The sequence below is a fragment of the Stenotrophomonas sp. YJH_SMC_6 genome, from assembly GCF_059371335.1.
The window spans coordinates 57672-284275 of sequence record NZ_JCAFUM010000005.1 but is presented as its reverse complement, the minus strand read 5'-3'; the positions used below and the strand labels follow the sequence as shown (position 1 = coordinate 284275).

The window sequence follows — 226604 nt, the reverse complement described above, 5'->3', positions numbered from 1 at the left end:
ACTCGTCGCTGCTGGTGCTGATCATCTTCATCTGGACCCCGCCGCACTTTTGGGCGCTGGCGATCTTCCGCCGCGAGGACTACGCCAAGGCGGAGATCCCGATGCTGCCGGTGACCCACGGCGTGGTGCATACCCGCAAGCAGATCATGGCGTATTCGGTGGTGCTGGCGCTGGTCTGCCTGCTGCCGTACCTGGTGGGCATGAGCGGTGCGTTCTACCTGGGCGGCGCGATCGTGCTCAACGCGGTGTTCCTCTGGTATGCCTGGCGCATGCTCAACCCGCCGGACGAATTGTTCTCGATGAAGATGTTCTATTACTCCATCGTGTACCTGATGGCGCTGTTCGCCTTCCTGCTGGTGGACCACTGGATCCTGCCCTGGTTGTGAGGGGCTGGTGCATCCACGCATGGCGTGGATCTACGTCGGATCACAGGCATCAGCCAAGCATGGGCTCGGCTCCACAGTAGATCCACGCCATGCGTGGATCATTCCCCGGATGGTCAGGGCTTGCGCCGCGCATACCGCTGCGCGATCACACCGCAGACGATCAGCTGGATCTGGTGGTAGATCATCACCGGCAGCACGATCGCGCCGAGGCTGCCGCCGGCGAACAGCACCTTGGCGATCGGCACGCCGGTGGCCAGGCTCTTCTTCGAGCCGCAGAACACGATGGCGATCTCGTCCTCGCGGTTGAAGCGCAGCCGGCGGGCGATGAAGGTGATCAGCGGCATGGCGATGCCGAGCAGCACGGCAGCCACCACGGCCACGGCCAGCAACGAGAGCAGCGGTGTCTTGCTCCACAACCCTTCGGTCACCGCTTCGCCGAACGCCGAATACACCACCAGCAGGATCGTGCCCTGGTCGGTGTAGCGCAGCAGCGCGCGCTGCTTCTCAACCCAGCCGGCAATCCACGGCCGCAGCAGGTGGCCGGCCACGAACGGCACCAGCAGCTGCAGCATGATGCCGCCGATCGCGTGCAGTGGGTCATGCACGCCGCCGGAGGTGCCGGCCAGCGCGGTCAGCAGCAGTGGGGTCAGGAACACGCCGAGGATGCTCGACAGCGAGGCGCTGCACACCGCTGCCGGCACGTTGCCGCGGGCCATCGAGGTGAACGCGATGGACGACTGCACGGTGGACGGCAGGGTGCACAGGAACAGCACGCCCAGGTACAGCTCCGGAGTCAGCAGCCAGCCCGACAGTGGCTTGAACATCAGCCCCAGCAGCGGGAACAGGAGGAAGGTGCAGGCCAGGATGGTCAGGTGCAGCCGCCAGTGCAGCATGCCGCCGATGATCGACTCGCGCGGCAGGCGCGCGCCATGCAGGAAGAACAGCGCGGCGATGGCGACGGTGGTGACATCGTCGAGCACGATGGCGGCGGCGCCCTTCATCGGCAGCAGCGAGGCCAGGCCGACGGTGCACAGCAGGGCGAGGGTGAAGTTGTCCGGTCGCAGGCGCGACCACCAGCGGGTCATGGTGGGCAGAGTCCTTGGTGCGGAGGGTGGTTCAGGGCGAGGTGACCGGTGTGGCCAGGCGCTGGCGGGTGGCGGCTTCCAGCGACTTCAGGCCGGCGCGCTGGCCGAGCTGAAGCGCCTGCTCCGGGCTGGCATGCTCATAGCGGGCATTGACCAGGCCGAGCACGGCACCGGCGCGGTTGCCGGAGGCGCAGTGCAGCAGCACCGGCCCCTGGCTCTGCTGCAGGGCCTGGTGCACGGCGCGGATGTTGGCGGCATCGAGCCCCTCGGCGCCGGCCACCGGAATGCGCACATAGCGCAGGCCCAGCGATTCGGCGACGCGGGTTTCATCGAAACTACGGTCCTCGCCTGGCTGGCGCAGGTCGATCACCGTGCGTACGCCCTGCGCGGCCAGGGCCTGCAGCTGTGCGGCGCTGGGCTGGCCACCGGCATACAGGCCGGGGCGGACTTCGTTGAGGGGCGTGTCTTCGGCCAGGGCCGCCAGCGGCAGGCAGAGCGACAACAACAGCAGGCAGGTCAGGCGCAGCAGCATGGTCCTCTCCGTGAAACGTTCTGCTGCTACAGGCGCAGCCCGGCGCGGGCCTTGAGCAGCTCGCGCAGTTCGTATTTGTCAGTATCGTCCAGGCCCTGCTGGCGCTGCTTTGCCAACAACTCCTCCAGACGTTGCACCAGCAGCTGTTTCTCCAGCTGTGCCACGGCGTCGTGCAGTTCCTGGGTCCAGCTGGCTTCGGTGCCGGGCAGCGTCTGTGCGGCCAATGTATGCAGCGAGGCCTGTTCCTCGCGGCCGTCGAAGTGTTCCAGCAGGGCGCCGGTGCTGATGTCCGGGCGCTGTTCGACCAGCCCCAGCAGCTCCAACAGCAGTTCCACACCGGGCAGGCGAAGGCCCTGGAAGTGATGCTTGCCGCCCAGGGTCAGCGCCAGCGACGGCTGCTGCAGCAGCACGGCGATCGCGCCGCGCACCAGGCTGCGCCTGGCCACTGGCTGGATCGTGCGCGAAGGCTGGCGTTGCGGCATCGGCGTGCGTGCAGCCTGGGCGTTGCCGCCGAGCCCGGTCAGCTGCGCCAGCTGCTGCTTCATCAGGTCGCCGAAGGCACCGTCGGGAATCTGCGCCAGCATCGGCTTTGCGCGTTCGGCCAGGCGCGCCTTGCCGTCCAGCGTGCCCAGGTTGATCTCGCGGGTCAGTTCATCGAAGAAGAACTGCGACAGCGGCGTGGCCTGCTTCAGGCGCTCGTTGAAGGCCTCGGCGCCTTCCTTGCGCACGATGGTGTCCGGGTCTTCGCCATCGGGCAGGAACAGGAAGAAGGCCTGGCGGCCGTCCTTCATGCGCGGCAGCACCGACTCCAGCGCCTTCCAGCCGGCGCGGCGGCCGGCGGCGTCGCCGTCGAAGCAGAAGAACACGTCCGGCGCGTTGCGGAACAGCAGCTCGGCATGGTCCGGCGTGGTTGCGGTACCCAGTGTTGCCACCGCCTGGGTGACACCGAACTGGAACAGCGAGACCACGTCCATGTAGCCCTCGACCACGATCAACCGCTCGATCTTCTGGTTGGCCTGGCGCACCTGCCACAGGCCGTACAGCTCCCGGCCCTTGTGGAACAGCGCGGTCTCGGGCGAGTTGAGGTACTTGGGGCCGTCGTCCTTCTCGAACACGCGGCCGCCGAAGGCGATCACCCGGCCGCGACGATCGAAGATCGGGAACATCACCCGGTCGCGGAACTTGTCGTAGACATGGCCGCGATCGTTCTTGGAGAACAGGCCGGCACGGTCGAGCAGCTTCATGCGCCGCTCGTCCTTGCCCAGCGCATCGCGCAGGCCGCTGTACCCGTCCGGGGCGTAGCCGATCTGGAAGCGCGCGCGGTTCTCTTCGTCCACGCCACGCCCATCGAGGTAACTGCGTGCCTTGTCGCTGCTTTCCAGGTTCTTCTGGAAGAACCGGGCGGCGGCATCCAGTGCCGAATACAGCTCGCGGCTGTCGTCCTGCTGCTGGGGGCTGCGCGGGTTCTCGTTGCGCGGTACTTCCATGCCCGCGCGCTTGGCCAGCTCATCCACCGCGTCGAGGAACTCGAGGCGGTCGTAGTTCATCAGGAAGCTGATCGCGGTGCCGTGCGCGCCGCAGCCGAAACAGTGATAGAACTGCTTGGTGGGCGAGACCGTGAACGACGCCGAGCGCTCGTCATGGAACGGGCAGCGGGCGGCGTACTCCTTGCCCTGGCGCTTCAACGGCACGCGGCTGCCCACCACCTCGACGATGTCGGTGCGGGCGAGCAGGTCGTCGATGAAAGCGTCGGGGATACGGGCCATGGGCAACAGGGCAGGGCGCGGTGCAGGACCACGCGACGGAACCGGGGGCGGTCGGCCTAGTTTACCCCCTGTCGGGCACCTGGCTGGCGGTTGCCGGATCAATGCCGGCTGCGGCCAGGTGATGACGCGCGCGCAGGCGCTCATCGATCACCGCCGTCATCAGGGCGCCAACGAAGAACACGACGGTGGCGTAGTAGATCCAGACCAGCGAGATCACCAGCGCGCCCATCGAGCCGTAGGCACTGCCGGGGGCCACGGTGGCGATGTAGACGCCGATGCCGTAGCGGCCCAGTGCGAACAGTGCCGAGGTGATGACGCCGCCGATGAAGGCCTGGCGCCACGCCACGCGACGGTCGGGCAGGTAGTGGTACATGAAGGCGAAGCCGACTGCGTACAGCAGCAGGCTCGTGACGTACCCCAGCGCGGGCAGGATCGAGGGCAGTTGCGCGAAGGCCACCTGCAGCACCGTGGTGGCGGTCATCGACAGGATCAGCAGGAAGCCCAGCGCCAGCACCACGCCGAACGAGAACACGCGCTTGCGCAGCCAGGCCTTGAGGCCTTCCAGGCGCTCGCCGCTGGTGCGGAAGATCAGGTTCAGTGCGTTCTGCAGCTGGGCGAACACGGCGGTGGCGCCGACGAACAGCAGCAGCGTGCTCCACACGCCCGCCAGCGAGCCGACATCCGGCTGGTTGTCGGCGTTCTTCAGAACGGTTTCGGCCACGGTGGCCGCGCTGCTGCCGGCCACCGAGCTGATCTGGTCGATCAGTGCCTGCTGGGCCGGTGGGTACAGTGAGGCGGTCAGCCACAGCAGCAGCACCAGCAACGGTGCCATCGACAGCAGGGCGTAGAAGGAGACGGAAGCTGCCTGGGTCAGCACGTCGACGTCGACGAAGCGCTTGGCCACCGCCATCGGGAAGCTGTCCTGCAGGCGCTTGATGTACTTGCGCAGTGACACGGGAACGTTGGGCTCGGGTTCAACCATGTGTGCGGTTGTAGCAGGCGACCGACGAAGGTGCGGTGAAGCGGGTGCATCAATGGGGTCAGAGCCCTTCCGTGTCGCGGAAGGGATCCGACCGCAAGTGCTGGATTACGCCAGCAGCTGCTTGACCAGCTTGGAAACCAGGCCCATGTCGGCCTGGCCGGCGAGCTTGGGCTTCAGTGCGCCCATCAGCTTGCCCATGTCGGCCGGGCCGGAGGCGCCGGTTTCGGCGATGGCGGCCTGGATGGCGGCCACGATCTCGGCTTCGCCCATCTTGGCCGGCAGGTAGGCTTCGATGACCACGATCTCGGCGCGCTCGATCTCGGCCAGGTCTTCGCGGTTGGCGGCTTCGTACTGGCTGACCGAGTCCTTGCGCTGCTTGACCATCTTGTCGAGCACGGCGATCACGGCGGTGTCGTCCAGTTCGATGCGCTCGTCCACTTCGCGCTGCTTGATGGCGGCATTGATCAGGCGGATCACGCCCAGCTTGTGCTTCTCGCCCGCCTTCATGGCGGCCTTCATGTCTTCGGTGAGCTGCTGCTTCATGCTCATGAGGAACCTCGTGGTGGTAGGTGGGGCGGGGCGGATGCCCGAACCCGGAAACGCAAAAAGCCGGCGACGCTCGCGCGTGCCGGCTTCGGCTCCATCGCGACAGGCAGGCCCGCCGCAATGAAGATGCGTCCGATCAGTACAGGCGCTGACGCTTGGTGACGTCGCGCGACGAGCGGCGCAGCTGACGCTTCACAGCAGCGGCGGCCTTGCGCTTGCGCTCCTGGGTCGGCTTTTCGTAGAACTCGCGCTTGCGGGTTTCGGCCAGCACACCGGCCTTTTCGCAAGTGCGCTTGAAGCGGCGAAGAGCAAACTCGAAGGGCTCGTTCTCGCGGACTTTGACGCTGGGCATGGAATCTCCGGGACACAGTAGAACCGGGTCACGCCCGGCGAGCCGCACATTATAGCGGCGAATAGACAAACTGCAAGCGGCCAACCCTGAATACGGGCCGGAAGTTCGAAAGCAGTGAGATCTGCACATCCCCCGAGGGGGCGGCAGGGGCGTCATAATAGCAGGCATGCGAGTCCTTGGCATCGAATCTTCCTGTGATGAGACCGGCGTGGCGGTGTATGACACCGGCCTGTCCGGCAGCGCGGCCCTGCGCGCCCATGCGGTCTACAGCCAGATCGCCCTGCACGCCGAATACGGGGGTGTGGTGCCAGAGCTGGCCAGCCGCGACCACGTCCGCAAGCTGCTGCCGCTGGTGCGCCAGACCCTGGCCGAAGCCGGTCTGGGGGTAGGCGATATCGATGGCGTGGCTTATACGGCCGGTCCCGGCCTGGTCGGCGCGCTGCTGGTGGGCGCGGGCGTGGCGCGTTCGCTGGCCTGGGCGCTGGAGGTACCAGCCGTGGGCGTACACCATATGGAAGGCCACCTGCTGGCCCCGCTGATGGAAGACGACCCGCCGGAAGCGCCGTTCGTGGCACTGCTGGTGTCCGGTGGCCATACCCAGCTGGTGGCGGTGGATGCGATCGGCCAGTACCGCCTGCTGGGCGAAACCCTGGATGATGCGGCCGGCGAGGCCTTCGACAAGACCGCCAAGCTGATGGGGCTGCCGTACCCGGGCGGCCCGCAGCTGGCCAGGCTGGCCGAGCAGGGCACGCCGGGCGCGTACCGCTTCGCGCGGCCGATGACCGACCGCCCGGGGCTGGATTTCAGCTTCTCCGGCCTGAAGACCCAGGTCCTGATGGCCTGGCGCGACAGCGACCAGAGCGAGCAGACCCGTGCCGACATCGCCCGGGGCTTTGAAGATGCGGTGGTCGAGACCCTGTCGATCAAGTGCGAGCGCGCGCTGGAAGCGGCGGGGACCAACGTGATCGTGGTGGCCGGCGGCGTCGGCGCCAACAAGCGCCTGCGCGCCCGCCTGCAGCAGATGGCCGAGCGCCTCGGCGGCCGCGCCTGCTTCCCGCGGCCGGCACTGTGCACCGACAACGGCGCGATGATCGCCTTCGCCGGCGCGCTGCGCCTGCAGGCTGGCCAGCACAGCCCGCCGAAAGTGGATGTGACCCCGCGCTGGGACATGGCGACCCTGCCGGCGGTGTGAACCGGTAGCGTCGGGCCACGGCCGGCGGACGCATTACCGATGCACTGCCAACGGCGACGCCGCCAGCACGGTTGTCGCCCGCTCATGGCGCTGCAGCCAGCCCAGCGTGTGCGGGCAGCGGGCATGGATCAGCCGCCCGATCGCGGCCAGGTCGGCGCCGATGTCGCGCTCGAGGATGGGCTCGTGATGGGCGATGCGGTTGCGCAGGTGGCGGATGCGTCCGATATCCGCATGGATGGCTTTCCTGACGGCACTGGGATGTGCAGAGGGAGCATGCTGCAGAACCCTGCTGAGTGCGGGTATCCAAAGCGTGGAGTCGAAGCGACAGGTAAAGAGTTGCTGCCAGAACACCATCGGCAGGTTGGCGACGATCCCAGGTGTATCGGTTACGCGGCTGGCAAGTTGTTCCAGTACCGTGCGCGGAGAAGTACTGGATGAGGTTGGCAGCCTCCGTCGGAAGGCATTATTCCAGGCCAACGCGGGCCATGCTGCCTGGCGAGCACAGCTGCAGCGGCGTTGCGGGTGACCACTTCGCACAGATGGACCGGCATCATCAGTGCACTGCACATCCGCATGTTCCACAGGTACAGGGATTCGGCTGTGACGTCGGGGCTGCAGCTCGATGCGATTCTCTCGTAAGTAGACAGACGCTCCGCTGACAACGCGCGCCGCAGTACATCGTATGGAGCCATCGTCATGTGCGGTGGTGAAGGAGGAATCGATGTTCGCGAGAGTGGGCGGCGGCGACCATCAGGGAACGTCCTTGTCCGCGCGGCTGATTTTCTGCGTTTTGCCTCGGACGAATACCTGACCTGTCCTGTCGGATTTGGCCTTGACCGGCGATCTGGTCCTTGCCTAATCTGCGTGCCTGCGCCACCGGGACTCGCGGCTGGATTTCAGCTCCCCCCGGGGACAAACGGTAGTACCAAAGGGCCCCGCTAGCAGGGCCCTTTGTTTTTTCCGGGCCGCCCCACGCCGGTGGCCCGCCGCCCGTTCCGGGCAGGCTCACCGCCGTGCCGGTACCATGGCCGTCTGTATTCGGCTGGTAACCGCAATGGACAAGGTTTTCATCGAGGGGCTGACGATCGACGCCCTGATCGGCATCTACGATTGGGAACGACGGATCCGCCAGGACCTGGTGTTCGACCTGGAAATGGGCTTCGACAACCGTCGCCCCGCAGCCACCGATGACATCGCCCACACCCTGAACTACAAGGCGGTGAGCAAGCGCCTGGAACAGTTCGTGCGCGAGTCGGAGTTCGGCCTGGTCGAGACCCTGGCCGAACGTTGCGCGCAGATCGTGCTGGACGAATTCGATGTGAAGTGGCTGCGCCTGAAGCTGAGCAAGCCGGGCGCGGTGCGCGGCGCGCGCGCGGTGGGCGTGATCATCGAACGCACGCGGGACTGACCCGGTCGCGCCGGCCATTGGCCAGCAACCCCGGTAGTGCCGGCCGCTGGCCGGCAACCTTGGCAACAACGAAACAGACAGGAGACAACCGATGGTGGACGCGGTGGTGGCGGTACAGTGGCTGGAACGGCTGCAGAACACACTGGAACCCTATCCTGGCGCCTACCTGGCGTTGATGATCTCGGCGCTGCTGATCGCCGCTGGCCTGGCCAACTGGGTGACCAAGCGCATCCTGCTGCGCGGGCTGCGACGCCTGCTCAGCCGCCTGCCGGGCGCTGATACCGGCCGCGGCAGCCACCTGATGCGGGTGATCTCGCGTCTGTCCAATGTGGTGCCCAGCCAGGTGATCGCCTCGGGCATCCGCATCGTGCCGGACCTGCCGCCGGGGCTGGTGAGTTTCATCATCGGCGCCTGCCAGGCGTGGGCGATCCTGACCGTGGTGCTGGCCATCTCGCATGCGCTGGATGCGGCCAATGATCTCTACGAGCGCCGCCCCGAGGCACGCAACAAGCCGATCAAGGGGTACCTGCAGGTCGCCAAGATCGTTATCTTCGTGATCGCCGGCCTGTCGATCGTTGCCACCCTGGCCGGCGTCGACCTCCGCTATCTGGTCACCGGTCTCGGCGCCGCCACCGCAGTGCTGATGCTGATCTTCCAGGACACCATCCTGTCGCTGGTGGCCAGCGTACAGATCAGTGGCGATGGTCGCGTGCGCATCGGTGACTGGATCGAGATGCCCAGCCAGAACGCCGACGGTGATGTGATCGACATCGCCCTGCATACCATCACCGTGCAGAACTTCGACAAGACCATCACCACCATCCCCACCAAGAAGCTGGTGACCGAGTCGTTCAAGAACTGGCGCGGCATGCAGGAGGCGGGTGGGCGCCGGATCAAGCGCGCGCTGTACCTGGACCAGCACAGCGTCGGCTTCCTGGATGAGGGCGACCTGGCCTTCCTCGGTGAATTCGCGCTGCTGCGCGACTACCTGCGCGACAAGGAACAGGAACTGGGGCAGTGGAACGGGCGCCTGCGCGAGCAGGGCGTGGCCGAGGTCAACAGCCGCCGGGTGACCAACCTGGGTACCTTCCGGGCCTATGTGGAGCGCTACCTGCGCAGCCACCCGGGCATCCATACCGACATGACCCTGCTGGTACGCCAGCTGCAGCCGACCACCGAAGGCCTGCCGCTGGAGCTGTACTGCTTCACCCGCAGCACCGCCTGGGGTGAGTACGAGGCGGTGCAGTCGGACATTTTCGACCACCTGCTGGCGATCCTGCCGGCCTTCGGCCTGCGGGTGTTCCAGGCCTCCAGCGACGCCATGTTGATGGCCGGGCAGCGCCAGTTGGCCGGCTCGGAGTAAGCTGCGGTGCCCCCGGCGGGGCCATACGGACCCCGCTGGTGGCTGAAACTGAATGAACAAACCCCTCGCCAAATCGTCCGGGATCGCTAGAATGCCGGGCTTGTAAACGTTTTCATCAAGGACTGCCGGTGGCCTCCGATCGCATCGAATCCCTCATTGCCCAGATGACCGTCGAGGAAAAGGTCGGCCAGCTGGGTGTCTTCGCGGACATGGTCCGCCCGTTCGCCCCGGACGTGAACCCGGAAGCCAACGTGCGCAATGCCGACCAGGTGCTGCAGCAGGTGCGCGAGGGCAAGGTCGGCTCGCTGTTCAATGGTGTGGGCGCCGAACTGGGCCGCCGGATCCAGCAGGTCGCCACCGAAGAGAGCCGTCTGGGCATCCCGGTGATCCTGGCGGCCGACGTCATCCACGGCATGCGCACCGTGTTCCCGATTCCGCTGGGCGAGGCCGCCAGCTTCGAGCCGGCGCTGGCCGAGCGCACCGCGCGCGCCACCGCCATCGAGGCCACCGCTGCCGGCCTGCACTGGACCTATGCCCCGGCCGTGGACATCGCCCGCGACCAGCGCTGGGGCCGTGGCGCCGAAGGTGCCGGTGAGGACGTGGTGCTGGGCTGTGCCTTTGCCGCCGCCCGCGTGCGCGGCTTCCAGGGCAGCGACCTGCGCGCCGCCGATTCGCTGCTGGCCACGCCGAAGCACTTCGCCGCCTATGGCGCGGTGATGGCCGGCATGGAATACAACATGGTGGACATCTCGCCGCAGACCCTGCGCGACGTGCACCTGCCACCGTTCAAGGCCGCCTTCGACGCCGGCGCGATCACCGTGATGTCCTCGTTCAACGACATCAATGGCGTGCCGGCCAGTGCCAACGCCGAACTGCTGACCGACATCCTGCGCGGTGAATGGAAGTTCCCGGGCGTGGTGATCTCCGACTACACCGCCGATATGGAACTGGTCGCGCACGGCTATGCCGCCGACGACCGCGATGCCACCGCCAAGGCGTTCACCGCCGGCCTGGACCTGAGCATGCAGAGCGGCTTCTACGCCGAGCACCTGCCGGGCCTGGTCGAGAGCGGCGAGGTGCCGATGGCGGTGCTGGATGAGGGCGTGCGCCGCATCCTGTGGCTGAAGGAAACCATCGGCCTGTTCGACGACCCGTACCGTTCGCTGGACCCGGCGCGCGAAGCCGATACCTCGTACCTCGCCGCGCATGACGAACTGTCGCGCGATGCCGCGCGCCGTTCGATCGTGCTGCTGAACAACCGTGACAACGTGCTGCCGCTGCAGAAGACCGGGCAGAAGATCGCGCTGATCGGCCCGTTCGTGCAGGACCGCGAGAACATTGAAGGCTGCTGGACCCTGTTCGGCGACAAGCAGCGTTACGTGGACCTGGAAACCGGCGTGCGCGCCGCCATCGGCGATGAAGCGCTGCTGGAGATCGTGCCGGGCTGCGAACTGGAAACTGCCATTCCGGGCGGCACCGAAGCAGCGGTGGCTGCCGCGCTGCGCGCCGACGTGGTGGTGCTGGCGCTGGGCGAACCGCAGCGCTACAGCGGTGAAGCGCAGTCGCGCGTGGAGATCACCCTGCCGCCGGCACAGCAGGCACTGGCCGAGGCGGTGGCGATGACCGGCAAGCCGCTGGTGGTGCTGCTGCGCAACGGCCGTGCGCTGGCATTGCAGGGCGCGGTGCGCAACGCGCACGCGGTGGCGGTCACCTGGTACCTGGGCACGCAGACCGGCCATGCCGTGGCTGATGTGCTGTTCGGCGACTACAGCCCGTCCGGCCGCCTGCCGGTCAGCTTCCCGCAGGTGTCCGGCCAGCAGCCGTACTTCTACAACCACCCGCGCACCGGCCGCCCGGAACTGCCGACCATGTCGGAGTTCAAGGCTCGCTGGCGCGAGATCCCGAACGAGCCGCTGTACCCGTTCGGCCACGGCATCGGCTACACCACCTTCGCCTACGGCGTGCCGCAGCTGAGTGCGGCGCAGCTCGGCTGGGACGACACCCTGACCATCACCACCACGCTGACCAACAGCGGCGACGTGGCCGGCGAGGAAGTGGTGCAGCTGTACATCCACGACCGCGTGGCCAGCCGCGTGCGTCCGGTGCGTGAACTGAAGGACTTCCGCAAGGTGGCACTGCAGCCAGGCGAGTCGACCGACGTGGTGTTCACCCTCACCCGCGAGCAACTGGCCTTCACCGGCCGCGACGGCGTGCTGCGTGCCGAACCGGGCCACTTCGACCTGTGGGTCTGCGCGTCCTCGGCGGCCGGCGAAGCCGTGCAGTTCGAGCTGCTGAAGGCCTGATCGAAGAAAAAGGGGACGGAGGGGATTAAGTCGTTTGTGCCTCTGACGACTTAATCCCCTCCGTCCCCTTTTTGTTGTCCTCACCGCGGCGGCGCTACCATCGGGCTCCCCCTGTTTCGATGGAGTGCGCGCATGCGCCGGATGGCTTGTCTGATTCCCGCCCTGATGCTGGCCGCCTGCTCGCAGCCGGCGGCACCCCCGGCCGAGCCTGCGGCGGATGCACCGCCGCCGATGGAGGCCAGCGCCCCGGCAACGCCTGCGGCGTCTGCCACTGAACCCGCTGCTTCGGCACCGGCCGCGCCCGCAGCGGAAGCGCCCGCCGAAGACGCACGCGCGCGCATCGAAACGCTGCTTGGCGATGCGGCGCAGTTCGAGAAGGTCTTCAATGCGTTCAAGGCCGCCGTGGTTGGCGGCGATCGCGCTGCGGTGGTCGAGGAAGTGCGCTTTCCATTGAACGTCGGTGGCGGAAAGAAGATCACCGGCCCCGGTGAGTTCCAGCGCAACTACGAGAAGATCATCACCCCGGCGGTGGTCAAGGCGGTGTCCGAGCAGGATTTCGGCAAGGTGTTCGTCAACCAGCAGGGCGTGATGATCGGCAGCGGCCAGGTGTGGTTGAACGGGCAGTGCCTGGACCAGGCCTGCACGAAGACCGAGGTGAAGGTCATCACCATCCAATGAACGCAGACGGCCCCGCGTGCGGGGCCGTTGTGGACAAACGTGCCGGCCAGCGGCCGGCACTACCTCAGGTCTTCGGCGTGAGCTTCAACAGGCGCGCCTTGCTGCCGTCTTCCAGCAGCCACAGGGCGCCATCCGGGCCCTGTTCCACTTCGCGGATGCGCTCGCCCATGTTGAAGCGTTCGGCTTCGCGCGCGCTGTCGCCGTCGAAGGCCACGCGCACCAGCGAGGTGGAGGACAGGCCGCCGATGAAGCCGCTGCCCTTCCACTGCGGGAACAGGTTGCCGCTGTAGATCACGAAGCCGGCCGGCGAGATCACCGGCGTCCAGGTCACCTTCGGCGCGGCGAATTCCGGGCGGGTGCTGTGGTCGGGAATCGGCCGGCCGTCGTAATGGTCACCATTGGAAACGATCGGGTAGCCGTAGTTGGCGCCGCGCACGATCAGGTTCAGTTCGTCACCGCCGGCCGGGCCCATCTCGTGTGCCCACAGCTTGCCGTTGGCATCGAAGGCCATGCCGAGGATGTTGCGGTGGCCCAGTGACCACACCTGCGCGGCCACGCCGCCCTGCGAGGCGAACGGGTTGTCGGCGGGCAGGCTGCCATCATCGTTGAGGCGGATGATCTTGCCGAGGTTGCCGCCCATGTCCTGCGCCGGATCGAACTTCTGGCGCTCGCTGGAGCTGATCCACAGCTTGCCGTCCGGGCCGAAAGCAAGGCGATGGCCGTAGTGGCCTTCACCACTCACCTTCGGGCTCTGTCGCCAGATCACCTTCAGGTCCTTCAGCTGGCCGGCACCGTTGGCATCCAGCGCCAGCGTGGCACGGGCCACGGCAGCGCCGCGGGTGTCCAGCGTGCCTTCCTCGGCATAGCTGAGGTAGATCACGTGGTTGCTCGCGAATTGCGGGTGCAGGATCACGTCACCGAAGCCGCCCTGGCCGCCGTAAGCGACCTTCGGAACGCCGGTGATCTCATGCTTCTGGCCGCTGGCCAGGTCCAGGTGCTGCAGCTTGCCGCGCTTTTCGGTGACCAGCAGGCTGCCGTCCGGCAGGAAGGTCATCGCCCACGGCTGGTCGAACCGGCTGATTTCGGTGGCGGTGAATGGGCGCTGGTCGGCAGTGGTGGAGGCTGCGGGCGCTGCGGTCTTGGCGCCGTTGGCGGCCGGGTCGGCGGCATTGCAGGCGGAGGTGGCAAGGATCGGCACCAGGCCGAGGGCGAGCAGCAGGGGCGTGCGGGTCATGGGTATCTCCAGTGCGGGGATGCGGATGGCCGGGCTGTCCCTTGTATACCACTGGCGCCGTGAGCGTCGTGGCCCGAAGGTCCTGCGACCCCTGTGCGAGCGCGGCGGGATCGTCTAGGGTGGGCACGCCCGGGCAAAGCGTGCCCGTCTGCCTGCCAAGGATCTGCAATGAACACTGCCATGCCCCACAAGCCCTCCACCGCCTTCATCGCCGCCTCATGGGTGGCCCTGCTGCTGGGTGCGGCGGCCTACCTGATCGGTCTGTTCAACGCCACGATGGCGCTCAACGAAAAGGGCTACTACCTGACCCTGCTGCTGTTCGGCCTGTTCGCGGCGGTGTCGCTGCAGAAGAGCGTGCGTGACCGCGTCGAGGGCATTCCGGTGAGTGGCCTGTACTACGCGCTGTGCTGGTTCGCACTGCTGTCGGCGTTGATGCTGCTGCTGGTTGGCCTGTGGAATGCCACGCTGGCACCGAGCGAGAAGGGCTTCTACGGCATGGCGTATGCACTGTCGCTGTTCGGCGCGGTGGCGGTGCAGAAGAACACCCGCGACCTGATCGCCGCCGGTGGCGGTGAGAGCAAGCGCAGCGCGGTCGCGCCGCCGCTGCCGGAACAGGAGTGAATGTGTAGAGCCGGGCCCATGCTCGGCTGTCCTGCGGCGTTTGTTGAGTCGAGCCGAGCGTAGGCTCGGCCCGACAAAAGCATGGCGCTATCGCTTCAACAACGGATCCGCTTGCTGCGCGTCCTCCCAGCCACGGCGCACGGCATTGCGTGCCTGCGCCCATTCCAGCCGGCTGCGGCCACGCTCGCTGGCCCAGCGCGACTCCAGTTCAGCTTCGACCTGTTCGTAGGCACGGATCATGTCCTGCGCACGCGCGGCATGGCCGATGCGGTAGGCCGGTTCATAGTCCTCGAAGAACAGCTGGTCGTCGTAGTACGGTTCGGCGGTGTAGCGTTCGCGCCAGTAGTTGCTGACCGCATCGCGCGGCGTGCTGTCGTCCGGTACGCGGCCGGGGATCTGGTACTCGGTCATGGAAGGCTCCGTTGTGGACGAAGCCTGATCCTGCCTGCGTGGCGGTTAACGGCCCGGTCCGGCAGCGTGATCACCAGATCAATCCGCCGGGCATGGCCCGGCGCTATCGGTCATCCGGCGTCGGCATCTTTTCGCGGCAGCTTGTAGATCACCGCGCCGATGGCGAACGCCACCAGCGCAGCAGCGATGTTCTGCCAGCTGGCACTGGCGAACAGCGCCAGGCACAGCAGCAGCGCGAGTACCGGAATCAGCGGGCCACACGGCAGTTTCAGTGCGCCCGGCCGGTCCGCATAGCGCTTGGCCAGCACCAGTACCGCAGCGGCCGTTCCGATGTAGGCGAACAGGCGCGTGGTCATCGACAGCAGGGCCAGCTGCACGAACGAACCGGACAGGGCCAGGCCCAGCGCGATCAGGCCTTGGCACAGGATCGACGCGGCCGGCGTGTGGAAGCGCGGATGCACCTGCGCCAGGATCTTCGGCCCATAGCCATCGCGGGCCAGTGCGAACAGGAAGCGTGGGCCCATCATCATCGTGTTGCTGTTGGTGCCGAGGATGGAGATGGTCGCGCCTACGGTGAGGATCAGCGCCAGTGCTTCGCCGCCGAAGCCGGCGGCGGCATCGGCCAGCGGCGTGGCCGAGCTGGCCAGGCCGGCCAGCGTGCCCTGTGCCACCACCTGCACCGCGCCGTAGATGACGGTGACGGTGATGATCATGGTGATCAGCGCGAACGGAATATCGCGACGCGGATTACGGTACTCGCCGGCGGCGGCCGGGATGTTCTCGAAGCCGGCGTAGGCGTACAGCAGCAGCAACGCGGCCTCGCCCATGCGCTGCAGGTCGTGCGGGTCGGGGCGCTGGCCGGAGAAGGCCAGCTGCGGGTCGATGTAGAACGCACCGATGGCCACAAACAGCAGCAGCGGCAACATCTTGCCGATCACCAGCACCACGCCGGTGCGCGCGGCCGAGCGCACGCCGATGATGTTGACGCCGGTCAGGAAGCCCAGCGACACCACGATCACCGCGATGCGCCCCATGCCGGCACCGGCCCACGGCCAGAAACGCGCGACGGCATCGGCCAGCGCGTTGCTGAGTGCGGCCGCCGAGCTGATGCGGGTCAGCCAGATCATCCAGCCGATCTCGAACCCGGCGAAGCGCCCGAACGCCTCGCGTGCATACAGGTAGCTGCCACCGGGCTCGTCGAAGTAGCTGGCGGCCTGCGCGTAGCACAGCACCAGCAGCGCCACGACGATACCGGCGGCGACCACGCCCCACAGGCTGAAGGGGCCGAGCAGGGCGACGGTGGCGGCCGGCAGCAGGTAGATGCCGCTGCCGATCACATCGTTGATCGACAGGCCGACGATCTGCCAGCGGCTGACCGCGCGCTGCAGCTGCGGTTCGTCCTGCGCGCTCAACGGGCGTCTCCACGCAGTGCGGGCAGTTGCCACTGGGCCTGCAGGCGCGTGTACTCGGCGCGCGGCAGCAGCACGAAGCGCGGCGCATCCTGCGGCCGCAACCAGTCCAGCAGGGCCTGCATGCGGGCCTGCGGCATGGCGGTGCAGCCGGCCGTGGCCTCACCGGGTTGGCGCCATAGATGGGCGAAGATGCAGCTGCCCTTGCCGGGCTGGTTGTCCGGGTTGTGGGCGATCACGAAGCCCTCCTGGTAACGCACGTCGCCCTTGTTGTGCAGATCCAGCCGCATCGGCTCGGTGGAGCCTTCCACAGCTGCCTTGCCGACCTTCTTCGCGTCGACGATGCGGTTATAGAACGGCGACGCCGGCACATCCATGCAGTAGCTGCTGTCGAGCATCGGCTGGTACGGCATGGCGGTGCCGGGGCGGGTGACGGCATAGCCGAACGCGCTGCCGAGCGCGAACACGCCTGCCGGGCTGCGGCCATCGCCTTCCTGCTTCTGCGGGCCATCGGCCTGCGCCGGGTGCAGGCCCAGGCCCCAGGCGCTGCCGGTGCGGCCCAGTGCCACCGGGAACGCCTCTCCATGTGCATGCCAGCCCTTGCCATCACGCACATAGGCCTGCAGCTGGCCCTGTGTGCTGTCCCAGCTTTCGCTGGTGACCACGATCAGCTGGCGCGCACCCTGCAGCGGCGCAGCGTGGACGGATACCGCCGCGGCAAGCAGCAGTGCAGCGGTAGCGAGACGGACCAGCGATTTCATCAACAGGTGCTCCGGTCAGGAATCCAGCAGGTGGTCGATCCGCTCCAGGTTCACCGCCAGCTGCTGCTGGCGGTCCGGATTGGTGTGGCAGAGCAGCACGAACAGGAAATCGAGCAGGGCGTGCATGGCGCTACGGTACAGCAGCTGCGCGACCTGCGGCGTGCGTTCGTGCGCACACACCACCAGCGCTGCGTCAGCATGCGCGCGCAGCGGGTTGGCGGTATGGCGGGTGATGGAAATCACCTTGCCACCCATGTCCTGGAACTGGCGCGACAGCTGCGAAAGCTGAGGCAGGTTGCCGAATTCGGAGAACACCAGCAGCGCATCACCGGGGCGCGCGGCCGACAGGTTGGCCAGCATCAGGATCGGGTCGGTATGCGGCACCACCAGCAGGCCGAGCAGCGACAGCCGCATGGCGAACTCGCGCGCGAACAGGCCGTCGTCGCCCAGGCCGTACACGAACAGCTTCGGCGCGCCGTCGAGCAGCTGCACGATGCGCTCGATCTCCTCGCGCGGGTTGGCCTGGCGGGTTTCCTCTTCGGCCTGTGCCTTGCTGCGGCGCAGGGTGTCGCCCAGGCGCAGGTAGTCGTCGCCGCTGTCGGGTTCGCTGGGGGCCTGCTGCGGATCGGCGCCAGCACGGGCGACATCCTGGCCGATGGAGTACTTCAGGTCCGGGTAGCCCTTGAAGCCGAGCTTCTGGCTGAACTTCACCACGCTGGACTGGCTGATGCCCAGCGCGCTGGCCAGCTGCTGGGACGAGTAGTCGCGCAGCAGGTGGGCGTTGTCGAGGATGAAGTCGGCGATGCGGCGCTCGATGGCCGACATCTGCCCGCGCTCGGAACGGATCTTCAGCAGGGGCGGCATGCGGGGTGTCCGGGCATGTGTAGGCGCGTTGCGGTTGGCAGCATAGAGCAGATTATGTGGTGGCTCGGGCGGGCGGGGTTTGCGGGGGACGCCGCAAGTACGTCCGTGTAGGCTTGGCCGCCGCATCCATGCGGCGGACACCCCCGCAAGCCCCGCCCGCCCGACCCCGGACAGATCGCGCGCGTGCCAGCCGCGAAGAGGATACGAGGTAGAGCAGAAGCAGGAGCATCCACGCGTGGCGTGGATCTACCCGGAGCTGTCGTTGAGTCCGCCTTCAAGCGAGCCGAGCACCGCAGGTCCGGCGAGGGCGAAGAGGCGCGGGTGTTTGAGCGCAGCGAGTTCCGCGCCGTCCCTCGACGGACCGAGGAGCGCAGGGTACCGGCGTGCGCAGCACGTCGGCTCGCGGCCGGCGGAGCGTTTCTTTTGGTTACTTTTCTTTCCGCGGAAAGAAAAGTAACGCGCGACCCAGGATCAGTTGAGGACCAAGCCAGCCGCAAGGCGCAAATCACCCCAGCATCTCCAGCCCACGCACCTCAGTAATGCCCAGCCCCGGTACGTCGCTGATGCTGATCTCCGATTCGTTGAAATGCACGCCGCCGCTGACCGGGTCGAACTGGCCCAGCGAGGGACCGTCGAGGTCAACCTTGGTGATCACATCACTCTTGGCCACGGCCAGGTGCACGGCGGCAGCCACGCTGATGCTCGACTCGATCATGCAGCCGATCATGCACGGCACGCCGTAGATGCCGGCGATGTCGGCGATGCGGATCGCGTTGGACAGGCCGCCGGTCTTCATCAGCTTGATGTTGATGATGTCGGCCGCGCGCTGCTGGATCAGGTCCATCACCTGGCTGGGACTGAACACGCTTTCGTCGGCCATCACCGGCGTGTTGACGCGATCGGTGACGTACTTCAGGCCGCTGATGTCAGCCGCCTTCACCGGTTGTTCCAGCAGCTCCAGTACCACGCCGGCCTCTTCCAGCGTACGCATCGCATGCACCGCCTGCTTGGCGGTCCAGCCCTGGTTGGCATCCAGGCGCAGCAGGGCGCGGCCTTCCACGGCGGCATGGATGGCCTTGACCCGTTCGATGTCCAGGCCGATGTCCTTGCCGACCTTGATCTTCAGCGACTCGAAGCCGCGCTCGATGGCCGACAGCGAATCGGCCACCATCTTGTCGATGTAGTCCACGCTGATGGTGATGTCGGTGGTGATCACCGGGTCGCCACCACCGAGCATCTGGTACAGCGGCGCACCGTGCAGCTGCGCCCACAGGTCGTACAGCGCGATCTCCACCGCTGCCTTGGCGCTGGTGTTGCGCTCCATCGCGGTCTGCACCAGCGTGCACAGATGGTTGAGGTTGACCACGTCCTGGCCGATCAGGCGCGGGGCGATGAAGTGGCGGATCGCTTCGATGATCGAGCCGTGCGTATCGCCGGTGATCACCGCGGTGGCCGGGGCTTCACCGTAACCGGTGTTGCCGGTGTCGGTGCGGATCAGTACGACCACGTCTTCCACGGTTTCCACCGTGCGCAGGGCAGTCTTGAACGGCGTCTTCAGCGGCACGCGCAGCATGCCCAGTTCGATGGCAGTGATCTTCATTCAGGGGGTCTTGGCCCGCAGGCGCTGGATGTTGGTGATGCGGTCGATGTAGCGGACGGTATCGCTGGCCATCATCGGCTCCAGCGGCGTGACCGAAACACCATTGAGATGGGCCTGCACACGTCTGCCGTCGGCACCGAACCAGCTGCCGCCCGCCGTATCGTGGATCACCCAGGTGCGGCCGTCGACGTGGCCAATGGCCATCATCACGTGGCCGGGGATGTAGACCAGGTCGCCGACCTGTAGTTCGGTGACCGCACGGTCGCGCGCGGCCTTGCCGACCTTGTCGGTGAACGGCAGGCGATCCAGTGCCGGGCTGACCGCCTGTGCACTGGTATTGCGCGGCAGCAGCACGCCGAAGCTGCGGTAGATCTCGGAGACGAACCCGCTGCAGTCGCGGGTGTCGTAGTCGTGGCCCCAGCCGTAGCGTTCGCCAAGGAACTTGAAGGCCTGCTGCAGCAGCAGGCGCGGGGTCAGCGGCAGGTAGTCGGCGGCGGTGTCCTGCGAGCGCGGCAGCAGCGCCGGTACGAGCTTCAGACGCCCGTCGGCCTCGCGCACCGGCAGCTGCACCACCCACGAGGCATGCGCCTGCTGGCCGTTCACGGGTTCTGAAGCGGGCCAGTCGGCCAGCACCGGCAGGCGTACGCCCATGTCCAGCTGCAGGCGCGATACGCGCGGTTCCTCCGGGGTGTAGGCGGTCTGCGCGGTGGCGCCGGTGACAATGCGGTACGGGCCCTTCGCGCCATAGCCGAGCACCGTGGCCTTGTCGCCGCTGGCGATGGCGTCGGCTTCGATCCACGCGCTGTAGCGCTCGCTGTGCACGAACAGCCAGCGGCCGTCGGCACTGCGGTGAACCACCGCGACCTTGTCGCCGGGGAACAGCGCCGATTCCTGGAAGCGGTCGATGTCGGTGTCACCGGCGGTGCTGAAGACGCGCTCGCGGGTGGGGAAGGTACGCAGTGCCGCGCGCTTCACCACCAGCCCATAGGCCGGTGCCACCTGGGCAGGAATCGCATCGAGGCCGAGGTTGGCTTCGATGCCGCTGCGCAGCGCGGGAGCGATGGCCTGGCCCGTCTCGTTGAACAGTGCACGCGTGGGCCAGCTGGACAGCGCGCTGATGCTGGCACGCACCGTCGCCGCATCAAGCTGGGCGGGCAGTGTGGCGATGTCCTGGATATGGTTGTCCTGCGCCCGCATCCGCGCGTTCTGCGCCTCGATCTGCGCGCGATCCAGAATCGGCGCATCAGCGTTGTCCAGGCGCGCGGCCCAGTACTGCGGGGTGAGGTAGGCCTCGTGCAGGCCGATCACATAGGGCAGCGGCGCACCCGGGTCGGGCGGTGGTGCCGCCTGTGCAAAGGCCGGTGCGGCCAGCAGGCACAGGGCCAGGGTCAACCGGCGCGGCCAACGCCGGTGCGGTTCGCGGGAAGCCAGGCTCATGCGGTGCACACCCTCCTCGAATGCCTGTTGGAATATTTATTCCTTTTGGCATCGAAAGCAAGAATAAATTATTGACCGACATCCCGGCCCGTGTTACACAGCCGTTACCACCCGCGCTGGGGAAGTGTCGCTGTGGATCCTGCCGTTCGCAAACCGCGTCTGCCTGCTGCTGCCGGCCTGTGTGCCGCGCTGCTGCTGTGGGCGTCGGCCACGCAGGCGGCAGACGGGCGCAGCAGCCAGCAGCGTGCGCGCGAAACGCAGGTGATCGACCTGATCGACAGCGGCCGCTTCAGCGACGCCGATGCGCTGCTGGCGGCCGGGAGCGATGCTGCCGAAGGCGCGTTCCAGCGTGAGCGCATGCGCCGCATCCGCCAGGATTTTTCCCTCGACGAAACCGCCGCCAAGGCGGCCGTGCGCCGCTGGATTCCCGATCTGACCGACGAGGAGTTCGCGCGGTGGGATCAACTCGGCCTGATCGAGCATCTCGATATCGATGGTACGCGTTGGTATTTCAAGCGCGCACCGTCGAACCTGTTCCTGCTCAGCGACGAAGCACGCGCACGCCGCCGCGCGGATGCACCGATGCCGGCGCCGGGCCCGAACGAAGTGCTCAACGCGCACCACGCGCGCGTGCTTGCCGCAGCCGAACAGAGTGGCCAGGCGTCCGTACTGCCGCAGCGCATTGAATTCACCCAGTCGCTCACGGTGAAGGCCGACGCTGTGCCAGCCGGCGAAACCGTGCGTGCCTGGATTCCATACCCGCGCGAGATCCCCGGCCAGCAGGAACAGGTGCAGTGGCTGGGCAGCGCCCCGGGCAAGGCACGGGTGGCACCGGCCAGTACCCTGCAGCGCACCGCCTATCTGGAAGCCAAAGCCGTAGCCGGCAAGCCGACCCGGTTCGAGATCCGCTATGCGGTAACGGTCTTCGCGCGACACACCGCGATCGATCCTGCGAAGGTGCAGGCCACCCCGAATGATCCCGCATTGAAGCCCTATCTGGCCGAGCAGCTGCCGCATGTGCGTTTCACCCCGGCGCTGAAGCTGTTCTCCGAGCAGGTGCTGCAGGGCGAGACGCGCCCCTATGAAGTGGTGCGCAAGCTGTTTGCCGCCGTGGACCGCATTCCATGGGCCGGTGCGCGTGAATACTCGACGCTCAGCAACATCAGTGATCATGCGCTGCGCGCCGGCCATGCGGATTGCGGGCAGCAGACCCTGCTGCTGATCGCGCTGCTGCGCATGAACGGCATTCCTGCACGCTGGCAGTCGGGCATGGTGTTCTCCAGCGACGGCAGCGGCTACAACAACCTGCATGACTGGGGACAGGTCTACCTGGCGCCATACGGCTGGCTGCCGATGGACGTGACCACCGGCGCGCTTGCCAGCGATGTGCCGGCACTGCGCGATTTCTATCTGGGTGGCCTCGACGGCTACCGCATTGCTTTCAACGACGATTTCGGCCAGCCCTTCGTGCCGGCCAAGCAGCACTTCCGCTCGGAAACGGTCGACTCGCAGCGCGGCGAGGCCGAGTGGGCAGGCGGCAACCTGTACTTCGACCAATGGAGCTACGACTTCCAGTGGCGGGTACTGCCAGCCAGGCAACGCTAGCGCGACACATCGCATTCCACACCATTCAATTCTTGCAGGAGAGAGCAGGGGATGAAGGCTTACAGCATCAAGCGGGCGGCGTTGTGCGTCGCCCTCGGGGCGTGTCTGGGCGTAGTGCTGCCCGGCATCGCGATGGCACAGAACGTGAGCGGTGCAGTCGCCGGCCGTGCAACCGCCGGTGACCAGGTGACCGTGGTCAGCAGCAGCACCGGCCTGACCCGTACCGTCACCGTAGGCGCCGATGGCAGCTACCGCCTCGGCCAGCTGCCGGTGGGCGACTACCAGCTGCAGCTCAGCCGCGATGGCCAGAAGCTGGGCGACCAGGTATCGGTGAGCGTGGCCGTCGGCGGTACCACCACGGTCAACCTGGGCAGCGGCGGCGGTGTCACCAACCTGGATGCACTGCAGGTGGTCGGCACCCGCGTGGTCAACCGCGTGGATGTGTACTCCACCGAAACCTCGTTCAACATCAACCGCCAGGAGATCTCGCGGCTGCCGGTGGCGCAGGACCTGTCCGCGGTCGCGCTGATGGCGCCGGGCGTGGTCGGCGGCAACTCGTCATTCGGAGGCCTGTCGTTCGCCGGTTCATCGGTGGCCGAGAATGCGGTCTTCATCAACGGCCTGAATGTCACCGACATGTATACCCGTCGTGGCTTCAGCACCGCGCCGTTCGCGTTCTTCAATGAATTCCAGGTCAAGACCGGTGGCTACTCGGTCGAGTTCGGCCGCTCCACCGGTGGCGTGATCAATGCCGTGACCCGTTCGGGCAGCAACGAATTCGAGGGCGGTGTTGAAGTCACCGCCGAGCCCAGTGCGTGGCGCGCCAGTGGCGGCGATCATTTCCACCGTGACGGTACTCCGCATTCCTACGGCAGCCGCGACAACAACTCCTTCCTGAAGACCAACGTCTGGGGCTCGGGGCCGATCATCAAGGACAAGCTGTTCCTGTTCGCGATGTACGAGGACCGCAGCGACAAGGGCCACAACACCTCGTCCGATGGCAGTACCTGGTTCAAGAACGACTCCGGCAACGGCTTCTGGGGCACCAAGCTGGACTGGAACATCAACGACAACCACAGCCTGGCGCTGCTGGCGTTCTCCGACGAGGGCGATGTCACCAACGCGTCGTACGGCTACAACTGGAATGCGGACCGGATCGGTTCCTGGGGTGGCGACTCGGTCACCGAGACCGGCGGCCGCAACTGGTCGGCCACCTACACCGGCCACTTCGGCCAGAATTTCACCGCGCGCGCCATGGTCGGCCAGAACAAGCAGCGTGCCTTCACCAACTCGTCGCTGGACCAGGCCTGCAGCCCGGTGTTCACCGACAGCACCTACGGCCCGCGGCTGGGCAAGCTGCAGGGGCTGCGCGCGGGCTGCCACCCGACCGGCGCGGCGGTGGCCGAGCGCGATGACACCCGCGATGTCGCGCGCCTGGATTTCGAATGGCAGCTCGGTGATCACCTGCTGCGTTTCGGTGTCGACCGCGAACTGATGACCACCAAGCAGTCCACCCGTTATCCAGGGCCGACCGAGCTGAGCTACACCGCCTACGTGGCGCGCCCCGGCGATGAAGTGTGGGATGGCGCCAACGCCTACGTACCGGCTGGCGTCACCGAGATGCTGCGCGCTCGCAACCGCCGCTCCGGCGGCACCTTCGAGACCGAGGCCAATGCCTTCTATCTGGAAGACATCTGGAACATCACCCCGAACCTGATGCTGAACCTCGGCGTGCGCTGGGACCGCTTCGAGAACCGCACCGCTGCCGGCAAAGCGTTCATCAAGATGGACGACCTGATCGCGCCACGCGTCGGCTTCTCGTGGGACATGCGCGGCGATGGCAGCACCAAGCTGTTCGGCAACGCCGGCCGCTATTACCTGCCGGTCACCAACAACATCAATGTGAACTTCGCCGGTGGCCTGACCGACGAATACAGCTATTACGTGCTGAACGGCTGGGAGCAGAAAACCTCGCCGACCGGTTCGCCGTACATGGCACCGATCGTCGGCCAGCAGATCGGGCCGACCGACACCCGCATGAACACCGGCGGTGCCGACCTGCGCCAGAGCGTGGACCGCGACCTGAAGGCGGTCTACCAGGACGAATACATCCTGGGCTTCCAGAACATGATCAACCAGGCCTGGTCGTGGGGCGTCAATGCCACCTACCGGCGCATGACCCGCGCGCTGGATGACATCCGCATCAATTACACCCCGTGCGGCCCGACCCCCAGCACGCTGTGGCCGATCGCCAACCCGGGCGAGAGCCTGACGATCTGGGGCGACAAGAGCATCGGTTGCGCCAACGAAGGCTGGATCACCATCGACACCGCCAACAGCGGCTATCGAAAGGGCGGCAGTGGCGAGGTGATCGGTTACTCCAAGCCCAAGCGCACCTACAAGGCGCTGGAGTTCCAGATCGACCGCGCCTGGGACGAGAAGTGGATGTTCAACGCGTCCTACCTGTGGTCGAAGAGCGAGGGCAACTTCGAAGGCCCGGTGAACTCCGATACCAACTACGGCGACACCGGCATGGTGCAGTTCTGGGACCACCCGGCCACCAATGAACGCTATGGTGTTCTGTTCAACGATTTCCGCCATCAGTTCAAGCTGCGTGCCGCGTATGCGCTGAACAAGCAGTGGTCGTTCGGCACCACGCTGCAGGTGCAGTCCGGTGGCCCGATCACCGCCTACGGCGTGATGTGGCCGAACGACTCCATCGCCGGTGGCAGCACGTCCAGTGAAGGCAGTGGTGGTGGCACCGGTTGGCTGTGCGTGGCCAACTGTTCGGGCCCGTACAACCAGCGCCAGTTCGAGTACAGCCCGCGCGGCGCGTTTGGTCGCCTGCCGTGGACCTGGACCATGGGCGCCAACGTGACCTGGCGCCTGCCGGTGGAGGGCATCGACCTCAGCGCCCGGTTGTCGGTGTACAACCTGTTCAACAACCAGAAGACCATCAACGTGCACCAGCGCTACGAGGCGCAGCCCGGCCAGTATCGCGAGGCGACGTTCGCTACCGGTACGCGCTGGCAGGCACCGCGCTACACCCAGCTGGTGGTGACCTGGAACTTCTGAGGCCACGATCCGCGCCGTCCACCGTGACGGCGCGGGCAATGGAGGGGCTGCCCGCATGCACCACCTGCTGATCCTCGCGGCGGCACTGGCCGCACCGTCCGCTTCGTCGGTCGACAGTGCAGCCATCGAGGCCGACATCGCGACCGTGGTCCGGGCCGAGCATCTGCCTGGGCTGGCGTTGGCGGTGGTCGAGAACGGACAGGTGGTCCATCGCCATGCAGAGGGGGCGCGCGGCGATGGCGGCCGCATCGACGAGGACACGCTGTTCAAGATCGCCTCCAACAGCAAGGCGATGACCGCTGCGCTGCTGGCGAGGTTGGTGCAGCAGGGCACGCTGCGCTGGGATGATCCGGTGCAGCGGCATCTGCCGGGCTTCCGCATGCACGATGCGTGGGTGGGCGAGCAGATGCAGGTGCGCGACCTGCTGATCCACAACAGTGGCCTTGGCCTGGGCGCCGGGGACCTGATGCTGTGGCCGGAGCCGAACGCGTTCACCCGCGCCGACATCATCGCCGGCTTGGCGCATCTCAAGCCGGTCAGCAGCTTCCGCAGCCACTATGCCTACGACAACCTGATGTATGTGGTGGCCGGCGAAGTGGCGGCGGCAGCGGGTGGCAAGCCGTATGACCAGCTGATGCGCGAGCAGGTGTTCGAACCACTGGGCATGACGCGCTGCCAGGTGGGTGCGTGGTCGGTGAAACGCGTGGGCAACGTGGCACAGCCGCATGCCTGGCGTGGTGAACGCAACGAGGTGGTGAACGCCGATGCTGCAATCAGCCCGGACCTGCCCTCGATGGCGGCGGGTGGCATCCGTTGTTCGCTGCGCGACATGACACGCTGGATGCAGGTACTGCTCGATCCCGCGCTGGTGCCGGACTGGCTGGGCAGCGAGCAGCGGCGCACGCTGTGGACCCTGCACATGCCGATGCCGTTGGGTGAACGCCAGCGGCGCTGGGACAACGCGCATTTCTATGGTTATGGATATGGCTGGCGGGTGTCGGACATGGACGGGCAGTGGAAGGTGGCGCATACCGGCACGTTGTCGGGCATGTACTCGTCGCTGGCATTGCTTCCTGACCGCAGGGTCGGCGTGGTGATGCTGATCAACGGCGAAGGCGAGGATGCACGCACGGCGCTGATGCAGGCCATGCTGAAGCGCTTCACCGCACCAGACGATGCGCGCCCTGCGATGGAGTACCTGGCCGAACTGAAGGCTGACCGGGCAGCGCAGGCAGCATCTGGCCATCAACGGCCAGCGACCACCGCCGCACAGCCGGCACGCGGCAATGACCTGCCGCATTGGCAGGGCCGCTACTCCGACCCCTGGCTGGGCACGGCTTCGCTGTGCCCGGGCAAGGATGGCCTGCGCTTCAGCGTGGACAAGTCGCCCAGGCTGCAAGCGGCCGTGCTGCAACTGCAGGGGCGCTGGCTGCTGCGCTGGGATACGCTGGGTGACGAGGCGCAGGCGTGGCTGCAGCCGGGCCAGGGCCCGGCGCCGACACTGGACCTGCGCGCCATCGATCCTGACATCGACTTCAGCTATGACTTCCAGGACCTGCATTTCACTCGTACTGGCGACTGCCCTGGCGGCGACCGCCAACGCCGCTGAGCCACCGCGCGTTTCGCCGGCCACTGATGCGGCCAGCGCCGGATTGGTGGAGATCCGCACGTTGTCGCCAGGCATCGACATGGACATCCGATACGCCAATGCCAACAACTTCACCGGCGCGCGCGTGCCCGGCTATGAGGCGCCATCCTGCTACCTGCTGGCGCCCGTGGCGAAAGCGCTGGCGCAGGTAGAACAGGATCTGCGCGCGCAGGGCTTTGGCCTGCGCCTCTACGACTGCTACCGGCCGGTGCGCTCGGTGCAGGCCTTCATGGCCTGGGTGAACGATCCGCGCGAACTCTCGCGCAAGGCACAGCAGTACCCGGACCTGGACAAGCCACGGCTGCTTGCCGACGGCTACATCGCCGAGCGTTCTGGCCATAGTCGTGGCGCCACGGTTGATCTTGGCCTGCTGGATTGCCGCACTGGCGCCTGCACGCCGCTGGACATGGGCACCGACTTCGATTTCTTTGGCCCGCGCGCGCATACCCGGACGAGCGGGCTGAGCACTGTGCAGCAGGCGAACCGCCAGCAGCTGGTGCAGGCGATGGCGCGCCGTGGCTTCGTCAACTATCCGCAGGAGTGGTGGCACTACACCCTGCAGCCCGAACCGGATCCCGGCACCGCGTACGACGTCCCGGTGCGGTAGGGGTATCGGCAGGGCTGCGCCCTGCACCCGCGGTAGTGCCGGCCGCTGGCCGGCAACATCAGACGCAACAGCAACAGCGTGCGTTCCGTGGGTTGGCTGGGCGGTGCCGGAGTGCGGGGACGCCGTAAATCCGTCCATGGAGGCTTGGCAGCCGCATCCATGCGGCTGACACCCCGCACTCCGGCACCGCCCAGCCTCTGACAGTTTCCCGCGCGGTCCGTTGTAGAGCCGAGTCCATGCTCGGCTGCTCTTTGTTCATCGGCTGCTTTTTGTTCAATCGTCGAGATACTCGATTTCGATGGAGATTCATCCACGCATGGCGTGGATCTACTGTGGCTACCGGATCGGGTCCGGGGCAGATCCCTTACACTGGCCGCCTCTTCATCCCTGCCCACCCGATGAACCTTCCCCTGCACTTCGGCCTGCTCGGTACCCTGGAAGCCGGCGCCATCGCCCTGCTGGTCGGGCTGCTGGTGTACTTCCTGTGGTCGCAGCTGTGCCGGCTCCTGCACTGGACCGCGGGTCACGCGATCGGGTGGTCCTGTGTCATCGCCGTGATCATCTCCGCCGGCATCGATGCATGGAAGCTGTTCTACATGGGCATCGTGCGGCTGGAGTCGCCGCTGTACGCGCGCCTGTTCCTGGCCACCATCCACGATCCGAACGAACTCGGCAGCCGCGTGGTGCTGGAAATCGCCGGTGCGCTCGCCGGTGTTGCGCTCGGCTGGGTGTTGTTCAGTTCGCGGTCATCGGAAAAAACCGTCGACTGACGCAGGTTTTTCGTTGGTTGCCAGTTAAATCCGGCTGCGCTGAATGCGCATCTTATGAGCTGCTCACTTGCTGCTAACCACCGTGCTAATGCATGCGCGGGGGCGAGTGGTTAATGGTGCGTGTTGACGCGGGTCGCGGGGCAAAATCGATTCAGAAACGGAGTGGCAGGGTAGGTGCCGTGCGGAGACAACACGCCGCGCAACACCACCCAATTGGCAGGAGACACCCCTGATGACTATTCGCAACCGCAAGCCCCTGATCGCCCTGATCGTCGCCGCTGGCAGCGTGCTGGCCATTCCGGCGATGGCCCAGTCGGCCAAGCAGCAGGCGGCGCATGCGCAGAACGAGGCCGCACAGGCCCAGCAGGCGGCTGCACAGGCCGGCCAGGCCGCCGACCAGGCGACCAACGCCGCCGCAGCCGCATCGGCGCAGGCCAACGGCGGTGGCCAGACCTGGGCCAGCATCGATACCGATGGCAACGGCACCATCAGCAAGACCGAGGCGCAGGTGAACGCGGGCCTGGCCCAGGTGTTCGACCAGGCTGATACCAACAAGGACGGCGAGCTGAGCGCCGATGAGTACAAGGCCTATGTGGCCGCCCAGCAGGCCGGCGCCGGCGGCGCAGCGCAGGGTGCGCAGGGCAGGTAAGACCTGTATCGGGGCGTATGGGAACCCGGGCGGCTTCGGCCGCCCGGGTTTTTTTCGTCACCACGGCCCCTGTATCCTTGCGCGATGAACTCCTCCACGCCTGCGCCGTCGCGCGCCATCGGCCTGGTCGGTTTTGACGGTGACGATACGCTGTGGAAGAGCGAGGACTACTACCGCAAGGCCGAGCAGGACTACCTTGACCTGCTGTCGCGCTACGTCGACGTGCACGACACCCAGACCGCGCGCCACCTGCTGGAAGTGCAGCAGCGCCACCTGGGCACCTTCGGCTACGGCGTGAAGAGCATGACGCTGTCGATGATCGAAGCGGCCATCGACATCACCGGGCAGCGCATCGAAGCGAAGGACATCCAGCGCATCCTGGATATCGGCCACGACACCCTGCGCCACCCGGTCGAACTGATCGACGGTGTGCGCGAAGCGGTGGCGGCCATCGCCGAGCACTACCCGGTGGTGCTGATCACCAAGGGCGACCTGTTCCACCAGGAAGCGAAGATCAAGGTCGCCAACCTGGGCGAGCTGTTCCCGCGCATCGAGATCGTCTCGGAGAAGGACCCGGAAACCTACGCCCGCGTGCTGGCCGAATTCGATCTGCCCATGCAGCGCTTCGTGATGGTCGGCAACTCGCTGCGTTCGGACATCGAGCCGGTGGTTACCCTGGGTGGCTGGGGCGTGCATACCCCGTACGCGGTGACCTGGGCCCACGAGACCCAGCACGGCGTGGCCGACGACGAACCGCGCATGGTCACCGCCGATACCGCCCACGACTGGCCGGCCGCACTGGCGGCGATCGAAGCCAAGGCCGCTGCGGCGGCCTGACAGGGCCCGGCGGCTGCGGCAGAATCGGGGCATGAATTACCGACTGCGCGTGTTGCTGTTGTCCCTGCTGCTGGCGCCGGCCACCGTGCTGGCCCAGCAGACCGCCGAGCGTTCGGCTGCGTATGAGGTGGCAACCGGTGACAGCTGGGTTGATGCCCAGCTGCAGGACATCAACCATTACGCCGAACGCTACCCGGATGCCTTTCTCGATGAGGTATCGCGCTATGCCGACGTGCCCCGTGGCTACATCAGCGCGCTGTTCACCACCCATGGCTGGCAGGCCGGGGACATCTACTTCGCCTGCTTCTGGGCCAAGGCCAGCGGCCAGACCTGCCGCGACAGCGTGCGCGCCTTCAGCCAGGACCCGGACGGCGGCTGGGAGGCGGTGGTGAAGCGCATGCCCACCAAGCCGGACAACCTGCATTACCGCGCCGTGCGCCACGCCATCGTGGCCAGCTACGGGCACTGGGACCGGCCGATCACCCTGGATGCCACGCTGAAGCGCCAGCTCAACCGGTAGTGCCGGGCGCTGGCCGGCAACTGCACTAATCCTGGCATCGAGAGGTTGCCGGCCAGCGGCCGACACTACCGGTTTCCTTCATGTTGCTCTGCATATCGCCGCCGCCATGCACTCCGGCGACAATACGGGTCCGAGCTGTTCCCCCGTTCCCGTAATCGAGTGACTGATGAGCGCCTCTTTGGTTTCGCCTGATGTGATCCGCCGCCTGTTCGCACAGGCCATGTCCCGCATGTACCGCACCGAAGTGCCGCTGTACGGCACGCTGGTGGAACTGGTGGAGCGGATCAACGCGCAGGTGCTGGAGCAGGACCCCGCTCTGGCCGCGCAGTTGCAGCGCAACGACGAGCGCGCGCGCCTGGATGAAGAACGCCATGGCGCGATCCGCGTGGGCACCGTGCAGGAACTGGCCACGCTGCGCCGCCTGTTCGCGGTGATGGGCATGTATCCGGTCGGCTACTACGACCTGTCGGTCGCGGGCGTGCCGGTGCATTCCACCGCGTTCCGCCCGCTCACCGGCGCGGCGCTGGCGCAGAATCCGTTCCGCGTGTTCACCTCGCTGCTGCGCCTGGAGCTGATCGAAGACGACGCGCTGCGTGCCGAATCGGCGAAGATCCTTGCGCGCCGCCGCATCTTCACCGACGGCGCGCTCGCACTGATCGACCAGGCCGAGCGTGACGGCGGCCTGGCGCAGGCCGATGCCGAACGCTTCGTCGACGAAGCGCTGGAAACCTTCCGCTGGCACGGCGATGCCACCGTCGACCTGCCGACCTACCACGCGCTGCACAACGCGCATCGCCTGGTGGCCGACGTGGTCAGCTTCCGTGGCCCGCACATCAACCACCTGACCCCGCGCACGCTGGACATCGACGCTGCGCAGGCGGCGATGATCGAACACGGCATGGCGGCCAAGGCGGTGATCGAGGGCCCGCCGCGCCGCGCCTGCCCGATCCTGCTGCGCCAGACCAGCTTCAAGGCACTGGAAGAGGCCGTGCATTTCCCGGGCGGCGAAGGCGGCGATGCCGGCACCCATACCGCGCGCTTCGGCGAGATCGAACAGCGCGGCCTTGCGCTGACCCCGAAGGGCCGCGCGCTGTACGACCAGCTGTTGTCGCAGGCCCGCGATGCCGGTGGCGAAGGCAGCACCGGCGGCGACTACGGCCAGCGCCTGCAGGCGGTGTTCGCCAGCTTCCCGGATGACCATGACACGCTGCGCCAGGAAGGACTGGGCTATTACCGCTACCAGCTGACCGACGCCGGCCGTGCCGCGCCCGAGCGCGTGGCGGATCTGCCGGCTGAAGTGCTGGTGGCCGCCGGCCTGGCCACGGCCGATCCGATCGTCTATGAGGATTTCCTGCCGGTCAGTGCCGCGGGCATCTTCCAGTCGAACCTGGGTGGTGAAGAACAGCGCGCTTATGCCGCACATGCCAACCGCGAGGCCTTCGAGCAGGCGCTGGGCGTGGCGGTGCATGACGAGTTCGAGATCTACGAGCGGCTGCAGGCTGAGTCGCTGGCGGCGCTGCGCACCGCGTGAAGGTAGAGCCGGCCGCTGGCCGGCTGTTGGGGAAGCCGGCCAGCGGCCGGCACTACCCGATTCCGTAGCTGGGGTCAGAGCCCTTTCCTGTGGAAAGGGATCCGACCCCAACGTTGCGCATGATCGGGGTCAGATCCCTTTTCGGCAGAAAAGGGCTCTGACCCCCAACGCAATCAGCCCTTCATCGTTCCGGTATCCAGCCAGCGCTGGTGCCACGACAGCGCTTCCGGCAGCAGGTGCGGGGTGTGCTTGCCGTAGCTCTCGCGGCTGGCGCGGTCGAAGTAATCCTGCAGCTGCGGACGGAAATCCGGATGCGCGCAGTTGTCGATCAGCACCTGCGCGCGCTTGCGCGGGGTCAGGCCACGCAGGTCGGCCAGGCCCTGTTCGGTGACGATCACCGACACGTCGTGCTCGGTGTGGTCGACATGGCTGGCCATCGGCACGATCGCCGAAATGGTGCCGTTCTTCGCGGTGGACGGGCTGAGGAACGCCGACAGGAAACCGTTGCGGGCAAAGTCACCCGAACCGCCGATGCCGTTCATGATCCGCGTGCCCATCACGTGCGTCGAATTGACGTTGCCGTAGATGTCCACCTCGATCATGCCGTTCATGCCGATGCAGCCCAGGCGGCGCACCAGTTCCGGATGGTTGGAGATTTCCTGCGTGCGCATGATGATGCGCTCGCGGTAGAAATCGATGTTCTCCTTGAACGTCTCGTTGGCCTGCGGGCTCAGCGCGAAACCCGTGCACGAGGCATAGCTCAGCACGCCGTCGCGCAGCAGGTCGAGCATGCCGTCCTGGATCACTTCGGTGAACGCGGCCAGGTCGCGGAAACCGCTCTTGGCCAGGCCGGCCAGCACCGCGTTGGGAATGTTGCCCACGCCCGACTGCAGCGGCAGCAGGTTCGGCGGCAGGCGGCCCTTCTTCACTTCGTGCTTGAGGAACTCGATCAGGTGCGAAGCGATCTGCTCGCTGGTCGCATCGATCGGGCTGAACGGGCTGTTGCGGTCCGGGCCGTTGGTGCGTACCACGGCCACGATCTTGTCCGGGTCGCAGCGCAGCGCGGTGTCGCCGATGCGGTCGTTGGCGTTCACCAGCGGAATCGGCTTGCGGTGCGGCGGCAGCGCGGTGCCGTAGTAGATGTCATGCATGCCGTCGACGCCGGCCGGCTGCCATTCGTTGACCTCGACGATCACCTTCTTCGCCAGGTCCAGCCAGGTCTTGTTGTTGCCGACCGAGGTGGAGGGCACCAGCGAGCCATCCTCGCGGATGGCCGAGACTTCGATCACGGCGGTATCGATCTCGCCGTAGAAGCCGAACCACACGTGCTGGGCAACGTGGCTGAGGTGGATGTCGATGTAATCCAGCTTGCCCTCGTTGATGCGGTTGCGCGCATCCGGGTCGCTCTGGAACGGCATGCGCATGGCGATGCCATCGGCCTTGGCCAGCGCGCCATCGAGTTCCGGCGCGGTGGAGGCGCCGGTCATCAGCTTGATCTGGAAAGGGTTGCCCTGGGCATGCACCGCTTCAATGCGGCGGGCCAGTTCGACGGGAACGGCCTTGGGATACCCGGAGCCGGTAAAGCCGCTCATGGCCACGGTTTCACCGGGCTGGATCAGCGCGGCTGCGGCCTCTGCGGAGACCACGCGGTCACGGAGACGCGCGTTGGCGATGCGATCAACAGACATGACGACACGTGTTGCTGGGGGGAATTCCGATTATCGGCCATCCTCATCCGTACGGGGGGTTCTACCTTCGTGGAATGGCTTTTCCCCAGGGGCTCACCCAAACCCGTCGGTTTTGTTTTGCAGTGCAGCGTGCAAAGTGCTTTCGCAGCCCGCACGATGGCCCTGCATCCCGACGTGGGGGAGGGAGCAGAGCCCGCTGGCAGTTCGCTGCAAGCGGGCTTTTTTATTGCCTGTTGCCCAGTATGAATACGCGGCCTCCATTGTCGGTAGTGCCGGCCGCTAACCGGCAGATCCGTTGACTTGGTAGTGCCGGCCGCTGGCCGGCAGATCCGATGATGCTGCCGAAGGTTACCGGGGTTGCCGGCCAGCGGCCGGCACTACCGGGTCCGTTGCGTCCCGACCGGGTCGATACAATCAGCCCATGACCCTCGCCCCCGCTGATCTGCCCGTCTCCCTGCAGCCTCTTGTCGACCGCGCCCTGGCGCGCCTGGCCCAGGTCCTGCCCGAGCCCATCCCGGCCGACCTGCTGCCGTTGCTGACCCGGCTGGCGGTGGCCAGCGACTTCGCGCTGGACACCCTGGTACGCCAACCCGCGCTGCTGGCGCAGCTGGCCACGCCCGGCTGCCCGCCGATCCCGGCGCCGGTGCTCGACCCGCTGCAGCCCAGCGACTGGCCGGCGCAGATCCGGCGCTGGCGTGCGGCGATGTCCACACGGCTGATCTGGCGCGACCTTGCCGGGCTGGACGACGTGGCGCAGACCCTGGCCGGTGCCACCACCCTGGCCGAAGACTGCCTGCGGCTGGCACTGGAGGCCCTGCAGCAGGAATTCGCCCAGCGCCACGGCGTGGTTCGCGATGGCGAAGGCGTCCCGCAGCAGCTGGTGGTGTTCGGCCTCGGCAAGCTCGGTGGCGGCGAGCTCAACTTCAGTTCCGATATCGACCTGGTCTACGCGTACCCGCACGGCGGCGAATCCGATGGCCCACGCGCGCTGGCCGCCGAAGAGTATTTCGCCCGTCTCGGCCAGCGCCTGGCCAAGCTGCTGGACGAAACCACCGTCGATGGCTTCAGCCACCGCGTCGACCTGCGTCTGCGCCCGTTCGGCAGCGCTGGCCGCGTCGCACTGTCATTCGCGGCGATGGACCAGTACTTCCAGCGCGAGGGCCGCGATTGGGAACGCTACGCGTGGCTGAAGGCGCGCGCGGTGGCCGGCGACATCGCCGCCGGTGAAGCGTGGCTGCAGACCCTGCGCCCGTTCGTGTACCGCCGCTACCTCGATTTCACCGCGCTCGATGGCCTGCGCGAAATGAAGGCGGCGATCACCGCCGAGGTCGCGCGCCGCGAGTTGCACGAGGACATCAAGCGTGGCGCCGGTGGCATCCGCGAAATCGAATTCCTGTGCCAGGCGTTGCAGCTGATCCGCGGTGGCCGTGAACCGGCACTGCGCGAGCGTCGCCTGCTGGTGGCGCTGGATGCACTGGTCGCCGCCGGTCAGATCGCGCCCGAGGATGGCAGTGCACTGCGCGAGGCTTACCTGTTCCTGCGCCGGCTGGAGAACCGACTGCAGATGCTGCGCGACGCGCAGACCCACGTACTGCCCAGCGACGCGCTGGACCGCGAACGCATCGCCGTCGGCCTCGGCTATGCGGACTGGGACGTGCTGCGCGCGGCGTTGGCCGAACAGCAGCAGCGGGTCAGTACTGAATTCGCCGCGCTGCTGGCGCCGCGCAAGGGCCAGGCCGCGCCCGACGCGCTGGCCAACTACTGGCGCAGCCTGCCCGAAGGCAGCAACGCACCACTGCTGGCCGAAGCCGGCTTCCTCGATGCCAACGGCGCCGACCAGTCACTGCGCGATTTCGCCCAGGGCACCGGCGTGAAGTCCTTGTCCGATGCGGCGCGTGCGCGGCTGGATCGCGTGCTGCCGGCACTGCTGCATGCGGCCACGCGCTCGCCACAACCCGACGCCGCGCTCAAGCGTGTGCTTGGCCTGCTGCAGGCGGTGCTGCGCCGGACCAGCTATCTCGCGCTGCTGGACGAGCAGCCCAGTGCGCTGGCGCGGCTGGTGGATGTGCTGGCGCGCAGCGCGCTGCTGGCCGAGCGCCTGGCGGCGTATCCGCTGCTATTGGACGAACTGCTGGACGTACGCGTGTCCGGGCCGATGCCGGATGCCGCCGGCATGCTGGCCGAGTGCCAGCAGGTGCTGGCGGTGGAGGATCCCGAATCCGCGCTGCGCTGGCTCAACGAGACGCGGCTGGCGCTCAGCTTCCGCATGGCGATGGCTACGCTGGATGGCCGCCAGGGCGCGGTGGACAGCACCCGGCAACTGGCCGAACTGGCGCAGGCGGTGGTGGTCACCGTGCTGGCGATGGCCGAAGCGGACATGCACGCCGCACACGGCGGGATTCCCGGCGGACGTTTCGCGATCATCGGCTACGGCAGCCTGGGTGGGCTTGAACTGGGCTTCGGTTCCGATCTGGACCTGGTATTCCTGCACGACAACCCGGCCGGGGTGGACGCCAGCGATGGTGCGCGTCCGCTGGAGCCGGGCCGCTGGTATGCGCGCCTGGCGCAGAAAGTGATGGCCCTGCTCGGCGCGGTTACCGCCGCCGGCCGCCTGTACGACATCGATGTGCGCCTGCGCCCGGACGGTGGCAAGGGTTCGCTGGTGTCTTCGCTGGCCAGCTACACCGAATACCAGCGCGAACGCGCATGGACCTGGGAACACCAGGCCCTGGTGCGCGCACGCGGCGTGGCCGGTGATGCCAGCCTGCTGGCCGACTTCGAGCAGGTGCGTGCACAGACGCTGGGGCGTGAGCGCGACACGGGTGTGCTGTATGCGGACGTGCTGAAGATGCGCGGCCGCATGCGCACCGAACTGGACCGCAGCGATGCCGCACGACTGGACCTGAAGCAGGGTGCCGGCGGCGTAGTGGACCTGGAGTTCCTGCTGCAGACCGGCGTGCTGGCACGCAGTGCGCAGCATGCGGCGCTGCTGCAGCCGCGCGATACGCCGTCGTTGATCGATGCGCTGGCGGTTGCCGGTTTCCTGCCGGATGCCACCGCGCAGGCACTGCATGGCGCGCACGCCACGCTGCTGGACGTGGGCCTGGCCTGCACGCTGGATCGGCGCCCGCGGTTGGCACCGACCACGCCTGCGATTGAAGAGGCGTGTGCCGCGATTACGGCAGCGTGCAGAGCCGCGGAGCTGCCGTTCGCCTGAGCGGGGGCAAATGCTGCAACAACTTTGGGTAGGTGCGGACCGTTGGTCGGCACCCACCGGATCAATGGCCCTGCGATGCCCGCTCCTGGTAGGTGCCGACCGTTGGTCGGCACAATCTGTCGGCAGCGATGAGTTCTGCAGGGCGTGCCGACCAACGGTCGGCACCCACCGGATCAATGGCCCTGCGATGCCCGCTTCTGGTAGGTGCCGACCGTTGGTCGGCACAATCTGTCGGCAGCGATGAGTTCTGCAGGGCGTGCCGACCAACGGTCGGCACCCACCGGATCAATGGCCCTGCGATGCCCGCTCCTGGTATGTGCCAACCGTTGGTCGGCACAATCTGTCGGCAGCGATGAGTTCTGCAGGGCGTGCCGACCAACGGTCGGCACCGAATCAATGGCCCTGCGATGCCTGCTCCTGGTAGGTGCCGACCGTTGGTCGGCACAATCCGCCAGCGGTAATGAACTCCGATGGAGCGTGCCAACCAAGGTCGGCACCCACCAGAGCATGTGCGGTCAGCTGGTGGCGCGCAGCGGTGCCATCTTCCACAACAACGCGCGGAACGGGGCCAGCAGGCAGACGCCGATCGCCAGCTTCACCGCCAGGTCGCCCGCCGCCCAGCTCACCCACGGCAGGGTGGAACCGGCAAACGCGATCGACCAGAAAATGGTGGTATCCACCGTCGCGCTGCAGGTGGTGGCCACCATCGGTGCGCGCCACCAGCTGCCACGACGCAGGCGGTCGAACACGGTGATGTCCAGCAGCTGCGCCACGATGAAGGCCGAGCACGAGGCAATGGCGATGCGCGGCGTGGCCACCCACACCGACAACACCACCGCCACCAGGAAGCCGATCCACGCCACGCGGCGCGCCGGGCCCGGGCCGAAGCGGCGGTTGATCAGGTTGCTGACCAGGAACGCGACTGGATAGCTGAAGGCACCCCAGGTCAGCCAATCGTTGATCGGGTACTGCACCAGTACGTTGGACAGCAGCACCACCGCGCCCATCGCCAGTACCGCCAGCACCAGGGCGCGCGGGGTCAGCGGGGCAAAAAGAGGGGCAGGACGCACGGACATGGCGAGCCAGGGGGACAAAGGGGATCGCCCATTATCCGCCCGGCCCGCGTCAAAGCCAAAACCGGTCGTTCAGCTTTACAGCGCTTCGCTCATCACATCGCCAGCGGCGTAGGCGGTGGGCACGTAAGCCAGTGCCTGGCCCTGCGCGCTTTTCACGGTCCAGCCGGCACCGGCTTCGGTGGGGTCGAAGTGCACCTGCTGGCCGACCACGAAGCCTGCCGCCTGGTCTTCATGCACGTGCGCCGGCCAGCGCAGGGTGGCGGTCTGGTCGGCTTTGTCCGGCACCTGCAGCTGTACCTGGCGCTCGCCCTCCGGCGTGGTCTCCACCTTCTTCACCTCCATCGGCGGCAGCGGCACTGCCTTGGTGCGCGTGGCCCGGCCGTTGCGTTCGCTGGCCTTGAACGGCGCCTTGGACAGTTCGGACAAGCCCATAGAGGCCGCCAGTGGCAACGACAGCACCACGAACGACGTCACGATCACGCTGGCCTCGCTGCTGTTCAACTGCGGCGCGGCGCCAGCATGGACAGTGGGCACCAGCAGCGCCGAGAGCAGCAGGGCGGACGCGGGAATGCGCAGGCAACGGAACATGGAGACCTCCTGGTCAACGTGGGGGCGGCGGCTCAGCGCCGGGTATCGAAGATGTCGCGCGGGCCGGTGGCCTCGGGCAGATATTCCAGCGGGCGGCCCTGGTTGTCCTTCACCTGCCAGCCCTGGTCGGTGCCGGTCGGCTCGAAGTTCACGGTCTGGCCCACGGTGAACTGCACGGCGGGATCACCGGGGCGCTTCGGCCACTGCATCGACGCGGTGTTCTGCGGGTTGTTGGCATCACGCAGCAGTACTTCGCGGCGGCCGTCGACGGTGGTGGCGATGGCGCTCACCTGCATCTGCGGCAGCTTCACCGATGCGCCGTGGCCGGGCGGCAGCCCGGCATCCCGGGCTTCCTTGGCAGCGGCGGCGCGCGCGGAAGCAACCAGGGGCGCGGACATTTCCAGGCTCGGCCCCTGCGGACCCGGGTCCTGCAGGATGATGATGCGGCGTTCGGCATGGGCGGTGTTCGCGCCGAGCAGGCCGGCAATGATCACCATCGACATCAGGGAAACAGGCAGCGGACGCATGTCGTTCTCCTCGCGGGATTCAGGGCGTGGCGGCAGCAGCACCGGCCACCGGCACATGGGGGATCACCAGTTCCTGTTGCAGCTGGCTGCGCTGGTGCAGGAAGTCGAATACCGATTCCACCGTCACCACCGAATAGTTGCCGGAAATGCGTTCGCCGGCGGGGTGGTCGGTGGTGGTGGCGTTTGCAATGAACAGGCGCGCACCCACGCGCTTGCCCAGGCCGATATGCAGCACGCTGGGCTGGTACTTCTGCTGGCGCAGCCATTGCTGGGCCTGTTCGCGCTTGACGATGGCCGGCGCACCGTCGGCCTGTGCCATCGCTGCCGCCAGCATCTCCAGTACCCACTGGTTGGAGTTCTGGTAGTCGGTGGCGAACGGGTAGGCGACCACGTTGTACCTGGTCTCGTGCAGCGCCTTGGGCTGGATCGACGGCGACACCAGCATCGCCTTCAATGCAGCACGCAGCGGCGCCGACGGCACGCCGATGCGCAGGTCGGTATGCCCGCCGCTCTCGCCGACGAAGTTGCCCAGGCCCTCGTGGTACAGCTGCGAGCTGTCGGTCTTGCAGCGGTTGAGTAGGTGCATCGCGCGCCAGCGGCCGTCGTCCTCGCGCAGCAGGAAGGCCAGGTGGCTGTGGCGCAGGCCGTAGCGGCTCAGGTCCTGGCCACCGCGCGCGGCGACCACCACGTCCACATCGGGCAGCGCGTCCAGGCGTTCGGCGGTGGTCCAGGCCACGTCCAGCATCGCCGCCTGCGACGCCACGCTCGGGTAGCGTTCGCGGCACTCGGAACTGTTGGCCCAAGCGGGCGCGGTCACCAGCAGGCTGGTGATCAGCAGCACGGCGCGGGGCAGGGGGGAAAAACGATCCATGTCGATACCTTCAACGGCGGGCAGGCCCGCGCGCCGATCATACGCCGGTCAGCGCAGCGGGCGGTCCAGGCCCTTGCGCTGGAGTTCCTTGTCGCAGGCGTCGCTGATCGGGGCCACCGGCAGCGGCGGGCGCTGACCAGTCTTCGGATCGCGCAGCGCCGGCTGTTCGCGGTACGCGTCCAGCTGCTGCTGGCATTGATACGAGATCGGATCCAGCTCGGTGGGCGTGGTGGAGCAGGCGGCGAGCAGGGCCAGGGGCAGCAGGAGCAGGGTGCGCATGAAGACGTTCAGCGTGATGGGGGACGCTGGACTCTAACCGCACAGTCGGATCGAAATGTTCAGAAAACGCTGCGCACCCGGTAGTGCCGGCCGCTGGCCGGCAACGTCAGGATCTTCGGTAGCGCGTAGAGCATTGCCGGCCAGCGGCCGGCACTACCCCAATGCCAGACGCTGTTTCACTTCCGCGGCCACCCGCGCGGTCTCGCGCAGTGGTTCGATGCGGTCGTACTGCCAGTCCAGCCAATGCGCCTGCAGCCGCCCGCGCTCGCGCAGCTGCTGCTGGAAGCGCGCGAGCCGGCCCTGCGCGGTATCGGCCAGCGCCACCATCACCGGCATGCGCGTGGCGCAGGCTTCAGACAGCAGGTTCACCGAATCGGGCGAGACCACCACGCGGTTGGCCCAGCCGAGCAGGCCGCCATAAGGATTCGTACCGTCGCCGCCGTCGCCCCAGATCACATGCGGCAGGTCGGCGAACGTCGCGCGCAGGATCTCGGCCAACGCCGGCGGCGTGCGTCGCGAGGTGGTCGCCAGCAGGCTGCCGCCTTCGCTGCGGATCTGCCCGGCCAGCGCCTGGAACACGCCCACCATCGCCGTTTCATCCCACGGCGCCAGCGGCGTCGGTCCACCGACAAGCAACGCGGTGCGCGGGCCGGGCAAGGTACTGAAGCCGGCGAACGCGGCGCGGCCCCAGGCCAGCCAGTCGTCGTCCACCGGGTTGAGGCTGCCGAGCAGGGTCAGCACGTTGCTGCCACGCAGGGCATCGTGTTCGGGCACCACCACCACATCCCAGTGGCGTGCGCCGATGCGAGGGTCGAGGATCTGCACCACCTGGCTGCCACGTGCCCGCAGGACGCGCAGTGCGCCGGCGGCCTGGCGGCCACAGCCGATCGCCAGCGCCGGGGCCTCGGCAGCCAATGACGCGAAAGCCTCGCCATAGCCGTTCACATCACCCGGCAGGCGCCGCGGCGACAGCCAGCGCCAGGGTGCGCGGGGCTGCAGGACCAGCGGTCGGTGGGTGCCCTGGCGCAGCGCCGAGGCCAGCGCGACCGCCTGGCGGACATTGCCCGCACGGCCGTCAGTGACCGTCCATGGCGCGCTCGATCGTTTCACCATTGGCATTAATTCGTTTCAGCCCTGCTGGGTGTTGCAACAGTCGCGACACTCTACACTGCGGCTCGTCGTTTCGCCCCGCGCCGCCCGCGGGCACTGACTTCCCTTAGCCGCCCTGGAGATCCACCGATGTCCCACGCGCTCGACGCTGCTGCCCTCGACCAGCTGTTCCGTACTGCCCGCACCCAGAACGCCTTCCTCGACAAGCCGGTCCCGGCCAGCCTGCTGCAGGAACTGTACGACCTGGTGAAGTGGGGCCCGACCGCCGCCAACACCACGCCGGCCCGCTTCGTGTTCGTCACCTCGAAGGAAGCCAAGGCCAAGCTGGCCCCGGCCCTGTCCGAAGGCAACCACGACAAGACCATGGCCGCTCCGGTCACCGCCATCATCGGCTTCGACCTGGATTTCCACGAGAAGCTGCCGTACCTGTTCCCGCACACCGATGCCAAGGCCTGGTTCGACGGCCCGCAGGAAGGCCGCCACGAAGCCGCCCTCCGCAACGGTAGCCTGCAGGGCGCCTACCTGATCCTGGCCGCACGCGCGCTGGGCCTGGATGCCGGCCCGATGTCCGGCTTCGACCCGGCCAAGGTCGACGAAGCCTTCTTCGCCGGCACTTCGATCAAGTCGAATTTCCTGGTCAACCTGGGTTACGGTGACCCGGCGGGCCTGTTCCCGCGTCTGCCGCGCCTGTCGTTCGACGAAGCGGCGCGCATCGCGTAAGTCGTTGTATCGGTTTCGGGCCCGCCGTCCCGCGGCGGGCTCTTGCTGCACCGTGTACCCACCCTACGATCCGGAGAGTTCCTGAGATGAGCGCCACCCGTAAACTGCTGCTGCCGCTGGCCCTGACCCTGGCCATCGCCGCCTGCTCCAAGCCGGCCGACACCGCTGCCCCGGCCGCCGATGCCGCCGCCCCGGCCACCACCGAGCAGGCCGCCACCCCGGCCGCCGATGCCGCCGCTGCCGCGCCGGCCGCCGAAGCGATCAAGATCGCCTCGGGCACCTACAAGCTGGACCCGACCCACACCGACGTGCTGGCCCAGTGGAGCCACTTCGGCTTCTCCAACCCGAGCGCGCACTTCGGCAACGTCGAGGGCACCCTGGTGTACAACGCCGAAGACGTGACCAAGTCCACCGTGGAAGTGAAGCTGCCGCTGAGCGGCCTGAACAGCTTCACCGCCAAGTTCGACGAGCACCTGAAGAGCGCCGACTTCTTCGACGCCGCCAAGTTCGCCGATGCCACCTTCAAGAGCACCAAGGTGGAAGCGGCCGGCACCAACAAGCTGACCGTCACCGGTGACCTGACCATCAAGGGCATCACCAAGCCGGTCACCCTGGACGTGACCGTCAACGGCGGTGGCGAGCACCCGATGGCCAAGGTTCCGGCGGCTGGCTTCGATGCCACCACCACCCTGAAGCGCAGCGATTTCGGCGTTGGCGCGTATGCCCCGAACGTCAGCGATGAAGTGAAGATCCGCATCACCACCGAAGCCACCGGCGAAAAGCCGGCGGCTTGATGCACCCCGCTCACTCGTCGTGAGAAGGCAGAAGGCCCGCTGAAAAGCGGGCCTTCTTTTTGGGTGCCGGTAGAGCCGGCCGCTGGCCGGCTGCATGCGGGGTGCCCGATGCTGATGGGGTTGCCGGCCAGCGGCCGGCACTACCCGGTAGACGCCAACCTGCATCTGGTGGGTGCGGACCGTTGGTCCGCACGATCCCTCAGCGCAACGCGCCCAACCATGCCACGCACGCTTCGCTCGGGCTCTGCTTGGCTTTCACCGCCAGCCCGCTCACGCGCACGAAGGTCTGCGCGGCCTGCGCCACCACCTGGCGTGCGATCAGCGCCGCCTGCTTGGTCGCGGCCTGCTGCTTGCGCAGCTGCACGATGTGCACCGACGGCCGGCCCACCGGCGCGTACTTCTGGTCGCGGCGCAATACATCGGCCACCTGCGCCACTTCGAATTCGGCCTGCAGGTAACGGTGCTGTGCCTCCACCAGCTCACGCAGCGGTACGCGCAGTGCAGCGGTGTCGGCGAAGGCGGCCAGGGCCGCATCGCAGACGGCGTCATCGGCGAAGCGGGTACGCAGCGCGTCCACGCTGGCCAGGGTCAGTTTGGCCATGTGGGCCTCGTGCTGCAGGAAAGGAGCGCGATTGTCGCATTGCTTGGCGTGTTCCGGAGCGGCGGTCTTCCGTTTGGTAGAGTCGACTGTTAGTCGACTGCTCTTGGCGCGATGCCGGAAACCCCCGCGCTGCGCGCGGTAGTCGACTAACAGTCGACTCTACCTGGCTGGCGTTTCAGGCGCAGCCGCACCCACGGAAGGAAGACCCATGCAGGACGCGCAGTACTGGTTGAACGAATTCTGGTCGGGCCTGAGCGTGCTCGATCTGCTGGGCGGCAGCGTGCTCGGCACGTTGCTTGGCCTGGTGCTGGGCATCTTCGCCTGGCGCGGGCTGCACCGCCGGGGGTGGTTGCAGCGGCGCAAGCGCTGGCATCACTGGCTGCTGGCCAGCTACGTGGTGGTGCTGCCGCTGGCCACCGCCTTCTTCGGGCTGCAGCTGGGCTTCACCGCCGGTGCGCACCGCGCGCTGTTCAAGCAGCTCGATCATTTCCAGCCGCACCTGCAGACCTTGGTGGAAGGCTGGAGCGAAGGCTTCACCGACTCGCTGGACGACCCGCGCATGCGCGAGGCTTTGCGCAGCCAGGGCACGGTGGGTGATGTCGCCGACACCATTGCCTCGGCCTATCTCAGCGAACATCCGTTGCCCGGCCTGGATCGTCTTGGCAACGGCCCGTTGTCACGCGGCACCGGCTGGGTGATCGGCAAGGTGCGCGAAGGCCTGCTGCGCGGCATGGTGGAAGACACGCTGGTGGACAAGGCCGGCACGGTCGGGCTGGAGCCCAAGGTGGTGCGCGAGGCGCTGACCATGCATGTGGATGAGCTGCTGCACACCCGTGGTGTGCTGCGGCTGGTGAAGGCGCAGATCAACGGCATGATGCCCGGCGTGTATTTCGGGCTGTTGCTGCCGCTGCTGGTCATCGCGCTGCTGGTGGCGCTGGAGATCTGGGCCGCGCAGCGGTTCGGGTGGGCGCAGCAGGTGGTAGTGCCGGCCGCTGGCCGGCAATTGCAGGTTCCTGCCGAAGGTTCATGAGGTTGCCGGCCAGCGGCCGGCACTACCTGTTGCAGGGCGTGCGGATGCTGGCGCTGGAGATCTGGGCCGCGCAGCTGTTTGGGTGGATGCGGCAGGCGGTGCCCCGCGTGGTAGTGCCGGCCGCTGGCCGGCAGCTGCAGGTTCCTGCAGAAGGTTCATGAGGTTGCCGGCCAGCGGCCGGCACTACCCATCGGAGGGTGTGCGGACCAACGGTCCGCACCCACCGTCTTTGGATCAATCGCCGTCGGTTTCGTCCGGGTGGGCCTTCCAGTAGCCGGTGGAACGAATCCAGTCGCGCGGCACGCCCAGGTGGCCTTCGATGAACTTGCGCATCATGCGGGCGCGGCGCGATTCGGTGGCGATCCAGTAGAAGACATCACCTTCCGGCGCTTCGAAATCGGTCAGCATGTCTTCCAGCAGGGTGCTGGTCGCCGCCGGGAAGCCGTTGCGCTCCAGCCAGTGGATGCGCACGTTCTCGTACTGCGGCAGGTCCTGGCGTTCGGCTTCATCGCTCACTTCGATGAAGGCCTGCACCTCGGCACCGTCCGGCAGCACGTCCAGCCAGCGGGCGATGGCCGGCAGCGCGGTTTCATCGCCGATCAGCACATAGGCGTCGTAGCTGTCGGCCACCACGAACGAGCCGCGCGGGCCGCCGATTACCAGCACGTCGCCCGGCTGCGCGCGCTCGGCCCACGGCCCGGCAATGCCCTGGTCGTGCAGCACGAAGTCGATGGCCAGCTCGCCGCTCTCGTGGTCCCACCAGCGCGGGGTGTAGTCGCGGGCGGGCGAGGGCTCCTTGCCGTCCGGGTAGCTGCGGCCTTCGGCGGTCAGCACCGGCAGCACCATCTCGCCCGCAGCGTTGGGGAAGAACAGCTTGATGTGGTCGTCGGCGCCCGGCGAATCGAAACCGGCCAGTTCGGCGCCACCCAGCACGATGCGGCGCATGTGCGGGGTGACCTCTTCGGTGCGCAGCACGGTCAGTTCACGGAAGCGCACATCCAGGCGCAGGCGCGAGTTGTTGTGTTCGGTCATGGGAATACCTGTAAAGGTGTCGCGCAGTGCTGCGCGGCATGGGGGAGGACCTGGCTGGAGTCAGTCTGGCTGGGTCGTTGAAAAGGGTTGGCTCTCGCCACCGGTAGTGCCGTTGAGCAGCGCCGACGCCCGGGTCAGCAGCGCCGCCACTTCTTCCGCCTCGCCCTCGGCCCAGCGGCCGTGGTGGTGCACCAGTGCCCGCTTGAACTCGCGCAGGGCGCCGGCCAGCGGTGGCGGCAGCGAGGCCTTGGTGATCTCGCGGGCGCGGTCGAAGGCACGCCGTTGCGCCAGGCGCACCTGGGTGCGCTGCACCTTCAGCTCGAACTCGCCGGCAGCGGTGATGCGGAAGATCCGCTTGCCATCCACTTCCTCGGCCTCGATCCAGCCGGCCTGCTCGAAGCTGGCCAGCAACGGGTACATGGTGCCGGCGCTGGGGGTGTAGGCCTGCATGAACTGGTTGCTGATCAGCTGCATCAGCTCGTAGCCATGGCGCGGCTGTTCGCCGATCAGGGCCAGCACCAGCAGGCGCAGGTCGCCACGGCTGAGCACCCGCGGCTGGCCGTTGCGGCGCGGTACGGCCGAGTCGGTGGAACGGGCTCTGGGAGAAGGGGTACGGCTCATTTCGATATATCGGTAAACGAGTGTGCAAACGATATATCGATATATCGAAGCCGGCAATCATCGATCCGGCCACAAGCAGGTCTGTTTTGGGCCACGGCCAGCCCCGCGCACGGCAAAAGGGGCGCCCCTTGCGAGGCGCCCCGGGCAATGCTGTGGAAGGGAGTGAGGCAGGGCCAGACGGCGGACCGAGGCGGGCGAGGCCAACACTCGAGGTCTACCCTGAGGGCACCGCCGGGGCTGATCCAGAGGCAGGTGCGACACGTTGTCGCCGGTTCAGCGCCAGCACGCGGAGCCGACACAGGTGGCCCCGGCGCTGCCCCACAACCGTCATCGGCCGCGGTAACACTGCGTCCTGCACATGGGCGCAGCAGCCCGCAAGCGACACCCTGCGCAGCCGCCAAGGCCCGCCAATGCGCCCTCGCACGGCCTGGCAAGCCCCTTGCGGACACTGGCCGGTTGCATCCATACGCCTGCGTAGCCAAGTGACGAAAGCCCTTGGTGCGCTACACTTTGCGGTCTAGAAATCTATACAACAGTCGCGCGCGTGCGTGCGGTTATGGGAGCGCTAATGAACTGGTTGAACGAGGTGCTGAACAACGACCCGAATCCTGTGGAAACCCAGGAGTGGATCGAGTCGTTGAAGGCCGTTATTGATGTCGAGGGCTCCGAGCGCGCGCATCAGCTGCTGGAAGGCATGGTGGAACTGACCCGTCGTTCGGGCGCCTACCTGCCGTTCTCTCCCACCACCGAATACGTCAACACCATCGAACCGCAGTTCGAGGCCAAGAGCCCGGGCAATGCCGAGCTGGAATGGCGCATCCGTTCGATCATCCGCTGGAACGCGATGGCCACCGTGGTCCGCGCCAACCGCAAGCCGGGTGACCTGGGCGGCCACATCGCCTCGTTCGCGTCCGGCGCCACCCTGTACGACGTGGGCTTCAACCACTTCTGGCGCGCCCCGAGCGAAAACCACCCGGGCGACCTGCTGTTCATCCAGGGCCACAGCGCCCCGGGCATCTACGCGCGTTCCTTCCTGGAAGGCCGCATCAGCGAAGAGCAGCTGGACAAGTTCCGCATGGAAGTGGACGGCGGTGGCCTGTCCTCGTACCCGCACCCGTGGCTGATGCCGGACTACTGGCAGACCCCGACCGTGTCGATGGGCCTGGGCCCGCTGGCCGCCATCTACCAGGCGCAGTTCATGCGCTACCTGGAAAACCGTGGCCTGATCGAGAAGTCCGACCGCAAGGTGTGGTGCTTCATCGGCGACGGCGAGAGCGACGAGCCGGAAACCCTGGGTGCCATCGCGCTGGCCGGCCGTGAAGGCCTGGACAACCTGATCTTCGTGGTGAACTGCAACCTGCAGCGCCTGGACGGCCCGGTGCGCGGCAACGGCAAGATCATCCAGGAACTGGAAGGCGTGTTCCGTGGCGGCGGCTGGAACGTGATCAAGCTGCTGTGGGGCGGTTACTGGGATGCCCTGCTGGCCAAGGACAGCGACGGCGTCCTGAAGAAGCTGATGATGGAAACCGTCGACGGCGAATACCAGAACTGCAAGGCCTTCGGCGGCGCGTATACCCGCGAGCATTTCTTCGGCAAGTACCCGGAAACCGCTGCGATGGTTGCCGGCCTGAGCGACGACGACATCTGGCGCCTGAACCGTGGTGGCCACGACCCGCACAAGGTGTACGCCGCCTACCACCAGGCCGTGAACACCAAGGGCATGCCGACCGTCATCCTGGCCAAGACCGTGAAGGGTTACGGCATGGGCAGCGCCGGTGAAGCACTGAACCCGACCCACCAGACCAAGAAGCTGGACGACGAAGCGGTGCGCCACTTCCGCGACCGCTTCAACATTCCGGTGACCGACGCGCAGCTGGCCGACGGCCAGGTGCCGTTCTACCACCCGGGCCCGGATTCGCCGGAAGTGCAGTACCTGCAGGAACGCCGTGCCGCGCTGGGCGGTTACCTGCCGCAGCGCCGCCGCAAGGCCGACAAGACCTTCGTGGCGCCGAAGCTGGAAGCCTACGAGCGCCTGCTGAAGAGCAGCGGCGAGCGCAGCTACTCCACCACCATGGCCTTCGTGCAGAGCCTGAACATCACCCTGCGTGACAAGGAACTGGGCCCGCACATCGTGCCGATCGTGGCCGACGAAGCCCGTACCTTCGGCATGGAAGGCCTGTTCCGCCAGATCGGCATCTACGCGCCGTTCGGCCAGAAGTACAAGCCGGTGGACGCGGACCAGCTGATGTTCTACCGCGAAGACCAGAGCGGCCAGGTGCTGCAGCAGGGCATCAGCGAGCCGGGCGCGATCAGCTCGTGGATGGCCGCCGGTACCAGCTATTCGGTCAGCAACGTGCCGATGCTGCCGTTCTACATCTACTACTCGATGTTCGGCTTCCAGCGCGTGGGCGACATCGCCTGGCAGGCCGCCGACATGCGTACCCGCGGCTTCCTGCTGGGTGGCACCGCCGGCCGCACCACGTTGAACGGTGAAGGCCTGCAGCACGAAGATGGCTTCAGCCATCTGGTGGCCGGTGGCATTCCGAACGTGCGCAGCTACGACCCGACCTTCGGCTTCGAAGTGACCGTGGTTCTGCAGCACGGCACCAAGCGCATGATGGAAGACCAGGTGGACGAGTACTACTACGTCACCCTGATGAACGAGAACTACACCCACCCGGAAATGCCGGAAGGCGCGGCCGAAGGCATCGTCAAGGGCATGTACCTGCTGACCGACGCCGGCAAGCCGAAGAAGGGCGAGCTGCGCGTGCAGCTGCTGGGTTCGGGCACCATCCTGCGCGAAGCCATTGCCGCGGCCGAGCTGCTGGACAAGGACTTCGGCGTGACCGCCGACATCTGGAGCTGCCCGAGCTTCAACGAACTGCGTCGCGATGGTTTCGACGTGGAGCGTGCCAACCGCCTGCATCCGGAAGGCGAGCAGCGCAAGGCCTACGTGACCGAGCTGCTGGAAGGCCGCCAGGGCCCGGCGATTGCCGCCACCGACTACGTGCGTGCGTATGCGGACCAGATTCGTGCGTTCGTGCCGATGTCGTACACCGTGCTGGGTACCGATGGTTTCGGCCGTTCGGATACGCGTGCGAACCTGCGTCGGTTCTTCGAGGTTGACCGGTACTACATCGCGCATGCCGCGATTGCGGCGCTGGCGAAGGAAGGGAAGATGACCGCGAAGGATGTGGCCCGGGCGATCAAGCAGTACAAGATTGATCCGGAGAAGGCTAATCCTGTTGGGGTTTGATAGAAGAAAGAAAAGGCGACCGATAAGGTCGCCTTTTTTTTGGTGAAACGTCACGCGGCATATCGGATATTCATAGGCGCTCGATGAATGACGTCTTCTGATTTCAAACGTTCGAAAGTATGCCGACCCAACTTCTGCTCGTGCCGCGCGGTTGATGTAGCGTCTTTTCCGCTTCTTAGATCGCCATCCACTGCGCTCGGTGGTGGGAGTACTGGTGCTAAAAAGGGAAATCTAGTCCTTGGCCATGCAGAGGACGACGGTCGACGCTCAAGCAATACCGGTGCACAAAATGCTACTTGAGGACATGGGGCCCGCGTTCCGGCACTCTTCTCGGCTGCAAATAGCGCGTTATGAACTTCTGCTTCAGCCATAAATGCACAATGGCTGTCTCAAGGTAATGCCAAGGCCGGTGAGGATTCAGTCATCGTTCTGGTGCGTCACTTGTGGCCTTCAGGGGCGCCCATGCGGGAGGCGATCAATGACCGAAGCGTAGTCCAGAATCGTCGATGGTCAGGAAACATTGCGGATATCACGCAGACACGAGTCCAGTAGCGGATTCTGCCGTCGATTCAACGGGACGGGCGTGAAACAGTCATGCTGTTGATCATTGACTCGAACGTGCCGAATAGTCTTATGGCGTTGTCATGGCCAAAGGTACGATCAGCTGCATGGAATTGACGTTCGTGCAAACCAAACGTCGAGAGACAGGTCGCCTAAAGGATCGATTCGCGTCGATCAAGATTTCGATTTCATTGATCACGGCGGAGCCTTGGCTAGCTGATGCAACATATGCTAGCTGCAAGGCTCCACCCAAGGCGGGTATAGAGGGGAGCCATCCCGTTACCGACTAGTGTCCGGTGAGTGCTTGGCTTCCTCGCATCCCGTCCCTACGCGCGGCATCCGGTAGCTTGGTCAGCAGTAGCTTAGTTAGCATTCGTAGGATTAGGGCGATACTTGGATCACGCCCTTCCAAGCAAGCGAGCGAAACTATCGTACGGGCTTCCTAGAGATGGTGGGTCTGGGGTATTGTTTGAAACTCAGTTCAATCTCTCCGGGGGGGGGGGGCGTGGAGCGAAAGAACCTAAGGACTGACATGGAAGTTGCGTGGGTAGGGGATACAGATCAGCGCCGAGTTGCTTGGGCTGATTCTGAAGCGCGAATGATCGTGATGGCAGGTCCCGGAACGGGAAAGACTGAGGTTTCTGCCCAGCGCTTGATTCATCTACTGCGGTCTGGCCTCCAACCTGCACAGATACTTGTGCTTTCATTCTCCAATAGTGCTGTCCGCACGTTGACGCGTCGGCTGGAGAAGCAGGTCGATACCGATGCTAGCGTACTGGAGGATTTGAGATACTTGGCGATCCGAACGTTCGACTCATGGACGTTCCGGATGCTCCGCTTGGCCGGAAGAAGCACGCCGGAGCTAATGGGGCGGGAGTACGATCAGAACATCGAGGCGCTTGTCGATCTGATCAATAGCAATGAAGCAGAGGCTATTCGTGGCCAACTTAAGCAAGTTCGCCACGTCATCGTCGATGAGTTCCAAGACTTGGCCGGTGTCCGTGGAGCCTTGGTAGCTTGTCTTCTTGAGGCCCTTTGCGAGAACCCGTCGATCGGCTTCACCGTTTTGGGCGACGACGCTCAGGCCATTTATGGCTTCTCGGTAAAAAGAGCTGGTGTGGATGCGCGGTACTCTCATGTTTCCACCGCCTGGCTGCTCTCCGAACTGCGGAGGCAGCACCCTAGTGTGGAACAGGTCGTCTTGGACCGAAACTACAGGTCCACCAGCGAGCTGGCCGCGAACGCGCAGAAGCTGCGAACGGTAGTCAGAGGTGCCGGGAGTGGGAGGGACAAGGCAGAAAAGTTAGCAAGGTTTGTCGATGACCTGCCTGAGCTAACGGGTGCGCTGGGCTACGCCTTATTAGATGAGATGGGCGAAGGCACTGTTGCCATCCTCACACGCACTAATGGAGAGGCGTTGCAGATTGCCCAGAAGCTGGGCGGTACTGGCGAGCAGGCTGACGTCAAGGTCCGGTTGGGGTCTGGTGCAAAGCAGCGCTCCGCGCCGGGGTGGATAGGTGCGCTGCTTGGAAGGATAAAAACGGAGTCGGTTGCTCGATCGCACTTGTCGAGGATCTATCGGCATGTGACTGGCAGCGAAGCAGGACAAGCTCGCGCACTGGCTCTCTGTATGCCGACTGAGGACGTGGCATGGAAGCGACTCCTCCATGCTTCTGGTAGCGCAACAGGATCAACCAGCTTTGATTTGAAGGAGCTCCGGAACCGTATGCCTTGGCCGGACGCATTTCCAGACGACGAAGGTGTCTCAGACCCTACGGTTAGGGTGCTGACGGTGCACCAATCGAAAGGAATGGAGTTCGATTCGGTTGGGCTGTTCAATGCCAGCGCACCGATTGATGATGCAGAAGAAGCGGCTCTCGAGGCCGCAAGTCTCTCATTCGTCGCCATTACGCGAGCTGGCCACAAGCTGGTGCGGTTGCCAAAAAAATCGGTCTATCCCCTTTACCAATGGCGAGATGGTCGGGGTAACAGCCGTTGGAACAGTATCCAGAAATCTCGACTCAATGTGGAGATCGGACAGCCAAAAGATCTCGAGGCCCTCAGTTTTGTGGACACCACGCTCCACGGAGGAGAAGATCAGGTGATAGATCTTCAAAATTTCCTTGCGGAAAATTCGGCAGAACTACAAGGAAGGAAAGTCATGCTCTGCAAGCGTCCAATAGTCGCGGGATCAAAGTGCCAAGTGTATGGAATCCATATTCAGGAGGGTGCTGAGGCAGGTCGCCTTCTCGGCACAACCACGAATAGTCTGACGTTTGATCTGCTGCGAATTATAGGGAAAGGCCGTCGATTGCCTAGAGCTCTTTTCAATCTCCGTATAGCGGATGTGGTCACCGTGCTCAGAGATGGGGATCCGAGAGAAGGAATATCTAAGGAGTTCAGCATAAGTGGCATGTGGTTGGGTATCCAGTTACACGGCGTTGCTTTTGGTCCCAATATCTGAGCCTCATAACGGTACATAGCCCATGTCAAAAGTAGCTGCCCGAGATAATCTAACGGAACTCATGGTGTCGGTCCTGCATGGTCCGTACGCTGCTGATGAGTTGCTAAAATCGAATCCTTCAGATACCTATCTGACTGGCGTTCTGTGGCCGAAAGACTCAACACTAGATTCGCTGGAGGATGATGGGGAGGGCGATCCGCTCTCGGATGGATCTTTGGGGGCGGCTGAGTTCACGATCCCAGGTTATCGCGCAATTCGTCCTTGCTCCATCGGAATTACCTGCATTATTGAGAGCGGCGCCTCGATTGAAGTCTCCTTGGCAGGCACTGCGCGCTACAAGGCAGAGGTCGTCCACGGCCGGGAAGAAGAGTTTCGCCCGATCGAGGAAGGTAGTCCGCATCAGAGCTATGAATGGAGGCGAAGCCCACTGGACTACCGCATCAAGATACTTGACAGTGAATCTAGGTCCCATTGGAGGACAAGCAATTTCCTAAGTGACAGTGGTCAAGCTGTCTCCGACCCTGGATTAGCTATCGACATAAAGCGAAGAGTCGGCGATGGAGTGATCGTACTGACCGTAACGCTCATTAATCTGCAAGTGCGACCTGAAGAGTGGGCCCTGTCCGACGTTGGCAACGTCTTCCAAGCAAAGATATCGATTCATGCCCATGTCGATGGAGCCCCCGCCATCATTGCCAGACGGAGCTTGCCAGTCCCTACCGATGAGGATCAGCTTGTCAATGCGCTGCTCTATCGCGACGTTGAAGAGTACGCGGTTGGGCATGGAGTTTCCGCGCACTGGCCCGATGAACTCTCCGGAAAGATGCCTTGGGTGGCGACGTCGTGGTTGCCGGTTGTCTCCGTGAAGGGAATGGATCCCAAGGGACACGCGCGATTGAAACCGCTACAAACGAGCAGCGAGAACCCTTTCTCTGCAGCTACGTTGGCTTCTGGCACGCAATCTGAATGCTGCAGCATGTTGGATAAGTTTGTCGAACTATACGCGGTCTGGATCCATGAAGAGCTTCAGGCTAGGAAAAACACTTTCACTGACTCTCTGCTTCGTGCGGCGGAGCTTAACCTCACGCGATGCGAACTGACGCTGTCTAGGCTTCGCAGAGGAGTGGCAATACTCCGAAAGTCCGATGAGGCATGGCGTGCATTCGCACTCGCAAACAGTGCAATGGACATTCAAGCACGCTTCCCGTCGAAAGGAGATCGGGCTGGGCCTTTGGTCTGGCGTCCGTTCCAGCTCGCCTTTCTACTTCTCGTTGTCCCGTCGCTGGTCAGTCCTGAAGAAGATGCTGAGGCAAGGCGTTGCATGGATCTGCTTTGGTTCCCCACGGGTGGTGGTAAGACAGAGGCTTACCTGGCGCTGACGGCTTTTCAGATCTTCTATCGTCGATTGACAAGCGCACCGCGGAGAGCTGAGGGCGGTGTGGACGTTCTCATGCGATACACGATGCGACTTCTGACAATTCAGCAATTCCAGCGCGCTACAGCTCTCATCGTGGCTTGCGAGCAGTTGCGCTTGACTGATTCAGTATCCTTAGGCAATGCGCGGATCTCGATTGGCCTATATGCCGGTGGAGACGCGACGCCGAACCGGATAGGGGACGCACAAGCGCGACTGGCTGATGAGCAGCTCGGCGCAGAGCCCGCCTCGACGCCGCGGCAGCTACTCGAATGCCCTGTATGTGGTGCGAAGCTGTCATCCCATGCCTATACGGTTAATGCAGAGAAGCTACAGATGGCCATCGTCTGCGCGGCACCGTCATGCCTTCTGGGCGGAAAGGCGCTGCCCGTAATGACGGTCGACGATGTCATCTACGCGGAGCCCCCGTCCCTACTGGTGGGCGTCGTAGATAAGTTTGCGCAGCTCCCGCGACGCGGAGATATCCGGAAGCTATTTGGACTCGATTCCGAGCTGCGTCCTGGCCTGATTGTCCAAGACGAGTTGCACCTAATCTCAGGGCCCTTAGGGTCAATGTCAGGACTTTACGAAGCCGCTATTGATCGATTGTGCACAGTAGATGGCATTCCTCCGAAGATCATTGGTTCGACCGCTACCATTGGCCGTGCGGCTGAACAGGTCAGGGCGCTATTTGATCGGGACGTTCTCCAGTTTCCACCACCTGGCTTTGACTCTAAGGACTCATTCTTTGCGATCAGGGACGATCAGGGGCCTGACCGCAGATATATAGGTTTGGCATCCGCCGGACGCAGTCCAAAATTTGCGCTTCAGGCAGTGTTGGCGGCGGTTAGCCAGATCGCGGCGACGCTGCGGGAAAGTGGGAGCGTGACTGAAGCTGATGTAGATCCACTCTGGACTTGTGTTGCGTACTTCAACAGTTTGAGAGAGCTCGGCGGCGCCCACGTGCTCGTGATGGACGACGTTCCCCGGCAGATGCAGTTCATTGCCACAATGTTGGGCTCTAGTGCTCGCGTATATGAAGACTATGCAAAGGAGCTGAGCGGCCGAGCATCGACTCGTGAGATTCCCCAACGTCTTATAGAACTTGGGCAGTCACTCGGTGGAAGTGATCCGTTCGCTCCAATGCCTGTAGATATGGTTCTCGCTAGCAACATGATATCCGTGGGTGTTGACGTCCCTCGCCTTGGACTAATGGTGGTAAATGGGCAGCCAAAATCAACGGCGGAGTACATTCAGGCTTCGAGTCGCGTGGGGCGAGGTCTGCCTGGCCTCGTAGTCACGCTCTACAATTTTGGCAGACCGCGCGATCTATCCCATTTTGAGCACTTCAGCAGCTATCACGCCGCTCTTTACAGGTCTGTGGAGGCCACGAGTGTCACTCCATGGGCTGCACGGGCTAGAGACAAGGCACTGCATGCCGTATTCATTGCGTTAGTACGTAATCTTGTTACTGGGCTCCTAGGTGATAGGGATGCGGCCAATTTTGACCCCAATCATCCAATCGTGAAAGAGGTTGCCCAATTTCTTCTTAGGCGCGCCGACGCTGCTACGCGAGGCTTAGAGTCCGTTGATGCTAGGCATGACCTGACGGAAATCATCGATGGTTGGCACAGGCGCGGCACAGAAGCGAAGGCTGCGGGTGGGAAGCTTAACTATTGGGAGAAGGCGACGCCGTTCGGTAAGCCCGCGCCGGCGCTAATGTACTCCGCAGAAGGCGGCCTAAGAAGAAGTGGTGCGTCTTGGCCGACGCCCAATTCAATGAGGGAGGTGGAGCCTTCATCCGCGTTCATTTGGAAACAAATTAGCAAGAAGGAGGCACTTGCCGATGAATAGTCGATTCAGCAAAAAGCCCGGTGCGGATAGCGCGCCCGCAATCAAGGCTGTAGGTAAGGTGCGACGATCGCAGGTGATCTCGACATACGGAATCGGGGCGATTGTCGACCTCGAGGCTGGTTCATTCATGGGAATGGGGCTCGACGATTGGAGCGGAGCGGGTCGCGCCGGTTCGCTCATCACCGAGTCAAGGTTGCAGTTGCAGCTTGGTGTCGATCATTTCAGGCTCCCACCTGTTGCAACTGATGTCATGGGCGAAGCTGGAATGGTTGATGCCCGTGCGACCCTGCCTGCCATCAGATTTCCCGAATGGCAAGAATGTCCCCGATGCCACCGCTTGGGTCGACTTCAGCAGCCATTCGAGCAGGCAGCTGATGGCAGTCGAATTATATGTCGTGGATGTGGGCCAAAGGCTTTCGTTAACCCTGTCCGTTTCGTGGTTGCGTGCAGGCGCGGGCATATTGAAGAGTTTCCCTGGGAATGGTGGGTCCACGGCAAGCAGGTCTGTAGCGGCAACCCACGCCTATTCTTGCGTTCGCACGGAAAGTCCTCTTCGCTTGGAGATCTATTTGTTCAGTGCGATACGTGCAAGCAGACGAGGTCAATGGCGGATGCGTATGGGGAGGCTGGCATGCAGGGCCGGAAGTGCAATGGCACCAGGCCTTGGTTGTATGATCGAGTCAAGGGCTGCGAAGCTCCCCCGCGAGTTATTCAGCGTGGTGCTTCCAATGTTTACTTTCCAGTAATCGCGTCCTCTATATCAATTCCGCCAGCATCAGAGGCTGCCTTTCAAGTCATCGAAGAAAATTGGGTGACTCTGAAGGCTATTCCAGAATCAGCCATGGAGGCAGTTTTGGCTGGCGTCTCGGAGGCATATGGCATAGATCTTCCAGGTCTCCTGCGTGCGCTTGAGAGTAAGCGATCCTTCGGTCAGACCAGATCCCAGTACACCGATCTAATGGGTCGATACGAGGAGTATGTCGCGTTATGTGAGACTCGGCACGATGACACCGAGGGCGGTTTCGTCCCCCAATTCAGAAATACAGTCTCCGATGTTCCGGACCGCATCTCCGGATGGTTCGATCTAGTGGGGGCAGTATCGCGGCTGCGGGAGGTCCGTGCACTGGCAGCATTTGCGCGTATAGAACCTCACCCCGTAAGTACAGAGCAGATCGCATCAGCGATCTCAGAAGGTTATGTCTCGCCTCTTTCCAAGCGATCAGTCAATTGGCTTCCCGCTGCGGAAATTCGAGGCGAAGGAATATTTCTACGATTCAGAGCGGAAGCTATTGACAGTTGGATTCAGCAAAATGCAGAGATGCAGCGGCGTGCGGACATCCTTGAAGAACAATCAGCACGGCTCGCCTTTGAACGGGGCTACACACGTGATTACAAGATAACTCCTAGGTTGCTGTTGGTTCACTCCTTCTCTCACGCGTTGATCCGGCAGCTCTCCATGGACTGTGGATACTCGTCATCAGCACTTCGAGAACGCTTGTACGTGTCTGATTCAGTGCCAGGTGGAGGTGTGATGAATGGCGTTCTCATATATACAGGATCACCCGATTCTGAGGGGAGCCTTGGCGGATTGGTGCGCAATGCATCCCCAAAGCTTCTAGAAGGGGCGGTTCTTAGGGTTGTTGAATCAACTGCTTGGTGCGGCAGCGATCCTGTTTGTTTGGAAACAGACCCTCGCCAAGCGGGCGAGCGCATTAGTGGTGCAGCTTGTCACTGCTGTTTGCTCGTGCCGGAGACAGCATGTGAGAAATTCAATAGGGAACTGGACAGAACCTTCCTCGTCGGAGATTCTGAACGGCTCTGGCGCGGCTTCTTCGAAGAGGAGGCGATTTAGTTGGCCACGTTGATACCAGATACTCCTAAGGATTGCACTAATAGTGAGCGCGTCCTTTTCGAACGCTTTGAGCGAGATCTTCGGGATCATCCAAGCTGGGTAGTCTTTCATTCTTTGGGATTGGCGGATCATCAGAAGAAGATCTGGGGCGAGGTCGATTTCGTAGTACTTTCGAATAAGGGAATTTTCGTAATTGAAGTTAAGGGAGGAGCCGTAGTCTGTAAGGACGGAAAATGGACTTATGGAAGTGGAGCACGCGCATACACCAAGACGGAGGGTCCGTGGGCGCAAGCTGGCGGTGGGATGTTCGCTCTGCAAGCTCGCCTAGACAAAGAAGATCCCCGATTAGGGCGCCTGCTCATGGGTTTCGGTGTTGTAATGCCCCGTGAAACATTCATGGCCACGGGTCCGGAAATTGAGCAGGGAACACTGCTTGACCAAAGGCAGTTCAACCTCAACTTAGGGTTCTATATCGGCCGCTTGCAGCGTCACTGGGAAGACCTTTATAAGAAACGGCACGGCAAGATCCCGCCTAGTCCAACGGATGATGACATCCGTAGGATTCGTATTCTCCTAAGGCCAGACGTGGAGAGCTCGATCAGCCTCGGGAGTGATCTCAACGGATTGAATAGCGAGCTGATTCAGTTGACGAATCGCCAGATAAGAGTGGCTAGAAGGATGTCGGCAAATCCGCGATCCATCGTCCGAGGTCGTGCGGGGACTGGCAAGACGATTCTTGCGCTTGATCGAGCTAGGCAATCTGCATCGAAAGGAAAAAGTGTTCTGTATCTCTGCTTCAATAAGCTCTTGGCATCGCACGTAAAATCAAATCTTGCATTGGAGAGAGTGTCTTCGATCTCAGTGAGGCACATACATTCGCTCTATCGGGAGGTCATCGATAAAGCAGGGTATGCCGACAAGCTAAGCCAAGCTGGAATGCGGGAGCATGATTTCTTCGGGAAATTGATGCCGTCTTTATTTGTTGATGCAGCAATTGAAGTCGACTTCGATCCATTTGACGTGGTAATTGTGGATGAAGCTCAGGATCTAATGACGTCAGAGCACCTTGATGCGATAGATATTATCGTCAAGGATGGACTGAATCGAGGGAGCTGGCACTTATTTGTAGATCCACTTCAGAACATCTATGGCGGTGACGCTGATGCCGTGGGCGTGCGCTTGGAAGGCGTGGGAATAGTATATGACGACCTATTTGAAAACTGTAGGAATACTCGGCAAGTTGCACAGCAAACGTCTATTGTGTCCGGGGTCGATATGGCAATTGAGGGCGCGATTGACGGTGTCTCTTGCGAGTGCAGGTTCTCTCAGAACCGTGAGGCGTCAGTTCAAGTGCTGGTTCGCGAGGTGGAGGGCTTGCTTAGTAAAGGTGTTGATCCTGCAGATATCATTATCCTGTCCACAAGGCGAAGGGAAAATTCTTTAATTGCTGAGCTGGATCGGATTGGTGGGTTACCCATTGTGGATCTGACAAATTCCAACGCGAGGCCTGGGCTGCAGTTCTCTACGATGCATGCATTCAAGGGTCTAGAGCGCAATATAGTTGTGGCCATCGATATCGATCAAGTGGGTAGCGAGGAAGTGGCGATGCTTCACTACGCGGGCCTCTCTCGAGCGAGGGTGCTCTTAATTCCGATAATGTGTGCGTCTGAGAGGCCTGGGTATGAACAACAAGCGTCTGCATTCGGTCGCCGGCTGGCGTTGTGTAAGACGCCGTCCTTGTCATGACCGCCCGCTGTCGCGGAGTTCGGGCCTATGGGTCTGCTGGCTAGTTCGGAGTACAGCTTCGCACTCGTCGACAATTGCTTGGACTGCTGGACAGCTGTTACATCGACGGGTGCAAGTCGTACGTTCCTCTTGTTCAATCAAGGCGCGTCCCGCAAAACTCTGTAACTGGCCGCATCGCGCTGTCGACTGCGACGTCACTTAGGGGTTTTCTAGAGCAGGCTCCATGCTCGTCCGGGAATTGTAATTCATCTTCTATTCCAGTTTGAAAATTATCTGATAACTTCACTCCGGCTTCTGCTGTGCCAAGCTCGGTCGCTAGGCTGTTATCCTTTGATCAAACGTTTAAGGGCAATATTCTTGGGTAGATTCGCTAACTTCTCGCTTTCTGGGTTGGCTTGTGGATGACGCCTTTCTGGGGGCGATTATCTGAAGCCGCGCTGCTAGGGTTTCGAGAGCCAAGATCAAATGTGATTGTCGGAATTTACCTACGGCACCAGCGTCGAGTAAACAACGTCGGCAATCTGTCGTGCCATCCACGGCGGGACGGCATTGCCAACTTGACGAAACTGTGCCCCACGTGGACCTTCAAAGAAGTAGTTGTCCGGGAAGGTCTGGAGTCGCGCAGCCTCCCTGACGGAGATACTTCTAAGTTGCGAAGGATCAGGGTGGATGAAGTAGTGGCCATCCTTCTGAAGGTGACTAGTCACTGTGGAGCTTGACTCATCTCGTCGTTGCACCTTGAAGCGGTCGACAAATTTTCCGCTTGTCCAGTTCTCATGATCTGGATGCATGCCTTCAGGGAACTCGCCCGAACCGCGAGGCGATCTACCGTGAACCTTCGTAAACGCAGACGCGTATCCGTAGCGTACTAGATCCATCCACATATGGGGCCGAACCTCATGATTTAGGATGTGACCTAGCCGATCGTCCAAGAGCCAAGATTTAAGGTGCTCGGGAACGCTGTTCATTCCGGTAGTCCACGGTCTAGCTCGACCACCGGCGCCGGCGTCTGATGCAGGTACCAGCTTTGACTGCGCACGTAGTTCCGCGGCCACGCGCAAATCCTCTGTGAGCGCAGCCGCTCGCAGCAGAATTTCCTTGGCAGCATCAGGCCAGCTGTCAACTTCCACATTGGTGATCCCACTTCTGAGGTGTGGCATTTCGCCAATGACGTCACCCACGCTGTACTTAGTCGTCGCACGCTTTATCTGGCGAATCGAGGAAATGTCGATGTCCTCTCTGACTCCGAATAGAACCACACGATGTCGTGCTTGTGGAACACCGAGTTCCTCCGCCTTCAAAATATAATGTCGGCCGTCGTCCCCGTCGAAAAGGTCGGTCTGATCCTCAACCAGCGGAATAATTCGATAGCGCGGTCCGGTACGGCCGCCTGGAGCGCGCAGGTCCGATAGGATGCGAGGGAACATCAGCTCTCCACCAACTTTGGAGGAAAGGATGCCCTTGACGTTCTCCATCACAAAAGCAGCTGGTGCGTACTTCCTGAGAATCTTCAAGTAGTGCTTATAGAGAAAGTGACGAGGGTCCTCTTCAGCCTTATAGCCGGTTACACCCCGATTTCTGGCTCGACCAACCAAAGAGTACGCTTGGCATGGCGGTCCGCCGATGAGGACCCAAGGATCATCTTGCGAGGCAACTCTGCGAATGTGTTCATGCAGAACCTCGTCGTCCTTTGGGTCGCCAAGTTTCAGCTGCTTCGCCTCATGGCCTGCGCGATCCCACGCACCCTTTGTTTTCTCTGTCCATGGGAGGGCTATCCGTCCCGCCACATAGTCGTAGTAGCTTTCTGGAACTTTCTCGGGTGAAAACTGGCGATAGAAGGCGCGCAGACGCAGCGTCTTCGCGGCGTTGGTCTCCATCTCGGCTGAAATGGCTATCCTGAACGGGCGCGACTTTGGGGAGCGGAGTGGGGTGTAGGCAGAGAAGCCTTCGCCAAGCCCACCGGGCCCTGCGAAGATATCGACGACTGGGATGTGCATACCTTGTTTCGCAATTGTAAGTAGGAGCGCAGCTGCGCCCCTCTGATGGCGCCAGGATGTCATGGCGTGGGACACATTTCAATAAGAATGAAGCGTCCCAGAGCAGTTCGCTTGCTTCAACTTTGAGGCCTTACGCAGGATGGTGCGTCGACTCCGCGTTCGATGCGGTCATGCATTGGAAGCGGTATTGACGAACTAGTCTGGAAGTCCGCCTGCTCCAGTGCGGCAGTGGCTGGAAGCGTAGGGGTGTCACCGCAGCGAGCTTTCTCCGGCCGGCCAATTTCCGAAACACACGCAGCTTGGCCAGAGCGCAGGCTCGCATCAGCCCGAGTTGGACAGGGCAACTGATAGCGCTTCCGCCGACGCCGGCAGTTTGTCGCTATGCCGCATCAGTGCTTCAGGGCGTCGTGAAGACGGAATTGGGGCTAGCATTCGGTTCGCGTGCATCTGCGACATTTGATCGGTACAACGAGCATGCCATCGAGCCCCAATGCTTGCATAGTACGGTCATTCGTGAATTGTTTCCTACTGGGTCCGCAAACGGAAATGCCGTGATAGCAGAGGTTCATGCCGCTCGTGCCGCATTCTTAGTTGGCGTGGAAACGTATGGCCACCGGGAACCGGATGAACATAAACCTCCGCGCCAGCGTGCCCTACTTGCGGGGGGCATCAGTCCGATCTCAGTGACTCGAAAGCGTGTATTCCGAGAAGTCAGCGGTTCTCCTGCAGGCAGGCTACGTTGGAAACTAGGCGCTCTTGTGAATCGACTACCCCTAGAGATCGGAGGGATGCGGGCTTGCCCAGTGCTTACCGTTCAAGTGGCTGGAGGCTCGCACTGTTGACAACATTGTCAGTCGAGCGCGTGTAGTCGGCGAACGAGGCGAGCAGGGCAGAATGGCCCGCAACTCTGAATCTCTGTTGCCATTGTTTCCCTGATTACATTTACGAGCGCTCTAGCCCGTCATTCAGAAAGAGACTGGCAGGGTGGTCAGACAAAAGCGCCCGGCTTGCACCACTGGATCGCCGGCGATCGCCGCACCAACTCGAATCGGGCAATAACCGATTCCAGAGCTGTCGCACACGACCTTGCGGTCAATCTGCGACGCTACCCTCGGTCCATAAAACTGGACTAATCCAGGAGTTGGCCGCTGCACTTTGCACCGCCGTATCAGCTTGCGAGTGGTTGCCTCCAATCGCCGCCAGCCCCTAGAAGCACCCGAGCGTAGCTCATCTCTACGGCTACGCCTTCGTCCACATCCAACATCGAATGTCGGCACATCGCTATCCGATCCTCACTAAACCGCACAAGCTTCCCGCTTTCCATTAGCAACCCATCCGGCATGTACTCCCAAGAGTCGCAGCTGATGAACGTCGTCGCCCCTCCGTCCCCATCCCGCACCACGTACCAATCCGGCGTCACCTCACGCACATCGCGCGCTGCCCGGCACAGATCCACCGCATAAAGCGTCAGCCCCTAACGCGGCGTAAGCGCCACACGCCCGGTCAGATCCTGCGCCGGTTAATTCGCAGCCCCCGCGCCACCCACAGACTTCAGCTCAGTAGCATCGGAATGTGGGCCGTACAGAGGAGGTCCAGCGTGGCCTCCCATCCCGCTGTACTCACATTCGCTATACGCGCGCTCGTTCGGTCACAATCCGCCAACTCCAATGCGACATCAGCGACTCAACGCATGGAGCATCAATATCCCTGCCGGCATACAGCACAATCAAAAGCTGCTCCAACGAGTTGTCCACCAGCATCGCGGGTACGCCACGACAAATAACCACGAAGTACCTATCACTCGGATGCCGTGCTTCCTGCACCACGCCCCCACGCGCAAGTCGAACCGCCTCCTCGCGCATGACAGAATACTCAGCGTCGGACACCTTCGGAAACGTCCGCAGTTCAAAGCCAGCTTTGGGTTCATGACAGCTGGCGATCGTCGCAGACAGCGCCGCCAGCAGGGCGGCACCATAGATCACAGGCCTCATTGGACGCCCTGCAGATAGAGAATGGACTAGAAAGAGAACGGTCGGCCAAGAAAAACGCGGGGACGGTCAGCAGCCACGCGACAGATGGCCCGGTCCAACTGGACTACTCCCGCACCTGCAACTGCTCAGTCACCTGCGCAGTCAACGCCAGACACGCCATCTTCAATCCTTCCATAACCCGATCCCCCAGGTACTCCTCGGGCGCGCCATTCTGCCGAGTCCGCTCCGCAGCCAACATCAGCTCGGCCACCACACGCAGCCCTGCCAACGCGCAGTCCGCATCCGCCAGCTGAAGGCAACGCCCAGGCAGTTGATGACGCTCCGGCCAAGGCTGGCCATCCGCGGCCGCACCGGTTTCGATGCGGTGCAGCGTGGCGACGAAGGCGTTGGGATCGACGGACGGTTCGCGCTCGGTTTCGGCGTTGTCCGGATCGTACTGCGCGTGCAGGGAACGGAAGTCCGATGTGTTCATGGCAATGCTCCGTACAGGACAGATAGCAGCGCCACCGATAAAGGCGGCGGACGATGCGTGGTTCGAAAGCCGGACAGTAACCAAGCCGGTGGGTCCGAAGACCCCCACGCACCGCCCGCCATGGAACGCGAACGGATTGCCAGCCGGCGCCACGCAAGGTGACGCCGGCTGACAAGCGCAAAACACAAGGCTACTGAACGGGCTTTCGAACCCCGCGCCACCCTTTTCCGGTGGCACGCCAAGAGATACCCGCACAGCTGCCAAATGCCAAGAAACTGCAGAACCGACGATTGTCAGTCCTGACGCTTTCGGCATTGTCGCACACGGTGTTAAGCCAGCAAGCGATTGCGCTGCAACGGTCTTGAAGGGCTTGGCGCTATTGGCTCCAAGCGAAGGAATGCCCGCAGCCAGGGCCATGGCGTAGGACCAATTGCGACAGATTGGAGCAGCGGTTCAGCCGAGCGGCGCCTCGGCCGTGGGCACGAAGGTCAGACGGACCCGTACCCGTGCATGCAGCGCGACGCCCTCAACCACGACCGGATCAAAGCGCCACTTGTCCACTGCGGTAAGGGCCGCACGATCAAGCTCCCGCAGTCCGCTGGACCGCGCCACCATCACGTTGGAAACGTGGCCAGCTCATTCAGTTGAGCAACCAACAGCACCTGCATGGGAGCCTGCAGGAAGGTATCGGGCGGCGTGGCAGGGGCCGTTGAATACTCAATGGCAGGCGCCTGCTGCAGTTGGAAGGTGGGGTTGTCACCGCGCTCCACGAACACTTCAGTGGAAACCCGTGGATCTGCCGCCATGGCCATGGCAGGTGTAGCGCCCAACAGCATCAGAACGAGGTTCAGTGCCAGGGTGGTGTTGAAGCGGGGCATACGTGGTTTCTATTCCGGTGCGCTGCCAGCATAGCGGCCATCCCCTGGCATCGCCTGCCTTGAATGCCGGCGTGCGGGATTTCTGCGCGGATCACATAGGCGCGCCCGGCTGTGGCCACAGCGCATCATCGCGCTCCAGGTCGTAGTCGTTGCCGAACGCCAGCGCCGCCTCGCGCGGTGGAAGGTCTGCGTAGCAGCCCAGCAGGTACTCATCCATGCCGGCATCGCTATGGTCGACGGCGAACAGGTGGAGGAGCTCCTTGTCGAAGGCTTCCAGCCATGCGGGGTCGATCCTGGTCATGGACATCCTCCGGTGGGGGAGCAGAGGATGGTCTATCGCCATCTCAGAGGGTGCGATTACGGGCAGTACTTCCTTCTCACTCATCACAGGGGCTCATCAGAGGAAGACGCGAACTCATCGCATCTGCGTCGAAACGACCATGCCAAGAGGGGTAAGCTCCATCTGCGGTGTCATTGAAGGGAATCCAGGGACGCAAGCGATGAAGCGAAGCCCCACGCAGGGCCCTCAAGCGGGCCAGTTCTACTTGTTCTCACCAGATCTGGAAAGCAGCCGTCCTTTCCGGGGCGCCGAGGTTGAGAACCTGTCGGTGTTGCTCGATCCACCGCGCATCATTCTGCGCCCGGACAATGGGGGTTTCCCGGCGCTTCGCGAGAAGCCACGCATCGTCTTCGACGCTTCCGAGGGCCCTGAGCCACGTGACCTGGAGGGCGGCTTCAGCGGGTACTGGCTCGTCTCGGAACGGCTGTGGCAGGTGATGAAATCCGTGGATCCGCATGCGTTCGACTTTGTTGAGTGTGATGTCCGCCTGGCCGATGGCACACCTATGCCACGGCGTTTCCTGTGCGACGTGGTGCGTGAACTGGACGCGATAGACGAGGAGCATTCAAGGCTTGATATCGAGATCGATGAGGACTTCGTCAACGGAAAGTTCTATTCGATTGCAGGCGGGGCGAGTCTGGCCATTCGCTCTGAGGTGGTGCGAGATGGGCATGTCTTCCTGACTCCATTCAGCACCTTCGTTATCGTGAGCCGCGAATTTGTTGATGCAGTTCACGCGGCGGGGCTTCCCGCGAATCCTCGGGATAGCGGCATCTCCTTCGTGGACGCTGCGGCAATCTGACCTTAGTGAGCAGACAACTGATGGCAAACCAGTTGCGACGTGTTGAACAGCCGCACGGTTCAGTCAGGCACGCCCGGCTGTAGCCGCTGCCCATCGTCCGGCTCCACGTCGTAGTTGCTGCCGAACACTAGGACTGCCTCGTGCGGTGGAAGGTCCGCGTAGCAGCCCAGCGGGTGGTCGTCCAAGCCGACCTGGCTATTGTCGATGACGACCGAGTGAAGGGCTCCCATTGGACGGGTGATCTAGGTGTAATGGATCTTGTTGTCATCCGATTTCCGGCTGCTGCAGACCGGGTTACAGGAAGTATGCCCATTCAGCACGTATCTTTAGGATTGCGAGTATTTGCTCCGTGAGCGGCCCCCGGTAAGCTGTGTCCAGTGCAGGAATCAGAATGAGATGGAGATAGCGCATGGATTCGACCTCAGCTAATCGCCCCCGGAAGGGGGAGTTCTTTCTCCTTGAGGCCGGTGCAATCAGCGGCCCTGCATGCGGGGTCGTCTTCGAGAATCTGGATCGTCTGCTGTCTCCTCCCCGCATGATCCTGCTACCAGAAGAGGGGGGCATTCCACCACTCCGCGAAGTTCCGCGATTGGCTTTCAATCCCAGCATGGGCGCACCGCCGCGGGATCTGGAGCCGGGATTCAGCGGATACTGGCTCGTCTCGAAACGACTGCATGACGTGATGATTTCCGTTGATCCTCACGCCTTTGCCTTTGCGGAGATTGACTATCGGCTGGAAGATGGCAGGCAAGGCGACCGCCGCTACTTGTGCACTGTGATCCGGGTAGTTGATGCGTTGGACGAAGGTGCTTCCAAGCTCTTTATTGATACCTCCGAAGATTTCATCAACGGGAAGTTCTACGATCTTGGTGGTGGTGCAAGTGTGACGTTTGATCGTGGCGCGCTCGGCCAGGCGCACGTCTTCAAGACACCTTATACAGCCTCTGTCTTTTGCGACCACGTGTTCAAAGACGCAGTGGAAAGCGCTGGCGTGGCTACTGACAATGATGCCGATGGCATGTGGTTTATTGACGCTGCAGATATCTAGCCGCTTTGCAGCTGCTGAGCAGGAAGGAGCCTGATCGATGCCTCGCAACGGACCTGACTTTCAAGACCATCACGCGATCGAGCAGCGTACGCTAGCGCGTAGCCCACTGCTCAGGATGCTCGCCGACTCCGGTCATTTTGATATCCACGCCCCGGAGAATCGGATCTTTCTCCCGGCTGATCCGGCGTTTGCTCAAACGCTGGGAATCACTCCGCACAGTGGTGGCCCTATCGCCGACTATCAGATCGGCCTCCTACAACGTTTGCGTCGCTTGGAGCAGACGTCCGACGGAGTGGCCGCGTTCAACGGAGACGCTGCGGCACAGGCGCGGATTTCCGGGCGGGTAGAGGCACTGCGCGACACGGTACGGGTCGGCCTGATCAATGGTGATCTCTACACCAACGCTCCCTATGGTCTAAAGCCTGACGATATTCGGCCACAGGTTCAGAGCTTCTTCTTCAACGAAGCCCGTTATGGCCAGTTGAACGCTCCCCAGCTTCAACAGCTTAGGAGCTTCACGCCGATCGATAGCGGCTGGGCGGGTGTTACTCATTCGGAGCATCGTGTAGTGGCCACGCTCCGGCACATTCAGTCATCTCCCAATCCGTTAACACGTGGAGGTGGAGCGGAGTTGCAGCGTCAAGGCCTTTCGGAGGCAATCTCCAGCGCCTACCACGGTGGCAGGCTGAGCATATCCTCAGAGGGAGTCCTGATAGTTGAGAATGCTCTGGGTAAGGAAGCGGCAGACCCATTGCGCGTTCCGCAAGGTCAGCGAGGATTTGCAACTACCAGCATCCTCCTCGGCGAAGCCTCCACCAGCCAACTGATCCGCTCCGGCGGCCTGCTCGCATCCGGCGCCGACGCTGTCATTACCGCCCGTCGCACCTCACAGCTGCTGGAAGCGGGCAACGGCACCGCCGCCCAATCCGAGCTCACCCACGCTCTGGCACGCAACGGCGGTGGCTGGATCGGTGGCATGGCCACGGCATCGGTGATCGGCACGTCCAGCTTCGTCCCTGCGGCCATCGTCGCGGGCGATGCGCTGCTGATGAGCAAGGCGTTCGACAAGGGCGCCGATCTGCTCGACAACCGCGCCGTCTACCGGCAGACCGACAAGGCCGATGTCACATGGCAGTTCGATGGCCGCAACTGGCAGCGCCAGGCGGTTATGGACAGCACAGGCGACGGCCTGGGCAATCCGGCTGAGCGCAGTGTGGGCGCCAGTTACGAGAAGGCCCGCGAGCTGGGCGCATACGCCCATGTAAAAGCGGTAGAGCTGGCGCTGGGCAAGGCGCCGCCACCGCAGGATCCTTTCAGCATCCCGGCGCGGGACGGCGAAGGCCGTCTGGACAATCCCAACTGGCACCGCGATGCGCAGACCGAACAGTGGACGCGGCAGGTCAAGATCGGCGTGTCCGGAGCCAACGACCGGGGTGTGTATGAGACGCAGACCGCCAGCCCTGAACGCGCCAGCGAGTTGAACCGCGAGGCGGTGCAGCGCATCGAGAACAACATCGCCAACGGCAAAGCCGCCATTGCCGCCAGCTACCTGGAGACCTACGCCGCTACCCGCGCCAGCGACTTCGTGCCGCTGGTGCCGGAAGCGGTGGAGCAGGCGCGTGCCAGGCCCGACGCCGTCCAGGGCTCGGACAATCAGCTTTACCAGCGCGACGAAGCAGGGCAGTGGAGCCATGCTGGCCAGATCGCGCAGGGCAACATGGCGCTGGAGTTGGAGCTGACCCGCGCCATCCAGCAGCCGTCGCTCGATCAGTTCAACCAGACCATTGCCGCGTTGGACGCGCGGCCGTTGCCGTCTGCGGCGGAAGTGAACCAGAACGAGCTGCGCCACAGCTACTACGCTGCGGGCGTTGCCCTGTCACCGGCGTGGGAGCAGGCCATTGCCCTTGCCACGGCACGCACGCGCGAGCAGCACGGCATTACGGGTCCCACGCTGCAGGAACTGGGACCTGTAGCCGAGGGCAACGCCGGCGCCTCCCGGCCCATCACCCATTACCAGGTAGGCCAAGATGGCGTGGCGCGCGCCGTCGCGACCACCAGCACGCAGGAGCTGCAGGCTGCATGGAATGAGGTGCGGACGCGTGCGAATGAGCAAGCGCCGTTGCCGGACTCGCCCGAGCTGCGCATTGCCGCGCTGTCGGCGGGTGAGCAGGAGGCTTACCGGCAGGCACTGCAGGAGGCCAATCGGCAAGGTGCTGCGCAGGTGGATGCGGGGCAGGCTGCGCGAGCAGCCGCGCAGGCGGCGCATGGCGACAAGCCATCGGAGCAGAGTGGGAACGTAGAAGCGCGGGCTGAAGAGCCGGCGACTGCGCAGCCCATCGCGCCTGCACCGGTTGCGGCGGCGCCGCCAGCGGTAGTGGTCACGCCACCACCTACGCCCGCGGCACAGGACAAGCCCGCGCCTCAGCAGCACGCCGAGCAGCGCGATCCGCCGCGGCGTGAGGCGGAGCCCCAACCTCAGCCCCATCCAAACAGCGAGGCGCCCACCGAAAACCGTACCGCCTCACAGACGCCAGAGCCCGCGGGGCCTACGCAGGCGCCCACGGCCGCACCTGAGCGCGCGACGCCACACGCTGCCACGCCTCTGGCAGCGGCAACGCAGACGGTGCCCACGCAGCGCACAGAGCAGGCATCGGAGCCGGAGCGGATGGCCCCGGTGCCTGCGGTTGCCCCCACCCCAAAGCAGAACATGGCAGTGCAGGAGGTGGAACCGGTGCCCTTCAAGGAGCCGCTGCCTGCTGAGCCCGCGCGCGATCCATGGCCTGTGGAGCAGGAAGCGGCACAACACGTGCCAGAGCCCGAACCGGCTCCATTGGATGACCTCCAGCCCGTCACTACGGCTGTCCCTGTTCCTGCCGAGCCTACGACACCGCCAAGCCCTGAGCCGGCCGTGCCCGGACCGGATGAGGCATCGACCGCGAACCGGGCGCTGCAGGACCCCACGCAGCCCGGCCACCCCGATCACGCGCTGTATCAGCAGATCCGTGAGGGCGTGGAAGCGCTGGACGCAAAGCACGGCCGCAGCTTCGACGAAGTCAGCGAACGCATGACCGCCAGCCTTCTGGTACTGGCCAAGGACAACGATCTGGAACGGGTGGACCATGTGCTGGTGAGCAACGCCACGCGCGAACACCCGGCTGGGCACACGCTGTTCGTGGTGCAGGGTGAGCCCAGCAATCCGGCGCACCAGCGCGCTGCGATGCCGACAGAACTGGCGGCGCAGACATCAGTGGAAGAGTCACTGCAGCAGTTCGACTCTGTCAGCCGTGAAGCGCATCAGCGTGCGCTTGCGAATCAGATGGATCAGCAGCTGGAAGACCAACGGGTGCAGCACGACATACAGATTCGTGCGGCCAGCATGTGATGAGCAAGGCACGCGCTGCACTGGTGACCTGCAGGAAGGACTGACGATGACGCCACGTGGCAATCTTCCGATAGCGGGGGATCGTATTCATCTGTCTCCCCCTCCAAACTGGACCGCGTAGACGCAGGTTCTCGCTGTATCACCTTCATCGGAACGATAGGTCAACAGGCTGGTATCCATATACTGCTTGCCACCGGTGATGGGGCGCCGGTACTGCCTGATGCCCCCTCTCTGAAATGGCACTTCTCCTCCGGTCCTGTATCCGAGGGCTTCGAGGGCTCGTCCGGCACTTTCGGCTTCCCAGTAGCACACGCCATTCGGAGCATCCGTCACTGGCTGCTTGCGCAGCTGATAGAAGATCACCTCTTGGTTGGGGAACTCACGTGCCGACTCAACCGACAGATAAGACGCCCCATAGTTGTAGCCGTTCGTCGTTGCCAGGTCCTTGGCGATGTGCCTGATGCTGACCTTTTCGTCTGGCACGAGCGAGACACCGATCGCCGTGCCGAACTTGTCCGGAGTGATGTCCGCCCTTGACCTGAGCGAATCCGCGTAGGCGAGAATCCGTTTATGCAGCTCGGCCATGGAGATGCGGGCGGGCTGCGTATCTGCGGCAGCGGCACGTTCATTGACGGCAGACGTATCCGTCGATCGCGCGCATGCAGATGTTAGCGTGAGCATGGCTGACAGTCCGAAAAGAGCACCAATGTGAGCCGCGCGCAGCATAGCTCGAGGTAGCTGCGGCCGAAGCAATCTGGTCATGATGACGGAGAGCAAAACCGAAGCCTCCTTCGTTGTGATGCCCATCGGTGAGTCCCTGACGGTGTTGAAGGTACTGTACGACCCGGATGAAGAACGCCGGGATCTCCATTCATTGCGATTGAGCGCGATAGCGGCTCAGAAGATCACGCACTCTGGTTTCCAGGCGTTGCCAGTCGCTCAGCATGACGCGTGCATAGTTCATCTCGATGGCGATGCTGTCGCCCACGTCCACGATGGAATGGCGGCACATTGCGATCTGGCCTTCGCCGGCGCGTTCAAGTGTCTTTCCCTGAACTACAAGTCCGTCAGGAATGCGGTCTGCCGGGTCGCAGCTGATGAACGTTGTCAGTTGGCCCTCCACCGAGCGGGCTACATACCAGTCTGGCTCCATACCCGGGTTGTGCACGTAAGGCCTGCCCAGCGCAGCCTCCGAGTCCTTTGCATAGGCTTCCATCAACGACGGGTCGATCGAATAGGGCGTCAGGCCCCAGCGTTCGGGTTGGGCAACGCGCAGCGCGAGGTTCTCTGCCGGGTCCCTTCGCTCCAGCGATCCCGGCGCGCTGGTGGCTTCACTACTGGACCGACGCGCCAGATAGTTCTGGATGGGAACGCGATCGATGTACCTAAGCTCGACCAGCACCTGCCGCCGGCTGTCCTGCGTGCTGCGTACCGGGCGATCATCAGGAGGCGCTGCATCGAAATCAGGCCAGAACACAGTGAGCATGACGCTGGCATCGGCCAGGGGACCCGTCTGGTTGTAGTAGAGGTTGGCCGGGAACATGAAGCGGTGCGGGCCAAGCCGTGCCTCCACCGGCTGCGTCGTGTAGGTCTGTCCGCCCACCGTGCGTGGGTTGGTTGCGCTTTCGCGCATGGGGGTTCCGTTCGGGTCCTTTTCCGTGGATGGGGCCTTCGCGCAGGCGGTGGTGCTCAGCACGGCCACCAGGGCGAGGGAGGCAAGCCGGCAAGCCGGTGCTCTGCTCATGGGCGATTCCCTTGCATGATCGAAACGACTATAGAACGGTGGAATGGCAAGCTCCAGTCGCTGCGGGCACTTGCTCACGTCCGGGCCCATTACTGCTGGCTGGCTCACACATTCAGCAAGTCGCGATCGGCGTCCTCTCTCCCTCCACCTGACCCCCATCCCACCTATGCCATCATCCGCCCAGGACCGCAGCACCCATCAAGGCTGAACAGGCATGGAGCAGGCAACACGCTACACCGCAACGCTGTACCTGGCCGCGCCCGGCACCCCGCTGAAAAGTGGTGGCATCTCGCCGCGCGGCCATATGTACCTTCAGGTGGCCGCGGGCGATGAGGCCTACAGCTACGGCTTCGCACCGCCGCGCCAGGCGCCGGGCGAAACCCGCACCGGCGTGCAGTACGCACAGGTGCGCCACGACGATGCCGACGAGCATCTGGACCCGTACTACAGCCGCACCCTGGAAATCACCGAGGAGCATTACGGCTGCCTGCGTGATTTCGCCGAGGAACCGGGCGAGTTCGAATTCGATGTGGATCGCCCGGCCACCATCAACCGCTGCAGCGATTTCGTCTGGGCGGCGCTGCATTACGCCGGCCTGCATCCGCTGCCGGCGCCGCTGGACGGCGGCAGCAACCTGGGCGAGTTCGCGGTGTTGTTCAACCTGCCGGAAATCCAGTGCATTGCCGCGCCGTTCCCGGGCAGCGATCTGAATGCCGAAACCCACCATGCGATGCCCGAGCGCGAGGCCGAGCATCATCGCCAGGGCGACCGTGCCAGCGATGAGCCGCCACCGACGCCGATTGAAGTGGCCGGCACGCTGCTGGACCATTCGCATCCAGACCATCGCCTGTTCGCGCAGCTGATCCAGAAAGTGGCCGAGCTGGACGCCGCGCATGGCCGCCCTTTCGATGCGGCCAGCCAGCGCATCAGCGCCAGCCTGCTGGTGCTGGCCAAGCAGAACAATCTCTCCCGCGTGGACCACGTGCTGCTCAGCAGGCCGACCCAAAGCAGCCATGCGGCGGAGAGCATCTTCATCGTGCAGGGGGACCGCAACGACCCGGGGCACCGCCGCGCCAGCATCGCCACCGAAGTGGCGGCCAAGACCGATGTGGCCGATTCGCTGCGGTTGAAGGAGCAGTAACCCGCGCGCCTGCCATACGTGTGCAGGCGCACGTCACGCCCCCCACCTGCTACCATTCCCCCGCAACCCCAGCCAGCCCACCCCGCGCAGACAGATGCGGGGCGGGCCGTCGCAGTACGGCCCAGCGAGCCAGGACACCTTCCCGTGCCCATTCAAGGACGCTCGCATGTTCCGTAATCCTCTCTTCCGCTCGGCCGCCCTGGCCGTTGCCGTTTCGCTCAGCCTCGGCGCGCCCTCGGCGTTCGCCGACAATGCACCCGCCGCCAGTGCCACCGCCGCCGTGCAGCGCCAGGCCGTGGCGAAGGGTCTGTACGAGCTGGCCTACAGCCCGAAGCAGAACGCCGTGTTCGTGGCCTCCTCCGGCGGCTTCGGCGATGACGCCGGCCCGGCCCAGGTGCTGCGCTTGAACCCGACCACGCTGGCCGTGGAAACCCGCATCCCGCTGGAGCGCAAGGCGTTTGGTGTGGTGCTGGATGACGCCCACAACCGCCTGTACGTGGGCAACACCGTGGACCTGTCGGTGACCGTGGTCGACACCGCGCAGAACAAGGCCGTCGGCACCATCCAGCTGATGGAGAAGAAGACCGGCAAGGACGGCAAGGCCGCCTACACCCACGACCTGCGCGAGCTGGTGGTCGACAGCGCGGCCAACCGCCTGTACGTGACCGGCCACAGCAGCCAGCCGGACGTGAGCAGCGTGCTGTTCGTGATCGATACGAACACGCTGAAGGTGATCAACACCATCGACGGCCTGGGCAATGCCAAGGCGCCGGGCCTGGCGCTGGATGCCGCCAACAAGCGCGTTTACACCAGCAACCTGCTGGCCGACCTGGTGGTGGTGGGCACGGATTCGAACAAGGTGGTGGCGCAGCACAAGATCGCCGCCGAGCAGCCGATGAACATCGCGCTGGACCCGGCCGGCAAGCGCCTGTTCGTGACCGACCAGGGCTCGGAATTCCTGCGTGGCTACCAGGCCAAGAGCAGCGGCCTGGTCAGCAAGCATCCGGGCCAGCGCGTGCTGGTGCTCGACCGCAGCACCGGCAAGGAACTGGCCAGCATCCCGACCGACGCCGGCCCGCTGGGCATCCTGCTGGATGCACCGCGCAAGCGCCTGTACGTGACCAGCCGCGAAGCCGGTACGGTGACGGCCTACAACAGTGACAGCTACCAGAAGGTGGCCACCTACACCGTGCCGACCCACCCGAACAGCCTGGCGCTGGATGCGAAGAACAACGTGCTGTTCGTGAGCATCAAGAACGGCGAGAAGGATGACAAGGGCGCTGACGAGAGCGTGGCGCGGATTCAGTTGTAAGGAGTCGAACGAGTGGCCACTGTGGACTTGATCCACAGTGGTCAACAAATGGATGAACCTGCAGAATGCTGGCCGCTCCTACTGGGTCAGGAAAACATGGAAATTCTTGCGCGCACTGTTGATCGCCTCAGAGCGCTGAATCTGGAGAAAAAATTCTACCTGCTCGGAGCATCACTGCTGGCGGTCTGGATTTTCGAGGTGGTAAGAACCGGGAATCAGTACAGCTTCCAGGCTGCTCTTGTCCTTGGCTATACATTGATGGCGCTGGGGTTGATGACCTGGCTTATCCCAGTCCTTCAGGGTGCATGGAGGTATGGCTATGTACGCAGGCTGATGCTGATGCTGCACTTGGGGGTTATTCTTGTGGCGGCCATGATCGCGCGAAACATCATGACTAGCGCAACCGGTCTCCCGGGGCAGGATTTCGTCATGGCTACCGGAGCGCTAGCGCTTCCGCTTTACATATTTGTTTGGCTGACGCTGGCAATGTTGCTTGTAGGCTTGGCGACCGTTGTCTGGCAAATCACGTTGGGATTGGTGGCGCTCGGAGTGCCACTTCTGGCGATGCTGATCCCTTCTGTCGGCCGGCGTGTAAAGAATAGATTGGAAGGGAAGAAGAACATCGCACTGGCACGGCTTCTGGGCGTAGTTGGATTGTTCGGCGGGCTTCTTGTCTCAAGTCAACAGTTGAGGGATTTTCAACCCGAGCTTGAGCGGGTAGGGCTTTGGATTGCGTACTATGGCGATTATCAAGCAGCCGACAAGTATCCGGGCTTGCCCGCCGACGATCGCACGCTGATGCACGCCAACGGTGTTTACTCTGTGGCGAGACGTCAGCCGGGCGGCGTTATCTCTATTGAGGTCCATTACTGGAAAATGCCGTAAATCGTGAAGATAGCTTCAGAGAAGCATCACCCCATCCGCGGCGCGGGATTCTGCATTTCCTGCGCCTGCACCTCGACCTGCGGCTGCACACCCAGCCCCAACTTCTGCATCGACTGCTCCACCGGCGTCTGCGCCGCCACAGCCGTCGGCATCATCGCGCGCAGGTGCGCCGGATTGGCCGGGTCGCCCTGCACGACGAAGACGTTGTGCCCGGCCGGATGATTGGCCGTGGCGTTGCTGACCAGCACGTGGTCGACCTGCTGCAGGCCCTGCTCGCGGGCGAGCACGGTCAGGCTGGCGGTCAGACGCTCGCTGGTCTGGTCGAACGGGCGGCCATGCTGCGCGTCCAGGGCGGCCACGCCCTGGCGGATCTGCTGGTTGAGGCCGTACTCGGGATGGTTGGGGGAGATCTCTGCCATGGGGCGATCTGCAGCGGTAGGTCGTGACGGACCTGGGAAGTATAGAACCGGCCCGTGAACCACCGCATCGTGGCGATCAGTCCGCCGACCGATGGTCATAGCTGATCACCCGCTCGGCCAACCAGCGCCCGTCCACGCGACGCCAGACCTGGATGAAGCGGGCCTGGCCCACCCAGCGCTCCACGCCGTCCTTGCCGCGTTCATGGAAGCGGTGGTCGCCGATTTCCAGCGCCCGCTCGTCGTGTAGCGGGAACACCTGCAACGAAGGCTCCACCCGCTCGCGGCGCAGGCTCCAGCCGCCCTTGCGCGCATTGCTGCACATGTTGGCCACGCTGCGGCGGAAGTCCTCGCGGCTGCTGGCCGACTTGCCATCCTTGTCATGGAAGAACTCCATGTCCTGGGTAGTCATCGCGGCGGCCTTGTCGGCATCGCAGGCCTCGAAGGCGGCGGCGAACAGCTGGGTGTCGGCCTGGCGGATCTGCTCGCGCAGGTCATCGGAGGGCGCGGGGGCGGCGGCGAGGCCGGCGGCCAGCAGGGGCAGGGTGAGCAGCAGCATGGCGAGGCTCCAGGGCGGGATTCATGCAGGCTCGCACGGCGCTCCGAGGGCCGCAGCGGCCCTGCGACGAAACGGGATTTCCAGGGAGTGAATGCCCGCATCTATGGATTGGCCGGGGGGCGTGCCCTGTGCAGGCGGTGTCATGGCGGCCGGCGATTCCATCACAGTCGCGATAGGAGCCGGCCCATAGCCTGAAATCCTCCCCTTCCACAGGAGCTCCCATGCCTGCTTCCCGCGTCCGCCTGCACATTGAAGACACCGGTGGCGACGGCCGCCCGGTCATTCTGATTCACGGTTGGCCGCTATCCGCCGACGCATGGAAGACGCAGGTGTCGATCCTGCGCGACGCGCAGCACCGGGTGATCAGCTACGACCGGCGTGGCTTCGGTCGTTCCGACAAGCCGGCAGAAGGTTACGACTACGACACGCTGGCGGCGGATCTGGCTGGGGTGATCGAGGAGCGTGGCCTGCGCGACGTCACTCTGGTCGGCTTCTCGATGGGCGGCGGTGAGGTGGCACGTTACGTGGCCAACCATGGCCAGGATCGTCTGCACAGTGTGGTGTTTGCAGCAGCGGTACCGCCGTATCTGCTGCGCGGCGAGGACAACCCGGAAGGTCCGCTCACACGGGGCAAGGCCGACGAAATGCGCAGCGGTCTGGAGAAGGATCGCGAGGCGTTCTTCGATGGCTTCACTCGCGATTTCTTCAGTGCCAATGGCAAGCTGATGGTGACCGAGGATGAGCGCCAGGCCGCAATCTCGCTTTGCCATCAATCCGACCAGACGGCGGCGCTGGGTTGCATGCAGGCGTTCGCCACCACCGACTTCCGCGAAGACCTGAAGAAGATCACGGTGCCAACCTTGATCCTGCACGGTGACAGCGATGCCATCGTGCCGTTTGAAGGCTCGGGCAAGCGCACGCACCGGGCCATTCCGGGCAGCGAAGTGGTGATCCTGGAAGGCGCGCCACATGGGTGCAATACCAGCCATGCGGACCACTTCAATCTGGCACTGCTGAACTTCCTGAAACGGTAAGCTGCGGCCATGCGCGAACCGAAAATGCCACCGTGGAAGAAGCCCAACCCGAAGGGCCAGACCTCGCAGCCGCTGTCACCTGCGCAGAAAGAGGCGGCGAGGCAGCGTGCTGAAGAGAACGGGCGGCGCTACCCTAACCTGGTCGACAACATGTGGGCCGCGAAGCTGCCGCGGGGACCCTGATCTGTAGAGTCGAGCCGTGCTCGACCCCGCACGGTGCCCATCCACGCATGGCGTGGATCTACTGCAACAGCAGCCTGGCCTGGTCCGGCATCTACATACCGTCCAGCGGCGTCCAGCCGGGTTCCAGCCAGGGTGAGATCTCGCTCTGGCGGACGGTGATGGCCTCAACTGGCAGCCCAGCTAAGCGCGCAAGCTCTGCACGCAGCACATCGGCATCCACCGGCAGGGCCGCAGCCACCTGCAGCCGATCTCCCTGATGCCTCACTTGTACCGGTAGCGTGGCGCGCGCGTCATGCTGGCCGCCGGTGCGCCCGATCGGGTAGCGCATTGTTACCGGCCGTGACAGCTGCGCCAGTGCGGGCTGCCACGCCTGCAGCACGAGAGGCTGCCCGGCAGCGGGAACATGTACTTCTGCAATCGTGGCCGGGTAGCCGGTGATGCTCTCGACCATGACCTGGAAGCGCGCGCCATCCGGCATGACCAGCACGGCGGCAATCAATGCGGAGAACGAGACGAACACCGCCGCGAGGTTCCAGCTGCGCGGCGCGGTGGCCGGGCGCGTTGCGGTGCGCAGGCCCGGTCTGCGCCGCAGCTTGCGCGCATGGATGCGCCGGTCCTTCCTGCGCGGGCTGCTGCTGTGCTCGGGCAGGTTCAAGGGCACCCGTGGAAGGCGCGCCACGCGGACCTTGTTCAGGCGCGACAGCAGCATCCACGCGATCACGAATGCCAGCAGCGGAAGCAGCATTCGCACCCACAGATACAGCGTGACCATCCACAACACCTCTACATGCGACCATCCATGCTCATCCACATCCTACCGGGACCACGCTGCGGTTGTCGTATCCGCCAGCCGACAAGCACAGGGCGCTTGGTTAGGATGGTCCTTTGTTGTCACGGATGAACCGATGGTCTCTACCGCTACCCGCTTCTGTCGTATCTGTGGTCCTGGCCCGATCCTGCTGGCACTGCAGGTGGTGGCGCTGCTGGCGGTAGCCCTTGCAGCCGGCTTCTTCCACTACCGCGTGGGACTGCTGCTGGAGCCGGTGGATGACGCATGCGGTGGGCCTGACCCTGTCGCGCGCATGCAGGTGGCCGAACAGCTGCTGGCGCGGTCCACTGCGCTTGCACCATGGCAACCGTTGCAGTGGATTCCGATGGCAGGCGTGGCACTGGCGCTGCTGGGCGCGATGTCGATCAGCGTCTACCGCCTGGGGCGTCTGTCCGAACGCCTGCGACGCGCCAACTGGGGGGTGATGGCCCTGCACGCCGCGATCCTGGCGCTGGCCCTCAGGGCATTGCACCTGTACGACATGGCGTGGACCAGCGTAGCCAAGCTGTCCCCGGCGGCCTGCCTGATTGAACTGGGCGAGCAGGGCCGGCTGCCGCTGGCACAGGCGCAGCAGGTGGTGTTCGAGATCCTCACCCATGAGCATGCGCCGCTGCTGCGCAATCCCGATGACCTTGCCCTGGTGCTGGTCGCGTTGATGCTGGTGGCAATGGCTGCAGGATTCATGCTGTGGCGGGCAATCGTGCGCGAACGTCAGGTGCAGTCGCACAGCGCATAACGGATGTGTGACCAACCACGCGCCCGCAATCGCGCTACAGTCTGCGCTTCGCTCCTGCAAGGATGTGCTGATGCGTTGGTTGCTGCGTGCTGTGCCGTTGCTGCTGTGTTCGTTGGCGGTACACGCCGCTGAAGTGGATCGCCGGATCGCGGTGACCATCGACGACCTGCCCTGGGCGCGGGTGGACGAGATCGTTCCGCCGGATCTTCAGTCGCGGCACGAAGCGCTGATGGCGCAGCTGCATCAGGCAGACGTGCCGGTGGTCGGCTTCGTCAACGAGAACAAGCTTGAGATCGATGGGCAGGTGCCGCCGGCGCGGGTGAAGATGTTGCGCGACTGGCTGGACGCCGGCTATGTGCTGGGCAACCACACCTACTCGCACATGGACCTGAACGCCAAGGGCGTGCCTGCGTTCCAGCAGGATTTCCTGCGTGGCGAGGCGGTGCTGCGGCCGTTGCTGGCCGAGCGCGGGCTGAAGCCGCAGTGGATGCGTCACCCCTATCTGCGTGCCGGGCGCACGCCGGAAGAACGCGCGGAGATGGACGTGTTCTTCAAGCAGCATGGCTACCGCGTGGCACCGGTGACGGTCGACAACGGCGAGTGGGTGTGGGCGTTCGCCTATGCCAACGTGATGAACGAGCAGCCGGATTCCCCGGCGCGCGAGGCGACGCTGGCGCAGCTGCGCAAGGGCTATGTGCCGTACATGCTGAACAAGCTGGACTACTACGAGAAGCAGTCCCAGGCGCTGCTGGGCTACGCGCTGCCGCAGGTCTGGCTGATGCATGCGAACGAACTCAATGCAGCCACGTTCGCCGAACTGGTGGCGGCGACGAAGCGCCGCGGCTATCGCTTCATCTCACTGGATGAGGCGATGCGTGACCCGGCCTATGCACGTGGCGCCGAGGGCTACAGCGGCCGTTACGGCCCGAGCTGGCTGCACCGCTGGGCGATGGCGGAGAACAAGCCGAAGGACTTCTACGCCGGTGAACCGGTGGTGCCGAAGTGGGTGATGACGCTGGCGAAGGTGGATTCGGAGTGAGGCTCAGCGCTTGACGGCCAGCACGCCGTCAAGCGCCAGCTCGGCCTTGAAGCCGGCCTTTTCCAGGCGCTTGGCCACTTCGCGCGGCACATCGCGGCCGCTGGTCAGCTTGTTCGGCGCGCCGGTGTAATGGAACAGCCGGCCGCCCTTGCGGATGACGCGGGCGAGGTGGTCGTAGAACACCTGCGAGTACAGTTCGCCGGCGATGCCGAAGCGCGGCGGGTCGTGCAGGATCGCGTCGACGCTGCTGCTGGCCACCTGTTCGATCTGCTGCGAGACATCGCCGTGGCTGAACTGCAGGCGGCCACCGGCCGCAGCCGATTCCGGATCCGGTGACCACGGGTTGAGCGTGCGCAGCCACATCACGTCGGCATTCTTCTCGAACGAACGGATCTGGCCGACACCGGCCTCCAACGCGCAGGCGGCGAAGTAGCCCAGGCCGCCGCAGGTATCGAGGATGACCTTGCCGGCCGGGGCGACCAACTCCACCTTGCGACGCGCGTCCTCGAACGGTGACAGCTTGGAGGTCGGCAGCATCTTGATGCCGTCGATCTCGAAGGTCGGTGCGCCCCATTCGGTCGGCACCAGCTTGATCAGCGAACCGCTGTAGCGCGAGATTGGCGCGAAGTCCTCGCCGTCCCAGTAGTACAGCGTGCGGTCCTTCAGCTTGCCCGGCCAAGGGAAGAGCTGGCCACGGAAGTGGAAGCCGTCGGCATCCAGCGCCACGTTGTCCTCGCTGCGGCCGAGGTCGAGCGAACCCTGCCAGTCGGCAGCGCCCTTGTCATGGGCACGGTGCAGGGTGTCGGCGCTGTCGCGGGTCAGCAGGGGGCCGGTGTAGTGGGGCACGGCGGGTACCGGGGCGGTTTGGGGGAGGGCATGGTACCGCAGCTTCTACCGGGGCCCGGGGGGCTGCTGCAGTAGATCCACGCCATGCGTGGATGAAGACGGCAGCGGCCGAGCATCGGCTCGGCGCTACCGCTGGCGGGTGCAGCTGAAACCGTGCGTGGTTCCTTCCCCCGAGAGCATGCCGACGCCACGCGAGGGCTGCATGCCCTGCAGCGCGCACGATCGACGGTGGACCTCCTGGGTTTCCGGTGGCTGCCGATCAAAGTCGTAGCGCAGGCTGCCGTCTTCCTGCAGCAGCCAATGCACGGTAACGCGCTCGTGGCGACCATCACCGAGATCCCAGTCCAGGGTGCGCATGATCAGGGTCTGGCCATCGGGCAGCTGCCGGACTTCGTCATAGGCACCCTGGGTCTTCGGCGCGCTTACCGCAAGCAGCAGAAACAGCAGCATTGGCATCGCTCCTCAAAGAAGACAGGATGCGCCCATATTGCCCTGAGTCGCCATCAGAATCATTGCGTCTTACGGGCACTTCACCGCATACACCGGCCCAGCACCGATCAGCATCAACGCCATGTAGTCACTATCGCTGGCCTTGCCCTTCAACGTCGCGTCCTTGTTGAAGTGGAAGATGCCGAAGCCGCCGGCCATGCGGATCAGCGCGCTGTCGATCTGCTCGGCGTCATCGCGGAAGTAGCGGCTGATCTCGCTGCGGGTGGCCTTGTGCAGGGCATTCGGCTCGCGCTGCCACTGGTCGCCGCGGCTGAAGGAGACGAAGTACTGGCCGCCTTCCCTGTCGATGCGGAAGTCGGCCGTTTTCCGCGCGCCGGTGGCGAAGCAGCCCTGCAACGGATCGGCGCTGAAAGGAAGCCCGGCATCACCACTGCAGGCGGTGAGCAGCAGGAGAGCACCGGGCAGCAGCAGGCGGAGCGTGCGCATGGGATGTCCCTACAAGGCAGGTGCGGCTAGTGTAGGCAGCATGCGGGCACGGCCCGTACAGAAATTCGGCAAGAACACAGGGGTTTTCGGATGGCGCAGGGTAAGGCACCGTGGTGCGGCGTGGCCAGTTGGCTGGGGATCGCTGTGGGTTGGGGCGCCGGTACATTGGCTGCGCAGGCGGCGGTGGCCGCGGGCGGCAATGGCATGGCTGCGGGATTGGGCGTGGGTGTGCTGGGCGCGGCGCTGGTGGGCTGCGGCTTGGCGGTGGCCTCGCGCGTGCGTGGTGAGCGCTGGCCGTGGATCGGTATTGGCGGTGCGGTGCTGAGCGCGCTGCCGCTGCTGATGTACCTGCTGCGGATGATGTTGAAGCTCTAGCGGTAGTGCCGGCCGCTGGCCGGCAACGCTGGATTGTTTCCGGAGCCCATGAGGTTGCCGGCCAGCGGCCGGCACTACCGGATGCGGGTCAGGCGCTGCGGTGGATCTCCACTGTCACATGCACCAGCTCTTCATGGATCGCCAGTGCGTTGCGTACGGTATCGGCATCCAGACGGGCGTCGCTGGTAACCACGCTGGCGCTGACCGCGTACTTGCCGCGGCCCACCTGCCAGACGTGCAGGTCGGCCAGGCGCGCCGGCCACGGGCCCTGTTCGATCACCTCGCGCACTTCGGCCACCACCGGTGCGTCCATCTGCGCGTCCAGCAGGATGCGGCCGCTGTCGCGCAGCAGGCCCACCGCCCACACCGTGACCAGCACGGCGCCGACCAGACCCATCACCGGGTCCAGCCAGGTCAGGCCCAGCAGCTTGCCGCCGAGCAGGGCGACGATGGCCAGCACCGAAGTGGCGGCGTCGGCCAGCACGTGCACGTAGGCCGAGCGCAGATTGAGGTCGTGACCGTGCGCGTGGCCGTGATCGTGGTCATGCCCGTGATGATGGCCATGCTCATGCCCGTGGTGGTGATGCGCGTGGCCCGGGCTGTCGTGCAGCCACCATGCGCAGAGCAGGTTCACGCCCAGGCCCACCGCAGCGATGGCGATGGCTTCGTTGTAGTGGATCGGTGCCGGTACCCACAGCCGCTGCAGTGACTGCACGGCCATCAGCGCGGCGACGCCAAGCAGGGCGATGGCGCTGGTATAGCCAGCCAGGATCTCGATCTTCCAGGTGCCGAAGGCGAAGCGCGGATCGTGCGCGTAGCGGCGCGCGCAGCGGTAGGCGAACACCGCAAGGCCCAGCGCCAGCGCGTGCGAACTCATGTGCCAACCATCGGCGAGCACGGCCATGGAGTTGAACCACCAGCCGCCGACGATCTCCACCAGCATCATGCCGACGGTGAGCCACAGGGCGCGGCGGGTATTGCGTTCGGCCAGTGGGTTGCCGTCGTCGAAGCGGTGTTCGTGGCGGCGGGCGGCGGCGAGGGCGTCCAGATGCATGGGAAGACCATGGGGTGGAAGGATACCCCCATAGGGTATACGATCCCGCCATGGCTCATGTACACAAGAATCGAAAGCAGCTGCTGACCCGCGTTCGCCGTATCGGCGGCCAGGTGGCGGCGTTGGAGCAGGCGCTGGACAAGCCCGAGGGTGAGGCGGGTGACTGCGCGGACGTGCTGGTGCAGGTCGCCGCCGTGCGCGGTGCCGCCCACAGCCTGCTGATGGAGCTGCTGCACGAGCACCTGCAGGAACACGTGGTGGGTGCCGACGACCCGCAGCAGCGGGCAGACGAGGCCGCGGTGCTGGTGGAGCTGCTGCGCCGCTACGGCAAATAGGCCGGGGGGCGGTAGAGTCGACTGTTAGTCGACTATCGCGCGAAGCGCGGGGTTCTATGCAGCCCGAGCGAAGAGCAGTCGACTAACAGTCGACTCTACCCCCGTGCCGGTGCCGCGCGTTCCAGATATGCGTTGCGGCCAGCAGCAGGCTGCCGGTGACCGTCATCGGCGTTTCCCAGTCATGTGAGGGCAGCGCAAGCGCACCGGCCAGCAACAGGCCCAGACCGGCGCCGGCGGTGGCCCAGGCCAGCACGGGCAGCGGGTGACGGCGCTCGGCCCGCCACAGCGCGTAGCCGGTCAGCGGCAGGGCGATGGCCACGAACAGCAGGTGCACCCACTCCGCTTCGGCCCAAGTGCCGAACAGCGGTAGCGCGGCGGCCAGCAGAGGCAGCGCCAGGCAGTGCAGCAGGCACAGGCTGGACAGGGCGAGCGCGCCGGCATCAAGCAGGGCGGCCGAAGGTGACTTCATCGGGGGAGGTTCCTTGCGCAACAATTGTTATACAGTAACATTTCCGTTCCGCAGCCAACCCGCTCCGACATGAACACTGTTTCCCGCGCCGACCGTCGCCTTCCGGTCACCGTGCTGTCCGGCTTCCTCGGGGCCGGCAAGACCACCCTGCTCAACCAGATCCTGCGCAACCGCGAAGGCCTGCGCGTGGCGGTCATCGTCAACGACATGAGCGAGGTCAACATCGATGCGCAGCTGGTGCGCGAGGGTGGCGCCGAGCTGCGCCGCACTGAAGAGACGCTGGTGGAATTCAGCAACGGCTGCATCTGCTGCACGCTGCGCGATGATCTGCTGCAGGAAGTGCGGCGCCTGGCCGATGCGGGTCGCTATGACTATCTGCTGATCGAATCGACGGGCATCGGCGAGCCGATGCCGGTGGCGGCCACCTTCGCGGTGCGCGACGAACATGGCTTCAGCCTGAGTGATATCGCGCGGCTGGACACGATGGTGACGGTGGTCGACGGCAGCGCGTTCCTTGCCGACTTCGGCTCGACGTCGCGACTGGCCGAGCGCGGCCAGCAGGCCGGCCCGGAGGATGATCGAGGTGTGGTTGACCTGCTATGCGAGCAGGTCGAGTTCGCCGACGTGATCGTGGTCAGCAAGGTGGACCAGGTGGATGACGAAGCGTTGCAGGACACGCTGGCCGTGCTGCGTGGCCTGAACCGCGACGCGAAGCTGCTGCTGTCCAGCTTCGGCGATGTGCCGCTGGCCGAGCTGCTGGATACCGGTCGCTTCGACATGGAGCGTGCGCAACGTGCGCCGGGCTGGATGAAGGAACTGCGGGGCGAGCACACACCGGAAACCGAGGAGTACGGCATCGGCAGCTTCGTCTACCGCTCGCGACGTCCGTTCCACCCGGCGCGCTTCGCCCGCGCGCTGCAGTCCGGCATGCCCGGCGTGATCCGCAGCAAAGGCTGGTTCTGGCTGGCCAACCGCATGGACTGGGTGGGTGAGCTGAACAGCGTGGGCGCGGCGACGCGCACGCAGGCGGCGGGCTTCTGGTACGCCGCACGTGACCGCGTGCGGGCCGGGCTGGAAGACACCGCGCCGTTGTTGCCGCCCACGCCGCTGCCTTACAGCGACCTCGGATGGGCGCGGCAGCAGGCCGATTGCTGGAGCGCGCCGCTCCCGGGGCCTGAAGAATTCCCGGATGAGGCAGCGCACACGGCGATGCAGCGGCTTTGGCACCCGTTGTGGGGGGATCGCCGCCAGGAACTGGTGGTGATTGGCGTGCACATGGATGAGCGCGCGGTGCGTGCGGAGCTGGATGCGTGCCTGCTCAACGACCAGGAGCTGCGTGCGGGGCCATTGCTGTGGCAGCAGTTGCCGCAGGCGTTCCCGGTGTGGAAGCGTTGACGGTGCATTGAGGATCCATGGGTTGCCGGCCAGCGGCCGGCACTACCCCCTGGTCGATACGTCATGCGTGGATGGATGCATGGCGGAGTCGAGCATGGCTTGACTCTACAGACTGTCGCGCCATTGCCAGTGGTTGGCGGTGACCTGCAACACCTGCGTCGGTCGCAATGCCTGCAGCAGATGCAGGTCGTGGCTGACCATCACCAGCGCGCCCGGCCACGCCGCAAGCAGTTCCTCCAACGCCTGCAATGCGCTCAGATCCAGCGCATTGCCGGGTTCGTCCAACAGCAACAGCTGGGGCGCGGGATCGGCGTACAGCACGCCGGCCAGCGCACCTTTCACGCGTTCGCCATCGCTGAGGCTGTGGGCTGCCCGCTGGATGCGCTGTGCATCCAGCCCGAGCAGGGCCAGCCGCGTGCGCAGCTCGCCTGGGTCCGCGCCCGGGTTGGCGGCCTGCACGGTGTCGAGGATGCTGCGCTCGCCGGACAGCCCCAGCAGCTGCTGGTCGAGCAGGGCCAGTGGCGCATGCCGTTGCACGGTGCCACTGCGTGCCGGCAGCTGGCCGGCCAGCACACGCAGCAGGGTCGATTTGCCGCTGCCGTTGTCACCGACCACGGCGATGCGCTGGCCGCGGCGGATCTCCAGCTGCAACGGTGCACTGCAGCCATGTGGCAGCACCAGCGCCTCGGCCTGTAGCAGGCGCGTGCTGCCACGGTCACCCGCACCGGCGAACAGTGCCAGTTCCGGCGCCGCGTGCACCGCCGATGCCGCTGCGCGCAGATGCTCTGCGCTGGCCTGCAGGCGTTCGGCCTGCACCTGTTGTGCGCGGCCGTGGCTGGCCTCGGCGCGCTGCTTCTGCCGGCCGAGCAGGATCGGGGCCTGGTTGGCCTGCTTCGCATCGCGGTTGCCACGCGCCTGGCGTTGTTGTTGCCGTTCGTGCTGTTCGCGCGCGCTGCGTTGCTGCTGGCGGTGCTGGGCGCGCGCATGATCGAGCTGAGCGGCGGCAGCTTCGCGCTCGGCGGCGCGCGCATCGGCATAGTGCTGCCACGGTCCGCCGTAACGATGCAGCCCGCGCCCATCGAGTTCGACGATCTGCTGCATGTGCGCCAGCAGCTCGCGATCATGACTGATCACCAGCAGGCCACCGCGCCACTGCTGCAACCGTTCGTACAGCTGTTGGCGATGGCGTGCATCGAGGTGGTTGCTGGGTTCGTCCAGGATCAGCCAATCGGCACCGCTGGCCCAGGCACCGGACAGCGCGACCTGCATGGCCTGGCCACCACTGAGGCGCGCGGCCGGCTGGGCGGGATCGAGATCGTCGGGCAGCCGAAGCGCCTGCCATTGCTGCTGCAGGCGTTCGCGCAGATCCCAGCGGTCGCCGACGCAGGCGAAGTCGGCCTCGTCCACGCTGCCGGCTTCGATGCGTTGCAGTGCGGCCAGTTCCGCGCCGACGCCGGCCAGTTCACCGACCGTGCCGGCGGGTGGATAGCCGGGCGTCGGCAACAGGAACACGCGGCCACTGCCGCGCACCTGGCCAGTGTCGGGCAGCAACCGTCCGGCCAGCAGGCGTGCGAGCACGCTCTTGCCGGCGCCATTGGCACCGACCAGGCCGGTGGCGACCGGTTCGAAGGAAAACGTCAGATCGGAAAACAGCGGGCGGCCGTCGGCCAATCGATACGACACGCGATCGAGCGTGAGGGAATGCGGGGTCATGCGACCTCCATGGATGCCGGGTTCTCCCCTGCGCGCAGGGGCGGGAAGAGTCAGGCCGTCTGGTGGGAAGACGGCGGCATCAATGGCGCATTGGTCGCGAGCCTCTGGGAGGAATGAGCGGCCAGTATAGCGGGGCTGGCTGAATGGTTTGATGGCGCGACTCTACAAAGGCATCCACGCATGGCGTGGATCTACTCTGGGCCGGGCATGGGGTGGATCGATCTCCTACGGCACGGTTTCCAGGCGCGCGCTGACGAAGTCGATGAATACCCGCAGCTTCGGAAGCACGTGGCGGCCCGAGGGCCACAGCAGGTGGAAGATGCCGCAGGAATGCACATGCTCGTCGAGCACGGTTACCAGCCGGCCGTCGGCCAGTGCATCGCGCACCGAGTGCACCGGCACGAAAGCCAGGCCGATATCGCGCAGTGCCAGCGCTACCCGCGCTTCGATGGTGTTGGCCACCATGTGCACAGGCAGCTCCTGCGGTGTTTCATGGTCGGGCCAGTGGATCGGCCACAGTTCCAGCTTGCCGGTGCTGGGGAAGCGATAGTGCAGCAACGTGTGCTGCAACAGGTCGGCCGGCGTGCGCGGCGTGCCGCGGCGCTGCAGGTAGGCGGGTGAGGCGACGATGCGGCGTGGGAACACACCCAGGCGTCGTGCGTTCATGCGTGAGTCGCTGGGCTCGCCGACGCGCAGCACGGCATCGAAACCTTCCTCGATGACATCGACCAGGCGGTCGCTGAAGTCTAGGTCGAGGCGGATATCGGGATAGGCCGCCATGAACTCGGCCATCAGCGGCAGGGTCAGGTCACCCACCAACGGCAGGCCGATGCGCAGCGTGCCGCGGGGCGTGGCGTGCGGCTGCGCCAGCTCGGTGCGCGCGGCATCGCGCTCGTCGAAGATGCGCCTGCAGCGTGCCAGGAACAGCTGGCCCTCGGCGGTGAGGGTGATGCTGCGCGTGCTGCGGTGGAACAGGCGCACGCCCAGTGCATGCTCCAGCCGGGCAACGCACTTGCCGGCGGCCGAGGCCGAGATGCCCTGCAGGCGCCCGGTCTCGACGAAGCTGCGGGTATCGGCCGCGTGCACGAAGGTCTGCAGATTGGCGAGGTTGTCCAGGACTGACATGGGCGTGTGGGCAATGAAAGCGGCAGGGTAGGTCGGCGCGGCCGTAGTGGACGGCTCCGCCATCGCAACACTGTGGTGCGGGGTGGCGTTGGGACCGTTGCGGCCTTGCAGTTCCGGCCATCATGCCGATTGCGGACTGCACGGTCCATGATGCCCGGAGCGGCAACCGGCTTTTTGCGCTGCGCCGTGCTGCCTAACGTGGCGGGCCACTCCCCACGGATTCCCGCGATGAATGCCGCTCCTTCCCTTGAACCCGCGCCGACACTGCCATCGGTGCAGCGGCTGCTGCAGCAGGTGCACCCGCAGCGCTTGGTCGGTGCGGTGGTGCTGGTGCGCGAGCACGGTGTGCTGCGCCACGCCAGCGCGACCGGGCTGGCCGATCGCGAGTCGGCAACGCCGATGCAGCGCGACCAGTTGTTCCGGCTGGCATCGGTGAGCAAGCCGCTGCTGACCACGGTGATCCTGCGCCTGGTAGCAGAGGGCGTGCTCGACCTCGATATGCCGGTGCAGCGCTGGCTGCCGGACTTCCGCCCGGCACTGGCCGACGGCAGCATGCCGCCGATCAGCCTGCGCCAACTGCTCAGCCACAGTAGCGGGTTGGGCTATCGCTTCCTCGAAGCCGATGCCGACGGCCCGTATGCGCGCGCTGGGGTCAGCGATGGCCTGGACGCGAACCCGCTCTCCCTGGCCGACAACGTGCGCCGCATCGCGCAGGCGCCACTGCTGTTCGCGCCGGGCAGCCAATGGCTCTACTCGCTGGGCGTGGACGTTGCCGGTGCCGTTGCCGAAGCAGCGACGGGTGAAACGCTGCAGGCACTGTACGAGCGCTTGCTGGCCGCACCGCTGGGCCTGCGCGACACCGCCTTTGCTGCGCGCAACGCGGCACGCTTGGCCACGCCCTATGTAAGCGACGCGCCGCAGCCGCATCGCCTGCAGGAAGGCGAGGTGGTCGCTCCGTTCGAGGGTACGGTCGGCATCGAATACAGCCTCGCGCGCGCCACCGATGCCAGCCGTTTCCCCTCGGCCGGGGCCGGCCTGGTCGGTACCGCCGATGACGTGATGGCGGTGCTGGAAGCCTTGCGTGACGTGCAGCGTTCAGGCCTGCTGCCGCCCGTACTGGCAGCGGAGATGGCCAGCCCGCAGGTCGGCGAGCAGGGACCGCCGGAACCGGCCGGCTGGGGCTTCGGCCTGGGCTTTGCGGTGCTGCGCGATGCGGCCGCAAGCGGTACGCCGCAGAACGCAGGTACATGGCGCTGGGGCGGTGCCTACGGGCACAGCTGGTTTGTCGATCCTGTGCGCGGGCTGAGCGTGGTGGCGCTGACCAACACCCTTTACGAAGGCATGGACGGTGCCTTCGTCGATCAACTGCGCGATGCGGTGTATGCCGATATGGGGACCGTGCGATGAGCGGCCATGCCATCGATGCAGCCAGCCCCGCCGGTGAAGCCACGCGCCTGCCATGGGCCGGCCTGCTGGCGTTGGCCGGTGGCGGCTTCATCACGCTGCTGACCGAGACCCTGCCGGCCGGTGTACTGCGGCCGATGGGCGACAGCCTCGGTGTGAGTGATGCGGCGGTCGGCCAGCTGGTCAGCGTGTACGCACTGGGCTCGGTGATGGCCGCCTTGCCGATGACCGCACTGACCCAGCGCCTGCCACGACGCCCCTTGCTGCTCGCCGCCATTGCCGGCTTCGTGGTGGTCAACACGCTGACCGCACTGAGCAGCAGTTATCCGCTGATCCTGGCCGCGCGTTTCCTGGCCGGCGTGAGTGGTGGCCTGCTGTGGTCGCTGGTGGCCGGTTACGCGGCGCGCATGGTGGTGCCGTCGCTGCAGGGCCGGGCAATCGCGGTGGCGATGGTCGGATCGCCGTTGGCGCTGTCACTGGGTGTACCGGCCGGTACGTTGCTGGGCCAGCAGATCGGCTGGCGCTGGGCATTCGCGCTGATGAGCGTGCTGGGCGTGGGGCTGCTGGCGTATGCGCGTTGGGCACTTCCGGCCTTGCCCGCCGCCGGTGCTGGCCGGCGCATACCGCTGGGCACGGTGTGGCGCATGCCGGGCGTGCGCAGTGCACTGCTGGTGATGGTGCTGTACGTGCTGGCGCACAACGTGCTCTACACCTACATCGAACCGCTGGCGGTGGAGGCCGGCGCCGGCCCGTGGCTGGACCGCCTGCTGTTGGCCTTTGGCGTGGCCGCCATCGCCGGCATCGGCATTGCCGGCTGGGGCGTGGACCGTCATCTGCGCACGCTGGTGTGGGCGGCGGTGATCGGCTTCATCGTGCCGGTGCTGGCGCTGCTGCTGTGGCCGGGCGACGCGACCGCGCTGCTGCTGGCCACGATCCTGTGGGGCGTGGCCTTCGGCGCGGTGCCGACCCTGTTCCAGACCGCATTGGCTCGGCGCGCGGGTGCCGCCGCGGATCTGGCGCAGTCGATGCTGGTGACCGGCTGGAACCTCGCCATCGCCGCCGGAGGCGTTGCAGGGGGTGTGCTGCTGCAGGCGGGCGGCCCGAACCAGTTGGGATGGCTGCCGTTGCTGCTGCTGGCGGTGAGCGTGGCGTGGCTGCTGGCACGGCCGAAGGCCTGGGTGTAGGCCCAGAGCAAACGTTACGGAGGTGCCGGCCAGCGGCCGGCACTACCGTGGTCCCCGCCATCCACGCATGGCGTGGATCCACCGAGCGCAGCGACCCGCGTTTGCCATTGCCTTTGCCTTCTTCCGTTGATTCCGTGGCGGGACGCCGCCGGAACCTGTCAGAGGCCGGGACGGTTGGGTTCGCGGGGGTGTCCGCGGCATGGATGCCGCGGCCAAGCCCCCACGGACGGGTTTACGGCGCCCCCCGCGAACCCGACCGTCCCGGCCAACCCTGGGATAGCAATACGCGACCCGCCACGAGGGGCTCCGCCGTTCGCCGTCCTACTCCACTCCCTCACGCTCGATCGGCACGCTGCGCGGATTCTGCATGTGCTCCCGCGCCGCGCCATAGCGCTGCTGCCGCTTGTGATGGAACGCCACGAACTCATCCCGTGGCAGCGGCCGCGAGAACAGCCAGCCCTGCGCGAACTCGACCTTCCGGGTATGCAGGTACGCCAGCTGTGCCTCGGTTTCCACGCCCTCGGCCACCACCCACAGGCCCAGCTCCTTGGCCATGTCGATGATGTGCGGCGTCACCGGGCTGGTCGCGCTCTCGGTGCCGATCGCATCGATGAACGACTTGTCGATCTTCAGCGCATCCAGTGGCAGCTGCTCCAGGTACTGCAGGCTGGAGAAGCCGACGCCGAAATCATCAATGGCCACGCTGTGCCCGGCCCGACGTGCCTGTGCCAGCATCGTGCGGGCGCGGTCCAGATCGAGGAAGCCGCGCTCGGTGGCTTCCATCCAGATCTGCTGCGGCAGGATACCGCTGCCGGCCATGTGCTTGGAGATCATCTTCAGCGCACGGCCGCTGCTGATGTCTTCGGCGGCCAGGTTGATCGCAATGTGCGCGCTGCGGTCGGCCACCAGCAGTTCGCGCATGTCGCGCACCACGTTCTCGATCACCAGATCGGTGACTGCGGCGATCATGCCGGCCTCTTCGGCCAGCGGAATGAACAGGTCCGGCCGCACCTGGGTGCCATCCGGGCGCTGCCAGCGTACCAGCGCCTCGGCGCCGACGCAGATGCCGGTATCCAGTTCGATGATGGGTTGATAGTGCAGGTACAGCTCGCGGCGGCGGATCGCCGTGGCCAGCTCGCCGCGCAGGGACAGGCGGCGACGCGACAGCCAGATCACCAGGCCGGCACCGATGGCGGCCAGCAGAACGCCGATCGGCACGAACAGCCAGGCCTGCTGGCGGAAGGTCGCGGCAAGCGCGGTACGTGGCGTGGTTGCGATCGCCAGCCACTCTTCGTTGCGCGCGGTGGCGTACAGGGTGTTGTGGTCCAGGCCCTCACCGGGCGCGCGCAGCAGGGTTTCCAGCAATGCCGGATCCATGCCGTCCTGCCTGGCCAGGAGGCGGCCGTCCGGGCTGGCCAGGGCAAGGCGCACGTTCGGGTCGGCGATGACATCGACGAAGCGGCGCGGATCGACCAGCACGTCGTAGTTGCCATACAGGATCGACAGGACCTGGCGCCGTCCGCTTGCCTCGGGGCGCACATCCACGGCGATGCCGGCGCCATCACTGGTGACGTGGTCGGACCTGGGCTGGTTGACGTCGGACAGGAACGGGCCCCACGACGTGCAGCGCAGCTTGCCACCCTCGAAGTAGCCCATCTGGTCGACCGACGGCGAGGTCATCACCAGCGTCTGCATGCGCCGGATGTGGTCCGGCCCGCACGGATCGTAGGCGCCGGCCTCGGCGGACTTCAACGCGGCCAGCGCTTCCAGGTAGGACTGGTCGGCGCGGCGCAGGGTGCGGCCGGCGATGTCGCGCAGGCGCTGCTGCTCGACACTGACCGCACGGTCCCAGGTGGCGTAGGCCATCACCGCGATCGGCACGGCTGCGGCCAGCAGCGCCAGTGCGGTGCCGCCGATGATCACGCGCAGCCGGCTCATGGCCGGGGCTCCAGCGGGGCGGGCGGGGCAGGGCGCATGGTCGGGCCGATCCTTGGGCAGGTGCGGCTATCTGAGCATGGCGCCGGGCCGGGCGGAATGGGATGAATCCGGTATTCGGTCACATTGTGATGAAAGCGGCGAAGTTTGACGGGATTGGCCCATCCGGCGCTGGCGCTCCGGCCTGTGGAGGACTACCGTCGAACGCTTCGCCCGCCCTTTTGCCCGCGCCCATGACCGAGCCCGCAACGCCCCCCGAGCACCTGCGCCGCAGCCTGTCCAACCGCCACCTGCAACTGATCGCCATCGGCGGTGCCATCGGTACCGGCCTGTTCATGGGGTCGGGCAAGACCATCAGCCTGGCCGGCCCGTCCATCGTCTTCGTTTACCTGATCATCGGCGCGATGCTGTTCTTCGTGATGCGCGCGATGGGCGAGCTGCTGCTGTCCAACCTGCAGTACAAATCCTTCATCGATTTCTCCACCGATCTGCTCGGCCCCTGGGCCGGCTTCTTCTGTGGATGGACGTACTGGTTCTGCTGGATCGTCACCGCCATCGCCGATGTGATCGCCATTGCCGCCTACGCGCAGTTCTGGTTCCCCGGGCTTGACGCCTGGAAGCCGGCGCTGGCGTGCGTGATGCTGCTGCTGTCGCTGAACCTGGTGACGGTGAAGCTGTTCGGCGAAATGGAATTCTGGTTCGCGCTGATCAAGATCGTGGCGATCTGCGCGCTGATCATCACCGGCGCCGGCCTGGTGGCGTGGGGCTTCACCTCGCCCAGCGGCCACACCGCGTCGCTGTCGAACCTGTGGAACGACGGCGGCATGTTCCCGATGGGCCTGGTCGGTTTCTTCGCCGGCTTCCAGATTGCGGTGTTCGCCTTTGTCGGCATCGAGCTGGTCGGCACCACCGCCGCCGAAACCGCCGACCCCGAGCGCAACCTGCCCAAGGCGATCAACTCGATCCCGGTACGCATCATCATCTTCTACGTGCTGGCGCTGATCGCGATCATGGCCGTCACCCCGTGGCGCCAGGTGGTGCCGGACAAGAGCCCGTTCGTGCAACTGTTCGTGCTCGCCGGCATCCCTGCCGCCGCCAGCCTGATCAATTTCGTGGTGCTGACCTCGGCCACGTCCTCGGCCAACAGCGGCATCTTCTCCACCAGCCGCATGCTGTACGGCCTGGCCGAAGAGGGTCACGCCCCACGCGGGTTGTCGAAGTTGTCACGTGCCGCCGTGCCCGCCCGCGGCCTGCTGTTCTCGTGCCTGTGCCTGCTCGGTGGCACGCTGCTGATCTACCTGATTCCGAACCTGGTGACCGCCTTCACCCTGGTGACGACGCTGGCGACGGTGCTGTTCATCTTCGTCTGGTCGCTGATCCTGGTGGCCTACATGGCCTATCGCCGCCGCTATCCGGAGCGCCATGCCGCATCGATCTTCAAGATGCCCGGCGGTGTTGCCATGTGCTGGGCCTGCCTGGTGTTCTTCGCCGCTGTGCTGGTGCTGCTGAGCCTGCAGGCCGACACCCGCCAGGCGTTGATCGCCAGCCCGGTGTGGTTCGTGCTGCTGGGCGTGGGGTATTGGGTGCGTCGGAGGGCGGCAAAATGACCGGGAATGCGGGGGCGGCAATGCCGGAAATCGGGAACGTCGGTAGAGTCGACTGTTAGTCGACTGCTCTCCCGTGGGCCACCGGAAAACCCCGCGCTGCGCGCGATAGTCGACTGACAGTCGACTCTACCGCCGCGGGCGCCGCCCTGCCGGCCCCCATTCACCCAACATTAGCGGGCGCGGCCGGATGATCCGGCCGCCATGCCCCGTCACCCTCTCCTGCTTGCGCTGTTGCTGCTGCCCAGCCTGTGGCCCGGGCTGGCCGCCGCGCGCACCGTCTACCGCTGCGTGCAGGGCAACACCGTCAGCCTGGCCACCGCGCCGGAACCCGGTTCACGCTGCACCGCGAAGGAAATCGACGACAACGCCATCCAGACCCCGAACCTGTGGGGCAACATGGGCGTGTTCAGCGGCGTGCTGTACGAGCGCGAGCAGGATGGCGCGCTGGTCTACTCCACCCGCAACCTGCCCGGCTCGCGGGTGTTCCTGAAGTTCACAGTGGCCACGCCGCCGGGCGAACCTGCCCACGAAGGCCTGGGCAAGGTCGGCAAGCCGCAGTTGGCGCAGCACGCCAAGCAGTTCAAGGCCGCGGCCAAGGCCACCGGTGTCGATGACGCATGGCTGCGCGCGATTGCCCATGCCGAAAGCAACTTCGATGCGCTGGCGGTCTCGACCAAGGGCGCACAGGGCGTGATGCAGTTGATGCCGGAGACCGCACAGGAATATGGCGTGCGCGATCCGTTCTCGCCGCAGCAGTCGATCGAGGGCGGCGCGCGCTACATGCGCGCGCTGCTGCGCCGCTACAACGGCGATCGCCCGTTGGCGGCGGCCGCCTACAACGCGGGCATCGGTGCAGTCACCCGCTACAAGGGCGTGCCGCCCTACGCCGAAACCCTGGCCTATGTGGACAAGGTGATGGCCCTGTATGCACGCTACCGCGAAGCGATGGGCATCCGTACCGAGGTGCCAGCCCGCTAGGCGGAAGGTGTAGTGCCGAGCCCACGCTCGGCGCCACAGAAAATCGGCTCAGCGCGAAGTGGAAGCGCTGACCAGGTCGTAGCGCTCAATGCGGCCGACGCGTGCCACCTCGGCCTGCACGTCGGCGCGCTGCTTCAGCGCACGCCAGGCCGCATCGATCTTCACGTCACCGGGCAGCGAGGGGTAGGTGCGCATGTCCTGCAGGGAGGCCAGCGTCTCGCCACGGTCGGTGGGGGAGCGCAGCTGTTCGATCAGCACTGCGGCTGCGCCGTCCAGGTTGCCTTCGTCCAGCAGCATCTCGCGATGGAACAGGCGTGCGTCGTCGCGCTGGGCAAGGATCACCGAGCGGGCGGCTTCCACTGCCTGGGCATCGCCGCGTTCGCGGGCGGCAGCGAACTGCAGCAGTGCCTGGGCCGCCTTGCCGTAACCGGCCAGGCCTGGCATGTCATTCACTGCGGCAGCAGCGTCCTGCATGCGGCCCAGCGAACTGAGCACGAAGCCGACGTTGAACTGGTGCTCGGCACCATCCGGGCCCAGCGCACCGATGCGTGCGGCCAGCCTGGCTGTGGCCAGCGCATCGTCGGTACGGCCCAACCGGCGCAGCGCCGTAAGCCGGCTGTTGAGCAGCCATGCCACCCATTCGGCTTCCGCCGCCGAGGGCGACTCACCTTCGGCCGCCGCACCGGCCATGCCATCGGTCAGTGCCAGCACTTCCTCGTTGCGGTCCAGCATCAGCAGCGTACTGCTGAACTCGGCCATGCGTGCGTCCAGCGCCCGGTCGAGCAGGCCGGAGACCCGCAGTTCGTCGAGGTGTTTCTGTGCAGCCTGCACCGGATCGAAGCGGGCATCGGCGCGGTCGACATAGCGATCAAACCGCTTGTCACTGCGCAGGCGGATGATCTCGGCGGGGCCGGTGATGCGCGCCAGCGTGGCGGGAATCCTGTCGCCACGGCCGTTGTCGGCCTGCAGCGTGGCCAGCGCCAGCCACAGCCCGGTGGGTTCCAGGCCGCCGCTCTTCCAGCCGTTGTCGAACAGCGCCTGCAGCAGTTCCATGCGCTGCTGGGGCTGGTCCCGCAGGCGGAACTGCAGGTAGTTGATCGCGTGGTGGTCCACCGGCAACGGCGCGTCGGCATGCTTCAGCGCCTGCACCAGGTGCTTCGTGGCAGGTGCCGGTTGGTTCTCGGACAGTTCCACCGAGACCAGGGTCAGCAGGATCTGCGCGTCGTCCGGCAGTGCTTCCTGTGCGCGCTGCAGGTAGCGGCGCGCCTGGTCCGGCTTCTTCTGCACCATTGCGGTCCAGCCGGCCACCTGCGCGGCGCGGCCGCGGTGTTCGGCATCGAAGTCATCCAGCATCGGATCTTCCATCAGCCGTTCCATCGCGATCAGCGCACCCAGCGTGTTGCCACTGCGCGACTGCTGGATGGCTTCATCCCATCGCGTGGCATAGGCCTGGTGCATCGCATCGGCGGTGACGGACGGCTTCTGCGGTGCCACCGTGATCGAAGCAGTGGCGGATGTGCTGGCCAATGCGGCAATCAGCAGGGCGGCGACGGGGAGGATGCGGGGCATGGAGGATTTCCATCCGTGGGAACCGCATTGAACCCGCTGCAGCCAGCGAGAACAAGCGCGATGGATGGAACTCTGGCGTTTGACCGCACGATTGGCCATGGCGGATCGTGCGTTCAGCGACTATTGTCGGTGCCTCTTCAGACGGCAGGCAGGCAGCGCAGCACGATGGCACGGTGGCAATGGATGGCGGCAGGCGTAGCATTGGCGACGGTAGTGGCATTGGCCGCAACCTGGTGGGAGACACCGCTGCATACGCTGGCTGAACCGGCGGGTCCGGTTCCAACGCCGCTGGCGTGGACCGCGCAGATCGAACCGCTGGCCGGCGATGGCCACCCGGGTGACCGCGATGGCGCGTCCGCGCAAGCACGTTTCGCCGATCCGTACGCGTTGCTGCGCGGTGCCGATGGCAGCGTCTATTTCACGGACGCCGGTGACAACAACCGGATCCGCCGCCGCTTGCCCGATGGCCGCGTTGAAACGGTGGCCGGGCAGGGCGAGGGACGCGTTGATGGCCCGGCACTGCAGGCCAGTTTCAATACGCCTTCGGGCATTGCCGCCGACGCGCAGGGCAGCCTGTATGTGGCCGACACCGGCAACCATGCGATCCGCCGTATCGGCACCGATGGCCAGGTGACCACGCTGGCCGGTGGCGAACAGGGCCACGCCGATGGCCCTGCCGTGCAGGCACGCTTCGATGCGCCGATGGGCATCGCAGTGGATGCGCAGGGCCAGGTCTACGTGGCCGACACCTTCAATGACCGCATCCGGGTGATCGGCACCGACGGCATGGTGCGCACCCTGGCCGGCGGCGATCGGCCGGGCCTGGCCGATGGCGTGGGCGCCGCTGCGCGCTTCGACACGCCGGTGGCGTTGGCCTTCGATGCGCAGGGCGCGCTGCTGGTGGCCGACCTGTTCAACAACGCGGTGCGCCGCGTAGGCGCCGACGGCACGGTCAGCACCGTGGTCGCCGCCGGTGGCGTGATCAATGGGCCGCTGTCGCTGGCCACCACCCACGATGGCGTGCTGTACGTGGGCGATCTTGATGGCCGCATCGTGCAGGTGACGCCGCAGGGTCACCAGATCGCGCTGGTTGGCAATGGTCGCCTGCCGCGCCTGGCCCGCCCCAGCGGGCTGGCGATGGATGCCGATGGCAGCGTGCTGGTGGCCGACGCCGCCAGCTACCGTCTGCATCGCCTGCGCCCGCTGCCGGTGGGCGAACTACCGGCACCGGCACTGGTCGGCCCGGCTGCCGATGCGGCGTTGCCGGAGACGGGCGGTCGCTGGCCGCTGGCACCGCAGGACGGTTGGCATGAAGTGGTCGGTACGTTGGGTGAGGTGCGCGGCAACTTCACTGGCGAGAGCCGCCACCACCTGCATGGCGGTTTCGACGTGCGCGGTGATGTGGGCCAGACCGTACTGGCGATTGCCGAGGGCAAGATCAGCAGCCCGGTGGCCGCCTGGAACCTGGGTGAGCAGGCCGAGGGCCTGGCGGTGGACCGCCTCAAGTACATCCACATGCGGGTCGGCCGCACCCCGCGCGATGAGCCCTACGATGCGCGCTGGCAGGCGTTGTATGACGAGCAGGGCAAGCTGGAGCGGATGCGCGTGCGCCGCGGCATGCGCATCCACGTCGGCGACCGCCTGGGCAGCATCAACAACCAGGCGCACGTGCACCTGGCCGTGGGTACCGGTGGTTTCGAGACCAATGCCGTGGCGCTGGGCTTCCACAACTACGCCGACCACTTCGCACCGCGCATCACCGATGTGGCGCTGCTGGATGACAACGACCAGCCGATGGCCGCCGGCAGCGATGGCGTGGTGATGGTGGCGCGCCAGGGCCGCGGCGTGCAGATCGTGATCGAGGCCTGGGACCAGGTCGACAACAACCTGCCGCGCCGCCGTCTGGGCATGTACCAGGTGGGCTACCAGATCCTCGATGCCAGTGGCCGGGCGTTGCAGGGCTACGAACAGCCGCGCTGGAACATCGTGTTCAACCGCATGCCGCCGCAGAAGGAGGCGGTGCGGGTGGCCTACGCCCCCGACAGCGGCATCACCGTGCATGGCAGCGCGGTGACCCGTTTCCGTTACCTGGCCACCAACACCGTGCGTGACGGCCTGATGGAAACCGGGCGCTGGCAGCCGGCGGCGCTGCCGCCGGGCGAGTACATCGTGCGCGCCAGCGTGCGCGACTACAGCGGTAACGAAGGCGTGGGCCCGCGCGAGATCAGGGTACGGCTGCTGCCATAGCCGCAGCCGGGGCGCCGCAGCGTTCGCGCTCGGCGTCCATGTCTTCCAGCGGCCGCACCTCGATGCTGCCGAAGCGCGCCCATGGGAAGTCGCGGGCGATGCGCATGGCTTCGTCGCGGTCGCGGGCGACGATCAGGTTGAAGCCGGCCAGCAGTTCGCGGGTTTCGGCGAACGGGCCATCGAGAACACGGCTGTTGCCATCACGCACGCGCAGGGTCTGTGCAGTGTCGACCGGCTGCAGTTTCTGCGCGGCCAGCAGCGTGCCTTCGGCCTGCAGCTTGTCGGCGTGGGCCAGGCAGTCGCGCATCAGCGCGTTGAATTCTTCGATGGGCAGGGCCTGCAGCAGGGCAGGCTCGATATAGATCAGAAGCAGGTACTGCTGCATGGGACGGTCCTGGCGGGGGGCGGAGTGTCCATGATCGCGCAGGTTTGCGCGTGAGCATGTTGCAGCGCGGGAGGCGGCGCCTTCGGCGGGGATCGGCGAACGGCGGAGCCCCTCCGTGGTGGGGTTGGGTTGGTCGCTGAAAGCTGGGTTTCTGGCGGTTGGCCGGGTGGGTAGGCGGGTCGGGGGACGCCGTAAACCCGTCCATGGGGGCTTGGCCGCGGCATCCATGCCGCGGACACCCCCGCCCCGCCTACCCACCCGGCCTTGGACAGATCTCTGCAGCTGATCCACCACGGAAAATCACAAACAAGAGCAAAAGCGGGTCGCTTCGCTCGCAAAGCCGAGGCCGCCAGCCAATCGCCGTTGCTGGTGCCTTTGCTCTGCCTTTTCTCTTGATTTTCCCGTGGTGGGGCAGCCGCAGAGATATGTCTGGGGCCGGGCGGGTGGGGTTGGCGGGGTATCCGCGGCATGGATGCCGCGGCTAAGCCCCCATGGACGGGTTCACGGCGTCCCCGCCAATCCCACCCGCCCGGCTCGCCCACAGGAACCCAGCTTTCAGCGACCAACCCGACCCCACCACGGAGGGGCTCCGCCGTTCGCCGACCCTCGCCGAAGGCGCGCTTTCCGCGCAAGAAAAAAATTTCCAACAGACGTGTCGATTCCCAGCCCCCTGGTTCGTTGTACCCAATGAAGGGCACGCACCACGCGTCCCCACGGGAGACCGCAATGAAAGTGATGGTGATCGTGAAGGCCAACGCCGACTCCGAAGCCGGCCGCATGCCCAGCGAACAGGAATTGTCCGAAATGGGCGCCTTCAACGAACAACTGGTGGCCGCCGGCATCATGCTCGCCGGTGAAGGCCTGCACGCCACCCAGCGCGGCCGTCGCATTCATTTCGGCGGCGGGGCACCCAAGGTCGAGGCCGGTCCGTTCGGTCCTGCCAGCGAACAGATCGCCGGCTTCTGGCTGTGGGAGGTGCGGTCGCTGGACGAAGCGGTTGAATGGGCCAGCCGCGCGCCGTTTGGCAGTGGCGGCACGCTCGAACTGCGTCCCTTGATCTCCGCCGAAGACTTCGGTGAAGCCTTCACCCCCGACTTACAGCAGCAGGAACAGCGTCTGCGTGCACAGCTGGAAGGTTGACCCGATTCATCTCCCTGCCGGGCACGACCCGGCACTACTGCCCTGAACCGCACAACGGAGTATTGCCATGAAACTGATTCCCTTCCTCGGCTTCAGTGGCCAGGCCCATGAGGCGATGGCGTTCTACGCCAAGGCACTCGGTGGCCAGGTCACTTCGGAAATGAAATACCGCGACATGCCGCCCTCCGATGGCTCACCGGGCTGCAACGAGATGCCGCCGGAAACCCTGGACCACGTCGCGCACAGCCAGCTGGAGATCGGCAGCGCCATCGTGATGGCGGCGGACGGTCCCGGCGGTGGCGAGGGTGGTTCGACCACCATCAATGTCGACGTCGACAGCATCGAGGAAGCCGAGCGCGTGTTCGCGGCGCTGGCCGAAGGTGGCCAGGTGCAGATGCCGATCGCTGAAACGTTCTGGGCGCACCGCTGGGGCATGCTGATCGACCGCTACGGCAAGCCGTGGATGGTCAACTGCATGAAGCAACCCTGATTCCTCTCTTTCTTTCATCCACAAGGAGCTTCACCGATGAGTGCACCGCAACCGCAGATGATCTTCGTCAACCTGCCTGTGCAGGATCTCAACGCATCCAAGGCCTTCTTCGCCGCGCTGGGCTACGGCTTCAACCCGACCTTCACCAACGACGATGCGGCCTGCATGGTCATCAGCGAGAGCATCTTCGTGATGCTGCTGACCCAGCCGTTCTTCAAGCAGTTCACCAACAAGGCGATTGCCGATGCGCACAGCCACACCGAGGTGATCACCTGCCTGTCGGCCGACAGCCGCAAGGCGGTGGACGTGATGGTGGACAAGGCGCTTGCGGCGGGTGCCAGCGAACCGCAGCCGGCGCGCGACTACGGCTTCATGTACCAGCGCGGCTTCCAGGACCTGGATGGCCATCTCTGGGAAATCGCACACATGGACGGCGAGCCGGGCTGACGGCCGCCACAAGGGAGAACCCTCATGGCTTACGTGGATGCTTACGTGCTGCCGTGCCCACAGGACAAGGTGGCGGCCTACCGCCGCCTCGCCCGCAAGGCCGGTGCGGTGTGGAAGGACCATGGCGCGCTGCAGTACATGGAATGCGTGGCTGACGATGTGGAACCGGGCAAGAGCACCTCGTTCCCGCGTGCGGTCAAGGCAAAGCCCGGCGAAACGGTGATCGTCGCCTTCGTGGTGTTCCGTTCGCGCGCGGCGCGCGACCGCATCAACGCCAGGGTAATGGCCGACCCGCGGCTGGCGTCGCTGGGCCCGAAGGACATGCCGTTCGATACCAGGCGCATGTTCTGGGGCGGCTTCAAGCCGATTGTTGAAGCGTGAGCTGCGGCGCTTGTGCGGGCCGGGCGTGCGTGCTGTGATCGGCGCATGCCCGATCCCGCACTGACGCAGCGTCTGGAAACCCTCTGGCGGATGGAATCGCCGGTGTTGATCGCGCGCCTGGCGCGGCTGCTCGGGGGCGATGTCGGCCGTGCCGAGGAGCTGGCCCAGGACACCTGGCTGGCCGCGCTGGAGCGCTGGCCGGAACAGGGCATCCCGGACAACCCCGGAGCCTGGCTGATGACCACTGCGCGCAACCGTGCCATCGATGTGCTGCGCCAACACCAGCGGGTGGCGCAGCAGCATGCGCAGTGGGGCGAGGAACTGCACCCAGCGGCGCTGCCGGCACCGGATGACAGCCAGGCGCTGGAGGATGACCTGGGTGACGATCTGCTGCGGTTGATGTTCGTGGCCTGCCATCCGGTGCTGCCGGCCGATGCGCGGGTGGCACTGACCCTGCGCCTGCTCGGTGGCCTGACCACCGTCGAGATCGCACGTGCGTTCCTGCAGCCCGAGCCGACCATCGCCCAGCGCATCGTGCGCGCCAAGCGCACCTTGGCGCAGAAGCAGGTGCCCTATGAGGTGCCGCGCGCGGACGCGATGCCCGAGCGACTGGCTTCGGTGCTGGAGGCGATCTACCTGGTCTTCAATGAAGGTTACGCGGCCAGCGCCGGCGATGACTGGATGCGTCCGGCGCTGTGCGAGGAGGCACTGCGGCTCGCACGCATCCTGGCGCACCGGCTGCCGGTGCCGCCGGTGCTGGGCCTGCTGGCACTGATGGAACTGCAGGCATCGCGTGCTGCGGCACGGACCGACGCGCAGGGCGCGCCGGTGCTGCTGGACCAGCAGAACCGCGCGCGCTGGGACTGGCTGCAGATCGAACGCGGGCAGCAGGTGCTGGCCCGCGCGCTGGCCGCCGGTGGTGCTGATGATCCCTATGTACTGCAGGCGCGCATCGCCGCCTGCCATGCGGCTGCGCGTCGGGCTGAAGCCACCGACTGGCCACGTATCGCTTCGCTCTATACCCGGTTGCTGCGGGTGATGCCTTCGCCGGTTGTCGCTTTGAATCGGGTCGTGGCGGTGCTGCGCAGCGAGGGCGCGTTCGCTGCGTGGGCGCAGCTGCAGCCGTTGCTGGTGGATGCACGCCTGCGCGACTATGCCCCTCTGGAGGTAGTCCGCGCGGAGATACTACAGGCGCTGGGGCGCGACCTCGACGCGCGTCAGGCTTTTGCCGAAGCCGCCAGACTCAGCCAGAACCAGGCGGAGCGGGGCCTGCTGCGCCAACGGGCCGGACTGCCGCCCCAGGAGTGACTGCGACGAACGCAGCACTTGTCGGCAGGCGCCTGAGCGGCTATGTTTCGCGCCCAGCGGACGCATCAGCGTCCGCATTCCGTGCGTATTGACCGAGGAGCGGTTGGATGTATTCAAGGACGAAGAGCGCATCGCGCGCTTTTGCGCGCCTGCTTGCCTGTGCCCTGTGCCTGGCCGTGTGGCCGATGGCCGCGCAGGCGGCTGACAAATCGCAGCAGGCCTACTGGGCCGGTTTTGCCTATACCGCGGATGCCGCTGCCGTGCAGGCGACCACGCCGCATGCGCATGCCGTGCTGGAAAAGCGCGGCCTGATCCCGCTGAACCAGACCCTGGCGCAGGCGCTCAAGCGCCGGCCGCCGGCGAACCTGGAGCTGATCGACCAGCCGGTGGCGATGCTCGACGGCACCACCAGCGCGACGGTGCTGGCCGCCGCACTGGACCGCGAACTGGTCTCGGTCGAGCCGATCGGCAACCAGTACAAAGTGCTGGTGGAAGTGGCCCTGCAGGCACTGTTCTTCGATTTCCGCGAGCGCCAGGTGATCGCGTCCTATCCGCTGACCCTGCAGCGCATCGACGTGCAGGATTACCGGCCGGACAACGACGATATCGACGCGATCGTCGCCGATCTGCTGTACGGCAGCGCCGATACCAGCCTGTCGCAGGTGCTGGCCGCCAGTCTCGCCCAGGCCAAGCTGCCCGATGCCGCCGTGCGTCGCCTGCAGGTCGGTGGCGTAACCCTGTCCGACGCGGTCCGCGCCAAGCTGCCCGACCCGAAGTGGGAAACCCCGCTGCGCGCCACGCTGGCCCATGAACTGTCCAAGACGCTGTCGTCCAATACCGGCGTCGGCCTGCTGCCGCCGGCCTCGGGCCAGGCGATCGGTGGTGCGATGGCCGCCCGCTTTGCCGACGGCAAGGTCTACCAGCTGAAGATCCCCGAGCCGGACTACGTCATCACTGTGCAGGTCGATGCGCTGAAGAACGGCGTCATCAATGAAACCCCGGCGATGAAGACGATGCTGTTCGGCGCGTTCTTCACCGCCAAAGTGACCGAGCCCTTCTCCGGCAAGGTCTATTTCGAACAGCCGCTGCGCAAGGGCGCCACCAAGGTGGTGCCGGTCACGCAGTGGCAGGTCGACCAGTGGTCGGCCAGCTACGAAACCCTGCTGGCCGGCTTCGATGCCTTCGCCGGCGCCGCCGCCAAGCGTGCCGATTCGCGCGCATGGCTGGACGAACAGAAGCCGGGCGGCCGCCCGTTGCAGCAGCAGACCCAAGCCCTCCAGGAGTTGATCAAGTCATGTCGTTGATGCGTACCATCCTGCTCATCCTCATCGCGCTGGTGGTGGCCTCGCCGGTCGCCGCGCAGACCGCGAGTTCGCGCGGTACCGGTTCGGCCAGCTACGGCCTGCGCCTGAGCGCCGACACCCGCGCCCAGGCCCTGAACAAGGCCAAGGTCAATGCACTGGAGGCGTACATCGCTGAAACCGGTGCGGCCAAGCTGCGCCTGTTCGAAGCCCGCCGCGCCGAGTTCATCGGCGAGATCGACCGTTATGTGCTCAGTGCCGTGCCGCTGTCGGACACCGAAGACAAGAAGGCCAAGACCTACACCGTCACTGTCCGCGCCGAGATCAACACCACGCTGCTGCAGACCAAGCTGGACGCAGGTTCGGCCGTGGCCGGTGCCACCGCCGCGCAGCGTTCGCTGCTGACCTTCCTGTTCATGGCACGCTCGCAGGACACCGTGCAGTCGTTCCAGGACAAGGAATACCGCCGCGTCGACGCCAGCAGCAGCTACAGCGAGAACACCCGTGAAGGCGACAGCTTCCGCGGCAACTCGGTCAGCACCAACGGCAGCATCAACCAGAACGGTTCGGTGTCGGTCACCAGCGGTGGCAGTACCACCCAGCGCAGCGACAACATCAGCTGGAAGGTGGCCAACGCCGCTGAAGTGAACACCGCGATGACCGGTGCCTTCAGCGCCGCCGGCTACGAAGTGGTTGAAGCCGAGTATGTGGAAGGCGAATCGCGCGGCCTGCTGAGCATCGAGCGCATCCGCAAGGACTTCAGCACCGGCAACGACCTGTCTGCCGCCACCCTGCGCGATACCGCCAACGGCATCCGTGCGGCCAACATCCCCTACATCGCCGTCGGTACCCTCGACGTCGGCATGCGCGACCGCGATCCGGCCAGCGGCAACACCCGCGTGTTCGTCACGGTCACCGGCAAGGTGCTGGATGTGACCGGCCGTTTCCCGCGCACCGTGTCGTCGGTGGGCCCGGTGCAGTTCTCCGGCACCGGCCCGAATGAAACCGTGGCCCGTACCAATGCCCTGCAGCTGGCTGCCGAGAAGGCCGCCCAGCAGATGATCAACGAACTGAACGTCAAGGCAGTCCGCTGATCCGCCACCCGGTGGGTGCCGAGCTCGCTCGGCATCGCGCTGGGGTTACCGATTCCCACGTGCCGCTTCGCGGCCGTCTCTCCCAAAGGACACTCATATGATCCGCAATACCGCTCTTGTCGTGGCCATCGCTGCCGCCACCCTGTCGATGCCGGCCCACGCGGGCCTGGGCAAGCTGAAGGACCTGGCCGGTGCCGCCACCGGCACCTCCAGCAGCAGCGCCTCCAGCGCCGCCGCTCCGGACGAAGCCGCGCAGGAAGCGCTGGTGCGTCGTTTCGTCAGCTCGCAGTCGCACTCGCTGCAGGCCCAGACCTCGTTCGCCCGTGCCTTCGGCCTGGCCGAGCAGGTGCAGCTGCTGGAAGCCGAGCGCCAGGCGCTGTCGTCGGGTTCGGTTAGCGTCGATGCGATGAAGAAGTCGGTGTCGGTCAGCGAAGCTGCGCAGGCCGCGATCAACGAGCGCCAGGCCGCTCAGCCGGAACTGAACGCTGAATCCAAGCAGCACTACGCCGAAGGCCTGGTCTCGCTGCTGGCGTCGGCAGCCGAAGCACAGAAGCTGGGCGGCGAAGCCAGCAGCTTCACCGCCGGCATGAAGAACCTGGGCGCGACCCAGCTGGCCACCGTTGGCCGCAAGCTGGCAGCGGGCGCATGGGTGGCCAAGGAATCGCCGGGCTTCATCCAGGGCCTGTACGGTTCGACCAAGTCGGCCGTGACCTTCGCCAGGAAGAGCAAGGTGAAGGTGCCGTCCAACGCCGACTCGATGCTCGACTCGATCTGATCCGAGGCGAATCTCCATGCGTATGACAACCCGTTTGATCGGCCTGGGCTTGGCCGCCGCGCTGCTTGCAGCCTGCGGCAAGCAGGACACCCCGGCCGCCGCGCCCGCCAAGGACAAGGCAACCAGTGCACTGGCCAGCAATGCGCCAGTGGAAGCAGCGCCCCTGCGTGGTACGCCGGATTTCGGCGGCACCACCCAGGTCGCGCGCGAAGCCGACGGCATCGGCAGCACCCCGGAACTGGCGGTGCTGGCGGCACTGCAGTCGGCCGTGGCGCAGGTCAACGGCGTACGCGTGGCCAGCCAGATGCAGGGCCTGCGCGCAGGCCTGCATGTGGATGTGGATGGCGAACACGTCGGCGATATCCGCGCCGACGCGTTCACCCAGCAGATGATCGCCGGCTCGCAGGGCGCGGTGCTGGGCTATGAAATCCTGTCGCAGGATGAAGTGCGGCAGCTGGACGAGGAAACCATCGCCCGCGTGCGCGCCAGCGATGAAGGCTGGAGCTTCAAGGGCTCGGCGTCGGCCACTGCGTCCGGCGAAGCCTCGGCCAAGAGCGGTTCGGCCTCGGCCAGTGTCAGGGAAAGCTACGACGAGAAGGTCAGCGTCGATGCCAAGCGTGGTGCAAGCTCGTTCGATTCCGACGTGACCCACCGCAGCATGCGCAGCTACTGGAAGGTGCGCGTGCGCGCGCAGATCGCCCAGTACCGCGCGCCGGACGAGCAGGGCAAGCCGAAGATCGTGGTTGCACTGCCGCGCACCAAGGCCGGCAGCTACGCCGTAGGCGATGGCCGCGTGGATGCCGATGAAGTGGCCGACGCGATCCGTGCGCGCCTGTCCGACACGCTGACCCAGACCCAGCGCTTCATCGTGCTGGACCGCGAGTTCGGCGACGAACTGCAGGCCGAGATCGACCACATCAACAGCGGCAACGTGCGCCTGCAGGACACCGCGCGCGTGGGCCAGCAACTGGCGACCGATCTGATCCTGATACCGACCATCGAACGCTTCGAGTACCCGCGCAGCGTGCGCAACCTGCGCATGTCCGACCGCCAGGTGACCTCGTACTCCGGTGGCGGCCGCATCACCCTGCGCCTGATCAACGCCACCACCGGCCAGGTGGTGATGTCCGACAGCTTCGACCACCAGCTGGCCTCGACCGGCCCCAGCACCCTGCCGCGCGTGGTCAACGGCCGCAACATGGCCGCGGCGATGATGGAATCGCTGTCGGGCCAGATCGGCACCAGCATCGTCACCACGCTGTTTCCGGTGTCGGTGGTCTCGGTGGACGGTGACCAGGTGGTGCTGAGCCAGGGCGGTGACACCGTGCAGGCCGGCCAGCGCTGGCAGGCCGTGCGCCTGGGCGAAGAACTGAAGGACCCGCAGACCGGCCGCTCGCTGGGCCGCAGCGAACACCCGTGCTGCACCATCCGCATCGACCGCGTCGCTGCACAGACCTCGTACGGCACCATCGAAGACGGCGTCGACGCGATGCGCGGCGGTTTCCGTCCGGGCCAGATCGAGCTGCGCCAGAAGCTGGGCAGCAAGCCGGCCGCCGCCGCCGCAGGCGCGACTGCCTCGGCCGCTCCCGCAGCTGCCGCACGCCCGGCCGCCAAGCCGAAGCCCAAGCCCGCTGCCGCGCCCGCCGAAGACCCGAACTGGTAACAGGCTCAAGCAACACACCGAAGGGGTCAGAGCCCTTTCCCGCCGGGAAAGGGATCTGACCCCTTCGTGTTTCCGTCCGCGTCGACCAAGGTCGACACCTACCAACAGCGATGTGTCGACCAAGGTCGACACCCACCAACAGCAGCGGGAACCTGTCGAAGGCGGGGTGGGTCCGGTTGCGGGGGCGTGAGCCGCATGGATGCGGCGACCGAGCTTACATGGATGTACTTGCAGCGTCCCCCGCAACCGGACCCACCCCGCCTACCCTCAGGAAACCAGCTTTTGCTGTTGCTTCGGCTGTTGCCGTTGTTTCGGCAGGTGCAGGGCGCAGCCCTGCCGAATCCCATTACACTCCAGAAGGATTTCCTGCTGGAGAGAGCAATGAAACGAGTAGCACTGGGCCTGCTGGCCCTGTCGGTGTCGAGCGCACTGATGGCGGCCACCCCGAAATTCGACGGCGCGCGGATCTCCGCCGACGTCAAGGAACTGGCCTCCGACGCCTACGAAGGCCGCTCCCCGGCCACCGCCGGCGAAGAAAAGACCATCGCCTTCCTCAGCAAGCAGTTCGCCGACGCCGGCCTGCAGCCGGGCGGTGACCTCAAGGACGGCAAGCGCCTGTGGACCCAGGCCGTGCCGCTGCGCAAGGGCGACATCGTCGGCGCGCCGCAGTTGGCATTGCACCAGGGCGGCAAGACCCTGCCGCTGGAACAGGGCAAGCAGATTGCCGTGCGCGCCGCCATGAACGGGGCCAGCAACGTCGACATCAGCAAGGCCCCGCTGGTGTTCCTCGGTTACGGCGTGAAGGCCCCGGAGCGCAACTGGGACGACTTCAAGGGCGTGGACCTGAAGGGCAAGATCGCCGTCGTACTGATCAACGACCCGGACTTCGAGACCGGCCAGGGTGACTTCGACGGCAAGGGCATGACCTACTACGGCCGTTGGACCTACAAGTACGAAGAAGGCGCCCGCCAGGGTGCGCTGGGCGTGCTGATCGTGCACGAGACCGCACCGGCGTCGTACGGCTGGGCCACCGTGGCCGGCTCCAACACCAACACCATGTTCGACGTGGTGCGCGACAACCCGGCCGACAGCCACCCGCTGCTGGAAGGCTGGATCCAGCGCGACCTGGCCGTTGAGCTGTTCCGCTCGGCCGGGCAGGATTTCGAGGCGCTGAAGAAGAAGGCGCAGCAGCGCGACTTCACCCCGGTGCCGCTGACCGGCGCCAGCCTGGACGCGAAGTACGCGGTGAAGACCGAAGTGATCATCTCGCACAACGTGGCCGCACGCCTGGAAGGCAGCCGCCACCCGGACGAGACCATCGTCTACAGCGCGCATTGGGACCACATCGGCGTGGGCGAGCCCGACGCACGTGGCGACCGCATCTTCAATGGCGCACTGGACAACGCCAGCGGCACCGCCTCGCTGATCGAACTGGCCCGTGGCTTCGCCAAGGCCAAGCGTCCGGAGAGGTCAGTGCTGTTCCTGGCGGTCACCGCCGAGGAAAAGGGCCTGCTGGGTTCGGAGTACTACGCCACCCATCCGCTGTATCCGCTGGAAAAGACCGTGGCGGTGATCAACATGGACGGCATGGCGCCGTTCGGGCCGTCGCGCGACTTCGGCATCTACGGTGCCGCGCGTTTCGAGCTGCTGGACCAGCTGAAGGACGTGGCCAAGGGCTGGGATATCCGCTACACCCCGGACCCGAAGCCGGAAGCCGGCCTGTTCTTCCGCTCCGATCACTTCCCGTTCGCCAAGCGTGGCGTGCCGGCGCTGTCGTGGTCGGCCGGCCAGGACTGGGTGAACGGTGGCGTGGCCGCAGGCAAGAAGGCCTCCGAGGACTACACCGCCAAGCGCTACCACCAGCAGGGCGACGAATGGCAGCCGGACTGGGTGTTCGCCGGTGCCGCCCGCGACCTGGAAGTGCTGTACACGCTCGGCAACCAGCTGGCCAACACGCGCAGCTGGCCGAACTGGAGCAAGGACGAATCGTTCCGCGCCGTTCGTGATGCCAGCGCCGACCAGCGCAAGTAAGGGCATGCGCCGGGTTCGCCCGGCGCCTCCCGGGTAGTGCCGGCCGCTGGCCGGCATCCCTGTGATGCATGCGGAGAAAGTGGGGAGCCGGCCAGCGGCCGGCACTACCAGATGGCTTTCCATCCCCACTTTTCCGGCCTTCGTCGCAGCCCGCTTGTTTGCCCGGCGGGCCGCCCTATGCTCGGCTCACCCCCTTCCTCCAAGGCGCCGCCGTGTTCGCCAGCCTCTCTCTCCTGATCCGCCACCTGCTGGCCTGGGCCGCCGCGCTGGTTGTCGCCGGCATGGTCTGGAGCGGCATCTTCAGCGGCATGAACGATGGCCCGGGCTGGGTGTTCGGCCTGCTGGCGATGTTCCTGATGATCTCCGCGCTGGGCAGCGCGATCACCCACGTGCGCCGGGTCTGGCTGGTGGCCGGCCGACTGGATTCGACCACGTTGTCCGGGCGCCAGCGCCGCCAGGTGGAACTGCCGATGGATGCCGGCCAGGCCTATGCGGTGGTGGAAGCGGCGATTGCCGAACTTCCGCGCGTGGAAGATGTGGAAAGCTCGGCCGGCAGCCTGCAGGTGCGCGCCTACGTGCGCCGGGTCGACCTCTGGAATGGCCGCCAGCCCTCGCGCTGGAACCTGCCGGCGCGGCTGGCGATCAAGCGCAACAGCGTGCTGGCGACGGTCACGCCGGGGCAGGGCACCAGTACCGTCACTCTGCTGTTCGAACCGGATGCTGGCTGGTGGGCCGATCTGCTGGCGCTGGATGAGGGCAGCAACTTCGAGAACGCCGAAGCGGTCACCCGCGCGATCAGCCGCCGCGTGGCCGACCAGCGCCGCGATGAGCAGGCCGCGGCCGAACAGACCCAGGTGGAAAAGGAACTGTCGGTCGCGCGCTTGAACCTGCTGCATGCGCAGGTGGAGCCGCACTTCCTGTACAACACGCTGGCCAACGCGCAGGTGCTGACCCGCACCGACCCGGCACGTGCCGAGCAGATGCTGGGCCACCTGATCCAGTACCTGCGCAGCTCGTTGCCGCAGGTGGACGAGTCGGTGTCGACGCTGGGCGTGGAGCTGGAACGCACGCGCGCCTACCTGGAGATCCTGCGTATCCGCATGGGCGCACGGTTGGCGGTGGAAGTGCAGGTACCGAATGAGCTGCATGGCGTGCACCTGCCGGCGATGGCACTGCAGACGCTGGTGGAGAACGCGATCAAGCACGGCCTGGAACCCAAGCCCGGCGGTGGCACGATCTGGATCCTGGCGCGTGGCTTCGATGACCATGTGACCGTGACCGTCGCCGACGACGGGCTCGGCTTCGGCCAGGGCACCAGCGGCACCGGCATCGGCCTGAAGAACCTGCGCGAACGCCTGCGCCTGACCTGTGGCGAGCAGGCCGGCGTGGCGATCGTTGCCAACTTCCCCAGCGGTGTTGCCGCGACCATGACCTTGCCGCAGACACACAAGGAGCGCAGCCATGCCGCTTGAAGCCCTCATTGCCGAAGACGAGGAACTGCTGCGGCAGTCACTGGTGGAACAGCTGCGCCGGTTGTGGCCGGAGCTGAAACTGGTGGCCGAGTGCGAGGACGGTGCCAGTGCGCTGGAGCAACTGGCCGAGACGCAGCCGGACATCGCGTTCCTCGACATCCGCATGCCCGGCATCAGTGGCATCGAAGTTGCGCGCTCGCTGTCCGAGCTGAGCCCGCGCACCCAGGTGGTGTTCGTCACCGCCTATGACCAGTACGCCATCGACGCGTTCGAGCAGGGCGCGATGGATTACCTTCTGAAGCCGGTCAGTGACGAACGCCTGCTGGCGACGCGTGAGCGCATCCTGTCGCGGCTGCCATCGACACGCCAGGATGACGCCGTGCTTGAACGCCTGCTGCAGCGGCTGGGGCCATCGCAGGGTGCTGCCGAGCGCCCGCCGCTGGCCTGGATCACCGCCAGCAACGGCCGCGAGACGCAGCTGATCATGCTGGAAGATGTCGCCTACTTCCGTGCCGACAACAAGTACACCACCGTGGTCACCGCTGCCGGCGAGAGCCTGTTGCGCACACCATTGCGCGAACTGCTGGAAGTACTCGACCCGCAGCACTTCCGCCAGATCCACCGCTCGACCATTGTCAACATGAAGGCGGTGGCGGCGGTCAGCCGCGACGATACCGGGCGCGGTGTGCTGCGGCTGCGGGGCCGGACGGAAACACTGGTGGTCAGCCAACCATTCATGAGCCTGTTCCGCGGCATGTAGCCGCACCGCACCTTTCCGCTACCAGGAGCATTGCATGCGTCTTTTCCTGCTTGCAGGCCTCGCTGCACTGGCGCTTGCCGGTTGCCAGAAGTCCACCGAAACCGCGATCACCCGCACCACTGCCAATGGCGTGGACACGCTGTACAGCAAGCGCACGGTAGTGGACGGCGTGGCGCGTTTTGAGTGCATGGCCAGCCGCAGCGGTCAGTGCCATTACCTGTTGCTGGACCCGGCCTGTCGTCCTGACGCCGCGTGTGCGAGAGCGCCGATACGGTCGTTCGCGTTGGCGGTCGGCACCACCCAGGAGTTCAGGGACCTGCCGAAGGGCTTCGCCCAGTGCGTCAGCGAGGATCGGAAAGAACAATGCCACCGTGAGTGATCACGGTGGCATTGTGGGTCCCCCCGCTTCCCTGAAGGGTCAGTAGGCAGGCTGCAGTGTCAGGTCGTGGTGGTGCTCGTTCTCGCCCACGTGGTTGAGGCGGCCGACCAGTTCGGAGTGCTGCTTCATGCGCCCGATCTCGGTCATGATGCGGATGTCCTCGTGGCGCAGCTCGCGCTTGGCGGTGACCGCCTGCTTGTAATCGAGCACTTCCGGGTAATGCTCGGCCAGTTCCAGGGCCTCGGCCACGTGCTCGACGCTGTCGGCCTTGGAGCTGATGCGTGCGCGACTGTTGAACGCCTTCATCCAGCGCTCGAAACCGGCCTGCTGATCGAACATGTTGGCCATGAACCAGATCACGAACAGGATCGAGACCCACGAGCCGAACACGACTACCACGCGGGTGAACGTGATATGGAAGTCGTCACGCCACAGGTAGTTGGCGATCAGGCCAAGAATCAGCAGCGAGGCCGCCTGCCAGCCGACGATCGAGGCGATCAGCCATTGGCACTTGGCCTGCGCCAGCACGGCTACTTCATCGCGGATCTGCTGCTCGCTGAGATTGCGCCAATGCGCAACCTGTTTATCGAACGGGCTGCTGTAGAGCTCGTTGTCGCGAAGCAGAATTCCCAAACCCTTGAACAAAGCAATCATGGCTGGCTCCTTGTGGAACGTGCGTCGATCAGCATTGGACGGTGTGGCGGGTCCAGTTCTAGCACTTCCAGCGAGCCGTGCAATGGGCGCAATGCCAAGCAGCGTAAGGGCCTTCTCTGAATCGGTGAATGTTGCTGCATCGCAGCATCGAGGCCGGAGCCTGCGACAGGATGTCGCAGGGTGAAATGTGCTGCGGCCGCACATGAAACCGTGGCTGAGTGCGAAGACTCGCCGCCGGCGTCGTGATCGCCCAGAATCGGGGCTGACCGCGCAACTCGCGGCCACTCTTTCGCTTTTCCTGGACCTGTGATGCCGGCTCTGCTGCAGCGACTCTCCCGCCCCGTCACCGCGCCGATCCGGCGCTGGGTACTGGAGGCCTTCCCGCGTGGCCAGAGCGGCATCGATTACGACCAGCCGCTGGGTGACCCGGGCTGGTTTGGACCTGACAGCGTGACCTGGCGCCTGCACGCCGAGTTCCCCTCGATGCTGGCCGGGGGCCTGTGTGCGCTGATGCTGCAGACCCTGCATCCGCGCGCGCTGGCCGGGGTCTACGACCACTCCAATTTCCGCCAGGACCTGGTGGGTCGCCTGCGTCGCACCACCGCGTTTGTCGCCGGTACCAGCTATGCACCCAGCGGGGAGGTAGAGGCGCTGGTGGCCAAGGTGCGCCGCATCCATGCACGGATCCGCGGCCAGACCGCGCAGGGCGAGCCCTACGCGGCGGACGATCCACAACTGCTGACATGGGTGCACGTGACTGAGGCGTTTGGTTTCCTGCAGGGCTTTCGTCGCTACGGGCGCGAGGTGCCGGCGCACATCGCCGACCGCTACTACGACGAGTACCGCCGCGTGGCCGAAGCACTGGGTGCGGTGGATGTGCCGCGCAGTGAAGCCGAGGTGGCAGCGTACTTCTGCGCGCGGCAACCGGAGCTGCGTGTGGACGAGCGCTCGCGTGAAGTGCTGGAGGTGTTGTCCGGCGTGCGCCTGCCGGTACCGGTGCCGGGGCTGTCGCGCGAGGTGTTCCTTGGCGCCGGTGCGGCACTGCTGCCGGACTGGGCCGAAGGCATGCTTGAACGCAGCGGCCGCCAGCGTGCGCAGGCGGCCGCTTCAGCGAAGCTGATGCAGGGCATGGCGCCGCTGTTCCGCCGTGCGCTGCCCGATGGCCTCGCCAGCCGCGCCTGTGCGCGCATGGGCGTGCCGGTGGAAGCCCTGCGCGAGTGGCCCGCGATTACCTGATAGGTGCCAACCTTGGTCGGCAAGCGCTGCGCGATAGAGCTTCATCCACGCATGGCGTGGATCTGCTGATGCCATGGTTTTGGTTGGCACGCGTTGCGCGCGATGCCGCAGAAGGGCCAACCAAGGTTGGCCTCTACCAGAGCGGATGCCGCAGCATATCCACGCCATGCGTGGATGGGCCTCACCCGGCCGACTTCAAGCCACGCAACAGCATTTCCAGCGCCGTCGTCGCCTGCCGCAGGCGCGCGTCGCCATCCTCGCCCTCGGCGATCCAGAACGCGGCCTCGGCCAGGCTGCCGTAGATCAGCGATGCCAGCGCCTGCGCATCCGCCGGCATCGCTACGCCCTGCGCGATCAACTGTTCGATCAGGCGCTGCATCGAGTGGACGCAGTGGCGCTGCGATTCCGGTGAGGCGCCACCCAGCACCGCGCGCGCGTCACGCAGCACGATGCGCTGGATCTCCGGCTCCAGCGCCATCTCCAGATAGGCACGGCAGCGCTGTACGAAACCGTCCCAGGCATCATCCGCGCCATCGCTGATCGCCTGCAGGCGCAGGTCGGTCTCGGCATCGAGCTGGGCGACCACCGCGGCCAGCAGGCCCTTCTTGTCGCCGAAGTGGTGGTAGAGCGCACCCCGGGTCAGGCCGGCCTGGGCGGTCAGGTCATCCATCGAGGTGGCGGCATAGCCATGCTCGCTGAACACGCGGCGGGCGGTGGCCAGCAGGCTGGCACGGGTTTCTTCCATCTCGGCGCGGGTGCGACGGACCATCCGGAACTCCTTACATACGCAGTGCATGATTATTTACATACGACGCGTATGAATGTAGGCTCTTATTCATACGCTCTGTATGTATTGTCGTGGCGCCGGGAGCGCCAGGCAAGCCGCTGCCCTGGAGATCCCGATGGCCACCCCCTACCGCGACCTGTTCGCCGCCCCCGGCACCGCCGGCCTCGCCCTGGCCGGCCTGCTGGCCCGCCTGCCGCTGCCGATGACCGGCATCGGCATCATCACATTGCTGTCGCAGCTGCGCGGCAGCTATGCCTTGGCCGGTGCGGTGTCTGCCACCTTCGTGCTGACCTATGCGCTGCTGTCACCGCAGGTATCGCGCTGGGTCGACCGGCGCGGGCAGGGCAGGGTGCTGCCATGGGCTACTGCGGCCAGTGCGGCAGGGTTGTTGCTGCTGCTCGCGTGCACGCTGCTGGCTGCGCCAGACTGGGCGCTTTTCGTCGCCGCCATGCTGGCTGGATGCATGCCCAGCGTGTCCGCAATGGTGCGCGCACGCTGGACTGCGATCCATCGCGGTCGCCCGCAGCTGCAGACCGCGTATTCGCTGGAGACCGTGTTCGATGAGGTGACCTTCATCGTCGGTCCACCGTTGTCAGTGGGGCTGTCGGTGGCGGTATGGCCACAGGCCGGCGTACTGGCGGCCGCCCTGTTGCTGGTGGTCGGCGTCGCCGCATTGGTGCTGCAGCGGGGCACCGAGCCGCCGCTGCAGCAGCACGAAGGTGCAACTCCCTCGGGCTCGCTGCTGCGGCACACGGAGATCCGCCTGCTGGCATTGCTGATGCTGGCGATGGGCGTGATTGTCGGTACGGTCGACATCACCAGCGTGGCCTTCGCCGAACAGCGGGGGCAGCCGCTTGCCGCCAGCGTGGTGCTGTCGGCCTATGCGCTGGGCAGCTGCGCGGCGGGCCTGCTGTTCGGGGCACTGAAGCTGCAGGCGCCGTTGCGGCGCCTGTTGCTGCTCGGTGCAGCAGCTACCTCGATGACCACCCTGCCGCTGCCGTGGGTCGGCAGCCTGCCCGGGCTGGCCGTGGCGGTGCTGCTGGCCGGGGTGTTCTTCGCGCCGACGATGATCGTGGCGATGTCGCTGGTCGAACAACGCGTGCCCGAATCGCGCCTGACCGAGGGCATGACCTGGCTGCTGGCCGGATTGAACATCGGCGTGGCGCTGGGCGCGGCGCTGTCCGGGCAGAGCGTCGATGCGGGGGGCGTGCGTAGCGGCTTTGTCGTTGCACTGGTGGCAGGCGGGGGCGTGCTGCTGTTGGCCGTACTCGCGCGACGTGCCTTGCGCCCATCTGCTGCATCCACCTCCCCTGAAGGCATCATCCCGTGAGCGCTTCATCGCCTGCGCATGCCGCGCCTGTGCATCGCCATCCGTGGTGGGCGGTTTCTGCGGTTGGCCTCGCCACCTTCTCGGTGGTCACCACCGAAATGCTGCCGGTGGGCCTGCTGACCCCTGTCGCCGAAGATCTCGGCGCGTCCACCGGCACCGCCGGCCTGATGATCTCGCTGCCGGCCCTGCTGGCGGCAGTGTTCGCACCGCTGGTGGTGATCGCAGCCGGTGGCATCGATCGTCGTCGCATCCTGTGCGTGCTGCTGGGGCTGCTGCTGGTCGCCAACGTTGCTTCGGCGCTGGCACCCGGCATCGGCTGGCTGCTGGCCGCGCGCGTACTGGTGGGGTTCTGCATGGGCGGGATCTGGGCCATCGCTGGTGGGCTGGCAGCACGCCTGGTGCCGGCGCATCGCATCGGCCTGGCCACCTCGATCATCTTCGGGGGCGTGGCCGCAGCATCGGTTCTGGGGGTGCCGCTGGGTGCACTGATCGGCGACGCCCTGGGCTGGCGCTTCGCGTTCGCAGCGATGGCGCTGTTCAGTGCGGCGGTGATGCTGCTGCAACTGTGGGTGGTTCCCGCGTTGCCGGTGGTGGCGTCGGTGCGCCCGGCGCAGTTCGTGCAGCTGCTCGGCCACCGTGGCCTGCAGCGCGGCCTATGCCTGACGCTGCTGCTGGTAGCGGGTCACTTCATTGCGTTCACTTATGTGCGCCCGTTGCTTACCCTGCGATCGGGCGTGGATGCCGCTTGGATCGGCGCGCTGCTGTTCGCCTATGGCATGGCGGGCATCGCGGGCAACTTCATCGCCGGACCACTGGCCGCTCGTCACCCGCGCAGCATGCTGCTGGCGATCTCTTGCGGCCTGCTGCTGACGCCGTTGTTGTTCCTGTGGCTGGGCGGCACACCCTCCGGCGGCATTGTGGTGCTGTTGCTGTGGGGCCTGGCCTATGGCGGCGTGTCGGTCGGCCTGATGAGCTGGATGATGAAGGCAGTGCCGCACGCGGTGGAGATCGCCACCGCGCTGTATGTCGGTGTGTTCAATATCGGCATCGCAATGGGCGCGTGGGGCGGTGGACGGCTGCTGGATGGCGTGGGCCTGCATGCGAATCTGTGGGTCGCGGCCGGGCTTGCCATGGTCGCCACGCTGGTGATTGCCACAACGCGCCGGTAGATCCACGCCATGCGTGGATGGCTTGTAGTCCTGTAGACCTGTAGATATGCCGACCAACGTCGGCATCCACCCGAGCGGGGCATTTGCCAACCAAGGTTGGCAGCTACCAGAGCGAGGCATGTGCCGACCAACGTCGGCACCCACCCGAGCGGGGCGTTCGCCAACCGAGGTTGGCAGCTACCGGGAAATGAAACGGGCGCCTCGCGGCGCCCGTTCCGGTTACATCACCACACCTTGACCCGCTTGTCCGGGGCCAGGTACAGCTTCTGGCCTTCCTTCACCTCGAACGCCGGATACCAGGCGTCGATGTTGCGCACGGTGAGTGCGCGGAACTGGCCTGGTGCATGCACATCGGTCAGCAGCGAGTTGCGCAGCGCCTGCTCGCGGCTCTTGCTGCGCCACGCCTGGGCGAAGCCGAGGAAGAAGCGCTGGTCCGGCGTGAAGCCTTCCAGGGTCTGGCCCGGCTTGCCCTGCAGCGACAGCTGGTAGGCATCGTAGGCAGTGCCCAGGCCGGCCACGTCGGCGATGTTCTCGCCCAGGGTCAGCTTGCCGTTCACATGCACGCCCGGGAACGGCTCGTAGCTGCTGAACTGCGCGGCCAGCGCATCACCGGCGGCGTTGAACTGCTTCAGGTCCTCGGCGGTCCACCAGTTGTGCAGCTTGCCGGTCTCGTCGAACAGCGCGCCGGCATTGTCGAAGCCATGGCTGATCTCATGGCCGATCACCGCGCCGATCGCACCATAGTTCACTGCGTCGTCGGCGGCACCGTCGAAGAACGGCGGCTGCAGGATCGCGGCCGGGAACACCAGGCGATTTTCCAGCGGCACGTTCATCGCATTGATGGTCTGCGGCAGCATCGCCCACTCACTGTGGTCGACCGGCTTGCCCAGCTTGGCGATGTTGCGCTGGTATTCGAACAGCTCGGCGCGCTGTGCGTTGCCGAGCGCGTCATCGCGGCGGATCTCCAGGCCGGTGTAATCACGCCACTTCTCCGGGTAGCCCATCCCCACGGTCAGGCCGGCGACCTTGGCCTTGGCATGCGCCTTGGTCTGCGGCGACATCCACGACAGTGCGTCAATGCGCTTGGCGAAGGCGGCGATGATGTTCTTCGCCATTTCGTCCGCACGCTCCTTGGTCCTGGCGTCGAAGTGCTTCTCGACATAGCGCTTGCCGATGGCCTCGCCGACAGCATGGTTGGCATCATCCACGGCGCGCTTCCAGCGATCGCTCTGCTGCGGCGTGCCGCTCAGCGCGGTGCCATGGAAGGCGAAGCGGGCGTCGGCGAACTTCTTCGGCAGGTAGGCGGCGGCACGGTCCAGTGCGTGGAAGGCCAGGTAGTCCTTCCACACCTCCAGCGGTTCGGTGGCGACCAGCCTGGACAGGCCGGCCACGGCCTTGGGCTGCCACACGATGAAGTCCTGCTGCTCGCCCAGCGCGGCCGCATCAAGGAAGGCGTTCCAGTCCATGCCCGGTGCCTTGGCGTTGAAATCGGCCTGGGTCCACGGATTGGCACCCTTGGTCACGTCGTTGGTTTCTTCCTGGGTGGCATGCGCCTGCGCGATCTTCGTCTCCAGCGCAAGGATGCGCTGTGCCTTGCCGGCCGGGTCGGCCACGCCGGCCAGCTGCAGCATCTGCGCGATGTAGCCCTGGTACTGCTTGCGCAGTTCGGCCATGCGGCCGCCGCCCAGGTAGAAGTCGCGGTCGGGCATGCCCAGGCCGCCCTGCACGAGGTACGGCGCGGTGCGGTCCGGCTGCAGCATGTCGACCGAGACCCACAGGCCGAACAGGCGGTCGGTGTAGAAGTTGGTGGCATTGAGCAGGTCGACGTCGGCGCGCATCTCGCCGCCGAGGGCACGTGCCAGGCCGGCCTTGTCGGCGATGGTCTCGATGGCCTTCAGCTGCGGCTGCACCGGGGCGATGCCGTGCTGCTCGATGCCGGCTTCGTCCATGTAGGCGGCGTAGTAGTCGCCGATCAGCTTGTCGTCACCGCTGGCCTGCGCATTGCCGGCCGCACCCTCGAGGATGGCGCGGGTGTCGGCCAGGGTCTTTTCAGCGATGACGTTGAAGCTGCCGAAGCGCGAACGGTCGGCCGGAATCTCGGTGTTCTTCACCCAGGTGCCGTTGGCGAAGCCGAAGAAGTCATCGCCGGCCGCGATGCTGCGGTCCATGCCGCTGGCATCGAAGCCGAAGCTGCCCAGCATCGGCTTGGCGGCAGCGGGTGCAGCCTCGGCGGGCTTGGCGGTGCCAGCGGCCGGATCGGCCGGACGGTCGCAGGCAGCCAGGGACAGGCTGGCAACGATGGCCAGTGCCAGGGTGGGACGGCGCAGCTTGGACATGGACTTCTCTTGCAGCGGAAAACCCCAAGTCTAATCCGCCGCAGCCCGGCTGGCCGTCCCTGTGGCTGGCCGGTCCTGTGCAGGATCTGGCTGAACGCGCCGAAGCGATCTTCACGCCGTCACCGGGGTGGTGCATGCTGGGCCCTGGAGCCCTGCGCGGACACGGGGAGGTGGCCATGCAGGACGGGGTCAGGCGTCAAGAATGGCGTCCGCCGGCCGTTGAGGTCGGGGATGTGGAGGATTCGTTCGCGCATGAAGCCAGCCGACTGCACAAGGAAGATCGACCGATGCCCGCGTTGAAGCGGGCGTTGGCCCGTCCGTTGCGCGCCATCACCTGGGGCGGCGTGCTGCTGGGCCTGTTGCTGGTGGCCGGATTGGCCACCATGCTGGCCAACGACCATCACCGCCGCCTGGAGGCGGCGCAGCGGCAGAGCCGGGCGCTGGCGGTGGGGAGCGAGCGCCTGCTGGCGCTGGAACTGCGCAATCTGGAGCGGGCGATGACCGGCATCGCCGGCGATGCCGGTGAGTTGTTCCGCAGCGTGCCGTCACAGGCTCCGGCACTGCTGGAGGCGGCCATCGGTGGCGTGCTGCGCCGCCACGCTGAACTGCACAGCATCGTGGTGCTGGACCGCCACGGGCGCGCGCTGACCGCCGGGCGCGGCGACCTGCAGCTGCCGCTGTGGACCGACCCGCTGCGCCGGGGGCAGGGCAGTGCCCTGTACATCGGCCCGCCGCAGCGGGCCAGCGATGGCGACTGGGTGGTGCCGCTGGCACTGCCGATGGCCGGTGAACGCTGGCTGTTGGCGCGGCTGCGCTGTGGTGAACTGCAGCGCATCGCCGGCGGCCTGGATGTTGGTCCCAACGGGCTGGTCTCGATCACCGACGCCGAGGGTTACATGCTGGCGCGCGTGCCCGATCCACATGGCACGGTCGGTCGCCGCTACGACCTGCCGCGGCGTGACCTGCTCGGCAAGCAGGCGGTGGTCGAGCTCGGCAGCCTGCCCGGCGTGGTCGATGGTGTGCCGCGCATCACGACCATCAGTACGCTCGACCGCAGCCCGCTGGCGGTGCAGATCGGCCTGGCCGATGAAGACGTGCTGGCACCCTGGTGGCCGTACCTGCAGGCATCGGTGGCGATCGTGCTGGCCTACATCGTAGTGCTGCTAGTGCTGCTGGTGCTGCTGTATGCGGTGCGCCGCAGTACCCGCAGCCAGCAGGCGATGGCCGAGGAACTGAAGGCGGGCCATGCCGAGCTGCGTCTGGCCCATCAGGTCGGGCGTGTCTGCACGTGGTACGTGGATGAGGACGCCGCGCTGCTGCGCTGGTCCCCCCTGGCGCGCGAGATCTTCGGCGTGCAGACCGATGCGCTGCCGGTAGCCGACTTCTTCGCTCGCGTGCATCGCGATGATGCCGCGCGCCTGCAGCAGGCTTTCGACCAGGCCTTTGCCGGCGGCGCAGTGCTCGACCAGGTGTTCCGCCTGGTGCTGCCCGGTGGTGAAGTGCGCTGGGTGGGCGCGCGCGGACAGCGGGTGGAGGTGGCCGACAGCGAACGACGCATGATCGGCGCGTTGACCGACCTGAGCGAACGCTACCAGGCGCGCGAGCAGATGAGCGAAGTGGAACGCCGCTTCCGCCTGCTGTTCGACCGCAACCCGGCGCCATTCTGGGTGTTCGACCCGGACACGCTGCGCTTCATCGAGGTCAATGACGCGGCGGTGCGGCAGTACGGCTACAGCCGCGAAGAGTTCCTGGCGATGAGCATCCTCGACATCCGCCCGCGCGAAGGCTGGGACGAGGTGCGTGGTGCCATCCAGCGCGCGCAGGTGGGCGATCCCCCCGACGCAACCGTGCGCCTGCACCGGCGCAAGGACGGCAGTGTGTTCGAGGTGCGCGCACACCTGTCCAAGCTCGATTTCGACGGACAGCCCGCGTGCCTGGTGCTGGCCGAGGATGTGAGCGAACGGCTGGCCTACGAGCGCGACCTGGCCTACCAGGCACGGCACAACCCGGCCACCGGCCTGCTCAACGTGCGTGCATTGACCGACCAGCTGGATGAGCAGGGCGAGGGCTATACCATCGCCTTCGTGCAACTGCGCGGACTGCAGCTGGTGGCCGATACGCTGGGCCGTGAGATCGGTGATGCCGTGCTGCAGTCGATGGCGACCCGCTTGGGCGGGTTGGGCGCACGCTGCGGCACGCTGGCGTTCCAGCCGGCGGAGGACTTCGTGTTCGCCATCGGTTCGGAGCACGATACCCAGCGCGTGCTGGACGACCTGCTGCAGATCGTGTCGGCGCCGATGCGCGGCAAGGATTCACTGCACCAGTTCGAGCCGCGCATCGGCGTGGCGGTGCATGTGGCCGGTGACGGCCACAGCGCCGAACAGGTGATCGGCATGGCCGCGCAGGCGGCGCACGCGGCGCGTGCGGAGGGCAACGTGGTGGTCTGGTTCGACGCAGCGGTGACCACGCGGCTGGCCGACCGGTTGCGCCTGGCCGGGCGCATCCATGCGGCCATCGACAACGAGTTCCAGCTGTACTTCCAGCCGATCCGGCATGCCAGCGATGGCAGCCCGGCGGCATTGGAGGCATTGCTGCGCTGGCCGCAGGCTGATGGCAGCTTCATTCCGCCCAATGAGTTCATCCAGCTGTGCGAGGACACCGGGCTGATCCTGGCACTTGGCCGCTGGGTGATCCGAGCGGCAGCGAAGGCGCAGCGGCGGTTGGTCGAGGCCGGGTGGGGCGAGCTGCCGATTGCGGTCAACGTCTCGGCCGTGCAGTTCTTCAACAGCGACCTGGTGGCCGAGTTCACCCGCGCCCAGCAGGAGTTCGGGTTGGCGCGGGGTGCGCTGCATGTGGAACTGACCGAGAGCAGCCTGATGCGCAAGCCGGGGCAGGCGATGCAGACCATGCAGCGCCTGCACGAGCAGGGCATCAGCGTGTCGCTGGATGACTTCGGCACCGGCTATTCCAGCATGTCCTACCTGCAGCACCTGCCGCTGGACATCCTGAAGATCGACCGCAGCTTCGTGGCGGACGTGGAAACCAATCCACGCAACGCCTCGATCTGCCGCGCACTGCTGTCGCTGGGCCACAGCATGGGCCTGACCATCATCGCCGAAGGCGTGGAGACGCCGGGACAGCTGGACTGGCTGGCTGCGCACGGCTGTGACCAGGTGCAGGGCTACCTGCTGGGACGGCCGGCACCGCTGGAACGGATCATCGACGCGCTGGATGAGGTCGCCGCCTAAGTGGTAGTGCCGGCCGCTGGCCGGCATTCGCCCAGGACCGGGAGGTGTCTGATTGCCGGCCAGCGGCCGGCACTACCGCAAACGCCAGGCTCGGCTACACCCCGGCCTCCACCAGGTGGTCGATGAAGCTGCGCACCTTCGGTGCCAGGTGGCTGCGGCTGGTGTAGACCGCGAAGATGCCGATCGGCGCGGCCTCCCACTCGGGCAGGACGCGCACCAGACGGCCATCGGCCAGTGCGTCTTCCAGCAGGAAGTCCGGTTGCAGGATCACGCCCATGCCGGCGATCGCCGCTTCGCGCAGCACGTCGCCGTTGTTGGCGTGCAGCAGGCTGCTTACCGCCACCTTCACTTCACCGCCGGGCCCCTGCAGCGGCCAGTTGTTGCCTGCGGCCCAGTAGCTGTAGCTCAGGCATGCGTGTGCCTGCAGCTCCTGCGGGGTCTGCGGGGTGCCGTGTGCGGCCAGGTAGGCCGGCGCGGCGCACAGGCTCACCCGCGATTCGCCCAGGCGGCGCGCGATCAGCGTGGGACCGGGCTCGCGGGTGATGCGGATGGCCACGTCGTAGCCTTCCTCGACCATGTCCACCAGCCGGTCGGACAGCGCCAGGTCCAGCTCCACCTGCGGGAAGCGCTGGCGATAACTGGCCAGCAGCGGGCCGAGGCGGGCAATGCCCCAGCTCACCGGTGCGTTGATGCGCAGCGTGCCCGAAGGCTCCAGCGCCTGCGCGCCGATACTGGCTTCCAGCGCGTCGAATTCGGCCAGCAGGCGCACGCACTGGGCGTAGTAGGCGGCGCCGGCACTGGTCGGGCTGACCCGGCGCGTGGTGCGGTGGAGCAGGCGGGTGGACAGGCGCTTTTCCAGCGCCGCGACCTGGCGCGTGACGCCGGCGGTGGACATGTCCAGGGCCTGGGCGGCGGCACTGAAGCCGTTGCGCTCGACCACCGCCACGAACACGCGCATCGCCTCGAGGGTGTCCATTGTTGCGCCTTGTGAAATAAATACGGTCAAACGATCGTATTTATCGGCCAGTGAAGGCGCAATAACCTGTGCCCACTCCCTTCAAGGTGCTTTGCCATGCACACCACGACCGCTCCTGTTTCGCCGCTGGCGCCGTATGGCGCCACCCTGCTGCGCCTGGCTCTGGGCGTGCTGTTCCTGGTCCACGCACTGACCAAGCTGCTGGTGTTCACCCCGGCCGGTACGGCGGCGTTCTTCGAGTCTCTGGGCCTGCCCGGTGTGCTCGGCTACCTCACCATCGGCGTCGAACTGGTGATCACCGTCGCGCTGCTGCTGGGCATCTACGCACGCTGGGTGGGCCTGGTCGGCGTGCCGCTGCTGCTGGGCACCATCGTCACCGTGCACGGCGCCAACGGCTTCGGTTTCGCCAATGCTGGCGGCGGCTGGGAATACCCGGCGTTCTGGGCGCTGGCGCTGGTGGTGCTGTTCCTGCTCGGCGATGGCAAGTGGACCCTGCGTTCGCGCTGATCGCCGCCTGATCCTGCAACTGGAGAATTCCATGTCCCGCCTGCCTTCGCTGTACATCTCCCATGGTTCGCCGATGACTGCCCTGCAGCCGGGCCAGGTTGGCGTGCGCCTGGCCGAGCTGGCGCGCGATCTGCCGACGCCACGCGCCATCGTGATGGCCTCGGCGCACTGGCTGGGCCGGCAGCCCCTGGTCGGTGCGCATCCGCAGCCGCCGACCATCCACGATTTTGGTGGCTTCCCGCGCGCGCTGTTCGAACTGCAGTACCCGGCACCGGGTGATCCGGCACTGGCCGAAGAAGTGGCCGGCCGCATCGCCGCCGCAGGCCTGCCAGTGGCCATCGACCCGCAGCGTGGCCTCGACCACGGCGCGTGGGTACCGCTGCGGCTGTTGCGCCCTCAGGCGGACATCCCGGTGGTGCCGGTGTCGATCCAGCCGCTGCTCGGCCCCGAGCATCAGTTCGCGCTGGGCCGTGCGCTGGCGCCGCTGCGCGAACAGGGCGTGCTGCTGGTCGGCTCCGGCAGCATCACCCACAACCTGCACGACTGGGGCGACTACCAGGACGGCAAGGAAGCGCCGTACGTGCGGCCCTTCATCGAATGGGTGGAGCAGCGCCTGGCCGCTGATGACCGCCAGGCCCTGCTGGATTACCGCCGGCAGGCGCCGTTCGCCGAACGCGCGCACCCGACCGACGAGCACCTGCTGCCGCTGTTCTTTGCAATGGGCGCGGCCGGCGAGGGTGGTTTCGGCGCACGCCGCATCGATGCCGGCATCGATGCCGGCTTTCTTGCCATGGATCTGTACCGCTTCGACGGGGCATGAGCCGGGGCTGACGCGCGGCGGCCCCGGCCGTCGCGGCCATGGCCGCATGTGGTAGTTTTTTCCGGGTTTCCGGCGCTGGCCTCCAAGCCTCCCCACGCGCCGCTTCCTGGAAGAAGCATGCATACCATTGAAGTCGTCCTGGCGATGCTGGTGGCCGTTGTCGCCAGCGGCTACCTGGTTCGCGTCCTGCCGTTCTCGTTGCCGCTGCCGCTGGTGCAGATCGGCCTGGGTGCGGTCATTGCCGGGGTGTTCAACCGTGGCCACGCGCTGGAGCCGGAAGTGTTCTTCCTGCTGTTCCTGCCACCGCTGCTGTTCCTCGATGGCTGGCGCATTCCCAAGCAGGGCCTGTTCCGCGACAAGGGCGCGATCCTCGAACTGGCCTTCGGCCTGGTGGTGTTCACCGTCATCGGCGCCGGCTTCCTGATCCACTGGTTGATTCCGGTGATGCCGCTGGCGGTGTGCTTCGCGCTGGCGGCCATCGTCTCGCCGACCGACCCGGTGGCGGTGGGCGCGATTGCTTCGAAGGCGCCGATTCCCAAGCGCCTGATGCACATCCTGGAAGGCGAGTCGCTGCTGAACGATGCCTCGGGCCTGGTCTGCTTCCGCTTCGCGGTGGCGGCGGTGATGACCGGCACCTTCTCGCTGGCCACGGCCTCGCTGACCTTCGTGTGGGTGGCGGTAGCGGGATTGGCGGTGGGCGTGGCGGTGACGCTGGGTGTGTCCACCTTCCAGCGCTGGCTGTGGCGCCGCTTCGGCGAAGAGCCCGGCGCGGCGATGCTGGTCAACCTGCTCATTCCGTTCGCGGCCTACCTGCTGGCCGAAGAGATCCATGCCTCGGGCATCCTCGCCGCGGTCGCCGCCGGTATCGCGATGAGCTATGTCGAGCTGACCGGTCGCGTCTCCGGCAGCATGCGCGTGCAGCGCGCCGGGGTCTGGAACATGCTGCAGTTCAGCTTCAACGGCATCATGTTCGTGCTGCTGGGCGAGCAGCTGCCGGGCATCGTCGAACGCGCCACCACCACCATGAACGAGACCGGCCACCAGAGTGCGTGGTGGCTGCTGGTGTATGTGGTGGTGATCAATCTGGCACTGGTCGTGCTGCGCCTGTTGTGGGTGTGGTTGTCGCTGCGCTGGAACCTGCTGCGCGCGCGCCGTCGCGGCCTGGAGCGGGGCGAGGCACCGAACTGGCGCATCGTGGTGGCGACCTCGGTGGCCGGCGTGCGCGGTGCGATCACCCTGGCCGGTGTGTTGACCCTGCCGTTGTTCCTGCCCGACGGCAGTGCGTTCCCGGCGCGTGACCTGGTGATCTTCCTGGCCGCATCGGTGATCCTGTTCTCGCTGCTGGGCGCCAGCATCGCGCTGCCACAGCTGCTGAAGGGCCTGCAGCTGCCGGCTGACTCGGGCGAGCGCAAGGAAGAGGACCTGGCACGCCGGCTGTCGTCGAAGGCCGCGCTGGCCGGGGTCGAGCGCATGCGCCAGCAGCTGGTGATGAACCAGAACACCGAGAACGTGCAGCTGTACAACGACGCCGCCTCGCGGGTGAGCCTGCTCTACCAGCGGCACCTGGAGCGCGACAGTGATGGGCCCGACGTTGACCCGGAGAAGGTACGGCGCATGGAAATGGGCTACCGCCAGCTGCGCAGCGCCGGCCTCAATGCCGAGCGCGAGGAGCTGTTCCGGTTGACCCGGCGCGGGGTGATCTCCGATGAGATCTCGCGGCGCCTGATCCGCAACCTGGACCTGCTGGAATCGCGCAAGCGCGAATGACCGTGTACCCCGGGTGGGTGCGGACCTCGGTCCGCGTTGATCGGGGTCAGATCCCTTTCCGCAGGAAAGGGATCTGACCCCAGGATCCGGGAGCCGTGCTTATTCCGGCTTCTGGTCCAGGAAATACACCTCGACCTTGCCCTTGACCTTGATGGTCATCGGGTTGCCGCGGCGGTCGCGGGCCTTGCCGGCCTGCACGCGGATCCAGCCTTCGCTGACCGAGTATTCCTCGACGTTGTCACGCTCGACGTCGTTGAAACGCACGCCGACGCCGCGCTCCAGCGCCTGCGCATCATGGAAGGGGCTGGCCGGGTTGATCGCCAGGTGGTCGGGAGGGGTATCGCTCATCGCTTCATTCACAGTGACGGCCACCAAGGCCGGCTTCAGCGGCACAGGATAAACCGTAGAATGCCGGCCTGCCCCAGAGGAAGTTCCGCCATGCCCGACAACAGCGACTATTTCGACTTCGAGGAAGACATCCACGACTTCGACGAAGATGGCTTCGAGGCACGGGTCTGGAACCTGCTGGTGCTGATCAACCCGGGCGACGAGGAACTGGCCCTGCAGCAGTTCAACCGCTGGCGCGAGCACCTGGCCGAGGACGGGCAGCCGCTGGAAGCGGACAGCGACTGGCTGCCGGCACTGTTCACGGCCATCGCCTGGCAGTCCGGTTTCGAGGTGGAACGCGACGACCTGGAATCGCTGCAGTCGGCGGTGAACGAGCTGTCGGCGCGCTTCAACCTGCAGCTGGACTGGGGCGGCGACCTGGATGACGAGGACTTCGCCGAAGACCTGGACGGCGTGCAGCTGATGTCCACCGCCTTCGACCGCCTGCGCGAGCACAACTACACGCTGTGGAGCGTGGATGCCGGCAGCGACGGCTTCACCGGCGTGATGGCGCTGACCCGCGACGACGACGCAATGCTGGCGCTGTGCTCGCTGCTGAACGTGGAAATCCGGCTGGGCAGCGACCCGTTCTGAGCGATGGGCCGATCCGCCCGGCACGACCCGGCGGGGACGTTCTGCTGGGCGCGGCCTGATGGGTTGATCCGCTGGAGACGACCCGGCGGGGTAGAATCGACTGTTGGTCGACTGCTCTCCCATCCGGCCGCGAGAACCCCGCGCTGCGCGCGATAGTCGACTGACAGTCGACTCTACCCGGTCGGTGCCGGTTGGTGTGCGGCGAACCCGCGACGTGGCCTACGGCCGGTACTGCGCCCTGGCGTTGGCAATCACCGCTTTGACAAGGTCACGGTCGGTGTGCCGTGAGATCGCCCGCGCACCGAGCGCGATCGCCTGTGCGCGCAGCTCGGAAGTGACATCGTAGTGGGCACCGCTGGCCTTGTTCTGGAAGGCCCGCGGGGGAATGCCGAGCTGCGCTGCCATCGCGTGCAGCTCGGCCAGGGTGTCGGCCATCAGGTGCGCCCAGCGCTGTCCGCGCCAGGGATGCACCGCGTCATCGACGTAGACCGTCACCGCCGCGGCCGGTTCAGGCCTGCGGCTTGCCGTCGCTGTCAGCGGCCGGAGCGGCCTCGGCAGCGGCTTCTTCGGCCACGTCGCCCTCGGCGGCTTCGCCTTCCTCGCCTTCAGCAGCGTCGACGCCTTCGAACTCGGCAACCAGCTTGTCCAGGTACTCGTCGGCGGTCTGCTCGGATTCGGCCGCCAGGGTGTCCAGCAGCTTCTGCAGCAGTTCCGAGTACTCCAGGTTGACCTTGCGGCCTTCCTTTTCCTGCACGTTGGACAGGTGCTTGAGCATGGCCAGCATCGGCACCGGGTTTTCGGCGTTGCCCATGGTCTGGCCGCCGATGGCCAGCAGCCACTCACGGCCCTGCAGGCCGATGGCCGCTACCACCTGGCCGTCTTCGTTGGTCAGCACGGCATGGTTCTGCACCTGCTGCTGGGCATTCAGGCGGAGGAACGGGCGCTTGGCCTGCTGCTTCTTGCGCTTGTCGCGCTTGGCCTTGGAGTTCTGGGACATGGGGGTGAAATCACCTGGAAACGGAAAGACCGCCATTGTAGCGGGTGCGCCGGGTGATGCCCCTGGTGGGTGCGGACCTTGGTCCGCACGCTTTCCCGGATGTGCGGACCAAGGTCCGCACCCACCGTCTACTTTGCCTCACCCTGCGCGGCCTGCACGTCCGGGTCGGCGGTGGGCGCCGACAGCCCCACCTGCGGGCCGGCACCGGCCAGGGCGGCCTCCTCGGCGGCCTTGGTCATCACCACGATGCTGATGCGGCGGTTGATCGGGTTCTGCGGGTCGGTCTTGTCGAACAGCACCGACGAGGACAGGCCGACCACACGGGTGATCTTGCTGTCCTCCAGGCCGCCGTCCACCAGTGCGCGCCGTGCGGCGTTGGCACGATCGGCGCTCAGTTCCCAGTTGCCATAGCCGCGTGCGGCCGAATAGGCGGTGATGTCGGTGTGGCCGGTCAGGCTGATCCGGTTCGGCACATGGTTCAGATACTCGGCCAATTCGTGCAGGATCTGCTGCGTGTACGGCTTCAGCGTGGCGCTGCCAAGGTCGAACATGGGCCGGTTCTGCTTGTCCACGATCTGGATGCGCAGGCCTTCCGGGGTCAGGTCCAGCAGCAGCTGGTCCTTGAACGGCTCCAGCGCCTGGCTCCTGCTGATCGCCTCCTGCAGCTCCTTCATCAGCGCTTCCAGCTGCTGCTTGTCGCGCTGCTGCTGGTCCACCGGCTGCGGCACGGCCTCCTTCTGGTTCTGGAAGGGATCGTTGCTGTTGCCGCGCGAGATGTCGGTGGCACCGCCCAGCTTGATCATCGAAGTACTGGCGCCGCCCGGGCCGGCCATGCCGGGTGCAGGCGTGGCGTTCTGCCCACTCAGCGGGCTGGGGTTGCGGAAGTACTCGGAAATGGCCGCACGGTCGTTCTTGTTGGTGGTGGCCATCAGCCACAGCACCAGGAAGAACGCCATCATCGCGGTCACGAAGTCGGCGTAGGCCACCTTCCACGAGCCGCCGTGGTGGGCGGCGTGGCCGGCCTTCTTGACCCGGCGGACGATGACGGTGGGCTTGTTCTCGGCCATGGCTTACTTGACCGTCTTCAGGTGCTGCTCGAAATCGGAGAAGGCCGGGCGCACGTTCGACGGCAGCGTCTTGCGGGCAAACTCCAGCGCGATCTTCGGGTTGTAGCCGCGCAGGCAGGCCAGCAGGGCGGTCTTGACCGATTCGTAGATGCGGCTGTCCTGCTCGGCGCGGGCCTCCATTGCGGCCGCCATCGGGCCGACGAAGCCGTAGCCCAGCAGGATGCCGAGGAAGGTACCGACCAGCGCGCCGGCCACGTGGCCGCCGACCTCGACGATGTCGCCGCCGATCGAGCCCATGGTGATGACGATGCCCAGCACCGCCGCCACGATGCCGAAACCGGGCAGTCCGTCGGCGACCTTGGTCAGCACCTGCGACGGCGCCATGGCTTCGGCATGGTGCTTTTCCAGCTCCAGTTCCAGCAGCGGTTCCAGCTCGTGCGGCTCGATGTTGCTGCCGATCATCAGGCGCAGGCAGTCGGTGATGAAGTCGATCAGGTGATGGTCGGCCTGCACCTTGGGGTAGTTGCCGAACAAGGCGCTCTCGGCTGGGCGCTCGACATGGTCTTCCAGTGCCATGAAGCCTTCGCGGCGCGCCTTGTTGAGCAGTTCATAGAGCAGGCTGAGCACATCGATGTAGTCCTGCTGCTTGTAGCGCGGGCCCTTGAACACGCCCACCATGGCCTGCAGGGTCTGCTTGACGGTCTTGGCCGGGGTACCGACCAGGAAGGCGCCGAGCGCGGCGCCGCCGATGATGACCAGCTCGTAGGGCTGCCAGAGGGCACCCAGGCGGCCGTGGGCACCGAGGTAGCCCCCGATCACGCTGATGATGACGACCAGGAATCCAACGATGATGAGCATGGGGCGACGCAAGGAGAGGGGATATCTCCTTGTCGGCCCGTCGCCCGGTTTTCTGAAGAGGGAATTCTGTGAAATCGGTCAGCGGGTATTTCAGCCCGCCATGCCGGCCTCGGCACCGCCACGCTGCAGTGGATCGGGCCACGGCTCACCATTGCCAGTGAATGAAAGTGAGACGGAATTCAGGCAGTGACGCTCGTAGGTGGGCGGCGGACCGTCCGGGAATACGTGGCCGAGGTGGCTGCCGCAGCGCGCACAGGTGATCTCGGTGCGGACCATGCCGTGGCTGGTATCGCGGATCTCGCGCACGTGCGCTGGGTCGAACGGAGCGAAGAAGCTGGGCCAGCCAGTACCGGAATCGAACTTGGTGCTGGAGCGGAACAGCGGCAGCGCGCACAGGCGGCAGCAATAGACGCCCTCGCGCTTGTTGTCGAGGAATACCCCGCAGAACGGCGCCTCGGTGCCGTGCTGCAGCAGCACGCGGCGTTCCTCGCTGCTGAGACCGGCAACCAGCGCCTCGGTCTGGGTGGCAGTGGGGGGCGTCAGATCGAAGGCGGTCATGGCGGCGCTCCGTGGGGTCGATGGCCTGGGGGTGCCGGAAAACGTGGGGGTGCTGGCGCCCGCTTGCAAGTGTGATGGCCGTTCATGGGCGGCACACAGGCGCTGGCGCATGGTGAATGCGAACCACGCCGGAGCGTGCCATGAAATCGACCCTTTCCCTGCTGTTGATGGCCCTGCTGCCCTTGGTCGCGCAGGCCCAGGTACCGACATCGTCGAGCCCGACCGCCACCCGTAGTGCGACCACCGTGGCACCGCAGCCGGTGGTGCCGCCACCACAGGCCGCGCGCCCGCAGCCGCAGGTACTGCCCTCGCCACAGCCGACGCAGCCGATCAAGTCCACCGGTCCGGCCCAGGTCGCGCCGGCGCCGGTCCCGAAGCCTGCCGACAAGGTCTATGACCGCAATGGCCGCATCGTTCCCGGGGTGCGCCCGGCCGGCCCGAACCGCGTGTTCGACTCGCGCACCGGCCGCTATTACGACAGCGTGCCGGCCGGCGATGGCCAGCAGATCAAGCGCTGACCTCCAATGCCAATCCAGGTGGGCAGCGGCTGCGGGCTGTGCGGGCTGAACGCACGAAAACAACCTGCTGCAGATCACTGCTTTTTCGCCTGCGATTAACCGTTCCGGGACCAACGTGGCCGTGCGCCGGCATTTCGCCGCCGCATGTCCTTTGTCCACTGGATCGCGATCATGAAAAACCAGCAGAACCGTCATCCCGGCAAGGAACCGCAGGGCCGCAACCCGCAGCAGCAACAGCAACAGCAGATGGACCCGCAGCAGCCGCACAAGGGCGGCAAGCAGCAGGAACAGCGCTCGCAGAAGCATCCGCAGCAGCGCTGACGGACCCAGGGGTCGGATCCCGCGCAGCGGGCTCTGACCCCATCCTGCGAACGCCTCAATCCGGAATCGGCAAGCTCAGCGTTTCCTTCACTTCTTCCATCACGATGTAGCTTTTCGACTCGCGCACGTGCGGCAGTGTCAGTAACGTGCTGCCGAGCAGCTTGCGGTAGGAGGCCATTTCGCTGATCCGCGCTTTCAGCAGGTAATCGAAGTCGCCCGACACCAGATGGCACTCCAGCACGTTGGGCAGCTTCAGCGCCGCGCGCCGGAACTCCTCGAAAATGTCGCCGGACTTGTAGGCCAGGCTGATTTCCACGAACACCAGCAGGCTGGCCTTCACTGCGGCCGGGTCGAGGTGGGCGTGGTAGCCGGTGATCACCCCTTCGCGCTCCAACCGGCGCACGCGCTCCGTGCACGGCGTGGTCGACAGGCCGACCCGCTCGCCCAGTTCGGTGAAGGAAATACGGCCCTCGGCCTGCAGGATGCGCAGGATCTTGCGGTCGATCTTGTCCAGTTCGCGGGTACGGGTGGCCATGGTCGTCAACCTTGGGGAATGAATTGCAGGAGAACATCCTGCCGGTTGATTTCAAAACAGGCAAATCAACTGGGAATGGCTGTCTATACTTCCCCAATTATGGTCCCTGTGCGCTCCAGTGCAGGGAATGATCGGGTTGGAGAAGTCTCATGCGAGTCCTAGTTCTCGGCAGCGGCGTGATCGGTACCACCAGTGCCTGGTACCTGCGACAGGCCGGGTTTGAAGTCACGGTCATCGACCGCCAACCCGGCCCAGCGCTGGAAACCAGCTTCGCCAATGCCGGCCAGCTGTCATTCGGCTACACCTCGCCGTGGGCGGCCCCGGGCGTGCCGAAGAAGGCCATTGGCTGGCTGTTCGAGAAGCACGCGCCGCTGGCGATCAAACCGGGCATGGACCTGGCCCAGTACCGCTGGCTGTGGCAGATGCTGCGCAACTGCACCCACGAGCGTTATGCGATCAACAAGGCGCGCATGGTGCGCATGTCCGAGTACAGCCGCGACTGCCTGAACGAGCTGCGCGCGCAGATCGGCATCGAATTCGAAGGCCGCGACCTGGGCACCACCCAGCTGTTCCGCACCCAGCAGCAGCTGGATGCCTCGGCGCAGGACATCGAGATCCTGGCCCAGTACGGCGTGCCGTACGAGGTACTGGACCGCGCCGGCATCATCCAGGCCGAACCGGCCCTGGCCCATGTCGATGGCCTGGTCGGTGCGCTGCGCCTTCCGCGTGACCAGACCGGCGACTGCCAGCTGTTCACCCGTCGCCTGGCGCAGATGTGTGTGGATGCTGGTGTCGAGTTCCGCTTCGACCAGGACATCACCGGCCTCGAGTTCGATGGCGACCGCATCACCGGCGTGCGCATCGACGGCAAGCTGGAAACCGCCGACCGCTTCGTGGTCGCGCTCGGCAGCTATTCGCCGGCGCTGGTCGCACCGCTGGGCATGCGCCTGCCGGTGTACCCGCTGAAGGGCTATTCGCTGACCCTGCCGATCACCGACCCGGCGATGGCGCCGACCTCGACCATCCTCGACGAGAGCTACAAGGTGGCGGTCACCCGCTTCGACGACCGCATCCGCGTCGGCGGCATGGCCGAAGTGGCCGGCTTCGACCTGTCGCTGTCGCAGCGCCGCCGCGAAACCCTGGAGCTGGTGGTCAGCGACCTCTACCCGAAGGGCGGTGACCTGTCGCGCGCGCAGTTCTGGACCGGCCTGCGCCCGGCCACGCCGGACGGTACGCCGGTGATCGGCGCCACGCCGTTCCGCAACCTGTACCTCAACACCGGCCACGGCACCCTGGGCTGGACCATGGCCTGCGGCTCGGGCCGCTACCTGGCTGACCTGATGAGCGCGCGCCAGCCGCAGATCAGCACCGAAGGCCTGGATATTTTCCGCTACGGCCAGTACGGTCACGCGCCGCAACAAGAGAACCGCACATGCGTCCTGCCCGCGCGCTGATCGATCTGGGCGCCCTGCGCAGCAATTACCGGCTCGCCCGTGAACTGGGCGGTGGCAAGGCCCTGGCGATCATCAAGGCCGATGCCTATGGGCATGGCGCGGTGCGCTGTGCGCAGGCGCTGGAAGGCGAGGCCGATGGCTTCGGCGTGGCCACCATCGAAGAGGCGCTGGAACTGCGCCAGGCCGGCATCCGTGCGCCGATCCTGCTGCTGGAAGGCATCTTCGAACCCAGCGACATGGCGCTGGTGGCCGAGCATGATTTCTGGTTCGCCGTGGGTTCACCGTGGCAGCTGGAGGCCGTCGCCGCCTTCGACAGCCCGCGCCCGTTGACGGTGTGGCTGAAGCTGGACAGCGGCATGCATCGCCTCGGCCTGGACGTGGACAGCTTCCGCGCGGCGCACGCGCGCCTGTCAGCGCTGCCGCAGGTCGAGCGCATCGTGCTGATGACCCACCTGGCGCGCGCCGACGAGCTGGACAGCGAACGCACCCACGAACAGGCGGCGACCTTCGCGCGCGCCATCGACGGCCTGCATGGCGAGACCAGCGTGTGCAATTCGCCGGCGCTGCTGGGCTGGCCGGACGTGCGCAGCGACTGGGTGCGCCCGGGCCTGATGCTGTATGGCGCGAACCCGCTGCCGGACGACACCACGCTGACCGAGCGCCTGCGCCCGGTGATGACGATGCAGTCGAAGGTGATCGCCGAACGCTGGATCGAAGCGGGTGAGCCGGTGGGTTATGGCGCGCGCTTCGTGGCCAAGGCGCGCACCCGCGTGGGTGTGGTTGCACTGGGCTATGCCGACGGTTATCCGCAGTTCGCCCCGAATGGCACGCCGGTATTGATCGATGGCCAGCCCGGCGCACTGATCGGGCGCGTGTCGATGGACATGCTGACGGTGGACCTGACGGCGCATCCGCAGGCCGCGGTGGGCAGCGTGGTGGAACTGTGGGGCAGTGCGCCGACGTTGGCGGAACTGGCGCCGCGCTGCGGCGTGAGCGCGTACCAGCTGCCGTGCGCGGTCAAGCGCGTGGCGAAGGTGTACGTGTAGCGCCGAGCCCACGCTCGGCTTCGGTGTGGCGGCCGACCTTGGTCGGCGCCCTGTAATGCGTGTCGACCAGGGTCGACACCTACCGGGGGCCTGGCACGCAGCGGTCGCCCTGCGCGGCTCCGGTAGCGGCCGACCTTGGTCGGCTAATGCGTGTCGACCAAGGTCGACACCTGCCGAGGGGCCTAGCGCGCAGCGGTGGCCTGGCTGGCCAGCTGGCGCTTCACCCAGTCATCAATCAGGCGCTTCTCGTAGCGCAGCGGATCGCTGTTGGTCAGCAACCCACTGCCCTGCAGGTAGCCGGAGTCGCTCAGGCGGGCGTCGCCTTCGCTCACAATACGGCCGTCAGCGTCCTTCAACGTGTACTGCAGGGTGATGCGGGGCGGGTAGATATCACGCATCACGCGGATGTTGCGCGCACGCGGGCCGTGCCACGGCTCGTAGTCACCGGCACGCTTGATGTCCACCAGAGTGACATCGAGGGTCTGCCCAGGCTGCAGCGGCTTGGCAGCGGTGGTCTGCAGGTAGCGGGCCAGCTGCTGTACCCAGTCACCGCGTTCGGCCTCGAAGCGGTTGGTGCTCTGGCGGATCTCGGTGAACGTGGCCGGATCCTCCCATTTCACGCTGACCGGGCCATTGGCCTGCAACGCACGCGGCGCGTCCGTACCGGTTACGTTGCGCGCTGCAGCGTTGGCGCCGCTCACCACCAGGGCGCCTGCCAGCAGGGCAATCACGAGTGCGCGTTTCATGACGGTCTCCTGCGTCCCCGCGCTGGGGACGATGTTGATCACGGATCGAGTGTGATCCTGTGGCCGGGTCACTGCAATGGCCGGCTGCGTCGTATGCAAGGGGGGTTACCGCCAATTCATCGTCGTCAACCCTGACTGACGGCGCTTGACGCTGTGAATACGCTCTCTGGAACATGCTGTGTCTCCAATCCGGCCCGTCCAGACGCCCTTGTCCACACTGCCGCCCCTAGTGGAGCGCCCACCGATGATGGTGCCGGCGCCCGAACCCGACCTGCATCATGGCGTGCTTGAGCGCATCAACGCCGGTTTCTGCGTGATCCAGGTGCTGTTCGAAGGCGACCGCGCGGTGGACTATCGTTTCATCGAGGTCAACGACGCCTTCGAGCGCCATACCGGCCTGAAGGACGCACGCGGTCAGCGCATGAGTGCGTTGGAACCGAACCACGAGGAAGACTGGTTCCGCATCTACGGTGAAGTGGCCCGCAGTGGTCGCCCCGCCCAGTTCGAGATGGAAGCGCGCGCCCTGGGCCGCTCGTTCGCGGTTGATGCGGTGCGCGTTGGTCGTCCGGGCGAAGACAAGGTCGGCATCCTGTTCTTCGACATCACCGCGCGCAAGCAGATGGAAGTGGAGCTGGGCGAAAGCGAAGCCCGCTTCAGCGCACTGGCCGATGGCCTGCCGATGCCGGTATGGGTGCTCGACGAGCGCGGCCACGCCCGCTTCGTCAACAGCGCCTTCAGCGAGTTTTTCGGTGGCGACGAAACGCGCGTTCCGGAAGATGTCTGGCGCGGCCTGGTACATCCAGACGATGCGTCCGTATTCGAGTACGAGCTGCAGGAAGCATTGAAGGCGCAGCGTTCGATGCATGCGCTGGTACGTGCGCGGCGCGCCGACGGCCAGTGGCGCTGGCTGGAGATGAACGCGCGCCCGCGCTTCTCGCGCATGGGCCGCTTCATCGGCCTGGCTGGCAGCAGCCCGGACGTGACCGAGCGCCGCGAGATCGAACTGGCACGCGAGGAACTGCTGCAGTCCGAACGCGCCGCGCGCAGCGCCGCCGAGAACATGGCGCGGCTGAAGGACGAGTTCCTGGCCACGCTGTCGCACGAGCTGCGCACGCCGCTGACCACCATCCTCGGTTGGAGCGAGCTGCTGCTGCAGCGCGTGGACAACACCAGCCCGCTGTACAAGGGCCTGAACGTGATCGCCAACAGCGCCGGTGCGCAGAAGCGGCTGATCTCGGACATGCTCGACCTCAGCAGCATGCTGCTGGGCAAGGTACAGCTGGAGGTGGAAGTGCTGGACCTGCGCACGCTGCTTGGCGAAGCCATCGGCGCGCAGGAACTGGTGGCCGAAGGCAAGGCGCTGGACGTGCACCTGCAGCTGCCCGAGCAGCCCAGCCTGGTATTGGGCGATGCCACGCGCCTGCAGCAGGTGTTCTGGAACCTGCTCTCGAATGCGATCAAGTTCACCCCGGCCGAGGGCCGCATCGACGTTCAGCTGCAGGCCGACGGCACCCACTGGGTGATTACGGTGCGCGATACCGGCGATGGCATCGCACCGGAGTTTCTCAACCACCTGTTCAGCCGCTTCCGCCAGGCCGATGGCACCACCACGCGCCGCCATGGCGGCCTCGGCCTGGGCCTGGCGATCGTGCAGCAGCTGGTCGAACTGCACGGCGGCACCGTCGCCGCCGCCAGCGAAGGCCATGGCCACGGCGCCACGTTCACCGTGCGCCTGCCCCAGCACCTGCCGGATGCCGAGCGCCGGCCGCTGCGCGAAGTCATCAGCGGGCCGATCCTGGAGCCGGTGATCGTCGAACCGTATCCGCTGCGGGGCATGCATGTGCTGGCGGTGGAAGACCAGCCGGAGGTGCTGGAGTACCTGCGGCGCATGCTGGAAGAGCAGGGCGCCAGCGTGTCGGCGGCCAGCTCGGCCGGTGAGGCACTGGCACTGCTGGCCGACACCGGCCATCTGCAGTACCACGTGATGCTGACCGACATCGGCATGCCGGGCATGGATGGCTATGGGCTGGTGCGCACGCTGCGCGAGGACATGGGCGTGGACGCGGCAACCTTGCCTGCGGTGGCGGTGACTGCACTGGCGCGTGCCGATGACCGCCGCCGCGCGCTGGCGTCGGGCTTCCAGGAGCATGTCGCCAAGCCGTACTCGGTGGCGCAGCTGGTGGCTGCCGTACGCAAGGTGCAGGTGCCGCGCGCGGACAGCGCGCTGCACTGAACATTCACGGCCGATCGGCGACCCTGCAATCAGGAGGTCGCCGATGTCCCGTATAGCTCCACGTATCCACACCGATCCGGCGCAGATCGCGCGCCTGGAAGCCCTGCTGCCGCAGCTGGATGGCGAAACGCAGGTGGAACTGATTCTGCACGATGGCCGCCGCCTGCTCGGCACGGTGGCCGTGAGGCCAACCGTGCAGCAATACCGCAACGTCGCTGGTGATGAAGGCAGCAACGGCCAGCTGCGCCTGGATGACTACGACACGCCGGTGCAGCAGCACCATGTGTGGCTGGATGAAATCGCCAGCATCCGCAGGTTGCCGCCGAGGGTTTGACGGCAACCTGCCGGGCCCATCCCCGCTTGGCGTGGATCTACCAGAGGTTGCAGTAGAGCCACGCCATGCGTGGCTGCTGCGCTCAGTGCTCGAACAGAGTCGGCGTCGCCTCGAACCGGCGTGCATACGCCCGCTCCTCCGCAACCCTCGCCACCTCGTCATCGGCCAGGTCCGGCGCGCCATACACCGCATAGGCCACGCTGCCGTCGGCACCATGACCGACCTGGTGCAGCCGGTAGCGCGAGTGGCCGCCGCCGGTGTCCTCGGGGTAATGCACGGGCGGATGGCTGCCTTCCAGGTCCATTTCACTGTTGTCGACCACGCCACCGACGAACAAGGCTCGCATGCAGGTTCTCCTGGGTTTCCGGGGGAGCCTCTACCCTGAACGTTCCAATGTTGCTGGCAGATCAAGGCCCCGTTCGGGTTTCGCAAAGCGGCTGCCGGGGCCGACCCGGTCAAGCCGGTACAATGGACGGCCCTCACGCTTGAAGTACCCGCGCCGATGGCCTCCAGCGACGACGCCCCCCTGCAGACCCTGTTCCTGCCGTTCTCCCAAGGCGCCCTGCGCTGGCCGGAAGGCCCCGTGGCTTTCCTGCGGGCCCGCGACGGCTGGCCGCTGCGCGAAGTGGCCGGCAACCGCGAGGTGCATTGCGAGCAGAGCTTCGCCCCGTTCGCGCAGCCGCTGCAGCAGGCCGCCGGCTGGACCGTCAGCGGCCAGCTGGATGATGTGGCCGGCAAGGGCCGCTACCCGCTGGTGCTGGTGCTGCCGCCGCGCCAGCGTGAAGAAGCCCGCGCGCTGTTCGCCCGCGCGCTGGCGCTGGTCGCCGACGGCGGCCGCATCGTTGCCTGCCAGTCCAACAACGAAGGCGCACGCTCGGGCGAGGGTGACCTCAAGCAGCTGACCGGCCTCGGCGGCAGCCTGACCAAGAATCACTGCCGCGTGTACTGGACCGCGCCGATGCAGGGCCAGCACGACGCCGACCTGGCCAAGCGCTGGTCGACACTGGATGCGGTGCGGCCTATCGTCGGCGGCCGTTTCCTCAGCCGCCCGGGCGTGTTCGCCTGGGATCGCATCGACCCGGCGTCGGCGCTGTTGGCCGAACACCTGCCTGCCGACCTGGCCGGGCGTGCCGCCGACCTCGGCGCGGGTTACGGCTACCTGTCGCGCGAGCTGCTGGAACGCTGCCCGAAGATCACCGCGCTGGACCTGTACGAAGCCGAGCAGCGCGCGCTGGCACTGGCCGAACTCAATCTGGCGCCGCCGCCGCCGCCGCCGCCGCGCCCGCTGCCGCTGCGCTTCCTGTGGCAGGACGTCACCGCGGGTATCGAACCGGGCTACGACGTCATCATCAGCAACCCGCCGTTCCACACGCCGTCGCGCGCCGATCGCCCGGACATCGGCCAGCGCTTCATCGCCGTGGCCGCGCAGGCGCTGCGCCCGGGCGGACGCCTGTACGTGGTGGCCAACCGCCACCTGCCCTACGAGTACACGCTCAACGAGAGCTTTGGCGCGGTGAGCGTGATCGCCGAGCGTGATGGCTTCAAGCTGGTGGAAGCGGTGAAGGGGAAGGGCAAGTGAAGCTGGTCAAGCTCATCGCCAACCTGGGCTATGGCAGCCGCAAGCAGGTGCAGTGGATGTTCCGCGAAGGCCGCGTCACCGACGCCGACGGCGAGGTGCTGTATGCCGACGACCAGGTGCCGCACGAGGCGATCCGTGTCGACGGCGAGCCGCTGGACCCGCCGGTGGGCCTGTCGATCGCGCTGCACAAGCCGGCCGGCTACACCTGCTCGACCAAGGACACCGGCCGCCTGATCTACGATCTGCTGCCGCCGCGCTTCCGCGATCGCGATCCGGTGCTGTCCACGGTGGGCCGCCTCGACCGCGACACCAGTGGCCTGCTGCTGCTGACCGACGATGGCGGCCTGCTGCACCGGATCATCTCGCCGAAGTCGAAGCTGCCGAAAGTCTATGAGGTCGAGTTGAGCGACGACCTGCGCGGCGACGAGGTAGCGTTGTTCGCCAGCGGTACGCTGATGCTGGAGTCCGAGAAGACGCCCCTGCTGCCGGCTGAACTGGAAGTGCTGGATGCGCGCCGCGCGCGCCTGGTGCTGCACGAAGGCCGCTACCATCAGGTACGCCGCATGTTCGCCGCCACCGGCAACCACGTGCAGGCCCTGCACCGCAGCCGCGTCGGCGGGCTGGACCTGCAGGGGCTGGACGAAGGGCAATGGCGGCAGCTCACCTCCACCGACCTGGATACGCTGTTCGCTCCATGACCACCATCGCTGCGCTGCCGTTCCTCCCCGACGCCGTCATCTTCGACATGGACGGCCTGATGATCGACAGCGAGCGGGTTTCGCTGGCCTGCTGGAGCCAGGCCGCCGACGAGTTCGGACTGGGCCTGGACGAGGCGGTGTTCCTGCGCATGGTCGGCCTCGGTGACCGTGACACGCACGCGCTGCTGCGTGCGCAGGGCATCGAGGACAGCGTGATCGAGGCGATGGCCGCGCGCTGCCACGACCTGTATGAAGCACGCACGCAGACCGGCCTGCCGTTGCGGCCGGGCATCCTGGAGCTGCTGCAACTGCTGAAGGCGCATGCGGTACCGCGTGCGGTGGCAACCACCACGCGGCAGCCGCGCGCCAACCGCAAGCTGGCTGCGGCCGGCCTGCTGCCATACTTCGATGCGGTGATCACCAGTGGTGACGTCGCGCGGCCGAAGCCGGCGCCGGATATCTACCTGCTGGCCGCGCAGCGGCTGGGCCAGGCGCCGGAACGCTGCCTGGCGCTGGAAGACTCACCGGCCGGTACGCGTGCGGCGCTGGCGGCCGGCATGACCGTGATCCAGGTGCCTGACCTGGTGCATCCGGATGAAGAGTTGCGTGCCCTGGGCCACCGCATCGTTGGATCGCTGGTGGACGCGCACGCGCTCCTGCTGCCGTTGTTGCCGAGGTAACCGGTAGGTGCCGACCGTTGGTCGGCAGACCCCAATGCCCCGGTGGGTGCCAACCTTGGTTGGCACTCTTTACTGCCCTGGTGGGTGCCGACCGTTGGTCGGCACACCTGTCCCCCTCACACCCGCCCGAACACCAGCGCGGCGTTGGTGCCACCGAAGCCGAAGCTGTTGGACATCACCGTATCCAGCTTCTGCTCGCGGCTTTCGCGCAGGATCGGGAAGCTCTCCACCTTCGGGTCCAGCTCGCCGATGTTGGCCGAACCGGCAACGAAGCCATCGCGCATCATCAGCAGGCAGTAGATCGCCTCGTGCACGCTGGCCGCACCGAGCGAATGGCCGGACAGCGCCTTGGTCGAGGACAGCGGCGGCACCGCATCGCCGAACACTTCGCGGATCGCATTGAGCTCGGTGACGTCGCCCAGCGGCGTGGAGGTGCCGTGGGTATTGAGGTAGTCCAGCGGGCGATCGACGCCCTGCAGCGCCATCTTCATGCAGCGCACCGCGCCTTCGCCGGACGGAGCAACCATGTCGGCGCCGTCGGAGGTCACGCCATAGCCGATCAGTTCGGCGTGGATGTGCGCGCCGCGCGCAACGGCGTGGTCGTAGTCCTCCAGCACCAGCATGCCGCCACCACCGGCGATGACGAAGCCGTCGCGGTCCTTGTCGTACGGACGCGAGGCGCTGGCCGGGGTTTCGTTGAAGCTGGTCGACAGCGCGCCCATCGCATCGAACATCACGCTCATCGACCAGTGCAGGTCTTCACCGCCACCGGCGAACATGATGTCCTGCGCGCCATGGCGGATCATGTCCGCGGCCGCGCCGATGCAGTGCGCCGAGGTCGCGCAGGCGGCCGACAGCGAATAGCTGACGCCCTTGATCTGGTAGGCCGTAGCCAGGCAGGCCGAGACCGTCGAGCACATCGTGCGCGGCACCATGTACGGGCCGACCTTGCGCACGCCACGTTCGCGCAGCAGGTCGACCGCGCCGATCTGCCATTCGCTGGAGCCGCCACCGGAACCGGCGATCAGGCCGGTGCGCAGGCTGCTGACCTGCTCGACGCTGAGCCCGGCATCGGCGATGGCATCGCGCATGGCCAGATAGGCGAAGGCCGCTGCATCGCTCATGAAGCGCTTCTGCTTGCGGTCGATCAGCGCCTCCAGATCGAGGTCGACACGACCGCCGACCTGGCTGCGCAGGCCCGCTTCGGCGTGGTCGGCCAGAGCGGTGATGCCCGAGCGCCCTTCGCGCAGCGCGGCCGAAACGGTATCCAGATCATTGCCGAGGCAGGACGTGATGCCCATGCCGGTGATGACGACGCGACGCATCAGAAGCTCCCGGTTTCGGTGAACAGGCCGACGCGCAGGTCGCGCGCGCTGTAGATTTCGCGGTCATCCACGTACATGCGGGCGTCCGACTGGGCCATCACCAGCTTGCGGTTGATGACGCGGCTGATGTCGATCTCGTAACGCACGAGCTTGGCTTCCGGCAGCACCTGGCCGGTGAACTTCACTTCGCCACAGCCCAGCGCGCGGCCCTTGCCGGGGGCGCCCAGCCAGGTCAGGAAGAAGCCGGTCAGCTGCCACATGGCGTCCAGGCCCAGGCAGCCGGGCATCACCGGGTCGCCGATGAAATGGCAGCCGAAGAACCACAGGTCCGGGCGGATATCCAGTTCGGCGCGTACCATGCCTTTGCCATGCGGTCCGCCGTCCTCGCGGATGTCGGTGATGCGGTCGAACATCAGCATCGGGTCGTTGGGCAGACGGCCGGCAGCGGTGCCGAACAGTTCACCGCGTGCGCTGGCCAGCAGCTGTTCGCGGTTGAACGCGTGGAGACGGGTCATGAAGCACAATCCTGGAAGCGAAGAACAGGGAAACAAGCGCCCGAGAATGCCCGTGGAAACTGCGCCGATCAAACATTTCAACCGTACGCAACCGTAGTGTTTTCAAGGGAATACGCGCATCCTGTTGATGTGCAACGACCATACTTCGGCGTGTGGCCCACCCGGCCCGGCCCCGCCTTTCCCACCTGACATGACCCGACTGCGCAAGATCATCCACGTTGACATGGACGCGTTCTACGCGTCGGTGGAGCAGCGCGACGATCCGTCACTGCGCGGCAAGCCGGTGGTCGTGGCATGGCGTGGCGCCCGCTCGGTGGTGTGTGCGGCGTCCTACGAGGCGCGCGTGTTCGGCGTGCGTTCGGCGATGCCCGCCGTGCGTGCCGAGCGCCTGTGCCCGGACGCGATCTTCGTGCCGCCGGACTTCGCGCGTTACAAGGCGGTGTCACAGCAGGTACGCGCGATCTTCCTGCGCCATACCGACCTGGTCGAGCCGTTGTCGCTGGACGAGGCCTACCTGGACGTGACCGAGCCGAAGAGTGGCATCGAACTGGCCACCGACATCGCCCGCACCATCCGCGCGCAGATCCGCGAGGAAACGAACCTGACTGCTTCAGCCGGGATCGCGCCGAACAAGTTCCTGGCCAAGATCGCCTCGGACTGGCGCAAGCCCGACGGCCAGTTCGTGATTCCACCGCAGCGCGTGGATGCGTTCCTGGCGCCGCTGCCGGTGAACCGCGTGCCCGGCGTCGGCAAGGTCATGGAAGGCAAGCTGGCCGCGCGCGGCATCGCCACCTGCGGCGACCTGCGGCAGTGGGCCTTGATCGATCTGGAAGAGGCATTCGGCAGCTTCGGCCGCAGCCTGTACAACCGCGCACGTGGCATCGACGAGCGGCCGGTGGAACCGGACCAGCAGGTGCAGTCGATCTCCTCGGAGGACACCTTCGCCGAAGACCTGCTGCTGGAAGACCTGACCGAGGCGATCGTGCAGCTGGCCGGGAAGACCTGGAACGCCACGCGCAAGACCGAGCGCATCGGCCACACCGTGGTGCTGAAACTGAAGACCGCGCAGTTCCGCATCCTCACCCGCAGCTTCACCCCGGAGCGCCCGCCGGAATCGATGGAAGAGCTGCGCGACATCGCGCTGGCCCTGCGCGCCCGCGTCGATCTGCCGGCCGAGACGCGCTACCGCCTGGTCGGCGTCGGGCTGGGTGGCTTCCGCGAAAAGGAGCCGGTGGTGCAGGGGGAACTGTTCGAGCACTGATCATTGCCGTGCCGACCAACGGTCGGCACCCACCATCAGCAGCAGGTTCCGACAGATAGCGGGAAACTGTCGAAGGCGGGGTGGGTCCGGTTGCGGGGGCGTGAGCCGCATGGGCCCGAGGCATGCCTCGGGCGGGTTGGGCAGGACGCCCAACCCCGGTCTTGCCGTGTGCGCAGGACAGCGCACACGAGCAAGCCGCGATCGAGCTTACATGGACGTACTTGCAGCGTCCCCCGCAACCGGACCCACCCCGCCCACCCTCAGGAAACCAGCTTCTGCCGTTGCTTCGGCTGTTGCCGTTGCATTGAGCGGGTGCAGGGCGCAGCCCTGCAAAAAGAAAACTCCCTACCTCACGGCCACTGCATCTCGCCCTTGGCCACCTTCGCACTCAGCTCCAGCGACGCCACGCCCGCCAGCTTTGGATAGCGCGCCTGCATCGCCTTCACCAGCGCCGCACTGTCCTTGGCCTTTGCCGTCTCGGCATCGAACGCGCGGATGTAGTCCGCCGTGAACACCAGCGCACTGGCATCCAGTGCGGCACCCGGCGCGTAATGCCCCGGCACCACCACCTTCGGCTTCAGCGCCTGCAACCGCTGCAGGGTCTGCAGCCAGTCGGCATGCGACTTCGGCGTCTGCGTGTCGGCCATCCACACGTGTTCACCGGCCACCACCGGAATGCCGCCGACGATCGTGCGCAGCGACGGCACCCACAGCACCGTGCGGTCCGGGGTCGGGCCATCCAGGCCGATCAGCGGCAGGCGCTGGCCTTCCAGCTGCAGGGCATCGCCATCCAGCACCTGCGGCACCACGATGCGCGACGGCACATCGGCACCCATCTTCGGCCCCCAGTAGGCCAGCTTGCCGGCCTGGGTCTGCTGGATGTGGGCAACGGTCTGCGCAGTGGCGACGATGCGTGCCTGCGGGAACGCGTCCTGCAGGGTAGCCAGGCCGAAGTAGTAGTCCGGATCACCGTGGCTGATGTAGATCGTTGTCAGCTGCTTGCCGCTGGCGCGGATCAGCTCGACCAGCTTGCGCGCATCGCTGGCGCCGAACTGCGCGTTGACCAGGATCGCATCGCGGCGGCCTTCGATCAGCACCGAGGACACCGAGAACATCGCCTGCGGACCGGGATGGAAGGTCTGCAGGTGCAGCTGGGATTTTGTCGCTGCCGCGGGCGCCGCGGTGGCCGGTGCGGCCAGCAGCGGCGCACTGGTGAAGCTGGCGGCCAGGGCGAGGGGAAGCAGCAGGGCAGCGGTGCGCATTGGAAATTCCTTGTGTCGAATGGGGAGCCGAACGTGGGCTATGCCGGGCGTCCTTGCCCGGGCCCCTGCGGGCCGTCGCAAGTGACGTTGGCAACGGCTCCTGCCGTTGCCTTCGGCTCTACAGGGCACGCGCGTCGATCAGTACGCCGCGGTGATGATCTGCTTCGGGTACTGCTGCGCTTCCAGCTCGGCGACGAACGCGGCGCCGTAGTCGGCGTAGCTGATGCGGCTGTGGCCGCTGGCATCAGCGAGGAAGGCCTTGGGCTGCACGCGGTACTGGCCGCGCTCTTCGCCCGGGCCGATTTCGGCGGCCGGCGAGAAGAAGGTCCAGTCCAGGTCGTCCACCGCCTGCAGGCGATTGAAGGCTTCAAGATGGGCCAGCGCGTACGGCTTGTAGGCCTCCGGGAAGTTGGGGGTATCGACCAGCTGCACGCCCGGCGCGACTTCCAGGCTGCCGGCGCCACCGACCACCACCAGGCGCGGTACACCGGCCTTGCGCGCGGCGGCGGCCAGCTGTGCAGCCACGTCGCCGACGCGGCCGATGTCATCGCCCGGACGCGGGCCATAGGCGCTGGCCAGCACGTTGTGGCCGGCGATGGCGGCGACCAGGGCATCCTGGTCATCCAGCGAGGCGATCACCGGATGGGCACCGGCCAGTTCGGCCGGAAGATCCTGCGCGCTGCGCACGATGACGGTGAGTTCGTGGCCGTTGGCCAGCGCGTGGCGGGCGATCTGGCGGCCGATGTTGCCGGTGGAACCAACGAGGGCGATCTTCATGGCAGGACTCCGTGGGGTGGTATGGGGTGGGAATGGCGCCACTCTAGGCCGCTGCAGTCGCTCGAAAAACAGCGTATAACGCGCTTGTTTGTTGCATGGATCGAGCATATGGACCGATTGACCGCCATGACCGTGTTCGTCGAGGTGGCCGAGCGCGGCAGCCTCACCGCCGCCGCCGAGGTGCTGGACATGTCACGGGCGATGGTCACCCGCTACCTGGCCGAGGTCGAGGGTTGGCTGGGCGCGCGCCTGCTGCACCGGACCACGCGCCGGGTCAGCCTGACCGGCCCCGGCGAGGCGGCGCTGGGGCGCTTCCGGCAGATGCTGGCCATCGGCGAGGAACTGCACGGTGAGCTGGCCAGCGACGATCCCGAACCGCACGGCACGTTGCGGGTGACCGCCAGCGTGTCGTTCGGGCAGAGCCACCTGGCGCGGGCGGTGGCCGCTTTTGTCGCACGCCACCCGGCGGCGCGCATCGAACTGCTGCTGGTCGACCGCACCGTGAACCTGGTGGAGGAGCGCGTGGACCTTGCGGTGCGCATCGCCCGCCAGATCGATCCCAGCCTGATTGCACGACGGTTGGCCACCTGCCGCTCGGTGCTGTGCGCGACGCCGTCGTACCTGCACGCGCGCGGTACGCCTACCGCCCCGGAACACCTGGCCGGGCACAACTGCCTGACCCATCACTACGTGGGCAAGAGCCTGTGGCAGCTGCACCGCGATGGCCGTTCGCTGTCGGTGGCTGTGGGCGGCAACATCAGCGCCAACGAAGCGTCGCTGTTGCTGGAAGCGGTGCGTGCGGGCGCCGGCATCGCGATGCTGCCGACCTACCAGGTGGCGCCACTGCTGCGCAGTGGCGAGCTGATCGAACTGCTGCCCGAGTTCAGTCTGGACGAACTCGGCATTCATGCCGTGTACGCATCACGGCGCCAGCAGCCCGCTATCATGCGGCGATTCCTGGACTTCCTGGCCGAGTGTTTCGCCAGCCCGGCCTTCCAGGATCTGGATTGGCGCCCACCGGGCAAGGAGAACACATGAACCACGGACAGGCCTTGATCGACCACAACCGTGCTGCCTGGGACCGCCAGGCCAGCGAAGTGCGCGAATGGTCGCGCCCGGTGGAAAGCTCAACGATTGCCGCCGCGCGCGATGGCCGCTGGCAGGTGCACCTGACCCCGCGCGCGCTGCCGCTGGACTGGCTGGGGGATGTGCGCGGCCGCCGCATCCTCTGCCTGGCCTCGGGCGGTGGCCAGCAGGCCCCGGTGCTGGCGGCGGCCGGGGCGGAGGTGACCGTGTTCGATCTGTCCGATGGCCAGCTCGAGCAGGATCGTCAGGTGGCGGCGCGTGATGGCCTGCAACTGCGCACGGTGCAGGGCGACATGCGCGATCTGCACGCCTTCGCCAACGACAGCTTCGATGTGGTGTTCCACCCGATCTCCAACCTTTACGTGCCCGACGTCCGGCCGGTGTGGACCGAATGCCGCCGCGTGCTGGCGCGTGATGGCATGCTGATGGCCAGCTTCTACAACCCGGTGCTGTTCGTCGGTGCACGCGATCCGCAGCTGGATGCACAGGGCCTGATCCGACCGCAGTACGCCATTCCCTATTCGGATCTGGAAGACCTGCCACCGGCCGAGCGCGAGGCGAAACTGGCGCGGGGCGATGCGCTGACCTTCGGCCACAGCCTGACCGAACTGATCGGTGGCCAGCTCGATGCCGGCTTCGTCATCGATCGCTTCATGGAAGACTGGCAGCCGCAGCCGCGCTTCCTGATCGACCGTTACCTGCCCACGTTCCTGGCCACGCGCGCGCGCCGGATCGGTTGAGGCAGGCCTGCCCAAAATACTGCGGCGTACAATGGACGGCCCCACGTCATGCAGGTGCAGTCCCTTGCCGTATCCGTATCCGCTGGTCGTGTTCGACCTCGATGGCACGCTGGTCGACAGCGCTGCCGATATTGCCGAAGCGCTGAACCGCACGCTGGAAGACATCGGCGTGGCGCGCGTGCCGGAAGCCACCGTGCTGGGCTGGATCGGTGACGGTGTGCGTCGTCTGGTCGAGCAGGCGGTGCAGGCCGCCGGCCGCGAGGTGGACCTGGCCGAGGTGATGCCGGTGTTCATGGTGCACTACCGTGAGTGCCTGCTGCGCAGCCCGCGGCTGTTCGATGGCGTGGGCGAAGCGCTGGCGCAACTGCGTGCGCGCAACGTGCCACTGGCGATCTGTACCAACAAGCCTGAAGCACTGGTGCCGCCGCTGCTGCAGCACCTGGGTATCGGTGATGCATTCGCGCTGGTACTGGGGGGGGATTCGCTGCCGCAGCGCAAGCCCAGTGGCGAGCCACTGCGGCACATCGCCGCGCATTTCGGGCTGCCGGTGGAGTCCTGCCTGATGGTGGGTGATTCGTTGACCGACTACCGCGCCGCCGAAGAGGCCGGCATGCCGATCGCGCTGGTGCGCTACGGCTATCCGCGCGGCCTGGACCTGGCCACCGCGCATGCGGTGGCGGTGATCGACGACCTGCGTGAGTTGCCGGGGTTGCAGGGCTGATGCAACGGATAACCCCGGGTCGACGCAAGGGGTAGTGCCGGCCGCTGGCCGGCAACCCGGAATGCGCTGCCGAAGATCATGATGTTGCCGGCCAGCGGCCGGCACTACCATGACCGTCGCGGTCACTTCGGTTGATAACGCACGCTCAACTGGTACTCGCGGCCGGGCTGGTTGAACCACGCCACGGTCTCGTAGTTGCGGTCGAACACATTGGCGGCACGCGCCAGCAGCGACCACGACGGCGTCAGCGCGTACTCGGCGCGCAGATCCAGCGTGCCGTAACCCCCCACCTTCACCGCGTTGGCGGCATCGTCATAGCGCTTGCCCGCTCCCTGAACCGTCAGGCCTGCGCGGAAGGCCCCGAAACGTCGATCGAGGTCCAGGCGCGCGGTCTGCTGTGCACGACGTGGCAGCCAGTTGTCGAACTGGGTGCTGCCGCCGGTGCGGTTGCGCGGGTCGGTGTAGCTCAGCTGCGCGTTGATGTCGAAGCCGGCCAGCAGCACGCCACCGGTCAGCTCGGCACCGCGGATGCGGGCCTTCTCCACCTGCTGCATCTTGAAGGTTGCCGCATCGTAGGTGATCAGGTCATCGATGCGGGTTTCATACACGTCCAGGCCCCAGTGCCAGCCCTGGCCCTGCTGCGAAACGCCGAGGTTGGCGCTCTTGGACTTCTCCGGCTTCAACGTCGGCACGCCGCTCCACGGGTCGTACAGATCGCTGAAGGTCGGTGCCTTGAACGCCGTGCCATAGCTGGCGTTGAGGCGCAGGCCGTGGCCCAGCTCCATCGCCCAGCCAACGCTGCCGGTGGCGTGGTTGCCGAACTGCTGGTTGTCGTCGTTGCGTGCGCTGGCCTGCAGCTGGTGGCGGCCGAAGCGGCCCTGGTACTGCACGAATACGCCGGTGTTGCGGCGGCTGTCGACCAGGTAACCCGCGCTGCTGCCATCCAGGTTGTCTTCGCTCCAGTCCACGCCTGCGCTCAGCAGCTGGCCCTCGGCCACGCCGAAATCGCCCTGCAGGGAGGCGCTGTCGCGGTGGGTCTGTGCGCTGCCACGTGCACCGAAGTCGCCGAAGTTGTCCGACTCGTTGTCACTGCGGCCGACGTTGGCGGTGAATGCCAGGCGCTCGGACGGGGTGTAGCGCACCTTGCCGGCCAGCACCTGCTGGCGGGTTTCTGAATAGTTGTAGTAACCGTCGTAATGGTTCCTGCCGTCGGCGCGCAATGCGCTGCCTTCCACGTTCCACTGGTCGTTGAAGATGTAGCCACCGCGCAGGCTCTTGGACAGGTTGCGGTAGCCGTCGCGATCGGGCTCGTCGGCGAAACAGCCGGTGAACAGCGTGGCCGAGCCGCGGCAGGCATCGATGCCATCGGAATGCTGGTAGGCGATGTCGGCACCGAACCAGCCGCGCTCGGTACCACCGCCAATGCCACCGCTGGCTTCACGCAGGCCGTTGCTGCCACCGCCGAGCTGGAAGTGCGGGGCGAAATCGCCCTGGTTGCGGCGGGTGAATATCTGGATCACGCCACCGATGGCGTCGGCGCCGTACAGGCTCGACTGCGGGCCGCGCACGATTTCCACGCGCTCGATCTGCGCCAGCGGCAGGTCCTGGTACATGGCCAGGCCGAGGTCGGCGCTGTTGATGCGCACGCCGTCCACCAGCACTACGGTGTGGCCGGAATTGGTACCGCGCAGGAACAGCGAGCTCTGCTTGCCGAGGCCGCCGGCATTGGCCAGGTTGATGCCGGCGCGACCGCGCAGCAGTTCCTGCAGCGAAGTGGCCTGGCTGGATTCGATCTGGGCGCGGTCGATCACCTGCGCCGGCGCGATGCTGTCCTGCAGGGCGATCGGGGTGCGGGTGGCAGTGACCAGGATCTGGTCGAGCGCGGTGGTGTCATTGGCGGCCTGGGCCAGCGCGGGCAGGGCGGCCAGCACGGCCAGGGACAGCATTCGGGACTGCAGCTTCATGGGGGACTCCGGGTGCCACGCACGCCCGCGTGGCGAAGGGGAGGAGCCGCGAAGGCAGGCGTGCGCCGATGCCGCAGCGCACGCCACGGTCATCCAGCGCCATGCCCACCGCATCGCGACCTGAGGCTTCCGGGCCGGTCTCCGGGCTTGCCGCCGGCTGGCGCGAGGCCACCGTCCAGGCGCCTTCCCATGCCTGCGGCACAGTGGCGGTGTTGCCTGGAACTGACGTGCTTACCGTTGCGGGGGCAGCGCCGGCCTGGCGTGGAATCACGCGTCACCGGCTTCCCGTTTCAACCTGCCGGCCATGGCCGCAGGTCACCTGGAAGTGCGCGCAGTCTACGGCATCGCAGGCCGTCCCGTTGCGTCGCGCCTGCGCGACTGCCTTTGCTGTGCCTTTAGAATGGTTGCTCGATCCCGTGGTGCCGTTGCCGATGTCCGCCCGTTTACCGCTGTACCTGCGTCGCCCGTCCGGGACGCGCGCATGATCCTCGACCTGGTCCGCCATGCCGGCAATGGCCGTGATGAGTTCCTTGATGGCCGCAGCGACCCACCGCAGCTGGCCGGCCTGCCACAGGAGCTTGTCGAGGCCTATGCCGGGCAACGCTGGGAGCGGGTGATCAGTTCACCGCGGTTGCGCGCGCTGCATACGGCGATGGCCCTGGCCACGCCGCGTGGGCTGGACGTGGAAGCGGACGAGGAATGGGAAGAACTGGACTTCGGCGATTGGGACGGGCGGTCACTGTTCGACCTGCCGGAGGATGCACTGGCGGCCTTCCATGCCGACCCGCACGCGTTCCCGCCGCCCAATGGCGAGAGCTGGGGCCACTTCGAGCGGCGCATCGCGCGCGCGCTGGATCGCCTGCTCGATGATGACGATCCGGTGCCGACGCTGGTGGTCAGCCATGGCGGCCCGTTGCGCATGGTGCTGTCGCAGGTCTGCGGCCTGCCCATGTCGCTGTGCTGGGCGCTGCGTATCGACCACGGCACGCGCCTGCGGGTATGGCTGGAGCGCGGTGAGATTGGGCTGGTGGGTGAATTGCTGGAGCTGCAGCAGCCCTGAGCGCACTCGCCGGGCATGGCCCGGCGCTACCGATCCTGCATCACACTGGTTGTGCCGGCCGCTGGCCGGCATCCCCAGGAACGCGGAGGCCTCAATCCTCGTCCGCGCCCTCGGGCACGCTGTCCTCAGCGTCATCGTCGGCATCGAAGCGCTGCTCATGCACCGGGCCCGACGCCGGGCCGGCTGCCTTCAGCGGATGCGCAGCGATGCGTGCTTCGTAATCCTGCACCAGTGCTTCACGCTGTGGCTCGCTCAGCTCCTGCCAATGGCAGTCCAGCAACGCGCCTTCCAGCGAGTACAGCAGGTTCAGGCTGGGCTTGAAGCCGGCGCGCTTGACCTTGACGAAGGCGCCGACGGCTCCGATCGCAACCAGGTCGTCGCGGCTGCGCAGGCCGACCTGGCGCAGCCACGCCGCACTTTTCGGGCCGATGTTGCGCAGCTTCGGTGCGCTCATCCCAGCGCCTCGACGAACACGCGGGCGATGGCTTCCAGGCCAGCCTGATCGTCGGCATCGAAGCGGCCCACCTTCGGGCTGTCGATGTCGAACACGCCGATCAGTTCATCGCCGCGCAGCAGCGGCACCACCAGTTCCGAGCGCGAGGCCGAATCGCAGGCGATGTGGCCGGGGAAGGCGTCGACGTCCTCTACGCGCTGGGTCACGCGCTGGCTGGCGGCGGCACCGCACACGCCCTTGTCCAGCGGGATGCGCACGCAGGCCGGCAGGCCCTGGAACGGGCCGACCACCAGTTCCTTGCCGTCGTACAGGTAGAAGCCAACCCAGTTCAGGTCGGGCAGGGCGTGGTAGACCAGGGCCGAGAGGTTGGCCGCGTTGGCGATGCGGTCGGACTCAGCGTAGACCAGGCCACGGGCCTGTTCCAGCAGCTGGGCGTATTGTTCCGGCTTGCTGCCGGTGAGCGAGGCATTGGCGAACATGCCTGCAGTCTAGCAAGCGCGCCGGGCCGGCGATAATGCACGCTCTGTTGCCCCGTTGAAGCCCGTCGATGCCGTTGCCCGCCACGCTGCCGCCCGCCCTGTTCGTCACCGGCACCGATACCGAGATCGGCAAGACCGCGGTCAGCACCGCACTGCTGCACGCACTGCGCCGGCGCGGACTGCGCGCGGTCGGCATGAAGCCGGTGGCCAGCGGCAGCGAAGACCTGGGCCAGGGCCTGCGCAACGAGGATGCATTGGCGCTGCAGGCGGCCAGTTGCCCGGTACCGGACTATGCCGATCTGAACCCGTATGCGCTGCGCCTGCCACTGGCGCCGGAGCTGGCCGCTGCCGAGGATGGCGTGCAGGTGGAGCTGGCGCCGATCGTGGCAGCGTTCGAGCGGCTGCGCGCGCAGGCCGATGTCGTGGTGGTCGAGGGGGTTGGCGGTTGGCTGGCACCGGTCTCGGCCACGCTCGACCAGCTCGACCTGGTGCGCGCATTGCGGTTGCCGGTGTTGCTGGTGGTGGGCATGCGGCTGGGCTGCGTCAACCACGCGCGTCTGACCGCGCAGTCGTTGCAGGCCAGCGGCGTGGAGTGCCTGGGCTGGATCGGCAACCACATCGACCCGGCGATGCAGCGCCAGGATGAGAACATCGCAACGCTGCAGCAGCGCCTGCCGATGCCGTGCTGGGGGCGGCTGCCACATCTGCCGGGAGCGGATGGCGAAGCGTTGAGCACGCATCTGCTCGATTGACCTGGGGTAGTGCCGGCCGCTGGCCGGCAACCTCGATGTATCCACCTGCGTGCAGTTGCCGGCCAGCGCCCGGCACTACCGTGCTGCGGCCGCCAGCTCCCGCGCGATCGCACCCAACCGCTCCACCGCGCCGATGAAGCGTGCATCCAGCGTCTGGCAGCACGACAGCCGCAGGCAATGGCGATACCGCGCGCCGCGTGAATACACCTGGCCGGGCATGAACACGATGTCCTCCTGCAGTGCACGCTCGAACAGCTCGCGCGTGTCCACGCCGGGCAGTTCCAGCCACAGCAGGAAGCCACCCTGCGGTTCGGTGGCGCGGGTGCCGGCCGGGAAGTGTTCGGCCACCAGCTGGCGCAGCCGTCCGACCTGTTCGCGGTACAGCCGGCGCATGCGATGCAGGTGGTGCTCGTAGCTGCCCGCTTCCAGATAGGCCGCCACCGCGTCGCCCAGCAGCTGCGGCTCGCCGCCGGTGGACTGGAATTTCAGCAGCGCGATGCGCTCGGCGAAGCGGCCGCCATCGAGCCAGCCGATGCGGTAATCCGGCGCCAGCGTCTTGGAAAAGCCGCCGACCACCATCACCCAGCCACCGCGATCGAAGGCCTTCAGGAGCGGTGCCGGCGGTTCGCAGAACTGCAGCTCGGCATACACCGCATCTTCGATCAGCGGCAGCTGGCGTGCGTTGACCAGTTCGGCCAGGCGTTGCTTGGCCGCGGTCGGCATGGTGCAGCCGAGCGGGTTATGCACGGTCGGCATCACCACCAGTGCGGCCAGCGGCGTGTGCTCCAGCAGCGCGTCCAGCGCATCCACATCCAGGCCGAGCTGCGGATGGGTGGGCAGTTCGATGGCCTGCAGGCCGAGGTTGGCCAGCAACGGGTAGAGGTTGAAGTAGGACGGCGCCTCGATGCCGACCGCATCACCGGGCTGGGTGACCGCGCGTAGCGCCAGCTGCAGCCCTTCCATCGCACCGTGGGTCAGCAGCAGGCGTTCGCTGTGGGTATGCAGGCCCATGCGCGGGCCGCGGCGCACGATCTGCGCCAGCAGCCGTGGCGAGCCGTTGGGGCGTGCATAGGTCTCCACGGTCTGCTGGCCATGGCGCAGTACCTGCGCCGTGTGCTTGGCCAGCTGCGCGCCGGGGTAGAACTGGCGACCGCGCGGGCCGGCAAAGGCCAGGTCGATCACGCCGGGGCGGCGCTGTGCTTCCAGCACGCGGGCCATCAGTACCTGCTGCAGCGGCGCGGTGGGCGCAGACGGTGTGTCGCGCAGCGAACGTTCCGGCACCGACAGCCGCGGCGCGACCTCGAAGCCGGCCTTGGGCCGCGGAATGACCAGACCAGCGTCTTCCAGCTGGCGGTAGGCGGCAATCACCGTGTTCAGGCTGAGCCGGCGCTGCGACGCCATCTGCCGCAGCGAGGGCAGGCGGCTGCCAACCGGAAGGCGACCGCCGTGAATGGCCTCGGCCAGTTCGTCGGACAGCCGTTGGTAGCGGGGGGGGATCATTGCGCTCTGATCATCTGTATCCATCGAGTTTCCCGCCATCTGGTGCTGTACCCATGATGACGGCGAGCCTAGCATGTCGTTGTCGGCCGGGCCTGATCGGGGCACGGCCGGTACTTTCCAAGCGCACGGCTGGATGGCCGTGCGTCTTTTTTTGGTAGTGCCGGCCGCTGGCCGGCATTCCCTGGAACCGCAGGAGCCGGCCAGCGGCCGGCACTACCCGGGGCGTTACCGCATTGGCAGGAGCGTCACCGAGCGCCAGCCGGCCCCACGGAAATGCCGTCAGCGCATCGGCACCAGCACCGCATCGCGCCGGTACAACGCCGGGAACTGCCTGCCCAGCGCGGCCAGCTTCGGCGCGTCGTAGTAGCGGATGTAGGCGGCCTGCGGGTAGTTGGTCATGTAGTTCTGGTGGTAGCTCTCGGCCGGGTAGAAGCGCTGGCCGCTGACCAGCTGGGTGACGATCGGTGCGCGGTAGCTGCCGGCCTGGCCAAGCTGGGCGATGTAGGCGCGGCTGGCTGCCTGCTGGCGGGCGTCATCAGTGAAGATCGCCGACCGGTACTGGCTGCCGTGGTCGGGCCCCTGGCGGTTGAGCTGGGTCGGGTCGTGCACCACCGAGAAGAACACCTGCATCAACTGCCCATAGCTGACCTGGCGTGGGTCGTAGTCGACCTTCACCGCTTCGGCATGACCGGTCTGACCGCTGCTGACCCGCTCATAGCGGGCATTGGCAGCGCTGCCACCGATGTAGCCGGACACCGCATTACTCACGCCTTTGACATGCTGGAACACACCCTGCACGCCCCAGAAGCAACCGCCGGCGAACACCACGCTGGCGTGGGTGGCGTCATCGCGGAACGCAGCGTCGCCCGTGGGTACAGGGAGTGCCTGGGTCTGCGCGCTGGCTTCGACCGGTGCCGCGATGGCGCCATGGTCAACGAGCAGCACGCCGGCGATGAGTGCCGTGGCCACCAGTCCGGCAACGCCGGCGGCAATGCCCTGTTCAAAGGAGAATTTCATCGTGTCCTCCCGGTTCAACCGAAGGTGAAGGCATAGGCCTGCACGCCCGCATCGAGGAATTCGATCTCGAAGCGGTGCGGGCTGACCGTGCCGCGTTGGCGCACCAGCTGGTAGAGGCGGTGCTCGTCGACCACGCCGCTGCCATCGGCGCCGACATCAGTGCCGGCATCGGTGGCGGGCAATGGCTTGCCATCCAGCAGGACGCGGAAGCGCACCGGCTTTCCTTCCTGGCCCGGTGCCAGCACCAGGTGCAGGTCGCGCGCATGGAACTGGAAGGCGATGCGGCCACCGGCCTTCTGCAGCTGCGCAGCCTCGTCGGTAACGGTCCAGCGTCCGGACAGGCCCCACTGGTTCAACGCCAGGCTGGCCGGCAACGTGTAGTCGAACGCGGTGTCGCTGCGCTGCCCACCGGGCGAGGCGAACTGCTCGGCACGGGCGTGGCCCAGATAGGTTTCCGGCGAGCGCAGATTGCCCATGTCGGCCTGCGCAGCCACGCCCTTCAGATCGGCGGCGGCCGGATCGGCCGGCGGTGGCAGGTTCGTCTGGCCGGCCTCGGTCAGCAAGCGACGGATCACCTGTTCCGAGCGCGCATAGTTGCCCTCGCCGAACTGGTGGCCGCGGATGTTGCCCTGCGCATCGACGAAGTACTGCGCCGGCCAGTAGCGGTTGTTGAACGCGCGCCAGATCGTGTACTGGTTGTCCAGCGCCACCGGGTATTCGACCTTCAGCTGCTGCACCGCCTTCATGACGTTGCGCGGGTCACGCTCGAAGGCGAACTCCGGGGTGTGCACGCCGATCACCACCAGGCCGTGGTCGCGATAACGGCGCTCCCATTCGTGCACGAACGGCATCGCGCGCAGGCAGTTGATGCACGAGTACGTCCAGAAATCGACCAGCACCACCTTGCCGCGCAGCTGCCGGGCCGTCAGCGGCGGGCTGTTGAACCAGCCGGTGGCACCATCCAGCGCGGGCAGGGTGCCTTCCACTGGCAGCGGTGCATTGGCAGCGGCGTTGGCACCGGCCATCATCATCATCGGCGGAGCCGCCGGCTGCGCGCCGGGTACCGCATCCAGCAGGCCCTGCTCGATACGCGCGGTGCTGACCGTGGAAAGACGGGTCAGCAGGCCGGTATCCCAGCCCAGGCCGATCGCCACCACCGCCAGCAAGGCGGCCACGCCCAGCACCTTGCGCAGCACATCGCCGAGGCCAAGCCGCGCGTGCAGCGCACGGAACACGCGGCCGCCCACCCACACGGCCAGGGCCAGCGCCGTGATCGCGCCCAGCGCATACGCCAGCAGCAGGGCAGTGGTACCCACGCTGGCGCCATGCAGCGCGGCACCGGTCAGCACCAGGCCCAGGATCGGCCCGGCGCACGGCGCCCACAGCAGGCCGGTGGCGATACCGATCAGCAGCGAGGTCCATGCGCCGCCACGCCCCGCTGCGTCGGCCGCATCGGCACGCGCGCTCAAGCGGGCACCCACGCGCTGGAACGGCGCCAGCAGGTGGTCGGCCAGTCGTGGCCAGAGCAATGCCAGTGCGAACAGCGCCATCAGCAGCAGGGCGATCCAGCGTCCGACCTGGTTGGCCTGTGCCACCCATTGGCTGCCCACCGCAGCCAGGCTGGCGACCACGGTGAAGGTGAGTGCCATGCCCAGCAGCAGCGGCAGCGTGCTGCGCAGGAAGGGGCGGTCGGCACGGGCGAACACGAACGGCAGCACCGGGAGGATGCAGGGACTGAGCAGGGTCAGCGCGCCCCCCAGGTAGGCAAGCAGCAACAGCAGCATCGTCAGGCTCCGGAAGCAGGGGAAGAACCGACCGGCACCCGCCAGCCATCGGCGGTACCGCCCTCAGCGGCACCGGGAACGAACACCATCGCTGCGCCGTTCATGCAGTAGCGAAGTCCGGTTGGGCGAGGCCCGTCGTTGAACACATGACCGAGGTGGCCACCGCAGCGGCGGCAGTGCACCTCCACCCGCAGCATGCCGAAGGTGACGTCGCGGTCTTCGCCGATGGCGTTGTGCAGCGGCGCCCAGAAGCTGGGCCAGCCGGTGCCGCTCTCGAACTTGGTGGAGGAGGAGAACAGCGGCAGCGCACAGCCGGCGCAGGCAAACGTGCCCTGCCGGTGTTCCTTGTTGAGCGGGCTGCTGTACGGGCGCTCGGTCGCCTGCTGGCGCAGCACTGCGTACTGCGCCGGGGTCAGGCGCTGGCGCCAGTCGGCATCGCTGCGCATGACCTCGAACTGTCGCGACGGGCGCGCTTCAGCGGCGGCCGGGGCGGCACGGCTGCAGGCCCCCAGGCCGAGCAGGCCGGCGGCGGTGGCAACACCGCCCAGGCCCAGCAGATGGCGTCGGGTAAGGGACATGGCGGACTCCGGGAAGGGGCGACGGGGCCATGCTGCGCCCGCCCGGGTCAACGAATCCTCACGCAGGATTCAATTTTTCGTGAGGTATCGGCGTCCATCCCGCGCCACAATGCAGCCAGCCTCCCCACTGGCCCCGAGCTGCCGATGTCCACCAAACGCGTGCTGATCGTTGAAGACGATGCCCACATCGCCGACCTGCTGCGCATGCATCTGGGCGATGAGGGCTACGACGTCGCCCATGCCGCCAGCGGCGATGCCGGCCTGCGCCTGCTGGAGCAGGAAGGGCCATGGGATGCGCTGGTGCTGGACGTGATGCTGCCCGGCGTGGACGGCCTGCAGGTGTGCCAGCGTGCACGCGCGATGGCGCGCTATGTGCCGATCATCATCATCAGTGCGCGTGGCAGCGAAACGCAGCGCATCGTCGGCCTGGAACTGGGGGCGGATGATTACCTGGCCAAGCCCTTCTCGATGCCGGAACTGGTGGCCCGCGTGCGTGCGCTGCTGCGCCGGGCCGAGGCGATGGCGCAGAGCGCGCGCATCGATGCCGGCGCGATCGAGCTGGGTGGTCTGCAGCTGGACCCGGTCGCGCGCACCGCGTCGGTGGATGGCAACGCACTGGAGTTGACCCCGCGCGAGTTCGACCTGCTGCTGTTCTTCGCCCGTCATCCGGACCAGGTGTTCGCGCGCATGGAACTGCTCAACCAGGTCTGGGGCTACCAGCACGATGGCTACGAGCACACGGTCAACACCCACATCAATCGCCTGCGCAGCAAGATCGAGCCGGACCCGGCCAACCCGCGGCGGCTGCTGACGGTGTGGGGCCGTGGCTACAAGCTGGTCGATCCGGCCGGGGCGGCGGCATGATCAAGCCGAACCTGTGGCAGAAGCTGGCGGCGGTGATCGCTGCGCTGATGCTGATGTGCTGCATGGCGCTGCTGGCGCTGCAGATGCGCGCCAACACCCGCCACGAGCAGGAAGTGGTGCAGCGGTTGTCGCTGGGCCTGGCCGAGCACATTGCCCAGCGCAGCGAACTGATGGACACCAGCGGCATGCGTGATGCCGCGGTGCGCGCGCTGTTCGGCCAATTGATGGCGGTCAATCCCAGCGTCGAGGTCTACCTGCTGGACGACCAGGGCCGCATCCTCGGCCACGATGCGCCGACAGGTCATCTGGTGCGCAACCGGGTGGACGTGGCACCGCTGCGCCGGCTGCTGGCCGGTGCACCGTTGCCGATCCTGGGCGATGACCCGCGCAGCGCGGATGGCCGCAAGGTGTTCAGTGCCGCGCCGCTGATCGTGCAGGGTCGCCAGGCCGGTTATGTGTACGTGGTGCTGGTCGGCGAACACCGTCAGATGCTGTCCGACGACCTTGCCGCCGGCAGCCAGTGGAACACCACGCTGTGGTCGGTGATGCTTGTCGGCAGCCTGGGCCTGCTGGCCGGGCTGGTGGCCTTCTACTGGGTGACGCGCCCGCTGCGGCGGCTGACCCGGCGCATCCAGGCCTTTGACATCGACGCACCCACGCCATTGCCGCCGCCGGAGCCGCTGCGTCCCGGTGAGCGCGACGAGCTGGTGATCCTCGAACACGCACACGCGCAGATGGCGCAGCGGCTGGGCGAGCAGTGGCAGCAGCTGCGCCAGCAGGACCTGCAGCGCCGCGAGCTGGTCGCCAACATCTCGCACGACCTGCGCACGCCGTTGTCGTCGCTGCATGGCTATCTGGAAACGCTGGCGCTGAAGGACGCCACGCTGTCGCCGGACGAGCGCCGCCGCTACCTCGGTATCGCGCTGGCGCAGAGCGCCAAGGTTGGCCGGCTGGCGCGTGCGCTATTCGAGCTGGCGCGGCTGGAGCATGGCGAAGTGCGCCTGGAGTGGGAGGTGTTCGCATTGCCGGAGCTGCTGCAGGACGTGCTGCAGAAATTCGAGCTGGCGGCGCAGGCTCGCAACCAGTACCTGCACGCGGACTTCCCGCCCGGCCTGCCGCTGGTGCGCGCCGATCTGGGCCTGGTCGAGCGGGTGCTGACCAACCTGCTCGACAACGCGCTGCGGCATGCGCCCGACGGTGGGCGGATCGAGGTGTGCCTGCGCGCGACGCCGGACAGCGTGGAGGTGAGCGTGGCCGATGATGGACCTGGTGTTGCCCCTGCGCTGCGCACGCAGCTGTTCCAGGCACCGGCCGCGCTGGGCGCGCGACGTGGAGAGAACGGCGGGTTGGGCCTGCTGATCGTGCAGCGCATCGTGCAGTTGCACGGCCGTCGCATCGAACTGCGTGACAGCGAGCGCGGCGCGTTGTTCGCGTTTGCGTTGCCGCGTGCGGAACCAGCGGCCTAGCAGGCCGCATCGCACTCCACGGCAGCGCCGCTTTCCAGCGGCAGGTGCAGTCGGATGCAGGCACCACCCAGCTCCGAATCGGTTACTTCGACCTGGCCGCCATGCTTGTCGGCCACCACCTGCACCAGCGCCAGTCCGAGGCCGAAACCGGGGCTACCCGGATCCAGCCGCACATAGGGTTGCAGCACCTGGCCGCGCAGTTCGGGTGCGATGCCGGGGCCATCGTCCTCCACCTGCAGGCACAGCCAGCCGTCGTTGACCGTGCTGGCGATACGGATCTGCCGCCGCGCATAGCGCAGGGCATTGCCGAGCAGGTTGCGCAGTGCCAGTTCCAGCATGTGCCGGTTGACGTTGACCAGGCCCGCCGGCGACAGCACCTGCTGTACCGGCATCGGCAGCGGTGCGAACTGGGCCACCACGCCGCGTACCAGTGCCGCCAGCTGCAGGCGCTGGCGGGTCAGCTGATGGCAGCGGCCGAGCGCGGCGTACTCGACGCCGGCATCGGTGAGGTGCTGCAGCCGATCGACATCAGTGCGCAGGCCGCCCAAGGCATCACGCTGGATCTCGTCCAGCGCGGTGTCCTCCAGGTCGGCCAGGCCGAAACGCATCCGCGCCAGCGGCGTGCGGACTTCGTGCGCCACTGCCTGGGCCAGCACGCGCTGGCTTTCCAGCAACTGCTGCAGCTGCTCGGCCATGTGATTGAAGGCATTGGCCAGCGGCCGCACCAGCGCAGTGCCGGCGCGCGGGGCGCGCGTGTCCAGCTGTCCGTCGCGCATCTGCCGCGCGGCCTGGGCCAGCTGCGAGACGTCGCGCCACAGGCGGTAGACCATCACGTACATCGGCAGCGCCACGGCCACCATCAGGATCAGCAGCAGGATCGCCACGCCTGACACTTCGCTGTCCTGCCAGCCCTCGTCAGGCAGCGCTTCGTCCAACGGCCCAAGCATCACCGCGTAGTCGCTGTCGCCGATCCGCTGCAGGCTGCGCATGTGCTCCAGGTCGATCTGCACCCGGCCGTTGCTGAAGGGGGGGCGCTGGCTGGCCGGCAGCGCCTTCATCGCCTCTGCCAACGGCACCATGCGCAGGGCATAGGCGAAGTCGGCGTCCAGTTCGCGCGCCAGCGTCGGCCACTGCTCGCGCGGGGTTTCGGCGAAGCGGTGCTGCAGCAGGGCATGGGTGCCGCGCATCTCGGCCAGCAGTCCGGCTGCGGTGCGGTCTTCCAGCAGCGCATCCCAGGCCCACAGGCCCAGCACGATCAGTAGCAGGTGGGCGACCAGGAAGCCGATGCCGTAGCGCAGGAAGTGGAAGGCGTGGCCGCGCATCGCCGAGGGCGTGCGCTTCATCCCCATGCCGAGCGGCTGAACAGGTAGCCGCGGCCACGCACGGTCTTGATCCGCTCCGGTTGTTCAGGGTTGTCGCCCAGCTTGCGGCGCAGGCGCGAGATGCGTGCATCGATCGAACGGTCCAGGCCGTCGAAGGCGATCCCGCGCAGGCCGCGCAGCAGCGCATCGCGGTCCAGGATCTGGCCGGCATTGCTGGCCAGCAGGAACAGCAGGTCGAACTCGGCAGTGGTGAGCTCCAGCAGCGCGCCCTGCAGGTGCACGTTGCGGGTGGACGGGTCGATGCTCAGCTCGCCGAAGCGGAGGCTGCCGTCGCGTGGTTCGACCCGGCGGTGGCGGCGCAGGTGGGCGCGCAGGCGGGCCAGCAGCACCCGTGGTTCGATCGGCTTGCCGATGTAATCATCGGCGCCCAGTTCCAGTCCCAGCACCTGGTCGATGTTGTCGGTGCGGGCGGTCAGCACGCAGATGATGCCGTCATAGTGGGGGCGGATCTGCCGACACACTTCGAAACCATCCTGGTCGGGCAGGCCGACATCGAGCAGGACCAGGGCGGGCTTGTCGGCCAGGATCCGGGCCACCGCACGCTCACCGCTGCGCTCGTGGGCCACCTGGTAGCCATGCCGCTGCAGATAGTCGCTGACCATCGTACCCAGGCGGGCATCGTCTTCGACCAGTACGATATCCAGCATTTTCAAGGCCTCCGTGGACGCACACGTACCGCCACGGCACGAGCGCGGCGATGCTATCCCAGCCTTCGGGCCGCCCGGGTCCCGGGGGCGGGCGCCATTCAGCCGGGGTTGCTGGCGCACGGGCCGGGCCTCAGGCCTGGCAACAACTTGGCGTCCAGCATAGCCTGATGCTGTTACAAAACGTTACCTTCGTGATACGCACGGTGACCATCGCTGACAGCAATGCGACTGACGCAGGGCCGGGGGCGGGCCGAGCATGGAGTCTCCTCCGCTCCGCGTGTCGCTCCCATGTCGCCCGCCGCCGCCTGCCTGCTGAACCCGTCCCGCCGCTGCCGCTGCGGAGGTGCCCGATGAGCGGCGTGGTCGGGGCCTGGCTGCCGCCCGCCGAGGACGAACACCTGCTGCAGCAGCTGGCGCCAATGCTGCGCGCCCTGCAGCAGCGCGGCCGGGGGCGCATCGGCTACTGGACCGACGCCGAGGCCGGCCTGGCGCTGGGCCACTGCCGGGCGCCAACCGATACGCCGTTGCAGCCCCTGAGTTCGGACTGTGGCCGTTACGTGCTGTGCCTGGATGGCCGGTTGTACAACCGGGCCGACCTGCAGTCGCAGCTGCGCGATCTGCCACGCAGCTGCAGCGATGCGCGGCTGCTGCTGCAGGCGATCATCGAATGGGGCGTGGAACGGGCGCTTTCCCGCATCGAGGGCGCGTTCGGTTTCAGCGTATGGGACCGCGAGTCGCGCGAACTGTGGCTGGCCCGCGACCCGGTTGGCGAGCGGCCGCTGTACTACGGCTGGTACCAGGGCCGGTTCCTGTTCGCCTCGGAAATGAAGGCACTCCAGGCCTTTGCCGGTTTCGCCCCGAGCATCGACCAGGATGCGCTGAGCCTGCTGCTGCGCCATGACTACGTGCCGGCACCGCACACCATCTACCGTGGCATCCACAAGCTGGTGGCAGGCGCGATGCTGCGCATCGATCTGAATGACCATGCGGCTGGCGGCTCCAGCCAGGCCGCACAGGGTGGTTCACGCTACTGGTGCGCACGCGATGCGATGCAGAGCGCACTGCAGGAACCGCTGCTGCCGGCGCCGAGCCTGGAGCAGGCGACCGACCAGCTGGAAACTGCGTTGCAGAAGGCCATCGCCGCACGCATGCATTCCCCGCTGGCCTGCGGTGCGTTCCTGTCCGGCGGCACCGATTCCTCGCTGGTGACGGCGATGATGCAGGCACAGTCGACGCTTCCGATCGAAGCGTGGACGGTTGGCTTCGACGATCCCGGCCATGACGAGAGCGATTGGGCCTCGCAGGTCGCGCGGCATCTGGGCGTGCAACACCACCTGCACCGCATGGATGCGCGTCAGGGCCTGGATCTGCTGCAGCGGCTGCCGCAGGTCTGGTGCGAACCGTTCGCCGATGCCTCGCAGCTGCCGACCCTGCTGGCCAGTGAACTGCTGGGCGCGCGCAAGCCGGTGGCCCTCACCGGCGACGGTGGCGATGAACTGTTCTTCGGCCACCCCAGCTATGGCCGCGCGCTGCGCAATGCGCGCCTGTGCGGTGGCCTGCCGGACTGGGTGCGTGATCTGGCGCGGCGCAGCGGCAACCGCATGAATGTCGAGCGCGGCCGCCTGGGCGGCTGGCGCGCACTGGTGGCGGAAGTCGCCGCCAACGACGTGGAAGGTCACTACCTGCAGCGCGTGACGCGCTGGCGGCAGCCGGCGCAGGTGGTGCTGGGTGCACGCGAGCCGATGACGATCTTCCAGCAGCAGGACACGGCGCTGCCGGCCGAGGCCCGCATCCAGCTGCTGGATTTCCGCATGGACCTGGCCGAGGGCATTCTCGCCAAGGTCGATCGCGCGGGCATGGCGGCGGGCGTGGAGACGCGGGCGCCGCTGCTGGACATGGAGGTGGTGCGGTTGGCCTGGCGCCTGCCGCAGCACCTGAAGTACCACGATGGGGAGCACAAGCGGATCCTCAAGCACCTGCTGGCGCGCTACCTGCCCGAGCCGCTGGTGTATCGCCCCAAGCGCGGCTTCGGACCGCCGATGGCGCGCTGGTTGGCGGGCCCGCTGCGCGACTGGGCGGAGGCGTTGCTGGACCCGCAGCTGCTGCGCAACCAGGGCTGCTTCGATGCGGCACGCGTGCGCGGCATCTGGGAAGCGTTTCTGCGGGGTGAGCGCAAGTGGCACACGCACCTGTGGAACGTGCTGATGTTCCAGGCGTGGCACCAGCACTGGCACGTCAATCGCGGGCGTTGAGATTTCTTCGCGGTTTGTTCTGCGTGGCGCAGGGCGTAGGCCCTTGCGTACGAATGTCCTCCGGCGCCGGCCGTTGGCCGTCACCTCCCCCTTTACTTCGTACGCAAGGGCCTACGCCCTGCGTTCGGAGTTCGTCGACGCCTCGTTGAAAGGCGCCGCGAGCGCTGCGCTTTTCCTTTCCCACCGCAAGCCGAGCCTCGTCGGGGCGGGCAGGGGGTTGGGCAAAGTAAAGGAGGAGGGGACGGCCAACGGCCGGCGCCGGGGGACATTTGCCTAGGCCCCTGCTTGTCTCGGCGGGGCCCGTCAGTTCGCGGGGAATCGGGACGAAGACACGCGTGTGGCGGATTCATTCTGCGTGGCGCCGGGCGGATGCCCTTGCGTACGAATGTCCTCCGGCGCCGGCCGTTGGCCGTCACCTCCCCCTTTACTTCGTACGCAAGGGCATCCGCCCGGCGTTCGGAGTTTGTCGGCGCTTCCTTGAAAGGCGGCCGCGCGTGCTGCGCTTTCCTCACCGCACGCCGAGCCTCGTCGGGGCGGGCAGGGGTTTGGGCAAAGTAAAGGAGAAGGTGACGGCCAACGGCCGGCGCCGGGGGACATTTGCCCAGGCCCCTGCCTGTCCCGGCGGGGCCCTTCAGTTCGCGGCGAATCCAGACGAGGAAGCGCTCTTCAATGCAGACGCCAGGCAAAAAAAGACCCGGCAGAGGGAGGGATCTGCCGGGTCCGGATTGCGTGGGGGGAGGGACCCACGCAATGAGCGTTGCGTCGCGTCAGTGGTTGTTCGCGTCCGCCGTTGATTCGTTGTAGCCCTGCACCAGTTCGGACCAGGCCTTGCCGGCCTGCAGGCCGAGACCGACCACGTCCTGTTGGGCCTGGCCCAGCCGCTGCAGGTTGTCCTGCCACAGCTGTGCGCCCTTGTTGAGCATCCCGGCCGTGTCGTCACTACGGGCCAGTTCACCCAACCAGCCGCCGGTCGCGGTCAGGTTGTGCTCCATCGCCTTCAGCTGCACGCCGAACATGCTTTCCGCGTTCTCCAAGGCCAACCGGTTCGCGCGGGTTGCTGCGGCGGCGAGCTGGCGGGTGGCATCACTGAAGCGATCGCTGAAGGCGGCGGCCATGGGGCATCAGGGAGTGGCTTGATGCATTGCAGCATACGCCGTTGATGCGGCAATGCAACAAAAATAACAAAGGCGCCCAAGGCGCCTTTGAAACACCTTTCAGATCAATGGGTTGATCAGGCCGTCGGGCCGCGGTAGCGACAGCCGGAGGTGCAGGTTTCGTGCACGATGATCTCGCTCAGCGCCGGCAGGCTGGGCTTGAGTTCGTTCCAGATCCACACCGCCAGGTTCTCGCTGGTCGGGTTCTCCAGGCCGGGGATGTCATTGAGGTAGTGATGGTCCAGGCGGTCGTAGATCGGCTGGAAGGCCGCCTTCACGTCGCCGAAATCCATGATCCAGCCGGTCTGCGCCCCCGGCTCGCCCTCGACCTTCAGTTCCACCCGGAACGAGTGGCCATGCAGGCGCGCGCACTTGTGCCCCGGCGGCACGTTGGGGAGGCGGTGCGCCGCCTCGAGCATGAAGACTTTGAAGATTTCCATGGCGCGATTGTACGCCGCAGGTGGCCGGCCATCCTGAGCGGATGTTGGGCTTTCGTGAAGTAACTCTTTCCATCCGGATGAAGAGATGATAGTTTCTCTTATATCCGTATGAAGAGATGTTATTGGCCGGATCCCGGCCAGGCATGGACTACTGCGGAACTACGTCGCCCTTTCCACCTCCCCCACATCGTCATGCCCAAGCACACCCTGCTCGTGGCGGCCCTGGCCGTCGCTCTGGCCGCGCCTTTGTCCGCCGCCGCCGAAACCTCCGCCGATGCCAGTGGCGAAGCCAGTACCCTGGCCGCCGTGCGCGTCACCGGTTCCAACATCAAGCGCACCGATACCGAGGCCTCCAACCCGGTGCAGGTGATCGGCCGCCAGCAGCTGGAACAGACCGGCAAGGCCACCGTGGCCGATGTGCTGCGTTCGATCTCGGCCAACACCGGCAACGCCAGCAACGAAACCACCAACAATGGTTGGGCGTCCGGCTCGGCCGGCATCGGCCTGCGTGGCCTGTCGCAGAAAAACACGCTGGTGCTGCTCAACGGCCGTCGCTTGGCCAACTACGGCTTCCCGGCCGGTGGCCTGTCCGACACCTTCGTCGATCTCAATGCGCTGCCGCTGGTCGCGGTCGAGCGCATTGAGGTGCTCAAGGACGGCGCCTCGGCGGTGTACGGCTCCGACGCCGTGGCCGGCGTGGTCAACATCATCACCCGGCAGAACTTCGAAGGCGCCGAGATCGGCGGCAGCTTCGGCGGTGCCGACCAGGGCGGCCTGCACGAGCAGAACCTGAAGTTCGTCGGCGGCCTCGGTGATCTCGACACCGATGGCTACAACATCCTCTTCAGCCTGCAGGGGTACAACCGTGAGCGCCTGGACCAGGACGAGCGCAACCTGACCAGGAGCGGCATCTACACCGACAAGCCGGGTGGCCGCTGGAACGGCTGGTCGGCCAAGGGCGCGCGCTACCTGGTCAACGGCGTCTCGGTGCCGATGCTCGATGCCAACGGTAACTGCCCGACCGGCACCACCCGCGTGGCCAGCGCACCGATCGACGGCCTGGCCGGCGACACCTGCGGCTTCAACCAAGCACCGTTCACCACGCTGATCCCCTCGACCAAGCGCTACCAGGCCTACGCCAACGGTACCTTCCGCCTGAACGACAACGTCGAAGCGTTCGGCGAAGTGCTGTACAGCCAGATCAAGAGTGCCGCGTGGTTCGGCAGCAGCCCGTTCTTCACCCTGGAGAGCGGCCGCTTCGCACTGAACGCAAACAGCGGCCTGGCCGAGCCGGTGTCGTCGCTGCTGCCGGCCAACAATCCGTACAACCCGTACGGCCGCGCGATCCCGATCGAGTACACCTTCTTCGACCTGGGCGGCACGATCAAGACCAACCGTTCCACCGCCTACCGCGGCGTGTTCGGCCTGCGTGGCACCACCGCGTCGTGGGACTGGGAAGTGGCCGCGTTCGGTGCACGCAGCAGCGAGCGCGAGAGCGTGTCCGGTGGCTTCGCCAACCGCTGGGCGCTGGCCGACGCGCTGGCCACGGGCAGCTACAACCTGCTCAACCCGGCGGCCACGCCGCAGTCGGTGCGTGATTCGATCAACATCGCCACGCTGCGTCCGGCCGAATCCAAGCTGCAGGGTATCGATGCGAAGATTTCCGGCAGCCTGGGCCATACCTGGGCCGGCGAGATCGGCTTCGCTGCGGGTGCCGAGTGGCGCCGCGAAAAGCTCGACTCCAACAATCCGTGGCAGATCGATGCCGGCCTGCAGGTGCGCCCGGCCATTGCCGAAGTACACGGCAAGCGCCAGGTCAGTGCCGCCTACGCCGAAGTGAACGTGCCGCTGGCCTCGACGCTGGAGCTGTCCGCCGCCGCGCGCGCTGATCACTACGATGATTTCGGCGATGCGTTCTCGCCGAAGATCGGCCTGCGCTGGCAGCCGCTGGATGTCCTGCTGGTGCGTGCGTCGGCGTCGAAGGGCTTCCGTGCACCGTCGCTGTCGGAAAACTCCAACAGCACCAGCATCGCCTACGGCAGCGTGGTCGACCCGCGTGATCCGGACGTGCCGGGCTCGCGCCAGAACCCCACCTTCTTCACCGTCGGCAACAACGAACTGAAGCCGGAGCGCACCAGGAGCGTCAACTTCGGTGTGGTGCTGTCGCCGTGGGCCAACACCAACCTGAGCGTGGACTACTACCGCATCCAGCTGGACAACCTGGTCGGCACCAACAACACCCAGACCCTGGTCAACGACAACGTGGCCGGCGCCGTGCAGCGCGATGAGCGTGGCAAGCTGCAGGCGGTCTACAACCGCTACCAGAACCTGAGCGAGCTGAAGACCTCGGGCATCGATGTCGAGCTGCGCCAGCGCATCCCGACCGCGGCACTGGGTGACTTCACCGTGTCCTCGGCCTACACCCACGTGCGCGACTACCGTCGCCCGACCGTGGTCGGTGGGCCGCTGGTCGACTACGCCGGCAGCAACCTGGGCGCGACCCTGCCCAAGGACAAGGCCACCACCACGCTGGACTGGAAGTACGGTGATTTCAACGCAGCCGTGACCTGGTACTACACCAGCAGCTACCGCCAGGAGGCCAGCACCGCCGCCAAAGCCGTGCAGCAGCGCGTCGGCAGCTACAGCCAGTACGACCTGTACCTGGCCTACACCGGCATCGACAAGCTGACCGTGTATGCCAAGGTGCAGAACCTGGCCGACAAGACGCCGCCGTACGACGCCTCGTTCCCGGGCATCCGCGCGCCGTACGACTTCAGCCAGTACGACCTGCGTGGCCGCTACTTCACGCTGGGCTTCGATTACCGCTTCTGATCCATCCGCCGCGGCCGGTCACCTGAGGGGACCGGCCGCGCGATCGTCTGCCGTTGTGTTCCAGGGGAGTCACCGTGTCCTTGCATCGCCGTGCCGTTCTTCCGTTGCTGCTTGCCGCCGCCACCGCACTGTCCTCGCCGCAGCCGGCGCAGGCACAGAGCGCGTACTTCTTTCCGCAGGTCACCAACGCGGCGGCGTTCGATGCAGCGGTGCCGACGCCGGAGCAGTTCCTCGGCTACCCGATCGGCAGCCGTTACACCCGGCACGACCAGCTGGTGGCGTACTTCCAGGAACTGGCGAAACGCTCGGACAAGATCAGCGTGCGCGAGATCGGCCGCAGCTATGAAGGCCGCCCGCTGTTGATCGCCACCGTCACCGCTGCAGGTAATCATGCGCGGCTGGAACAGATCCGCCAGCAGCACGCGACCCTGGCCGATCCGGCGCAGCCGCGCAGCGCCGCCGGTGACAGCCCGGTGGTGGTGTGGCTGGGCTACAGCGTCCACGGCAACGAGACCTCCAGTGCCGAGGCAGCGATGCTGACGGCGTACTACCTGGTGGCCAACCGCAGCGCAGAAACCCAGCAATGGCTGCAGCAGGCGGTGGTGCTGTTCGATCCAGCGCAGAATCCGGATGGTCGTGACCGTGCTGCCAACTGGCACAACGCCTGGGCGTCCGACCCAGCTTCTGCCGACCCCGCCGACAAGGAACACGTCGAGCCTTTCCCGCAGGGTCGTACCAACCACTACTTCACCGATCTCAACCGCGACTGGCTGGCCCTCACCCAGCAGGACTCACGGCCGAAGGTGGAGGTGTTCCACCAGTGGTACCCGAACGTGCAGATCGACTTCCACGAAATGGGCAAGGACAGCACCTACTACTTCGAGCCCTCGCCGAAGAGCATGCACAGCCCGCTGATTCCGGCGGCGTCGTATGAATTCAACAAGACCCTCGCCAAGTACCACGCGCAGGCGCTGGATGCGCTGGGGTCGCTGTACTACACCGGCGAGAATTTCGACAACTTCTCGCCGGTGTACGGTTCCACCTATCCGGACTTCCATGGCGCTGTCGGCGTTACCGTCGAGCAGGCCAGCTCGCGCGGCCGCGTGCAGGAATCGGTGAATGGCCTGCTGACCTTCCCCTTCACCATCCGCAACCAGGTCGCCACCGGGCTGGGCACGGTGCGTGGCGCGGTGACCGAGCGCAGCGGCCTGTTCGACCTGCAGAAGCAGTTCTTCCAGAGCGCGCTGAAGCAGGCTGCGCAGCAGCCTGTGAAAAGCTTCGTGTTCGGCGATGCGCATGACCCGGCCCTGACCCGTCGCCTGCTGGAACTGCTGCTGCTGCACCGGATCGAGGTGCGCGCACTGGACCGTGCAGTCACTGTCGATGGGCAGCGCTTCGATGCCGGCAGCGCCTACGTGGTGCCGGTGCAGCAGGCGCAGTTCCGCCTGGTGCATTCGATCTTTGCCGAGACGCCGCCGATCAAGGGTGATGTGTTCTACGGCAGCACCAGCTATGCAATCGCACCGGCCTACGGCGTGGCCTTTGCGGGCAGCCGCGGCCGTATCGAAGGCGGCGCACGCGTGGCCGCGCTGCCGGTGGAGCAGGGCGCGGTGCTGGGCGGCGAGGCCGGATTCGCCTACGCCATCGACTGGCGCGACTACAACGCCGGGCGCGCGCTGGCCGCGCTGCAGGGCAAGGGCGTGAATGCACGCGCGGCATTTCAGCCGTTCACCACCGCGACCGCGCAGGGTGACGTCAGCTTCGCCGCCGGCAGCCTGGTCATTCCGGTTGCCGGGCAGTCGCTGCAGGGCGCGGCGCTGCTCGAGACAGTGACATCGGCCGCGCGCGAGGCGGGCGTACAGGTCCACGCGCTGTCCAGCGGCCGGAGCCGCGAAGGCATCGACCTCGGCAGTGACGGCGTCAAGGCGCTGCGCAAGCCTGCGGTGGCACTGGTGATGGGCGAGGGCGTGGCCGCCACCGAAATCGGATCGGCGTGGTTCCTGCTCGACCAGCAGCTGCAGTTGCCGGCCAGCAAGCTGGATCCGCAGCAGCTGGGCAAGGTACCGCTGGACCGCTACACCACGATCGTGCTGTCCGGTGGCACCTACACGGGCGTCGATGCCACGGCGGTGGCTGCACTGAAGCGCTGGGTGCAGGCCGGAGGTTCACTGGTGACCTATGGCAGTGCCTCGAAGTGGGCGATCGAGCAGAAGCTGGCCGACGGCGAAAAGCTCGGCAAGGAAGAAGACGCTGCTGACGAAAGCCGCCGTGCGTTCGGCGATCAGCGCGACATTGCCGCGATCGAGCGGATCAGCGGCAACATCCTCAGTGCCGATGTGGATACCAGCCATCCGTTGGCGTTCGGCGTGCCGCGCCGGCAGCTGGCGATCAACAAGGAGAACACAGTGACGCTGCAGCCGAGCGCGAACCCGTTTTCCACGGTGGTGCGCATCGACACGCCGCCGCGGGTGAACGGTTACTTGTCCGAGCGCAACCGCACGCGGGTGGCGGGTAGTGCGTGGCTGCTGGTGTCGGCGCAGGGGCAGGGCAACGTGGTGCTGTTCGCCGATGATCCGGCGCATCGCAAGTACTGGCACGGAACGGACCGACTGCTGATCAACGCGATCTTCTTCGGGAATCTGGTGAATCCGAGTAAAGCGCGGGGTTGAGGGTTTGCGCGCCTTTGTTGACGCGTGTGGGGGAGGCCGGGCGGGCTGCACAGGACACGCTGTAAATACGTCCATGTAAGCTCGATCGGCGCATCCATGCGCCTCACGGTCCTGCGCAGCCCGCCCGCCCTCCCCTCGACAGTTTCCTGCGGGCGCGGACGCATCGAACCCCAAGGCGGGAGCAAGGGCAGACGCAAAGCCAGGAATTGCGGCTTCGGCTTTTGATTTTGAATTTGAATTTGATCTTTCTTCTCCCGGCTACCCGGCGGGAGAAGAAGGCGCAGGCAATGCTTGAAGCGGATGGGCATGGGGGCAGCGCAGAACCGTTGGCGCCATGGATGGCGCCATTGAGCTTACATGGACGTATTTACAGCGTGTTCTGCGCTGCCCCCATGCCCATTCGCCCTCGGTACTGCCACCGCGTGCTTTATCACCCGGTAGCCCGCAACAAAAAAGGACGGCGCGTCAGCGCCGTCCCTCGATAGCCTCCGCGCAGCGGGAAGCACCCTCCATGTCAGCTGGAATCAGCCGGCGCGACCGCCGCCGTTGCCACCCTGGCCACGACCACGGCCGCCACCATTGCCGCCACCGCCACGACGCTGGCCCTGGCCGGCACCTGCACGCTGCTGGCCATTGCCACCGCCTTCGCGGCGGCCACCGCCGGCCTTCTTCGGGCCTGCGTGCGCGTGGCGCGGCGCATCACCGTGCGGACGGCGCGCATGGCTCTTGCGCGGTGCGCGCTCGCCGGTATCGTGCTCGGCCTTGCCCGGCGCACTGTTGCCCCAGCGGATCGGCACCTGCAGCTCGAAGCCCGGTACATCGCGGATGTCCATGTCGCGGCCCAGCAGGCGCACGATCGCACGCAGCAGCTTCACTTCATCCTGTGCCACCAGCGAAATCGCCTGGCCGGTCGCGCCGTTGCGGCCGGTACGGCCGATGCGGTGCACGTAGTCCTCGGCCACCATCGGCAGGTCGAAGTTGATCACCTTCGGCAGCTCGTTGATGTCGATGCCGCGCGCAGCGATATCGGTCGCAACCAGCACGGTCACGCGGCCGGCCTTGAAGTCACCCAGTGCACGCAGGCGCTGCCCCTGGCTCTTGTTGCCGTGGATCGCCGCGGTCTTGATGCCCGACTTTTCCAGGAACGAGGCCAGCTTGTCGCTGCCGTGCTTGGTGCGGGCGAACACCAGGGTCTGCTCGCGGCTGTCCTGCGCCAGCAGGTGCAGCAGCAGGTCGCGCTTGCGACCGGCATCGACCGGGTGCACGCGGTGGGTGATGGTTTCGGCCACGGTGTTCTTCGGCGTCACCTGGATCTGTTCCGGGTTGCGCATGAACTCCAGCGCCAGCTGGCGGATGTTGTCCTCGAAGGTGGCCGAGAACAGCAGGGTCTGCCGGTTCTGCTTCGGCAGCTTGGCCAGGATGCGCTTGATCGACGGCAGGAAGCCCATGTCGAGCATGCGGTCGGCTTCGTCCAGCACCAGCAGTTCAATGCCGGACAGGTCGATGCTGCGACGCTCCAGGTGGTCGATCAGGCGGCCCGGGCAGGCCACCAGCAGGTCCACGCCACGGCGCAGGATGTCCAGCTGGTTGCCCATGCCGACGCCGCCGTAGATACAGGCGCTGGGAATGCGCAGGTACTTGCTGTAGCCGCGCAGGCTGTCGTGCACCTGGGTGGCCAGTTCGCGGGTCGGGGCCAGGATCAGCGCGCGCGGCTTGCGCGGGCCGCTGCGCACTTCCTGCGAGGCGGTGCCCAGGTGCTGCAGCAGCGGCAGGCCGAAGGCGGCGGTCTTGCCGGTGCCGGTCTGTGCGCCGGCCAGCAGGTCACGACCGGCCAGTGCCAGCGGGATCGCCTGCTGCTGGATCGGGGTCGGGTTTTCGTAGCCCTGCTCGGCAAGCGCACGCAGCAGGAAGGGCGCCAGGCCCAGCGATTCAAAAGACATTGAGTTTGCTCCAAGTACAAGAAACGCCTGTCCGAACGGACAGACGGGGGCAGATCAAACTGATCGGCTGACTCGGAGCGTTCCCGTGAACCGCGCTGCGAGAATTGGGTGCAGCCGGCACGAAGCGCAGGCTGGAATGCGTGACGAACGGCGTCGGAGTGGGGGCGGGCGAAGAGGGCGGACCCTGATCGCCGGCGATCCCGGAGGGAAACGGACGGCCGCTGCAGACCGCGCAAGTCTAAACGATGTTTGAGACTTCACGCAAAAAGACCTGTTCAGGTAGGGGTTCTCTCTGCAGGGCTGCGCCCTGCACCCGCAGAGGCTGAAGCAACGTCAAAGGCCGGGTTCCTGTGGGAGGCGGGGTGGGTCCGGTGGCAGGGGGCGCTGCAAGTACGTCCATGTAAGCTCGGTCGCCGCATCCATGCGGCTCACGCCCCTGTCACCGGACCCACCCCGCCTTCGACAGTTTTCCGCGATCTGTCGAATCTCATTCGATCAATTTCGGTGTCTGACGGATCTCGACGATGAATGATGTGGATGTTCGATCAGTCATTGGGAACCTGTCGGGGGTGGGGCGGTGTGGGTGGGCAGGACCGTTGGCGCCATGGATGGCGCCATCGAGCCCCCATGGACGGGTTTACGGCGTGTCCTGCCGGCCCACACCGCCCCGCCCAACCAGCAGAAAGCCAGAGCCGCTTTTGACGTTGCCGTTGCTGTTGCATTGAGCAAGTGCAGGGCTGCAAGCCCTGCCGAACCCCCCACTACGGTAGGGTGGGCCGATGCCGCGCTGCAGCTTGGCGCCGCCGCAGATTTGATTACACTTGAAACTTGTTTGCCCACGACTCCGGACACCCACCCATGAAGCTTGGTTCTTTGAAGGAAGGCGGCCGCGACGGCACCCTGATCGTCGTCTCGCGTGACCTGCGCCACGGCGTGCGCGCCACCGGCATTGCCGCCACCCTGCAGCAGGCTCTGGAAGACTGGAGCCACATCGCGCCGCGCCTGAACGCCCTGTACGAATCGCTCAATGCCGGCGATGCCGACGGCGTGTTCGACCTCGACCCGCAGGCCCTGGCCGCGCCGATGCCGCGCGCCTATGAATTCGTCGACGGCAGTGCCTACCTGCCGCACGTCGAGCGCGTGCGCCGCGCCCGTGGCGCCGAGGTGCCGGAAAGCTTCTACACCGATCCGCTGATGTACCAGGCCACCAGCGCCGGCTTCTACGGCCCGCGCGATGCGGTCAAGGTGGTCAGCGAGGAGTACGGTATCGACCTGGAAGCGGAGATCGTGGTGATCACCGACGACGTGCCGATGGCGGCCACCCCCGAACAGGCGGCGGGCCACATCCAGCTGATCGGCCTGGTCAACGATGTGTCGCTGCGCAACCTGATTCCGGGCGAGCTGGCCAAGGGCTTCGGCTTCCTGCAGTCCAAGCCGCGCTCGGCGCTGTCGCCGGTGTTCGTCACCCCGGATGAGCTGGGTGCGGCCTGGCAGGACTGCAAGGTGCACCTGCCGCTGCTGACCCACATCAACGGCAAGTGGTTCGGTGCACCGGAAGCGGGCGTGGACATGCAGTTCAATTTCGCCCAGTTGGTCGCGCATGCGGCCAAGACCCGTCCGTTGGGCGCCGGCACCATCGTCGGCTCGGGCACCATCGCCAATGAAGACACCAGCAAGGGTGCGTCGTGCTTCGCCGAGCAGCGCGTGGTCGAAACCCTGCGCGACGGCAAGCCGAGCACGCCGTTCATGTCGTTCGGCGACGTGGTCCGCATCGAGATGCTCGATGCCGCCGGTAACAGCATCTTCGGTGCGATCGAGCAGCGCATCGAACAGGCCGCCAAGCCCTGAGCATGGAGGCGGCCATGGAGATTCCGGTCGACGACGGCATCGTGCTGTACACCTACTGGCGATCCAGCGCCGCCTACCGCGTGCGCATCGGTCTGGAGCTGAAGGGCTTGGCCTGGGAGGCGCGGCCGGTGCATCTGGTGCGCGACGGCGGAGAGCAGCACCTGGACGCCTATCGCGCGCTCAACCCGCAGCAGCAGGTGCCGACCCTGCTGCATGAGGGGCATGTGCTGACTCAGTCGCTGGCGATCCTTGAATACCTGGACGAGCGCTTTCCGCAGGTACCGCTGCTGCCGGCCGATGCCGCCGGCCGTGCGCGGGTGCGGGCACTGGCCCAGCTGGTGGCCTGCGACATCCACCCGATCAACAACCTGCGGGTGATGCAGTACCTGGAGCGCGACCTGCAGCTGCCGGCCGACGCCCGTATGCAGTGGACCCTGCACTGGATGGCCGAGGGCTTCGCGGCAATGGAGGCGATGCTGGCCAACAGCCGTGACACCGGCACCTTCTGCCACGGTGACCGCCCCGGGCTGGCCGACCTCTGCCTGCTGCCGCAGCTGTACAACGCCCATCGTTTCGGCCTGGACCTTGCGCCGTACCCGACCCTTCGCCGCATCGAGGCCGCCTGTCAGGCGCTGGACGCCTTCGACCGCGCGCGCCCGGAAAACCAGCCCGACGCAGCCTGAAAGTAGAGGGACGGAGGGGATCAAGTCGCAAGTGCATTCACGACTTAATCCCCTCCGTCCCCTTTTTGCAGCAGTTGCGCGAGATCATCGCGGAACAGTGCATAGGCCCGTTCGCGGCGCGCGCCATCGCCTTGCCGCAGCACCCACGCCGGGTGCACGGTGGCGTAGCCGCGGGTGCCTTCCTCCAGCGTGTGCCAGCGTCCACGGTCGCGCGACAGATTGAAATCACGGCCAAATACCGAGGCTGCCGCGGTTGCGCCCAGGCAGACGATGAGCTGCGGCCGCACGCGCGCGATCTCGCCCATCAGCCACGGCCGGCAGGCCTGGATGTGGCGGCTTTCCGGCCGCTTGTGCAGCCTTACCTTGCCGCGCCGCTCATGGTGGAAGTGCTTCACCGCGTTGGTCAGGTACAGCGTGGCGCGATCGATTCCCAGCTCGGCCAATGCGCGGTCCAGCAACTGGCCGGCAGGGCCGGCGAACGGCTGGCCGCGCAGATCCTCGGTATCGCCAGGCTGCTCGCCGATCACCATCACCCGCGCATCGGCCGGCCCCTGGCCGAACACCGTCTGTGTGGCGGTCTCCCACAGCGGGCACTGGCGGCAGGCGCTGGCCTGCCGTCGCAGCGTCTGCAGGCTGGCGGTATCTGGGCGCGCTGCCGCAGCGTCCCCACGCATGGGAATCCTGCGCTGGGGTGCCTGCGCGGGCCGGTCATGCATTTCCTGCACGCGATCGCCCGCATCGCGCACCAGGCGCGGCAGCAGCTGCGCCTCGGGCAGGTGGCGCCAGTATCTGGCCGGCATCTCCTGCATCATCATCCGGGTGTTGAGCCGGGCCGGATTGAAGATGCTGGCGTAATAGGTCTGCCACAGGGCCTCGCGCGCATCCTCGGCCGGGGCGTCCTCGCGGCGTGCGCCGGGGCCGAAGGTCAGCGCCTGTCCATCCCACGCCACGCTGCGCGAAGGAGTGAGGATCGCCCAGCGCATGCCGGTGAAGCGGCGTGCGAAGAACGGCGCGACCCGGTCGACGATGTGGTGCTGTGGCTCGAACCAGGCGATGAACGCATCAGGTTGGCCAGGCACCTCGCGGAAGCGCACGAATGCCTTCATCTTGTGCGTGTCACGGCGGACGGCCTGGGCCAATGTCATCGCACGCAGCACATCGGCATCGGCGGGATTGGTCAGCACCGCGCGTTCGCCATGGGTGATCCGCCACAGCAGCCGGTACAGCAGTGACAGGCGCTGCGGTTCGCCATGGCACAGGCAGGTGTCGGCCAGTTCCAGGAATTCGCGCGGGACGCCGGGAACGCTTGCCTGTGCCGCCACCGGTGCCTGCTGCACCGGCGGCGCATCCAGCAGCGATGCCTCGCCGCCTTCGAGCCAGTCCAATTGCTCGGGCCGCACGCCCCGCAGCAGCGCATCACGCGCGCCGTCGCGCCAGGCCTGCAGCGACCACGGCGGATCCACCCGCTGCGACCAGCGCGGCGCGTCAGGCTGCCGGCGGTGCATCGAACAGTGATCCCTGGCGCGGCGGCGGGGCCAGTTGTGCTCGCAGTGCGGCCGGGTCATCCAGTGCCTTGCGCGGGTGATGGTCGGCCAACAGCACAAACGGTAGCAGTTTGCTCATCGGCGCCTTCAGGCGGGCGATGTCCGCCACGCGCAGGCGCCCGTGCCGGCGCGCCATCAGCACGCGCTCTGCATTGCGCACGCCCAGGCCGGGCACCCGCAGCAGCATTTCCTTCGGTGCACGGTTCAGATCGACCGGGAAGCGTTCGGGATGGCGGATCGCCCAGGCCATCTTCGGGTCGATATCCAGATCGAGCATTCCGCCCTGGGTGGTGTCGGTGATCTCGTCCACGCGGTAGCCATAGAAGCGCAACAGCCAGTCGGCCTGGTACAGCCGGTGCTCGCGTTGCAGGGGTGGGGGCTGCAGCGGCAGCTGCCGGCTGGCATCGGGAATCGGGCTGAACGCGGAGTAGTAGACCCGGCGCATCCGGTAACTGCCGTACAGGCTGTCGGCGCTGGCCAGGATCTGCTGGTCGTTGGCCCCGTCCGCGCCGACGATCATCTGCGTGCTCTGCCCGGCCGGGGCGAAACGGGGAGGGCGCGGGCGTGCGCTGCGGCTGGCCGTCGGCGCCACCGCTGCGGGGGCCTTGCGCGCCTCCTTGGCTTCCTCGATGCGCCAACGCAGTTCGCCCATCGCGCCGCGTATCGAATGCACCGTCTTCTCCGGCGCCAAGGCGCTCAGCCCGGCTTCGGTCGGCAGTTCGACGTTGATCGACAGGCGGTCGGCGTAACGCCCGGCGCTGGCCAGCAGTTCCGGCGAGGCCTCGGGAATGGTCTTGAGGTGGATGTAGCCGGCGTAGCGGTGTTCTTCGCGCAGTTGCCGGGCCACCTCCACCATCTGCTCCATGGTGTAGTCCGCATTGCGGATGATGCCGCTGGAGAGGAACAGGCCCTCGATGTAGTTGCGCTTGTAGAAGTCCAGGGTGAGCGTGACCACCTCGTCCACGCTGAAGCGCGCGCGTGGCACATTGCTGGACACGCGATTGACGCAATAGGCGCAGTCGTAGACGCAGAAGTTGGTCAGCAGGATCTTCAGCAGCGATACGCAGCGGCCATCGGGCGTATAGCTGTGGCAGATGCCCATGCCCTCGGTGCTGCCGATACCGCCGCTGGCGCGCGAATCGCGCTTGCCCGAGCCGCTGGAGGCGCAGGAGGCGTCGTATTTGGCGGCATCGGCCAGAATGGCCAGCTTGCGGATGGTTTCCATTGAGGAAACCTACGGATGAGGGGTCTCATTGGATGAGACGTCCCCTGAATTCTTCAGGAAAAGGGGACGGAGGGGATTAAGTCGTATATGCACTTACGACTTGATCCCCGCCGTCCCCTTTTTGTGCGGTCAGAAACCGTGGGTGATGCTGGGTGCGCCGGCCGAGAAATCCGCGTACGGGTCATGCTCGCCGCTGCTGCCTTCGGACAGGCGGAACTTCAGCGCCAGGCCATCGCGCGAGTCGGCCGCGCGCAGCGCTTCCTCCTGCTCGATGGTGCCGGCCTTGGCCAGCCGGAACAGGCACTGGTCGAAACTCTCCATGCCCTCTTCCAGCGATGCTTCCATCGCCGCCTTGATTTCGTGCACCTGGCCGCGACGCAGCAGGTCGCGGATCATCGGCGTGTTGAGCAGCACTTCGGTGGCCGGCAGGCGACGGCCTTCCTTGTTCTTCACCAGGCGCTGGCTGATCACCGCACGCAGGTTCAGCGCCAGGTTCATCAGCACGTTCTTGTGCGCGCTTTCCGGGAAGAAGTTCAGGATGCGCTCGATGGTCTGGTCGGCGTTGTTGGAGTGCAGGGTGGCCAGGCACAGGTGGCCGGTTTCGGCGAAGGCGATCGCCGCTTCCATCGTCTCTGCGTCCAGGATCTCGCCGATCAGGATCACGTCCGGCGCCTCACGCATGGCGTTCTTCAGCGCGTTGTGGAAGGCATGGGTATCCAGCCCGACCTCGCGCTGGTTGACGATCGACATCTTGTGCTTGTGCAGGTATTCGATCGGGTCTTCGATGGTGAGGATGTGACCGGTGGTGGTGCTGTTGCGGTGGTCGATCATCGACGCCAGCGAGGTGGACTTGCCGGAACCGGTGGACCCCACCACCAGCACCAGCCCGCGCGGGGTCATGATGACGTCCTTCAGCACCTGCGGCAGGTTCAGCTCCTCGATGCTCGGAATCCGGCTGCGGATGGCACGGATGACCATGCCCACTTCGCCGCGCTGCTTGAACACATTGACGCGGAAGCGACCGGCATCGGGCAGGGCGATGGCCATGTTGAGTTCCAGCTCGCGCTCGAACTGCGGCACCTGGCCTTCGTCCATCAGCGAGTAGGCGATCTTCTTGACCATGCCCGGCGGCAGGCCGGTGTTGCCCAGCGGATAGAGCTTCCCCTCGATCTTGATGTAGACCGGTGCCCCGGTGGTCAGAAACATGTCCGAAGCGTTCTTTTCGGTCATCAGCTTCAGGAAGTAGCCGATATCCATTGCGAATTTTCCCCAACGAAACGGCCGACGCCCGTTGCCAGCACGGTGTCGGCTTGACGACAATGGCCGTGAACCGACAACCGGTACGGCCTCCCCAATGAAACGACTTAGCTTCGCACGAATGCGCCACAGCCTGTATGTGATGGCGTTTGCATTCGCACTGTCTGCCCCCGCCTGGGCGCAGGATGGCGCGATGGAACTGGCCCAGGCCCGGCAGGCGGTCGACAAGGCCACCCAGGCCGATGCCGACCAGTACGCCCCGGACCTGATCGGGCTGGCCCGGCAGGGGCTGGAGCAGGCCCAGCGCGCCGCCGGCGACCGCCGCGAGCGCAAGAATGCCCCGGCCATGGCCCTGCGTGCCGCCGCCGATGCCGACCTGGCCCGCGTGCGCAGCGAGGAAGCCACCGTGACCGCCCAGCTGCAGCTGCGCCGCAACGAGGTCAACCAGCTGCAACGCCAGCTGTCGACCGGGGAGGATCGCCGGTGAAGCCGATGACTGCCGCAACCCTGGCCGCGCTGCTGGCGCTGCCGACCCTGGCCGTGGCCGCCGACAACCCGATGGTGGCGCAGCTGAGCCAGCGCCTGCTGGCCATCCAGGCCAACCCGGATACCGCTGAGCTGGGCGCCTTCGAGCGCATGCAGGCCCAGCAGGCCATCGCCACCCTGGACAAGGCCAAGCGCCGCGACCAGGAGCTGGCCACCTACCTGGCCGAGCGCCGGGTGGAGATCGCCGAGACGGCCGTGCGTACCGCGCTGGCCGCCCGCGAGGTCGACCGCCTGGAGCGGACCCGCAGCGACCTGCTGATCGAGGCCAGCCGCCGCGATGCCGCGCGTGCCCGCCAGGAAGCCGAACAGCTGCGCATGCAGGCACAGATGCAGGCCGAGGAGGCTGAACGCCTGCGCCAGGCCGCCGAGGCCGAGACCCTGGCCCGCCAGGACGCCGAGAACGCCCTGACCAGCGTCGCCGGCAAGCAGCAGCAGCGCCTCAGCGCCGCCCAGCAGAACGCCGCCAAGCTCGCCCGCGAGGAAGCCGAGCTGGTGTCCGGTCAGAAGCTGCCGGGCTCGAAGTTCGATGGCCGCGGCGAGGTCTTCACCTTCCGTGGCGATGCGTTTGCCGCCGGCGCCTCCAGCCTGTCCGGCGGCGCCCGCAACCAGGCCAAGGCGTTGGCCGAATACCTGAACATCGGCAAGAAGGGCCGCCTGCGCATCGAGGCTTACGACAGTGCCAACGGCGTAGGCCAGAAGCGTGCCGAGGCCCTGCGCGATGCCCTGGTTGCGGCGGGTGTCGCGAGCAACCGGATCCAGCTTGCCGGCAAGAAGGCGGCCTCCACCCAGGCACGTTCGGCCGAGGTCATCATCGCTCCGTAATTGCTTGATATTGTTTGTTTTTCGTTGTGATGAGCATTCAGCCTGAACCCCGCCCCGGCGGGGTTCGGTCTTTTTGACGCAGGGGTCTTGTACCCCGCCTTGAGCAGGCGTAGGGTCAATCGTCCGGGACGCAATGCCGCGGACCGGACGATGGGAGGGCCGGGCCGATGCAAGCAGGGCGCGAACCGCAGCAGATCGACGTGCGCAGGCCAGTGCTGCAGGTCGTTGCAGGCGTCCAGGTGGCCATCGACCGGCGCTCCTCCATGAACAACGCCCCGTGCCTTGCGGCCGGGGCGTTCGTGTATCTGTCGAAGGAGGTCCATCATGTTTGAAGATCAGCCCCAGAGCGAGATCGACGCACGTCGCGCGCGTGATCCGGAGTTCAGGGCGCTCCATGACCAGCACCGCAAGTTGAACAAGAAGTGCATGGACGCGGAGTTGGGTGTACTCCCGATCGATGATGTCACCCTGGGTCGCATGAAGCGCGAGAAGCTGCTGGCCAAGCAACGACTTCTGCGAATGTACGAAACACCGCTCCCAACGACGTCCCCCACGCTTTGACGCACCCCGTCACGCCCGGAACGGCGTGACCCGGCCATCGATGGCCCCGCCGGGCGCTCCTGCCCCGGCATCGCGGCACCGCCGATGAGGCGGCCGCGCCAAGGCACCACAGGCGGTGGTGCCTTGGCCTGCAGGCACAACTCACCGATGCGGGCGGTACCGGTCTCCTCGTCGATCCGGGGCCGTCCGCATCTCTTTCTGCGGGCTTGCGGCCCGTCTCCGCGCCGACCTGACATTCATCGCCATCCGACGGATAATCATCGGTCCGGCCCCCTGCGGCGCGAACCGAAAGTCCTCCGAATGCCCATTCATTCTTCCGTCCTCGAACTCATCGGCCAGACCCCGATCGTCAAGGCCCAGCGCCTGGACACCGGCGTCTGCGAGCTCTACCTGAAGCTCGAAAGCGCCAACCCGGGTGGATCGATCAAGGATCGCATCGGCCTGTCGATGATCGAGGCGGCGGAGCAGCGCGGCGACCTGAAGCCGGGTGCGACCCTGGTCGAGGGTACCGCCGGCAACACCGGGCTGGGCCTGGCCCTGGTCGCGCAGCAGAAGGGTTACAAGCTGATCCTGGTCGTTCCCGACAAGATGAGCCGCGAGAAGATCTTCAACCTGAAGGCGATGGGCGCCGAAGTCCGCCTGACCCGCTCGGACGTGGCCAAGGGCCATCCGGAGTACTACCAGGACCTGGCCAAGACCATCGCCGAGCAGACCCCGGGCGCCTACTTCATCAACCAGTTCGGCAACCCGGACAACCCGGCCGCGCATGAATTCGGTACCGGCCCGGAGATCCTGGAGCAGATGGGCGGCGACCTCGACGCCATCGTGTTCGGCTGCGGCAGCTCCGGCACCATGACCGGCCTGTCGCGTGCCTTCGCCAAGCTGTCGCCGAAGACCGAGCTGGTGCTGGCCGATCCGGTCGGCTCGATCCTGGCCGAATACATCAATGACGGCGTGCTCAACGACAAGTCGGGCAGCTGGCTGGTGGAGGGCATCGGCGAGGACTTCCTGCCGTCGATCTCCGACTTCAGCCGCGTCAAGAAGGCCTATGCCATCAGCGACGCCGAGAGCTTCCACACCGCGCGTGAACTGCTGGGCAAGGAAGGCATCCTCGGCGGCTCGTCCACCGGCACCCTGCTGGCCGCTGCGCTGAAGTACTGCAAGGAGCAGACCACGCCGAAGAAGGTGCTGGTGCTGGTCTGCGATACCGGCAACAAGTACCTGTCGAAGATGTACAACGACTACTGGATGCTGGACAACGGCTTCCTGGAGCGCCCGCAGCACGGTGACCTGCGCGACCTGATCCTGCGCCCGTACGGCCAGCGCGACACCGTGGTGATCGGCCCGAACGACCTGCTGACCACCGCCTACCAGCGCATGAAGCTGTACGACGTGTCGCAGCTGCCGGTGATGGACGGTGACCAGCTGGTCGGCATCGTCGACGAAAGCGACGTGCTGCTGCACGTCTATGGTGACGAAGCGCGCTTCCGCGACACCGTCGCCACCGCCATGGTCAGCAAGCTGGACCGGCTGGACGTGAAGTCGCCGATCGAGGCGCTGCTGCCGGTGTTCGACCGCGGCCAAGTGGCGATCGTGATGGACGGCAACGCCTTCCTGGGCCTGATCACCCGTATCGACCTGCTGAACTATCTGCGCCGTCGGGTGCAGTAAGCCGTTGATCGCAGACGTTCGCTGCTGAATCCCGGTTTATCCGCGTCAAAGGTCGTTAAGGCCGCGCTGGTAGACTTCCGCACCTTCGATGGCGCCGCGTGTCGGCGCCCCTCAGGAAAGAACATGTCCAACGCTACTTCCCAGGATCGCGCCCTGGCCCTGGCCACGCTGGCCATCCACGGCGGCCAATCGCCCGACCCCAGCACCGGCGCGGTGATGCCGCCGATCTACGCCACCTCGACCTATGCGCAGTCCAGCCCGGGCGAGCACCAGGGCTTCGAGTACTCGCGTACCCACAACCCGACCCGCTTCGCCTATGAGCGTTGCGTGGCGTCGCTGGAAGGCGGTACACGTGGCTTTGCCTTCGCCTCGGGCATGGCGGCCAGCTCGACCGTGATCGAACTATTGGACGCCGGCAGCCACGTGGTGGCGATGGACGATATCTATGGCGGCAGCTTCCGCCTGTTCGAGCGCGTGCGTCGCCGCACCGCCGGACTGGATTTCAGCTTCGTCGACCTGACCGACCTGGCTGCGTTCCAGGCAGCCATCACGCCAAAGACGAAGATGGTCTGGATCGAGACCCCGACCAACCCGATGCTGAAGATCGTGGATATCGCCGCGGTCGCTGCCATCGCCAAGCGTCATGGCTTGATCGTGGTGGTCGACAATACCTTCGCCTCGCCGATGCTGCAGCGCCCGCTGGAGCTGGGCGCGGACCTGGTCCTGCACTCGGCCACCAAGTACCTCAACGGCCACTCGGACATGGTCGGCGGCATGGTGGTGGTGGGCGACAACGCCGATCTGGCCGAGCAGATGGCGTTCCTGCAGAACTCGGTGGGTGGTGTGCAGGGCCCGTTCGACAGCTTCCTGGCTCTGCGCGGCCTGAAGACCCTGCCGCTGCGCATGAAGGCGCATTGCGCCAACGCGCTGGCCCTGGCCCAGTGGCTGGACAAGCACCCGGCGGTGGAGAAGGTGATCTACCCGGGCCTGCCGTCGCACCCGCAGCACGAGCTGGCGGGCAGGCAGATGGCCGGCTACGGCGGCATCGTCTCGATCGTGCTCAAGGGCGGTTTCGAGGCGGCCAAGCGCTTCTGCGAGAAGACCGAGCTGTTCACCCTGGCCGAGTCGCTGGGCGGTGTGGAAAGCCTGGTCAACCACCCGGCGGTGATGACGCATGCCTCGATCCCGGTCGCGCGGCGGGAACAGCTGGGTATCAGCGATGCGCTGGTAAGGCTGAGCGTGGGCGTGGAGGAGCTGGGGGATCTGCAGGTGGATCTGGAGAGGGCGTTGGCGGGTACTGCTGCGTGAATCCGATGACCGTGTCGTCCGCCAACACATCAGTTTCGCCGCTGGCGATGGTGCGCAGTTTTCTCGGCAACCGCGTACTCATCTACCAGCTGGCCAAACGCGAAGTCATCAGCCGCTACCGTGGCTCGTTGATGGGTTTGGCGTGGTCGTTCTTCAACCCGCTGTTGATGCTCGCCGTATATACCTTCGTGTTCTCGGTGGTCTTCAATGCCCGATGGGGCGGCGACGTGGCGCACAAGGGCGACTTCGCGATCATCCTGTTCGTGGGCATCCTGGTGCACGGCATCTTCGCCGAGTGCGTCAATCGTGCCCCCAGCCTGATTGTCGGCAATGCCAGCTACGTCAAACGCGTGGTGTTTCCGCTCGACACGCTGCCCTGGGTGGCGATGGGAGCCGCGTTGTTCCATGCGTTGGTGACGTTGGTGGTGCTGCTGCTGGCGCAACTGCTGATCCGTGGCGTTCTGCCCGTCACCGCGTTGTACTTCCCACTGGTCGTGTTCCCGTTGGTGTTGTTCACGATGGGCCTTGCCTGGCTGTTGTCGGCGCTGGGTGTGTTCGTGCGCGACATCGGCCAGATGACCGGCATCTTCACTACCGTGCTGTTGTTCCTCGCGCCGGTGTTCTATCCAGTGCACGCGTTGCCGGAGAACATGCGCAAGTGGATCTACTTGAATCCACTCACGTTCATCATCGAGCAGTCGCGGGAAGTGCTGATCTGGGGCAAGGCGCCCGATTTCATTGGCTTGGGCAAGTACGCCATTTTCGCCGCCGTGGTCGCGTGGCTGGGCTATGTCTGCTTCCACAAAATGCGCCGGGGGTTCGCCGATGTCATCTAATGAACCTGTGCGTGAGCCTGATGATCTGGCGATCCGGGTCTCCGGTGTCACCAAGTGCTTCCAGGTGTACTCGCAGCCACAGGACCGTCTGAAGCAGGCCGTGCTGCCGCGACTGTCGCGGTTGCTGGGGCGTCCTGGTGGCATGTACTACCGTGAGTTCTGGGCGCTGAAAGGCGTCGATTTCGAGGTGCGGCGTGGCGACACGGTGGGCATCATCGGCCGCAATGGTTCCGGCAAGTCGACCCTGCTTCAGATCATCTGCGGCACGCTGCAGCCGACGCACGGCGAAGTGACCGTTCGAGGTCGCGTGGCCGCACTGCTTGAGCTGGGTGCAGGCTTCAATCCGGAGTTCACCGGTCGCGAGAACGTCTACATGAGCGCGTCGATCCTGGGCCTGTCGCGCGAGGAGATCGATCGCAAGTATGACGATATCGTGGCATTCGCCGACATCGGCGACTTCCTCGAACAGCCGGTCAAGACTTACTCCAGCGGCATGTACGTGCGCCTGGCGTTCGCGGTGATCGCGCATGTCGATGCCGATATCCTGGTGATCGATGAAGCGCTGGCGGTCGGTGACGCGATCTTCGTGCAGAAGTGCATGCGCTACCTGCGCAAGTTCCGTGAGAACGGCACGCTGCTGTTCGTCAGTCACGACACCTCTTCCGTGCTGAACTTCTGCCAGAGCGCCGTCTGGCTGGATCGTGGCGACATGCGCATGCATGGCACTGCGCAGGAAACCTGCAACGCCTACATCGAATACTGCTCGCAGGAAGTGTATGGCGATACGGTCAAGCTGCAGTCACGGCAGGCCGCTGCCCGTGCCGCGGAGGCATCGCCTGGCACTCCGTCGCCAGCCCGGATCGAGAAGGACCTGAAGGTCGAGCTGTTCGACAACGTTGCCAATTCAGCCGGTTGGCAGTCCGGCGTGGCAAGCATCGACTCGGTCACCCTGTGCAACGAGGACGGTGAGCCCTTCACGACGTTTGCCGGTGGCGAGCATGTCGTGCTGAAAATCCGCGCGACCGCGCATGATCCCCTGACGAGTCCCTTGATCGGATTCTTCGTCAAGGATCGCCTTGGGCAATCGCTGTTCGGTGAACACACCTACACCTATATCCAGCCGCCGATGGAAGTGGAGGGTGGCACCGGGTTGGAAGCGTCGTTCCGGTTCACTCTGCCGCTGCTGCCCAACGGCGAGTACTCGATGACCGTCTCGATCGCCGAAGGCGACCCGTACACCAACACCCAGCACGCCTGGCTGCATGATGCGGTGCTGATCCGGGTGGCCTCGCCCAAGCTGCGTTATGGCCTGGTCGGTATCCCGTTCGAGGAAGTGACCATGGTCCGCACCCGTCAGCCGCAGCCGACAGGAGAGCCGCAGTGAGCGCATCGCAGGGACCGACGGTGACCGAAGCGCACGGCTTCATTCCACCACTGGCCAGTACCGACCCGCGCATCAGCGTCGGTCGATACACCTATGGTTCTCCGCAACTGAAGGTATGGTCGGAAGGTGAACGCATCGAGATCGGGGCGTTCTGTTCGATCGCCGATGACGTAGTGATCTTTGGGGGCGGCGAGCACCGTCTGGATTGGGTAACGACCTATCCGTTGCGCATCGCGCTGAACTCCCCCGGTGCTGGCCACGATGGGCACCCGCACACCAAGGGCCCCACGCGCATCGGCAACGATGTCTGGATCGGGCATGGCGCGATGATTGTTTCCGGCGTGACCGTGGGCGATGGTGCCTGCATCGGTGCTGGCGCCGTGGTTTCGCGCGATGTGCCGGCCTATGCCGTCGTTGCTGGCAATCCAGCGAAGGTGGTGCGTACCCGATACGACGAGCCGACGATCGCCCGCCTGCGTGCGATTGCCTGGTGGAGCTGGCCGATCGACCGTATCCGCGCCTTCGAATCGCTGCTCTGCAGCGGTGACGTTGAAGCCTTCATCGCCGCCGCCAGTGCGCCCTGACTCTCTGAACATCTCTCAAGAAACCGGCTGTCCCATGAACGATTTTCCGCTGTCGAACAGCATGCTGATCTCCCCGCGCGAACTGTCGCTGAGCGCGTGGCTGGGTCACATTCCCTTTGCCTCGTGGCTGGTCGAGCAGCTGCAGCCGCAGTCGATCGTCGAGCTGGGCACCCATCGCGGTTCCTCCTTCCTCGCGCTCTGCCAGGCGGTGCAGGAGCAGGGGCTGACTGCACGGGTCTTCGCGGTCGATACCTGGGAAGGGGACGAGCACGCCGGTTACTATGGCGACGAGATCTACAATGCGTTGCGCGAGTACCAGCAGCGCAACTATGCCGGCATCTCCGAGATGCTGCGGATGCGGTTCAATGAAGCCCTGCCGTATTTTGCCGACGGCTCGATCGATCTGCTGCACATCGATGGCCTGCACACCTACGAAGCGGTCCGTGAGGACTTTGAAACGTGGCTGCCCAAGCTCTCCGATCGGGCGGTGGTGATCTTCCACGATACCTGCGTTCGCGAGCGTGGTTTTGGCGTCTGGCAGTATTGGAGCGAGATCAGCCAGCAGTACCCGGCATTCGAGTTCACCCATACCCATGGTCTGGGGGTACTGCTGGTCGGCAAGCAGCGTGTTCCCGCGTTGGCGGACTTGGCAGCGCGCGCGGCCGCAGGCGACTTTGCTCCGATCAATCGCCTGTTCGACACACTGGGCAGCAACATCAAGCGTGCCGAAGAGGTGGAGCGTGTCAATGCAGGATTGATGGATGCACGCAACGAGGTCAACCGCCTCGGAACGCTGGGCCACGAGCTGCAGCAGCGTTGCCTGCAACTGGAGCAGGACGTGCGTGATGGCCGGGAGCTGGTTCGGCAGGCGGAGCAGCAGGTGCAGCAGCAGCGGGAACGCGCCGAACAGAGCGCTGTGACCGCAGAAGACCTGCGTCGCATCGTCGCCGAGGAGCGTGCCAGGATGGTCGAAGAGGTACAGGCGGCACTGGGACCGCAGCTGGATTCGCAGGCACGATCGCTCGACAGGCTGCTGCAGCCCTGGTGGCGTCGCTAATCCACGCCCTGCCAACGAGCGGGATGTTAGGTTGAAAAATACGGGGTGCCTGGTCCCACAGGGAACAGCAGAGGGCCGGCATTCCAAGCAACCGATTTCTTCACGACCCATCAGCAGATTGGGTTGAACCACCTCCTAGGGATGAACATGTCTACCGTCAAGCCAATCTGCTTCTATCTGCCGCAATACCACCCCGTCGCGGAGAATTCGGAGTGGTGGGGGCCTGGCTTCACCGAGTGGACCAACGTTGCCAAGGGAAAGCCGAACTTCGCCGGCCACTACCAGCCCCACATCCCGCGCGAGCTCGGTTTCTATGACCTGCGCCTGATCGACAACATGCGGGCGCAGGCCGAGCTGGCCTCGCTCTATGGAATTCACGGGTTCTGCTTCTACTACTATTGGTTCGATGGACGTCGCATCCTCGAGTTGCCGCTGGACAACTACCTGAAGAGCGACATCGAGTTCCCGTTCTGCGTGTGCTGGGCCAATGAAAACTGGACCCGCACCTGGGACGGGCTCGAGAAGGATGTGCTGCTCGAGCAGAAGCACGGCGCCGATGAGGATCGCCGGTTCCTTGAGGACATCCTGCCGCTGTTGAAGGATCGCCGTGCGATCAAGGTCGATGGCAAGCCCATGCTGCTGGTCTACCGTGCCGACCTGTTCCCGGACGCGAAGGAAACCGTCGCGCGCTGGCGCCAGGTGGCCCGCGAGAATGGTGTGGGCGAGATCCATCTCGTGGCGGTGCAGTTCTACGGCATTGTGGATCCGCGCGATTGGGGTTATGACGCTGCCGCGGAGTTCCCGCCGCATACCTTCATCGGCGCGGAGAATCGTCTGACGCGACCGATCGACATCACCAATCCCGAGTTCCGTGGTGGCCTCGTTGATTATCGCAAGGTGGTCGCCCAGTCCATCAGCCGGCCCAAGCCCGACTTCCGCTGGTACCGCGGCATCGTGCCGTCCTGGGACAACACCGCGCGGCGCCAGCACACCTCGCACACGCTGGTTGACGCCTCGCCGTCGATCTACCAGTACTGGCTGCGCCGCCTGGTCGAGTACACCCGGGTCAACAATGCACCGGAAGACCAGATCCTGTTCATCAACGCCTGGAATGAATGGGGCGAGGGCTGCCACCTGGAGCCGGACCTGAAGCACGGCCTGGCTTACTTGGAAGCGACCCATGCCGCGCTGAACGGTGCTGGCAGTGATGAGATGCTGATGAAGGATGAGGCGTTGCTGCGCGCACTCGGCGGCGAGCGCATGAAAGCGCTCCTGGATGATCGCGAGCGTCTGGTCAACGATGTGGTCCTGCTGTCCGCCGAAGTACGCAGGACCAATCCCCAGGGAATCTCTTCGGTGCCCAGGCCGGGCCTGCGTGCGTTCATTGGCCGTTGCCTGAGGCCCTTCCCCCGCCTGCGTTCCTTTGCGGTGCGCGTCTATCACGCGTGGCACGCATGAGTTCCGTCCGTCGCGTTGCGGTTGTTGCCCACTTCGACGCCGAAGGCCGGTTGACTGACTTCACGCGTCGGCTGCTCGAAGGCCTGTTGCGGCACGCAGAGCGCATCGTGCTGGTGTCCACCCGCCTGGCGTCTGACCAGGCGGTGGGCCTGGATGAGCGCATCACGGTCATCGTCCGAGAGAACGTTGGATACGACTTCTACTCGTTCCGGACCGGTGTGCTGGCCGTGGAGGCGTTGTATGCCTACGACGAGCTGATCATCGCCAATGACAGCGTGCTGGTGATTGATCCGGAGGGCCTGGACCGTGCCTTCACGAAGATGCAGGGTGTGGAATGCGGTGCCTGGTCGATGACCGAGTCGCAGCAGGTCAGCCGCCACCTGCAGTCGTATTTCATGGTGTTCCGCAAGGACGTTTTCTTCAGCCAGTACTTCCACCAGTTCTGGCGCGATGTGCGGGTGCTGGATGACAAGTGGGAAATCATTCTTTCCTATGAGATCGGCTTGACGCAGTGGCTGTTGCATCACGGGGTACGCATTGCGTCGGCGTTCCAGCCTGGCGCGGATGGGATGCAGAAGCTGGCTGCGCGCCTGAAGCGCAAGCGCGAGCGCGATGCGGCTCCGGACAGCATTGCTGCACCGGGGGCATTCGAGATCCAGCAGGCCAATCTGGTCCACTACCTGTGGGATGACATCTACCGCCAGTTTGGTTTCATCAAGACCGAAGTGCTGCGCGATGATCCCAATGGCGTACAGGACGTTGGCCTGTCCAGCCTGATCGCCGACCCGGTGCGCCTGGGCCGGGTCGAGGAGGAAGTCGCCAGGATGCGGGCCACGCGTGTCAACGCGATGCCGCTGCTCGCCCAGTCCAGTGACGGAATTTCACAGGAAGAACTGCAGCGCTATGGTGTCGGCGCCATTCCTGCTGACAAGCTGAAGTCGCGGTTCGCCATCGTGCTTCATCTCTATCATCTGGACCTGATCGAATCGATCCAAGGCTACATGAAGAACATGATCGTTGATCATGATCTGTTCGTGTCGGTGAAATCGGTTGCTGATCGTCGGGTGGCTGTGCGCTTTTTCGAAGAGCGGAAGGTGCGTGCCTTCGTCTTCGTGCATCCGAACATCGGGCGCGACGTCGGTCCCTTCGTCAGCCTGCTCAATACCGGCCTGCTCGACCGCTATGACGCGGTCTGCAAGATCCACTCCAAGAAGAGCGTGTACCACGATGGCGGTGGCCAGTGGAGGGACGAGCTGATGAAGTCCCTGCTGGGCTCTTCACACACCGTGCTGAAGATCCTGCGCGCCTTCAGGCACGATTCCAGCTGCGGCATCGTGGGCCCGGAGCATGCCTATGTCAGCAATGCCCGTTTCTGGGGAGGCAATGAGGAACGGCTGCGCCGCCTTGCTGCGGAAACCGGGATCGACGATGCCCGCATCCGGCTGGGGTTCTTTGCCGGAACGATGTTCTGGTTCCGCCCGGCGGCGCTGTATGCGCTGCGGGAGCGGGCGCTGGCCTTGAGTGAGTTCGACCCGGAAGCAGGGCAGCTCGATGCCACCCTGGCCCACGTGATCGAGCGGCTTTTCGTACTGTGGGTGGAGCAGGCGGGCTACTTCGCGGCGACCACGCGGACTCCAGACGCTGCGTTGCGCCATGAGAACTACGCCAATCAGGGCATTTCTGTCCTTCCGGCCTGAGCTTGCTTCCGGTCTGGGAGATGGACGGCCTGCGGCGGCTTGAGCGCATCGGTCCCGGCGTGCTGTGCACGGGCTGCACGTGCGGCCCCGGCTCTGATCATCACTCCGAACCATCGTGCCTGTACTATGCAGCGTCCAGACTGATGGCTCCCAGATGTGACTCATGAACAACGGTAAAGTAGCGATGACCCGGCTGGGCTGGCTGGCGTCGGGTCTGGCGTGCATCCTGACGATCCTGGTGCTGACGCCCTTCGCAGTGGAGATGCCCATCGCCGGTGTCGACGGTTCCTGGGCCTACGCGATGAACGTCGCCACAGCCGAGCACCTGCGCTTCGGCAAGGACATCATCTTTACCTTTGGTCCATTGGCTTCGATCTACACCGAGGTGTACCACCCGGCGACCGATCACTTGATGATCGGTGGCGCGATGTTGCTGTCTGTTGCCGTGTTCGCAGGGCTGTTTGCGGTCACGTCGCCGCACAGGCGCGTGCTGCTCCCATTGTTTCCATTCCTGGTGGCATTGACCTGGCTGCCTGATTGGGATGGTTGGCGCGACGCCGTGTTCATGCTGCTGCCGCTACTGCTTCCGATCACGGTGGCGCGCGGGCAGGAGACCGGCAAGCCCAACTGGGCTGCAATCATTCTACTGGCCATCGCGATTGCGATTCTGCCGTTGATCAAGGGCAGCCTGAGCGTTCCGGCGGCGCTGGCCAGTCTGGTGGCGGTGCTGTTGTGCTGGCGGGAGTCGCCGAGGCTGGCGATCACACTGTTTGTCGTCGAAGTTGGCGTGCTGATCGCAGCCTGGCTCACCGCAGGTCAGTCATTGCTCGACCTGCCGGTCTACTTCCTGGCGCAGATGCCGCTCATCTCGGGTTATACCGATGGCATGTCGGTGTCGGTAGATGGGCGCCCCCTGAACATCGTGATCTACCTGTTAGCCAGTGTGATGCTGGTTGCCCTTTCGACGTTCGGAGGCGTCCGTCGTCGTTGGTATCTGCCGGTCCTGGTCGCGCTGTATCTCTTTGTGATCTTCAAGGCCAGCTTCGTCAGACATGACCCGCCACACGCCCTGATTGCTTCGTCGGCGCTGCTCCTGATGGGCGCACTGCTGTATCTGGTGCCGGGCTCTGGTAGGTGGCCGGGCATCGCCGCCATGGCAGTGGGCGCGCTGGGCTATGGGCTCCTCGCCTTCGCCTTCCTTCCGTTGGATCCTGTGGCGTCACTGGCACGGGTTGGTTCGAAGTTCGAGCTTTCGGTCGAAGCCGCATGGAGGCGCGCTACAGAGCCGGCAGCACTGGCGAAGGAGTATCCGCGTCGCTTGGTGCTCCTCGGGGACAGGCCGCCATTCAAGGGCCTGTCGGGCGATGCTGATCTCTATCCATGGGACCTGTCACCGCTGCTCGCTTCTGGCGCAAGCTGGAAGCCACGCCCGGTTCCGCAGAGCTATGCGGCATTCTCGCCCCCGCTACTCGATGCCAATGCTGAGCATCTGCGCAGCAGCCCGCCGACCAGGATCTTCTTCAACATCAATCCCATCGATCAGCGCTACCCCAGCATGGAGGATGGCGCCAGTTGGCTCACCCTGCTTGGAGGGTTCCGGGCGCAGCGCATCGATGCGGGCTACGCGTTGCTCTCGCGCCGCGATGCCGTGGCGGAAACCCTGCAACCACGGCCGGTGACCTCGACCGAGGTCCGCATGGGCGAGGACGTTGCGGTGCCTGAGAACCAGGGGCCGGTGTGGGCATCGATCGACGTCCAGCCGACGCTCCTGGGCAGGCTGTTCTCGATTCTCTACAAGGCTCCGGAGTTGACGCTGCAGGTGCGCTACGACAACGGCGAAACCGCGTCATATCGTTTCATTGCCGGTCTGGCCAAGAGCGGCTTCCTGCTTTCGCCTACGATCACGGATGTGAATGATTTTGTCGCGCTGACGTCCAGCCACCGCGATGACCTGCTCGGCAACCGCAAGGTCGTCGCCATGGGCATTCGCGGGGCCAGCGGCACACGCCTGATGTGGAAGTCGGCGGTCAGGGTGAGCTTTGCCCGTCTGGATGTTCCCACCGCCCCGGAGGCCGACGCGGCCTTGGCGGGTATCTGGAAGCACGGCGATGCGGTGGAGTCCTACGTGGCTGCTGGTGATTGCCACATCGATACCGTGAACCAGCTGCAGGCGGAGGGCGGCACGCTGGATCTGCCGGCAGGCCTGGTGAAAGTGCGCGGTTGGTCGGCGCTCGATGGCGCGCGGGGAAGGCCCAACGACGGCGCTTTCCTGCTTGCGTCGGCCACCGATGGCCGCACCTGGATGTTGCCGGCGAACCGGGTGCCCCGCCCCGATGTGGCTGCCTACTTCAAGCAACCGGCACTCCATTACACCGGTTTTGAAGCGTTCGTGGACACCCGCCAGCTGCCTGAGGACGTGCAGATCCGCGTGCTGCAGAAGGATGGTGAGCAACTGAAGGTCTGCGCCGCAGTGCTGGCCATCCGCCGGGCGAGGGTTGCGGAACTGCCCTGAGCGGGCAGTTCCATCGCAGCTGACAGCGCTTACTGTGCGGTTTGGAACAGCGGCAGCAGTTGCGTGAGAACGACCGCGTGGCCTTCGCGGTTGGGGTGATTGAACTGCGCCATCAGCCGTTTGCGGTCACCAGGATAGGCTTCGAACGCGGCAAGGCTGTCGGCGACAGGGGTGTCGGTCAACTCTCCCAGCTTCCGGATCATGCTGGCCTGGGCCCGGAGAGCGGCACGAGCCTGGCCGTTCTCGGCCTGTTGGTCCCAGGTTGGCGTCAGCAGGACCGGACACGCTCCCGCCGCGCGCGATGACATAACAAACCAGGCGAGATTGCGTGCCGACTGCTGCAAGGGAAGAGCACGGTCATTCAGGCCATAGTCAATCAAAACGACGCGGGGGTGCAGGTCCAGCACCCCGCGCTGGAAACGGTCGCGGCCCTGCTGGGAGTTCTCGCCTCCGACAGCGGAAGTGATCACATTCAATACCGCATGCGGATAGGCATCAGCGAGTGCATCTTCCAGTTGCCGCGGGTAGGCATCGCGTTTGTGCACGGCGGGCGTCACGCCGAATCCGGCAGGAACGCTGTGGCCAAAGGCAACGATGTCCACAGTATGGTTATTGGGCCATGCGACCTGCAGATCCCGTACCACTGCAGCCAGGCAGGCTTGCCCAGTGGGGGCAGGTGCAGGTGCGTTTGCCACGGTCTGCGGCGAGGGCTCCGAAGGGACTGGCGTGGGTTGGCAGCCGGGGGCCGCCAGGACCAGGAGAAGTAGGGCGGTATGTTGTTTCATGCGCGCAGTGTGGGCCGTTTTCGCCCAATATAGCGCGCCGCGGACGACAAGGTAGCCAGCGCTCGCCGATGGCCCTGCGCGGAATCCGTCCGCGACCCGAAGGCGACGGGACGCGAGGGGTTTGCGGATACAATCTGTAGGGATAAATGGGGCCGCTGCGGCTTGTCGCACCAGCGAGATAGCGGCACGGCCTTTCAGCGCAAGAATCTCAAGGCAAGCGATGAAACAGGCGATCAGATCAGTCAACGGTGCGGACGGTGCGGGGGCGGCCATGACGCCTGTGTGGGCGGCCTGCGTCGCTTTGTTGAGCTCCTTTCTGGTGATCCTGATGGTTACGCCGTTCGCACCGGCGATGCCATTCGAGAGTCTCGATGGATCGTGGATGTATGCGATGAACCACGCCGTTGCCGAGCAACTGCGTTTTGGCACGCAGATCGTCTTCACCTTTGGACCGTTGGCATCTGTCTATACCACGCTCTATCACCCGGCCACGGACCTGCTGATGCTGGGCGGCTCCCTACTCATCGCGGCAGCCCTGTTTGCAGGCATGTTCGCCGTTGCGCCCCCTCGCTGGCGCGCATGGTTGCTGCTGTTGCCGCTGGTACTCGGGCTGGGCGTAAGCCGCGACGTTGCCTTCCTGTTCCTTCCTGTTCTGCTTCCATGCGTTGTCATGCGCGGTATCGAGCGCGGGCGTGCGTATTCCGCTGTCGTCTGCCTGATTGCGGCGGCGATGGCAATATTGCCGCTGGTGAAAGGCAACTTCGGCGTGATGGTCGCGCTGGCGAGCGCGGCGACGATCCTGCTGGGCTGGCGATTGGATCGCCGGACGGTAATGCTGGCCCTCGCCGTCCAACTGATCGTGATGCCGATGGCATGGATGGCCTCAGGCCAGGCGCTGCCGGATCTCCCGCGCTACTTCATCGCTCAGGCCCCGATCATTTCCGGCTACACCGATGGTATGTCGGTGGTTGGCAGGGGCAAGGACATCCTTTACTTCCTGTTGGCGGCCGTTGTGCTCGTTGGCCTGTCACTGTGCAGCGGCGGGCGTCGCTATTGGCATGTAACGTTGCTGGTTGCGGCCTATCTGTTCGTTACCTTCAAATCCGGCTTCGTACGGCATGACCTGCATGCGCTCACCGCGGCGGTGGCGCTGACGATGGTTGGCGCATTCCTGTGCATCCACAATGCCGGCCGCGCCGGCATGCTGGCCCTGGTCATTGGCCTGGCCGGGTGGTGGGCGATTACCGATCCCTATGCTCCCGTAACGCCGAAGTCACTGTCAGCGCAGTTCGCCCAGTCAATCCAGCGGCCCGCAGCCGGACTGGTGACGCGGATGATCGAGCCGGAGGCACTCGGCAACCAGTTCAAGGCGATTTCCGCGGCGATCGGCTCGCGCGCCCCGTTCGCAGGGTACACGGGGACGGCCGATGTCTATCCCACCGAACTCGCTCCGCTGATCGCGGCTGGATCGACCTGGGTGCCACGTCCGATCCTGCAGAGCTACTCCGTTTACACGCCGGCCCTTGCGACGGCCAATGCCGATCATCTGCTCAAGGATCCGCCTTCGCGCATCTACTTCAAGGTGGATCCAATCGATCATCGCTATCCAGCCATGGACGACGGCGCGAGCTGGCTCCCGTTGCTGGGCAGCTATACCCCGGTGGCTCTGGAAGGGGGATATGCGGTGCTTCAGCGGTCCGGTCGGCCGCCGATGGCGTTGCAGCCTCAGGACGCTCAGCTCACCGTTGCGCGGGTGGACCAGGAAGTCGCCGTACCGGACTGGAGGGAGCCGGTCTGGGTCTCGATGGATATTCGACCGACCCCGGCTGGTCGCATCGCATCGACGCTCTACAAGCTCCCCAAGTTGTCGATCAAGGTCCGCTTCGAGAATGGCCTCACCGCCGACTATCGGCTGATCGCTGGGTCGACCCGGACGGGCTTCCTTCTGTCACCCACGGTGGCCGACGCCAGGGATTTCGTTGCGCTCTCTTCCGGTAGCCGCGAGGAACTGCTGCGTGGGCATCGGGTTGTTGCCTTTACCGTCTATGGCGACAGCGGTACCCGGCGGTTCTGGAATTCAAGCTTCCCGGTGACCTTTGCACGTTTGCCTATTCCTGAGGCCGCCGGGACAGACCGTGTACTGGCTGCTGCGCAGGAGCCCGCCCACTGATCTGCGCGGGCCTTCCGTTGCCGTGATGGCTGGAATCACTCAGGCTCGGAACGATAGTCGCTTGTGGCCGATGTAGCTGGTGATCACCGGTACGATGACGCCCAATGCGTGGGCGATGGTTTCGTTATGAAAATCCACGTTCAGAAGCGGCAGCAGCCAGCGTGCCACCAGCAGGCTGATGAGGAGGGTCTGCCCGACAGCAGCGATGTTGACGGCAATGAACCAGAGCACCTGATGGTGCAGGCGGTTGCTGGCCTGGTTGAACACGAACACCTTGTTCAGCGCGAAGGCGGTGACCAGGCCCAAGCAGAAAGCGAGCAGGATGGCGGTTACATACGGCAGCCAGTGGCTGAGCAGGATCCGGGAGCCGACGTTGACGGCGGCTGCCAGCCCGCCTACCAGCAGGAACCTGATGAACTGGCTTGAGGGCAGTGGTACGTTCATTGGGTCACTTCATTGTTGCCCATCATGTACCTTTATCCTTGATGCGCACGAGTTCTTGAGGACCGCGCAGGTGAGCGTTCGTCACGAACGGCGTCCGGTGACAGGATGCACGCTTCACGCGGCCCGGAAGGATAGGTGCTTGTGGCCGAAGTAGCTGGTCACGACGGGGGCCAGTACGCCGACTACGTGTGCCAGTGTGTCGTTGTGGAAGTGCATGCCCATGGCGGGCAGCAGCCAGTGGGACAGTGACACGCTGATGAGGAGCGTCTGGACAACAGCGGCGGCGTTGACGGCCATGAACCACAGGGCCTGCTGGTGCAATGGGTTCTGCGCCTTTTCAAACACGAACTGCTTGCCCAGTACGAATGCGGTTGCCATGCCGAGGCAATAGGCAACCAGGATGGAAGGTATGTACGCGAGCCAGTGACCCAGCAGCAGGCGTGAACCGATGTTCACCCCCGCCGCGAGGCCACCGGCAATGAGGAACAGCACGAACTGCCGTGCTACGGGAACTGTGCTCACGTTGCGACTGTTCCCTGCAAGGCCAGTGCCGCCAGCGTCTGCCCCACCGCAATGCTCTCGTTGATCGAGCGATCTTCCGGGTAGTAGTAGGCGGTGTCCGCCATGAAGAAGCCCTGCAGCGGCGTCTTCATCGGCGGCAGCATGTCCTGGAAGCCCGGCGGGCAGATCGTCTGCGCGTACTCGTAGCGGTGGCAGTGCGTCGCCTTGATCCATTCTGGCTTGAACGCCGGATTGATCATCGGCAGGTAGCTGATCACCTCGTCGATCAGCTGCTGGTTGCTCCACTGCCACTTCGGGTGGGTCTTGGGCATGTAGTACGGCGCGTACACGATGTGCTCGCCCGGACCCTTGCCCGGATTGAGGTTGCTGTACTCGATCAGGCCCGGGATGGTGATGCGGTCATCACTGATGTTCATCCAGAAGTTCTCGCTGACCGGCTGCGACAGCTTCAGGATCACGCAGGCCACCGGGATGTTCTCGATGGCATCGACCTGCTCGGCGAAGACCTTCGGCAGTGCCGGCACCATCTTCGGCACGTACTGGATGGGGGCGGTCGAGACAACCGTGTCGTACGCTTGTTGCGCGCTGGCGGTGCGGATGCCGGTGACCTTGCCATCGACCGCCGTCACTTCCTCGATTGGCTGCGACAGCAGGATGCGGCCTCCCCGGCGCTGTACCTCTACGGCCATCTTTTCCAGCAGTACCGCCGAGCCACCCTCCAGGTAGCCCATGCTTTCATTGAACAGGTTGCGGCGCGACAGCGCCACGCGCTTGATGCGGGTGCCGATCCACGATGCCGACAGGTCGTTCTGGTATTCGAAGAACTTCAGGGCGAACGCCTTCTCCCACATCACCTTGTAGGCCTTGGGGCCGATCCAGCGGGTGATCCAGTCGCGGGCGTTTTCCTTGTCCAGCGCGGTCCAGTCCTGGATTCCCTTGGTGTGCATCACATGCAGGGCGTAGCGGACCTTGTCAACCAGGCCCAGATGCGGGAAGCCGAGCAGCGCGAACGGGGTGCCCCACTTGTGCAGCTTGCCCTGGTAGTAGTAGCCCATCTTCGTGTCCGTCCAGTGCAGGCGGTCGGACAGCTGCATCTCGTCGAGCAGCTTGAACAGCGGGTAGTCGGTCTTGCAGATGAAGTGGTAGTAGCGCTCGATGCGCAAGCCGTCGAAGTCGAAATCCGCGGACATGCCGCCGATGCGGTCGTCGCGTTCGTAGATGTCGACCTGGTGGCCCTGCTTGAGCAGCTCCAGTGCTGCCATGAGACCCATGGGGCCGCTACCGATGATGGCGAAATTGGGCATGTGAGGAACTCTTCGTCTGTTCTGTCGGATCAGCGCTGCAGCACGATATGGCTGTAGCGCGGGTCGGTGTAGCTTTCGCGGATGGCGGCTTCGAACGGGGTCTGCTTCACCCCGAACACCGCCTCGGTATCGACACCCTTGAAGTCGTCACCGGCACTGAGCGCCTTGAGCTGATCGGCGGTAAAGGGCGGCTTGCTGCTGAACAGGCTGTATACCTTCAGCAGGAAACCGAAGAATCCGATCGGGATGTGCACGATCACCGTGTGCAGCTTCTTGACCCGCTTGATGGTGCGGATGATGTCCACGTAGTCCACGCGGGTATCTCCGACAATATCGAATACTTGGCCGTCCGGTTCGGTCTCGATGCACTTGGCGATGCAGCGGCAGAAATCGCGTTCGTACAGTGGCTGGCGCATGAACCTGCCGTCGCCGGGAATCGGGAAGACCGGCGTACGCGCCATGAAGCGCGACAGCCAGCCCAGGTGCTTGGGGTCGAACCAGCCGAACATCAGGGTGGGGCGAAGCACGCAGTGGCGCTGGCCGCTGGCCACTACCATCTCTTCCTGCTCACGCTTGGTATTGGTGTAGTCGTCCTTGGCGACGGAATTCACCACCGAAGAGCTGATGTGCACCATGTAGGGCACGCCGGCAGCCTTGCAGGCGGCCAATACGTGCCCGGTTGCTGTCAGGTTGTTGCGTACGAACAGTTCGGTGGTCTTGCCGGTGATCTGTGCATGCAGCTGCACCACAAGTCGCGCGCCTTCGAAGGCGCGCGCCCAGTCGCCGGGCTCCGCAAGGTCGGCCAGGATCGTCTCTACGTCGGGATGCAGGCTGCGCAGGATCTCCAGGTTATGGGCGTGCTTGTCGATCGCCACCAAACGGGTATAGCCCTGCTGCTTCATCTCGACGATGAGGTTCTGCCCCACCAGGCCCGCGGCGCCGGTCAGGACGATCTTGTCGTTCTTGTCTACCATGGACGAATTCGAATGTTTGGAAAGGGATTCAGCGTGGCTTGTAGGCCACGACCAGAGCTTGCTTGCCCAGGATGTGCCAGGCGAGCGGAATCTTCAGGTACAGCGAGACCAGCCAGGGCGCCTGTGGCAGGCGGCTTTTGGTGGTGTAGGGCAGGAACTTCGGGATCACAACCCGGGGCTCGAGACCGGCCATCAGCACACCCTCGACCAGGCTCCGGTCGCTCAGCGCGGTGTGATGATCGAAATAGTCCCAGTATTCGTCGTACAGGAAGCGGATGTTCGGCTGCAGAATGATCGCACGGCCACCGGGTTTGAGCATGCGCGCGCTCTCGCGCAAGGTCTGCAGGACGAGATCCTTGGTCGGAAGGTGTTCCAGGAAGTTGCTCATGAACACGGCATCGACGCTGGCATCGGGTATCGAAGCCACCGCCGTGCAGCTCTCGTTGATGATGCGCACGCCATCAGCGGCGAACTGGCGGACATCGGGATTGAGGTCGACCGCGATCTTGCCCGCCGCCGGAATGTTGTTGATGAATTCGCAGTAGCCTGCGCCGATGTCGACCACTGTATCGGATGGATCCACGAAACGACTGAAGTACTGGCCACACAGTACCTGCCAGATCCGATTCTTGTTGGCGAGCTCTTCCTTTGGGAAGCGGTGCTGATAGAGAACGTCTAGGTCGCGATCGATATCGGGCATGCGTGAGATCCTCTCTCTTGCTGGGTCGACGTTTGAGTCAGAGCTTGATTCTGCGGAAAACGAATTCAGGAATGTTCTTGATGATCATCATGATCGCCCACCAGAACCCCGGCAGGTAGGCCACGGCCTTGCGCTTGCCGATGGCCTTCATAATGCCCACAGCGACCTTCTCCGGGGTCGCCCACAGGGCGCCCTTCTTGAAGGCTGCGGTCATCGGTGTATCGACGAAGCCCGGCTTGATCACCAGCACGTTGACGCCGGCAGGGCGCAGGCGCTGGCCAAGGCCGCTGAGGTAGGCGGTCACCGCTGCCTTGGCACTACCGTACAGGTAGTTGCTGGCGCGTCCACGATCGCCGGCCACCGAGGAAATGACCGCCAGGGTGGCACTCGGCTGAAGGCGCTGCGCCAGTGCAGCGGACAGGGCGATGGTGGAGGTGCCGTTGGTGGCGAACTCGCGCAGCGACAGGTTCACCGAGGCATCGCAGGCAGACTGGTCGGGCAGGGTGCCATGCGCGATGAGCACGGTGTCGACACCGCCCAGCGCGTTCCAGGCCGCATCGAGCAGCGCACTGTGCGCGCCTACATCGTTGATGTCGAGCACGCCGTACTCAGCGCGCTGCGCACCGCGCACCTGCAGGTCTGCGGCAATGGTGTCCAATCGACCGGCATTGCGACCGACCAGATAGATTGCAGCCGCGCGGGCGGCATACAGGCGGGCGACGGCTTCTGCAATCGCCGAGGTGGCGCCGATGATCAGGATCTTCTGCATGCTTACTCCATCACCCGGCGCCAGAAGCCGGACGAGAATCGGGGGTCGATGTGGCGGGAGAAGGCCTCCCAGGCCGGGTAGGCCTGCCGGAACAGCGCGCCGGACATGCGCGCATCCTTGGCCGGATAGACAGCGCCGCCGGCCTCGCTGACGATGCGGTCCAGGCGGTCGAGCATCTTCAACAGGTCGGCGCCGTCGTTGGGGAAATCCAGCGCCAGGGTGGTACCCGGGCGCGGGAAGGAGAGCATGCCCGGTGAGGGCCGGTCGCCGAACTCCTTCAGCACCGCCAGGAACGAGCCGCGACCGCTGCGGGCGATTTCGCCCAGCAGCGCCGCGGTGGCATCGTGCGCGATGGCCGGCGGCAGCACGCACTGGTGCTGCAGGAAGCCGCGCGGGCCGTACATGCGGTTCCAGTGGTTGATGCCGTCCAGCGGATAGAAATAGCTCTGGTAGTGCGAGACGTGGCGCGCGCGGCGTGCCGGCTGGCGCCAGTAATACAGCGTATTGAACGGGCGCAGAGTCAGGCGGTTGACCAGTGATACGGGCGGTACCACCGGCATGCTGCGGCGTGGCGCCGAGCTGGGGGCAGCGGCCTGTGCATTGCCCGGCGCATGGTCGCCGCGCAGGAAATGCCCGCGGCCCAGATGCTTGCCACTGGCAAGGCAGTCGATCCAGGCCACGGTGTACTCGAAGCCGCTGGCGGACTCCCGCGACAGGCTGAAGAACTCATCGAGGTTGTCGAAGCGGATCGATTCGGTCTCGATCCAGGGGCCGGGGACGCGTCGCAGCTGCAGTTCGGCCCAGGTGATGAAGCCTGTCAGACCGAGACCGCCTACGGTCGCTTCGAACAGTCCGCTGGCATCGCCAGGTGCCAGTTCCAGTCGCGTGCCGTCACTGCGCAGTAGCTGCAGCCGACGGATATGATGGCCGAACGTGCCCGCACGATGATGGTTCTTGCCATGCACATCGTTGCCAATGGCCCCGCCCACTGTGGCATAGCGCGTGCCGGGGGTAACCGGCAGGAACCAGCCGCTGGGCAGGGCGATGTCGATGATGTTGGCCAAGGTTGCCCCGGCTTCGCAGCGGACGATGCCGGTTGCCGGGTCGAAGGCGATGAAGCGGTCCAGCGCCCGGCTGGCCAGCAGGGTCCCATCCGGGTTCAGGCAACTGTCGCCGTAGCTGCGGCCATTGCCGTGCGGCAGCACGCTGCCATGGTCAGGCAGCGGCAGGCCATCCTCACGATCGAGCACAGGGACGACGCGTTGTTGTACGCGCGGGTAACGCCCCCAGGATGAGCCGCTGACCAGGGTCATATCGCGATCAGGACGATCAGTACGCACAGCGCGATGACGATCTGGCTGCCGCGGTCCAGGGCAGCGAACACGATCGGGTCGTCATGCATGTCGCCGCGGTGGGAGACGATCCACATGCGGCTGATCCAGTACAGCAGGATCGGGCACAGCAGCCACAGCAGCTTGGGATTGCTGTACAGCTCCAGGCTCTCCGGGCTGTTGATGTAAAGCGCGAACACCAGAACGCCGATGTAACCCGCAGCCGCGCCGAGCGACTGCACCAGCGGCAGGTCGGCCACCGAGTAGCCACGGCCGATGGCCATCTCCTTGCCATTGGCCAGGGCCGATGCCAGTTCCGTGTAGCGCTTGAGCATGGCCAGGCTGAGGAACACGAACATCGAGAAGGCCAGCAGCCAGAACGAGAGCTCCGAGCCGATCGCAACTGCGCCACCGATGATGCGCACGGTGTACAGCGCGGCCAGCATCACCACGTCAATCATCACGATGCGCTTGAGCTTCAGTGAATAGCTCAGGGTCATCACGTAGTAGCAGAGCAGTACCAGCGCGAACTCGGCACTGCACACGAAGGCCAGCGCAAAGCCGGCCAGGGTGATCAACGGCGCGACCAGCAGGCCATGCAGCAACGGCAGCGTGCCTGCCGCGAACGGACGCCTGCGCTTGCGCGGATGCATGCGATCCGGGGTGAGGTCCAGCAGGTCGTTGAGCAGGTAGACGCCGGATGCGCACAGACCAAAGGCCAGGAAGGCAACGCCGGCATCGGCGATGGCGGCCGGATCCAGGAAGCGGTGTGCGGTCAGCAGCGGCACCAGCACCAGCAGGTTCTTCAGCCACTGGTAGACACGCAGGGCCTTGATCCAGGTCAGCAGGTTGCCATTCTGCGCGGGCAGATGGGCCAGCACCTCGCTCTGCCTGGACGCCGCGCGGACGAGCCCCGCACCGTTGTTGACCACGATCGCGCCACTGGCATGCGCCCACACCTTCAGGTCGACCTGGCCGTTGCCCATGTAGTCGAAGCCGCGCTCGCCGAAGCGTTCGGCCAGCGCGTGGCCCTTGTTGCTGCCGGACAGGTTGGTATGGCCGTCACTGGCCATGACCTCCTCGAACAGCCCCAGGTGATCGGCGATGGGTTGCACCAGCAGCCGGTCCGAGGCGGTGCACAGCACGCGGGGACGCTGCGTGGTGGTGCGCAGGATCTCCAGCACGCGCTCGTCGTAGGGCAGCGTCTCCGCCGGCAGCTGCACCCGCGAGGCCAGCTGGCGCTTCACGTAGGCCTTGCCGCGCAGCAGCCAGAACGGGATCAGAAACAGGTAAAGCGGGTTGTGGGCGAGCAGCGCCAACAACGATTCGTACAGGATGTCCGAGCGGAGCAGGGTGCCGTCGAGGTCGACGCAGAGGGCGCGGGATGTGGTCACGTTCTGCATGTTTCCGCTTCAGCGAATCCAGGGGTATGCATGGCGGCAAGCTTCAGTTCTCGTCAGATCGGCGATTATAGCGGGTAGTCCCAGCAGTCCTGCTGGGTCCGACCGCAGCTCCGTCCGAGGGGCGCCCCTCGGACGTGGAGTAGCCGTTTCCCCTGGCCCCGCTTGTCGCTTATGGAGTCACATCCGTCAGAAGACGCTTGAGATCAAGGGGGCAGCCCGGGGTTCGCCCGGGGGGCGTCGATGGGTACTCGATGATAATGCAGGGTTGGGTCGTCCCATCCGGCTTTCGCGATTCCCAGAAGCTGATACCCCCACCCTCCCTTATCTCGAAGGACAGGGGCCCCGTTGTACCCGGGGGCACCTCCATGTAGGCATAGGCGTTGTCCTCGATGCCCGGCAGGTCCAGCGTAGCCAGGACCGATGGGGTCCCGTCCGCCAGCGGGGTTGTCAGTACGGCCACGCCCGGGTTGCTGCGCGCGTAGGTTGCCAGTCGCAGGCCAATCCGTCGGGGCGTCTCGTGGGTGTTGTCCGGGGTATGGGCGATGGCAAAGCGATCCCCCTTGGAAACGGGAGGGCTCACAGAGAGGTTGTCGTCCGCCTGAGCAAGAACTCCGATGCCTGCCGCTACGTCCTTGCGGACGTAGTACTGCGTGTGGGGCAGGCGGATGTAGTCGCGTGCCATCGCGTCTATGACGCACCCGCCGTAGCTTGCCCAGTCGTACTTTTCCCACACCTTCCACTCATCCAGCATGACAAGCTTGGGCCGGGTCTTTTCGATGTCCATGCACGGATCAATGCGTACCCCGAGCACCGGATGGTCTAGGTACTGCCGCTGCCACGGAAGATAGAAATAGTAGCCGGAGGCAGGGAGCCGTCCTGCGGCCAGGTACTGGTAGTTCTGGAAGGAATAGGCCAGGATTCTGTCGCCCGGGTCGGTGAGTTTCTGCGCGAGCTGCGCAAACTCGGTTGTTTCCGGAATTCTGCGATCGACCAGCAACTGGTCTTCCTTGGCGCCGCCAACAATCAGTCGAGCCGTCAGGATGCAGCACAACACCAGCAGCAGACTGTGCTGACGGGGGAACCCCGCTGGGATCAGATGCAGGAGCAGCAGAGGCATGGTGAGCGCGACGTAGATATAACTGAGGCCATGAATATCAAGGCCACGAATGAGCATCGACCCCAGCCCCAGTGCGACCAGGATCTCACGCCAGGGAAGCGCTGGACGTTTGCACGCGACAGCCGCAAGGGCGGTCACGATGACGCCCAGCAGAAGCAATCCTCCCAGGTCCGATGTTGCTGCGTGGAAGGCGTTTCCAATCAGCATCAGCAGGCCATGCCCCTGGTTGTACTGTGGAAGGAGTACGGCATTCAGGTAGACATGGAAGGCGAGGTATCCCCTGACGGAACCAGTCCACACGAGGAACACGAGGTTGAACGCGATGGCTGCAACGGACCCGCAGAGCACCTTGCGCCAGTTGTCCTTGTGCACGGATGCGACAAGAAACGCCATCGCTGCCGGAATGTATGTGATCGCAAGAAACGGGATCGAAGCGACCAGCGCACCTCCGACAATGGTCCTGGCCGTCCCGACGCGAAGCTCTCCTGCTATCTGAGGGAGCAACCAGGTCGAGAACGCTACGCTGAGCATGATTCCACAGAGCACCTGGTAGGAATAAGTGTGCCCGAGCCCAGCCGGCAATATCCCCGCATAGATGGTGGCAATAAGCAGCGTGTAGGTCACACGCACGATTGCATGCTGGTTCCGGATCAGTGGAGAAAACAGCAATGCGGCAAGGGAGACCAGCTGCAATATGGCAATCAGCGCGCGATGTGCGGCTATGGAGTGGCCGCCCGCCAACTCGACCAACATGCCCGGCAGGAACGTAAGCGGGCCATGATGGTTGAAAATTTCCCGATAGAGACTGCTGCCTGCAACCATCATCTTTGCGGCAACGATGGTTTCGGTCTCATCGGCAAATTCGCTGAAGTTGAGCAGCCTGAGCTGGTAGGCCACCAGCGCTGCCATCGATATGGTAAAGACAACCCATGCCGCAGTGGCCGCGGGGTCGGTGAAATGGTTCCGGATTGCACGAATCATCATGGTTTGTGCCCGATCGGCGGGTTGTAGCGGCCGGAGATCGCCGCAAGCAATACACGCAGAATCTGCAGGTTGCCCCTTACGCTGCTGATCTTGGTCGGGACCTCTCCCTCCGGATAGCGGCGTGCCGTGGGTAGTTCCTGGCAACGGAAGCCAAGGCGGGGCGCGCGATAGGAAAGGTAGGCCAACAGTTCGTATCCGTTGAATACATCGCGGAAGGTGCCCACGTCCGGGTGTTCCAGCAGTGCCCGGCTGTAGGCGCGGAAGCCCTGGGTGGTATCGGTCCAGTGGAAGCCGGAAAACAGGCTCAGCAGCGGCGCATGGACAAGCCGGATCGCGGCATGGCGCAATAAGGGGGTATTCTCGGCCACACCCCCCGCTATGAAGCGCGAGGCCTGCACGAAGTCCACGCCCTGTTCGAGTGCTTCGATGAAGCGGTGGATGGGGGAGGGCTCGTCCTTGTTGTTGCCATCGATGGTGACCACTCCGCGGTAGCCCGCAGCGAGACAGAAAGCATAGGCGCAGCGCAATTGCGCGCTGAGCCGACCGGGGCCGGTCTTCACGAGCAGTCCAGTGACACCGCAGCTCCGCAGAAAGGTCTCATCCAGGGAGCCGTCGCTGCTTCCACCGTCAACGATGATGATGTCGGCGATGGAGGCAGTGCCGATCTCATGCATCCGGGACAGCAGTGCGCGGATCCGCTCGCCCTCGTTGATCACGGGAATGACAACGGCATGATCGTGGCACTTGCTTTGCAGAAGTGTCTTCGTGAAGGCAGGTACCTGCCAATCCGCGCTGTGTCCAGCCGGGCTTGGGGGCGTGATGGGAGTGGTCATTGCAGAAGTCACTGTCGGCCTATCAGGGGGCGTGAACGGTAATCAGGACAACGCCGGAGAGTATCAATGCAATGCCTGCCACGGTTGTCCATGGCATCGGCTCCCGGAACGCGATCACTGAAACGCAAGCCACCAGGGCAATGGCACCTGCCGTTGAGATCGGGTGGGCAACATTGAGCGGAAGGCGTGCCAGTGACATGGAGTAGAGCAGGAAGGCGCCGCCGTACAGGGACAGGCCCGTCCAGAAGGGCCAATTGCGCAGGGCCCCCATCGGATCGGTGAGTGAGGGGAACTGCCTCGGCGCGCTTACCGCAACCTTGATGAGGGCGCTTGCGCCCGCATTGCATAGGATGCCGACGACCAGGATCAGCCACTTGTTCATGGCGATGCTCCAATAGACTGGGGTCGATAGTGATCGAGCACGAATTGCAAGGACGCCCTGATCGCATGCTCGCCCTCGGCTGGGCGCAGCATCTCGATCGTCAGCGGTATGTCGCCCATGTGTCGGCGCAATAGAATTGCCATCTCTGCATGATTGGTGTCCCGCGTACCCAAAGGTGCAAGTCCTGGCTCGCTCAGATGGACATGGCCGATTATGTCGGCGTGCCGCTGCAGCAGCTGTGCCGGCTCTTCTCCGTTGATGAAGATTGAACCGGTGTCGAACTGCATCCTGACGTGCGAGTGCCCTGTCAGGCGCACGACTTCGGCAGTCGCTTCGGTATGCGTCATGAAGTTCGCGCCATAGCATTCGGGATTGGGCTCAAGGCACAGGGTGATGCCCTCCAGTCGGGCGGCTTCACCCACGCGATGGAAGAAAGCCGCGCCAGCTTCGTTGGCCCGCTGCAGTGGCAGGGAGCCGCGGTCGCGATTGCGCGGCGAGCCAAAGACCGCGCGTGTCGCACCCAGGCCCGATCCGATCCGGAACACATGGCGAAGATGCTCAAGCAAGCGCAGCTGGACATCGACTGAAGCAAAGACGTTCAGGCCTTCTGTGCCGAACAGCAGCGATTGCATTCCGATGATGTCGATGCCGAGCGCTTCCCAGAAGCGCCTGACCTTGGCGACAGCCGCGTCGCTGGCTTCTGCAAACACCGGGAAGTACTTGCTGGGAGCAACGTCGATATGGCGAACGCCAAGGTCGGCAAGCAGCCGCCCGACAGCGTCATCCTCATCTGGATTCCACGCGATGTTGGAGATCGAGATGCTCATGGTGCCAGCACCGCAGTCGCAGGTTCGGTCTGATGGTAGGCGCGGATGGCCGTGAGCGTGGCGCTCCGATCATAGTGGTAGCCAGGGTTTCCCTGCGCGTCCCGGGCATGTCGGCTGAGCATGTCGTAGCGGGCAGGCGGGCAGTCGGACGTGCCATCGAACTGCAGGCCGAACACCTCGCGGGCGATCTCGCCGACGCTTATCGGGGCGCTGGTCAGATGGATCAGTTCAAGGTCCTGCTGTCGCGCAGCCAGAAGATCCGCGCTGAGATTCACCATGGGATAGAACTGGAACTGGGCACGGCTGTCGATGGCGTGCACATTGTTGTCGTTGTGCAGGTCGAAGATGATGTTCTTGCGCAGGCCTGGGCCGACCAGGCCTGGGAGGCGAACGATCATCCTGGACCTGAATCGTGATTCCACGAACTCTTCCAGCCGGCGCCGATGCAGGCCATAGGGATGCAACCCGGCCGTCATGACCTGCGTCGATTCGTCAACGCCGATCGGGTTGGCGAATACGTCAACCGTGCTGATCAACGTGAGATGGTCGCAGGTGATCGCATCCAGCGCCTTGATGAGTGCCTGGATGTTCCTCCAGTCGGCTTCCGGTTCGCGGTTGGCGATCCACTTCTGCGCGGGCGCGGCCGAGCAGACCACCGTGTGGTAGGCCTGGGCCGCGACCTCCTTGATATTGCTTCTATTGAACAGATGCTCGAACCGTGTCTGACGCTTCAGGGTGGAACCCACGAAGCCGGTATGGCCGATGAGTGCGTGAGACATCGAGTGCTCCTGGTGCCCGGATGCCCGGGCGGCTGTGCGGTTCGGATGTGGGGCGGTGAGCCGGCAACGGCGCGGGCCGGTTGTGTTCACCCTCCCCGGGGAGGGGGGGGGAAGGAGATCGTATCCAGATGGCCGATCACGTCGTAGATATTGTCGATCTTCCCACCCAGTATTGTTGAGTACCCTGGCAGCTGGGGATACGACTCGAACAGAATCGGGCGGCCATCGTCGCCTTCGTTCTTCACCAAGACCGTTTTTATTTCGAACAACGATTGCTGATGCACGGCCTTCGAAACACTCGGGAGATAGCGGGCGGCATCCCGGAGCATGTAATCGAACCGGCTTGAACGGGCATGGGATTCAAGTTCGACGTAGGGATTGCGCGCCGGCGTGTCGATCCAGGCCGTATGGGGCGTGTAGCGCACGTGGGACAGCGTGCTGGACTGGCGCGCGGGGAAGGGCATGATGGAGAAAAAGGGCCCGTCCATGACCGTGATGCCCAGCCCCTCCAGCGCGGGAGGAAGCTGGATCAACGCCATTTCGGTGATTTCATGCTTGAGCGAGGCGTGGCTGTGACCCTGTGGGCCACTGATCAGGTTGAGCCCTGCGTAGGTGCAGTTGAAGACCTGCTTGGCCGCCATGGATGTGGTGACGCTGCCTTCAGTGCTACGCAGGCACACGCGTATCGCATCGTTTTCCTTCTGTACGGCAGTCGCTTCGTATCCCATGCCCAGGTGCACGCCGGCGCCTGCCAGCTTGGCTTCAAGCAACTGGCGGATGCGCTCGGAATCGAAGCTGTACTCCTGCGCGATGAACGCCCGTTCGATCAGGTGCGGGTTGAACAACGTCGCCAGTGACGCCGGTGCCGGTTCCAGAGGGGCGTCGATCGTGCGGCAGAAGCGCACGAACTGGGAGGCCGTGACCTTCGAGTTGCGGCGGGCGATGGCATAGACCTTCAGGAAGTCGGAATGCACCGCTGACTCCCATTCCCGCATGAATCGGGGCAGGTTCACCCTGCTGCGATAGGCCGTGGTGAAGCTGCGGGGATAGTGGTAGCCATTATGGACGCGTGCCTGGTTGGAAAACGAGGCGCGTTGCATCAATCGGGGTTCACGTTCTATCAGAATGACCCGGCCCACCCCCCTCTCGGTGGCGAGATAGCTGGCAACCACGGCGCCATAGAAGCCTCCACCGATGATGATCGCATCGGCGTCCAGTGGCAGGGTCTCAGGCACGCCCGGGCGGTCCAGGCATGCCCGCAGCGCGCTCTACGTTGACGCGCTCAAGGCGTTCAAGGCGTGCGCTGGTGAATTCCTGGGCGACATGGAAGGACGGCCCCTCGTTGCTGAGTGCGGCCATGTGCAGGATGTACTCGCCCAGCACCAGCAGTACAAGAGAGATCAACAGGAACATCCCGGATTGTTGCAACGAAAGGCTGACCCATCCCGGTGCAACGTCGGCCTTGAAGATTGCGATGGCCAGGACATAGACGGAATAGAGCAGGTTGGCCAGTGCGCCGAAGGTCGACAGCATGGTCACCAGTCGCATGGGGAGCCGGGTGCTCGACACCAGCAGGCGCATGCCTCTATCGATGCTCTGCCCAAGCTTCTTTTCCGGGGCCGTTCTGGGCTCGTGCCGGTACGTCACGTTGGTCCGGGTGAAGCCTGCAGTGACGGGCAACAGGCGATAGATGGCGGCTGGTCGAGGATGTTGCAGGATGTAGTTGACGACCTTCTTGCTCATCACTCTGTACTGCGGGGCCTCCGCTCCGGGGTCAACGCCGTTGAGCCAGCGGAAGGCCTGATTGAATACGGCATTGGCCAGCCGGTATGCGAGGCCCAGACGAGGGCGGGCCTGATTGTTGGCAAAGACCACATCCGTTCCCGTGACTGCAGCCTCCAACAACTGTGGGAGGATCGAAACATCATCGGTCAGGGGGTCAAGAACGGCGATGAAATCGCCGAGCGCGCTTTCGATGCCTGCCCAGGCCGCTGTTTCCCAGGCAACGCTCTGGGTCAGTGCATAGACCTGCAGGTTGGGCAGGCCGCCTTCGCGGGTGAGCTCCCGCAGGCGAGCGATGCTCCCATCGGTGGATCCATTGTCCACCACGACGAGTTCATAGTCGGTGGCCAGTGCCCCGAGGCGGGTCACGGTCTCCGAGAGCAGCGACGCCAAGTGCGCGTCGTGATTCCGTATCACGTACACGACGGAGATGAAGGCTGAAACGGATGCAGTCACGCCATCTCCTTAGGTGCGCAGAATGTGGCCAATTGCGTCGTGGTTTGACGATTATAGCCCGATCAGCACAGGTCTCAGAGCCCGATTTCCTTCAAGCGGTGGCAGGCGTGCGCGCCTCCAGCGCAACCGTCGCGGCCATCCCGACCGCCACCGCCAACCACAGGCTGGCCAGGCGTATACCGATAGCCGCAGCCAGCGCCGTATCCAGGTCCGCACCGGATGCGGCCAGCATGAGCACGATCGCTGCCTCGGTGGTGCCCACCCCGCCGGGAACGAAGGAAAGCGCGCCGATCAGCATCGCCAGCGGGTAGATGGCCAGCGCGTACTGCCAAGGCAGAACGATCCCCAGCGCGTAGCACAGCCAGGCGAAAGCCGCCGAGGTCAGTAGCCAGGCCGCCAGGCCACAGGCGGTGCTGGCTGCGGTCAGCCCGGGACGCAACAGCGGGCGCAGTGAGGTGGTACCCGCCACCAGAAAGCGCGCCAGCCTGCGCACCGGCTGGCCGGGGAGCCGGTCGATCACCGCGATGGCCGCGCGCTGCAGCGGGGAAAGGCAGGCAACCAGACACAGGGCCAGCACCAGGCACAGCACGACGGTAGCGAGCACGCCAAAGAGGGGGATCAGATGCGCTGCGCCCAGGCTCAGTGCAGTGATCACCAGTAGATCCAGCGCTCGCTCGTAGATGAAAGTGGTCAGCGTGACCTGCGCGGGAACCCCCAAGCGGGAAAAATAGCGGATGCGCAGAAGCTCCCCGGCCTTGCCGGGGGAGGCGGTGAACGCAAAGCCGGCGAGATAGGCGAGCAGGCCGGCACGCCAGCCCGTGGGCTGGCCCTGTGCCCGCAGCAGCATGTGCCACCGCAGGTGGCGGAACCCGTAACTGGCCAGCACCAGGGCCACGCAGCCACACAAGGGGAGTGCCAGCGCCTGCAGGCGGGTCAGGATCTGCTTGTCCCGGTCGACATACCACAGCCCCAGCAGATAGATGCCGGCTACCAAGGTCAGCCAGGCCAGGGCCCGTCCGCGGCGGATCGGCCTGGTTGTGGCGGAAAGCATTTCGGACACGGGAGCGGCACCTTCTTCAGCACCGGCGGGAAGGTCACGGCCGGACGGGGCGCGATCCTATCACCGTAGCTACCGGCGCCGTGCACGCCGGTAGCTGCGCCCATCTATTCGGCGGCGCCGATTACCAGATCCATGGCCTTGTAGCGGTCGATCAGTTCGGTACCCGCTTCGAAGGCGGCAACGTCCGCCTCGGGTACATTGGGCCGGGCGTAGACCAGACCATTGCGCGTGAGGTAATACTCGTCCTTGCCCATGCTGGAGATCCGATCCAGCGCGCACTCTTCGAAGAAGGTGCAGCCCAGGAACAGGGTGTTGGCGTTCCGTATGCCAAGCAGGCTCAACAAGGTCGGGGCAAAATCCAGTGAATTCTTGTAGTCGGCATTGATCTTGCGGTGCTCGACACCCTTCCAGTAGATCACCAGTGGAATCGGATCGATGAAGTAGCCGCCGACATCCGGGTCGGCCTGCTGTGCCGGCGGATCGGGGAAGGTCGAGTGGTCGGCAGTGATCACCAGCACCGTGTTCTCGTGCAGGCGGCTGGCCATGAATCGCTGCAGGAAGTCGCCGATGTTGTGGTCGTAGGTGTGGAATCGGTTCAGTACCTGATTCCCCCCGTCACCGTACTTCTGCTCGCCATCAAGGAACGCATGCGTCTGGAAGTTGTAGGCCGCGGCGAAGAACGGCCTGTCCCGGGGCTGTGCCTCCAGCTCATCGAGCATCGCGCTGAACAATTGCGGATCGGAAAGATACTTCGGCCGTTCCTCGTCCGGCGTGGTGCGCAGGTGTTTGTCGAACAGGTAGTCCCTGCCCAGTGTCGCGTCGAAGCCCAACGTTTCGATCATGTTGTTGAGGAATGCCTGCTGCGACAGGAAGAACAGGCTGTGGTACTGATGCGAGCGCAGCACGTCGGGAAGGCTGGCGCGCGATATCGCGGTAATCTCGCGGGAAACATCGCGTTGGCCGATGCCGGTGCCATCCTCGTAGAATCCATCGATTTCCTGGTGGCCAGACGTCAACTGCCCGCGCAGGCCGCGGAACGTGGCTGCTGTATGGTTGTAGTAGTTGCGCACCATCAGCGATCCACCGGCAAATCGATCCAGGTTCGGCATCAGGTCGGCATAGGCTCCGCCGTAGCTGCCCATCCAGCGTGCCGACATGCCTTCGGTAAAAAGGACAATGACGTTGGGGCGCGGCGGCAGACCGGCGATCATGTCCTCGGGAAAGCCCTGCTCGTAGACGGTGCGCCGTGAAAACTGCGTCCGGACGGCAGTGAGCTCGCTGCTGCTGAGTCGTGTCTGCGAGCTCATTCCCGCGTACATGATCATGGAGTGAACCAGTGAGGACACGGGTGATTCGCCGCGTGCGACGGTAATGCCGCGAGCCAGCGGCTGCTTGTGGATCATGCCGGCGTAGGCGATGGCCAGGATGCCGACGCAGGCGAAGATGCCGCGCCTGGAGTAGCGTGATGCTACACCGCGGTATCGATAGGCATGCGCCGCGAATGCCGCAAGATAGCTGCCCAACAAGGCGTAGATGCCGTTGAACGCGATCAGGCCCGCAACCTCTCGATTGGCAAGCGCGATGGGGGGAATCAGGCCGCCGGAAATCCAGATCGAATACATCTGGGCGATGTAGATCGAACCCATCGCGGCCGGAATCAACAGCGCAGTGGCTTTCGCCACACGGTTTCGAATATCCAGTGCAAGCTGCGTGATGAGCTCGATCAGTGCCAGTTCCATTGCGAACGTGGCCGCGACGTAGAACAGGTCCGGCAGACCGAGAAAGGGGTGCATCCGATTCAGGAGGACGCAGGAAAGCACCGCTGCAACGCAGGTTCCCCATGTGGGTGAACGTGGTTGGAAAGAAGGGAAGGTAACGCTCATCAGCTGTAAGGAAGAATTTCCGTGAATTCTTCCGCGGGGCCTCTCTTGGAAAGGAAACGGAGGCCAGGATGCGCTTCAGCGCTGATGCCCTCAGTGCTGGTCAGGTACCCATGGCGGGCCGGATCATAGGCCTTTCTTCACGTTATTTACACATTTATGACTCAGCGGCTAGATGCTGTACCAGCACCGCGCTGATACAAACGGATTCAAAGTTGCGCATGCTGCTTGCCGAATCTGGTGGAATTGGTTGGAAAATGTGATTGAGTCGATTTTCGGGCGCAAAAAAGGGCCGGAATCGACTGATTCCGACCCTCTCCAATGAAACGCTGTATTCCGGCTTAGAGCGCCTTTTCCAGCTCCGGCAGGATCGCAAACAGATCCCCCACCAGGCCGATATCGGCAATCTCAAAGATCGGCGCATCGCCGTCCTTGTTGATGGCCACGATGGTGCCGGCATCCTTGATTCCGGTCAGGTGCTGGATCGCGCCGCTGATACCCACGGCCACGTACAGTTCCGGCGCGATGATCTTGCCGGTCTGGCCGACCTGCAGGTCGCTGGGCACGTAACCGGCATCGACCGCGGCGCGCGAGGCACCGACGGCGGCACCCAGCTTGTCGGCCAGCTGGAAGATGACCTTGAAGTTCTCTTCCGAGCCGACGCCACGGCCGCCGGAGACCACGCGCTTGGCGCTCTGCAGGTCCGGGCGGTCGCTGGCACCGGCGGCGAGGCCGACGAAGCGGGTGTGGGTTGGCAGTGCGGCGTCGACGCTCGCCGCTTCAATGGCGGCGCTGCCGCCCTGGGCGGCTTCCGGCCACGACGCGGCACGCACGGTGGCAACCACGATCTGGTCGGCTGGGGCTTCCACGGTGATGATCGCGTTGCCGGCGTAGATCGGGCGCTTGAAGGTGTGGCTGCCTTCGACGGTCATCAGGTCGGAGACCTGGTTGACGCCGAGCAGCGCGGCCACGCACGGCATCAGGTCCTTGCCGAAGGTGGTCGACGGGCCGAACACGTGGGTGTAGCCCTTGGCCAGCTGTGCGATCTGCGGCGCCAGCACCTGGGCGATGGCCTGCGCGTTGGCGGCATTGGCCACGGTCAGGACCTTGGCGACGCCAGCGATCTTCGCGGCTTCAGCGGCGACAGCGGCCGGATCGGCGGCCAGCACCAGCACGTCGATGCTGGCACCGCTGATGGCGGCGGCGGCGCTGACAGTCTTGGCGGTGGCGGCATTGAGCTTGCCGTCGTGGTGTTCGGCGATGACGAGAATCTTGCTCATTACAGCAGCCCCTTCTGCTTGAGTGCGGCCACCAGTTCGGCCGCGTCCTTGACCATCACACCCTTGCTGCGCTTGGACGGCGCGACGTACTGGGTGGTCTTGAAGGTATCGGCGGCTTCAACACCGAGGTCGGCCAGCTGCAGGGTTTCCAGCGGCTTGGCCTTGGCCTTCATGATGTCCGGCAGCTTGATGAAGCGCGGCTCGTTCAGGCGCAGGTCGGTGGTGACCACGGCCGGCAGGTCCACTTCCAGCGTTTCCAGGCCGGCGTCGACTTCGCGGGTCACCGTGGCCTTGCCGTCGGCGATCTCGAGCTTGCTGGCGAAGGTCGCCTGCGGACGGCCCCACAGCGTGGCCAGCATCTGGCCGGTCTGGTTGGCGTCGTCGTCGATGGCCTGCTTGCCCAGGATCACCAGGTCCGGCTGTTCCTTCTCGATCAGCTTCAGCAGGGTGCGCGAGGCGGTCAGCGGCTGGATGGCCTGGTCGGTCACCACGTGGATGGCGCGGTTGGCGCCCATGGCCAGGCCGTTGCGCAGGTGCGCCTGGGCGTCGGCCGGGGCGATGGTGGCGACCACCACTTCCGTGGCGATGCCTTTGTCGCGCAGGCGCAGGGCTTCTTCCAGCGCGATTTCATCGAAGGGGTTGGGGGATAGCTTGACGCCGTCGGTGACCACGCCGGAACCGTCCGGCTTGACCTGAATGCGGACGTTGTAGTCCACCACGCGCTTGTACGCGACGAGGATTTTCATCTGGTACGGGGTCCTTCAATAACGGGGAGAACGTCCGGTCCTGCAACAGCAACCGGTTCGGGGGTGGGATCCCGATTCTAGCTGGCTTGGGTCGACCATGCGAATGCGTATGGTTTTGCTGCGGTGCGGCAAAAAAATGGCCGATCCAGCGCTCCGTTCACGTCACGCAGGCAGTCGTGAAGACGAACGACATGTATCCTGTGCCGCTGTGCCGGGGCGCCCACAGGCGCTCCGTGGATGAATTTCGATCAGGAGAACAAGTAGTGCCCACATGGCTTGTCACCGGCGGCGCCGGATTCATTGGCGGTAACTTCGTTCTCGAGGCCGTTGCGCGCGGCGTCAAGGTCATCAACCTCGATGCGCTGACCTACGCCGGCAACCTGAAGACCCTGTCCAGCCTGGACGGCAACCCGAATCACGTGTTCGTGCAGGGTGACATCGGCGACAGCGCCCTGGTCACCCGCCTGCTGGCTGAGCACCAGCCCGATGCGGTGCTGAACTTCGCGGCCGAGAGCCACGTCGACCGCTCCATCGATGGCCCGGGCGCCTTCATCCAGACCAACGTGGTGGGCACCCTGGGCCTGCTGGAAGCCGTGCGCGACTACTGGAAGGCGCTGCCGACCGAACAGGGCGCGGCGTTCCGCTTCCTGCATGTGTCCACCGACGAGGTGTACGGCACCCTGGGCGAGACCGGCAAGTTCAGCGAAACCACGCCGTATGCCCCGAATTCGCCGTACTCGGCGTCCAAGGCCGCCTCGGACCACCTGGTGCGCGCCTTCCACCACACCTACGGGTTGCCGGTACTGACCACCAACTGCTCCAACAACTATGGCCCGTACCATTTCCCGGAGAAGCTGATCCCGCTGGTGATCGCCAAGGCGCTGGCCGGCGAGCCGCTGCCGGTGTACGGCGATGGCAAGCAGGTGCGCGACTGGCTGTTCGTGTCCGACCACTGCGAAGCGATCCGCACCGTGCTGGCCAAGGGCCAGGTTGGCGAGACCTACAACGTCGGCGGCAATTCGGAAAAGCAGAACATCGAAGTGGTGCAGGCCATCTGCGCACTGCTGGACCAGCGCCGCCCGCGCGCGGATGGCCAGCCGCGCAGCAGCCAGATCACCTACGTCACCGACCGCCCCGGCCATGACCGCCGTTACGCGATCGATGCCTCCAAGCTGAAGAACGACCTGGGCTGGGAACCGGCCTACACCTTCGAGCAGGGCATCACCTTTACCGTTGACTGGTACCTGGACAACCAGGAATGGGTCAACGGCGTGCTCGACGGCAGCTACCGTCTGCAGCGCATCGGCACCGCGGCCTGAACCCAGGAGACACCATGACCCAGCGCAAGGGCATCATCCTCGCCGGTGGCTCCGGCACCCGGCTGTATCCGATCACCAAGGGCGTCAGCAAGCAGCTGTTGCCGGTGTATGACAAGCCAATGATCTACTATCCGCTCAGCGTGCTGATGCTGGCGGGCATCCGTGAAGTGCTCATCATCAATACCCCGCACGAACAGGCGTTGTTCCAGCAGTTGCTGGGCGATGGCTCGCAGTGGGGCATGGACATCCAGTACGCGGTGCAGCCCAGCCCCGATGGGCTGGCCCAGGCGTATCTGATCGGCAAGGAGTTCGTCGCCGGCAAGCCGAGCTGCCTGGTGCTGGGTGACAACATCTTCCATGGCCATGGCCTGCGTGAAGTCCTCAAGCGTGCCGATGAGCGCGTGGACGGTGCCACCGTGTTTGGCTATTGGGTGAATGATCCGGAACGCTATGGCGTGGCCGAGTTCGACAAGAGCGGCAAGGTCATCGACCTGGTGGAGAAGCCGGAGAATCCGCGTTCGAACTATGCAGTGACCGGCCTGTACTTCTACGACGGCAACGCCAGCGCGCATGCCGCCGAACTGAAGCCGTCGCCGCGTGGCGAACTGGAGATCACCGATCTCAACAAGCGCTATTTGGGCGAGAGCAACCTGCACCTGGAAGCGCTCGGCCGTGGCTATGCCTGGCTCGATACCGGCACCCACCAGTCGCTGCTGGAAGCCTCCAACTTCATCGAGACCATCCAGACCCGGCAGGGCCTGCAGGTCTGCTGCCCGGAAGAAATCGCGTTTGGCCAGGGCTGGATCACCGCCGAACAGCTGGAGGCACTCGCCGCGCCGCTGATCAAGAATGGCTACGGCCAGTACCTGCACAAGCTCGCCCTGCGTGGAGTTGTTCCGTGAAAGTGATTGAAACCAAGTTGCCTGGCTGCGTGGTGATCGAGCCGGCGGTGTTCGGCGATGCCCGTGGCTACTTCTTCGAAACCTGGAATGCCGAGCGCTTCGCTGCGCTGGGCCTGCCGGATCGCTTCGTGCAGAGCAACGTCTCGACGTCGGCCAAGGGTGTCCTACGCGGGCTGCATTACCAGTGGCCGCGGCCGCAGGGCAAGCTGGTCAGCGTGCTGGAAGGCGAGGTCTATGACGTGGCCGTCGACATCCGTCGCGGCTCGCCGACCTTCGGCCAGTGGGAAGCGGTGGTGCTGAGCGCGGAGAACAAGAAGCAGTTCTGGATTCCGGAAGGCTTCGCCCACGGCTTTGCCGTACTGTCCGAGCGCGCGGTGTTCAGCTATCTGTGCACCGAGGTCTACCTGAAGGACTTCGATGCCGGCGTGCGCTGGAACGATGCCGATATCGCCGTGGACTGGCCGATCAGTGCGCCGACGTTGTCGGCCAAGGACGAGAATGCCCCCTTCCTGAAGGACATCGCCGAAGACCGCCTGCCGGTCTACGTGCCATGACCGTTCTGGTCTTCGGTGGCAACGGCCAGGTCGGCCAGGAGCTGCTGCGCGCGCTGGCGCCGCTGGGCAAGGTGGTCGCGACCACCCGCAGCGGCACTCTGCCGGATGGCAGCGCCTGCGAAACCGCCGATTTCGGCCAACCTGAAAGCCTGCCGGCCCTGCTGGATCGGCTGCGGCCGTCGATCGTGGTCAACGCCGCAGCCTACACGGCTGTCGATCGTGCCGAACAGGAGGTCGACGCGGCCTTTGCGGCCAATGCGCAGGCTCCGGGGGTGATCGCGCGCTGGTGTGCGGCGCATGGCGTGCCATTCGTGCACTACTCCACCGATTATGTGTTCGATGGCCAGGGCACGGTGCCATACCATGAGGACGAACCGACCGCACCGCTGGGCGTGTATGGCACCAGCAAGCGTGATGGCGAGGATGCGGTGCGTGCGGCCGGTGGTCGCCACCTGATCTTCCGCACGGCATGGGTGTATGCCTCGCATGGTGCGAATTTCCTGCGCACGATGCTGCGCGTCGGCGCCGAGCGCGATCAGCTGCGCGTCGTCGCCGACCAGGTGGGCACGCCAACCCCGGCGGCATTGATCGCCGATGTCACCGCGCAGGCGTTGCAGCACCCGGGCCAGTTGTCCGGCACCTGGCACCTGACTGCCAGCGGCCAGACCAGCTGGCATGGTTTTGCCGAGGCGATTTTCGCCGAATCGCTGGCTGCGGGCGTGCTGGTGAAGGCACCCTCGGTCGAGGCGATTCCCAGCTCCGAGTATCCGACGCCGGCCAAGCGCCCGGCCTGGTCGGTGCTGGACAACCGCAAGCTGCAGCAGGATTTTGGCATCGTGCTGCCGGTGTGGCAGGATGGGCTGAAGCGTGTGATTGGTGAGGTTGCTGCGATCCGCGGATGAGACAGCGCAGGTAACGGGGCGCGTCTGCGAGCAGGTTTCGCGGCGCGCCCTCTTCTTTGACAGCTCCTGCAAATGGCTCCACCATCGCGCGGCGCATTCATCGTCGACGAGAAGGATTTCATGAGCAGAGTGTCCACCGCGCCGGTCGCAAGGAAGGGAGGGTCCCCACTGGCTGTGGCCGCAGGTGTGGCCGTGACCGCACTGCTGGCGCGCCTGCTCTACGTGCAGTTCTTCAGCACGCCGATGCCTTTCTGGGACCAGTGGGACGGCGAGGGTGCCACCGCGCTGCAGCCCTGGTTGAACGGGACGCTGCAGTGGAGCACGCTGCTGACGCCGCACAACGAGCATCGCATCCTGCCGACGCGCCTGGTTGCGCTGGTGTCCTATCTGGTCACCGGGCAGTGGAACAACGTCTACGAAGCGCGCATCAGCGCGCTCGTGTTCTGCTTCATTCCAGCGCTGCTGGTCTGGTACGCGCTGCGTGACGCCGCAGCGGCCAACGGACGCCGACTGCTCGTCGCCTTCGCACTGCTCATGTCGGTCCTGCCGTTTGCCTGGCAGAACTTCCTGGTCGGGTTCCAGAGCCAGTTCTACTTTCTGATCCTGTCCAGCATCGTTGCCATTGGGCTGGCCGCGCGGCACCACCAGCGCATTCCGGCGCTGCTGGCATCCACCGCGCTGAGCGTGCTGGCCGCCACCACCATGGCCTCGGGCATGCTGACCGCCGTCGCGGTCGGCATCACCTGCCTGATCGCCTGCCTGTGCCTGCCGGGCAGGCGTGCCCCGGCACTCTGCGCGACGGCGGTACTGGCCGTTCTGGCTGTCGTTGCCTATCGCGTGATTCCGGTCATCGATGGCCACGGCATGCTGCGCGCACAGTCGCTGGCCGAGCTGCTGCTGGCGGCGACGCATGCGCTGGCATGGCCGGCGCGCTCGAACTGGGCGGTCATCATCGTCTGGTTGCCCGGCGCGGTGATGATTGCGCGCATGCTGCTGCGTCGACAGGCGAGCAGAACCGATCTGGTGATGGCGGGCCTGTGCATCTGGACGGCGCTGCAGGGCGTGGCGATCGCTTACGGACGCGGCCATGAGATGCGTGTTCCTGCGTCGCGCTATACCGAACTGTTCGTACCTGGGCTGTTCGCCAACGCCTGGTTCGCACTGCGGCTCTGGAACCTGCTGCCGGCGTCGCGGATGCGTGGCGCCGCGCGTACCGCCGTGGTCCTTTTCGCGCTGCTGGTGGTGGTGGCGCCGCTGAGCCAGGTAGGCAAGGATTTCCAGAGGATCCGCGAGTTCGCTGCGGCCTGTCGGCTACAGCAGGAAAACGTCATCCGCTATCTGGTCACCGGCGATCCGGCTGCGCTGCAGGTGGGCGAGTTCGAGTTGCCGTACCCGGATGCGGGGAAGCTGAAGGCGCAGCTGGACGACCCGAAGCTGCGCGCGATCCTGCCGGTGAATCCCGCCAGGCCGGCGCCCGGCGACCGATGAGCGGGCCCGGTGGGCGGTCGATGTCCGACTGCCCGTCGAAGGCGCCGCCGCGTCAGTTGCGCCCGTACGTATCCTCGAAACGCACGATGTCATCCTCGCCCAGATAACTGCCTGACTGCACTTCGATCAGTTCCAGCGGCAGCTTGCCGGGATTGCGCAGGCGATGCGTCACGCCCAGCGGGATGTAGGTGCTCTGGTTCTCGCTGAGCAGGATCACCTCGTTGCCGCGGGTCACCTCGGCGGTACCGCTGACCACGATCCAGTGTTCGGCGCGGTGGTGATGCATCTGCAGGCTGAGCGTGCCGCCGGGCTTGACCGTGATCCGCTTGACCTGGAAGCGCTCGCCGTTGTCGATCGAATCGTAGGCGCCCCAGGGGCGATACACCTTGCGGTGCCAGGTCGCCTCGCTGCGGCCTTCGGCCTTCAGCTGTGCCACCACGGTCTTGACCTCCTGCATGCGGTCGGCCTTGCCCACCAGCACCGCATCGTCGGTCTCGACCACGATCACGTCATCGAGGCCGACCATGGCCACCAGGCGCTGGGCATAGGCATAGGTGTTGCGGCAGTCGATGGCGATCACATCGCCCTGGTGGGCGTTGCCGTCGCCGTCCTGCTGCGAGACATCGCGCAGTGCGGTCCACGAACCGACGTCGTTCCAGCCGGCATCCAGCGGGATCACCACCGCGTCGGCGGTCTTTTCCATCACCGCGTAGTCGATCGAGTCCGAGGGCACGGCGGTGAAGGCATCCTTGTCCAGGCGGGTGAAGTCGGCATCGCGGCGCGCCTGCTGCCAAGCCTGGCGGCTGCGAGCCAGCATTTCCGGCTGGAAGCGCTCCAGCTCCTGCAGGTAGCGCGACGCCTTGAACAGGAACATGCCACTGTTCCAGTAGTACTGGCCGCTGCTGACGTAACCGGTAGCGGTCTCCAGGTCGGGCTTCTCGACGAAACGCTCGACCGCGCGCACGCCCTGTCCATCAGCGGCCTTGATATAGCCATAACCGGTTTCCGGGCCGGTCGGTACGATGCCGAACGTGACCAGCTTGCCGGCTTCAGCGGCACTGGCGGCGGCCTGCACCGCGTTGCGGAAGGCCGCCTCGTCGGTGATCACATGATCGGAGGGCAGCACCAGCAGCAGCGCGTCGGCACCGTCCCGGGTGGCTTCCAGCGCAGCCACGGCGATGGCCGGTGCGGTATTGCGGCCCACCGGTTCAAGGATGATGGCGGCCGGTTCGGTGCCGACCTGCTGCAGCTGTTCGGCGGCAACGAAGCGGTGTTCCTCGTTGGCAATCACCAGCGGGCCACGCGCCGCCAGTGGAGCGACGCGTTGCCAGGTGGCCTGCAGCATCGTCAGCTCGCCGGCCAGTGGCAGGAACTGCTTCGGGTAGGCCTCGCGCGAAAGCGGCCACAGGCGGGTACCGGATCCGCCGGACAGGATGACGGGCTGGATGCTGCTCATGCGGGCCTCGGTTACTGCTGGATCAGACGGGAAATTTCGTCGGTGCGCGCCTGCATCAACGCAGCGTCACCGCGCGCTTCGACGTTCAAGCGCAGCAGCGGTTCGGTGTTGGAGCTGCGCAGGTTGAAGCGCCAGTCGCCGAAGTCGGCACTGATGCCATCGGTGTGGTCCAGCCTGGGCGATTGCGCCGCGAAGTGCTCCATCACGCGCGCCACTGCGGCCTTGGCATCGTCCACCTTGAAGTTGATCTCGCCGCTGCACGGATAGGCGGCCATCCGGTCTTCCACCCAGTCGGCCAGCGAACGGCCACTTTCGGAGACCAGCTGGGCGATCAGCAGCCACGGAATCATCCCGGAGTCGGCGTAGGCGAATTCGCGGAAGTAGTGATGGGCGCTCATCTCGCCGCCATACACGGCATCCTCGGCCCGCATCTTTTCCTTGATGAACGCATGCCCGCTCTTGCACTGCACCGCGACACCGCCGGCCTGCTCGACCATGTCCACAGTGTTCCAGACCAGGCGCGGGTCATGCACGATCCTGCCGCCGGGATGGCGCGCCAGGATCGCCTTGGCCAGCAGGCCGACCAGGTAGTAGCCCTCGATGAAGCGGCCGCTGTGGTCGAAGAAGAAGCAACGGTCGAAGTCACCGTCCCAGGCGATGCCGAAGTCGGCACCGTGTTCGCGCACCGCGTCGGCGGTGGCGGCGCGGTTCTCCGGCAGCAGCGGGTTGGGAATGCCGTTGGGGAAGCTGCCGTCCGGCTCGTGGCAGATGCGGATGAACTCGAACGGCAGGTGCGGTGCCAGCAGGTCGACGATGGCGCCGGCGCCGCCATTGCCCGCATTGACCACCAGCTTCAGCGGCTTCAGTTTGCTGGCATCGACGTAGCTCAGCAGATGCTGGATGTAGGCGTGCTTGTCATGCTGGGCGGTCTGCCCGGCACGCGGCGGCTGGGCCTCGTAGGTGTCGGCGGCGACCGCGTCGGAAATCGCGAACAGGCCGGTATCCGAACTGATCGGCCGCGCGTTCTCCTTCACCAGCTTCATGCCG

At 65.7% G+C, this 226604-nt stretch carries 203 protein-coding genes, 1 pseudogene and 1 riboswitch (2 of these 205 cut by a window edge); of the genes and pseudogenes, 104 read left to right on the top strand and 100 right to left on the bottom strand.

Translation table 11 applies throughout. The annotated features are described in order from the left end of the window. Nucleotides 1-386, top strand: the 3' end of a protein-coding gene (gene cyoE, locus AC5P9N_RS07795; RefSeq protein ID WP_005412028.1) for a heme o synthase. 508 nt of this gene lie to the left of the window's left edge; only the last 386 of its 894 coding nucleotides appear in the window; the start codon falls outside the window, past its left edge; its stop codon occupies nt 384-386. A 113-nt stretch (nt 387-499) separates the two neighbouring features. On the opposite strand, the gene AC5P9N_RS07790 is transcribed toward cyoE, so the two are convergent. From AC5P9N_RS07790 to rpsU, 6 genes are all read right to left on the bottom strand, one after another. Next, complete coding sequence (locus AC5P9N_RS07790; RefSeq protein ID WP_005407800.1) at nt 500-1471, bottom strand: bile acid:sodium symporter family protein; 972 nt, start codon at nt 1469-1471, stop codon at nt 500-502. 31 nt (nt 1472-1502) lie between these two features. Beyond that, nucleotides 1503-2003 carry a protein tyrosine phosphatase family protein gene (locus AC5P9N_RS07785; RefSeq protein WP_099485055.1) on the bottom strand — a complete coding sequence of 167 codons (501 nt, stop codon included), beginning with the start codon at nt 2001-2003 and terminating at the stop codon, nt 1503-1505. A gap of 26 nt (nt 2004-2029) precedes the next feature. Further along, nucleotides 2030-3769 carry a DNA primase gene (gene dnaG / locus AC5P9N_RS07780; RefSeq protein ID WP_005407802.1) on the bottom strand — a complete coding sequence of 580 codons (1740 nt, stop codon included), beginning with the start codon at nt 3767-3769 and terminating at the stop codon, nt 2030-2032. 61 nt (nt 3770-3830) lie between these two features. Then, a complete protein-coding gene (locus tag AC5P9N_RS07775) occupies nt 3831-4751 on the bottom strand; it encodes a YihY/virulence factor BrkB family protein (RefSeq protein WP_012478940.1) in 921 nt (306 codons plus the stop codon). Nucleotides 4752-4856: 105 nt separating this feature from the next. Further along, complete coding sequence (locus AC5P9N_RS07770; RefSeq protein WP_005412032.1) at nt 4857-5300, bottom strand: GatB/YqeY domain-containing protein; 444 nt, start codon at nt 5298-5300, stop codon at nt 4857-4859. Between the two features lie 133 nt (nt 5301-5433). Continuing rightward, nucleotides 5434-5649, bottom strand: coding sequence for a 30S ribosomal protein S21 (gene rpsU, locus AC5P9N_RS07765; protein ID WP_002808376.1), 216 nt, complete (start codon nt 5647-5649; stop codon nt 5434-5436). Between the two features lie 166 nt (nt 5650-5815). Between rpsU and tsaD the strand changes: the two genes are divergently transcribed. After that, nucleotides 5816-6841 carry a tRNA (adenosine(37)-N6)-threonylcarbamoyltransferase complex transferase subunit TsaD gene (gene tsaD / locus AC5P9N_RS07760; RefSeq protein WP_032966370.1) on the top strand — a complete coding sequence of 342 codons (1026 nt, stop codon included), beginning with the start codon at nt 5816-5818 and terminating at the stop codon, nt 6839-6841. A 33-nt stretch (nt 6842-6874) separates the two neighbouring features. Here the strand turns inward: tsaD and AC5P9N_RS07755 are convergent. Then, nucleotides 6875-7539: pseudogene (locus AC5P9N_RS07755) on the bottom strand (hypothetical protein). A gap of 356 nt (nt 7540-7895) precedes the next feature. Here AC5P9N_RS07755 and folB point away from each other — a divergent pair. The 4 genes from folB to AC5P9N_RS07735 all read left to right on the top strand — a co-directional run bounded on the left by folB (nt 7896) and on the right by AC5P9N_RS07735 (nt 12593). Further along, the gene (gene folB / locus AC5P9N_RS07750) at nt 7896-8249 is read left to right on the top strand and encodes a dihydroneopterin aldolase (protein ID WP_005407807.1); all 354 of its coding nucleotides are present in this window, start codon (nt 7896-7898) and stop codon (nt 8247-8249) included. 91 nt (nt 8250-8340) lie between these two features. After that, nucleotides 8341-9612: a mechanosensitive ion channel family protein gene (locus tag AC5P9N_RS07745; RefSeq protein ID WP_099485053.1), complete on the top strand. Its 1272-nt coding sequence runs from the start codon at nt 8341-8343 to the stop codon at nt 9610-9612. A gap of 128 nt (nt 9613-9740) precedes the next feature. Beyond that, entirely contained in the window at nt 9741-11915 is a 2175-nt protein-coding gene (locus tag AC5P9N_RS07740) for a glycoside hydrolase family 3 N-terminal domain-containing protein (protein WP_076739837.1), read from the top strand. Between the two features lie 132 nt (nt 11916-12047). Beyond that, entirely contained in the window at nt 12048-12593 is a 546-nt protein-coding gene (locus AC5P9N_RS07735; protein WP_005407810.1) for a hypothetical protein, read from the top strand. 64 nt (nt 12594-12657) lie between these two features. Here the strand turns inward: AC5P9N_RS07735 and AC5P9N_RS07730 are convergent, their stop codons facing one another. Then, the gene (locus AC5P9N_RS07730) at nt 12658-13827 is read right to left on the bottom strand and encodes a PQQ-dependent sugar dehydrogenase (protein ID WP_049459314.1); all 1170 of its coding nucleotides are present in this window, start codon (nt 13825-13827) and stop codon (nt 12658-12660) included. 168 nt (nt 13828-13995) lie between these two features. Here AC5P9N_RS07730 and yiaA point away from each other — a divergent pair, with 168 nt between their 5' ends. Beyond that, a complete protein-coding gene (gene yiaA, locus AC5P9N_RS07725) occupies nt 13996-14448 on the top strand; it encodes an inner membrane protein YiaA (protein ID WP_012478947.1) in 453 nt (150 codons plus the stop codon). Between the two features lie 87 nt (nt 14449-14535). Here yiaA and AC5P9N_RS07720 read toward each other — a convergent pair whose 3' ends face one another. The 6 genes from AC5P9N_RS07720 to AC5P9N_RS07695 form a co-directional block, all read right to left on the bottom strand. After that, entirely contained in the window at nt 14536-14859 is a 324-nt protein-coding gene (locus AC5P9N_RS07720) for a hypothetical protein (RefSeq protein ID WP_005412038.1), read from the bottom strand. 110 nt (nt 14860-14969) lie between these two features. After that, on the bottom strand, nt 14970-16271 hold the full coding sequence (locus tag AC5P9N_RS07715; protein WP_049459315.1) for an APC family permease: 1302 nt from the start codon (nt 16269-16271) through the stop codon (nt 14970-14972). Then, nucleotides 16268-17029, bottom strand: coding sequence for a L,D-transpeptidase family protein (locus AC5P9N_RS07710; RefSeq protein WP_043035505.1), 762 nt, complete (start codon nt 17027-17029; stop codon nt 16268-16270). Before AC5P9N_RS07710 ends, AC5P9N_RS07715 begins: the two co-directional genes overlap by 4 nt. Before the next feature lie 15 nt (nt 17030-17044). Then, complete coding sequence (locus tag AC5P9N_RS07705) at nt 17045-17893, bottom strand: MurR/RpiR family transcriptional regulator (protein WP_049459316.1); 849 nt, start codon at nt 17891-17893, stop codon at nt 17045-17047. Nucleotides 17894-18398: 505 nt separating this feature from the next. Further along, nucleotides 18399-19493 (bottom strand): dipeptide epimerase, encoded by a 1095-nt coding sequence (locus tag AC5P9N_RS07700; RefSeq protein ID WP_005412042.1) that lies wholly within the window; start codon nt 19491-19493, stop codon nt 18399-18401. Beyond that, nucleotides 19494-20930, bottom strand: a complete 1437-nt coding sequence (locus AC5P9N_RS07695) for a C40 family peptidase (RefSeq protein WP_099484929.1) — start codon at nt 20928-20930, stop codon at nt 19494-19496. Nucleotides 20931-21062: 132 nt separating this feature from the next. Here AC5P9N_RS07695 and AC5P9N_RS07690 point away from each other — a divergent pair, with 132 nt between their 5' ends. From AC5P9N_RS07690 to hglS, 9 genes are all read left to right on the top strand, one after another. After that, entirely contained in the window at nt 21063-22535 is a 1473-nt protein-coding gene (locus AC5P9N_RS07690; protein WP_099484928.1) for a transglutaminase-like domain-containing protein, read from the top strand. Between the two features lie 51 nt (nt 22536-22586). Then, complete coding sequence (locus AC5P9N_RS07685) at nt 22587-25610, top strand: TonB-dependent receptor (protein WP_099484927.1); 3024 nt, start codon at nt 22587-22589, stop codon at nt 25608-25610. Nucleotides 25611-25665: 55 nt separating this feature from the next. Next, nucleotides 25666-27219, top strand: coding sequence for a serine hydrolase domain-containing protein (locus AC5P9N_RS07680; RefSeq protein WP_099484926.1), 1554 nt, complete (start codon nt 25666-25668; stop codon nt 27217-27219). After that, nucleotides 27152-27865 (top strand): M15 family metallopeptidase, encoded by a 714-nt coding sequence (locus AC5P9N_RS07675; protein ID WP_087803659.1) that lies wholly within the window; start codon nt 27152-27154, stop codon nt 27863-27865. The genes AC5P9N_RS07680 and AC5P9N_RS07675 overlap by 68 nt, the downstream gene beginning before the upstream one ends. Nucleotides 27866-28263: 398 nt before the next feature. Further along, entirely contained in the window at nt 28264-28635 is a 372-nt protein-coding gene (locus AC5P9N_RS07670; protein ID WP_012478956.1) for a hypothetical protein, read from the top strand. Between the two features lie 232 nt (nt 28636-28867). Further along, nucleotides 28868-29284: an EF-hand domain-containing protein gene (locus tag AC5P9N_RS07665; protein WP_005407824.1), complete on the top strand. Its 417-nt coding sequence runs from the start codon at nt 28868-28870 to the stop codon at nt 29282-29284. An 84-nt stretch (nt 29285-29368) separates the two neighbouring features. Continuing rightward, complete coding sequence (locus AC5P9N_RS07660) at nt 29369-30121, top strand: HAD family hydrolase (RefSeq protein ID WP_099484925.1); 753 nt, start codon at nt 29369-29371, stop codon at nt 30119-30121. 31 nt (nt 30122-30152) lie between these two features. Next, complete coding sequence (locus AC5P9N_RS07655) at nt 30153-30641, top strand: hypothetical protein (RefSeq protein ID WP_099484924.1); 489 nt, start codon at nt 30153-30155, stop codon at nt 30639-30641. 166 nt (nt 30642-30807) lie between these two features. After that, nucleotides 30808-32172, top strand: a complete 1365-nt coding sequence (gene hglS, locus AC5P9N_RS07650) for a 2-oxoadipate dioxygenase/decarboxylase HglS (protein WP_099484923.1) — start codon at nt 30808-30810, stop codon at nt 32170-32172. 173 nt (nt 32173-32345) lie between these two features. Here the strand turns inward: hglS and scpC are convergent, their stop codons facing one another. Beyond that, nucleotides 32346-33860 (bottom strand): succinyl-CoA:acetate CoA-transferase ScpC, encoded by a 1515-nt coding sequence (gene scpC, locus AC5P9N_RS07645; protein WP_005407828.1) that lies wholly within the window; start codon nt 33858-33860, stop codon nt 32346-32348. Between the two features lie 421 nt (nt 33861-34281). Here scpC and glnE point away from each other — a divergent pair, with 421 nt between their 5' ends. Next, the gene (gene glnE, locus AC5P9N_RS07640) at nt 34282-37077 is read left to right on the top strand and encodes a bifunctional [glutamate--ammonia ligase]-adenylyl-L-tyrosine phosphorylase/[glutamate--ammonia-ligase] adenylyltransferase (RefSeq protein ID WP_099484922.1); all 2796 of its coding nucleotides are present in this window, start codon (nt 34282-34284) and stop codon (nt 37075-37077) included. Between the two features lie 515 nt (nt 37078-37592). Here glnE and AC5P9N_RS07635 read toward each other — a convergent pair. From AC5P9N_RS07635 to AC5P9N_RS07610, 6 genes are all read right to left on the bottom strand, one after another. Beyond that, complete coding sequence (locus AC5P9N_RS07635) at nt 37593-38153, bottom strand: queuosine precursor transporter (RefSeq protein ID WP_060380532.1); 561 nt, start codon at nt 38151-38153, stop codon at nt 37593-37595. A gap of 75 nt (nt 38154-38228) precedes the next feature. After that, nucleotides 38229-38741 (bottom strand): hypothetical protein, encoded by a 513-nt coding sequence (locus AC5P9N_RS07630; RefSeq protein ID WP_099484921.1) that lies wholly within the window; start codon nt 38739-38741, stop codon nt 38229-38231. Nucleotides 38742-38773: 32 nt separating this feature from the next. Continuing rightward, nucleotides 38774-39268: a hypothetical protein gene (locus AC5P9N_RS07625; RefSeq protein ID WP_005407832.1), complete on the bottom strand. Its 495-nt coding sequence runs from the start codon at nt 39266-39268 to the stop codon at nt 38774-38776. Between the two features lie 19 nt (nt 39269-39287). Next, nucleotides 39288-40139, bottom strand: a complete 852-nt coding sequence (locus tag AC5P9N_RS07620) for a DUF2145 domain-containing protein (RefSeq protein ID WP_099484920.1) — start codon at nt 40137-40139, stop codon at nt 39288-39290. 48 nt (nt 40140-40187) lie between these two features. After that, the gene (locus AC5P9N_RS07615) at nt 40188-40418 is read right to left on the bottom strand and encodes a hypothetical protein (protein WP_005407834.1); all 231 of its coding nucleotides are present in this window, start codon (nt 40416-40418) and stop codon (nt 40188-40190) included. A 153-nt stretch (nt 40419-40571) separates the two neighbouring features. Further along, nucleotides 40572-41531: a mitochondrial fission ELM1 family protein gene (locus AC5P9N_RS07610; protein ID WP_005407835.1), complete on the bottom strand. Its 960-nt coding sequence runs from the start codon at nt 41529-41531 to the stop codon at nt 40572-40574. A 126-nt stretch (nt 41532-41657) separates the two neighbouring features. On the opposite strand from AC5P9N_RS07610, the gene AC5P9N_RS07605 reads away from it, so the two are divergent. Then, nucleotides 41658-42248: a malonic semialdehyde reductase gene (locus AC5P9N_RS07605; RefSeq protein WP_005407836.1), complete on the top strand. Its 591-nt coding sequence runs from the start codon at nt 41658-41660 to the stop codon at nt 42246-42248. Between the two features lie 86 nt (nt 42249-42334). Continuing rightward, nucleotides 42335-43042 carry a YceI family protein gene (locus AC5P9N_RS07600; RefSeq protein WP_005407837.1) on the top strand — a complete coding sequence of 236 codons (708 nt, stop codon included), beginning with the start codon at nt 42335-42337 and terminating at the stop codon, nt 43040-43042. Nucleotides 43043-43241: 199 nt separating this feature from the next. Here AC5P9N_RS07600 and AC5P9N_RS07595 read toward each other — a convergent pair whose 3' ends face one another. Beyond that, nucleotides 43242-43643: a hypothetical protein gene (locus tag AC5P9N_RS07595; RefSeq protein ID WP_099484919.1), complete on the bottom strand. Its 402-nt coding sequence runs from the start codon at nt 43641-43643 to the stop codon at nt 43242-43244. Between the two features lie 208 nt (nt 43644-43851). Between AC5P9N_RS07595 and AC5P9N_RS07590 the strand changes: the two genes are divergently transcribed. Further along, nucleotides 43852-44673 (top strand): hypothetical protein, encoded by an 822-nt coding sequence (locus AC5P9N_RS07590; RefSeq protein ID WP_099484918.1) that lies wholly within the window; start codon nt 43852-43854, stop codon nt 44671-44673. Next, complete coding sequence (locus tag AC5P9N_RS07585; RefSeq protein ID WP_158230123.1) at nt 44670-44834, top strand: hypothetical protein; 165 nt, start codon at nt 44670-44672, stop codon at nt 44832-44834. The genes AC5P9N_RS07590 and AC5P9N_RS07585 overlap by 4 nt, the downstream gene beginning before the upstream one ends. A gap of 73 nt (nt 44835-44907) precedes the next feature. Here the strand turns inward: AC5P9N_RS07585 and AC5P9N_RS07580 are convergent, their stop codons facing one another. Further along, entirely contained in the window at nt 44908-45705 is a 798-nt protein-coding gene (locus AC5P9N_RS07580) for a siderophore-interacting protein (protein ID WP_099484917.1), read from the bottom strand. Nucleotides 45706-45765: 60 nt separating this feature from the next. Further along, nucleotides 45766-46326, bottom strand: a complete 561-nt coding sequence (locus tag AC5P9N_RS07575) for a PadR family transcriptional regulator (RefSeq protein WP_099484916.1) — start codon at nt 46324-46326, stop codon at nt 45766-45768. A 568-nt stretch (nt 46327-46894) separates the two neighbouring features. Here AC5P9N_RS07575 and aceE point away from each other — a divergent pair. The 5 genes from aceE (at nt 46895) to AC5P9N_RS07550 (ending at nt 59473) form a co-directional block, all read left to right on the top strand. Further along, on the top strand, nt 46895-49582 hold the full coding sequence (gene aceE, locus AC5P9N_RS07570; RefSeq protein ID WP_087921324.1) for a pyruvate dehydrogenase (acetyl-transferring), homodimeric type: 2688 nt from the start codon (nt 46895-46897) through the stop codon (nt 49580-49582). A 1009-nt stretch (nt 49583-50591) separates the two neighbouring features. Next, the gene (locus tag AC5P9N_RS07565; protein WP_099594699.1) at nt 50592-52607 is read left to right on the top strand and encodes a UvrD-helicase domain-containing protein; all 2016 of its coding nucleotides are present in this window, start codon (nt 50592-50594) and stop codon (nt 52605-52607) included. A 22-nt stretch (nt 52608-52629) separates the two neighbouring features. Continuing rightward, the gene (locus AC5P9N_RS07560; RefSeq protein WP_099484914.1) at nt 52630-55875 is read left to right on the top strand and encodes a helicase-related protein; all 3246 of its coding nucleotides are present in this window, start codon (nt 52630-52632) and stop codon (nt 55873-55875) included. After that, entirely contained in the window at nt 55868-57727 is a 1860-nt protein-coding gene (gene drmB, locus AC5P9N_RS07555) for a DUF1998 domain-containing protein (RefSeq protein ID WP_099484913.1), read from the top strand. Before AC5P9N_RS07560 ends, drmB begins: the two co-directional genes overlap by 8 nt. Then, nucleotides 57728-59473 (top strand): nuclease-related domain-containing DEAD/DEAH box helicase, encoded by a 1746-nt coding sequence (locus tag AC5P9N_RS07550; RefSeq protein ID WP_099484912.1) that lies wholly within the window; start codon nt 57728-57730, stop codon nt 59471-59473. A gap of 485 nt (nt 59474-59958) precedes the next feature. Here the strand turns inward: AC5P9N_RS07550 and AC5P9N_RS07545 are convergent, their stop codons facing one another. From AC5P9N_RS07545 to AC5P9N_RS07520, 6 genes are all read right to left on the bottom strand, one after another. Further along, entirely contained in the window at nt 59959-61470 is a 1512-nt protein-coding gene (locus AC5P9N_RS07545) for a DNA cytosine methyltransferase (protein WP_180863583.1), read from the bottom strand. 1628 nt (nt 61471-63098) lie between these two features. Beyond that, on the bottom strand, nt 63099-63461 hold the full coding sequence (locus AC5P9N_RS07540) for a hypothetical protein (protein WP_099484910.1): 363 nt from the start codon (nt 63459-63461) through the stop codon (nt 63099-63101). A gap of 103 nt (nt 63462-63564) precedes the next feature. After that, nucleotides 63565-63933: a hypothetical protein gene (locus AC5P9N_RS07535; RefSeq protein ID WP_099484909.1), complete on the bottom strand. Its 369-nt coding sequence runs from the start codon at nt 63931-63933 to the stop codon at nt 63565-63567. A 453-nt stretch (nt 63934-64386) separates the two neighbouring features. Beyond that, on the bottom strand, nt 64387-64548 hold the full coding sequence (locus AC5P9N_RS07530; protein ID WP_239498927.1) for a TonB family protein: 162 nt from the start codon (nt 64546-64548) through the stop codon (nt 64387-64389). Further along, on the bottom strand, nt 64548-64811 hold the full coding sequence (locus AC5P9N_RS07525; protein ID WP_239498928.1) for a hypothetical protein: 264 nt from the start codon (nt 64809-64811) through the stop codon (nt 64548-64550). The genes AC5P9N_RS07530 and AC5P9N_RS07525 overlap by 1 nt, the downstream gene beginning before the upstream one ends. Nucleotides 64812-64902: 91 nt before the next feature. Beyond that, nucleotides 64903-65112 carry a hypothetical protein gene (locus AC5P9N_RS07520; RefSeq protein ID WP_180863584.1) on the bottom strand — a complete coding sequence of 70 codons (210 nt, stop codon included), beginning with the start codon at nt 65110-65112 and terminating at the stop codon, nt 64903-64905. 199 nt (nt 65113-65311) lie between these two features. Here AC5P9N_RS07520 and AC5P9N_RS07515 point away from each other — a divergent pair, with 199 nt between their 5' ends. After that, a complete protein-coding gene (locus tag AC5P9N_RS07515) occupies nt 65312-65953 on the top strand; it encodes a DUF1629 domain-containing protein (protein WP_099484907.1) in 642 nt (213 codons plus the stop codon). A gap of 59 nt (nt 65954-66012) precedes the next feature. On the opposite strand, the gene AC5P9N_RS07510 is transcribed toward AC5P9N_RS07515, so the two are convergent. Beyond that, nucleotides 66013-66183: a hypothetical protein gene (locus AC5P9N_RS07510; RefSeq protein ID WP_158230125.1), complete on the bottom strand. Its 171-nt coding sequence runs from the start codon at nt 66181-66183 to the stop codon at nt 66013-66015. Nucleotides 66184-66362: 179 nt separating this feature from the next. Between AC5P9N_RS07510 and AC5P9N_RS07505 the strand changes: the two genes are divergently transcribed. Then, complete coding sequence (locus AC5P9N_RS07505; RefSeq protein WP_099484906.1) at nt 66363-67001, top strand: DUF1629 domain-containing protein; 639 nt, start codon at nt 66363-66365, stop codon at nt 66999-67001. A gap of 37 nt (nt 67002-67038) precedes the next feature. Then, nucleotides 67039-70383, top strand: coding sequence for an XVIPCD domain-containing protein (locus AC5P9N_RS07500; protein WP_199127929.1), 3345 nt, complete (start codon nt 67039-67041; stop codon nt 70381-70383). 87 nt (nt 70384-70470) lie between these two features. Here AC5P9N_RS07500 and AC5P9N_RS07495 read toward each other — a convergent pair whose 3' ends face one another. Continuing rightward, nucleotides 70471-71190 carry a hypothetical protein gene (locus AC5P9N_RS07495; protein WP_099484905.1) on the bottom strand — a complete coding sequence of 240 codons (720 nt, stop codon included), beginning with the start codon at nt 71188-71190 and terminating at the stop codon, nt 70471-70473. Nucleotides 71191-71254: 64 nt separating this feature from the next. Further along, on the bottom strand, nt 71255-72127 hold the full coding sequence (locus AC5P9N_RS07490) for a hypothetical protein (protein WP_099484904.1): 873 nt from the start codon (nt 72125-72127) through the stop codon (nt 71255-71257). 214 nt (nt 72128-72341) lie between these two features. Here AC5P9N_RS07490 and AC5P9N_RS07485 point away from each other — a divergent pair, with 214 nt between their 5' ends. From AC5P9N_RS07485 to AC5P9N_RS07475, 3 genes are all read left to right on the top strand, one after another. Then, nucleotides 72342-73268: an XVIPCD domain-containing protein gene (locus AC5P9N_RS07485; RefSeq protein ID WP_099484903.1), complete on the top strand. Its 927-nt coding sequence runs from the start codon at nt 72342-72344 to the stop codon at nt 73266-73268. Between the two features lie 166 nt (nt 73269-73434). Further along, nucleotides 73435-74580, top strand: coding sequence for a YncE family protein (locus tag AC5P9N_RS07480; protein ID WP_099484902.1), 1146 nt, complete (start codon nt 73435-73437; stop codon nt 74578-74580). Between the two features lie 12 nt (nt 74581-74592). After that, nucleotides 74593-75465: a hypothetical protein gene (locus tag AC5P9N_RS07475; RefSeq protein ID WP_144435306.1), complete on the top strand. Its 873-nt coding sequence runs from the start codon at nt 74593-74595 to the stop codon at nt 75463-75465. 26 nt (nt 75466-75491) lie between these two features. Here the strand turns inward: AC5P9N_RS07475 and AC5P9N_RS07470 are convergent, their stop codons facing one another. Together AC5P9N_RS07470 and AC5P9N_RS07465 are read right to left on the bottom strand one after the other, a co-directional pair. Next, nucleotides 75492-75884: an XVIPCD domain-containing protein gene (locus AC5P9N_RS07470; protein WP_099484900.1), complete on the bottom strand. Its 393-nt coding sequence runs from the start codon at nt 75882-75884 to the stop codon at nt 75492-75494. Nucleotides 75885-75960: 76 nt separating this feature from the next. After that, nucleotides 75961-76440 carry a YybH family protein gene (locus tag AC5P9N_RS07465; protein WP_099484899.1) on the bottom strand — a complete coding sequence of 160 codons (480 nt, stop codon included), beginning with the start codon at nt 76438-76440 and terminating at the stop codon, nt 75961-75963. Between the two features lie 221 nt (nt 76441-76661). Here AC5P9N_RS07465 and AC5P9N_RS07460 point away from each other — a divergent pair, with 221 nt between their 5' ends. Next, a complete protein-coding gene (locus tag AC5P9N_RS07460) occupies nt 76662-77474 on the top strand; it encodes an alpha/beta fold hydrolase (protein WP_099484898.1) in 813 nt (270 codons plus the stop codon). A 274-nt stretch (nt 77475-77748) separates the two neighbouring features. On the opposite strand, the gene AC5P9N_RS07455 is transcribed toward AC5P9N_RS07460, so the two are convergent. Then, a complete protein-coding gene (locus tag AC5P9N_RS07455) occupies nt 77749-78429 on the bottom strand; it encodes a hypothetical protein (RefSeq protein WP_099484896.1) in 681 nt (226 codons plus the stop codon). Between the two features lie 133 nt (nt 78430-78562). Between AC5P9N_RS07455 and AC5P9N_RS07450 the strand changes: the two genes are divergently transcribed. Together AC5P9N_RS07450 and AC5P9N_RS07445 are read left to right on the top strand one after the other, a co-directional pair. Next, the gene (locus tag AC5P9N_RS07450) at nt 78563-79222 is read left to right on the top strand and encodes a hypothetical protein (RefSeq protein WP_099484895.1); all 660 of its coding nucleotides are present in this window, start codon (nt 78563-78565) and stop codon (nt 79220-79222) included. Between the two features lie 70 nt (nt 79223-79292). Beyond that, entirely contained in the window at nt 79293-80261 is a 969-nt protein-coding gene (locus AC5P9N_RS07445; protein ID WP_164212759.1) for a polysaccharide deacetylase family protein, read from the top strand. A 3-nt stretch (nt 80262-80264) separates the two neighbouring features. On the opposite strand, the gene AC5P9N_RS07440 is transcribed toward AC5P9N_RS07445, so the two are convergent. The 3 genes from AC5P9N_RS07440 to AC5P9N_RS07430 all read right to left on the bottom strand — a co-directional run bounded on the left by AC5P9N_RS07440 (nt 80265) and on the right by AC5P9N_RS07430 (nt 82043). Continuing rightward, complete coding sequence (locus tag AC5P9N_RS07440) at nt 80265-81107, bottom strand: class I SAM-dependent methyltransferase (RefSeq protein WP_099594729.1); 843 nt, start codon at nt 81105-81107, stop codon at nt 80265-80267. A 126-nt stretch (nt 81108-81233) separates the two neighbouring features. Beyond that, complete coding sequence (locus AC5P9N_RS07435; protein ID WP_099485299.1) at nt 81234-81557, bottom strand: hypothetical protein; 324 nt, start codon at nt 81555-81557, stop codon at nt 81234-81236. A gap of 69 nt (nt 81558-81626) precedes the next feature. Continuing rightward, nucleotides 81627-82043: a hypothetical protein gene (locus AC5P9N_RS07430; RefSeq protein WP_099485298.1), complete on the bottom strand. Its 417-nt coding sequence runs from the start codon at nt 82041-82043 to the stop codon at nt 81627-81629. A 90-nt stretch (nt 82044-82133) separates the two neighbouring features. On the opposite strand from AC5P9N_RS07430, the gene AC5P9N_RS07425 reads away from it, so the two are divergent. Then, entirely contained in the window at nt 82134-82418 is a 285-nt protein-coding gene (locus AC5P9N_RS07425; protein WP_049436996.1) for a hypothetical protein, read from the top strand. Nucleotides 82419-82506: 88 nt separating this feature from the next. On the opposite strand, the gene dmeF is transcribed toward AC5P9N_RS07425, so the two are convergent. Beyond that, the gene (gene dmeF, locus AC5P9N_RS07420) at nt 82507-83472 is read right to left on the bottom strand and encodes a CDF family Co(II)/Ni(II) efflux transporter DmeF (protein WP_099485297.1); all 966 of its coding nucleotides are present in this window, start codon (nt 83470-83472) and stop codon (nt 82507-82509) included. A 50-nt stretch (nt 83473-83522) separates the two neighbouring features. On the opposite strand from dmeF, the gene AC5P9N_RS07415 reads away from it, so the two are divergent. Continuing rightward, a complete protein-coding gene (locus AC5P9N_RS07415; RefSeq protein WP_099485296.1) occupies nt 83523-83807 on the top strand; it encodes a metal-sensing transcriptional repressor in 285 nt (94 codons plus the stop codon). An 82-nt stretch (nt 83808-83889) separates the two neighbouring features. Here AC5P9N_RS07415 and AC5P9N_RS07410 read toward each other — a convergent pair whose 3' ends face one another. Beyond that, entirely contained in the window at nt 83890-84276 is a 387-nt protein-coding gene (locus AC5P9N_RS07410) for a MerC domain-containing protein (RefSeq protein WP_099485295.1), read from the bottom strand. A 69-nt stretch (nt 84277-84345) separates the two neighbouring features. On the opposite strand from AC5P9N_RS07410, the gene AC5P9N_RS07405 reads away from it, so the two are divergent. After that, nucleotides 84346-85671: a GTP-binding protein gene (locus AC5P9N_RS07405; protein ID WP_099485294.1), complete on the top strand. Its 1326-nt coding sequence runs from the start codon at nt 84346-84348 to the stop codon at nt 85669-85671. Between the two features lie 105 nt (nt 85672-85776). Here AC5P9N_RS07405 and AC5P9N_RS07400 read toward each other — a convergent pair whose 3' ends face one another. Continuing rightward, entirely contained in the window at nt 85777-87384 is a 1608-nt protein-coding gene (locus AC5P9N_RS07400) for an ATP-binding cassette domain-containing protein (protein ID WP_099485293.1), read from the bottom strand. A gap of 225 nt (nt 87385-87609) precedes the next feature. Further along, nucleotides 87610-88509 carry a LysR family transcriptional regulator gene (locus AC5P9N_RS07395; RefSeq protein WP_099485292.1) on the bottom strand — a complete coding sequence of 300 codons (900 nt, stop codon included), beginning with the start codon at nt 88507-88509 and terminating at the stop codon, nt 87610-87612. 228 nt (nt 88510-88737) lie between these two features. Here AC5P9N_RS07395 and AC5P9N_RS07390 point away from each other — a divergent pair, with 228 nt between their 5' ends. Then, entirely contained in the window at nt 88738-89916 is a 1179-nt protein-coding gene (locus tag AC5P9N_RS07390; RefSeq protein WP_099485291.1) for a serine hydrolase domain-containing protein, read from the top strand. Next, a complete protein-coding gene (locus AC5P9N_RS07385) occupies nt 89913-91097 on the top strand; it encodes an MFS transporter (protein WP_099485290.1) in 1185 nt (394 codons plus the stop codon). Before AC5P9N_RS07390 ends, AC5P9N_RS07385 begins: the two co-directional genes overlap by 4 nt. Before the next feature lie 321 nt (nt 91098-91418). On the opposite strand, the gene AC5P9N_RS07380 is transcribed toward AC5P9N_RS07385, so the two are convergent. After that, complete coding sequence (locus tag AC5P9N_RS07380; protein WP_005412097.1) at nt 91419-93035, bottom strand: EAL domain-containing protein; 1617 nt, start codon at nt 93033-93035, stop codon at nt 91419-91421. Between the two features lie 230 nt (nt 93036-93265). On the opposite strand from AC5P9N_RS07380, the gene cycA reads away from it, so the two are divergent. After that, nucleotides 93266-94639 (top strand): D-serine/D-alanine/glycine transporter, encoded by a 1374-nt coding sequence (gene cycA / locus AC5P9N_RS07375; RefSeq protein WP_005407881.1) that lies wholly within the window; start codon nt 93266-93268, stop codon nt 94637-94639. Between the two features lie 201 nt (nt 94640-94840). Beyond that, nucleotides 94841-95617 carry a lytic transglycosylase domain-containing protein gene (locus AC5P9N_RS07370; RefSeq protein ID WP_012479002.1) on the top strand — a complete coding sequence of 259 codons (777 nt, stop codon included), beginning with the start codon at nt 94841-94843 and terminating at the stop codon, nt 95615-95617. A 48-nt stretch (nt 95618-95665) separates the two neighbouring features. Here AC5P9N_RS07370 and AC5P9N_RS07365 read toward each other — a convergent pair whose 3' ends face one another. Next, the gene (locus AC5P9N_RS07365; RefSeq protein ID WP_044569460.1) at nt 95666-97186 is read right to left on the bottom strand and encodes a tetratricopeptide repeat protein; all 1521 of its coding nucleotides are present in this window, start codon (nt 97184-97186) and stop codon (nt 95666-95668) included. A 165-nt stretch (nt 97187-97351) separates the two neighbouring features. On the opposite strand from AC5P9N_RS07365, the gene AC5P9N_RS07360 reads away from it, so the two are divergent. Next, on the top strand, nt 97352-99433 hold the full coding sequence (locus AC5P9N_RS07360) for an NHL repeat-containing protein (RefSeq protein ID WP_164212746.1): 2082 nt from the start codon (nt 97352-97354) through the stop codon (nt 99431-99433). Here AC5P9N_RS07360 and AC5P9N_RS07355 read toward each other — a convergent pair. Next, complete coding sequence (locus tag AC5P9N_RS07355) at nt 99411-99818, bottom strand: YciI family protein (protein WP_012479004.1); 408 nt, start codon at nt 99816-99818, stop codon at nt 99411-99413. The genes AC5P9N_RS07360 and AC5P9N_RS07355 overlap by 23 nt on opposite strands. 726 nt (nt 99819-100544) lie before the next feature. On the opposite strand from AC5P9N_RS07355, the gene AC5P9N_RS07350 reads away from it, so the two are divergent. From AC5P9N_RS07350 to AC5P9N_RS07290, 13 genes are all read left to right on the top strand, one after another. Continuing rightward, the gene (locus AC5P9N_RS07350) at nt 100545-100958 is read left to right on the top strand and encodes a YciI family protein (RefSeq protein ID WP_033833692.1); all 414 of its coding nucleotides are present in this window, start codon (nt 100545-100547) and stop codon (nt 100956-100958) included. A gap of 67 nt (nt 100959-101025) precedes the next feature. Continuing rightward, on the top strand, nt 101026-101448 hold the full coding sequence (locus tag AC5P9N_RS07345; protein WP_005407887.1) for a VOC family protein: 423 nt from the start codon (nt 101026-101028) through the stop codon (nt 101446-101448). Between the two features lie 36 nt (nt 101449-101484). Then, nucleotides 101485-101895: a VOC family protein gene (locus AC5P9N_RS07340; RefSeq protein WP_024958760.1), complete on the top strand. Its 411-nt coding sequence runs from the start codon at nt 101485-101487 to the stop codon at nt 101893-101895. A gap of 24 nt (nt 101896-101919) precedes the next feature. Further along, nucleotides 101920-102276, top strand: a complete 357-nt coding sequence (locus tag AC5P9N_RS07335) for a DUF1428 domain-containing protein (RefSeq protein ID WP_005407889.1) — start codon at nt 101920-101922, stop codon at nt 102274-102276. A gap of 45 nt (nt 102277-102321) precedes the next feature. Then, nucleotides 102322-103584: an RNA polymerase sigma factor gene (locus tag AC5P9N_RS07330; protein WP_099484182.1), complete on the top strand. Its 1263-nt coding sequence runs from the start codon at nt 102322-102324 to the stop codon at nt 103582-103584. Nucleotides 103585-103691: 107 nt separating this feature from the next. Beyond that, a complete protein-coding gene (locus AC5P9N_RS07325) occupies nt 103692-104888 on the top strand; it encodes a hypothetical protein (protein ID WP_033833696.1) in 1197 nt (398 codons plus the stop codon). Next, the gene (locus AC5P9N_RS07320; RefSeq protein WP_005407892.1) at nt 104879-105979 is read left to right on the top strand and encodes a hypothetical protein; all 1101 of its coding nucleotides are present in this window, start codon (nt 104879-104881) and stop codon (nt 105977-105979) included. Before AC5P9N_RS07325 ends, AC5P9N_RS07320 begins: the two co-directional genes overlap by 10 nt. Before the next feature lie 97 nt (nt 105980-106076). Beyond that, nucleotides 106077-106754 (top strand): hypothetical protein, encoded by a 678-nt coding sequence (locus AC5P9N_RS07315; RefSeq protein WP_012479008.1) that lies wholly within the window; start codon nt 106077-106079, stop codon nt 106752-106754. Between the two features lie 16 nt (nt 106755-106770). Further along, a complete protein-coding gene (locus tag AC5P9N_RS07310; RefSeq protein ID WP_043033936.1) occupies nt 106771-108417 on the top strand; it encodes a CsgG/HfaB family protein in 1647 nt (548 codons plus the stop codon). A 381-nt stretch (nt 108418-108798) separates the two neighbouring features. Beyond that, the gene (locus AC5P9N_RS07305; protein ID WP_099484183.1) at nt 108799-110448 is read left to right on the top strand and encodes a M28 family metallopeptidase; all 1650 of its coding nucleotides are present in this window, start codon (nt 108799-108801) and stop codon (nt 110446-110448) included. A gap of 212 nt (nt 110449-110660) precedes the next feature. Next, entirely contained in the window at nt 110661-111920 is a 1260-nt protein-coding gene (locus AC5P9N_RS07300) for a sensor histidine kinase (RefSeq protein ID WP_005407896.1), read from the top strand. After that, nucleotides 111910-112680 carry a LytR/AlgR family response regulator transcription factor gene (locus tag AC5P9N_RS07295; protein ID WP_005407897.1) on the top strand — a complete coding sequence of 257 codons (771 nt, stop codon included), beginning with the start codon at nt 111910-111912 and terminating at the stop codon, nt 112678-112680. Before AC5P9N_RS07300 ends, AC5P9N_RS07295 begins: the two co-directional genes overlap by 11 nt. 34 nt (nt 112681-112714) lie before the next feature. After that, on the top strand, nt 112715-113059 hold the full coding sequence (locus AC5P9N_RS07290; protein WP_049395680.1) for a hypothetical protein: 345 nt from the start codon (nt 112715-112717) through the stop codon (nt 113057-113059). 39 nt (nt 113060-113098) lie between these two features. Here the strand turns inward: AC5P9N_RS07290 and AC5P9N_RS07285 are convergent, their stop codons facing one another. Beyond that, on the bottom strand, nt 113099-113713 hold the full coding sequence (locus tag AC5P9N_RS07285) for a hypothetical protein (RefSeq protein WP_005407899.1): 615 nt from the start codon (nt 113711-113713) through the stop codon (nt 113099-113101). Between the two features lie 309 nt (nt 113714-114022). Here AC5P9N_RS07285 and AC5P9N_RS07280 point away from each other — a divergent pair, with 309 nt between their 5' ends. Continuing rightward, nucleotides 114023-114949 carry an oxygenase MpaB family protein gene (locus AC5P9N_RS07280; RefSeq protein WP_099484184.1) on the top strand — a complete coding sequence of 309 codons (927 nt, stop codon included), beginning with the start codon at nt 114023-114025 and terminating at the stop codon, nt 114947-114949. Nucleotides 114950-115130: 181 nt separating this feature from the next. Here the strand turns inward: AC5P9N_RS07280 and AC5P9N_RS07275 are convergent, their stop codons facing one another. Then, complete coding sequence (locus AC5P9N_RS07275; protein ID WP_062608072.1) at nt 115131-115718, bottom strand: TetR/AcrR family transcriptional regulator; 588 nt, start codon at nt 115716-115718, stop codon at nt 115131-115133. Nucleotides 115719-115851: 133 nt separating this feature from the next. On the opposite strand from AC5P9N_RS07275, the gene AC5P9N_RS07270 reads away from it, so the two are divergent. Then, nucleotides 115852-117066: an MFS transporter gene (locus AC5P9N_RS07270; RefSeq protein ID WP_099484185.1), complete on the top strand. Its 1215-nt coding sequence runs from the start codon at nt 115852-115854 to the stop codon at nt 117064-117066. After that, nucleotides 117063-118235, top strand: a complete 1173-nt coding sequence (locus AC5P9N_RS07265) for an MFS transporter (protein ID WP_099484186.1) — start codon at nt 117063-117065, stop codon at nt 118233-118235. Before AC5P9N_RS07270 ends, AC5P9N_RS07265 begins: the two co-directional genes overlap by 4 nt. A gap of 224 nt (nt 118236-118459) precedes the next feature. Here AC5P9N_RS07265 and AC5P9N_RS07260 read toward each other — a convergent pair whose 3' ends face one another. Continuing rightward, the gene (locus AC5P9N_RS07260) at nt 118460-120571 is read right to left on the bottom strand and encodes a M13 family metallopeptidase (protein ID WP_005407904.1); all 2112 of its coding nucleotides are present in this window, start codon (nt 120569-120571) and stop codon (nt 118460-118462) included. A 176-nt stretch (nt 120572-120747) separates the two neighbouring features. Between AC5P9N_RS07260 and AC5P9N_RS07255 the strand changes: the two genes are divergently transcribed. Beyond that, entirely contained in the window at nt 120748-123819 is a 3072-nt protein-coding gene (locus AC5P9N_RS07255) for a bifunctional diguanylate cyclase/phosphodiesterase (protein WP_495223822.1), read from the top strand. Nucleotides 123820-123913: 94 nt separating this feature from the next. Here AC5P9N_RS07255 and AC5P9N_RS07250 read toward each other — a convergent pair whose 3' ends face one another. Beyond that, complete coding sequence (locus tag AC5P9N_RS07250) at nt 123914-124795, bottom strand: LysR family transcriptional regulator (RefSeq protein ID WP_058980710.1); 882 nt, start codon at nt 124793-124795, stop codon at nt 123914-123916. A 96-nt stretch (nt 124796-124891) separates the two neighbouring features. Here AC5P9N_RS07250 and AC5P9N_RS07245 point away from each other — a divergent pair, with 96 nt between their 5' ends. The 3 genes from AC5P9N_RS07245 to AC5P9N_RS07235 all read left to right on the top strand — a co-directional run bounded on the left by AC5P9N_RS07245 (nt 124892) and on the right by AC5P9N_RS07235 (nt 127889). Further along, the gene (locus AC5P9N_RS07245) at nt 124892-125302 is read left to right on the top strand and encodes a DoxX family protein (protein ID WP_005407907.1); all 411 of its coding nucleotides are present in this window, start codon (nt 124892-124894) and stop codon (nt 125300-125302) included. 31 nt (nt 125303-125333) lie between these two features. Beyond that, nucleotides 125334-126122: a dioxygenase family protein gene (locus AC5P9N_RS07240; RefSeq protein WP_005407908.1), complete on the top strand. Its 789-nt coding sequence runs from the start codon at nt 125334-125336 to the stop codon at nt 126120-126122. Nucleotides 126123-126239: 117 nt separating this feature from the next. After that, the gene (locus AC5P9N_RS07235; RefSeq protein WP_005407909.1) at nt 126240-127889 is read left to right on the top strand and encodes a Na+/H+ antiporter; all 1650 of its coding nucleotides are present in this window, start codon (nt 126240-126242) and stop codon (nt 127887-127889) included. 99 nt (nt 127890-127988) lie between these two features. On the opposite strand, the gene AC5P9N_RS07230 is transcribed toward AC5P9N_RS07235, so the two are convergent. Then, complete coding sequence (locus AC5P9N_RS07230) at nt 127989-128237, bottom strand: DUF3297 family protein (protein ID WP_005415112.1); 249 nt, start codon at nt 128235-128237, stop codon at nt 127989-127991. Between the two features lie 90 nt (nt 128238-128327). On the opposite strand from AC5P9N_RS07230, the gene AC5P9N_RS07225 reads away from it, so the two are divergent. After that, the gene (locus AC5P9N_RS07225; protein WP_005407911.1) at nt 128328-128870 is read left to right on the top strand and encodes a DUF6630 family protein; all 543 of its coding nucleotides are present in this window, start codon (nt 128328-128330) and stop codon (nt 128868-128870) included. Nucleotides 128871-129089: 219 nt separating this feature from the next. On the opposite strand, the gene AC5P9N_RS07220 is transcribed toward AC5P9N_RS07225, so the two are convergent. The 5 genes from AC5P9N_RS07220 to msrB (AC5P9N_RS07200) all read right to left on the bottom strand — a co-directional run bounded on the left by AC5P9N_RS07220 (nt 129090) and on the right by msrB (AC5P9N_RS07200) (nt 132350). Then, nucleotides 129090-129365, bottom strand: coding sequence for a DUF4031 domain-containing protein (locus AC5P9N_RS07220; RefSeq protein ID WP_033833707.1), 276 nt, complete (start codon nt 129363-129365; stop codon nt 129090-129092). A 13-nt stretch (nt 129366-129378) separates the two neighbouring features. Further along, nucleotides 129379-129867: a hypothetical protein gene (locus AC5P9N_RS07215; protein ID WP_099484187.1), complete on the bottom strand. Its 489-nt coding sequence runs from the start codon at nt 129865-129867 to the stop codon at nt 129379-129381. A gap of 128 nt (nt 129868-129995) precedes the next feature. Continuing rightward, nucleotides 129996-130934 carry a flagellar motor protein MotB gene (gene motB / locus AC5P9N_RS07210; protein WP_012479024.1) on the bottom strand — a complete coding sequence of 313 codons (939 nt, stop codon included), beginning with the start codon at nt 130932-130934 and terminating at the stop codon, nt 129996-129998. 3 nt (nt 130935-130937) lie between these two features. Beyond that, nucleotides 130938-131792 (bottom strand): flagellar motor stator protein MotA, encoded by an 855-nt coding sequence (gene motA, locus AC5P9N_RS07205; protein WP_005407915.1) that lies wholly within the window; start codon nt 131790-131792, stop codon nt 130938-130940. A 90-nt stretch (nt 131793-131882) separates the two neighbouring features. After that, nucleotides 131883-132350, bottom strand: coding sequence for a peptide-methionine (R)-S-oxide reductase MsrB (gene msrB / locus AC5P9N_RS07200; protein WP_005407916.1), 468 nt, complete (start codon nt 132348-132350; stop codon nt 131883-131885). Between the two features lie 140 nt (nt 132351-132490). Here msrB (AC5P9N_RS07200) and AC5P9N_RS07195 point away from each other — a divergent pair, with 140 nt between their 5' ends. Beyond that, on the top strand, nt 132491-132868 hold the full coding sequence (locus AC5P9N_RS07195) for a hypothetical protein (RefSeq protein WP_044569474.1): 378 nt from the start codon (nt 132491-132493) through the stop codon (nt 132866-132868). Nucleotides 132869-133012: 144 nt separating this feature from the next. After that, nucleotides 133013-133189, top strand: coding sequence for a hypothetical protein (locus AC5P9N_RS07190; protein WP_033833709.1), 177 nt, complete (start codon nt 133013-133015; stop codon nt 133187-133189). Nucleotides 133190-133244: 55 nt separating this feature from the next. On the opposite strand, the gene AC5P9N_RS07185 is transcribed toward AC5P9N_RS07190, so the two are convergent. Then, a complete protein-coding gene (locus tag AC5P9N_RS07185) occupies nt 133245-133724 on the bottom strand; it encodes an Lrp/AsnC ligand binding domain-containing protein (protein WP_005407919.1) in 480 nt (159 codons plus the stop codon). Nucleotides 133725-133873: 149 nt separating this feature from the next. Between AC5P9N_RS07185 and AC5P9N_RS07180 the strand changes: the two genes are divergently transcribed. Beyond that, on the top strand, nt 133874-135178 hold the full coding sequence (locus AC5P9N_RS07180) for a D-amino acid dehydrogenase (RefSeq protein ID WP_005412127.1): 1305 nt from the start codon (nt 133874-133876) through the stop codon (nt 135176-135178). After that, entirely contained in the window at nt 135157-136224 is a 1068-nt protein-coding gene (alr, locus tag AC5P9N_RS07175; RefSeq protein ID WP_005412128.1) for an alanine racemase, read from the top strand. Before AC5P9N_RS07180 ends, alr begins: the two co-directional genes overlap by 22 nt. A 182-nt stretch (nt 136225-136406) precedes the next feature. On the opposite strand, the gene AC5P9N_RS07170 is transcribed toward alr, so the two are convergent. Further along, the gene (locus AC5P9N_RS07170; protein ID WP_099484188.1) at nt 136407-136970 is read right to left on the bottom strand and encodes a DUF3016 domain-containing protein; all 564 of its coding nucleotides are present in this window, start codon (nt 136968-136970) and stop codon (nt 136407-136409) included. Between the two features lie 244 nt (nt 136971-137214). Between AC5P9N_RS07170 and AC5P9N_RS07165 the strand changes: the two genes are divergently transcribed. Further along, complete coding sequence (locus tag AC5P9N_RS07165; RefSeq protein WP_005407923.1) at nt 137215-139203, top strand: hybrid sensor histidine kinase/response regulator; 1989 nt, start codon at nt 137215-137217, stop codon at nt 139201-139203. A 43-nt stretch (nt 139204-139246) separates the two neighbouring features. After that, nucleotides 139247-139537 (top strand): DUF3247 family protein, encoded by a 291-nt coding sequence (locus AC5P9N_RS07160; RefSeq protein WP_024957100.1) that lies wholly within the window; start codon nt 139247-139249, stop codon nt 139535-139537. Between the two features lie 82 nt (nt 139538-139619). Here the strand turns inward: AC5P9N_RS07160 and AC5P9N_RS07155 are convergent, their stop codons facing one another. Beyond that, the gene (locus AC5P9N_RS07155; RefSeq protein WP_005407925.1) at nt 139620-139883 is read right to left on the bottom strand and encodes a hypothetical protein; all 264 of its coding nucleotides are present in this window, start codon (nt 139881-139883) and stop codon (nt 139620-139622) included. A 156-nt stretch (nt 139884-140039) separates the two neighbouring features. On the opposite strand from AC5P9N_RS07155, the gene AC5P9N_RS07150 reads away from it, so the two are divergent. From AC5P9N_RS07150 to AC5P9N_RS07140, 3 genes are read left to right on the top strand one after another with little or no spacing between them, the layout of a single operon-like run. Then, on the top strand, nt 140040-141116 hold the full coding sequence (locus AC5P9N_RS07150) for a class I SAM-dependent methyltransferase (protein WP_164212678.1): 1077 nt from the start codon (nt 140040-140042) through the stop codon (nt 141114-141116). After that, nucleotides 141113-141814: a pseudouridine synthase gene (locus AC5P9N_RS07145; RefSeq protein ID WP_099484190.1), complete on the top strand. Its 702-nt coding sequence runs from the start codon at nt 141113-141115 to the stop codon at nt 141812-141814. Before AC5P9N_RS07150 ends, AC5P9N_RS07145 begins: the two co-directional genes overlap by 4 nt. After that, on the top strand, nt 141811-142494 hold the full coding sequence (locus tag AC5P9N_RS07140; RefSeq protein ID WP_005412132.1) for an HAD family hydrolase: 684 nt from the start codon (nt 141811-141813) through the stop codon (nt 142492-142494). The genes AC5P9N_RS07145 and AC5P9N_RS07140 overlap by 4 nt, the downstream gene beginning before the upstream one ends. A gap of 116 nt (nt 142495-142610) precedes the next feature. On the opposite strand, the gene fabB is transcribed toward AC5P9N_RS07140, so the two are convergent. Together fabB and fabA are read right to left on the bottom strand one after the other, a co-directional pair. Continuing rightward, a complete protein-coding gene (gene fabB, locus AC5P9N_RS07135) occupies nt 142611-143819 on the bottom strand; it encodes a beta-ketoacyl-ACP synthase I (RefSeq protein ID WP_005412133.1) in 1209 nt (402 codons plus the stop codon). After that, a complete protein-coding gene (gene fabA, locus AC5P9N_RS07130; protein ID WP_005407930.1) occupies nt 143819-144334 on the bottom strand; it encodes a 3-hydroxyacyl-[acyl-carrier-protein] dehydratase FabA in 516 nt (171 codons plus the stop codon). The genes fabB and fabA overlap by 1 nt, the downstream gene beginning before the upstream one ends. 190 nt (nt 144335-144524) lie before the next feature. Here fabA and dinB point away from each other — a divergent pair, with 190 nt between their 5' ends. Continuing rightward, nucleotides 144525-145595: a DNA polymerase IV gene (gene dinB, locus AC5P9N_RS07125; RefSeq protein WP_060380130.1), complete on the top strand. Its 1071-nt coding sequence runs from the start codon at nt 144525-144527 to the stop codon at nt 145593-145595. 350 nt (nt 145596-145945) lie between these two features. Here dinB and AC5P9N_RS07120 read toward each other — a convergent pair whose 3' ends face one another. Together AC5P9N_RS07120 and AC5P9N_RS07115 are read right to left on the bottom strand one after the other, a co-directional pair. Continuing rightward, on the bottom strand, nt 145946-146857 hold the full coding sequence (locus AC5P9N_RS07120; protein ID WP_099484932.1) for an MBL fold metallo-hydrolase: 912 nt from the start codon (nt 146855-146857) through the stop codon (nt 145946-145948). Between the two features lie 138 nt (nt 146858-146995). Continuing rightward, on the bottom strand, nt 146996-147634 hold the full coding sequence (locus AC5P9N_RS07115; protein ID WP_099484933.1) for an NAD(P)-dependent oxidoreductase: 639 nt from the start codon (nt 147632-147634) through the stop codon (nt 146996-146998). A 108-nt stretch (nt 147635-147742) separates the two neighbouring features. Here AC5P9N_RS07115 and AC5P9N_RS07110 point away from each other — a divergent pair, with 108 nt between their 5' ends. From AC5P9N_RS07110 to gph, 3 genes are all read left to right on the top strand, one after another. After that, on the top strand, nt 147743-148672 hold the full coding sequence (locus AC5P9N_RS07110) for a LysR family transcriptional regulator (protein WP_208180544.1): 930 nt from the start codon (nt 147743-147745) through the stop codon (nt 148670-148672). Beyond that, nucleotides 148669-149460, top strand: coding sequence for a class I SAM-dependent methyltransferase (locus AC5P9N_RS07105; RefSeq protein WP_005412139.1), 792 nt, complete (start codon nt 148669-148671; stop codon nt 149458-149460). Before AC5P9N_RS07110 ends, AC5P9N_RS07105 begins: the two co-directional genes overlap by 4 nt. Before the next feature lie 64 nt (nt 149461-149524). Continuing rightward, entirely contained in the window at nt 149525-150181 is a 657-nt protein-coding gene (gene gph, locus AC5P9N_RS07100; RefSeq protein ID WP_099484934.1) for a phosphoglycolate phosphatase, read from the top strand. Nucleotides 150182-150303: 122 nt separating this feature from the next. Here gph and btuB read toward each other — a convergent pair whose 3' ends face one another. Next, the gene (gene btuB, locus AC5P9N_RS07095) at nt 150304-152145 is read right to left on the bottom strand and encodes a TonB-dependent vitamin B12 receptor (protein ID WP_099484935.1); all 1842 of its coding nucleotides are present in this window, start codon (nt 152143-152145) and stop codon (nt 150304-150306) included. 115 nt (nt 152146-152260) lie between these two features. Continuing rightward, nucleotides 152261-152483: riboswitch (cobalamin riboswitch) on the bottom strand. Nucleotides 152484-152626: 143 nt separating this feature from the next. Here btuB and AC5P9N_RS07090 point away from each other — a divergent pair. Further along, nucleotides 152627-153205: a histidine phosphatase family protein gene (locus tag AC5P9N_RS07090; protein ID WP_005407938.1), complete on the top strand. Its 579-nt coding sequence runs from the start codon at nt 152627-152629 to the stop codon at nt 153203-153205. Nucleotides 153206-153296: 91 nt separating this feature from the next. On the opposite strand, the gene AC5P9N_RS07085 is transcribed toward AC5P9N_RS07090, so the two are convergent. Both AC5P9N_RS07085 and AC5P9N_RS07080 read right to left on the bottom strand, forming a co-directional pair. Next, nucleotides 153297-153659, bottom strand: a complete 363-nt coding sequence (locus tag AC5P9N_RS07085) for a TfoX/Sxy family protein (protein WP_049418785.1) — start codon at nt 153657-153659, stop codon at nt 153297-153299. Beyond that, a complete protein-coding gene (locus tag AC5P9N_RS07080) occupies nt 153656-154138 on the bottom strand; it encodes a GAF domain-containing protein (protein WP_005407940.1) in 483 nt (160 codons plus the stop codon). The genes AC5P9N_RS07085 and AC5P9N_RS07080 overlap by 4 nt, the downstream gene beginning before the upstream one ends. Nucleotides 154139-154206: 68 nt before the next feature. Here AC5P9N_RS07080 and bioD point away from each other — a divergent pair, with 68 nt between their 5' ends. Further along, nucleotides 154207-154890: a dethiobiotin synthase gene (gene bioD, locus AC5P9N_RS07075; protein ID WP_099484936.1), complete on the top strand. Its 684-nt coding sequence runs from the start codon at nt 154207-154209 to the stop codon at nt 154888-154890. A 75-nt stretch (nt 154891-154965) separates the two neighbouring features. Here bioD and AC5P9N_RS07070 read toward each other — a convergent pair whose 3' ends face one another. From AC5P9N_RS07070 to msrB (AC5P9N_RS07055), 4 genes are all read right to left on the bottom strand, one after another. Beyond that, entirely contained in the window at nt 154966-156414 is a 1449-nt protein-coding gene (locus tag AC5P9N_RS07070) for an aminotransferase-like domain-containing protein (protein WP_099484937.1), read from the bottom strand. A 255-nt stretch (nt 156415-156669) separates the two neighbouring features. After that, nucleotides 156670-157407 (bottom strand): peptide-methionine (S)-S-oxide reductase MsrA, encoded by a 738-nt coding sequence (gene msrA / locus AC5P9N_RS07065; RefSeq protein WP_005407944.1) that lies wholly within the window; start codon nt 157405-157407, stop codon nt 156670-156672. 14 nt (nt 157408-157421) lie between these two features. After that, nucleotides 157422-159191, bottom strand: coding sequence for a cytochrome c biogenesis protein DipZ (locus tag AC5P9N_RS07060; RefSeq protein ID WP_099484938.1), 1770 nt, complete (start codon nt 159189-159191; stop codon nt 157422-157424). Nucleotides 159192-159193: 2 nt separating this feature from the next. Beyond that, the gene (gene msrB / locus AC5P9N_RS07055) at nt 159194-159769 is read right to left on the bottom strand and encodes a peptide-methionine (R)-S-oxide reductase MsrB (RefSeq protein ID WP_005407946.1); all 576 of its coding nucleotides are present in this window, start codon (nt 159767-159769) and stop codon (nt 159194-159196) included. 144 nt (nt 159770-159913) lie between these two features. On the opposite strand from msrB (AC5P9N_RS07055), the gene AC5P9N_RS07050 reads away from it, so the two are divergent. Together AC5P9N_RS07050 and AC5P9N_RS07045 are read left to right on the top strand one after the other, a co-directional pair. Then, entirely contained in the window at nt 159914-160633 is a 720-nt protein-coding gene (locus tag AC5P9N_RS07050; protein WP_005407947.1) for a response regulator transcription factor, read from the top strand. Then, nucleotides 160630-162099, top strand: coding sequence for a sensor histidine kinase (locus tag AC5P9N_RS07045; protein WP_059036178.1), 1470 nt, complete (start codon nt 160630-160632; stop codon nt 162097-162099). Before AC5P9N_RS07050 ends, AC5P9N_RS07045 begins: the two co-directional genes overlap by 4 nt. On the opposite strand, the gene AC5P9N_RS07040 is transcribed toward AC5P9N_RS07045, so the two are convergent. Together AC5P9N_RS07040 and AC5P9N_RS07035 are read right to left on the bottom strand one after the other, a co-directional pair. Further along, nucleotides 162096-163442: an ATP-binding protein gene (locus tag AC5P9N_RS07040; RefSeq protein WP_099484939.1), complete on the bottom strand. Its 1347-nt coding sequence runs from the start codon at nt 163440-163442 to the stop codon at nt 162096-162098. The genes AC5P9N_RS07045 and AC5P9N_RS07040 overlap by 4 nt on opposite strands. Then, entirely contained in the window at nt 163439-164128 is a 690-nt protein-coding gene (locus tag AC5P9N_RS07035; protein ID WP_005407950.1) for a winged helix-turn-helix domain-containing protein, read from the bottom strand. Before AC5P9N_RS07035 ends, AC5P9N_RS07040 begins: the two co-directional genes overlap by 4 nt. Nucleotides 164129-164478: 350 nt before the next feature. Here AC5P9N_RS07035 and asnB point away from each other — a divergent pair, with 350 nt between their 5' ends. After that, the gene (gene asnB / locus AC5P9N_RS07030; RefSeq protein WP_005412151.1) at nt 164479-166380 is read left to right on the top strand and encodes an asparagine synthase (glutamine-hydrolyzing); all 1902 of its coding nucleotides are present in this window, start codon (nt 164479-164481) and stop codon (nt 166378-166380) included. 767 nt (nt 166381-167147) lie between these two features. Here the strand turns inward: asnB and AC5P9N_RS07025 are convergent. Then, nucleotides 167148-167495 (bottom strand): phasin family protein, encoded by a 348-nt coding sequence (locus tag AC5P9N_RS07025; RefSeq protein WP_060380579.1) that lies wholly within the window; start codon nt 167493-167495, stop codon nt 167148-167150. A gap of 116 nt (nt 167496-167611) precedes the next feature. After that, complete coding sequence (gene queD / locus AC5P9N_RS07020) at nt 167612-167974, bottom strand: 6-carboxytetrahydropterin synthase QueD (RefSeq protein ID WP_024957082.1); 363 nt, start codon at nt 167972-167974, stop codon at nt 167612-167614. A gap of 192 nt (nt 167975-168166) precedes the next feature. Between queD and AC5P9N_RS07015 the strand changes: the two genes are divergently transcribed. Next, nucleotides 168167-170806 carry a TonB-dependent receptor plug domain-containing protein gene (locus AC5P9N_RS07015; protein WP_024957081.1) on the top strand — a complete coding sequence of 880 codons (2640 nt, stop codon included), beginning with the start codon at nt 168167-168169 and terminating at the stop codon, nt 170804-170806. A 74-nt stretch (nt 170807-170880) separates the two neighbouring features. Beyond that, the gene (locus AC5P9N_RS07010) at nt 170881-173475 is read left to right on the top strand and encodes a M14 family zinc carboxypeptidase (protein ID WP_099484940.1); all 2595 of its coding nucleotides are present in this window, start codon (nt 170881-170883) and stop codon (nt 173473-173475) included. Nucleotides 173476-173999: 524 nt separating this feature from the next. On the opposite strand, the gene AC5P9N_RS07005 is transcribed toward AC5P9N_RS07010, so the two are convergent. Continuing rightward, on the bottom strand, nt 174000-175415 hold the full coding sequence (locus AC5P9N_RS07005) for a DEAD/DEAH box helicase (RefSeq protein WP_099484941.1): 1416 nt from the start codon (nt 175413-175415) through the stop codon (nt 174000-174002). Between the two features lie 858 nt (nt 175416-176273). Between AC5P9N_RS07005 and AC5P9N_RS07000 the strand changes: the two genes are divergently transcribed. Both AC5P9N_RS07000 and maiA read left to right on the top strand, forming a co-directional pair. After that, a complete protein-coding gene (locus AC5P9N_RS07000; RefSeq protein ID WP_099484602.1) occupies nt 176274-177263 on the top strand; it encodes a fumarylacetoacetate hydrolase family protein in 990 nt (329 codons plus the stop codon). Between the two features lie 14 nt (nt 177264-177277). Further along, nucleotides 177278-177946 (top strand): maleylacetoacetate isomerase, encoded by a 669-nt coding sequence (gene maiA, locus AC5P9N_RS06995; RefSeq protein ID WP_060380110.1) that lies wholly within the window; start codon nt 177278-177280, stop codon nt 177944-177946. 44 nt (nt 177947-177990) lie between these two features. Here maiA and AC5P9N_RS06990 read toward each other — a convergent pair whose 3' ends face one another. From AC5P9N_RS06990 to AC5P9N_RS06980, 3 genes are all read right to left on the bottom strand, one after another. Then, on the bottom strand, nt 177991-179451 hold the full coding sequence (locus AC5P9N_RS06990) for a UdgX family uracil-DNA binding protein (RefSeq protein ID WP_099484603.1): 1461 nt from the start codon (nt 179449-179451) through the stop codon (nt 177991-177993). Further along, complete coding sequence (locus AC5P9N_RS06985; RefSeq protein ID WP_099484604.1) at nt 179432-180715, bottom strand: putative DNA modification/repair radical SAM protein; 1284 nt, start codon at nt 180713-180715, stop codon at nt 179432-179434. The genes AC5P9N_RS06990 and AC5P9N_RS06985 overlap by 20 nt, the downstream gene beginning before the upstream one ends. Before the next feature lie 129 nt (nt 180716-180844). Next, nucleotides 180845-181972 (bottom strand): PilT/PilU family type 4a pilus ATPase, encoded by a 1128-nt coding sequence (locus AC5P9N_RS06980; RefSeq protein WP_004141526.1) that lies wholly within the window; start codon nt 181970-181972, stop codon nt 180845-180847. A 121-nt stretch (nt 181973-182093) separates the two neighbouring features. Between AC5P9N_RS06980 and AC5P9N_RS06975 the strand changes: the two genes are divergently transcribed. From AC5P9N_RS06975 to AC5P9N_RS06920, 12 genes are all read left to right on the top strand, one after another. Further along, on the top strand, nt 182094-182459 hold the full coding sequence (locus AC5P9N_RS06975) for a DUF4398 domain-containing protein (RefSeq protein WP_005407961.1): 366 nt from the start codon (nt 182094-182096) through the stop codon (nt 182457-182459). Then, nucleotides 182456-183340, top strand: a complete 885-nt coding sequence (locus AC5P9N_RS06970; RefSeq protein ID WP_099484605.1) for an OmpA family protein — start codon at nt 182456-182458, stop codon at nt 183338-183340. The genes AC5P9N_RS06975 and AC5P9N_RS06970 overlap by 4 nt, the downstream gene beginning before the upstream one ends. 324 nt (nt 183341-183664) lie before the next feature. After that, nucleotides 183665-183901, top strand: a complete 237-nt coding sequence (locus AC5P9N_RS06965) for an HP1242/YdcH family protein (protein WP_005407964.1) — start codon at nt 183665-183667, stop codon at nt 183899-183901. A gap of 300 nt (nt 183902-184201) precedes the next feature. Then, nucleotides 184202-185572, top strand: coding sequence for a pyridoxal-phosphate dependent enzyme (locus tag AC5P9N_RS06960; protein ID WP_005407965.1), 1371 nt, complete (start codon nt 184202-184204; stop codon nt 185570-185572). 123 nt (nt 185573-185695) lie between these two features. Further along, complete coding sequence (locus AC5P9N_RS06955; protein WP_164212677.1) at nt 185696-186880, top strand: cystathionine gamma-synthase; 1185 nt, start codon at nt 185696-185698, stop codon at nt 186878-186880. Between the two features lie 5 nt (nt 186881-186885). Then, nucleotides 186886-187716 carry an ABC transporter permease gene (locus tag AC5P9N_RS06950; RefSeq protein WP_012479055.1) on the top strand — a complete coding sequence of 277 codons (831 nt, stop codon included), beginning with the start codon at nt 186886-186888 and terminating at the stop codon, nt 187714-187716. Further along, nucleotides 187706-189100: an ABC transporter ATP-binding protein gene (locus tag AC5P9N_RS06945; RefSeq protein ID WP_012479056.1), complete on the top strand. Its 1395-nt coding sequence runs from the start codon at nt 187706-187708 to the stop codon at nt 189098-189100. Before AC5P9N_RS06950 ends, AC5P9N_RS06945 begins: the two co-directional genes overlap by 11 nt. Beyond that, entirely contained in the window at nt 189097-189684 is a 588-nt protein-coding gene (locus AC5P9N_RS06940) for a CatB-related O-acetyltransferase (RefSeq protein ID WP_012479057.1), read from the top strand. Before AC5P9N_RS06945 ends, AC5P9N_RS06940 begins: the two co-directional genes overlap by 4 nt. A gap of 34 nt (nt 189685-189718) precedes the next feature. Further along, nucleotides 189719-190741 (top strand): class I SAM-dependent methyltransferase, encoded by a 1023-nt coding sequence (locus tag AC5P9N_RS06935; RefSeq protein WP_012479058.1) that lies wholly within the window; start codon nt 189719-189721, stop codon nt 190739-190741. A gap of 45 nt (nt 190742-190786) precedes the next feature. Further along, the gene (locus tag AC5P9N_RS06930; protein ID WP_495223821.1) at nt 190787-192199 is read left to right on the top strand and encodes a glycosyltransferase WbsX family protein; all 1413 of its coding nucleotides are present in this window, start codon (nt 190787-190789) and stop codon (nt 192197-192199) included. Further along, on the top strand, nt 192196-193896 hold the full coding sequence (locus AC5P9N_RS06925) for a rhamnan synthesis F family protein (RefSeq protein WP_060380266.1): 1701 nt from the start codon (nt 192196-192198) through the stop codon (nt 193894-193896). The genes AC5P9N_RS06930 and AC5P9N_RS06925 overlap by 4 nt, the downstream gene beginning before the upstream one ends. 163 nt (nt 193897-194059) lie before the next feature. Next, nucleotides 194060-196408, top strand: coding sequence for a hypothetical protein (locus AC5P9N_RS06920; RefSeq protein ID WP_012479061.1), 2349 nt, complete (start codon nt 194060-194062; stop codon nt 196406-196408). A 29-nt stretch (nt 196409-196437) separates the two neighbouring features. Here the strand turns inward: AC5P9N_RS06920 and AC5P9N_RS06915 are convergent, their stop codons facing one another. Beyond that, on the bottom strand, nt 196438-197010 hold the full coding sequence (locus AC5P9N_RS06915; protein ID WP_157804444.1) for an SGNH/GDSL hydrolase family protein: 573 nt from the start codon (nt 197008-197010) through the stop codon (nt 196438-196440). Between the two features lie 403 nt (nt 197011-197413). Between AC5P9N_RS06915 and AC5P9N_RS06910 the strand changes: the two genes are divergently transcribed. Next, nucleotides 197414-199363, top strand: a complete 1950-nt coding sequence (locus tag AC5P9N_RS06910) for a hypothetical protein (protein WP_012479063.1) — start codon at nt 197414-197416, stop codon at nt 199361-199363. Nucleotides 199364-199402: 39 nt separating this feature from the next. Here the strand turns inward: AC5P9N_RS06910 and AC5P9N_RS06905 are convergent, their stop codons facing one another. From AC5P9N_RS06905 to AC5P9N_RS06815, 19 genes are all read right to left on the bottom strand, one after another. Next, on the bottom strand, nt 199403-199807 hold the full coding sequence (locus tag AC5P9N_RS06905) for a GtrA family protein (RefSeq protein ID WP_012479064.1): 405 nt from the start codon (nt 199805-199807) through the stop codon (nt 199403-199405). Between the two features lie 114 nt (nt 199808-199921). Further along, entirely contained in the window at nt 199922-200329 is a 408-nt protein-coding gene (locus AC5P9N_RS06900; protein ID WP_012479065.1) for a GtrA family protein, read from the bottom strand. Continuing rightward, complete coding sequence (locus tag AC5P9N_RS06895) at nt 200326-201633, bottom strand: NAD(P)/FAD-dependent oxidoreductase (protein ID WP_012479066.1); 1308 nt, start codon at nt 201631-201633, stop codon at nt 200326-200328. Before AC5P9N_RS06895 ends, AC5P9N_RS06900 begins: the two co-directional genes overlap by 4 nt. Before the next feature lie 29 nt (nt 201634-201662). Further along, the gene (locus tag AC5P9N_RS06890; protein WP_012479067.1) at nt 201663-202607 is read right to left on the bottom strand and encodes an NAD-dependent epimerase/dehydratase family protein; all 945 of its coding nucleotides are present in this window, start codon (nt 202605-202607) and stop codon (nt 201663-201665) included. 28 nt (nt 202608-202635) lie between these two features. Beyond that, on the bottom strand, nt 202636-203307 hold the full coding sequence (locus tag AC5P9N_RS06885) for a class I SAM-dependent methyltransferase (protein ID WP_012479068.1): 672 nt from the start codon (nt 203305-203307) through the stop codon (nt 202636-202638). Between the two features lie 37 nt (nt 203308-203344). After that, a complete protein-coding gene (locus AC5P9N_RS06880) occupies nt 203345-204076 on the bottom strand; it encodes an SDR family oxidoreductase (protein ID WP_012479069.1) in 732 nt (243 codons plus the stop codon). A 2-nt stretch (nt 204077-204078) separates the two neighbouring features. After that, nucleotides 204079-205383, bottom strand: a complete 1305-nt coding sequence (locus AC5P9N_RS06875) for an FAD-binding oxidoreductase (RefSeq protein WP_024957348.1) — start codon at nt 205381-205383, stop codon at nt 204079-204081. Between the two features lie 2 nt (nt 205384-205385). Further along, nucleotides 205386-206810: a UbiA family prenyltransferase gene (locus tag AC5P9N_RS06870; RefSeq protein ID WP_012479071.1), complete on the bottom strand. Its 1425-nt coding sequence runs from the start codon at nt 206808-206810 to the stop codon at nt 205386-205388. A gap of 169 nt (nt 206811-206979) precedes the next feature. Continuing rightward, the gene (locus tag AC5P9N_RS06865) at nt 206980-208911 is read right to left on the bottom strand and encodes a hypothetical protein (protein WP_012479072.1); all 1932 of its coding nucleotides are present in this window, start codon (nt 208909-208911) and stop codon (nt 206980-206982) included. Beyond that, the gene (locus AC5P9N_RS06860) at nt 208908-209744 is read right to left on the bottom strand and encodes a glycosyltransferase family 2 protein (protein WP_024957346.1); all 837 of its coding nucleotides are present in this window, start codon (nt 209742-209744) and stop codon (nt 208908-208910) included. The genes AC5P9N_RS06865 and AC5P9N_RS06860 overlap by 4 nt, the downstream gene beginning before the upstream one ends. 22 nt (nt 209745-209766) lie before the next feature. Then, nucleotides 209767-210126, bottom strand: a complete 360-nt coding sequence (locus tag AC5P9N_RS06855; RefSeq protein WP_012479074.1) for a DMT family transporter — start codon at nt 210124-210126, stop codon at nt 209767-209769. Next, nucleotides 210123-210953: a sugar phosphate isomerase/epimerase family protein gene (locus tag AC5P9N_RS06850; protein WP_012479075.1), complete on the bottom strand. Its 831-nt coding sequence runs from the start codon at nt 210951-210953 to the stop codon at nt 210123-210125. The genes AC5P9N_RS06855 and AC5P9N_RS06850 overlap by 4 nt, the downstream gene beginning before the upstream one ends. Beyond that, the gene (locus tag AC5P9N_RS06845; protein ID WP_197599535.1) at nt 210950-211699 is read right to left on the bottom strand and encodes an NAD(P)-dependent oxidoreductase; all 750 of its coding nucleotides are present in this window, start codon (nt 211697-211699) and stop codon (nt 210950-210952) included. The genes AC5P9N_RS06850 and AC5P9N_RS06845 overlap by 4 nt, the downstream gene beginning before the upstream one ends. Before the next feature lie 119 nt (nt 211700-211818). Beyond that, on the bottom strand, nt 211819-212967 hold the full coding sequence (locus tag AC5P9N_RS06840; protein ID WP_012479077.1) for an FAD-dependent oxidoreductase: 1149 nt from the start codon (nt 212965-212967) through the stop codon (nt 211819-211821). After that, the gene (locus tag AC5P9N_RS06835; protein WP_012479078.1) at nt 212960-213970 is read right to left on the bottom strand and encodes a glycosyltransferase; all 1011 of its coding nucleotides are present in this window, start codon (nt 213968-213970) and stop codon (nt 212960-212962) included. The genes AC5P9N_RS06840 and AC5P9N_RS06835 overlap by 8 nt, the downstream gene beginning before the upstream one ends. 91 nt (nt 213971-214061) lie before the next feature. Further along, on the bottom strand, nt 214062-215021 hold the full coding sequence (locus AC5P9N_RS06830) for a lysylphosphatidylglycerol synthase transmembrane domain-containing protein (protein ID WP_044569494.1): 960 nt from the start codon (nt 215019-215021) through the stop codon (nt 214062-214064). Nucleotides 215022-215134: 113 nt separating this feature from the next. After that, nucleotides 215135-216913, bottom strand: coding sequence for an LTA synthase family protein (locus AC5P9N_RS06825; RefSeq protein ID WP_224481836.1), 1779 nt, complete (start codon nt 216911-216913; stop codon nt 215135-215137). Between the two features lie 338 nt (nt 216914-217251). Next, complete coding sequence (locus tag AC5P9N_RS06820) at nt 217252-218190, bottom strand: electron transfer flavoprotein subunit alpha/FixB family protein (RefSeq protein WP_012479081.1); 939 nt, start codon at nt 218188-218190, stop codon at nt 217252-217254. Next, nucleotides 218190-218936, bottom strand: coding sequence for an electron transfer flavoprotein subunit beta/FixA family protein (locus AC5P9N_RS06815; protein ID WP_012479082.1), 747 nt, complete (start codon nt 218934-218936; stop codon nt 218190-218192). The genes AC5P9N_RS06820 and AC5P9N_RS06815 overlap by 1 nt, the downstream gene beginning before the upstream one ends. A gap of 263 nt (nt 218937-219199) precedes the next feature. On the opposite strand from AC5P9N_RS06815, the gene rfbB reads away from it, so the two are divergent. From rfbB to AC5P9N_RS06790, 5 genes are all read left to right on the top strand, one after another. Then, nucleotides 219200-220255: a dTDP-glucose 4,6-dehydratase gene (gene rfbB / locus AC5P9N_RS06810; RefSeq protein ID WP_012479083.1), complete on the top strand. Its 1056-nt coding sequence runs from the start codon at nt 219200-219202 to the stop codon at nt 220253-220255. A gap of 14 nt (nt 220256-220269) precedes the next feature. Next, nucleotides 220270-221157, top strand: a complete 888-nt coding sequence (rfbA, locus tag AC5P9N_RS06805; protein ID WP_012479084.1) for a glucose-1-phosphate thymidylyltransferase RfbA — start codon at nt 220270-220272, stop codon at nt 221155-221157. After that, nucleotides 221154-221711 (top strand): dTDP-4-dehydrorhamnose 3,5-epimerase, encoded by a 558-nt coding sequence (gene rfbC, locus AC5P9N_RS06800; protein ID WP_012479085.1) that lies wholly within the window; start codon nt 221154-221156, stop codon nt 221709-221711. Before rfbA ends, rfbC begins: the two co-directional genes overlap by 4 nt. After that, nucleotides 221708-222613, top strand: a complete 906-nt coding sequence (rfbD, locus tag AC5P9N_RS06795; RefSeq protein ID WP_012479086.1) for a dTDP-4-dehydrorhamnose reductase — start codon at nt 221708-221710, stop codon at nt 222611-222613. Before rfbC ends, rfbD begins: the two co-directional genes overlap by 4 nt. 192 nt (nt 222614-222805) lie before the next feature. Continuing rightward, complete coding sequence (locus AC5P9N_RS06790) at nt 222806-224101, top strand: hypothetical protein (protein ID WP_143568537.1); 1296 nt, start codon at nt 222806-222808, stop codon at nt 224099-224101. A gap of 52 nt (nt 224102-224153) precedes the next feature. Here the strand turns inward: AC5P9N_RS06790 and AC5P9N_RS06785 are convergent, their stop codons facing one another. Together AC5P9N_RS06785 and AC5P9N_RS06780 are read right to left on the bottom strand one after the other, a co-directional pair. Next, complete coding sequence (locus tag AC5P9N_RS06785; protein WP_099484607.1) at nt 224154-225557, bottom strand: mannose-1-phosphate guanylyltransferase/mannose-6-phosphate isomerase; 1404 nt, start codon at nt 225555-225557, stop codon at nt 224154-224156. 11 nt (nt 225558-225568) lie between these two features. Continuing rightward, nucleotides 225569-226604, bottom strand: partial view of a phosphohexomutase domain-containing protein gene (locus tag AC5P9N_RS06780; protein WP_076739444.1) — the 3' portion only. It continues 311 nt past the right edge of the window; only the last 1036 of its 1347 coding nucleotides appear in the window; its start codon lies beyond the right edge, outside the window; it ends in the stop codon at nt 225569-225571.

Coding starts and splice junctions, on each gene's coding strand:
- AC5P9N_RS07790 (WP_005407800.1), bottom strand. CDS start 1,471: ATGACCCGCTGGTGGTCGCGCCTGCGACCGGACAACTTCACCCTCGCC.
- AC5P9N_RS07785 (WP_099485055.1), bottom strand. CDS start 2,003: ATGCTGCTGCGCCTGACCTGCCTGCTGTTGTTGTCGCTCTGCCTGCCG.
- dnaG (WP_005407802.1), bottom strand. CDS start 3,769: ATGGCCCGTATCCCCGACGCTTTCATCGACGACCTGCTCGCCCGCACC.
- AC5P9N_RS07775 (WP_012478940.1), bottom strand. CDS start 4,751: ATGGTTGAACCCGAGCCCAACGTTCCCGTGTCACTGCGCAAGTACATC.
- AC5P9N_RS07770 (WP_005412032.1), bottom strand. CDS start 5,300: ATGAGCATGAAGCAGCAGCTCACCGAAGACATGAAGGCCGCCATGAAG.
- rpsU (WP_002808376.1), bottom strand. CDS start 5,649: ATGCCCAGCGTCAAAGTCCGCGAGAACGAGCCCTTCGAGTTTGCTCTT.
- tsaD (WP_032966370.1), top strand. CDS start 5,816: ATGCGAGTCCTTGGCATCGAATCTTCCTGTGATGAGACCGGCGTGGCG.
- folB (WP_005407807.1), top strand. CDS start 7,896: ATGGACAAGGTTTTCATCGAGGGGCTGACGATCGACGCCCTGATCGGC.
- AC5P9N_RS07745 (WP_099485053.1), top strand. CDS start 8,341: ATGGTGGACGCGGTGGTGGCGGTACAGTGGCTGGAACGGCTGCAGAAC.
- AC5P9N_RS07735 (WP_005407810.1), top strand. CDS start 12,048: ATGCGCCGGATGGCTTGTCTGATTCCCGCCCTGATGCTGGCCGCCTGC.
- AC5P9N_RS07730 (WP_049459314.1), bottom strand. CDS start 13,827: ATGACCCGCACGCCCCTGCTGCTCGCCCTCGGCCTGGTGCCGATCCTT.
- yiaA (WP_012478947.1), top strand. CDS start 13,996: ATGAACACTGCCATGCCCCACAAGCCCTCCACCGCCTTCATCGCCGCC.
- AC5P9N_RS07720 (WP_005412038.1), bottom strand. CDS start 14,859: ATGACCGAGTACCAGATCCCCGGCCGCGTACCGGACGACAGCACGCCG.
- AC5P9N_RS07710 (WP_043035505.1), bottom strand. CDS start 17,029: ATGAAATCGCTGGTCCGTCTCGCTACCGCTGCACTGCTGCTTGCCGCG.
- AC5P9N_RS07705 (WP_049459316.1), bottom strand. CDS start 17,893: ATGCCGCCCCTGCTGAAGATCCGTTCCGAGCGCGGGCAGATGTCGGCC.
- AC5P9N_RS07700 (WP_005412042.1), bottom strand. CDS start 19,493: ATGAAGATCACTGCCATCGAACTGGGCATGCTGCGCGTGCCGCTGAAG.
- AC5P9N_RS07695 (WP_099484929.1), bottom strand. CDS start 20,930: ATGAGCCTGGCTTCCCGCGAACCGCACCGGCGTTGGCCGCGCCGGTTG.
- AC5P9N_RS07685 (WP_099484927.1), top strand. CDS start 22,587: ATGAAGGCTTACAGCATCAAGCGGGCGGCGTTGTGCGTCGCCCTCGGG.
- AC5P9N_RS07680 (WP_099484926.1), top strand. CDS start 25,666: ATGCACCACCTGCTGATCCTCGCGGCGGCACTGGCCGCACCGTCCGCT.
- AC5P9N_RS07675 (WP_087803659.1), top strand. CDS start 27,152: ATGACTTCCAGGACCTGCATTTCACTCGTACTGGCGACTGCCCTGGCG.
- AC5P9N_RS07670 (WP_012478956.1), top strand. CDS start 28,264: ATGAACCTTCCCCTGCACTTCGGCCTGCTCGGTACCCTGGAAGCCGGC.
- AC5P9N_RS07665 (WP_005407824.1), top strand. CDS start 28,868: ATGACTATTCGCAACCGCAAGCCCCTGATCGCCCTGATCGTCGCCGCT.
- AC5P9N_RS07660 (WP_099484925.1), top strand. CDS start 29,369: ATGAACTCCTCCACGCCTGCGCCGTCGCGCGCCATCGGCCTGGTCGGT.
- AC5P9N_RS07655 (WP_099484924.1), top strand. CDS start 30,153: ATGAATTACCGACTGCGCGTGTTGCTGTTGTCCCTGCTGCTGGCGCCG.
- hglS (WP_099484923.1), top strand. CDS start 30,808: ATGAGCGCCTCTTTGGTTTCGCCTGATGTGATCCGCCGCCTGTTCGCA.
- scpC (WP_005407828.1), bottom strand. CDS start 33,860: ATGTCTGTTGATCGCATCGCCAACGCGCGTCTCCGTGACCGCGTGGTC.
- glnE (WP_099484922.1), top strand. CDS start 34,282: ATGACCCTCGCCCCCGCTGATCTGCCCGTCTCCCTGCAGCCTCTTGTC.
- AC5P9N_RS07635 (WP_060380532.1), bottom strand. CDS start 38,153: ATGTCCGTGCGTCCTGCCCCTCTTTTTGCCCCGCTGACCCCGCGCGCC.
- AC5P9N_RS07630 (WP_099484921.1), bottom strand. CDS start 38,741: ATGTTCCGTTGCCTGCGCATTCCCGCGTCCGCCCTGCTGCTCTCGGCG.
- AC5P9N_RS07625 (WP_005407832.1), bottom strand. CDS start 39,268: ATGCGTCCGCTGCCTGTTTCCCTGATGTCGATGGTGATCATTGCCGGC.
- AC5P9N_RS07620 (WP_099484920.1), bottom strand. CDS start 40,139: ATGGATCGTTTTTCCCCCCTGCCCCGCGCCGTGCTGCTGATCACCAGC.
- AC5P9N_RS07615 (WP_005407834.1), bottom strand. CDS start 40,418: ATGCGCACCCTGCTCCTGCTGCCCCTGGCCCTGCTCGCCGCCTGCTCC.
- AC5P9N_RS07610 (WP_005407835.1), bottom strand. CDS start 41,531: ATGGTGAAACGATCGAGCGCGCCATGGACGGTCACTGACGGCCGTGCG.
- AC5P9N_RS07605 (WP_005407836.1), top strand. CDS start 41,658: ATGTCCCACGCGCTCGACGCTGCTGCCCTCGACCAGCTGTTCCGTACT.
- AC5P9N_RS07600 (WP_005407837.1), top strand. CDS start 42,335: ATGAGCGCCACCCGTAAACTGCTGCTGCCGCTGGCCCTGACCCTGGCC.
- AC5P9N_RS07595 (WP_099484919.1), bottom strand. CDS start 43,643: ATGGCCAAACTGACCCTGGCCAGCGTGGACGCGCTGCGTACCCGCTTC.
- AC5P9N_RS07590 (WP_099484918.1), top strand. CDS start 43,852: ATGCAGGACGCGCAGTACTGGTTGAACGAATTCTGGTCGGGCCTGAGC.
- AC5P9N_RS07585 (WP_158230123.1), top strand. CDS start 44,670: ATGAGGTTGCCGGCCAGCGGCCGGCACTACCTGTTGCAGGGCGTGCGG.
- AC5P9N_RS07580 (WP_099484917.1), bottom strand. CDS start 45,705: ATGACCGAACACAACAACTCGCGCCTGCGCCTGGATGTGCGCTTCCGT.
- AC5P9N_RS07575 (WP_099484916.1), bottom strand. CDS start 46,326: ATGAGCCGTACCCCTTCTCCCAGAGCCCGTTCCACCGACTCGGCCGTA.
- aceE (WP_087921324.1), top strand. CDS start 46,895: ATGAACTGGTTGAACGAGGTGCTGAACAACGACCCGAATCCTGTGGAA.
- AC5P9N_RS07565 (WP_099594699.1), top strand. CDS start 50,592: ATGGTGGGTCTGGGGTATTGTTTGAAACTCAGTTCAATCTCTCCGGGG.
- AC5P9N_RS07560 (WP_099484914.1), top strand. CDS start 52,630: ATGTCAAAAGTAGCTGCCCGAGATAATCTAACGGAACTCATGGTGTCG.
- drmB (WP_099484913.1), top strand. CDS start 55,868: ATGAATAGTCGATTCAGCAAAAAGCCCGGTGCGGATAGCGCGCCCGCA.
- AC5P9N_RS07545 (WP_180863583.1), bottom strand. CDS start 61,470: ATGCACATCCCAGTCGTCGATATCTTCGCAGGGCCCGGTGGGCTTGGC.
- AC5P9N_RS07540 (WP_099484910.1), bottom strand. CDS start 63,461: ATGAGGCCTGTGATCTATGGTGCCGCCCTGCTGGCGGCGCTGTCTGCG.
- AC5P9N_RS07535 (WP_099484909.1), bottom strand. CDS start 63,933: ATGAACACATCGGACTTCCGTTCCCTGCACGCGCAGTACGATCCGGAC.
- AC5P9N_RS07530 (WP_239498927.1), bottom strand. CDS start 64,548: ATGGTGGCGCGGTCCAGCGGACTGCGGGAGCTTGATCGTGCGGCCCTT.
- AC5P9N_RS07525 (WP_239498928.1), bottom strand. CDS start 64,811: ATGCCCCGCTTCAACACCACCCTGGCACTGAACCTCGTTCTGATGCTG.
- AC5P9N_RS07520 (WP_180863584.1), bottom strand. CDS start 65,112: ATGACCAGGATCGACCCCGCATGGCTGGAAGCCTTCGACAAGGAGCTC.
- AC5P9N_RS07515 (WP_099484907.1), top strand. CDS start 65,312: ATGAAGCGAAGCCCCACGCAGGGCCCTCAAGCGGGCCAGTTCTACTTG.
- AC5P9N_RS07510 (WP_158230125.1), bottom strand. CDS start 66,183: ATGGGAGCCCTTCACTCGGTCGTCATCGACAATAGCCAGGTCGGCTTG.
- AC5P9N_RS07505 (WP_099484906.1), top strand. CDS start 66,363: ATGGATTCGACCTCAGCTAATCGCCCCCGGAAGGGGGAGTTCTTTCTC.
- AC5P9N_RS07500 (WP_199127929.1), top strand. CDS start 67,039: ATGCCTCGCAACGGACCTGACTTTCAAGACCATCACGCGATCGAGCAG.
- AC5P9N_RS07495 (WP_099484905.1), bottom strand. CDS start 71,190: ATGGGCATCACAACGAAGGAGGCTTCGGTTTTGCTCTCCGTCATCATG.
- AC5P9N_RS07490 (WP_099484904.1), bottom strand. CDS start 72,127: ATGAGCAGAGCACCGGCTTGCCGGCTTGCCTCCCTCGCCCTGGTGGCC.
- AC5P9N_RS07485 (WP_099484903.1), top strand. CDS start 72,342: ATGGAGCAGGCAACACGCTACACCGCAACGCTGTACCTGGCCGCGCCC.
- AC5P9N_RS07480 (WP_099484902.1), top strand. CDS start 73,435: ATGTTCCGTAATCCTCTCTTCCGCTCGGCCGCCCTGGCCGTTGCCGTT.
- AC5P9N_RS07470 (WP_099484900.1), bottom strand. CDS start 75,884: ATGGCAGAGATCTCCCCCAACCATCCCGAGTACGGCCTCAACCAGCAG.
- AC5P9N_RS07465 (WP_099484899.1), bottom strand. CDS start 76,440: ATGCTGCTGCTCACCCTGCCCCTGCTGGCCGCCGGCCTCGCCGCCGCC.
- AC5P9N_RS07460 (WP_099484898.1), top strand. CDS start 76,662: ATGCCTGCTTCCCGCGTCCGCCTGCACATTGAAGACACCGGTGGCGAC.
- AC5P9N_RS07455 (WP_099484896.1), bottom strand. CDS start 78,429: ATGGTCACGCTGTATCTGTGGGTGCGAATGCTGCTTCCGCTGCTGGCA.
- AC5P9N_RS07450 (WP_099484895.1), top strand. CDS start 78,563: ATGGTCTCTACCGCTACCCGCTTCTGTCGTATCTGTGGTCCTGGCCCG.
- AC5P9N_RS07445 (WP_164212759.1), top strand. CDS start 79,293: ATGCGTTGGTTGCTGCGTGCTGTGCCGTTGCTGCTGTGTTCGTTGGCG.
- AC5P9N_RS07435 (WP_099485299.1), bottom strand. CDS start 81,557: ATGCTGCTGTTTCTGCTGCTTGCGGTAAGCGCGCCGAAGACCCAGGGT.
- AC5P9N_RS07430 (WP_099485298.1), bottom strand. CDS start 82,043: ATGCGCACGCTCCGCCTGCTGCTGCCCGGTGCTCTCCTGCTGCTCACC.
- AC5P9N_RS07425 (WP_049436996.1), top strand. CDS start 82,134: ATGGCGCAGGGTAAGGCACCGTGGTGCGGCGTGGCCAGTTGGCTGGGG.
- dmeF (WP_099485297.1), bottom strand. CDS start 83,472: ATGCATCTGGACGCCCTCGCCGCCGCCCGCCGCCACGAACACCGCTTC.
- AC5P9N_RS07415 (WP_099485296.1), top strand. CDS start 83,523: ATGGCTCATGTACACAAGAATCGAAAGCAGCTGCTGACCCGCGTTCGC.
- AC5P9N_RS07410 (WP_099485295.1), bottom strand. CDS start 84,276: ATGAAGTCACCTTCGGCCGCCCTGCTTGATGCCGGCGCGCTCGCCCTG.
- AC5P9N_RS07405 (WP_099485294.1), top strand. CDS start 84,346: ATGAACACTGTTTCCCGCGCCGACCGTCGCCTTCCGGTCACCGTGCTG.
- AC5P9N_RS07400 (WP_099485293.1), bottom strand. CDS start 87,384: ATGACCCCGCATTCCCTCACGCTCGATCGCGTGTCGTATCGATTGGCC.
- AC5P9N_RS07395 (WP_099485292.1), bottom strand. CDS start 88,509: ATGTCAGTCCTGGACAACCTCGCCAATCTGCAGACCTTCGTGCACGCG.
- AC5P9N_RS07390 (WP_099485291.1), top strand. CDS start 88,738: ATGAATGCCGCTCCTTCCCTTGAACCCGCGCCGACACTGCCATCGGTG.
- AC5P9N_RS07385 (WP_099485290.1), top strand. CDS start 89,913: ATGAGCGGCCATGCCATCGATGCAGCCAGCCCCGCCGGTGAAGCCACG.
- AC5P9N_RS07380 (WP_005412097.1), bottom strand. CDS start 93,035: ATGAGCCGGCTGCGCGTGATCATCGGCGGCACCGCACTGGCGCTGCTG.
- cycA (WP_005407881.1), top strand. CDS start 93,266: ATGACCGAGCCCGCAACGCCCCCCGAGCACCTGCGCCGCAGCCTGTCC.
- AC5P9N_RS07370 (WP_012479002.1), top strand. CDS start 94,841: ATGCCCCGTCACCCTCTCCTGCTTGCGCTGTTGCTGCTGCCCAGCCTG.
- AC5P9N_RS07365 (WP_044569460.1), bottom strand. CDS start 97,186: ATGCCCCGCATCCTCCCCGTCGCCGCCCTGCTGATTGCCGCATTGGCC.
- AC5P9N_RS07360 (WP_164212746.1), top strand. CDS start 97,352: ATGGCACGGTGGCAATGGATGGCGGCAGGCGTAGCATTGGCGACGGTA.
- AC5P9N_RS07355 (WP_012479004.1), bottom strand. CDS start 99,818: ATGCAGCAGTACCTGCTTCTGATCTATATCGAGCCTGCCCTGCTGCAG.
- AC5P9N_RS07350 (WP_033833692.1), top strand. CDS start 100,545: ATGAAAGTGATGGTGATCGTGAAGGCCAACGCCGACTCCGAAGCCGGC.
- AC5P9N_RS07345 (WP_005407887.1), top strand. CDS start 101,026: ATGAAACTGATTCCCTTCCTCGGCTTCAGTGGCCAGGCCCATGAGGCG.
- AC5P9N_RS07340 (WP_024958760.1), top strand. CDS start 101,485: ATGAGTGCACCGCAACCGCAGATGATCTTCGTCAACCTGCCTGTGCAG.
- AC5P9N_RS07335 (WP_005407889.1), top strand. CDS start 101,920: ATGGCTTACGTGGATGCTTACGTGCTGCCGTGCCCACAGGACAAGGTG.
- AC5P9N_RS07330 (WP_099484182.1), top strand. CDS start 102,322: ATGCCCGATCCCGCACTGACGCAGCGTCTGGAAACCCTCTGGCGGATG.
- AC5P9N_RS07325 (WP_033833696.1), top strand. CDS start 103,692: ATGTATTCAAGGACGAAGAGCGCATCGCGCGCTTTTGCGCGCCTGCTT.
- AC5P9N_RS07320 (WP_005407892.1), top strand. CDS start 104,879: ATGTCGTTGATGCGTACCATCCTGCTCATCCTCATCGCGCTGGTGGTG.
- AC5P9N_RS07315 (WP_012479008.1), top strand. CDS start 106,077: ATGATCCGCAATACCGCTCTTGTCGTGGCCATCGCTGCCGCCACCCTG.
- AC5P9N_RS07310 (WP_043033936.1), top strand. CDS start 106,771: ATGCGTATGACAACCCGTTTGATCGGCCTGGGCTTGGCCGCCGCGCTG.
- AC5P9N_RS07305 (WP_099484183.1), top strand. CDS start 108,799: ATGAAACGAGTAGCACTGGGCCTGCTGGCCCTGTCGGTGTCGAGCGCA.
- AC5P9N_RS07295 (WP_005407897.1), top strand. CDS start 111,910: ATGCCGCTTGAAGCCCTCATTGCCGAAGACGAGGAACTGCTGCGGCAG.
- AC5P9N_RS07290 (WP_049395680.1), top strand. CDS start 112,715: ATGCGTCTTTTCCTGCTTGCAGGCCTCGCTGCACTGGCGCTTGCCGGT.
- AC5P9N_RS07285 (WP_005407899.1), bottom strand. CDS start 113,713: ATGATTGCTTTGTTCAAGGGTTTGGGAATTCTGCTTCGCGACAACGAG.
- AC5P9N_RS07280 (WP_099484184.1), top strand. CDS start 114,023: ATGCCGGCTCTGCTGCAGCGACTCTCCCGCCCCGTCACCGCGCCGATC.
- AC5P9N_RS07275 (WP_062608072.1), bottom strand. CDS start 115,718: ATGGTCCGTCGCACCCGCGCCGAGATGGAAGAAACCCGTGCCAGCCTG.
- AC5P9N_RS07270 (WP_099484185.1), top strand. CDS start 115,852: ATGGCCACCCCCTACCGCGACCTGTTCGCCGCCCCCGGCACCGCCGGC.
- AC5P9N_RS07260 (WP_005407904.1), bottom strand. CDS start 120,571: ATGTCCAAGCTGCGCCGTCCCACCCTGGCACTGGCCATCGTTGCCAGC.
- AC5P9N_RS07255 (WP_495223822.1), top strand. CDS start 120,748: ATGCAGGACGGGGTCAGGCGTCAAGAATGGCGTCCGCCGGCCGTTGAG.
- AC5P9N_RS07250 (WP_058980710.1), bottom strand. CDS start 124,795: ATGGACACCCTCGAGGCGATGCGCGTGTTCGTGGCGGTGGTCGAGCGC.
- AC5P9N_RS07245 (WP_005407907.1), top strand. CDS start 124,892: ATGCACACCACGACCGCTCCTGTTTCGCCGCTGGCGCCGTATGGCGCC.
- AC5P9N_RS07240 (WP_005407908.1), top strand. CDS start 125,334: ATGTCCCGCCTGCCTTCGCTGTACATCTCCCATGGTTCGCCGATGACT.
- AC5P9N_RS07235 (WP_005407909.1), top strand. CDS start 126,240: ATGCATACCATTGAAGTCGTCCTGGCGATGCTGGTGGCCGTTGTCGCC.
- AC5P9N_RS07230 (WP_005415112.1), bottom strand. CDS start 128,237: ATGAGCGATACCCCTCCCGACCACCTGGCGATCAACCCGGCCAGCCCC.
- AC5P9N_RS07225 (WP_005407911.1), top strand. CDS start 128,328: ATGCCCGACAACAGCGACTATTTCGACTTCGAGGAAGACATCCACGAC.
- AC5P9N_RS07215 (WP_099484187.1), bottom strand. CDS start 129,867: ATGTCCCAGAACTCCAAGGCCAAGCGCGACAAGCGCAAGAAGCAGCAG.
- motB (WP_012479024.1), bottom strand. CDS start 130,934: ATGGCCGAGAACAAGCCCACCGTCATCGTCCGCCGGGTCAAGAAGGCC.
- motA (WP_005407915.1), bottom strand. CDS start 131,792: ATGCTCATCATCGTTGGATTCCTGGTCGTCATCATCAGCGTGATCGGG.
- msrB (WP_005407916.1), bottom strand. CDS start 132,350: ATGACCGCCTTCGATCTGACGCCCCCCACTGCCACCCAGACCGAGGCG.
- AC5P9N_RS07195 (WP_044569474.1), top strand. CDS start 132,491: ATGAAATCGACCCTTTCCCTGCTGTTGATGGCCCTGCTGCCCTTGGTC.
- AC5P9N_RS07190 (WP_033833709.1), top strand. CDS start 133,013: ATGTCCTTTGTCCACTGGATCGCGATCATGAAAAACCAGCAGAACCGT.
- AC5P9N_RS07185 (WP_005407919.1), bottom strand. CDS start 133,724: ATGGCCACCCGTACCCGCGAACTGGACAAGATCGACCGCAAGATCCTG.
- AC5P9N_RS07180 (WP_005412127.1), top strand. CDS start 133,874: ATGCGAGTCCTAGTTCTCGGCAGCGGCGTGATCGGTACCACCAGTGCC.
- alr (WP_005412128.1), top strand. CDS start 135,157: ATGCGTCCTGCCCGCGCGCTGATCGATCTGGGCGCCCTGCGCAGCAAT.
- AC5P9N_RS07170 (WP_099484188.1), bottom strand. CDS start 136,970: ATGAAACGCGCACTCGTGATTGCCCTGCTGGCAGGCGCCCTGGTGGTG.
- AC5P9N_RS07165 (WP_005407923.1), top strand. CDS start 137,215: ATGATGGTGCCGGCGCCCGAACCCGACCTGCATCATGGCGTGCTTGAG.
- AC5P9N_RS07160 (WP_024957100.1), top strand. CDS start 139,247: ATGTCCCGTATAGCTCCACGTATCCACACCGATCCGGCGCAGATCGCG.
- AC5P9N_RS07155 (WP_005407925.1), bottom strand. CDS start 139,883: ATGCGAGCCTTGTTCGTCGGTGGCGTGGTCGACAACAGTGAAATGGAC.
- AC5P9N_RS07150 (WP_164212678.1), top strand. CDS start 140,040: ATGGCCTCCAGCGACGACGCCCCCCTGCAGACCCTGTTCCTGCCGTTC.
- AC5P9N_RS07140 (WP_005412132.1), top strand. CDS start 141,811: ATGACCACCATCGCTGCGCTGCCGTTCCTCCCCGACGCCGTCATCTTC.
- fabB (WP_005412133.1), bottom strand. CDS start 143,819: ATGCGTCGCGTCGTCATCACCGGCATGGGCATCACGTCCTGCCTCGGC.
- fabA (WP_005407930.1), bottom strand. CDS start 144,334: ATGACCCGTCTCCACGCGTTCAACCGCGAACAGCTGCTGGCCAGCGCA.
- dinB (WP_060380130.1), top strand. CDS start 144,525: ATGACCCGACTGCGCAAGATCATCCACGTTGACATGGACGCGTTCTAC.
- AC5P9N_RS07120 (WP_099484932.1), bottom strand. CDS start 146,857: ATGCGCACCGCTGCCCTGCTGCTTCCCCTCGCCCTGGCCGCCAGCTTC.
- AC5P9N_RS07115 (WP_099484933.1), bottom strand. CDS start 147,634: ATGAAGATCGCCCTCGTTGGTTCCACCGGCAACATCGGCCGCCAGATC.
- AC5P9N_RS07110 (WP_208180544.1), top strand. CDS start 147,743: ATGGACCGATTGACCGCCATGACCGTGTTCGTCGAGGTGGCCGAGCGC.
- AC5P9N_RS07105 (WP_005412139.1), top strand. CDS start 148,669: ATGAACCACGGACAGGCCTTGATCGACCACAACCGTGCTGCCTGGGAC.
- btuB (WP_099484935.1), bottom strand. CDS start 152,145: ATGAAGCTGCAGTCCCGAATGCTGTCCCTGGCCGTGCTGGCCGCCCTG.
- AC5P9N_RS07090 (WP_005407938.1), top strand. CDS start 152,627: ATGATCCTCGACCTGGTCCGCCATGCCGGCAATGGCCGTGATGAGTTC.
- AC5P9N_RS07085 (WP_049418785.1), bottom strand. CDS start 153,659: ATGAGCGCACCGAAGCTGCGCAACATCGGCCCGAAAAGTGCGGCGTGG.
- AC5P9N_RS07080 (WP_005407940.1), bottom strand. CDS start 154,138: ATGTTCGCCAATGCCTCGCTCACCGGCAGCAAGCCGGAACAATACGCC.
- bioD (WP_099484936.1), top strand. CDS start 154,207: ATGCCGTTGCCCGCCACGCTGCCGCCCGCCCTGTTCGTCACCGGCACC.
- AC5P9N_RS07070 (WP_099484937.1), bottom strand. CDS start 156,414: ATGGATACAGATGATCAGAGCGCAATGATCCCCCCCCGCTACCAACGG.
- msrA (WP_005407944.1), bottom strand. CDS start 157,407: ATGAAATTCTCCTTTGAACAGGGCATTGCCGCCGGCGTTGCCGGACTG.
- AC5P9N_RS07060 (WP_099484938.1), bottom strand. CDS start 159,191: ATGCTGCTGTTGCTGCTTGCCTACCTGGGGGGCGCGCTGACCCTGCTC.
- msrB (WP_005407946.1), bottom strand. CDS start 159,769: ATGTCCCTTACCCGACGCCATCTGCTGGGCCTGGGCGGTGTTGCCACC.
- AC5P9N_RS07050 (WP_005407947.1), top strand. CDS start 159,914: ATGTCCACCAAACGCGTGCTGATCGTTGAAGACGATGCCCACATCGCC.
- AC5P9N_RS07045 (WP_059036178.1), top strand. CDS start 160,630: ATGATCAAGCCGAACCTGTGGCAGAAGCTGGCGGCGGTGATCGCTGCG.
- AC5P9N_RS07040 (WP_099484939.1), bottom strand. CDS start 163,442: ATGAAGCGCACGCCCTCGGCGATGCGCGGCCACGCCTTCCACTTCCTG.
- AC5P9N_RS07035 (WP_005407950.1), bottom strand. CDS start 164,128: ATGCTGGATATCGTACTGGTCGAAGACGATGCCCGCCTGGGTACGATG.
- asnB (WP_005412151.1), top strand. CDS start 164,479: ATGAGCGGCGTGGTCGGGGCCTGGCTGCCGCCCGCCGAGGACGAACAC.
- AC5P9N_RS07025 (WP_060380579.1), bottom strand. CDS start 167,495: ATGGCCGCCGCCTTCAGCGATCGCTTCAGTGATGCCACCCGCCAGCTC.
- queD (WP_024957082.1), bottom strand. CDS start 167,974: ATGGAAATCTTCAAAGTCTTCATGCTCGAGGCGGCGCACCGCCTCCCC.
- AC5P9N_RS07015 (WP_024957081.1), top strand. CDS start 168,167: ATGCCCAAGCACACCCTGCTCGTGGCGGCCCTGGCCGTCGCTCTGGCC.
- AC5P9N_RS07005 (WP_099484941.1), bottom strand. CDS start 175,415: ATGTCTTTTGAATCGCTGGGCCTGGCGCCCTTCCTGCTGCGTGCGCTT.
- AC5P9N_RS07000 (WP_099484602.1), top strand. CDS start 176,274: ATGAAGCTTGGTTCTTTGAAGGAAGGCGGCCGCGACGGCACCCTGATC.
- maiA (WP_060380110.1), top strand. CDS start 177,278: ATGGAGATTCCGGTCGACGACGGCATCGTGCTGTACACCTACTGGCGA.
- AC5P9N_RS06990 (WP_099484603.1), bottom strand. CDS start 179,451: ATGCACCGCCGGCAGCCTGACGCGCCGCGCTGGTCGCAGCGGGTGGAT.
- AC5P9N_RS06985 (WP_099484604.1), bottom strand. CDS start 180,715: ATGGAAACCATCCGCAAGCTGGCCATTCTGGCCGATGCCGCCAAATAC.
- AC5P9N_RS06980 (WP_004141526.1), bottom strand. CDS start 181,972: ATGGATATCGGCTACTTCCTGAAGCTGATGACCGAAAAGAACGCTTCG.
- AC5P9N_RS06975 (WP_005407961.1), top strand. CDS start 182,094: ATGCGCCACAGCCTGTATGTGATGGCGTTTGCATTCGCACTGTCTGCC.
- AC5P9N_RS06965 (WP_005407964.1), top strand. CDS start 183,665: ATGTTTGAAGATCAGCCCCAGAGCGAGATCGACGCACGTCGCGCGCGT.
- AC5P9N_RS06960 (WP_005407965.1), top strand. CDS start 184,202: ATGCCCATTCATTCTTCCGTCCTCGAACTCATCGGCCAGACCCCGATC.
- AC5P9N_RS06955 (WP_164212677.1), top strand. CDS start 185,696: ATGTCCAACGCTACTTCCCAGGATCGCGCCCTGGCCCTGGCCACGCTG.
- AC5P9N_RS06950 (WP_012479055.1), top strand. CDS start 186,886: ATGACCGTGTCGTCCGCCAACACATCAGTTTCGCCGCTGGCGATGGTG.
- AC5P9N_RS06945 (WP_012479056.1), top strand. CDS start 187,706: ATGTCATCTAATGAACCTGTGCGTGAGCCTGATGATCTGGCGATCCGG.
- AC5P9N_RS06935 (WP_012479058.1), top strand. CDS start 189,719: ATGAACGATTTTCCGCTGTCGAACAGCATGCTGATCTCCCCGCGCGAA.
- AC5P9N_RS06925 (WP_060380266.1), top strand. CDS start 192,196: ATGAGTTCCGTCCGTCGCGTTGCGGTTGTTGCCCACTTCGACGCCGAA.
- AC5P9N_RS06920 (WP_012479061.1), top strand. CDS start 194,060: ATGAACAACGGTAAAGTAGCGATGACCCGGCTGGGCTGGCTGGCGTCG.
- AC5P9N_RS06910 (WP_012479063.1), top strand. CDS start 197,414: ATGAAACAGGCGATCAGATCAGTCAACGGTGCGGACGGTGCGGGGGCG.
- AC5P9N_RS06905 (WP_012479064.1), bottom strand. CDS start 199,807: ATGAACGTACCACTGCCCTCAAGCCAGTTCATCAGGTTCCTGCTGGTA.
- AC5P9N_RS06895 (WP_012479066.1), bottom strand. CDS start 201,633: ATGCCCAATTTCGCCATCATCGGTAGCGGCCCCATGGGTCTCATGGCA.
- AC5P9N_RS06890 (WP_012479067.1), bottom strand. CDS start 202,607: ATGGTAGACAAGAACGACAAGATCGTCCTGACCGGCGCCGCGGGCCTG.
- AC5P9N_RS06885 (WP_012479068.1), bottom strand. CDS start 203,307: ATGCCCGATATCGATCGCGACCTAGACGTTCTCTATCAGCACCGCTTC.
- AC5P9N_RS06880 (WP_012479069.1), bottom strand. CDS start 204,076: ATGCAGAAGATCCTGATCATCGGCGCCACCTCGGCGATTGCAGAAGCC.
- AC5P9N_RS06870 (WP_012479071.1), bottom strand. CDS start 206,810: ATGCAGAACGTGACCACATCCCGCGCCCTCTGCGTCGACCTCGACGGC.
- AC5P9N_RS06865 (WP_012479072.1), bottom strand. CDS start 208,911: ATGATGATTCGTGCAATCCGGAACCATTTCACCGACCCCGCGGCCACT.
- AC5P9N_RS06860 (WP_024957346.1), bottom strand. CDS start 209,744: ATGACCACTCCCATCACGCCCCCAAGCCCGGCTGGACACAGCGCGGAT.
- AC5P9N_RS06855 (WP_012479074.1), bottom strand. CDS start 210,126: ATGAACAAGTGGCTGATCCTGGTCGTCGGCATCCTATGCAATGCGGGC.
- AC5P9N_RS06850 (WP_012479075.1), bottom strand. CDS start 210,953: ATGAGCATCTCGATCTCCAACATCGCGTGGAATCCAGATGAGGATGAC.
- AC5P9N_RS06830 (WP_044569494.1), bottom strand. CDS start 215,021: ATGCTTTCCGCCACAACCAGGCCGATCCGCCGCGGACGGGCCCTGGCC.
- AC5P9N_RS06825 (WP_224481836.1), bottom strand. CDS start 216,913: ATGAGCGTTACCTTCCCTTCTTTCCAACCACGTTCACCCACATGGGGA.
- AC5P9N_RS06820 (WP_012479081.1), bottom strand. CDS start 218,190: ATGAGCAAGATTCTCGTCATCGCCGAACACCACGACGGCAAGCTCAAT.
- AC5P9N_RS06815 (WP_012479082.1), bottom strand. CDS start 218,936: ATGAAAATCCTCGTCGCGTACAAGCGCGTGGTGGACTACAACGTCCGC.
- rfbA (WP_012479084.1), top strand. CDS start 220,270: ATGACCCAGCGCAAGGGCATCATCCTCGCCGGTGGCTCCGGCACCCGG.
- rfbD (WP_012479086.1), top strand. CDS start 221,708: ATGACCGTTCTGGTCTTCGGTGGCAACGGCCAGGTCGGCCAGGAGCTG.
- AC5P9N_RS06785 (WP_099484607.1), bottom strand. CDS start 225,557: ATGAGCAGCATCCAGCCCGTCATCCTGTCCGGCGGATCCGGTACCCGC.